The organism is Cupriavidus sp. HY129 (genome assembly GCF_059492215.1).
Genome location: NZ_CP083254.1, coordinates 2,855,034 through 3,085,719, shown reverse-complemented (window position 1 = coordinate 3,085,719; position 230,686 = coordinate 2,855,034). Strand labels below are relative to the sequence as shown.

At 63.8% G+C, this 230,686-nt stretch carries 205 protein-coding genes, 1 tRNA gene and 1 pseudogene (2 of these 207 only partly in view); 108 read left to right on the top strand and 99 right to left on the bottom strand.

Annotated elements, in window-relative coordinates:
• From K6G35_RS14100 to lpxC, 14 genes are all read left to right on the top strand, one after another.
• Positions 1–1,723, top strand: partial view of a peptidoglycan D,D-transpeptidase FtsI family protein gene (locus tag K6G35_RS14100; protein WP_008650298.1) — the 3' portion only. 95 nt of this gene lie to the left of the window's left edge; only the last 1,723 of its 1,818 coding nucleotides appear in the window; its start codon lies off the left edge, out of view; it ends in the stop codon at positions 1,721–1,723.
• Positions 1,720–3,267 carry a UDP-N-acetylmuramoyl-L-alanyl-D-glutamate--2,6-diaminopimelate ligase gene (locus K6G35_RS14095; RefSeq protein ID WP_035884319.1) on the top strand — a complete coding sequence of 516 codons (1,548 nt, stop codon included), beginning with the start codon at positions 1,720–1,722 and terminating at the stop codon, positions 3,265–3,267. Before K6G35_RS14100 ends, K6G35_RS14095 begins: the two co-directional genes overlap by 4 nt.
• A complete protein-coding gene (locus K6G35_RS14090; RefSeq protein WP_495675865.1) occupies positions 3,264–4,664 on the top strand; it encodes a UDP-N-acetylmuramoyl-tripeptide--D-alanyl-D-alanine ligase in 1,401 nt (466 codons plus the stop codon). The genes K6G35_RS14095 and K6G35_RS14090 overlap by 4 nt, the downstream gene beginning before the upstream one ends.
• A gap of 15 nt (positions 4,665–4,679) precedes the next feature.
• The gene (gene mraY, locus K6G35_RS14085; protein WP_008650301.1) at positions 4,680–5,849 is read left to right on the top strand and encodes a phospho-N-acetylmuramoyl-pentapeptide-transferase; all 1,170 of its coding nucleotides are present in this window, start codon (positions 4,680–4,682) and stop codon (positions 5,847–5,849) included.
• 50 nt (positions 5,850–5,899) lie between these two features.
• Entirely contained in the window at positions 5,900–7,414 is a 1,515-nt protein-coding gene (murD, locus tag K6G35_RS14080; protein ID WP_186424718.1) for a UDP-N-acetylmuramoyl-L-alanine--D-glutamate ligase, read from the top strand.
• On the top strand, positions 7,411–8,652 hold the full coding sequence (gene ftsW, locus K6G35_RS14075; protein WP_008650307.1) for a putative lipid II flippase FtsW: 1,242 nt from the start codon (positions 7,411–7,413) through the stop codon (positions 8,650–8,652). The genes murD and ftsW overlap by 4 nt, the downstream gene beginning before the upstream one ends.
• Positions 8,649–9,719: an undecaprenyldiphospho-muramoylpentapeptide beta-N-acetylglucosaminyltransferase gene (murG, locus tag K6G35_RS14070; RefSeq protein ID WP_495675864.1), complete on the top strand. Its 1,071-nt coding sequence runs from the start codon at positions 8,649–8,651 to the stop codon at positions 9,717–9,719. Before ftsW ends, murG begins: the two co-directional genes overlap by 4 nt.
• A gap of 10 nt (positions 9,720–9,729) precedes the next feature.
• Entirely contained in the window at positions 9,730–11,145 is a 1,416-nt protein-coding gene (gene murC / locus K6G35_RS14065) for a UDP-N-acetylmuramate--L-alanine ligase (protein WP_495675863.1), read from the top strand.
• Positions 11,142–12,125 carry a D-alanine--D-alanine ligase gene (locus tag K6G35_RS14060; RefSeq protein WP_008650312.1) on the top strand — a complete coding sequence of 328 codons (984 nt, stop codon included), beginning with the start codon at positions 11,142–11,144 and terminating at the stop codon, positions 12,123–12,125. The genes murC and K6G35_RS14060 overlap by 4 nt, the downstream gene beginning before the upstream one ends.
• A 30-nt stretch (positions 12,126–12,155) precedes the next feature.
• Positions 12,156–13,058 carry a cell division protein FtsQ/DivIB gene (locus K6G35_RS14055; RefSeq protein ID WP_008650314.1) on the top strand — a complete coding sequence of 301 codons (903 nt, stop codon included), beginning with the start codon at positions 12,156–12,158 and terminating at the stop codon, positions 13,056–13,058.
• Complete coding sequence (ftsA, locus tag K6G35_RS14050) at positions 13,055–14,287, top strand: cell division protein FtsA (RefSeq protein ID WP_008650315.1); 1,233 nt, start codon at positions 13,055–13,057, stop codon at positions 14,285–14,287. The genes K6G35_RS14055 and ftsA overlap by 4 nt, the downstream gene beginning before the upstream one ends.
• Positions 14,288–14,475: 188 nt before the next feature.
• Positions 14,476–15,666: a cell division protein FtsZ gene (gene ftsZ, locus K6G35_RS14045; protein ID WP_008650317.1), complete on the top strand. Its 1,191-nt coding sequence runs from the start codon at positions 14,476–14,478 to the stop codon at positions 15,664–15,666.
• Between the two features lie 410 nt (positions 15,667–16,076).
• Complete coding sequence (locus tag K6G35_RS14040) at positions 16,077–16,583, top strand: peroxiredoxin (RefSeq protein ID WP_008650319.1); 507 nt, start codon at positions 16,077–16,079, stop codon at positions 16,581–16,583.
• A gap of 153 nt (positions 16,584–16,736) precedes the next feature.
• Positions 16,737–17,654 carry a UDP-3-O-acyl-N-acetylglucosamine deacetylase gene (lpxC, locus tag K6G35_RS14035; RefSeq protein ID WP_008650320.1) on the top strand — a complete coding sequence of 306 codons (918 nt, stop codon included), beginning with the start codon at positions 16,737–16,739 and terminating at the stop codon, positions 17,652–17,654.
• Positions 17,655–17,800: 146 nt separating this feature from the next.
• On the opposite strand, the gene K6G35_RS14030 is transcribed toward lpxC, so the two are convergent.
• Complete coding sequence (locus K6G35_RS14030; protein WP_008650321.1) at positions 17,801–18,304, bottom strand: DciA family protein; 504 nt, start codon at positions 18,302–18,304, stop codon at positions 17,801–17,803.
• Between the two features lie 108 nt (positions 18,305–18,412).
• On the opposite strand from K6G35_RS14030, the gene K6G35_RS14025 reads away from it, so the two are divergent.
• The 6 genes from K6G35_RS14025 (at position 18,413) to K6G35_RS14000 (ending at position 27,206) form a co-directional block, all read left to right on the top strand.
• Complete coding sequence (locus K6G35_RS14025; protein ID WP_495675862.1) at positions 18,413–19,345, top strand: M23 family metallopeptidase; 933 nt, start codon at positions 18,413–18,415, stop codon at positions 19,343–19,345.
• 247 nt (positions 19,346–19,592) lie between these two features.
• Positions 19,593–22,385 carry a preprotein translocase subunit SecA gene (gene secA / locus K6G35_RS14020; RefSeq protein ID WP_495675861.1) on the top strand — a complete coding sequence of 931 codons (2,793 nt, stop codon included), beginning with the start codon at positions 19,593–19,595 and terminating at the stop codon, positions 22,383–22,385.
• Positions 22,386–22,515: 130 nt separating this feature from the next.
• Positions 22,516–23,742, top strand: coding sequence for a bifunctional glutamate N-acetyltransferase/amino-acid acetyltransferase ArgJ (gene argJ / locus K6G35_RS14015; protein ID WP_035884311.1), 1,227 nt, complete (start codon positions 22,516–22,518; stop codon positions 23,740–23,742).
• A 26-nt stretch (positions 23,743–23,768) separates the two neighbouring features.
• Positions 23,769–24,680: an ATP-binding protein gene (locus tag K6G35_RS14010; RefSeq protein WP_008650326.1), complete on the top strand. Its 912-nt coding sequence runs from the start codon at positions 23,769–23,771 to the stop codon at positions 24,678–24,680.
• Positions 24,677–25,120 carry an NUDIX domain-containing protein gene (locus tag K6G35_RS14005; RefSeq protein ID WP_008650327.1) on the top strand — a complete coding sequence of 148 codons (444 nt, stop codon included), beginning with the start codon at positions 24,677–24,679 and terminating at the stop codon, positions 25,118–25,120. Before K6G35_RS14010 ends, K6G35_RS14005 begins: the two co-directional genes overlap by 4 nt.
• A gap of 55 nt (positions 25,121–25,175) precedes the next feature.
• Positions 25,176–27,206, top strand: a complete 2,031-nt coding sequence (locus K6G35_RS14000) for an OPT family oligopeptide transporter (RefSeq protein ID WP_495675860.1) — start codon at positions 25,176–25,178, stop codon at positions 27,204–27,206.
• A gap of 88 nt (positions 27,207–27,294) precedes the next feature.
• Here the strand turns inward: K6G35_RS14000 and K6G35_RS13995 are convergent, their stop codons facing one another.
• The 7 genes from K6G35_RS13995 to K6G35_RS13965 form a co-directional block, all read right to left on the bottom strand.
• Positions 27,295–27,486 carry a DNA gyrase inhibitor YacG gene (locus tag K6G35_RS13995; RefSeq protein ID WP_008650330.1) on the bottom strand — a complete coding sequence of 64 codons (192 nt, stop codon included), beginning with the start codon at positions 27,484–27,486 and terminating at the stop codon, positions 27,295–27,297.
• A gap of 8 nt (positions 27,487–27,494) precedes the next feature.
• The gene (zapD, locus tag K6G35_RS13990; RefSeq protein ID WP_008650332.1) at positions 27,495–28,253 is read right to left on the bottom strand and encodes a cell division protein ZapD; all 759 of its coding nucleotides are present in this window, start codon (positions 28,251–28,253) and stop codon (positions 27,495–27,497) included.
• A 222-nt stretch (positions 28,254–28,475) separates the two neighbouring features.
• The gene (gene coaE / locus K6G35_RS13985; RefSeq protein WP_186424723.1) at positions 28,476–29,120 is read right to left on the bottom strand and encodes a dephospho-CoA kinase; all 645 of its coding nucleotides are present in this window, start codon (positions 29,118–29,120) and stop codon (positions 28,476–28,478) included.
• Between the two features lie 70 nt (positions 29,121–29,190).
• A complete protein-coding gene (locus K6G35_RS13980) occupies positions 29,191–30,060 on the bottom strand; it encodes a prepilin peptidase (protein ID WP_008650335.1) in 870 nt (289 codons plus the stop codon).
• A gap of 18 nt (positions 30,061–30,078) precedes the next feature.
• Positions 30,079–31,344, bottom strand: a complete 1,266-nt coding sequence (locus tag K6G35_RS13975) for a type II secretion system F family protein (RefSeq protein WP_008650336.1) — start codon at positions 31,342–31,344, stop codon at positions 30,079–30,081.
• Positions 31,345–31,373: 29 nt separating this feature from the next.
• A complete protein-coding gene (gene pilB, locus K6G35_RS13970; protein ID WP_008650337.1) occupies positions 31,374–33,095 on the bottom strand; it encodes a type IV-A pilus assembly ATPase PilB in 1,722 nt (573 codons plus the stop codon).
• A gap of 652 nt (positions 33,096–33,747) precedes the next feature.
• Positions 33,748–35,106: a Fic family protein gene (locus K6G35_RS13965; protein ID WP_495675859.1), complete on the bottom strand. Its 1,359-nt coding sequence runs from the start codon at positions 35,104–35,106 to the stop codon at positions 33,748–33,750.
• Between the two features lie 303 nt (positions 35,107–35,409).
• Between K6G35_RS13965 and K6G35_RS13960 the strand changes: the two genes are divergently transcribed.
• A complete protein-coding gene (locus K6G35_RS13960; RefSeq protein WP_495675858.1) occupies positions 35,410–35,871 on the top strand; it encodes a helix-turn-helix transcriptional regulator in 462 nt (153 codons plus the stop codon).
• A gap of 71 nt (positions 35,872–35,942) precedes the next feature.
• Here K6G35_RS13960 and K6G35_RS13955 read toward each other — a convergent pair whose 3' ends face one another.
• On the bottom strand, positions 35,943–36,164 hold the full coding sequence (locus tag K6G35_RS13955) for a DNA-binding protein (protein WP_495675857.1): 222 nt from the start codon (positions 36,162–36,164) through the stop codon (positions 35,943–35,945).
• Positions 36,165–36,379: 215 nt separating this feature from the next.
• On the opposite strand from K6G35_RS13955, the gene K6G35_RS13950 reads away from it, so the two are divergent.
• The 3 genes from K6G35_RS13950 to K6G35_RS13940 all read left to right on the top strand — a co-directional run bounded on the left by K6G35_RS13950 (position 36,380) and on the right by K6G35_RS13940 (position 38,919).
• Positions 36,380–36,811, top strand: a complete 432-nt coding sequence (locus tag K6G35_RS13950) for a hypothetical protein (RefSeq protein WP_495675856.1) — start codon at positions 36,380–36,382, stop codon at positions 36,809–36,811.
• A gap of 9 nt (positions 36,812–36,820) precedes the next feature.
• Entirely contained in the window at positions 36,821–37,147 is a 327-nt protein-coding gene (locus tag K6G35_RS13945; protein ID WP_495675855.1) for a hypothetical protein, read from the top strand.
• A 1,040-nt stretch (positions 37,148–38,187) separates the two neighbouring features.
• Entirely contained in the window at positions 38,188–38,919 is a 732-nt protein-coding gene (locus tag K6G35_RS13940) for a hypothetical protein (RefSeq protein ID WP_495675854.1), read from the top strand.
• A gap of 92 nt (positions 38,920–39,011) precedes the next feature.
• On the opposite strand, the gene K6G35_RS13935 is transcribed toward K6G35_RS13940, so the two are convergent.
• Complete coding sequence (locus K6G35_RS13935; RefSeq protein WP_495675853.1) at positions 39,012–40,952, bottom strand: site-specific integrase; 1,941 nt, start codon at positions 40,950–40,952, stop codon at positions 39,012–39,014.
• 601 nt (positions 40,953–41,553) lie between these two features.
• Between K6G35_RS13935 and K6G35_RS13930 the strand changes: the two genes are divergently transcribed.
• On the top strand, positions 41,554–41,793 hold the full coding sequence (locus tag K6G35_RS13930) for a DUF2442 domain-containing protein (RefSeq protein WP_495675852.1): 240 nt from the start codon (positions 41,554–41,556) through the stop codon (positions 41,791–41,793).
• A gap of 694 nt (positions 41,794–42,487) precedes the next feature.
• Here K6G35_RS13930 and K6G35_RS13925 read toward each other — a convergent pair.
• The 4 genes from K6G35_RS13925 to K6G35_RS13910 are packed head-to-tail and all read right to left on the bottom strand — an operon-like array spanning position 42,488 to position 49,758.
• Complete coding sequence (locus K6G35_RS13925; RefSeq protein ID WP_495675851.1) at positions 42,488–45,601, bottom strand: type I restriction endonuclease subunit R; 3,114 nt, start codon at positions 45,599–45,601, stop codon at positions 42,488–42,490.
• A gap of 55 nt (positions 45,602–45,656) precedes the next feature.
• The gene (locus K6G35_RS13920; protein WP_495675850.1) at positions 45,657–46,589 is read right to left on the bottom strand and encodes a DUF5655 domain-containing protein; all 933 of its coding nucleotides are present in this window, start codon (positions 46,587–46,589) and stop codon (positions 45,657–45,659) included.
• Positions 46,586–47,878 carry a restriction endonuclease subunit S gene (locus K6G35_RS13915; RefSeq protein WP_495675849.1) on the bottom strand — a complete coding sequence of 431 codons (1,293 nt, stop codon included), beginning with the start codon at positions 47,876–47,878 and terminating at the stop codon, positions 46,586–46,588. Before K6G35_RS13915 ends, K6G35_RS13920 begins: the two co-directional genes overlap by 4 nt.
• A gap of 35 nt (positions 47,879–47,913) precedes the next feature.
• Positions 47,914–49,758 (bottom strand): type I restriction-modification system subunit M, encoded by a 1,845-nt coding sequence (locus tag K6G35_RS13910; RefSeq protein WP_495675848.1) that lies wholly within the window; start codon positions 49,756–49,758, stop codon positions 47,914–47,916.
• A 644-nt stretch (positions 49,759–50,402) separates the two neighbouring features.
• On the opposite strand from K6G35_RS13910, the gene K6G35_RS13905 reads away from it, so the two are divergent.
• The 3 genes from K6G35_RS13905 to K6G35_RS13895 all read left to right on the top strand — a co-directional run bounded on the left by K6G35_RS13905 (position 50,403) and on the right by K6G35_RS13895 (position 57,699).
• Positions 50,403–51,608: a DNA methyltransferase gene (locus K6G35_RS13905; RefSeq protein WP_495675847.1), complete on the top strand. Its 1,206-nt coding sequence runs from the start codon at positions 50,403–50,405 to the stop codon at positions 51,606–51,608.
• Positions 51,609–51,673: 65 nt separating this feature from the next.
• On the top strand, positions 51,674–55,882 hold the full coding sequence (locus K6G35_RS13900) for an AAA domain-containing protein (RefSeq protein ID WP_495675846.1): 4,209 nt from the start codon (positions 51,674–51,676) through the stop codon (positions 55,880–55,882).
• Between the two features lie 107 nt (positions 55,883–55,989).
• On the top strand, positions 55,990–57,699 hold the full coding sequence (locus K6G35_RS13895; RefSeq protein ID WP_495676354.1) for a nuclease-related domain-containing DEAD/DEAH box helicase: 1,710 nt from the start codon (positions 55,990–55,992) through the stop codon (positions 57,697–57,699).
• Positions 57,700–57,820: 121 nt separating this feature from the next.
• Here K6G35_RS13895 and K6G35_RS13890 read toward each other — a convergent pair whose 3' ends face one another.
• The 4 genes from K6G35_RS13890 to ispB all read right to left on the bottom strand — a co-directional run bounded on the left by K6G35_RS13890 (position 57,821) and on the right by ispB (position 61,362).
• Positions 57,821–58,288 (bottom strand): HAD domain-containing protein, encoded by a 468-nt coding sequence (locus K6G35_RS13890; protein ID WP_495675845.1) that lies wholly within the window; start codon positions 58,286–58,288, stop codon positions 57,821–57,823.
• Positions 58,289–58,431: 143 nt separating this feature from the next.
• Positions 58,432–60,057 (bottom strand): integrase, encoded by a 1,626-nt coding sequence (locus tag K6G35_RS13885; RefSeq protein WP_495675844.1) that lies wholly within the window; start codon positions 60,055–60,057, stop codon positions 58,432–58,434.
• Positions 60,058–60,228: 171 nt separating this feature from the next.
• A tRNA-Pro gene (locus K6G35_RS13880) sits at positions 60,229–60,305 on the bottom strand.
• Between the two features lie 127 nt (positions 60,306–60,432).
• Entirely contained in the window at positions 60,433–61,362 is a 930-nt protein-coding gene (ispB, locus tag K6G35_RS13875; protein WP_049799754.1) for an octaprenyl diphosphate synthase, read from the bottom strand.
• Positions 61,363–61,871: 509 nt separating this feature from the next.
• Between ispB and rplU the strand changes: the two genes are divergently transcribed.
• From rplU to proB, 4 genes are all read left to right on the top strand, one after another.
• Entirely contained in the window at positions 61,872–62,183 is a 312-nt protein-coding gene (rplU, locus tag K6G35_RS13870) for a 50S ribosomal protein L21 (protein WP_008647259.1), read from the top strand.
• 51 nt (positions 62,184–62,234) lie between these two features.
• Positions 62,235–62,495 (top strand): 50S ribosomal protein L27, encoded by a 261-nt coding sequence (gene rpmA / locus K6G35_RS13865; protein ID WP_008647258.1) that lies wholly within the window; start codon positions 62,235–62,237, stop codon positions 62,493–62,495.
• A gap of 125 nt (positions 62,496–62,620) precedes the next feature.
• Positions 62,621–63,718 (top strand): GTPase ObgE, encoded by a 1,098-nt coding sequence (obgE, locus tag K6G35_RS13860; protein ID WP_008647251.1) that lies wholly within the window; start codon positions 62,621–62,623, stop codon positions 63,716–63,718.
• Positions 63,719–63,755: 37 nt separating this feature from the next.
• A complete protein-coding gene (proB, locus tag K6G35_RS13855) occupies positions 63,756–64,874 on the top strand; it encodes a glutamate 5-kinase (RefSeq protein ID WP_008647250.1) in 1,119 nt (372 codons plus the stop codon).
• Between the two features lie 82 nt (positions 64,875–64,956).
• On the opposite strand, the gene K6G35_RS13850 is transcribed toward proB, so the two are convergent.
• Both K6G35_RS13850 and K6G35_RS13845 read right to left on the bottom strand, forming a co-directional pair.
• A complete protein-coding gene (locus K6G35_RS13850; protein WP_008647249.1) occupies positions 64,957–65,562 on the bottom strand; it encodes a CNP1-like family protein in 606 nt (201 codons plus the stop codon).
• Positions 65,555–66,280, bottom strand: coding sequence for an RNA pyrophosphohydrolase (locus tag K6G35_RS13845; protein ID WP_186424726.1), 726 nt, complete (start codon positions 66,278–66,280; stop codon positions 65,555–65,557). The genes K6G35_RS13850 and K6G35_RS13845 overlap by 8 nt, the downstream gene beginning before the upstream one ends.
• A gap of 184 nt (positions 66,281–66,464) precedes the next feature.
• Here K6G35_RS13845 and K6G35_RS13840 point away from each other — a divergent pair, with 184 nt between their 5' ends.
• The 5 genes from K6G35_RS13840 (at position 66,465) to K6G35_RS13820 (ending at position 72,326) form a co-directional block, all read left to right on the top strand.
• Positions 66,465–68,186, top strand: coding sequence for a proline--tRNA ligase (locus K6G35_RS13840; RefSeq protein ID WP_008647247.1), 1,722 nt, complete (start codon positions 66,465–66,467; stop codon positions 68,184–68,186).
• Between the two features lie 15 nt (positions 68,187–68,201).
• Positions 68,202–68,957 (top strand): transglycosylase SLT domain-containing protein, encoded by a 756-nt coding sequence (locus K6G35_RS13835; RefSeq protein WP_186424727.1) that lies wholly within the window; start codon positions 68,202–68,204, stop codon positions 68,955–68,957.
• Between the two features lie 4 nt (positions 68,958–68,961).
• A complete protein-coding gene (locus tag K6G35_RS13830) occupies positions 68,962–69,843 on the top strand; it encodes a 2OG-Fe(II) oxygenase (RefSeq protein ID WP_495675843.1) in 882 nt (293 codons plus the stop codon).
• A 287-nt stretch (positions 69,844–70,130) separates the two neighbouring features.
• On the top strand, positions 70,131–71,534 hold the full coding sequence (locus K6G35_RS13825) for a hemolysin (protein ID WP_495675842.1): 1,404 nt from the start codon (positions 70,131–70,133) through the stop codon (positions 71,532–71,534).
• Between the two features lie 153 nt (positions 71,535–71,687).
• Positions 71,688–72,326 carry a LysE family translocator gene (locus K6G35_RS13820; RefSeq protein WP_035884302.1) on the top strand — a complete coding sequence of 213 codons (639 nt, stop codon included), beginning with the start codon at positions 71,688–71,690 and terminating at the stop codon, positions 72,324–72,326.
• A gap of 93 nt (positions 72,327–72,419) precedes the next feature.
• Here the strand turns inward: K6G35_RS13820 and K6G35_RS13815 are convergent, their stop codons facing one another.
• Both K6G35_RS13815 and ffh read right to left on the bottom strand, forming a co-directional pair.
• Positions 72,420–72,962 carry a hypoxanthine-guanine phosphoribosyltransferase gene (locus tag K6G35_RS13815; protein ID WP_035884301.1) on the bottom strand — a complete coding sequence of 181 codons (543 nt, stop codon included), beginning with the start codon at positions 72,960–72,962 and terminating at the stop codon, positions 72,420–72,422.
• Positions 72,963–73,027: 65 nt separating this feature from the next.
• A complete protein-coding gene (ffh, locus tag K6G35_RS13810) occupies positions 73,028–74,419 on the bottom strand; it encodes a signal recognition particle protein (protein WP_008647241.1) in 1,392 nt (463 codons plus the stop codon).
• A 117-nt stretch (positions 74,420–74,536) separates the two neighbouring features.
• Here ffh and K6G35_RS13805 point away from each other — a divergent pair, with 117 nt between their 5' ends.
• From K6G35_RS13805 to K6G35_RS13775, 7 genes are all read left to right on the top strand, one after another.
• Positions 74,537–75,475 carry a cytochrome C assembly family protein gene (locus K6G35_RS13805; RefSeq protein ID WP_035884300.1) on the top strand — a complete coding sequence of 313 codons (939 nt, stop codon included), beginning with the start codon at positions 74,537–74,539 and terminating at the stop codon, positions 75,473–75,475.
• A gap of 15 nt (positions 75,476–75,490) precedes the next feature.
• On the top strand, positions 75,491–75,763 hold the full coding sequence (locus tag K6G35_RS13800; RefSeq protein ID WP_011517592.1) for a PP0621 family protein: 273 nt from the start codon (positions 75,491–75,493) through the stop codon (positions 75,761–75,763).
• Positions 75,760–77,796: a histidine kinase dimerization/phospho-acceptor domain-containing protein gene (locus tag K6G35_RS13795; RefSeq protein ID WP_008646946.1), complete on the top strand. Its 2,037-nt coding sequence runs from the start codon at positions 75,760–75,762 to the stop codon at positions 77,794–77,796. Before K6G35_RS13800 ends, K6G35_RS13795 begins: the two co-directional genes overlap by 4 nt.
• A 5-nt stretch (positions 77,797–77,801) precedes the next feature.
• Positions 77,802–79,502 carry a sigma-54-dependent transcriptional regulator gene (locus K6G35_RS13790; protein WP_495675841.1) on the top strand — a complete coding sequence of 567 codons (1,701 nt, stop codon included), beginning with the start codon at positions 77,802–77,804 and terminating at the stop codon, positions 79,500–79,502.
• Positions 79,495–80,097, top strand: a complete 603-nt coding sequence (ampD, locus tag K6G35_RS13785) for a 1,6-anhydro-N-acetylmuramyl-L-alanine amidase AmpD (RefSeq protein ID WP_495675840.1) — start codon at positions 79,495–79,497, stop codon at positions 80,095–80,097. Before K6G35_RS13790 ends, ampD begins: the two co-directional genes overlap by 8 nt.
• A gap of 519 nt (positions 80,098–80,616) precedes the next feature.
• Positions 80,617–83,556 (top strand): ribonucleoside-diphosphate reductase subunit alpha, encoded by a 2,940-nt coding sequence (locus tag K6G35_RS13780; protein ID WP_495675839.1) that lies wholly within the window; start codon positions 80,617–80,619, stop codon positions 83,554–83,556.
• A 140-nt stretch (positions 83,557–83,696) separates the two neighbouring features.
• On the top strand, positions 83,697–84,884 hold the full coding sequence (locus K6G35_RS13775; protein WP_008648139.1) for a ribonucleotide-diphosphate reductase subunit beta: 1,188 nt from the start codon (positions 83,697–83,699) through the stop codon (positions 84,882–84,884).
• 94 nt (positions 84,885–84,978) lie between these two features.
• Here K6G35_RS13775 and K6G35_RS13770 read toward each other — a convergent pair whose 3' ends face one another.
• Positions 84,979–85,977 carry a tripartite tricarboxylate transporter substrate binding protein gene (locus tag K6G35_RS13770; protein WP_186424733.1) on the bottom strand — a complete coding sequence of 333 codons (999 nt, stop codon included), beginning with the start codon at positions 85,975–85,977 and terminating at the stop codon, positions 84,979–84,981.
• 79 nt (positions 85,978–86,056) lie between these two features.
• Here K6G35_RS13770 and K6G35_RS13765 point away from each other — a divergent pair, with 79 nt between their 5' ends.
• Positions 86,057–87,019, top strand: a complete 963-nt coding sequence (locus K6G35_RS13765; RefSeq protein ID WP_495675838.1) for an alcohol dehydrogenase catalytic domain-containing protein — start codon at positions 86,057–86,059, stop codon at positions 87,017–87,019.
• Between the two features lie 28 nt (positions 87,020–87,047).
• Here K6G35_RS13765 and K6G35_RS13760 read toward each other — a convergent pair whose 3' ends face one another.
• Both K6G35_RS13760 and K6G35_RS13755 read right to left on the bottom strand, forming a co-directional pair.
• Positions 87,048–87,977 (bottom strand): recombination-associated protein RdgC, encoded by a 930-nt coding sequence (locus K6G35_RS13760; RefSeq protein WP_495675837.1) that lies wholly within the window; start codon positions 87,975–87,977, stop codon positions 87,048–87,050.
• Between the two features lie 217 nt (positions 87,978–88,194).
• Positions 88,195–88,782, bottom strand: coding sequence for a BPSL1445 family SYLF domain-containing lipoprotein (locus K6G35_RS13755; protein ID WP_008645886.1), 588 nt, complete (start codon positions 88,780–88,782; stop codon positions 88,195–88,197).
• Positions 88,783–89,087: 305 nt separating this feature from the next.
• On the opposite strand from K6G35_RS13755, the gene K6G35_RS13750 reads away from it, so the two are divergent.
• Entirely contained in the window at positions 89,088–89,486 is a 399-nt protein-coding gene (locus K6G35_RS13750; RefSeq protein ID WP_008645888.1) for a hypothetical protein, read from the top strand.
• Between the two features lie 55 nt (positions 89,487–89,541).
• On the opposite strand, the gene K6G35_RS13745 is transcribed toward K6G35_RS13750, so the two are convergent.
• Both K6G35_RS13745 and K6G35_RS13740 read right to left on the bottom strand, forming a co-directional pair.
• Positions 89,542–90,375: an aldo/keto reductase gene (locus tag K6G35_RS13745; RefSeq protein WP_008645889.1), complete on the bottom strand. Its 834-nt coding sequence runs from the start codon at positions 90,373–90,375 to the stop codon at positions 89,542–89,544.
• Between the two features lie 117 nt (positions 90,376–90,492).
• Positions 90,493–90,891, bottom strand: a complete 399-nt coding sequence (locus K6G35_RS13740) for a tautomerase family protein (protein ID WP_495675836.1) — start codon at positions 90,889–90,891, stop codon at positions 90,493–90,495.
• Positions 90,892–91,037: 146 nt separating this feature from the next.
• Here K6G35_RS13740 and K6G35_RS13735 point away from each other — a divergent pair, with 146 nt between their 5' ends.
• The gene (locus tag K6G35_RS13735) at positions 91,038–91,928 is read left to right on the top strand and encodes a LysR family transcriptional regulator (RefSeq protein WP_035884293.1); all 891 of its coding nucleotides are present in this window, start codon (positions 91,038–91,040) and stop codon (positions 91,926–91,928) included.
• Between the two features lie 34 nt (positions 91,929–91,962).
• Here K6G35_RS13735 and K6G35_RS13730 read toward each other — a convergent pair whose 3' ends face one another.
• From K6G35_RS13730 to K6G35_RS13715, 4 genes are all read right to left on the bottom strand, one after another.
• Positions 91,963–92,649: a Fe2+-dependent dioxygenase gene (locus K6G35_RS13730; protein WP_008645894.1), complete on the bottom strand. Its 687-nt coding sequence runs from the start codon at positions 92,647–92,649 to the stop codon at positions 91,963–91,965.
• Between the two features lie 61 nt (positions 92,650–92,710).
• Positions 92,711–94,960, bottom strand: a complete 2,250-nt coding sequence (locus K6G35_RS13725) for a TonB-dependent receptor (protein WP_495675835.1) — start codon at positions 94,958–94,960, stop codon at positions 92,711–92,713.
• Between the two features lie 277 nt (positions 94,961–95,237).
• The gene (locus K6G35_RS13720; protein WP_008645898.1) at positions 95,238–96,209 is read right to left on the bottom strand and encodes a Bug family tripartite tricarboxylate transporter substrate binding protein; all 972 of its coding nucleotides are present in this window, start codon (positions 96,207–96,209) and stop codon (positions 95,238–95,240) included.
• A gap of 160 nt (positions 96,210–96,369) precedes the next feature.
• Entirely contained in the window at positions 96,370–96,831 is a 462-nt protein-coding gene (locus K6G35_RS13715; RefSeq protein WP_008645905.1) for a DUF2147 domain-containing protein, read from the bottom strand.
• Positions 96,832–98,528: 1,697 nt separating this feature from the next.
• Between K6G35_RS13715 and K6G35_RS13710 the strand changes: the two genes are divergently transcribed.
• Positions 98,529–99,119 carry a histone H1-like DNA-binding protein gene (locus K6G35_RS13710; protein WP_024570920.1) on the top strand — a complete coding sequence of 197 codons (591 nt, stop codon included), beginning with the start codon at positions 98,529–98,531 and terminating at the stop codon, positions 99,117–99,119.
• Positions 99,120–99,411: 292 nt separating this feature from the next.
• On the opposite strand, the gene K6G35_RS13705 is transcribed toward K6G35_RS13710, so the two are convergent.
• The 10 genes from K6G35_RS13705 to K6G35_RS13660 form a co-directional block, all read right to left on the bottom strand.
• Positions 99,412–99,879 carry an outer membrane lipoprotein gene (locus K6G35_RS13705; protein ID WP_008645907.1) on the bottom strand — a complete coding sequence of 156 codons (468 nt, stop codon included), beginning with the start codon at positions 99,877–99,879 and terminating at the stop codon, positions 99,412–99,414.
• 64 nt (positions 99,880–99,943) lie between these two features.
• The gene (locus K6G35_RS13700; protein ID WP_186424739.1) at positions 99,944–100,891 is read right to left on the bottom strand and encodes a carbohydrate kinase family protein; all 948 of its coding nucleotides are present in this window, start codon (positions 100,889–100,891) and stop codon (positions 99,944–99,946) included.
• A 102-nt stretch (positions 100,892–100,993) separates the two neighbouring features.
• Positions 100,994–101,494, bottom strand: coding sequence for a thiol peroxidase (tpx, locus tag K6G35_RS13695; RefSeq protein ID WP_008645909.1), 501 nt, complete (start codon positions 101,492–101,494; stop codon positions 100,994–100,996).
• Positions 101,495–101,572: 78 nt separating this feature from the next.
• Complete coding sequence (locus K6G35_RS13690; protein WP_495675834.1) at positions 101,573–103,264, bottom strand: DUF3426 domain-containing protein; 1,692 nt, start codon at positions 103,262–103,264, stop codon at positions 101,573–101,575.
• Between the two features lie 9 nt (positions 103,265–103,273).
• A complete protein-coding gene (prmA, locus tag K6G35_RS13685) occupies positions 103,274–104,188 on the bottom strand; it encodes a 50S ribosomal protein L11 methyltransferase (protein WP_035884286.1) in 915 nt (304 codons plus the stop codon).
• A 42-nt stretch (positions 104,189–104,230) separates the two neighbouring features.
• Positions 104,231–105,598, bottom strand: coding sequence for an acetyl-CoA carboxylase biotin carboxylase subunit (accC, locus tag K6G35_RS13680; protein ID WP_008645579.1), 1,368 nt, complete (start codon positions 105,596–105,598; stop codon positions 104,231–104,233).
• A gap of 114 nt (positions 105,599–105,712) precedes the next feature.
• The gene (accB, locus tag K6G35_RS13675; RefSeq protein ID WP_008645580.1) at positions 105,713–106,177 is read right to left on the bottom strand and encodes an acetyl-CoA carboxylase biotin carboxyl carrier protein; all 465 of its coding nucleotides are present in this window, start codon (positions 106,175–106,177) and stop codon (positions 105,713–105,715) included.
• Between the two features lie 255 nt (positions 106,178–106,432).
• On the bottom strand, positions 106,433–106,921 hold the full coding sequence (aroQ, locus tag K6G35_RS13670; RefSeq protein ID WP_024570919.1) for a type II 3-dehydroquinate dehydratase: 489 nt from the start codon (positions 106,919–106,921) through the stop codon (positions 106,433–106,435).
• Positions 106,922–107,150: 229 nt separating this feature from the next.
• Complete coding sequence (locus K6G35_RS13665) at positions 107,151–107,693, bottom strand: TlpA family protein disulfide reductase (RefSeq protein WP_495675833.1); 543 nt, start codon at positions 107,691–107,693, stop codon at positions 107,151–107,153.
• A gap of 82 nt (positions 107,694–107,775) precedes the next feature.
• Entirely contained in the window at positions 107,776–108,459 is a 684-nt protein-coding gene (locus K6G35_RS13660) for a hypothetical protein (protein WP_035884285.1), read from the bottom strand.
• A gap of 124 nt (positions 108,460–108,583) precedes the next feature.
• Here K6G35_RS13660 and mpl point away from each other — a divergent pair, with 124 nt between their 5' ends.
• The 8 genes from mpl (at position 108,584) to mtgA (ending at position 117,011) form a co-directional block, all read left to right on the top strand.
• A complete protein-coding gene (gene mpl / locus K6G35_RS13655; protein WP_008645590.1) occupies positions 108,584–109,963 on the top strand; it encodes a UDP-N-acetylmuramate:L-alanyl-gamma-D-glutamyl-meso-diaminopimelate ligase in 1,380 nt (459 codons plus the stop codon).
• A 12-nt stretch (positions 109,964–109,975) separates the two neighbouring features.
• On the top strand, positions 109,976–110,575 hold the full coding sequence (locus K6G35_RS13650; protein WP_495675832.1) for a YqiA/YcfP family alpha/beta fold hydrolase: 600 nt from the start codon (positions 109,976–109,978) through the stop codon (positions 110,573–110,575).
• A 14-nt stretch (positions 110,576–110,589) separates the two neighbouring features.
• Positions 110,590–111,234, top strand: a complete 645-nt coding sequence (locus tag K6G35_RS13645) for a chorismate--pyruvate lyase family protein (protein WP_008645595.1) — start codon at positions 110,590–110,592, stop codon at positions 111,232–111,234.
• A complete protein-coding gene (gene fabG / locus K6G35_RS13640) occupies positions 111,231–111,971 on the top strand; it encodes a 3-oxoacyl-ACP reductase FabG (RefSeq protein ID WP_008645603.1) in 741 nt (246 codons plus the stop codon). Before K6G35_RS13645 ends, fabG begins: the two co-directional genes overlap by 4 nt.
• 145 nt (positions 111,972–112,116) lie before the next feature.
• The gene (locus K6G35_RS13635; protein WP_495675831.1) at positions 112,117–114,255 is read left to right on the top strand and encodes a ribonuclease catalytic domain-containing protein; all 2,139 of its coding nucleotides are present in this window, start codon (positions 112,117–112,119) and stop codon (positions 114,253–114,255) included.
• A gap of 124 nt (positions 114,256–114,379) precedes the next feature.
• A complete protein-coding gene (locus K6G35_RS13630; protein ID WP_029307164.1) occupies positions 114,380–115,318 on the top strand; it encodes an energy transducer TonB family protein in 939 nt (312 codons plus the stop codon).
• Complete coding sequence (aroE, locus tag K6G35_RS13625; RefSeq protein WP_008645607.1) at positions 115,318–116,226, top strand: shikimate dehydrogenase; 909 nt, start codon at positions 115,318–115,320, stop codon at positions 116,224–116,226. The genes K6G35_RS13630 and aroE overlap by 1 nt, the downstream gene beginning before the upstream one ends.
• An 83-nt stretch (positions 116,227–116,309) precedes the next feature.
• Positions 116,310–117,011 (top strand): monofunctional biosynthetic peptidoglycan transglycosylase, encoded by a 702-nt coding sequence (gene mtgA, locus K6G35_RS13620; protein WP_495676353.1) that lies wholly within the window; start codon positions 116,310–116,312, stop codon positions 117,009–117,011.
• Between the two features lie 48 nt (positions 117,012–117,059).
• On the opposite strand, the gene corA is transcribed toward mtgA, so the two are convergent.
• Both corA and K6G35_RS13610 read right to left on the bottom strand, forming a co-directional pair.
• Positions 117,060–118,022, bottom strand: a complete 963-nt coding sequence (gene corA / locus K6G35_RS13615; RefSeq protein ID WP_008645609.1) for a magnesium/cobalt transporter CorA — start codon at positions 118,020–118,022, stop codon at positions 117,060–117,062.
• Positions 118,023–118,549: 527 nt separating this feature from the next.
• Positions 118,550–119,434, bottom strand: a complete 885-nt coding sequence (locus K6G35_RS13610; RefSeq protein ID WP_035884280.1) for a DMT family transporter — start codon at positions 119,432–119,434, stop codon at positions 118,550–118,552.
• A gap of 242 nt (positions 119,435–119,676) precedes the next feature.
• Between K6G35_RS13610 and pyrF the strand changes: the two genes are divergently transcribed.
• On the top strand, positions 119,677–120,495 hold the full coding sequence (gene pyrF, locus K6G35_RS13605) for an orotidine-5'-phosphate decarboxylase (protein ID WP_008645611.1): 819 nt from the start codon (positions 119,677–119,679) through the stop codon (positions 120,493–120,495).
• A 49-nt stretch (positions 120,496–120,544) separates the two neighbouring features.
• Here pyrF and K6G35_RS13600 read toward each other — a convergent pair whose 3' ends face one another.
• The 3 genes from K6G35_RS13600 to thiL form a co-directional block, all read right to left on the bottom strand.
• Positions 120,545–121,042 carry a CinA family protein gene (locus tag K6G35_RS13600; protein ID WP_011517552.1) on the bottom strand — a complete coding sequence of 166 codons (498 nt, stop codon included), beginning with the start codon at positions 121,040–121,042 and terminating at the stop codon, positions 120,545–120,547.
• Between the two features lie 46 nt (positions 121,043–121,088).
• On the bottom strand, positions 121,089–121,661 hold the full coding sequence (locus K6G35_RS13595) for a phosphatidylglycerophosphatase A family protein (RefSeq protein WP_011517551.1): 573 nt from the start codon (positions 121,659–121,661) through the stop codon (positions 121,089–121,091).
• 97 nt (positions 121,662–121,758) lie between these two features.
• Entirely contained in the window at positions 121,759–122,736 is a 978-nt protein-coding gene (gene thiL / locus K6G35_RS13590) for a thiamine-phosphate kinase (RefSeq protein WP_186424745.1), read from the bottom strand.
• A gap of 259 nt (positions 122,737–122,995) precedes the next feature.
• On the opposite strand from thiL, the gene K6G35_RS13585 reads away from it, so the two are divergent.
• From K6G35_RS13585 to K6G35_RS13575, 3 genes are all read left to right on the top strand, one after another.
• On the top strand, positions 122,996–125,320 hold the full coding sequence (locus K6G35_RS13585) for an NADP-dependent malic enzyme (RefSeq protein WP_008645615.1): 2,325 nt from the start codon (positions 122,996–122,998) through the stop codon (positions 125,318–125,320).
• Positions 125,321–125,703: 383 nt separating this feature from the next.
• Positions 125,704–126,081, top strand: a complete 378-nt coding sequence (locus tag K6G35_RS13580) for a guanyl-specific ribonuclease (protein ID WP_008645616.1) — start codon at positions 125,704–125,706, stop codon at positions 126,079–126,081.
• The gene (locus K6G35_RS13575) at positions 126,078–126,686 is read left to right on the top strand and encodes a barstar family protein (RefSeq protein ID WP_008645617.1); all 609 of its coding nucleotides are present in this window, start codon (positions 126,078–126,080) and stop codon (positions 126,684–126,686) included. Before K6G35_RS13580 ends, K6G35_RS13575 begins: the two co-directional genes overlap by 4 nt.
• Before the next feature lie 97 nt (positions 126,687–126,783).
• Here the strand turns inward: K6G35_RS13575 and K6G35_RS13570 are convergent, their stop codons facing one another.
• The 4 genes from K6G35_RS13570 to K6G35_RS13555 all read right to left on the bottom strand — a co-directional run bounded on the left by K6G35_RS13570 (position 126,784) and on the right by K6G35_RS13555 (position 129,525).
• Entirely contained in the window at positions 126,784–127,407 is a 624-nt protein-coding gene (locus tag K6G35_RS13570) for a YidB family protein (RefSeq protein WP_035884640.1), read from the bottom strand.
• Between the two features lie 17 nt (positions 127,408–127,424).
• On the bottom strand, positions 127,425–128,168 hold the full coding sequence (locus K6G35_RS13565; RefSeq protein ID WP_008645619.1) for a 16S rRNA (uracil(1498)-N(3))-methyltransferase: 744 nt from the start codon (positions 128,166–128,168) through the stop codon (positions 127,425–127,427).
• A complete protein-coding gene (locus tag K6G35_RS13560; protein WP_008645620.1) occupies positions 128,168–128,602 on the bottom strand; it encodes a VOC family protein in 435 nt (144 codons plus the stop codon). The genes K6G35_RS13565 and K6G35_RS13560 overlap by 1 nt, the downstream gene beginning before the upstream one ends.
• Positions 128,603–128,667: 65 nt before the next feature.
• Positions 128,668–129,525 carry a spermine/spermidine synthase domain-containing protein gene (locus K6G35_RS13555; protein WP_234707107.1) on the bottom strand — a complete coding sequence of 286 codons (858 nt, stop codon included), beginning with the start codon at positions 129,523–129,525 and terminating at the stop codon, positions 128,668–128,670.
• A 115-nt stretch (positions 129,526–129,640) separates the two neighbouring features.
• Here K6G35_RS13555 and tkt point away from each other — a divergent pair, with 115 nt between their 5' ends.
• Positions 129,641–131,677, top strand: coding sequence for a transketolase (tkt, locus tag K6G35_RS13550; protein WP_040011141.1), 2,037 nt, complete (start codon positions 129,641–129,643; stop codon positions 131,675–131,677).
• A gap of 85 nt (positions 131,678–131,762) precedes the next feature.
• Positions 131,763–132,761 (top strand): type I glyceraldehyde-3-phosphate dehydrogenase, encoded by a 999-nt coding sequence (gene gap, locus K6G35_RS13545; protein ID WP_008648578.1) that lies wholly within the window; start codon positions 131,763–131,765, stop codon positions 132,759–132,761.
• Positions 132,762–132,810: 49 nt separating this feature from the next.
• Here gap and K6G35_RS13540 read toward each other — a convergent pair whose 3' ends face one another.
• A complete protein-coding gene (locus K6G35_RS13540; RefSeq protein ID WP_035884642.1) occupies positions 132,811–133,428 on the bottom strand; it encodes a flavin reductase family protein in 618 nt (205 codons plus the stop codon).
• Between the two features lie 285 nt (positions 133,429–133,713).
• On the opposite strand from K6G35_RS13540, the pseudogene K6G35_RS13535 reads away from it, so the two are divergent.
• Positions 133,714–134,714: pseudogene (locus tag K6G35_RS13535) on the top strand (LysR family transcriptional regulator).
• 80 nt (positions 134,715–134,794) lie between these two features.
• Here the strand turns inward: K6G35_RS13535 and fur are convergent.
• Positions 134,795–135,226, bottom strand: coding sequence for a ferric iron uptake transcriptional regulator (gene fur, locus K6G35_RS13530; protein ID WP_008648581.1), 432 nt, complete (start codon positions 135,224–135,226; stop codon positions 134,795–134,797).
• A gap of 198 nt (positions 135,227–135,424) precedes the next feature.
• On the opposite strand from fur, the gene K6G35_RS13525 reads away from it, so the two are divergent.
• The 9 genes from K6G35_RS13525 (at position 135,425) to K6G35_RS13485 (ending at position 145,237) form a co-directional block, all read left to right on the top strand.
• Positions 135,425–136,078, top strand: a complete 654-nt coding sequence (locus tag K6G35_RS13525) for an outer membrane protein assembly factor BamE (protein ID WP_495675830.1) — start codon at positions 135,425–135,427, stop codon at positions 136,076–136,078.
• Between the two features lie 78 nt (positions 136,079–136,156).
• Positions 136,157–136,954, top strand: coding sequence for a 4-hydroxy-tetrahydrodipicolinate reductase (gene dapB / locus K6G35_RS13520; RefSeq protein ID WP_008641871.1), 798 nt, complete (start codon positions 136,157–136,159; stop codon positions 136,952–136,954).
• 170 nt (positions 136,955–137,124) lie between these two features.
• Positions 137,125–139,746, top strand: coding sequence for a leucine--tRNA ligase (gene leuS / locus K6G35_RS13515; protein WP_495675829.1), 2,622 nt, complete (start codon positions 137,125–137,127; stop codon positions 139,744–139,746).
• Positions 139,747–139,782: 36 nt separating this feature from the next.
• Complete coding sequence (locus K6G35_RS13510; protein ID WP_008641875.1) at positions 139,783–140,298, top strand: LPS-assembly lipoprotein LptE; 516 nt, start codon at positions 139,783–139,785, stop codon at positions 140,296–140,298.
• A 51-nt stretch (positions 140,299–140,349) separates the two neighbouring features.
• Complete coding sequence (gene holA, locus K6G35_RS13505; protein ID WP_495675828.1) at positions 140,350–141,420, top strand: DNA polymerase III subunit delta; 1,071 nt, start codon at positions 140,350–140,352, stop codon at positions 141,418–141,420.
• 126 nt (positions 141,421–141,546) lie between these two features.
• On the top strand, positions 141,547–142,827 hold the full coding sequence (locus K6G35_RS13500) for a glutamate-5-semialdehyde dehydrogenase (protein ID WP_495675827.1): 1,281 nt from the start codon (positions 141,547–141,549) through the stop codon (positions 142,825–142,827).
• An 18-nt stretch (positions 142,828–142,845) separates the two neighbouring features.
• Positions 142,846–143,268, top strand: coding sequence for a CopD family protein (locus tag K6G35_RS13495; protein WP_008641878.1), 423 nt, complete (start codon positions 142,846–142,848; stop codon positions 143,266–143,268).
• Positions 143,269–143,303: 35 nt separating this feature from the next.
• Positions 143,304–143,909, top strand: a complete 606-nt coding sequence (locus K6G35_RS13490) for a 2-hydroxychromene-2-carboxylate isomerase (protein ID WP_035884646.1) — start codon at positions 143,304–143,306, stop codon at positions 143,907–143,909.
• Between the two features lie 68 nt (positions 143,910–143,977).
• On the top strand, positions 143,978–145,237 hold the full coding sequence (locus tag K6G35_RS13485; protein ID WP_008641880.1) for a THUMP domain-containing class I SAM-dependent RNA methyltransferase: 1,260 nt from the start codon (positions 143,978–143,980) through the stop codon (positions 145,235–145,237).
• 72 nt (positions 145,238–145,309) lie between these two features.
• Here K6G35_RS13485 and K6G35_RS13480 read toward each other — a convergent pair whose 3' ends face one another.
• The 4 genes from K6G35_RS13480 to K6G35_RS13465 form a co-directional block, all read right to left on the bottom strand.
• On the bottom strand, positions 145,310–146,359 hold the full coding sequence (locus tag K6G35_RS13480; RefSeq protein WP_008641881.1) for a response regulator: 1,050 nt from the start codon (positions 146,357–146,359) through the stop codon (positions 145,310–145,312).
• A gap of 216 nt (positions 146,360–146,575) precedes the next feature.
• The gene (locus tag K6G35_RS13475; protein WP_495675826.1) at positions 146,576–148,048 is read right to left on the bottom strand and encodes an NAD(P)(+) transhydrogenase (Re/Si-specific) subunit beta; all 1,473 of its coding nucleotides are present in this window, start codon (positions 148,046–148,048) and stop codon (positions 146,576–146,578) included.
• Positions 148,048–148,371 carry an NAD(P) transhydrogenase subunit alpha part 2 gene (locus K6G35_RS13470; RefSeq protein WP_035884647.1) on the bottom strand — a complete coding sequence of 108 codons (324 nt, stop codon included), beginning with the start codon at positions 148,369–148,371 and terminating at the stop codon, positions 148,048–148,050. The genes K6G35_RS13475 and K6G35_RS13470 overlap by 1 nt, the downstream gene beginning before the upstream one ends.
• A 180-nt stretch (positions 148,372–148,551) precedes the next feature.
• Positions 148,552–149,673, bottom strand: a complete 1,122-nt coding sequence (locus tag K6G35_RS13465; protein ID WP_008641886.1) for a Re/Si-specific NAD(P)(+) transhydrogenase subunit alpha — start codon at positions 149,671–149,673, stop codon at positions 148,552–148,554.
• A gap of 334 nt (positions 149,674–150,007) precedes the next feature.
• On the opposite strand from K6G35_RS13465, the gene K6G35_RS13460 reads away from it, so the two are divergent.
• From K6G35_RS13460 to mnmA, 5 genes are all read left to right on the top strand, one after another.
• Positions 150,008–150,805, top strand: coding sequence for a TorF family putative porin (locus K6G35_RS13460; protein WP_186424753.1), 798 nt, complete (start codon positions 150,008–150,010; stop codon positions 150,803–150,805).
• A 122-nt stretch (positions 150,806–150,927) separates the two neighbouring features.
• On the top strand, positions 150,928–151,248 hold the full coding sequence (locus K6G35_RS13455; protein WP_008641891.1) for a hypothetical protein: 321 nt from the start codon (positions 150,928–150,930) through the stop codon (positions 151,246–151,248).
• The gene (gene dapA, locus K6G35_RS13450) at positions 151,235–152,143 is read left to right on the top strand and encodes a 4-hydroxy-tetrahydrodipicolinate synthase (RefSeq protein ID WP_008641893.1); all 909 of its coding nucleotides are present in this window, start codon (positions 151,235–151,237) and stop codon (positions 152,141–152,143) included. Before K6G35_RS13455 ends, dapA begins: the two co-directional genes overlap by 14 nt.
• 115 nt (positions 152,144–152,258) lie before the next feature.
• Positions 152,259–152,810 (top strand): NUDIX hydrolase, encoded by a 552-nt coding sequence (locus tag K6G35_RS13445; RefSeq protein WP_008641895.1) that lies wholly within the window; start codon positions 152,259–152,261, stop codon positions 152,808–152,810.
• Positions 152,807–153,886 (top strand): tRNA 2-thiouridine(34) synthase MnmA, encoded by a 1,080-nt coding sequence (mnmA, locus tag K6G35_RS13440; protein ID WP_017514257.1) that lies wholly within the window; start codon positions 152,807–152,809, stop codon positions 153,884–153,886. Before K6G35_RS13445 ends, mnmA begins: the two co-directional genes overlap by 4 nt.
• A gap of 108 nt (positions 153,887–153,994) precedes the next feature.
• Here mnmA and K6G35_RS13435 read toward each other — a convergent pair whose 3' ends face one another.
• Positions 153,995–154,609 carry a glutathione S-transferase gene (locus K6G35_RS13435; protein ID WP_495675825.1) on the bottom strand — a complete coding sequence of 205 codons (615 nt, stop codon included), beginning with the start codon at positions 154,607–154,609 and terminating at the stop codon, positions 153,995–153,997.
• A 382-nt stretch (positions 154,610–154,991) separates the two neighbouring features.
• Here K6G35_RS13435 and purB point away from each other — a divergent pair, with 382 nt between their 5' ends.
• The 8 genes from purB to K6G35_RS13395 all read left to right on the top strand — a co-directional run bounded on the left by purB (position 154,992) and on the right by K6G35_RS13395 (position 163,811).
• Positions 154,992–156,368, top strand: a complete 1,377-nt coding sequence (gene purB, locus K6G35_RS13430) for an adenylosuccinate lyase (RefSeq protein ID WP_008641901.1) — start codon at positions 154,992–154,994, stop codon at positions 156,366–156,368.
• A 325-nt stretch (positions 156,369–156,693) separates the two neighbouring features.
• A complete protein-coding gene (locus K6G35_RS13425; protein WP_008641902.1) occupies positions 156,694–157,260 on the top strand; it encodes a cytochrome b in 567 nt (188 codons plus the stop codon).
• Between the two features lie 34 nt (positions 157,261–157,294).
• Entirely contained in the window at positions 157,295–157,870 is a 576-nt protein-coding gene (locus K6G35_RS13420; protein WP_008641904.1) for a YceI family protein, read from the top strand.
• Positions 157,871–157,967: 97 nt separating this feature from the next.
• Complete coding sequence (locus tag K6G35_RS13415) at positions 157,968–158,558, top strand: YceI family protein (RefSeq protein ID WP_008641905.1); 591 nt, start codon at positions 157,968–157,970, stop codon at positions 158,556–158,558.
• 366 nt (positions 158,559–158,924) lie between these two features.
• Positions 158,925–160,316 carry a class I SAM-dependent methyltransferase gene (locus tag K6G35_RS13410; protein WP_008641906.1) on the top strand — a complete coding sequence of 464 codons (1,392 nt, stop codon included), beginning with the start codon at positions 158,925–158,927 and terminating at the stop codon, positions 160,314–160,316.
• A gap of 28 nt (positions 160,317–160,344) precedes the next feature.
• The gene (locus K6G35_RS13405; RefSeq protein ID WP_495676352.1) at positions 160,345–161,676 is read left to right on the top strand and encodes a sensor histidine kinase; all 1,332 of its coding nucleotides are present in this window, start codon (positions 160,345–160,347) and stop codon (positions 161,674–161,676) included.
• A gap of 60 nt (positions 161,677–161,736) precedes the next feature.
• Positions 161,737–162,816, top strand: coding sequence for a hybrid sensor histidine kinase/response regulator (locus K6G35_RS13400; protein WP_234707110.1), 1,080 nt, complete (start codon positions 161,737–161,739; stop codon positions 162,814–162,816).
• Positions 162,813–163,811: a response regulator gene (locus K6G35_RS13395; protein ID WP_186424755.1), complete on the top strand. Its 999-nt coding sequence runs from the start codon at positions 162,813–162,815 to the stop codon at positions 163,809–163,811. Before K6G35_RS13400 ends, K6G35_RS13395 begins: the two co-directional genes overlap by 4 nt.
• Before the next feature lie 272 nt (positions 163,812–164,083).
• Here the strand turns inward: K6G35_RS13395 and K6G35_RS13390 are convergent, their stop codons facing one another.
• From K6G35_RS13390 to queA, 6 genes are all read right to left on the bottom strand, one after another.
• The gene (locus K6G35_RS13390) at positions 164,084–165,334 is read right to left on the bottom strand and encodes a CaiB/BaiF CoA transferase family protein (protein WP_186424756.1); all 1,251 of its coding nucleotides are present in this window, start codon (positions 165,332–165,334) and stop codon (positions 164,084–164,086) included.
• A 289-nt stretch (positions 165,335–165,623) separates the two neighbouring features.
• Entirely contained in the window at positions 165,624–166,598 is a 975-nt protein-coding gene (gene secF / locus K6G35_RS13385; RefSeq protein WP_008641917.1) for a protein translocase subunit SecF, read from the bottom strand.
• Positions 166,599–166,622: 24 nt separating this feature from the next.
• Positions 166,623–168,488 (bottom strand): protein translocase subunit SecD, encoded by a 1,866-nt coding sequence (gene secD / locus K6G35_RS13380; protein WP_035884672.1) that lies wholly within the window; start codon positions 168,486–168,488, stop codon positions 166,623–166,625.
• Between the two features lie 204 nt (positions 168,489–168,692).
• Entirely contained in the window at positions 168,693–169,019 is a 327-nt protein-coding gene (yajC, locus tag K6G35_RS13375) for a preprotein translocase subunit YajC (protein WP_008641919.1), read from the bottom strand.
• A gap of 219 nt (positions 169,020–169,238) precedes the next feature.
• Positions 169,239–170,369, bottom strand: a complete 1,131-nt coding sequence (tgt, locus tag K6G35_RS13370) for a tRNA guanosine(34) transglycosylase Tgt (RefSeq protein ID WP_008641921.1) — start codon at positions 170,367–170,369, stop codon at positions 169,239–169,241.
• A 19-nt stretch (positions 170,370–170,388) separates the two neighbouring features.
• Positions 170,389–171,450, bottom strand: a complete 1,062-nt coding sequence (queA, locus tag K6G35_RS13365) for a tRNA preQ1(34) S-adenosylmethionine ribosyltransferase-isomerase QueA (protein ID WP_008641922.1) — start codon at positions 171,448–171,450, stop codon at positions 170,389–170,391.
• A 161-nt stretch (positions 171,451–171,611) separates the two neighbouring features.
• On the opposite strand from queA, the gene recG reads away from it, so the two are divergent.
• The 5 genes from recG to ubiA all read left to right on the top strand — a co-directional run bounded on the left by recG (position 171,612) and on the right by ubiA (position 176,781).
• Positions 171,612–173,771 (top strand): ATP-dependent DNA helicase RecG, encoded by a 2,160-nt coding sequence (recG, locus tag K6G35_RS13360; protein ID WP_495676351.1) that lies wholly within the window; start codon positions 171,612–171,614, stop codon positions 173,769–173,771.
• Positions 173,772–173,891: 120 nt separating this feature from the next.
• Complete coding sequence (locus K6G35_RS13355; RefSeq protein ID WP_008641927.1) at positions 173,892–174,848, top strand: LysR substrate-binding domain-containing protein; 957 nt, start codon at positions 173,892–173,894, stop codon at positions 174,846–174,848.
• A gap of 171 nt (positions 174,849–175,019) precedes the next feature.
• Complete coding sequence (locus K6G35_RS13350; protein ID WP_008641929.1) at positions 175,020–175,211, top strand: hypothetical protein; 192 nt, start codon at positions 175,020–175,022, stop codon at positions 175,209–175,211.
• Positions 175,212–175,296: 85 nt separating this feature from the next.
• Positions 175,297–175,782 (top strand): Dps family protein, encoded by a 486-nt coding sequence (locus K6G35_RS13345; protein ID WP_495675824.1) that lies wholly within the window; start codon positions 175,297–175,299, stop codon positions 175,780–175,782.
• 114 nt (positions 175,783–175,896) lie between these two features.
• The gene (gene ubiA, locus K6G35_RS13340; protein ID WP_495675823.1) at positions 175,897–176,781 is read left to right on the top strand and encodes a 4-hydroxybenzoate octaprenyltransferase; all 885 of its coding nucleotides are present in this window, start codon (positions 175,897–175,899) and stop codon (positions 176,779–176,781) included.
• A 49-nt stretch (positions 176,782–176,830) separates the two neighbouring features.
• Here ubiA and proC read toward each other — a convergent pair whose 3' ends face one another.
• The gene (gene proC / locus K6G35_RS13335) at positions 176,831–177,652 is read right to left on the bottom strand and encodes a pyrroline-5-carboxylate reductase (protein WP_035884655.1); all 822 of its coding nucleotides are present in this window, start codon (positions 177,650–177,652) and stop codon (positions 176,831–176,833) included.
• 85 nt (positions 177,653–177,737) lie between these two features.
• Positions 177,738–178,427 carry a YggS family pyridoxal phosphate-dependent enzyme gene (locus K6G35_RS13330; protein WP_035884656.1) on the bottom strand — a complete coding sequence of 230 codons (690 nt, stop codon included), beginning with the start codon at positions 178,425–178,427 and terminating at the stop codon, positions 177,738–177,740.
• Between the two features lie 63 nt (positions 178,428–178,490).
• Here K6G35_RS13330 and K6G35_RS13325 point away from each other — a divergent pair, with 63 nt between their 5' ends.
• From K6G35_RS13325 to K6G35_RS13315, 3 genes are read left to right on the top strand one after another with little or no spacing between them, the layout of a single operon-like run.
• Positions 178,491–179,534, top strand: a complete 1,044-nt coding sequence (locus tag K6G35_RS13325; RefSeq protein ID WP_008641940.1) for a type IV pilus twitching motility protein PilT — start codon at positions 178,491–178,493, stop codon at positions 179,532–179,534.
• A gap of 17 nt (positions 179,535–179,551) precedes the next feature.
• Complete coding sequence (locus K6G35_RS13320; RefSeq protein WP_495676350.1) at positions 179,552–180,691, top strand: PilT/PilU family type 4a pilus ATPase; 1,140 nt, start codon at positions 179,552–179,554, stop codon at positions 180,689–180,691.
• A 55-nt stretch (positions 180,692–180,746) separates the two neighbouring features.
• Entirely contained in the window at positions 180,747–181,241 is a 495-nt protein-coding gene (locus K6G35_RS13315) for a glutathione peroxidase (RefSeq protein WP_495675822.1), read from the top strand.
• 26 nt (positions 181,242–181,267) lie between these two features.
• On the opposite strand, the gene K6G35_RS13310 is transcribed toward K6G35_RS13315, so the two are convergent.
• From K6G35_RS13310 to K6G35_RS13265, 10 genes are all read right to left on the bottom strand, one after another.
• Positions 181,268–181,960: a helix-turn-helix transcriptional regulator gene (locus tag K6G35_RS13310; RefSeq protein ID WP_495675821.1), complete on the bottom strand. Its 693-nt coding sequence runs from the start codon at positions 181,958–181,960 to the stop codon at positions 181,268–181,270.
• Between the two features lie 19 nt (positions 181,961–181,979).
• On the bottom strand, positions 181,980–182,360 hold the full coding sequence (locus tag K6G35_RS13305) for a VOC family protein (protein WP_008641944.1): 381 nt from the start codon (positions 182,358–182,360) through the stop codon (positions 181,980–181,982).
• A gap of 85 nt (positions 182,361–182,445) precedes the next feature.
• Positions 182,446–183,171, bottom strand: a complete 726-nt coding sequence (locus tag K6G35_RS13300) for an LrgB family protein (protein WP_008641945.1) — start codon at positions 183,169–183,171, stop codon at positions 182,446–182,448.
• Entirely contained in the window at positions 183,168–183,554 is a 387-nt protein-coding gene (locus tag K6G35_RS13295; RefSeq protein WP_008641946.1) for a CidA/LrgA family protein, read from the bottom strand. Before K6G35_RS13295 ends, K6G35_RS13300 begins: the two co-directional genes overlap by 4 nt.
• A 137-nt stretch (positions 183,555–183,691) precedes the next feature.
• Entirely contained in the window at positions 183,692–184,963 is a 1,272-nt protein-coding gene (gene glcF, locus K6G35_RS13290; protein WP_008641948.1) for a glycolate oxidase subunit GlcF, read from the bottom strand.
• Between the two features lie 50 nt (positions 184,964–185,013).
• Positions 185,014–186,117, bottom strand: coding sequence for a glycolate oxidase subunit GlcE (gene glcE, locus K6G35_RS13285; protein WP_495675820.1), 1,104 nt, complete (start codon positions 186,115–186,117; stop codon positions 185,014–185,016).
• Between the two features lie 32 nt (positions 186,118–186,149).
• Entirely contained in the window at positions 186,150–187,073 is a 924-nt protein-coding gene (locus K6G35_RS13280) for an ion transporter (protein WP_495675819.1), read from the bottom strand.
• Positions 187,074–187,125: 52 nt separating this feature from the next.
• A complete protein-coding gene (locus tag K6G35_RS13275) occupies positions 187,126–188,628 on the bottom strand; it encodes an FAD-linked oxidase C-terminal domain-containing protein (protein ID WP_008641953.1) in 1,503 nt (500 codons plus the stop codon).
• A 213-nt stretch (positions 188,629–188,841) separates the two neighbouring features.
• Positions 188,842–189,732 (bottom strand): LysR substrate-binding domain-containing protein, encoded by an 891-nt coding sequence (locus tag K6G35_RS13270; protein WP_008641954.1) that lies wholly within the window; start codon positions 189,730–189,732, stop codon positions 188,842–188,844.
• A 10-nt stretch (positions 189,733–189,742) separates the two neighbouring features.
• On the bottom strand, positions 189,743–191,161 hold the full coding sequence (locus K6G35_RS13265; protein WP_008641956.1) for an FAD-binding oxidoreductase: 1,419 nt from the start codon (positions 191,159–191,161) through the stop codon (positions 189,743–189,745).
• Positions 191,162–191,362: 201 nt separating this feature from the next.
• Between K6G35_RS13265 and K6G35_RS13260 the strand changes: the two genes are divergently transcribed.
• From K6G35_RS13260 to pabB, 4 genes are all read left to right on the top strand, one after another.
• The gene (locus tag K6G35_RS13260) at positions 191,363–191,917 is read left to right on the top strand and encodes a cob(I)yrinic acid a,c-diamide adenosyltransferase (protein WP_008641958.1); all 555 of its coding nucleotides are present in this window, start codon (positions 191,363–191,365) and stop codon (positions 191,915–191,917) included.
• A 161-nt stretch (positions 191,918–192,078) separates the two neighbouring features.
• Positions 192,079–194,025, top strand: coding sequence for a molecular chaperone DnaK (gene dnaK / locus K6G35_RS13255; protein ID WP_008641962.1), 1,947 nt, complete (start codon positions 192,079–192,081; stop codon positions 194,023–194,025).
• A gap of 174 nt (positions 194,026–194,199) precedes the next feature.
• Complete coding sequence (dnaJ, locus tag K6G35_RS13250; RefSeq protein WP_035884660.1) at positions 194,200–195,342, top strand: molecular chaperone DnaJ; 1,143 nt, start codon at positions 194,200–194,202, stop codon at positions 195,340–195,342.
• An 83-nt stretch (positions 195,343–195,425) separates the two neighbouring features.
• Positions 195,426–197,321 (top strand): aminodeoxychorismate synthase component I, encoded by a 1,896-nt coding sequence (gene pabB, locus K6G35_RS13245; protein ID WP_495675818.1) that lies wholly within the window; start codon positions 195,426–195,428, stop codon positions 197,319–197,321.
• Positions 197,322–197,351: 30 nt separating this feature from the next.
• Here the strand turns inward: pabB and K6G35_RS13240 are convergent, their stop codons facing one another.
• From K6G35_RS13240 to hda, 8 genes are all read right to left on the bottom strand, one after another.
• Positions 197,352–198,041, bottom strand: a complete 690-nt coding sequence (locus K6G35_RS13240; protein WP_008641968.1) for an ATP-binding cassette domain-containing protein — start codon at positions 198,039–198,041, stop codon at positions 197,352–197,354.
• On the bottom strand, positions 198,038–198,736 hold the full coding sequence (locus tag K6G35_RS13235) for an ABC transporter permease (RefSeq protein WP_035884662.1): 699 nt from the start codon (positions 198,734–198,736) through the stop codon (positions 198,038–198,040). Before K6G35_RS13235 ends, K6G35_RS13240 begins: the two co-directional genes overlap by 4 nt.
• A gap of 7 nt (positions 198,737–198,743) precedes the next feature.
• Positions 198,744–199,565 carry a 3-methyl-2-oxobutanoate hydroxymethyltransferase gene (gene panB / locus K6G35_RS13230; RefSeq protein WP_008641973.1) on the bottom strand — a complete coding sequence of 274 codons (822 nt, stop codon included), beginning with the start codon at positions 199,563–199,565 and terminating at the stop codon, positions 198,744–198,746.
• A gap of 135 nt (positions 199,566–199,700) precedes the next feature.
• Complete coding sequence (locus K6G35_RS13225) at positions 199,701–200,342, bottom strand: deoxynucleoside kinase (RefSeq protein WP_008641975.1); 642 nt, start codon at positions 200,340–200,342, stop codon at positions 199,701–199,703.
• A gap of 23 nt (positions 200,343–200,365) precedes the next feature.
• On the bottom strand, positions 200,366–200,887 hold the full coding sequence (folK, locus tag K6G35_RS13220) for a 2-amino-4-hydroxy-6-hydroxymethyldihydropteridine diphosphokinase (protein ID WP_008641977.1): 522 nt from the start codon (positions 200,885–200,887) through the stop codon (positions 200,366–200,368).
• A gap of 1 nt (position 200,888) precedes the next feature.
• On the bottom strand, positions 200,889–202,478 hold the full coding sequence (gene pcnB, locus K6G35_RS13215) for a polynucleotide adenylyltransferase PcnB (protein WP_008641978.1): 1,590 nt from the start codon (positions 202,476–202,478) through the stop codon (positions 200,889–200,891).
• 1 nt (position 202,479) lies between these two features.
• Complete coding sequence (locus K6G35_RS13210; protein ID WP_011517459.1) at positions 202,480–203,154, bottom strand: histidinol-phosphatase; 675 nt, start codon at positions 203,152–203,154, stop codon at positions 202,480–202,482.
• Positions 203,155–203,277: 123 nt separating this feature from the next.
• Positions 203,278–203,985: a DnaA regulatory inactivator Hda gene (hda, locus tag K6G35_RS13205; protein ID WP_008641980.1), complete on the bottom strand. Its 708-nt coding sequence runs from the start codon at positions 203,983–203,985 to the stop codon at positions 203,278–203,280.
• Between the two features lie 192 nt (positions 203,986–204,177).
• Between hda and purM the strand changes: the two genes are divergently transcribed.
• A complete protein-coding gene (gene purM / locus K6G35_RS13200; protein WP_008641981.1) occupies positions 204,178–205,230 on the top strand; it encodes a phosphoribosylformylglycinamidine cyclo-ligase in 1,053 nt (350 codons plus the stop codon).
• Between the two features lie 71 nt (positions 205,231–205,301).
• On the opposite strand, the gene K6G35_RS13195 is transcribed toward purM, so the two are convergent.
• The 3 genes from K6G35_RS13195 to mutL all read right to left on the bottom strand — a co-directional run bounded on the left by K6G35_RS13195 (position 205,302) and on the right by mutL (position 208,790).
• Entirely contained in the window at positions 205,302–205,793 is a 492-nt protein-coding gene (locus tag K6G35_RS13195; protein WP_024569078.1) for a GNAT family N-acetyltransferase, read from the bottom strand.
• Positions 205,794–205,857: 64 nt separating this feature from the next.
• Positions 205,858–206,805, bottom strand: a complete 948-nt coding sequence (miaA, locus tag K6G35_RS13190; RefSeq protein ID WP_060784838.1) for a tRNA (adenosine(37)-N6)-dimethylallyltransferase MiaA — start codon at positions 206,803–206,805, stop codon at positions 205,858–205,860.
• A gap of 17 nt (positions 206,806–206,822) precedes the next feature.
• Positions 206,823–208,790: a DNA mismatch repair endonuclease MutL gene (gene mutL / locus K6G35_RS13185; protein ID WP_495675817.1), complete on the bottom strand. Its 1,968-nt coding sequence runs from the start codon at positions 208,788–208,790 to the stop codon at positions 206,823–206,825.
• Between the two features lie 137 nt (positions 208,791–208,927).
• Between mutL and K6G35_RS13180 the strand changes: the two genes are divergently transcribed.
• A complete protein-coding gene (locus tag K6G35_RS13180) occupies positions 208,928–209,575 on the top strand; it encodes a VTT domain-containing protein (protein WP_234818943.1) in 648 nt (215 codons plus the stop codon).
• A gap of 30 nt (positions 209,576–209,605) precedes the next feature.
• On the opposite strand, the gene K6G35_RS13175 is transcribed toward K6G35_RS13180, so the two are convergent.
• The gene (locus tag K6G35_RS13175) at positions 209,606–210,454 is read right to left on the bottom strand and encodes a SirB1 family protein (protein ID WP_008644968.1); all 849 of its coding nucleotides are present in this window, start codon (positions 210,452–210,454) and stop codon (positions 209,606–209,608) included.
• A 13-nt stretch (positions 210,455–210,467) separates the two neighbouring features.
• Positions 210,468–212,018, bottom strand: a complete 1,551-nt coding sequence (gene murJ, locus K6G35_RS13170; protein ID WP_008644966.1) for a murein biosynthesis integral membrane protein MurJ — start codon at positions 212,016–212,018, stop codon at positions 210,468–210,470.
• 388 nt (positions 212,019–212,406) lie between these two features.
• Here murJ and rpsT point away from each other — a divergent pair, with 388 nt between their 5' ends.
• Positions 212,407–212,673 carry a 30S ribosomal protein S20 gene (gene rpsT, locus K6G35_RS13165; RefSeq protein WP_008644962.1) on the top strand — a complete coding sequence of 89 codons (267 nt, stop codon included), beginning with the start codon at positions 212,407–212,409 and terminating at the stop codon, positions 212,671–212,673.
• Positions 212,674–212,855: 182 nt separating this feature from the next.
• Here the strand turns inward: rpsT and K6G35_RS13160 are convergent, their stop codons facing one another.
• The gene (locus K6G35_RS13160) at positions 212,856–213,161 is read right to left on the bottom strand and encodes a DUF3579 domain-containing protein (protein ID WP_008644961.1); all 306 of its coding nucleotides are present in this window, start codon (positions 213,159–213,161) and stop codon (positions 212,856–212,858) included.
• Positions 213,162–213,597: 436 nt separating this feature from the next.
• Between K6G35_RS13160 and argF the strand changes: the two genes are divergently transcribed.
• Positions 213,598–214,521 (top strand): ornithine carbamoyltransferase, encoded by a 924-nt coding sequence (gene argF, locus K6G35_RS13155; protein WP_008644959.1) that lies wholly within the window; start codon positions 213,598–213,600, stop codon positions 214,519–214,521.
• Between the two features lie 91 nt (positions 214,522–214,612).
• Positions 214,613–214,924 (top strand): pyrimidine/purine nucleoside phosphorylase, encoded by a 312-nt coding sequence (gene ppnP / locus K6G35_RS13150; protein WP_008644958.1) that lies wholly within the window; start codon positions 214,613–214,615, stop codon positions 214,922–214,924.
• Between the two features lie 56 nt (positions 214,925–214,980).
• On the opposite strand, the gene murB is transcribed toward ppnP, so the two are convergent.
• Entirely contained in the window at positions 214,981–215,991 is a 1,011-nt protein-coding gene (gene murB, locus K6G35_RS13145; protein ID WP_495675816.1) for a UDP-N-acetylmuramate dehydrogenase, read from the bottom strand.
• Positions 215,992–216,125: 134 nt separating this feature from the next.
• Here murB and K6G35_RS13140 point away from each other — a divergent pair, with 134 nt between their 5' ends.
• Entirely contained in the window at positions 216,126–216,611 is a 486-nt protein-coding gene (locus tag K6G35_RS13140; RefSeq protein WP_008644954.1) for a YajQ family cyclic di-GMP-binding protein, read from the top strand.
• A gap of 57 nt (positions 216,612–216,668) precedes the next feature.
• Here the strand turns inward: K6G35_RS13140 and K6G35_RS13135 are convergent, their stop codons facing one another.
• The 3 genes from K6G35_RS13135 to K6G35_RS13125 all read right to left on the bottom strand — a co-directional run bounded on the left by K6G35_RS13135 (position 216,669) and on the right by K6G35_RS13125 (position 218,215).
• Positions 216,669–217,109, bottom strand: a complete 441-nt coding sequence (locus K6G35_RS13135) for a DUF192 domain-containing protein (RefSeq protein WP_035884675.1) — start codon at positions 217,107–217,109, stop codon at positions 216,669–216,671.
• Between the two features lie 155 nt (positions 217,110–217,264).
• Complete coding sequence (locus K6G35_RS13130; protein ID WP_008644951.1) at positions 217,265–217,465, bottom strand: hypothetical protein; 201 nt, start codon at positions 217,463–217,465, stop codon at positions 217,265–217,267.
• Between the two features lie 105 nt (positions 217,466–217,570).
• Positions 217,571–218,215, bottom strand: coding sequence for a pseudouridine synthase (locus tag K6G35_RS13125; protein WP_035884676.1), 645 nt, complete (start codon positions 218,213–218,215; stop codon positions 217,571–217,573).
• A gap of 238 nt (positions 218,216–218,453) precedes the next feature.
• On the opposite strand from K6G35_RS13125, the gene icd reads away from it, so the two are divergent.
• Complete coding sequence (icd, locus tag K6G35_RS13120; protein WP_008644947.1) at positions 218,454–219,704, top strand: NADP-dependent isocitrate dehydrogenase; 1,251 nt, start codon at positions 218,454–218,456, stop codon at positions 219,702–219,704.
• Positions 219,705–220,110: 406 nt separating this feature from the next.
• Here icd and K6G35_RS13115 read toward each other — a convergent pair whose 3' ends face one another.
• The gene (locus K6G35_RS13115; protein WP_008644945.1) at positions 220,111–220,320 is read right to left on the bottom strand and encodes a cold-shock protein; all 210 of its coding nucleotides are present in this window, start codon (positions 220,318–220,320) and stop codon (positions 220,111–220,113) included.
• Between the two features lie 565 nt (positions 220,321–220,885).
• Between K6G35_RS13115 and clpS the strand changes: the two genes are divergently transcribed.
• The 4 genes from clpS (at position 220,886) to K6G35_RS13095 (ending at position 225,578) form a co-directional block, all read left to right on the top strand.
• Positions 220,886–221,212 carry an ATP-dependent Clp protease adapter ClpS gene (clpS, locus tag K6G35_RS13110; protein WP_008644942.1) on the top strand — a complete coding sequence of 109 codons (327 nt, stop codon included), beginning with the start codon at positions 220,886–220,888 and terminating at the stop codon, positions 221,210–221,212.
• Positions 221,209–223,506 carry an ATP-dependent Clp protease ATP-binding subunit ClpA gene (gene clpA, locus K6G35_RS13105; protein ID WP_008644941.1) on the top strand — a complete coding sequence of 766 codons (2,298 nt, stop codon included), beginning with the start codon at positions 221,209–221,211 and terminating at the stop codon, positions 223,504–223,506. The genes clpS and clpA overlap by 4 nt, the downstream gene beginning before the upstream one ends.
• Positions 223,507–223,713: 207 nt before the next feature.
• Entirely contained in the window at positions 223,714–224,718 is a 1,005-nt protein-coding gene (locus K6G35_RS13100) for a tripartite tricarboxylate transporter substrate binding protein (protein WP_011517444.1), read from the top strand.
• Positions 224,719–224,732: 14 nt separating this feature from the next.
• The gene (locus K6G35_RS13095) at positions 224,733–225,578 is read left to right on the top strand and encodes a VOC family protein (protein WP_495675815.1); all 846 of its coding nucleotides are present in this window, start codon (positions 224,733–224,735) and stop codon (positions 225,576–225,578) included.
• Positions 225,579–225,633: 55 nt separating this feature from the next.
• Here the strand turns inward: K6G35_RS13095 and dut are convergent, their stop codons facing one another.
• The 5 genes from dut to ileS form a co-directional block, all read right to left on the bottom strand.
• Positions 225,634–226,128: a dUTP diphosphatase gene (gene dut / locus K6G35_RS13090; protein ID WP_008644936.1), complete on the bottom strand. Its 495-nt coding sequence runs from the start codon at positions 226,126–226,128 to the stop codon at positions 225,634–225,636.
• Positions 226,129–226,232: 104 nt separating this feature from the next.
• Positions 226,233–227,252 carry an LLM class flavin-dependent oxidoreductase gene (locus tag K6G35_RS13085; protein WP_495675814.1) on the bottom strand — a complete coding sequence of 340 codons (1,020 nt, stop codon included), beginning with the start codon at positions 227,250–227,252 and terminating at the stop codon, positions 226,233–226,235.
• Between the two features lie 18 nt (positions 227,253–227,270).
• Entirely contained in the window at positions 227,271–228,470 is a 1,200-nt protein-coding gene (coaBC, locus tag K6G35_RS13080; RefSeq protein WP_008644932.1) for a bifunctional phosphopantothenoylcysteine decarboxylase/phosphopantothenate--cysteine ligase CoaBC, read from the bottom strand.
• Positions 228,471–228,591: 121 nt separating this feature from the next.
• Positions 228,592–229,128, bottom strand: coding sequence for a signal peptidase II (lspA, locus tag K6G35_RS13075; RefSeq protein WP_035884679.1), 537 nt, complete (start codon positions 229,126–229,128; stop codon positions 228,592–228,594).
• Positions 229,128–230,686, bottom strand: the 3' portion of a protein-coding gene (gene ileS, locus K6G35_RS13070; protein WP_035884680.1) for an isoleucine--tRNA ligase. It continues 1,321 nt past the right edge of the window; only the last 1,559 of its 2,880 coding nucleotides appear in the window; its start codon lies off the right edge, out of view — the gene reads right to left on this strand; its stop codon occupies positions 229,128–229,130. The genes lspA and ileS overlap by 1 nt, the downstream gene beginning before the upstream one ends.

Genomic DNA, 230,686 nt, shown 5'->3' with positions numbered 1-230,686 from the left:
CCCGGTGCTGGGTCTGCGCCTGCCGATGTGGCGCTCGAAGTTCGTGGTGTTCCTGATGTTCGCCGCGTTCCTGGCGCTGGCCGCGCGCGCGATGTGGATTCAGGGCCCGGGCAACCAGTTCTACGAGATGGAGGGCAAGAAGCGCTTCCAGCGCACGCTGGAGCTGCCCGCCACGCGCGGCAAGATCCTGGATCGCAACGGCCTGGTGCTGGCCACCAGCCTGCCGGTCAAGGCGATCTGGGCCGTGCCTGAGGATGTGCCGAACGATCTCGATCCGCAGCGCATGCGCCAATTGGCCAAGCTGCTGGACATGTCCGAGAAGGAACTGCGCGCCAAGTTCAACGAGGACAAGAGCTTCGTCTACCTGAAGCGCCAGGTGCTGCCCGATGCGGCCGACAAGATCGCCGCGCTCAAGATCGATGGCGTTCACCAGACTCGCGAATACAAGCGCTTCTATCCCGAAGGCGAGGCGATGGCGCATATCGTCGGCTTCACCAACGTCGAGGACAAGGGGCAGGAAGGTGTGGAACTGGCGCGTGAAAGCGTGCTGGCAGGCCGTGCCGGCGCGCGTCAGGTGATCAAGGATCGTCTGGGCCGCGTGGTGGAGGACGTTGGCATCCTGAAGACCCCGCGCGACGGCGAGGACATGCAGCTGTCGATCGACGCCAAGATCCAGTACCTGGCCTACAACGAGGTCAAGGCCGTGGTCGAGCGTAGCAAGGCCAAGGCCGCCAGCGCCGTGGTGCTCGATGCGCAGACCGGCGAGGTGCTGGCGCTGGCCAACTGGCCGACCTACAACCCGAACGACCGCAGCCGCCTGTCGGGCGAGCAGCTTCGCAACCGTGTGCTGACCGATACCTTCGAGCCCGGCTCGATGATGAAGCCGATCTCGATCGGGCTGGCGCTGCAGCTTGGACGCGTGACGCCGTCGACGACCATCGTGACGACCGGCAAGTTCAACTTCGAAGGCGCGACGATCTCCGATACCCACAACTACGGCACGCTCACGGTGGGCGGCGTGATCCAGAAGTCGAGCAACATCGGCACGACGAAGATCGCGATGATGATGAAGCCGCAGGAAATGTGGGACATGTTTACCAGCGTCGGCCTGGGGCAGGCGCCAAAGATCGGCTTCCCGGGTGCCGTGGCGGGTCGCGTGCGGCCGTGGAAGAGCTGGCGCCCAATCGAGCAGGCGACGATGTCCTATGGCTATGGCCTCTCGGTGTCGCTGTTCCAGATCGCGCACGCCTATACGATCTTCGCGCATGACGGCGAGCTGATTCCCGTGTCGATCTTCAAGACCAACGGCCCGACAGACGGCGAGCGCATCCTGTCGCCGCAGGTTGCCCGCCAGGTGCGCGGCATGCTCGAAACCGTGACCGCGCCCGGCGGTACCGCGCCGGAGGCCCAGGTGATGGGCTACCGCGTCGGCGGCAAGACCGGCACTGCATACAAGCACGTGGGCCGCGGCTACGACCGCAGCAAGTACCGCGCCTCGTTCATCGGCCTGGCGCCGATGTCGAACCCGCGCGTGATCGTGGCTGTCAGCGTGGACGAGCCGACCTCCGGCAGCCACTACGGTGGCGCGGTCGCCGGCCCGGTCTTCTCGGCCATCACCGGCGGCGCTCTGCGCGCGCTGAATGTCCAGCCCGACTCGCCGATCCGGCAGTTGATGGTCACCGACAAGGTGCCTGAGAGCGAACCATGGAGCGCCACCCAATGACGCGCCAGCCGCTGCTTCCGCTTGAAGTCTCCGCCCAGGCCAGCAACGCGCTGGCCTGGCTGCGTACGCACGTCCCGGAAAACGCGCAGTTGACCGGCGACACGCGCCGCCTGCAACCGGGCGACGTGTTCTTCGCCTATGTGCTGGGCAATGAGCGTCTGGCTACCGATGGTCGTCCGCATATCGACAAGGCGATTGCTGCCGGCGCGTCGGCCGTCGTCTACGAGGCTGACAACTTCGCATGGCCCCATGACGATCGCGTGCCCCACCTGGCAGTGTCCCACCTGCACGAACTGGCAGGCCCCATCGCGGCTGGCTGGTACGGCATCGCCGCGTGCAATCTGACGGTTACCGGCGTCACGGGCACCAACGGCAAGACCTCGTGCGCGCAATGGCTGGCACGCCTGCTGCAGATTGCAGGCACGCGATGCGCGACGATCGGCACGCTCGGCTCGGGCTTCCCCGACGCGCTCAAGCTCACCGGCTTCACCACGCCGGACGCCGTGCAGTTGCAGGCCAGCCTGGCCGAACTGCACGATGCCGGCGCGCGCGCCGTGGCGATGGAAGTTTCCTCGCATGGGCTGGAGCAGGGCCGCGTGGCCGGCACCGGGTTTGCCGTTGCCGTGCTGACCAACCTGACCCAGGACCACCTCGACTACCACGGCACGATGGCCGAGTACGAGGCAGCCAAGGCGCGCCTGTTTGCGTGGGACGGCCTCAAGGCGGCGGTGATCAATCGCGACGATGGCATGGGCCAGCGCCTGCTAGCCAGCAACGCGGTGGCCGTGAGAGCCCCGCAAGTCATCGAATATGGCATCGACGGCAAGGCCGGCGCTTCGACGGCACGCGGCCAGTGGCTGCGCGCGACTGGCGTGCGGGCCACTGGCGCCGGCACGGCGTTCCACGTCGATGGCAGTTTCGGCACCGCGGACGTGACCACGCCGATGATCGGAGCATTCAACGTCAGCAATCTGCTGGCCGTGCTCGGCGCCGCGCTGGCGCAGGGCGTGACCTGGGATGCCGCCATCGATGCGCTGCGTCGCCTGACGCCGGTCGATGGTCGCATGGAATTGTTCGGCGGCCACGATGCCCCGCTGGCCGTGGTCGACTACGCCCATACGCCCGATGCGCTGGTCCAGACGCTGATCGCGCTGCGGCCCGTGGCCCAGGCGCGTCAAGGCAAGCTCTGGTGCGTGTTCGGCTGCGGCGGGGATCGCGACGCCACCAAGCGCCCGCTGATGGGCGAAGTGGCCGAGCGCCTGGCCGATGAAGTGGTGCTGACCAGTGACAACCCGCGCAGCGAAGATCCGCGCGAGATCCTTGAAGCGATCGCCGACGGCATGAACGACCGTGCCCGCGCCGCGCTGATCGAGGACCGCGCCGCCGCCATTCTCTACGCCATCAAACATGCCGCCCCGGCCGACGTGGTGCTCGTGGCCGGCAAGGGCCACGAAGCCACGCAGGAGATCCAGGGTCGCAAGCGCCCGTTCTCCGACCGCGAGCACGTGCGCCTGACCCTGGGCGCGCGGGGGGTGTCGGCATGAACCGCCAACCGATGACGACTCTGCAGCAAGCCGCTGGCTGGATTGCCGGCGCAAGTATTTCCGGAGATGCTACGCGCTCGTTTTCGCGCGTGCATACCGACAGCCGTACCGTCGAGCCTGGCGACTTGTTCGTCGCGCTCAAGGGTGAGCGTTTCGACGCCCACGATTTTCTGGTCGATGTGGTCGCGCGCGGCGCCGTCGCGGTGATGGTGAGCCGCAAGGTCGACGTCGACGTGCCGGCGCTGATCGTGCCCGACACGCGCACCGGCCTCGGTCAGTTGGCCACGGGTTGGCGCCGCACGTTCACGCCGCCGACGGTGGCCGTGACCGGCAGCAATGGCAAGACCACGGTCAAGGAAATGATCGCGGCGATCTTTGCCGCGGCCGTGGGTGAGGGCGATCGTCTGGCAACGGGCGGCAACCTGAACAACGACATCGGCCTGCCATTGACCGTGCTGCGCCTGCGTGCGCATCACAAGCTGGCCGTGCTCGAACTGGGCATGAATCACCCGGGTGAGACGATCTACCTGGCCGGCATTGCCCAGCCGACCGTGGCGGTGGTCACCAACGCCCAGCGCGAGCACCAGGAATTCATGGTCAGCGTGGAGGCCGTGGCGCATGAACACGCCAGCGCCATCGCCGCGCTGCCCGCCGATGGCGTGGCCGTGTTTCCGGTCGATGCCGAAAGCGGTGGCGCCTATGCGGCCATCTGGCGTCAGGCCGCCGGCACACGGAAGGTGCTGTCGTTCGGGACCGATGCTTCGGCTGACGTACGGGCCACGGTATCGCTGGAGAATGGCGTGCAGGTGCTGGACGTGACCGCGCCAGACCTGCGCTTCACGCTGCGCCTGCAGGTGCTGGGTGTGCACAACGTGCGCAACGCGCTGGCGGCCACGGCGTGCGCGCTGGCCGCAGGCGTCGATGTGGCGGCGATCCAGACCGGCATCGCCGGCTTCACCGCCGTGAAGGGCCGCCTGCAGGTGAAGCACACGCCAGCGGGCATCGTCGTTATCGACGACACGTACAACGCCAACCCGGATTCGATGCGTGCCGCGATCGACGTGCTGGCCGGATTTGCGACGCCGCGCCTGCTGGTGCTGGGCGATATGGGCGAGGTAGGGGACCAGGGGCCGATGTTCCACACCGAGATCGGTGCGTACGCGCGCGAGCGCGGCATCGACGCGCTCTGGGCAACAGGCGAACTCGCACCGCACGCGGTGCAGGCATATGGCGGTGGCGCACGGTATTTCGCTCGCGCGGAAGACCTGGCGCAGGCGCTGGAGGCAGACAAGGAGGGCACGGTGGCCAATGCAGCGGCCGTGCTGGTGAAGGGATCGCGCTTCATGCGCATGGAACGGATGGTCGATGCGCTTGTCGCATCACCTTCCGCTCATTAACGAAACAGACCAACGATGTTATTGACACTGGCCCAGTGGCTGCAGAACGACTACAGCTTCCTGCGGGTCGTCAACTATCTGACTTTCCGCGCGGTGATGGCCAACGTCACCGCGCTGGTGATCGGCCTGGGTTTCGGGCCGTGGGTGATTCGCCGCCTGACCGAACTGAAGATCGGTCAGGCCGTACGCACGATCGGCCCGCAGACGCACCTGGTGAAGGCCGGCACGCCGACCATGGGTGGCGTGCTGGTGCTGATCTCGATCGCGATCTCGACGTTACTCTGGTGTGACTGGGGCAACCGCTTCATCTGGGTTGTGCTGCTCGTGACGCTGGGCTATGGCGCGATTGGCTGGGTCGACGACTACCGCAAGGTGGTCTATCGCGATCCGCGCGGCATGTCGAGCCGCGAGAAGTTTTTCTGGCAGACGCTGATCGGTCTGGTTGCCGCCGTGTATCTGGCGTTCTCGGTGTCCGAGGCCAGCAACGTGCGCATCTGGAGCCTGTTCCTGAGCTGGATCGAGGGCGGCATGTTTGCCGACGTGCCGTACAAGATGAACCTGATCGTGCCCTTCTTCAAGGAAGTGAGCTACCCGCTCGGCGTGACCGGTTTCATCGTGCTGACCTATCTGGTGATCGTTGGCTCGAGCAACGCGGTGAACCTGACCGACGGCCTGGACGGCCTCGTGATCATGCCCGTGGTGTTGGTGGGCGGCGGCCTTGGCGTGTTTGCCTACGTGATGGGCAATGCGGTCTACAGCAAGTACCTGCTGTTCCCGCACATTCCCGGCGCGGGCGAACTGCTGATCTTCTGCTCGGCGATGGCCGGCGCGGGTCTGGCGTTCCTCTGGTTCAACGCCCACCCGGCACGCGTGTTCATGGGTGACGTCGGCGCGCTGGCGCTGGGCGGGGCGCTGGGCACGGTCGCGGTGATCGTGCGCCAGGAGATCGTGCTGTTCGTGATGGGCGGGATCTTCGTGGTGGAAACGCTGTCAGTGATGCTCCAGGTGTCGTGGTTCAAGTTCACGAAGCGTCGTTACGGCGAAGGCCGCCGGCTGTTCCGCATGGCGCCGCTGCATCACCACTTCGAACTGGGCGGCTGGAAGGAAACGCAAGTAACGGTGCGCTTCTGGATCATCACGATGCTGCTGGTGCTGATCGGGTTGTCGTCGCTGAAGCTGCGCTGAACCCGGACTGAAATTTTTAACCTACGGACTCTACAAGGCAGGAAAACGAAGTGTTTGGCGTGTTGCAAAAACCTCATGTGCTGGTACTGGGCCTCGGCGAATCGGGGCTGGCCATGGCACGCTGGTGCGGCCTGAATGGCTGCCGCGTGCGCGTGGCCGACACACGCGAGGCGCCCGCCAACCTTGTCTTCCTGCAGGCGGAACTGACCACGGCCCAGTTCGTGGGCGGGCAGTTCACCGAGAACCTGCTCGACGATATCGGTCTGGTGGCGATCAGCCCCGGGCTGTCCCCGCTCGAACCCAATACGCGGGCGCTGCTCAAGGCGGCGCAGGCACGCAGTATTCCTGTCTGGGGCGAGATCGAACTGTTCGCCCAGGCGATTGGCTACCTGGAGGCCACGTCGGGCTACGCCCCGCGCGTGCTGGCCATCACCGGTACCAACGGCAAGACCACGACCACCGCGCTGACCGGCCGGCTGATCGAGCGCGCAGGCAAGACCGTAGGCGTGGCAGGCAATATCAGCCCGTCCGCGCTGGACAAGCTGTCGGCCTGCATCGCAAGCGCCACGTTGCCCGATGTCTGGGTGCTCGAACTGTCCAGCTTCCAGCTCGAATACACGTTCTCGCTGGCGCCGCACGCGGCCACGGTGCTCAATGTCACGCAGGACCACCTCGACTGGCACGGCAGCATGGAAGCGTATGCCGCCGCCAAGGCGCGCATCTTCGGCCCGGCCGAGAAGGGTTGCCTGCAGGTGCTCAACCGGCAGGACCCGCTGACGATGAACATGGCCCGCCGCGGCACCACGCTGGTCACGTTCGGCACCGACCTGCCCGAGACGCCGGGCAGCTACGGCGTGCTGCGCGAAGGCGGGATGCCATGGCTCGTGCTGGCCGAGCCCGACACCGAAGCCGATGCCGAGCAGAAGCCGCGCCGCCGCAAGAAGGACGATGTCGCCGCCGACGCCGTCGTGCCGGTACGCCACAAGCGCCTGATGCCGGCCGACGCGCTGCACATCCGTGGCATGCACAACGCCACCAACGCGATGGCCGCGCTGGCGCTGTGCCGCGCGATCGACCTGCCGCTGAACGCGCTGCTGCACGGCCTGCGCGAGTATCGCGGCGAGCCGCACCGCGTGGAATGGGTGGCAACGATCGATGAAGTCGAGTACTTCGACGACAGCAAGGGAACGAACGTCGGCGCCACCGTGGCTGCACTGAGCGGGCTGGACAAGCACGTGGTGCTGATCGCCGGTGGTGAGGGCAAGGGCCAGGATTTCTCGCCGCTGGTCGCGCCGGTGGCGCAATACGCGCGCGCCGTGGTGCTGATCGGCAAGGATGCGGGCGCGCTGCGCGAAGCGCTGGAGGCGACCGGCAAGCCGCTGATCGACGCCGGCTCGCTGGAGGAAGCGGTAGAGAAATCCGCCAGCCTCGCGGAAGCGGGCGACGTGGTGCTGCTGTCGCCGGCCTGCGCCAGCCTCGACATGTTCCGTAACTACGTGCATCGCGCCCAGGTGTTCCGCGGCGCGGTGGAAGAACTGGCTTTGTCCCGGGGGATCATGCCATGAGCGACTCGCAGGTCAAGCGCAGCGGATTCATCGGCGCCACCATTGGCAATGCCTGGGGTGGCCTGCGTGATGCGGTGTCCGGCGTCAAGCCGACCCGCTCCCGCATGATGGAGTACGACCAGCCCCTGCTGTGGGTAGCGATCGTACTGCTGACGTTCGGCCTGGTGATGGTCTACTCGGCGTCGATCGCGCTGCCGGACTCGCCGCGCTACGCCAACTACCGCGAGGCCCATTTCCTGGTGCGCCACGCGTTCAGCCTGGTGATCGGACTCTCCACGGCGCTGGTGGCGTTCCAGATTCCGGTGAAGGTCTGGGACCGTTACGCGCCGAAGCTGTTCATCGTCGCCCTGATCCTGCTGGTGATCGTGCTGGTGCCGTTCGTCGGCAAGGGCGTGAACGGCGCGCGGCGCTGGATTCCGCTTGGCCTGATGAATTTCCAGCCGTCCGAACTGATGAAGCTGGCCGTGGTGCTGTACGCGGCCAACTACACGGTGCGCAAGCAGGAGTGGATGCAGACCGTCTCGAAGGGCTTCCTTCCGATGGGGGTGGCCGTGGTCGTGGTGGGGATGCTGCTACTGCTCGAACCCGATATGGGCGCGTTCCTGGTGATCGCGGCCGTGGCGATGGGCATCTTGTTCCTGGGCGGCATCAACGGCAAGCTGTTCGCCGGCCTGGTCGGCGTGGCCGTGGGCGCGTTCGCGCTGCTGATTACGGCATCGCCGTGGCGTCGCGAGCGGATCTTTGCGTACCTGAATCCGTGGGAAGAAAGTAACGCGCTCGGCAAGGCTTATCAGCTCACGCACTCGCTGATCGCCTTCGGCCGTGGCGAATGGACCGGCGTGGGCCTGGGCGGCAGCATCGAGAAATTGCACTACCTGCCGGAAGCCCACACTGACTTCATCCTGGCGGTGATCGGCGAGGAATTCGGCTTCATCGGCGTGCTCGTGATGATCGTGCTGTTCTACTGGATGGTCCGCCGCTGCTTCGACATCGGCCGTACGGCGCTGCAGCTCGACCGTACCTTCGCCGGTCTGGTGGCCAAGGGCATGGGCATCTGGATCGGCTGGCAAACGTTCATCAACATGGGCGTGAACCTGGGCCTGCTGCCGACCAAGGGCCTGACGCTGCCACTGGTCAGCTATGGCGGCTCGGGCATCCTGATGAACTGTGTGGCGTTGGCGATTGTCCTGCGCATTGACTACGAGAACAGGGTGTTGATGCGCGGAGGGAAGGTATGACCGCACGCACGCTGCTCGTGATGGCTGGCGGCACCGGGGGCCACGTGTTCCCGGGGCTGGCGGTCGCGCGTGCGTTGCGTGACGAGGGCTGGCGCGTGGTCTGGCTCGGCAATCGTACGGGCATGGAAGCGACGCTGGTGCCGAAGCACGACATCCCGATGGAGTACATCCAGTTCGGTGGACTGCGTGGCAAGGGCCTGCTGACCAAGCTCCTGCTTCCGCTGAACCTGCTGCGCGCGTTCTGGCAGAGCATCGGCGCGCTGCGTCGGGTGAAGCCGGACGTGGTGCTCGGCATGGGCGGCTATATCACCTTCCCCGCAGGGATGATGGCGTCGCTGCTCGGGCGCCCGCTGGTGCTGCACGAACAGAACTCGATCGCTGGCCTGGCGAACAAGGTATTGGCGAAGGTCGCGGACCGCGTGCTCTGCGCGTTCCCGGACGCGTTGCCGAATAGCGAATGGACCGGCAATCCGGTGCGTGCCGAACTGGCGCAGATTCCGGCGCCGGAGTCACGCTACGACCATCGCACCGGCCCGCTGCACGTGCTCGTGGTGGGTGGCAGCCTTGGCGCGGCCGCACTCAACGACGTGGTGCCGAAGGCGATCGCGCTGCTGCCCGAGGGGCAGCGCCCGGTCGTCAAGCATCAGGCCGGCGTGAAACAGATCGATACGCTGCGTGCGAACTACGCCGCGGCGGGAGTGGCCGGCGATACCGTGCCATTCATCGACGACATGGCGGCGGCCTATGCCGACGCCGATCTGGTCATCTGCCGCGCGGGCGCGATGACGGTTTCCGAAGTGGCGGCCGCCGGTGTGGCGGCGCTGTTCGTGCCGTTTCCGCATGCGGTGGACGATCACCAGACCACCAACGCGACGTTCCTGTCGAAGCAGGGCGCTGCGTTGCTGGTGCAACAGAACGAACTGACCGCGGAAGGTCTGGCGAAGACGCTCGCCGGCCTGTCGCGGACGCAATTGAAGGACATGGCGCGCGCTGCGCGCGGCCTGGCCAAACCGGAGGCAACCCGGCGCGTCGCCGAGATCTGCAGCCAGTTGGCGGGTAAATCGTGAAACGAATTCAATGAAGCATATTGTCAAGAACATCCACTTCGTAGGTATTGGCGGGGCCGGCATGAGCGGCATCGCCGAGGTCCTGCTGAATCTGGGCTACAAGGTCTCGGGTTCCGACGTGGGCAGCAATGCCGCCACGCGGCGCCTGGCTTCGCTCGGCGCGCGCGTGGCTCATGGCCACGACGCGGAGAACGTGACGGGCGCCAATGCCGTGGTGGTATCCGCCGCGGTGACCAACGACAACCCCGAAGTGCTGGCAGCCCGCGCCAGGCGTATCCCGGTGGTGCCGCGTGCGGTGATGCTGGCCGAGCTGATGCGCCTGAAGCAGGGTGTGGCCATTGCCGGCACCCATGGCAAGACCACCACGACCAGCCTGGTGGCATCGGTGCTGGCCGAAGGCGGGCTCGATCCGACGTTCGTGATCGGTGGCCGCCTGAATTCAGCCGGCGCCAACGCGCGGCTCGGCACGGGCGATTTCATCGTCGCGGAAGCCGACGAGTCCGACGCGTCGTTCCTGAACCTGTTTCCGGTGATGGAAGTCATCACCAATATCGACGCCGACCACATGGACACCTACGGGCATGATTTTGCCCGGCTCAAGCAGGCGTTCGTGGAGTTCACCCAGCGCCTGCCGTTCTACGGCATTGCCGTGCTGTGCGTCGATGACCCGAACGTGCGCGAGATCCTGCCGTTCGTGTCCAAGCCGGTGGTGCGCTACGGATTTGCCGAGGACGCGCAGATTCGCGCCGTCAATGCGCGCGCCGTCGATGGACAGATGCACTTCACCGTGCTGCGCCAGCTCAATGGCCACGCCGAGCCGCCGCTCGACATCGTGCTGAACCTGCCGGGGATTCACAACGTGCAGAACGCGCTGGCCGCTATCGCGATCGCCACCGAACTCGAAGTGCCGGACGCGTCGATCGTCAAGGCGCTGCGCGAGTTTCACGGCGTGGGCCGCCGCTTCCAGCGCTATGGCGAGGTGGCGACGCCCGACGGTTCGGGCACGTTCACGCTGGTCGACGACTACGGCCACCACCCGGTCGAGATGGCCGCGACGCTGGCCGCCGCGCGCGGCGCGTTCCCGGACCGCCGGCTGGTGCTGGCATTCCAGCCCCATCGCTTCACACGCACGCGCGACTGTTTCGAGGACTTCGTCAAGGTGCTGGGCACCGTCGACGCGCTGCTGCTGGCGGAGGTGTACGCCGCCGGTGAATCGCCGATCGTCGCGGCCGATGGCCGCGCGCTGACGCGCGCGCTGCGCGTCGCAAACAAGGTAGAACCCGTTTTTGTCGAGCAGATCGAGGACATGCCCCAGGCCATCCTGAATGCCGTACGGCCCGGCGATGTGGTCGTAACCATGGGCGCTGGCTCGATCGGCGCGGTGCCGGGCCAGTTGGTATCGCATCAACAAGGGGGGCAGCAATGAGCTTCGTCGCCCATCCCAATATCGATCCGAAGTCGCTGGGCAAGGTTGGCGTGCTGCTGGGCGGCAAGTCCGCCGAGCGCGAGATCTCGCTGCTGTCCGGTAACGGCGTGCTGGCCGCGCTGAAGTCGCGTGGCGTCGATGCGCATCCGTTCGATCCGGGTCTGCAGCCGATCAGCGAACTGGCTGCGGCAGGTTTCGACCGCGTTTTCATCGCGCTGCACGGTCGCTACGGCGAAGACGGCACGATGCAGGGCCTGCTCGAGCAGCTTGGCATCCCCTATACCGGCAGCGGCGTGCTGGCGTCGGCGCTGGCCATGGACAAGCAGGCTACCAAGCGCCTGTGGATGACGCATGGCCTGACCACGCCGCGCTTCGCGATGCTCTACGCGAATACCGATTTCGATGCCGTGGTTGCCGATCTTGGCCTGCCGCTGATCGTCAAGCCGGCCCGTGAAGGGTCGTCGATCGGCCTGACCAAGGTGGTCGCCGCGGACCAGATGCGCGCTGCGTTCGAGAAGGCTGCAGGGCTCGATGCCGACGTGATCGCCGAGACGTTCATCGACGGCGCGGAGCTGACTTGCCCGATCGTGGGCGAGGGTCCGACGGCCGAAGCGCTCCCGGTTATCAAGATTGTCGCGCCGGAGTCGAACTACGACTATCAAAATAAGTATTTTACTGACGATACCCAATACCTGTGCCCCTCGACATTGCCCGACGCGCTGGAGCGCGAAGTGCGCGCGCTGGCCGTGGAGGCCTTCCGGGTGCTGGGGTGTCGTGGCTGGGCCCGCGCGGACGTGATGCTGACGCGCGACGGCAAGCCTTATCTGCTCGAAATGAATACGTCCCCCGGCATGACCGGCCATTCGCTCGTGCCGATGGCGGCGCGTGCGCAGGGCATCAGCTATGAGGATTTCGTCATGCAGGTACTGGCGGCCGCCACGCTGGACCTGCATCCGAATGAACACTGGAAACCCGAATAACCGCAGTACCGACCGCCTGACCGACGACACATGTGGCATAACGCGCGCCTGCTCAACCTGCTCGCCTCAGCGCTATACGCGCTGGTGGCGCTCATGGCGCTTGGGGCTGGGCTGCTGTGGCTGGCCCAGCGGCCGGTGTTCGCCATTACGCATGTCGAGCTGACATCGATGGATGGCGAGCCGTTGCGCCACGTGAACGCGCCGAGCGTGCGGGCGAACGCGCTGGGCAAGCTGGCCGGCAACTTCTTCACGCTCGACCTGAACACGGCGCGCCAGGCGTTCGAGTCGGTGCCCTGGGTGCGCCACGCGAGCGTGCGACGCGAGTGGCCGAACGGCCTGGCGATCCAGGTGGAAGAGCATGAACCCCTCGGTACCTGGGGTGGTCCGGATAGTGGCAGGCTGATCAATACCTATGGCGAGGTATTCGTGGCCAACACCGCCGAGGCCGAAGAGGATGCCCAGCTGCTGGCGCTTGACGGACCGCCGGACAGCGAGGGAGACGTGGTCGAGAAGCTGGAGATCATGCGCGAGTGGTTCAAGCCGATGAAGCTCGAACCGCTGGCCGTCGCGCTGTCGGGGCGTTATGCATGGCGTGCCAAGTTGTCTAACGGCATGGTCGTCGAATTCGGCCGCGAGCAGAACGACGAGGATCGCACGGCCATGGAGGCGCGGGTCAAGCGCTTCGTGGCGTCGTGGCCGCAGGTCACGGAGCAGATGGGCAAGCAGATCGAGTATGCCGATCTGCGCTATCCCAACGGATTCGCGATCCGGGCGGCCAGCGTGCGCTTCCTGACCGATGCGCAGGCAGCGGCGGCGGCCAAGGCGGCGACCAAGGCTGCCAGCGGCACGGCAACCCCCCAGGCGGCTTCGGCCGGTAACACCAACAACAATCCGACGCGACTCAAGAGTAAGAACGCGGAGAAAACTCGATGAGCAAGGAATACAAGGACCTACTGGTCGGTCTAGACATCGGCACCTCGAAGGTGGCGGCCGTGGTGGCGGAACTGCGCCCCGACGGCAGCTATGAGGTGATCGGGATGGGCCAGTCCGAGTCCAAGGGTTTGAAGAAGGGGGTCGTGGTCAACATCGAGGCAACCGTGCAGTCGATCCAGCGCGCGCTGGAAGAAGCCGAGCTGATGGCTGACTGCAAGATCGCCGAGGTGTTCACCGGCATTGCCGGCAGCCATATCCGCAGCTTCAACTCGAGCGGCATGGTGGCGATCAAGGACAAGGAAGTCACGCAGACGGACGTGGCCCGGGTGATCGAGACCGCCAAGGCGGTCAACATCCCGACCGATCAGCAGATCCTGCACATCCTGACCCAGGAATTCATCATCGACGGCCAGGAGGATGTGCGCGAGCCCATCGGCATGAGCGGTATCCGGCTCGAAGTGAAGGTGCATATCGTGACGGGCGCGGTTAGCGCGGCCCAGAACATCGTCAAGTGCGTGCGCCGCTGCGGCCTGGAAGTGCACGACCTGATCCTGCAGCCGCTGGCCTCGAGCCTGGCGGTGCTGACCGAGGACGAGAAGGAACTCGGCGTGGTGCTGGTGGATATCGGCGGCGGCACGACGGACATCGCCATCTTCAGCGAAGGCGCGATCCGGCACACGGCCGTGATCCCGATCGCCGGGGACCAGATCACCAACGACATCGCCATGGCGCTGCGCACGCCGACGCCCGATGCCGAGGACATCAAGATGCAGTACGGCATTGCCAAGCAGGCGATCGCCGACCCGGAAGACATGATCGAGGTGCCTGGCGTGGGCGACCGCGGCACGCGCACGCTGAGCCGTCAGGCGCTGGCCGCCGTGATCGAGCCGCGTATCGAGGAACTCTATTCGCTGGTGCACCAGGTGGTGCGCGAGTCGGGCTACGAGGAACTGCTGTCTTCGGGCGTGGTGATCACCGGTGGCACGGCCATGATGCCGGGCATGGTGGAACTGGGCGAAGACATCTTCCTGAAGCCCGTGCGCGTGGGCGTGCCCGAGTATCGCGGCAACCTGCACGAAGTCGTGAAGAGCCCGCGTTACTCCACGGTGATGGGCCTGCTGCAGGAAGGATGCGTTCAGCGTATGCGCGGCCGCAAGGTGGCGGTGCAGAGCGGCTCCGTGAAGCAGGTGTGGGGACGCATGAAGGAATGGTTTGTCGGCAACTTCTGACGAGATTGCCGGTCAGGTTTTCTTTGACGTGATACGCGACTGGCGTCAGCGAGATGGCGGAAATGCACGTTGAGCAGTTTTTTCGCAGTTTTTCTGGTTAGTTGTTCTTGATGGTTTCTTGTTCAGGAACCAAGGGTTGCGGCGGGGAGGCTGCAGCGTTTGGGGACTGATTTTTCTCGGAGGCAGTGATGGACTTTGACATGATCGAAACGGAGATTCAGGACGGCACCATCATCAAGGTGGTGGGCGTGGGCGGCGCGGGCGGCAATGCCGTGCAGCACATGATCAGCCGTGGCGTACAGGGTGTGGAATTCATTTGCATGAATACCGATGCCCAGGCGCTGAAGCGCTCCACCGCATCGCGCGTGCTGCAACTGGGCAACACCGGCCTTGGAGCCGGTGCCAAGCCGGAAGTTGGCCGTAACTGCGCGGAGCAGGCGCGTGACCAGATCGCCGACGCCCTGCGCGGCGCGCACATGGTCTTCATCACTGCCGGCATGGGCGGTGGCACCGGTACCGGTGCTGCGCCGATCGTGGCGCAGGTGGCCAAGGAAATGGGCATCCTGACCGTGGGCGTGGTCAGCAAGCCGTTCGACTTCGAAGGCGCGCGCCGTGCCAAGGTGGCCGAACACGGTTCGGGCGAACTCGAGTCGTCGGTGGACTCGCTGATCGTTGTGCTCAACGAGAAGCTGTTCGAAGTGATGGGCGACGACGCCGAGATGGACAAGTGCTTCCAGTGCGCCGATGACGTGCTGCATAACGCTGTCGCTGGCATCGCCGAAATCATCAATGTCGACGGTCTCGTGAACGTCGACTTTGAAGACGTGAAGACGGTGATGGGCGAGCAGGGCAAGGCCATGATGGGCACGGCTACCGTGTCCGGCGTGGATCGCGCCCGCCTGGCCGCCGAACAGGCCGTGGCCAGCCCGCTGCTCGAAGGTGTGGACCTGTCCGGCGCGCGTGGCGTGCTGGTCAACATCACGGCCAGCCGCTCGTTGAAGCTGTCGGAAACCAAGGAAGTCATGAACACGATCCGCAGCTACGCCGCGGAGGACGCGACCGTGATCTTCGGTACGGTGTACGACGATTCGATGAGCGACGCGCTGCGCGTGACCGTGGTGGCCACTGGCCTGGGCCGTTCGGCCAAGAAGCAGCAGCCGATGACGCTGCTGAAAACCGGCACGGACAACATCCCGGTGCAGATGATGGCTGGCCTGACCGCTGCCCCGGCGCATGCATCGCCGGACTACAGCGGCCTGGATACGCCGGCCGTGTGGCGCAGCTCGCGCGAGTCGGCGTCCGCCCACGTGGCGGCGCTGCAAGAGAAGGGCGTGGATACGTACGACATCCCGGCCTTCCTGCGCAAGCAGGCTGACTGAGTTGGGCTCCGGCAGGGCCGTGGCGTTGGCCGCGTGCCTGGCGGGTTGTCGCTGGTCCGTTCCGCATCGCCCGAGCGCTCCCTTTCCGCTCGGTGATTGCCTGGACTGACGCCATCCGTCAGTGCGCCGGCACGCGTCGCGCCCGCGCCGAAAGCAGTCCGTCCGCATCCCGTTGCCGGGCAGGCAGGCCATCGGCCGCCTCCCCGGACTGGTTTCCCGCCTCCCAGCGGCGGGATGTGCCCCCGTCCGCGCGGCGCGTCCACAAGACGCGCCGCGCGGCGTTTGAGCAGCAAGCCGACTGCCCTGCACTTGACATAGCTGAAGCCAGGATTCGCCAATGCGACGCTTGGTTGCAACGGCATCCGCCCCTATGATGCAGGCAGGGTTTCTACCGAGAGGAGGAATCTCCCATGATCGCCATTGGGCAACGCGTCCCCGACGCCACGCTGTACGAATTTTTCGAAACCGAATCCGAAGGCTGCGCGCTCGGGCCGAATGCGTTTTCGGTGGCCGAACTGGTCAAGGGCCGCAAGATCGTGGTCTTCGGCCTGCCCGGCGCCTTTACCCCGACTTGCTCCGCGAAGCATGTGCCCAGCTATCTCAAGGAGTACGATGCGTTGCGTGCCGCCGGTGTCGACGAAATCTGGTGCCACTCGGTCAACGACGCCTTTGTGATGGGTGCCTGGGGACGCGAGCAGAAGGCCACAGGCAAGGTCAGGATGATGGGTGACGGCGCCGCGCAATGGGCCAAGGCCCTGGGGCTGGATCAGGACCTGAGCCAGCGCGGCCTGGGTGTGCGCGCCAAACGCTATGCGATGGTCGTCGATGACGGTGTGGTGACCCACCTGTTCGTCGAGGAGCCGGGCGAGTTCAAGGTCAGCAGTGCCGAATGGGTGCTGCAAGCGTTGCGCGCCTGATACGGTAGTTCGGGCGTGAATGCTTTATGCGTATCATTTCGGACGTTGTCTAACACCCCGAAACAAAGTGGTGCAGCGCAATAGACCGAGTAATGGTAGTATCACGTTATCAAGTTTTACGCCCAATAGCTTTTAATAATAGTTGAGGCCGTCATGCTCAAACAGCGCACTATCAAATCCCTGGTGAAGACGGTTGGTATCGGTTTGCACTCGGGCCGCAAAGTGACGCTGACCCTGCGCCCGGCTCCGGCCGATACCGGCATTGTCTTTACCCGCGTCGACCTGCCCGAGGCCGTGGAAATCCATGCGGCGGCTTCGGCCATTGGTGATACCCGTCTGGCATCGGTGCTTCAGAAGGACGGCGCGCGCGTTTCGACCGTTGAACACCTGATGTCGGCCTGCGCCGGCCTGGGTGTCGACAATCTTTATGTCGACGTCGACGCCGAAGAAATTCCGATCATGGACGGCAGCGCGGCATCGTTCGTGTTCCTGCTGCAGTCGGCGGGCATGGAAGAGCAGCCTGCGGCCAAGCGTTTCATCCGCGTGAAGAAAGCCGTGGAAGTCCGCGATGGCGACAAGCTGGCTCGCCTGGAGCCGTTCTTCGGTTTCAAGCTTGCCTTCACGATCGACTTCCGCCATCCCGCTGTCGACAAGACGGGTCAGACGTTCACGATCGACTTTGCCGACACCAGCTACGTCCGTGAAATCGCCCGTGCCCGCACTTTCGGTTTTGCCCATGAAGTTGAGGCACTGCGCGAGATGGGCCTGGCACGCGGGGGCAGCCTCGACAACGCGATCGTGCTCGACGAGCACCGCATGTTGAACAACGAGGAACTGCGCTACGGCGACGAGTTCGTCCGCCACAAGATCCTCGACGCGATTGGCGACCTGTACGTGATCGGCCATCCGCTGATTGCTTCATATGTTGCGCACAAATCTGGCCATGGCATGAACAATCAGTTGCTGCGCGCGCTGCTGGCGGACCAGGAAGCCTACGAATTCGTGACCTTCGACAAGGTCGAGGAAGCGCCCGTCGCGTTCCTGCCACAGGCTCAGCCGGCATTTGCCTGACAACTGACTGGCATCAAGCTTCGATCGAAACCCCGCGCCTCGAAAGAGCGCGGGGTTTTTTGTTGTCTGTGGGATGGTGCCGGGCCGCGCATCCAGCCGCAACAAACTACTGATAAGGGGGCTGAGCGGGCGTAGCGAGGATCGAATCAGCGATGCCGGGCCAGCAAGGCCACCACCGCATCCTTCAGCGGTGACGCCTCCAGGTTGTGCGCCAGCACGTCCATGCTGTGCAATCCGGCGGGCGATAGATTGGCCGTTCGCGGCTTGCGTTCGACCGGGTCAGTGTCCCAATCGCCACGCCCGACCTCCGGTTGTACCCGTACACGGATTGCGGTAACCTGCGATCCCCGTTGTTGCAGCCGGGAAAGCAGGGTCGGCACCACTTGCCGGACCCGCGCGGCCGCCGCGCCATGCGCGGCAAGCAACAACAGTGTGCGTTCCGTTTGCGGTCCCCGGTCGTCAGTCTTGATGCCGGCCACGGCGATGCCGGCCCGCATGCCTTGCGGCAGGAGCGACAGGACTTCCGCTTCCAGAGATGCCAGTTGCCGCGCGGTCTGCATCAGCGCCGAAACCGGCCCAGCCTTGGCCAGCCAGTCATTGAGTGGCTTGGCCGCAGGGGTCTGGTGAGCGTGGTGAGTGAACATGCGCATGCGCGCATTCTAGCGCGCAATCCTTGCCCGTCCGAGAGCCGGGATGCCTTTGCCCGCGTGCGCACGGGGCCGAAAGAGCGGCCCCGTCTTTTGGGGTGGGGTTAGGTCATGCAAATCATCGTGCTACATCCGCGCGAGCAGCGGATGCTTCGTTTTCATCTCACGCGCCTGCGCGTCGCGCTGCTCATGCTGGCGCTCTGCTCGTTCGTTGCTGCCGCCGCTTCAGGGGTGACCTGGCTCGCGGCGCGCTCTCAAGCGTCGCCCGAGGTCTCGCGACAAGCACGCGAAAACGCCTTTCTACGGCAGAACCTGGCGGTGCTTGCCGCGAGCGTAGGCGATCTGCAGGCGCAGATGGTTCGTCTGGATGCCCTCGGTGAGCGGGTTTCGGGTCTCGCCGGCATTGCCCCCCAGGATTTCGACTTTCGCCATCGTCCGGCCCGTGGCGGCCCGACCGCGCCGGCGCAGTCGACCGAACTGACCTTGCCGGAGTTGCGCGCCGAGCTGGCGCGCCTGGGCGAGCAGGCCGAGCACCGCGTCGACTACTTTGACGTGATCGAGACCGCGTTGATGGACCGTCAGATGAGAGAACGACGCATCCCCCGGGTGCTTCCCGTAGCAACCGGGTACGACGGATCCAGCTTCGGTGCGCGGATCGATCCTTTCACCGGTCGCCGCTCTCAGCATGATGGCGTGGACTTCGTGGCGCCCACCGGCACGCCGATCCTGGCGGCCGCAGGTGGCGTGGTGGTGGCAGCGGAATGGCACAACGAGTACGGCAACATGATTGATATCGATCACGGTAACGGACTCAAGACCCGGTATGCTCATGCGTCGAAGTCGCTGGTTCGGGCCGGCGATATCGTCCGCCCTGGCCAGATGATTGCCCGGGTCGGCAGCACGGGGCGCTCGACCGGCGCGCACCTGCACTTCGAGGTCCATGTGAACGGTTTGCCACGTAACCCGAACGGCTTTCTGAACGCGGCCGCACCGGTGCCCTTGGCCGAGGCGCTCTCCCCAACCGACCGTACCGCCATTCGCTGATCGTCGAACCCTGGGCACGCAGCGGAACATTGAAGTCGGTGAGGTTGTCCCAACCTCACCGGTAGCCTGTCCCGGACGGGCGGCTCCGGTTATCGCCCGGGCCTGTTGCGCCCATGCAGATTCTGGCCTGGCAGCGGTCCGGTCAGGACATCGGCACATGATAAACTCGGCGTTTTGCGCCAATCCACCCATTCCTCGCGCGTGGCTGCCCGGTTCGCCGCTGGTCGCTCGCAGGTGAAAGCACTCGATGATCACGGGCCTTCTCAAGAAAGTCTTCGGCAGCCGCAACGAACGGCTGATCAAACAATATCGCCGCACGGTCGAGCAGATCAATGCGCTCGAGCCGAAGTTCGAGAAGCTCTCGGACGACGAGTTGCGTGGCATGACCGAGACATTCCGCCAGCGCCATGCCGGCGGCGAGTCGCTCGAGGCACTGCTGCCTGAGGCTTTCGCCGTCTGCCGCGAAGCCAGCAAGCGGATCATGAAGATGCGTCACTTCGACGTGCAGATGATCGGCGGCATGGTGCTGAACGACAACAAGATTGCCGAAATGCGCACCGGCGAAGGCAAGACGCTGACCGCCACGCTGGCCGTGTATCTCAATGCGCTGACCGGCAAGGGCGTGCACGTGGTGACGGTCAACGACTACCTGGCGCAGCGCGACGCCGAGTGGATGGGGCGCCTGTATAACTTCCTGGGCCTGTCGGTGGGCGTGAACCTGTCGCAGATGCCACACGATCAGAAGCAGATCGCGTACAACGCGGACATCACGTACGGCACCAACAACGAGTTCGGCTTCGACTATCTGCGCGACAACATGGTCTATGACCCGTCGCAGCGCGTGCAGCGTCCGCTGCACTACGCGATCGTCGACGAAGTGGACTCGATCCTGATCGACGAGGCGCGCACGCCGCTGATCATCTCGGGCCAGGCCGAGAACCAGACCGATCTTTATCAGCGCATGAACGGCATTCCGAAGCTGCTCGAGCGCCAGATCGGCGAGGAGAAGGCCGACGGTACCGGCGTCGAGAAGCCGGGCGACTACTACGTGGACGAGAAGGGCCATCAGGTCTACCTGACCGAGGCCGGCCACGAGAAGGCCGAGCAGATCCTGTCCCAGCTCGGCCTGATCAGCGAGGGCGAATCGCTCTACGCGCCTCAGAACATTACGCTGATGCACCACCTGTACGCCGCCCTGCGCGCGCAGAGCCTGTTCCATCGCGACCAGCACTACGTGGTGCAGAACGACGAGGTCATCATCGTCGACGAATTCACGGGCCGCCTGATGACGGGCCGCCGCTGGTCCGATGGCCTGCACCAGGCCGTGGAAGCCAAGGAAGGCGTGACCGTCCAGCAGGAAAACCAGACGCTGGCAACCATCACGTTCCAGAACTACTTCCGCATGTACGAGAAGCTGGCCGGCATGACCGGTACGGCCGACACGGAAGCCTACGAATTCCAGGAAATCTACGGCCTCGAGGTCGTGGTGATCCCGACCAACCGTCAGGCCCAGCGCAAGGACCTGCAGGATCAGATCTACAAGACGTCGAAGGAACGCTACGACGCCGTGGTGCGCGATATCCGCGACTGCTACGACCGAGGCCAGCCGGTGCTGGTGGGCACGACGTCGATCGAAACGTCCGAGTATCTGTCGGACCTGCTGAACAAGGAAAAGCTGCCGCACCAGGTGCTGAACGCCAAGCAGCACGCGCGCGAAGCCGAGATCGTGGCGCAGGCCGGCCGGCCCAAGATGGTCACGATCGCCACCAACATGGCCGGTCGCGGTACCGACATCGTGCTGGGCGGCAACGTCGAGAAGCAGGCCGGTTTTATCGAAGCCGATGCCAACCTGTCCGATGCCGAGAAGGCCGAGCGCATCGCCAAGCTCAAGGATGAGTGGCAATCGCTGCACGACCAGGTCAAGGCGGCTGGCGGCCTGCATATCGTCGGCACCGAGCGACACGAGTCGCGCCGGATCGACAACCAGCTGCGCGGCCGTGCCGGCCGTCAGGGCGACCCGGGTTCGTCGCGCTTCTATCTGTCGCTCGACGACCAGCTCCTGCGTATCTTCGCCGGTGACCGCGTGCGCGCGATCATGGAACGCCTGAAGATGCCTGAAGGCGAGCCGATCGAAGCCGGTATTGTCACGCGCTCGATCGAATCCGCGCAGCGCAAGGTCGAAGGCCGCAACTTCGACATCCGCAAGCAACTGCTGCAGTACGACGACGTTGCCAACGACCAGCGCAAGGAAATCTACAAGCTCCGCAACGACGTACTCGAATCGCAGGACGTCGGCGACATGGTGGCGAACCTGCGCGAGAGCGTGCTGGTGGAGGTGTTCCGCGAATACGTGCCCGCCGAGAGCATGGAAGAGCAGTGGGACATCGCTGGCCTGGAGCAGCGCCTGCGTGACGACTGGGGTCTGGAGCTGCCGCTGGCGAAGACCATCGAAGGCGCGCAGAGCATCGAAGATGAAGAGCTGCTGGACATGATCCTGAAGGCAGCGCGCGAGCACTACGACGCCAAGGTGGCGCAAGTGGGTCGCGAGTCGTTCGCCGGCTTCGAGCGCTCGGTCATGCTGCAAAGCATCGACACGCACTGGCGCGAGCACCTGGCCGCGCTGGATCATCTGCGTCAGGGCATCCACCTGCGTGGCTATGCGCAGAAGGATCCGAAGCAGGAGTACAAGCGCGAATCGTTCGAACTGTTCGCGCGCCTGCTGGACGTGATCAAGAGCGAAGTCACGCGCGTGGTGTTCAACGTGCATATCCAGTCGCCCGAGGAACTCGAACAGGCTTCGGAGCAGATCGAAGAGGGCCTGGCGCACCTCGAGAACGTGCAATACAAGCACGACGAGTTCGCCGAGGGCGCCGAGCCTGTGGAGCAGGCAGAGCCGGCACGCAGCAACACGGCCGCCGCGGCGCTGGCCGCGATGGGCGGCGAAGCGGCGCTGGCCGGCATGCCCAAGGTTGGCCGCAACGACCCGTGCCCGTGCGGTTCGGGCAAGAAGTTCAAGCAGTGCCACGGCAAGCTGAGCTGAAGCCAGTCCGTCGCGGTCGGTGATAGGCGCGCGCGGCGCGCATCACCAAACCATCCAGCACATGCCCGCTTGAACCCTGCGTCAAGCGGGCATGTTCGTCAGGTGCATCAGAGAATTTGAGGAAATCACCATGCCAGTGAACCTGCCCCTGCCCCAGGCAGAAAACTTGAAATCCGTCGCCGGCGTCGAGCTTGGCTGGGCCGAAGCCGGTATCCGCAAGGCCAATCGCAAGGACGTGCTCGTGGTCCGCGTGGCCGAAGGCAGCACGGTGGCGGGCGTGTTCACGCAGAACCGGTTCTGCGCGGCGCCAGTGCAGGTTTGCCGCGAGCATCTCGCCGCGGGCGCTGGCATTCGTGCCATCGTGGTGAACACTGGCAATGCCAACGCCGGCACCGGGGAACCGGGTCTGGCCGCCGCGCGCGCCACGTGCGATGCGCTGGCCAAGGCACTGGCCATCCAGTCGAACCAGGTGCTGCCGTTCTCGACCGGCGTGATCCTGGAACAGCTTCCGGTCGACCGCCTGACCGCCGCACTGCCGACGGCTATCGCCAACGCACGTGCCGATAACTGGCTGGCCGCCGCGGAATCGATCATGACCACCGACACGCAGCCGAAGGCCGCCTCGCGCACGGTGCAGATCGATGGCAAGACCGTGACGCTCTCCGGCATCAGCAAGGGCGCCGGCATGATCCGCCCGAACATGGCGACGATGCTCGGCTTCATCGCCACCGATGCCGCCGTGGCGCAGCCGGTGCTGCAGAAGCTGGTGTCGCACGCCGCCGATCACTCGTTCAACAGCATCACGATCGACGGCGATACGTCGACCAACGACTCGTTCGTGCTGATCGCTTCCGGCAAGGCCGGCGTGACGATCGAACGCGCCGACGGTGCCGCGTTCGAGGCGCTGCGTGATGCCGTGACGGCGCTGGCTCAGGAACTCGCGCAGGCGATCGTGCGCGATGGCGAGGGCGCCACCAAGCTGATGACGATCCGTGTGGAAGGGGGCAAGAATGTGGCCGAGTGCCGCCAGATCGCCTACGCCGTGGCCCATTCGCCGCTGGTGAAAACGGCGTTCTATGCCTCGGACCCCAACCTCGGCCGTATCCTCGCCGCTATCGGCTATGCCGGCGTCAACGACCTCGACGTCGATCGCGTGAACCTGTGGCTCGATGACGTGTGGGTCGCGCGTGACGGCGGCCGCAACCCCGAGTATCGCGAGGAAGACGGTCAGCGCGTGATGAAGCAGGCGGAGATCACGGTGCGCATCGCGCTGGGCCGTGGCGACGCCGAAGCGACCGTGTGGACCTGCGACCTGTCGCATGACTACGTGTCGATCAACGCCGACTATCGTTCGTAAGTTCGTAATTCTGGAAGACTCGCCCCATGTCTGACCTCGCTGCCCGCCTCGATGGCTTCCTTGCCCGACTTGAACAATGGCTGCCGCCGGAACTGACCGACGCGGACTGGAAGGAGGCGGTAGCGTTCCGCTGGCGCAAGCGCCAGAGCCTGTTCGGCAACATCGGCTATCTGCAGGCGATCCGGCAACTGCCGCCGATCCATCTGGGCGATCTGAAGAACATCGATCGCCAGAAAGACGCGATCGTCGCCAATACCCGCCAGTTTGTGAACCGGCTGCCGGCCAACAACGTGCTGCTGACCGGCGCGCGTGGCACCGGCAAGTCGTCGCTGATCAAGGCTTGCCTGAATGCATTCGTGAACGACGGGCTGCGCCTGGTGGAAGTAGACAAGGATGATCTGGGCGATCTCGGAGACATCGTCGAGCAGCTTGCGCAGCGCCCCGAGCGCTTCGCGATTTTCTGCGACGACTTGTCGTTCGAGGACGGCGAATCCGGCTACAAGTCGCTCAAGTCGGCGTTGGACGGCTCGGTGGCCGCGCAGTCAGACAACGTGCTGATCTATGCGACGTCGAACCGCCGGCATCTGCTGCCCGAGTACATGAAGGACAACGAGACGTACCAGCACACCTCCGATGGCGAAATCCATCCGGGAGAAGTGGTGGAGGAGAAGATCTCGCTGTCCGAGCGCTTTGGCTTGTGGCTGTCGTTCTACCCGCCGAAGCAGGACGAGTACCTGGCCATCGTTGGTCACTGGCTCGGACACTTTGGCTGCACGCCCGCCGATATCGAGGCCGCACGCGGCGATGCGCTGGTTTGGGCTCTCGAGCGCGGCTCGCGCTCCGGGCGCGTGGCGTGGCAGTTCGCGCGCGACTGGGGCGGCAAGCATGGCAAGCCGTTCGTGGCTGATCCCGCGACTGATTCAGGCAGCAAGGCATGAGCGGTCAGGTGGACACGGTGAAGTCCGCCGACGGGCAGACGCGCAAGGTCACGGAAGTGGCGGTTGGCGTGATGATCCAGGCGGACGGCAAGTTTCTGCTGGCGCAGCGTCCGGCAGGCAAGCCGTACGAGGGCTACTGGGAATTTCCGGGCGGCAAGCTCGAGCCCGGCGAATCGGTTGAGGCGGCCCTGGCGCGCGAGCTGCACGAAGAACTCGGCCTCGACATCGTGAGGAGCGAACACTGGCACACGCTGGAGCATGATTACCCTCATGCCTATGTGCGCCTGTATTTCCGCAAGATCACGGAATGGCGCGGCGATCCGGTCGGACGGGAGGGCCAGGCATTCTCCTGGCAGACAGTGCCTGTGTCGGTGGGGCCGCTCCTGCCGGCGACGATCCCAGTCGTCGACTGGCTGGCGGAAGAATCCCGCGCAAGCTGAAATCGGTGCCCGGCTCCTGCCGGGCAATTTTTTTAGACCACTCACAGGAGGCTCAATGCAACGTGTCGATCGTATCGATGACGCTGTTTCTCTGCCCGAACTGACGCTGCGGGGCATCATCCTCGGCGCCCTGATCACGGTGGTGTTCACCGCCTCCAATATCTACCTCGGCCTCAAGGTCGGCCTGACGTTCTCCTCGGCGATTCCCGCTGCCGTGATCTCGATGGCCGTGCTGCGGCTGTTTCCAGGCGCGAACATCCTCGAGAACAACATGGTGCAGACGCAGGCGTCCGCGGCTGGCACGCTGTCGTCGATCATCTTCATCCTGCCGGGCCTGGTCATGCTGGGGCACTGGCAGGGATTCCCGTTCTGGCAGACGCTGGCGATCTGCGCGGCGGGTGGCATGCTCGGTGTGATCTTTAGCATCCCGCTGCGCCACGCGATGGTGGTGCACAGCGATCTGCCGTATCCGGAAGGGGTGGCCGCCGCCGAGATCCTGCGAGTGGGGAGCGCGAGCCAGGATAAGGGCAATGGAAAACAGGAGACCGGGCTTGGTGACCTCGTTGCAGGTGGCTTCGCTGCGGGCCTGTTCAGCGTTGCCGCGGGTGGTTTCCGGGTTCTGGCCGAAGGGGCGAATGCCTGGCTGGCCGTTGGCGCATCCGTGGTGCGCCTCTCGATGGGTTTCTCGCTCGCGCTGGTGGGCGCCGGCTATCTGGTCGGCATCGTCGGCGGGCTGGCCATGCTGCTGGGCCTGTTCCTGACCTGGGGCATCGCGGTACCGTGGCTGACCGCCATCACACCGATGCCGGCGGGGGCCACACTGTCCAGCTTCGGTACCGCCGTGTGGAGCACGCAGGCGCGCTTCATCGGCGCGGGCACGATCGGTATCGCGGCGATCTGGACGCTCGGCACGCTGTTCAAGCCGATGGTGGAAGGCGTGCGTGCATCGATGGGTGCCCTCCGTGCCGGCGCGCCGGGGGCGGGTGGCGCGGTGCCGCGCACGCAACGCGACTTGCCGATGGCCTGGATCGGCGCCCTCACGCTGGTCCTGCTGGTGGTGCTGGCAGTGACGTTTGGATACTTCCTGGCCCCGGCGCCGCTCGATACCGGCGCCACCTGGCGTCTGGTTGGCTGTGCCGTGCTGTTCGCCTTCGTGTTCGGCTTTCTGGTGGCTGCCGCATGTGGCTATATGGCTGGTCTGGTGGGGTCGTCAGCCAGCCCGATCTCGGGCATCGGCATCATCGCTGTGATCCTGGTGTCGCTGCTGATACTTGGCATCGGCACGCTGGACGGCCTGCTCGACACGCCCGAGGGCGGCAAGTACGCGATTGCGCTGGCGATCTTCACGACCTCTGCTGTCGTGGCGGTGGCCTCGATCTCGAATGACAACCTGCAGGATCTCAAGACTGGCTGGCTGGTTGGCGCCACACCGTGGCGCCAACAGGTGGCGCTGCTGATCGGCTGCGCGGTGGGTGCTGCCGTGATTCCGCCGGTGCTCGAACTGCTCTATCACGCGTACGGCTTTGCCGGCGCCTTGCCCCGGGCCGACATGGACCCGAATCAGGCGCTGGCCGCTCCGCAGGCCACGTTGATGACCGCGATCGCTACGGGCATCTTCACGCACAAGCTCAACTGGACAATGATCCTGATTGGCGTGGCGCTGGGTGTTGTGTTGATCGCGATTGACGAAGTGCTGCGCCATCGCGGTGGCGTGGCGCGGCTGCCCGTACTGGCAGTCGGCATCGGCATCTACCTGCCGCCGACGATCAGTTCGGCGCTGGTGGTGGGCGCGGTGTTGTCGTGGTGGTTGCTGCGCACGGAGCGCAAGCGCGCCGAGGCGCGTGGCGACGATGTGCCCACGGTGCTGGCCCATGCCGAGCGACGCGGGACGCTGCTTGCTTCGGGCCTGATCGTGGGTGAAAGCCTGGTCGGCGTTGCGCTGGCCGCGGTGATCGGCCTCTCGGGCAAGGAGGCGCCGCTGGCACTGGTGGGCGAGGGGTTTGGCACTACGGCGCAGTGGCTGGGACTGGCCGTGTTCGTGCTGGTTTGCGTGGGATTCTGCCGTCGGGTGCTGGCTGCGCGTTAGTCCGGCCGGCCGTAGCACTCGGCGATATCGCCGCTATCGCAGGTTCCCCTCTTTCGCCTGGCGTGAGAGGGGAGTAGCAGCGATCCGATCAGTCTTCGGCGTCTTCCGGCAGGTCTGGCGACGGCGTCTCGCCCGGCTTGCCACCGATCACATATTTCTCGGACGCCCAGGCGCCCAGGTCGATCTGCTTGCAACGTTCCGAGCAGAACGGACGGAACTTGTTATCCGGCACCCAGGCAACTTCCTTGCCGCAGGTGGGGCATTTGACGACGGCTGGCATCGGAGACTTCAGAAATTACAGAGCTTCAGCAGGAAGGGGATATCGGCATCCACCGATCGGGGCCGCATGTCGCCATCCTGCTGCGTGAACCGTACCCAGAGCATGTACTTGTTGGCGCTCATCTCGGGGATGAAGGCCAGCAGCGATTCGTCCAGGTACACCTGCATGAGCTGGTAGCTACGGCCAGACAGCATCTGCTGATAGCTGCCACCGGTGGCAATGACCTTGCCGCTCTGGCCGGACTCGCGCAGCAGGCGCAGCACAATGCCAGCGCCCATGCGCAGCGAGGCTAGTGGGCGTGCCCATTTGAGGATGTCGGCGCGGCGATCATCGGCGTCGCGATGCTGCCAGGCATAGTACGCAGGCAGATCGAACTCGCAGGTGCCACCGGGGATGATCGCGCGGCTGCGGATGCTGGTCAGCCATTCATTGTCGGCCAGCAACTGGCCGGCCTTGCCGACAGTCTGGCTGAGCGCCGCAATGCCTTGCTCGATTTCGGTGATCACCGCGACCAGCGCATCCTGATCAATCTGCGGATTGGAGCGCAGCGGCGCCAGGGCCTGGCGCTGGCGCTCGAGTTCCTTGATCAGGTCGGTCTTGAGGTCGGCACGTCCCGCCACGTCGATGATCTCGAAAATCGTGGTGATGGCGACGTGATGCTGAAGCGGATGTTCCTGCCCGAGGAAATAATCCAGCCGATCGAACAGGTCCTCCAGGCGCAGGAGTGTCCTGATGCGTTCGTTGAAAGGATATTCGTACAGGATCAAGTCGGTGTCCGTGCTGCGCGCCGGTTGGCGGTTGTTTCAGTCGGGAAGGCGCTTTGGCGCTGTCCGTGCCGCTTTCGCCCATGCAAAGACAACTCGCGCCTGGGTGGAGTTCCTGGCCGGAACTCGTCACACCGCGCATATTTGCCGGCATGTTTCAGCGCATTCTATGCGAGTCAGGGCCCGAGGACAAATCGAATCTGCCCCTATCGGGCATGGGGGATGTCACGGATGCGCCGCGTTTTCGGATGTGTTTCCAGATGTATCCGAAAGCGAGCGATATAGCGCATCGAGCTTCGCGACTTGCGCGTCCAGCGCTTCGGGTGGCCCGTCGTTGTCGATCAGGTCGTCGGCCACGGCCATGCGTTCGGCGCGTGTGGCCTGTCGCCGCATGATCGCCAGTACCTGATCGCGCGTGAATCCATTGCGGGTCATCACGCGGGAGATCTGGGTTTCCTCCTGGCAATCGACTACGAGCACGCGGCCGACCCGCGCGCGCCAGGTACTCGATTCGACGAGCAGGGGTACCACGTAGATCAGGTACGGGTTGTGGCCCGCTTCGCGGATGGCGGTGGCCCGCGCCTCGGTGACCTGGCGAATCAGCGGATGGGTGATGCCCTCGAGCCGGGTCTTGGCCGATGGGTCGGAGAAGACGAGCGCCCGCATCGCGTCGCGATCCATCGCCCCATCCTGGCGCAGGCATCCGGGCCCGAATGCCGCGACGAGCGGCGCGATGGCGGGGCCGCCCGGCGCGGTGATCTCGTGGGCGATGAGGTCGGTATCGATCAACGCGGCGCCGCGCGCGGCGAACATGTCCGCGACGCGGGTCTTGCCGGAGCCGATGCCACCGGTCAGTCCGATTTCCAGCATGGAACAGGGTGTCAGTCAGTCGTGAATGTCGCCAACGATACCAGCTTTGCGTGCAACTGCCGGTTGTCGGCTAGTGTCCGGCCACCAGCGTCAGCGGTACTACATCGGCGCCAAAGAACAGGACAATCAGCCCGGCGCCGACAATGTACGGGCCAAACGGGAAGGTCGTGTCGCTACTCTTGCGGTGGAAGATCAGCATCGCGCCGCCAAGCACGGCGCCGACCACCGACGACATCAGGATCAGGGCGGGCAGTGCCTGCCAGCCGAACCATGCGCCAAGCGCCGCCATCAACTTGAAATCGCCGTGGCCCATTCCCTCGCGGCCCCGCACAAGCTTGTAGAGCCAGTAGACGCTCCACAGCAGCAGGTAGCCCGCCGCAGCGCCGATGACGGCATCCGCCAGTGGCGCGAACAGGCCCTGCAGGTTCAGCAGCAGGCCCAGCCATAGCAGCGGCAGCGTAATCTGGTCTGGCAGAAGCTGGGTGTCGGCATCGATCATGAACAACGCGACCAGCGCCCAGATCATCGCGATCGCAGCCAGCGCCTGCGCCGTTGGACCGAAGTGCCACATCGCCAGGCCGCTGAGCGTCGCCGTGACCAGTTCGACGAGCGGATAGCGGATGCCGATCGGCGTCTTGCAGGCCTTGCAGCGGCCACGCAGGAACAGGTAGCTGATGACGGGGATGTTCTCCCAGGGGGCGATCTGGTGGCCGCACTTCGGGCACGCGGATCGCGGCACCATCAGGTTATAGCGCTCTGGGTGCGGCAACGGTTCATCGCGGATTTCCGCGATGTAGTTGGCCTCGTCGTACTCCATCATCTTAGGCAGGCGATGGATCACCACGTTGAGGAAACTGCCGACCATCAGGCCAACGACCCCTGCCGCGACAATAAGGAAAGCTGGCGGCAACGCCGCCAGCGATGACAGGACAGCTTGCATGCGTTACATCACCCGGCGTTACACCACTTGGCCCAGCTTGAAGATCGGCAGATACATGGCGATGACCATGCCGCCGATCAGCACGCCAAGCACCACGATGATCAGCGGCTCGATCAGGCTCGAGATGGCGGCCACGGCGTCGTCGACCTCGCGCTCGTAGAACTCGGCGACCTTGAGCAGCATGCTGTCCAGCGCGCCCGACTCCTCGCCGATCTGAGTCATCTGCAGCACCATATTGTCGAACACATGGGTGGCCTGCATGGCGTTGGTCAGGCTGGTGCCGATACGCACAGACTGCTCGATTTCGCGCGTGGCATCGTAGTACATCCAGTTGCCGGCGGCCCCTGCTACCGATTCCATCGACTCCACCAGCGGTGTGCCTGCCGCGAACATCGTGGCCAGCGTGCGCGTCCAGCGTGCGACCACCGCCTTGCGGAACAGGCTGCCGAAGATCGGCAGCTTGAGCAGAACCTTGTCGTGCCAGCGCTGCACCTTCTCCGACTTCTTGCGGGCGCGGAAATAGCCAATGATCGAGAAGACTGGCGCGCCGATAACGAGATACCAGTACTGCACGAAAAAGTCGGAGATGTTGATCACGACCATCGTGGGCGCCGGCAGCGAGGCGCCAAAGCTCGAGAACACGCCCTTGAAGGCCGGGATCACGAACAGCATCAGGATCACCGTCACGGCAAAGGCCACGGACAGCACGGCGATCGGGTAGATCATCGCGGACTTGATCTGGCTCTTCAGCGCGATGCTCTTCTCCATATAGAGAGACAGCCGTTCGAGCAGTGCATCGAGAATACCGCCTTGTTCGCCAGCGTCAATCAGGTTGCAGTAGAGCGTATCGAAGTACTGCGGATGTCGGCGGAACGCCGTGGCCATGCTGCTACCCGATTCGATGTCCGAGCGGATGACAGTGAGCAGCTGGGTGAAGTTCGGGTTGGCGTGGCCGCGCGCGATGATGTCGATCGACTGCAGCAGCGGCACACCCGCCTTGAGCATGGTCGAGAGCTGGCGCGTGAAGTAGGCGATGTCCTTCTCGGTAATCTTCTTGCCGCGCGCGCCCTTGCGCTTCTTCATCTTGACGACGGTCAGCCCCTGCTTGCGCAGCGAGGCGGTGACCTCGGACTGGCTCTCGGCGCGTTGTTCGCCCTTGAACGACTTGCCTTTTCGGTCCTTGGCTTCCCACTCGAAGATGTACTGCGTGGGTGCCTTCCGCCCTGATTTCGCCCGAGACGGCGCTGCCGTCCGGGCGCCCGCCGCTGGTGCGCGCGTCGCCATGATTTGACCCCTGAGACTTGTTCTTTGTTTTACGTGTTCGTGGTCGCCAGCACTTCTTCGAGTGACGTGACGCCCTGTTTGACCTTGAGCAGGCCAGCTTCCCGCAACGATAGCACGCCTTCCTTGCGCGCCTGTTCGGCAATCTGCAATGCCGTGCCGTGCGACAGGATGATCTGTTGAATGGTTTCGGTAATCGGCATGACCTGGTAGATACCGCATCGCCCCTTGTAGCCGCTACCGCTGCATCGGTCGCAGCCCACCGGGTGATAGGGCTTCCATGTGCCGTCGAGGTCTGATTCCTGGAAGCCTGCGTCGATCAGCACCTGCGGCGCCAGGTCGCCCTCGCGCTTGCAGGTGCAAAGCCGGCGCGCCAGACGCTGCGCGGTGATCAGCAGGACCGACGAGGCGATGTTGAACGGTGCCACGCCCATATTCATCAGGCGTGTCAGCGTGGTCGGCGCGTCGTTCGTGTGCAGCGTGGACAGTACCAGGTGACCGGTCTGCGCGGCCTTGATGGAGATGTCGGCCGTCTCGAGGTCACGAATTTCGCCGACCATGATCACGTCGGGATCCTGGCGCAGGAACGATTTCAGCGCGGCGGCGAAGGTCAGGCCGGCCTTGTCGTTCACGTTGACCTGATTGATGCCGGGCAACTGGATTTCGGCCGGATCCTCCGCCGTGGAGATATTGATGTCGCCCTGGTTCAGCATGTTCAGGAACGTATAGAGCGACACAGTCTTGCCGCTGCCGGTCGGGCCAGTCACCAGCACCATTCCGTACGGTCGCTTGATCACTTCCTGCAGCAGTGCCTTCTGCTGCGGCTCGTAGCCGAGTTGGTCGATGTCGAGCTTGTCGGACGACGAATCGAGAATCCGCATCACGATCTTTTCGCCGAACAGCGTGGGCAGCGTGGAGACGCGGAAGTCGATCGCCTTGTCGACGGTCTCCTTGCCATCCTTGTCTTTCGGCATCGAGATCAGCAGCTTCATCCGGCCGTCCTGCGGCACGCGCTTTTCCGAGATGTCCAGGCGCGATAGCACCTTGATGCGCGTGGCGATCTTGTCGCGGATATCGAGCGGTGGCCGCGCGACTTCCTGCAGCACGCCGTCCACGCGGAAGCGAATGCGGTAGAAGAACTCGAACGGTTCGAAGTGAAGGTCCGACGCGCCGCGATGGAAGGCTTCCGTCAGCAGCTTCTGCAGGAAGCGCACCACCGGCGCGTCGTCGATGTCGTTGGCGCCGGGGACCTTGCGCGCGCTTGCGGCGGCCACCGGGTCATAGTCGATCATCTTCTGCGCCGTGGGCGTCGGCAGGGCGTTCTTGAGCGTGCCAAGTGCCTCGCCGGCGGATCGGACATGCTTCATCAGCTTGTCGTGTTCGACGACGACCGTTTCCACGGGCAGGCTGAACTTCTGGCGGATCACCTCGACGCCGGCCTGGTTGGCGGGATCGGACATCGCGACGATCAGGCGGTTTTCCCGACGGCCCAGCGGCAGGAGCCGGTGCGCATGGAACTCGCGGTTGCCCGAGAGTGCCGACGGCACGCGGCTGAGGTTGTATTCGGAGAGGTCGAGCAGCGGGAGCTGGTACTTGTCGGCGGCGAACACGGCGACGTCATGGGCGGACATGGTGCCGCTGCCAATGATCTCGTCGATCAGCTGCGTCTTCTTTTCCCGGGCCGATTGCTCCAACTGGGCAAGCAGAGCCGGCGCGATCCGCCGGCTCTGGGCAAGCGCGAGGCCTAGTGTCATGGCGAAATACTGTGCAAGGTGCGCGCGTTCGGGCTGGTGAACGGCGGCGCGGTTGACTGCGGCGGGATCGGCGGGGGCATGTGTCCCGGACCGGGGCAGTTTGCCGCTGGGGTCACTTTTTGTAAAGCTCGGTTGCGCGCGCGTTGGCGTTTGTGCGACAGCGGCGCAACCCTACTTGCGCGGGGCGGGGGAATCGACGCGAAAAAGGGCGCCGTGGAGGGTGCCGTGGCCGGGGTGGGCCACAAAGCAAAAAGCCGGATCCACATGCGAGGATCCGGCTTTTTTGAAATCTGGTCGGGGTGAGAGGATTCGAACCTCCGGCCTCTACGTCCCGAACGCAAAATTCAAGCCCTGGAACAGGTTTTGCTTTATTTTAGCACATCTATAGAAATCAACAACTTGTGCTGATTTTCGTCTCGTTGCGCGCAGCTGCGCGCACCCCAAATTTCACATGGAAAAATGCCCCGTTGGCACAGATTTGGCACAGATAATTTTTTAGCAGGGCGCTACGGCAGTCGAAATTTGGCTCGGCGGCGTGGTGGTTTTCGAGCGTTCGGAAGCGGTGCCCATGCCGACGTCGTGTTCGAGGCCCGCCTCTGACTTTGCGCGCAATCGTGGCGCCGACTCGGCCGAATTCGGCGACCGCCGATGGCTACTGCGGGCGTCCCCGGTCAATCCAGTCCTGCGTTTTGCCGATGGGGAGGCGGTAACGGGCGCAGTTGTAGGCCTCCAGGTGTGCGAGCTCCATGTTCAGCATGGCGCGAAACGCAGCCGCATCAGCCTCGGGGACCTGAACGGTTTCCACGGCCGGCGCGAGGCTCATCCCGAAGAAGACAATCTGCCGAATCACCTCGCCGAGTTGTTCGCGGTAGCGCACCCGCAACGGGTCCGGTCCGCCCATGGCTTCGACGACGGCTTGATACTTGGCAATGGAACGGCGGTAGGTCCAGTCGAACAGTTCGACTGCGAGGGTCACATCCAACCGTTCATAGACGCCCAACATCGCCAGCGCGTAGTCGGTCTGGCCCACATCGAGGAAGGACAGCGGCGAGCAGTTCGCCAGCATCAGCGGCATGTTGGCCGCCAGGCGGCTGGTACGCTTGTTGCCGTCGACGAAGGGCTGCAGGTAAGCGAGATTGACCCACAGGAAAAACGCGGCCTCGACCGGATTGCGGATGGCCCGCGCCTTGTCGACGATGTCGTGCAGCGACTCTTCGAGCAGATTGGGGACCTGGCTCGGCACATAGACCGTGTCCTGGATGTTGACGATGGCCCCGAGGTCGGCAGGGTCCGGCAGCAGGTCGCGCATGAGCAGACTTTGCAGGTTGCGCACCACCGGAACAGTGGTGCCCTCGGTGGGCACCGCGTCCACCATGAATTCGATGGCGTCCTTGTGGTTGAGCAGCATCGTTGCGTCCAGGTCATCGCCCTCGGAGCGGCCCTTGACGAACAGCGCGCGCGTATCCAGCAGGCTCTTGCGATTGCCCTCGAGCCGGGACGAATACCAAGACAAGTCGATGAGCAACTGCTCCAACACCTTGCGGGCATAGGTCCCGGCGGGCTGCTGGTCCTTCGACCTGCCTATCTCGTAGAGCTGCGTGGCCAGCGCGGCGGGCAGCAGGCTGGAGACGTTGGGCTGGTAGTTGGCGACGAAGGTGCGCTGGTAGGAAACCGGATGGCGCGTGCCCAGTGGCGCCGACAGCGCGGTGATGAGCTGACGTCCCGCGCTGCTCCAGGCCGGCGAGGCGAATTCTTCGCCACTCGCGACCGGCTGGCTGGCTGGCGCCTCCGGCGAAACGGGCAACGCTGGCACGCGATAGGTCACGGACCGGCCGGCGCCTTGACGCTCAAGGGCGCCTGTTGCCACCAGATGGGCCAATGCTCGGTTGACGGTCGGTCTAGGGCGGCCGCTCCGGGCCTGAATGGTACCCGCCGACACGCCTGCGGAACCCGCCTGCTGCTCGCGCGCGATGTACTCGAGGATGGTCTCTGGAAGCGATTGGACCGACATGAACTCTCACCGTTGATAAGCTTATCGAAATCTTATCATTGTGGTGATAAGTTTGTTCGGTTTTGAGTAGATTCCGCCGAGTTGACTGGAAAGTTTCTCACAATCTTGTCAGGGGCCGAGAAGCTTATCGACGGTGATAGGCTCGTTCAGCGAGGGCGATGTCGGACCTCGTGCCCGTAGCCGCACCAAGGCAAGCCTCCGACTTTGCGGGCATGAGGCCCGCTTGCCGTAGCTCGGACCCGCCGTCGGGCAAGAGGCTAAAACTGATGTCTGCACTGAGAGTTGTCCATTGGAACTGCTCTCATGTCTGTGACTCCCTTCACACCGATGACGAAAGAAGATGTTGCCGAAGTCATTGGTGTATCCATCCGTACCATCGAAAACCTAGTCAAAGCGGGCAAGATGCCTGCCCCTGGCCATATCGGCGGCCGTGTGCTTTGGCATCCGCAGGTCTTTTACGCCTGGCTGGATAAAGCGCTGCGCGCATCGTGTTCAGTAACCGAAGCGCCTGAGGTTTCGGGGCACTCCCACGAGACCCCTGACGCCAGGCAAATGGATGCGCGAGGGAGCGACACGGTGCTGCAACCAGATTCGCTAGCGCCGTTCATGTCTCCAGTGTTCAAGGATTGCACTGACACGGGCGACAAATTCCGCCCAACTTCGAAGCCCAACACTGCCAAGGCCCCCAAGCTGAGTGCGAGCGAGCGCATGAAAGCGCGCCAGGCCCGGAAGCTTCGATTGGATGAGGCTGATGAGGCCGATTGAGGCGAGAAACTGACCGATTGCCGCGAGGGCCCGCTCCGTCGAAGGAAGCGGCCCCAATCGGGGCCGCTGAATTACTTGATTGGGGGTGGCTTGCGCTTACGCGCTTGAACCGGTGTTTGCCCCAGTGCTTGCAAGGCGCGAATGATTGTGCTGTAGCTCCCCCGCCCCAGCTCCAGTCTGACGTTCACCGGGCCGATTGGCCGTCCCTGTCGTTGTAGCGCTTCGCAAGCCTGCCTCACATCGTCGACAGTAATGCCAGGGCGTCCGCCCACGTTCCGTTGGTTCTTCTCCATTGATGACCTCGTGCCTTCGACCCACGTCGAACTCGTTTCGTATAGGCACCGATGTCTTGTGCTGCGCCGGTACGCGGCAAGCGCAGCGCTGTCACCTCGCTAATAACTACGCAGTGGTCGCCCGAAAGGGAGGTTTCGTAATGGAAATTCGTTGCATCGCTGGGCGCTCGCGCAGACCATGCCAATTGGATTGGCGACAGCGAGAAGAGGACAAATTGAGCGAACCAGTGAACTACGTACCGGCCACTACGCGGGCGGTAATCACGCAATTTGGTGGGGCGCTGTCGGTGCAACTCGGTAGACGACGTGTCGTCGTGTCAGCTCACGAGCTGCCGGGGGAGGTGGAATGGCGTGTCGATATGCTGAACTGGTATGCGGAACGCCTTGCTTTCAATGCTGTTTCATTGGCACCTCAGGCACGTAACGCCATGCTGTCGTACGCGAGGGCAGTACTCGTTAGCGAGAGCGGGCTGCATCCGATGGAGGCGGCCGCTGTTGTGGCATCGTCAAGCCAAGTTCTTGAGCGCTTAGGCTTCCCCAGCATGTCTGGCTCGGCCGAGGCCTTTATGCGTGTCGATGAGCGTCTTGATAGAGCATGGGATGCGCTGCAACGCCGCGCCAGCCGCATCTTCGCGGCATGCCGCTAGGGATAATTCATGTCGATATGGCAGTCGCGGCCCGTCGCCGAAATTCCCGCAGTCACGCTGGTCAGTTGGCGAATCATGAAGACCCACGTGGGTGCGGTACATCTGGTCGGCATTCGCCCCGAGCGAGGCACGGGACGTGTCAGTTCAGTGGTCGTCGCGCTCGATTTGGATGGGCGCTTCGCCGTCACGCTCTCTGGCCGACGATACACGCTCGAAGGACCTCCTGGGGCCGATGAGGAGGGCGATGCCGATTATGTCTGGGCATCGTGGTGTCATGTGAATCGCGTGACCGGGTATCGAGATGTCACCGACGAACTGCTTGCGGGCTCACCGTAGCGAAGGACATCCTTATGGCGACTGAAATCTGTTGCTGGGGCTACACCGGTTGGCTCACTCGGCGCTGCGTCGGCTACGAGATGTCGGGGTATATCGACGGCAATGAACTTCACATTATCTCGGGTACACCTGACTCGGCAGAGAGGGCGTTTTGCCACGCTGCCCGACGGGCGTGGTTGTACCGGCAGTGGCGAGCTCTCAGAGGGCTGCCGGACCGCGACTCCGCGCCGTCGAGTTCTGCTGACACCTACCGCGACGTCTCTCTCGCCCGTGTGCTTGTCGTCGCACTGAAAGCCGTTGCGGCGGCAGCGATATGCCGAGCGCGCCGGGTTCTATCGAAAATGTGCGATGGCACTAAGCGGCTCTGCGGCTTCTGATTCTGCATAAGGCCGTAGAAAACGCGCATCTTTGCAGAGCGAATAGCGCGCTGCACCAAGTTCCTGTGCTCGCCATCCCTCCTTCTTTGCCAGGAGTGCCGGTAAACGAAGGAACCTCCCCTGCGACACATCCATTCTCGGCCGTACCGCTCCAACAAATTTCGGTCATTCCTTCAATATCCTGCCGAACGGGACGTGGTGCGGACGCGAAATGCTGTTCGTCCGGATAGCGCCTGCGCTCTGCAAAAATGCGGCGAAAGATTAAGCCTAGCTGAACCACATGCATACTAAGTTAGCGCAAAAATTTCTGCGCAGAAATTTCTCGCACTCGAAAAGAAATATTCTGAGTATGGGGTGTGCCGGTTCAATGTTGCCAAGCGCAACAGCTTCTGGTTCATCGCGGTAGGTAACGCCAGGGTTGGAAAAGGGGGGGCAGTGCCCCGGCCATCATTCTCTGAATGAGAGAGCTCCCGCATTTTTGTGACATTCTGAGCATCCATAAGAACGGCGGGGTGGGAGGTTGTGAGAAATTTCATATTTGTATTCTGTTGATTGAAGCTGTTTGAATTTGAGGGGCTTTCTTGATGCTTTTGACTGTAATAGTCTGCTGATTCTTGCTTCGCTGCTCGTGCAAGAGATTCTCAAATAACGACTTATTAAGCCATGATTCAAGACTGTACGATTGCTTCAAAATTTAATCGAAATATCGGGAGGCTCTTTGGCGCCAACGAGCTCCTCGGCACTCACTTGATGGTCGCGCGTCGAGAGCGAGTCGAGTATTACGCGCCTGATTTTGCGAATTGGGTCACTGCGTTGCGCATGCACAATCAAGCCGTAGTTGGCAGCACCACCATGGTGGGCGGACTCATGCCAATCAGTGTCTTGGAAGACCTGAGAGTCTTCGGGATGTCGGACATGGTCTTGGTGTTGTTGCTATCAGATAGCTTTGAACCTGCCCTTCCATCACTCGTGTTGCAGTCCCCGGAAGTCTTCAATGTGGCCAGTGTTGATGGCTTGACGTGCGACACGGTTCTCGGGTGGGGTGCCACCCTTGACGAGGGAGCGAAACATCATTTCTTCATTTCGGTGCATTCGCTGGTCCATTTTCTCAATGACAGTGCCGGGGGCGAGGAAGAGAGGCCAGCTTTGAGCGTCATTTTTCTCGCAGGAGGGAGTATCGGATTTGGTGCCTTTTCCCTGGGAGAGGGCGACCTCGAGCAAATCCAATGCGCTGCCATTGCCGCGCAGGCCATGCCGTACACGGCGGAGGAAGAGAGTGTCCCAGCGCAAATGGATGCGGGTAATGCAGAGGAAGCGAACCCCTGGGAGACGGGGCCATGGCTATCCCCGTCTGGCCTATTCCTGACCCAACTCAGCGTATATGCCACCAATTAGTCATCAGGAGACGTGGAGCTGATGGGGCAACCCTTGAGGCATTACGCCTCAGGGTTTCGTAGTCGCACGCTGTGTCGAGCCAAGGATATCGTTCACATCCGGTTTAAGGTCGCGCCGAGCAATTCGCCCATCCGCTTGACGCCATCGCCTGAGCGCATGCCGGAGTAGTGCTTCTCAACCGTAGATTCTCGGTCATTTAAGACGAGGGCGGCCGTCTTGATATCGCCGTCTTCGCTCTTGAGGATGGCAGTCGCCACGATGTGTCGGAACGAATGCGGACCGATGCCGTCGCACCGCCATAGATACTTCTTGGTAATGGCATGTACCCTGCGACTCAGGTACAAGGAAGGGAAATGCTCAGAGTCGAGCGTAGCGTCGTCCGCTTCCTTGGCATTCATCCCAGAACGGGGGCGTCCCGTCTCCGCGACCAGGAAGACCAATTCGGTCGGCGAGCGCATCAACGACTCACGATGGCGGAACAGATAGCGCTCCAGGTCAAGTGTTGCACTAGTATGGACCGGGGCATCGTAGTCGCGCACAGCCGGGCCTCGGCGGTTCTTCAGTAGGTGCTTCGGGACGAAAATCCACCAGCTGCCGTCAGTACGCTTGTAGAGCGCCGGACGGTCGTCTGGCTTGCGGCCGTCGACGAATTGGTGCGAGTAGCAAAGCGTTGCGATGTTCCGAATGCGAAGCGAATTCGTTGTCAGCAGTTTGATGAGCAGAATGTCGCGTGCCCAGATGGCTTCGTCGGCAGGTTTTCCAACGGGGCGGTCCAGACGCATCCGTTGCACCATGTCGGCGACCGCCTCAAGCGGGTCAGCGAGCTCGATGACCGAGGTCAGCGGTTCGAAGGGGTTGCGGCTCGGTCTCACTTGAGAGCGCAATGCCTTCTGCAGGCGCGAGCACACTTCATGCTGCTTACGACAAATGTCCTGCCAGTTCAATGAGTGGTATCGGACGGGCAGGCTCGTCTGAAGGTCGGGGCGCTGGAAAAGGTATCCATCGACGGGACGAAGCATCCAATTCATCAGCCCAAAGAATTCGAGAATGGAATTGTTGTACTTGCCGTTCCCTCGGCTCTTGACCCATTCGCAGTACCGTTTGACGAAGCCAGGGACCGTAAGCCACGCAAGCGTCTGAAGCTCTTCCTCCGGGATATCCGCGCCGCCTTTGTGAGCGGGCCGAGCCATCCAACCCAGATAGCCGGCCACTTTGGCCCACCCGGCCTTGGCGGAGGGTACCTCGATACCGTTACAGAATGACCACCATGTGGCAGCTGTTTCCTTCACGACAGGGATTGGAGCGAATGACCATCTCCCGGCTTCCGAGCGCAAGAGCTCGGGAATCAGGTCCGTCTTATAGGACATCAGGTCCATCCATTGTCGACGAAGCGGTGACGACTCGGGTGGCTTGAGCCAATAGTGGTCCTTCGTCCGCCTCGCAAGCGTCTGCCGGTATTCGATAGGTGTGGCTTCACCTGCATGGACGTGCCGCCGAGAGGATTTACCCAGACCGGCGAGCGAGACGAGGCTGTCGCGTTGAAGGCCAAAGAAATGCTCCAGCCGATAGACATAGGTGAGGCTGACGGACTGCGGCTTTCGCCCCTTAAGCCATCCGCGAAGCATATCGACCGGTACGCAGGTCTGGCGGGCGACCAGCTTCGCAGGAAGGTCGCCGACGAGCTTCCGTACCTCGGCTTGGAATGGAGCAGGTTCGTCATTGTTTGCCGCGCAGATTTCGTCGTAAATGGTGACGGCGCCTTTCCAGGGCGACAGGGCGGCACGGGTGTTCGAGATGCTGCGGCTGCTGCGCCCCTGTGCTTGCTGCTCCTTGACGAGGCGCTCGATGGCGCTTGGTAACTGCGTGCGCATTTCGGAGCCTACGACGTCCGCTTCGGCGATGTGATTTGCTCTCAGGAATGCGCGCAATGCGGTGGCTCGGTTGGCGGCAGTTTGGGGGTTGATTTCCCCTCGTTCGACTTGGCGACTCTGCTCTTCGAGGAGCATCGAGTAGGTCAATGGTTCGTTTGGCATGGTTATCCTTTTCGCCCGAACCATCCGCCGCGTCGTCTGCGAAGCAAGTAAAGCCGACGGGATGAAATACCTGCAATCTTCGTAAGTGCTTGTTTCAGTATGGTTTTTTTGCCCCTGCGCCGACGCACCTTTCTGATTCATGGGTGCGGCAGGTGCAGGTATCAAGATGAGCATCCACGTTGATGATTTGGGCGAATTAATTCTTCGCCATCTGTATAGGAGTTCGGTTTAGACCTGAGTGGGTGCGGCCGGTGGAGACCAATACAGGAGCCAGCCAAAGGTAACCGGCGCGTGGCTGCGTCCGTGGTCTGCGGCACCAGGAGTCCTGACTCGAGCATAGCTGCTGGCAGCACGTGGCGGGCAAACAAGGCCTTCACGTGCTGCCAGCATGGATTACGCTTTTTTGAGTCCAAGGGAAGTCGAGGCCCTCGGGGATGGCCGTCGGACGTATGCTCTCAGTGGGCAAACTGCTCGGTTCCGTGGGCGCCGAGTTAACGTGGACGATGTAACCGCCAGCAGCCCATGCTCCCGTCTCTCTGTTCTGTTTTCAACAAGCGAACGCGGCAGACAGTGACCATTGTCTAACTACCATATCTAGTCTATGAGCCCGGTCGCCACTCAAGTCGTCGTTGATGACGATAACCTTACGGTAGTTCTGCAGGACGGTCGCCAACTTCGCGTGCCGTTGGCTTGGTTTCCCCGCTTGGCTCGAGCCACAGTTGCTCAACGTCAACGCGTCCGCATTTCGAAGTCTGGCAGAGCGCTGCGTTGGGACGAACTCGATGAAGATATCGGCATCGACGGGTTGCTCGCCGGCAGGGGGGATGTGACAAACAACTGAATGTCTGCAGTTGCTTGCTGAGGTTCCCGCTCTACGCTGGGTCTTTGTGCCACACACAATCACCGACGTGTTTATAGGGCATGCAACTGGGGAATCATTCCACTGAGGCACGTCTTCTGAGGGCCAGGGAATGAGCATCGCAGTGACTTTCTCGGCTGTCTAAAAACGGTGTCTACACGTTCGTGAACCACTGGCATGAGTCAATGGTTCCGGACGGAGGAGACGGGACAACCGCCGCGACCGCTCCGAACAAACGCGTTCAGCGGGATTGCCACGAACGCGGCCCTGGGTGCGAACGGCAAGAGGGGGGCAAGCGCAGGACGAGAATCTGCGAATAGTCTAGCCGTATGCGGGGGGTATCGTCGCGACCCGCATGCTCGTGGTTCCTCCGGCTCCGGCGCGGCATACCCATCGGCAAAGTACGAACCGCAGGCAAACCGCCTCGGCTAGGGGGTGCTTTGCTCGCGGAAACCTCCTCACCAACACAGCATATGGGGGTGTTCGTAATAGAAGAAGTGCTGGAGATGAGGTGTTATTAAATAAAATTCGGCCCAGGTCGGGAAGCTCGCTGGCAAGCAATGCGCCGCATCAAGTTTGGCCGCCGCATCTAACAGAGGCTGACCACGACGTCGTCCCGACATCGATGTGTTCCGACGCCCCCGTATGTGCGCGAACGGCCCGACGGCACTCGAGTTCACCCGGCTGATGGCGGAGGAGTACTCGCGCGGGCCCTGAGCGACTCATATAGCTGAGCCGGCCCGAGCAGGATGTCCTTGAGCCCCTCACGCACACGGTCGGACCCCAATGCCTGCGCACTCATGGTGTTATGGGCATCCAGCGCATCCATGATGGCGTGCATCAGCGCATCTTTCAGGTCGGGGGAGTTGGCGAACTGCTCCTTGCTATTGCTCATGGCCTGCTGCGCTAGTAGCTCGTTTTCCAGCAACTTGCCCTTGAGCACGCCGTTCACGTACACGAGCTGGTCGTCATCGGTCAGCTCCCCCTGGAACAGCCCGTTGACCTTCTCGATGATTTCGTCAAGCAAGGCTCGCTGCTTCTCCTGAACCGCGCCGCTGCCGACGGCGTCCATCGGGGCTAGCTTTGGCGCTTCGCCATGGTTCAGGCTCAACGGTTGCCGGCCAGTATTCCGAAGACTGTGGTGGGTCAGCACCACCTTGGACAAATCAACGGTATCGCGCTCGCGGCCGAACTCGAGCAGCGGGATAAGGCGCTTGTAGAACAGGAAGCGCTTTTCGATATCGGTATTGCCGTAATCAAAAATCTGCGACAGGAACGCATAAAGGCGCACGAACGCCCCCATGTCATTCTTGAAGAGGACCAGGGCGTCGAGGGTGTCCTTGGCCGCCTGGGCGGCCTTGTCGTCGTGCTGCGCCTCGGCGGCGGTCTTGTCTTGCTGTGCGGCCTTGTAGCGCTTGAGCAAGCGGTCCGCCACGGGCGCGATAGCGGTGCTCAACTGCGCCTGCGTGCCTTTCGGGTCCAGTTCCACCTTGGCGACTCGTTCGACCTCGAAATCGTCGTAATAGCCGGTGGCGTCGAGCTTGGCGCGCAGGTCATAGACGTGATGCGGGTCGGTGGTGGCCTCCAACTCGGCCGTCTCGTAGTAGGTCTTGAAAGCCTTGAGGATGTCACCGGCGTCGTTGACGAAGTCGAGGATGTAGGTGGTGTCCTTGCTGGGGTGCGCCCGGTTCAGGCGCGACAGCGTCTGCACGGCCTGGATGCCGCCGAGCATCTTGTCGACGTACATGCCGCACAGCAGAGGCTGGTCAAAGCCGGTCTGGAACTTGTTGGCGACGAGCAGCAGGTGATACTCGGGCTCGGCAAAGGCGTCGCGGATATCGCGGCCCTTGAGGCCCGGATTCAACTCCTTGCTGGTTTCGGACACCGGCGCCGGGTAGCTCTCGGGGTCGTCGATTTCGCCGGAGAAGGCCACCAGCACGCCGAGCGGATAGTTTCGTTTCTCGATATAGGCGCGAATGGCCTTCTGCCAGCGCACGGCTTCCTTGCGGCTGGCCACGACCACCATGGCCTTGGCCTTGCCCTCGAGCAGGGCTTGCACGTTCTCGCGGTAGTGCTCGACGACGATTTGCACCTTCTGCGCGATGTTGTACGGGTGCAGCCGGACCCACTGCATGATGCCCTTCATCGCAGCGCTGCGTTCGACCTGCTTCTCGTCGTATTCCTGGCCGTCGTGAGCCAGCTTGAAGGCGAGCTTGTAGGTTGTGTAGTTCTTAAGTACGTCGAGGATGAAGCCTTCCTCGATGGCCTGGCGCATCGAATACACGTGGAAGGGCTCGGGCAGCCCATCGGGCCCGGGCCGGCCAAACAGCTCCAGCGTCTTCTGCTTGGGCGTGGCGGTGAAGGCCACGTAGGTCAGCCCCTTGGCACCGGTGCGGGCTTCCATCTGCGCGGCCAGCAGCGCTTCAGTGTCGATTTCGCCGCCGTCCTGCAACTCGGCCCACTCCTCGGCCGACAGCAACTGCTTGAGCTTGGAGGCTGCCTCGCCGGTCTGCGAACTGTGGGCTTCGTCAGCAATGACGGCGAAGCGCTTGCCTTCGGTGGTGGCCAGCTCCTGGGCGGCGCTCATTGCGGCGGGGAAGGTTTGGATGGTGCAGACGATGATTTTCTTGCCATCGTTGAGAGCCTGCTTCAGGGCGGTGCTCTTGCTGCCGTGCTCGTTGGTGATGGTGGCCACCACGCCGGTGGTGCGCTCGAAATCGAAGATGGCTTCCTGCAACTGCGCATCGAGCACCGTCCGGTCGGACACCACCAAGACGCTATCGAACATCTTGCGGTGTTCGGCGTCGTGCAGGTCGGCCAGAAAGTGGGCCGTCCAGGCAATCGAATTGGTCTTACCCGAGCCTGCCGAATGCTGAATCAGATAGCGCTGTCCCGCTCCCTGGGCCAGCACGTCGGCGACCAGTTTGCGCGTGGCGTCGAGCTGGTGATAGCGCGGAAAGATGACGGCCTTGAGCTGCTTCTTGTCGTCGCGCTTGCCAATCAAATAGCGGTGCAGGATGTCGAGCCAGCTATCGCGGGTCCAAACTTCTTCCCATAAGTAGGCAGTGGCGAAGCCGTCCGGATTTGGCGCGTTGCCGGCCGCACCGGCATTGCCCCTGTTGAACGGCAGGAAGTGCGTGGCCGGCCCAGCGAGCCGGGTGGTCATCATCACCTCGGTCTGGCTTACGGCGAAGTGCACCAGCGCCCCACCGGGGAAGCTCAGCAGCGGCTCCGCCTGCCCCCCCTTGGGCTGAGGATGACGGTCAAAGCGATACTGGTCCACCGCATCCTGCACGCTCTGGGTGAAGTCCGACTTCAGTTCGGCGGTGGCAACGGGGATGCCATTGACGAACAGCACCAGGTCCAATGCGTCCTGGGGGTGGTTCGGCGAATGTCGAACCTGGCGCACCACGCGCAGGCGGTTGGCGGCGTAGTGCTGCTGGATGACCGGGTTGATGGCGAGTGCGGGCTTGAACTGCACCAGGGAGAGTGGCTCCTTGAGCCCCAGCATTTCGACGCCACGGCGCAGCACATCGAGCGTGCCACGTTCATTGAGGCTCTTGCGCACCCGCTCGGCCAGGCGCTCTTGGAGGGCGGGGCCGTGGGTCTTGGTCAGGCGCTGCCAGGTGTCGGGCTGGGTAGTCTCAATCCACGCCAGCAGGTCGGGCAGGAAAAGCGCGCTAGCGCGGTCATAGTGCGCCGCATCGCCTTCGGCATAGAGCCAGCCATTGCCGGCCAGGGATTGGCAGATTTCTGCTTCGAAGTGGTGTTCCTGGTGCAGGTTGCTCATCGAGGTCCCGTATGCATTCGATATTGTTCTTGGATGGGGCGAGCGGAGGCGCCCTCTAGCCTTCCACGTAACTGCGCTCTATCAGCGGCTTGGCGCGCTCCAGGTCCGCCAGGGTGCGCAGTGTCAATTCGACGTCACCGGTGCCCCAGTGGCCGACCTCGCTGACGTCACGGCTGAAGCCGTCTTCCAGCGCGACCGACGCCGGGTCGAGCTTGAGCGTGATGAGCAGGCGGTTCGGATAGGCAATGACGCAGGCAAAGTTCTTCAGGCGCCGGAAGGCGGTATAGAGCTTCAGGCGTTTTTCCTGCACGTCGTCGCCCAGCGCAAGCAGAAGGCTGCACGTTTGGGCGTACAGGTCGCGAATCTCGGGCGTGGCCAGCGCGAGCTGCTCGTCCAGCGACTTGTCCTTGCCTGCCGCCTTGGGCTTTTCCTGCTCAGCGGCTATCTCGGCCGACGCAGGCTTGACCGCAGTGGCGTCCGGCACGCTCTGGGCGTTCACCAGTTCGAGCAAGAGCAGGTCGTCACCGAACAGCTTGTAGCGAATCAGCTCGATATTGCGCGGTATCTGCTGCACAGCGTGCTGGTCGTAGCGGGTGAAGTCGGCCGCGATGCACAGCAGGCGCGTGCCAGTCCACTCGATTTGCTCGGCGACGTCCTTGCCGAGCTTTTCCATCACCAGCCAGCGGAACTCTGCCTGGTGGTCCAGCAACCAGTCCAGGTAGAACAGCCCCTGGTTGATGACGTTCTCGTTGCTGTGACGCTTGTACTCGATGATGACGGGGCAGCCGTTTTCGTCCAGGCCCAGCGAGTCGATGCGGCCCTTGTGGGTCTTGCCGGTAGCATATTCGCTGGCAAGGAAACGCACGCCGAGGAAGGTTGGCATGTTCGCCTCGATGAGGCCCTGCAGTTGCTTCTCCAGCTTCGCGGCTTGGCTCGGTAGCTCGCTTGCGGTGCCGTTGGAGAGGCGGAACAGCTGGATGTCGCTCATGCGGCCAGTTCCTCTTGCTGTGCCATTGCGTCGCGCACGTCGATTTTTCCGGTCACGGCGGCGGCAATCAGCGCCCTGCGGCGCTCCTTGAGCAGGGCGATGGCGCGTTCGGCTTCAGCTTTGAGGCCGTCAAGCTTGGATGACTCTTCATCCACGAATGCAGCGATAGCGCACTGCTCACTGAGGTCCGGAACAGGAATCCGCAAACGTCCCAGCTGGTCGCACGTGATAGCTCCTTTTGTGCTGCCAGCACCCTCACTCTCAGTTCGCAGGTGGTTGTACGCGGCTTCCAGGACACGAAGGATGTAAGCCACAAAAAGTTGCTGCTCGTCCGGCTTTATATAGGCCAAGTGCTGGTTGAGCGTCGCGGTAAAGGCGAGACGCGTCGCCATGCCCCTAGTCTTGCCCTGTCCGGTAATGCCGACTAGCACTGCAGGCGGCTCAATGATGGGAAGATGGCATTCCTCTAATGCCAGTTGTGTCACGAACTGTTCCGCTTCCGTGACTTCATCCTGGTTCACCACTGAGCTATTGAGCCAAGGAAAACCATCGCTTGTCCAATAGGCCGGGTTATCGCGGTTGGGCGTGGAGCCATTGCCAATACGACCAAGTAGTTTGAGTGGGCAGGTGCGCCAATGCGCCGGCACCTTCCCCAGCCACGCTACGCCGGAATCCTTCATCGGCGCATTGGGGTTGAGGCCACGAGTAACGGCGTGCAAGATGGTGGCCTGGCGCTTTTCTGCCAGCAGGGTGAGGAGCTTTTCCTGCTCGTCAATCAGCGCGTCAATCTTGCCGGTCTCGCCGAGGAGGAAGTCGACTATGGACTGAGCTTCGGAAATCGGCGGCAAAGGGACTTTGATGTCGAGAAAATCGCCTGTGTTTATGCGTAGAAACGCAGTACCCATCCCTCGACATCTAGTAAAGAAGACGCCTGCCATGATGTCGGTACTAAACATTAAACTCAGGTATTGACTGAACCCCGGTTCCAGAAATTCAAAAGTGGCGTAATCCGGGCTCACTTTTCCGAAGTGACGAGATAGTCCAAAGACTCCATTCCACGCCTGCATCTTGTTCATCACAAGCTGCCCCGAATACACAAGTTTGTACTTGCCGTAATCATTCGATTCAGCAGCACCTTGCTCAAGCTGAGCGCGGCTTACTACGCCCAAGGACTTCGACAATCCAAGCAGTTCTGCCTCTCGGTCGCCGGCTCTCTCATCGGTCTCGCGCAGAAGGGTCTTTAGCCGAGGCATTTGCCAATGAGCCGGAAGTTGCTTCAACCATTCCACGCCACTGTCTCTGTACGCAGGAAATCTTGGGAAGCTCATTCCGCCAACTCCTCGAGCATCTTCATGATGTTGGCGGACACAGCCTTCAGTTCCTCGTCAATCTCGTGCAGGCTGCGCGGCGGCTCGAACACGTAGAAGTGCCGGTTGAACGGAATTTCATAGCCGACCTTGCTCTTCTCCTCATCAATCCAGGCATCCGGCGCGTGCGGCAGGACTTCACGCTTGAAGTAGGCGCCGATGTCCTCCGAGAGCGGCACGTTTTCGGTGTCACGCAGCGCGCTATCGGCCTGCGGCTTGCCCTTCTGCTTGCCTTTGGCGCCGAGCACGACCTGGCCGCTCTCGTCGCGCAGCGGGCGTTCGACGGAGATGGTGGTGTAACCGAAGTCCTCGTTGCGGAAGATGCGTGCGATGGGCACCCGTTTGAGCCGGCCACCCTCTGGCGTGGCGGGCGGGTTGTCGGTGCTGGCAACGAGTTGCGGCTCCCCAACGGGCTGGCCGGCGGCGTCGAACAGGCTAACGAGTTCGGCCTCGGTGAAACCGCCGAACAGGCGCGTCACCGTATCGATATGGTCGTTGCTCATCTCCTTGCGCTTGCTGCCTAGGCTCTTGCGCATCTTCTGCCAGAAGCTCGACGCATCAATCAGTTGGACGTAGCCCTTGCGGTCATCCGGCTTTTTGTTCGACAGAATCCACACATAGGTGGCGATGCCGGTGTTGTAGAACATGTCGGTCGGCAGGCCGACGATGGCCTCCACCAGGTCGTTCTCCAGCACGTAGCGGCGGATTTCGCTCTCGCCACTACCGGCGCCACCCGTGAAGAGGGGCGAGCCATTGAGCACGATACCGAAGCGGCTGCCGCCTTCTTGTGCGGGACGCATCTTGCTGATGAGGTGCAGCAGGAACAGCATTGAGCCATCGGACACGCGCGGCAAGCCCGGCCCGAATCGGCCGTCAAAGCCCTTTTGCTCATGCTCCGAGCGCACAGCCTTCTCGACCTTCTTCCACTCCACGCCAAACGGCGGATTGGAGAGCATGTAGTCGAACTTGCGCCCGGTGTGGCCGTCGTCGGAGAGCGTATTGCCCGAGACGATGTTCTCGACGGGTTGGCCCTTGATGAGCATGTCCGCCTTGCAGATGGCGTAGGACTCGTCGTTCAGTTCCTGTCCAAACATGGACAGGCGCGCGGCCGGGTTGTGGTCCAGCAAGAATTCGCTTGCCACCGACAGCATGCCCCCCGTCCCGGCGGTCGGGTCGTAGATGGCACGCACCACGGCATTGCCCGGCGTGAGCACATCGTCATCCTCGATGAACAGCAGATTGACCATCAGCCGGATGACTTCGCGCGGGGTGAAGTGCTCCCCGGCGGTCTCGTTGGAGATTTCGGCGAACTTGCGAATCAGCTCTTCGAAGACCAGCCCCATCTGGGCGTTGTCCACGGTCTCCGGGTGCAGGTCGATATTGGCGAACTTCTCGGTCACCAAATAGAGCAGGTTGGCCTTGGCCAGCCGTTCTATCTGGGTATAGAAGTCGAAGCGCTCGAAGATGTCGCGCGCGGCCGGCGAAAATCCCTGGACATACGCGTACAGGTTCTGCCGGATGTGGTCCTGGTCGCCCAGCAGCTTGACTAGGTCAAGTGGCGAGGTGTTGTAGAACTTGGCGTCTCCGACCTTACGCAACAGGAAAGGCTCGGCGTTGAGGCCAGCCTTGGTCTTGGCCTCGAACTCGGCCAGCACGGCCGTCTTGGTGGGCTCCAGCACGCAGTCCAGGCGGCGTAGCACAGTGAACGGCAGGATGACGCGGCCGTACTCAGATTGCTTGTAATCGCCACGCAGGAGGTCGGCGACGGACCAAATAAAGGACGATAGCGCTTGATGGTTCATGTGTCAGGAACGATGCCTGCTAATTGTGGGTAGCGATAGCCGGGCGCACATAAGTGAGGACTGACGTGCGATGCGGGTGTCGCTGCAAATGTGATGGATTTTACCCGGGTGGTAGCAGGTCAGGGGTTATCCCGGCTTCACTTGGTCGAGGTGGTCGGAGGCGTTGTGTGACGGTCACTCTCCAGCACCCCACCTCACCAACATGGCATTAAAAAACCCTTCCTATGAAAGAGTTCTCCGATTGGACGTCCCTCCGATGTCGATGCGATACGCCCCCTTCGGGGAATTTTTGAAATATCGAGGACCGCTATGTTTCCTTAAAATTCAAAAATGCGTAAGCGATGTTTTTACGCGGTACGCGCTCGTCACCGGCGAGTGAAATATTGACGGCCGTTTCATATTTACAGGCAGCAGGCAGTACGATAAAGTCTACGCATTGTAAAGACAAAGTGTAGGCAGTGCCGTTATGCACGAGCGAAAGACCGAGGCTATCAACTTGAGGATGTCGCCAACGACGAAGGAGCTCCTTCGTCTGGCAGCAGGGGCTGAGCGGCGCACGCTCTCCAACATGCTGGAGGTCCTGATTCTGGACTACTGCGAGCGTCACAGCATTCGCGCGGACGTTTTGCCTGAGGCGCCGGTTGATGCGCAGGACATCGAAGCTCGGTGAGCTTACTGGTAACGAGTTGAACATACACACGATTTATGGAGAAGAAAAGCAAGTAATGGCCCGTTCTCTAGCATATGAGCCGCGTTACGCTTTGAACGCGATTTGTCCCTACTTCACGATGTTTCCGCTGGAGTACCCGCTTCGGGTGCTGAAGAAACACAAAAAGGAAAGCGCGACTGTCATGGACCCGTTTTGCGGCCGTGGCACGACCTTGTTCGCTGCTCGAACTCTTGGCCTTGCTTCGAGGGGTATCGATGCTTCTCCTGTGGCTGTGGCAATTGCAAAGGCAAAACTGTGCAGAGTTAGCACGGAAGATGTTTTGCGGTTGGCCGAGTCGTTCATCGAAGAAGTGCAGCCTACCTCTGTGCCGGACTCGGAATTTTTCCAGCGCGCATTTAATAGCAGGGTCCTGGAGAAAATCTGTGCCATCCGTGAAGGACTTCTATACACGGAAGAGGAAACAAATGAGGTAGTTCTGTTGCGGGCTGCGATGCTAGGGTGCCTGCATGGCCCCATGAGTAAGAATTTGGCGGCCCAGTCGTATTTCTCCAACCAGATGCCTCGGACGTTCGCCTCCAAACCGGACTACTCCGTTCGTTACTGGAAGAAGAACAAGATTAAACCTCCGGCTGCCGATGTCATTGCTGTCTTGCGCCGAAAATTATCCCGGATTCAAGTGTCCGAGCCTCCGGAGGGAGTATCTCCCGCCTCGGTGATTTGGGGGGATTCGCAGCTTGAAGCAAATTTCGAAGATTCAATCCGAGATTTTTCCGTGGTGGTTACCTCGCCACCGTACTACGGCATGAGGACTTATGTGGAGGACCAATGGCTGCGGAACTGGTTTCTCGGAGGGGCAGACCACGTTCAGTATGGGAACGCTGTGCAGTTAGAGCACGGGGGAACAGAGGCGTTCGCAAAATCACTTGGCCTGGTATGGGGCAACATGGCACAGACGAAGGCAGACCGACTGGACATGTATATTCGCTTCGGGATTATTCCTTCTGCGCAAGTTAATGCGAAGTCGCTGATGCTCTCGTCGTTGGAGGAGTCGGGATTTCAATGGGAGGTTGTCTCGACTAGGGCCGCTGCTACCGCAGCTTCGGGGAAGCGTCAAGCTGAGCATATGGCAGCCAATTCGAAGGCTGCAATTGAATACGATTTTCACGTCAGGCGTACTTAAAAATAAAGGCTGTAAAAGAAATGAGCGCGACAACGTCACCATCAAAGAGGGTGTCAAAGAGCACAATGTCGATGTTTCTCCGCACGCATTGTGACAAAGAACTTTATCTATCACTCTTTGATAAAAAGGCAATGGCGATAGCCGGCTTGCCGCAGCCGGTCAAGCGCCCGGGAATCGGTATCTTGTCGGTGGAAGGGCGAGCGTTCGAGGTGGAAAGAAATGACCAGCTTGTCAGGATTTTTCCTGGGGTGGTCCAGTATTCGAAGGGTGCGAAAACCTACAATGATGTGGACTTGGCTGGTGCGTTGGGAAGAATCACTGCGACGCCAGCGATTATATTGCAGGCGAAATTCTCCATCAGCACCCAAAAAGACAGTGTGCTTCGGAACGTTGGGCTGAAGTCTGCCGACATTTCATGCATTCCGGACATTGCGGACTTCATTCCTGATGTGCTGGTCGTTCGAGCACCGGAAGACGGGGATTTCGAGATACTTCCAGACGGGAGCAGGCAATCTATTGTTGACTTGGTGGAGCAGCGGTTCGCGATTGACATTTTTGATGTAAAGCACACAAGTGAGGCTAACCCGAGTTATTGCGCAGAAATTGCGATGTACGCGCTCATGCTGTCAAATTGGCTGGCAGCACACCCAATCTACAAGGGGCGATTTTACGTAACGACAAATTCGTACCTGTGGACTCGTTTCAAGCAGGGGGATAGCGAGCTGGACCGATTGGAAAGAGCGGGCGGGGCTACCCCTGCCCAGCTGCTAAAGGGACTTGTGGCTGACTCAGAAGATGCAAACCTTCGGTTCTATCTGGCCGCAGTGCGACGATTTCTTGAGGACGTGGCTCGTGTAATCCGTGTTGCCGAATCGGCCCCGAGCAGTTGGAAGGACTTGGAATGGCATGTTAGCGGTTCGTGCGGTAGCTGCGATTGGCTTGGAGACAAGCGACATCTGAGCCGGGCCGACCATCCTGTCGTTGACGCCAATCCGGCTCACTACTGCGTACCAGAAGCGACCAATTCAGGGCATTTGTCCCTTATCCCAGGAATAACGAAGGGGGCCAAAAAAGTTCTCCAGCGCAATCTTGTGCAGACAGCGGTTGACCTTGCCGCCTCCGCTGGACACCCGGCCTTTCAGCAGCACACTGTCCTGAAACGTGACGCACGTCATCTGCCCTCCCGTTCCGCCGCCATTCTCTCAGGGGTCATTGGCAATGACCCTGGAGCGGCTATCGCCTCTCTAGCCAAAAGCGCAAACCTCCTTATTTATGCCAGCGTGAACTTTGATTCGAGTTCGGGCTTGCTCACAGGTCTCGCCCTCTCGGGCATCGCGACCGCTTTTCAAAGAGGGGTAGCGCCGCGTCGCTTTGTCGCAATTCCATATGTGGTCGACCAGAAAAGCCTGAAGGCAGAGTGGGTCGCCTTGGAAGGTTTCCTTAGCCAAATCGCTGATTGGATTGCGACTGCGGAGTCCATGGTGACAGGTACGGTCACCGGGCAAATTCACTTCTGGGAGGAGCGTCAGTTCAAAGAGCTCTGCAACGCGATGGGGCGACATCTTCCAAAGGTTCTCGCCTTAACGGATAGAAAGGCAAAGGCCTTGGCGTGGGTGTTCCCTGCAGAGGAGCTCATTGCGACTGCCGACTCACTCGAGGCGTCAACAATAGTTACGGTTGAAGATATCGTTCGCCGCATGGTGTTCACGCCAACCCCACATGTGGTGACCCTCTTTGACACGGCGGAGCACTTCCCATCCGGTCCGATTCAGACTGTTCGAGACCCCTACTACAGAGAATATCTGAGCAACGGGATTCCGCGAGAGCGCATCTACGAATTGTGGAGCGGTTCCGACCCGGTGAAGCGCGGAGCCACCTCCTACCCAAGAAATACGTTGATTCATCATTACAGCGAGGCACTGGCGAAGCAGTCGAAGGCGCTAGAGTCGATTTGCGAGAGGTTGCGCGCTGAGTACAGCGGTCACTTCAGAGCGAAATCAACACATATTCCGTCGTCGGTGCCGCGAGGTGCCAGTGGAGTTGCTTTTGACGGGAAGCTGTGGGTCTGGTGGGACAATTTGGAGTTTAATGCGTCGCAGCTTGAGGCACACATTTTGATGTCTCTGGACGGTGAGCACCTTGAGGCGTCGTACGAGGCGATACTGCTGAAGAACGGTTCCCCGGTTGCGCCCAGTGCTTCCGTCGCGCCCGGTGTGTACGACTTTGACGTACCTGCAAGTTCGACCGAGGCAAAGTTCAAAGAAGACGGCATGCTCACCCTAGGTAAGCTGGGGCGTCCCGGTATGCCGTTGGAGACAGCGAAAGCGCTTTTGAGAGTTGGTGCCCCCGCGTTCCCCGGTAGTCCCGAGGCACTTTCTTCGCCGCTCTGGTCTCAACTAAAAGCGAAACTCGTGAATTTTGACCGGGCTGCCGGGAAAGCGCGAGTTCAATTGGTCTGTGACATGGAGCCCAGGCTTGTCCCATATCTGGTTGCAAACTCAACCGAGGACTTGCTGCACGATGTATTTCTCCTGGAGCCAAAGAAGCCAAAATTCTTCAATTGGAGTCGATTCAGCCAGGAAATCCTCAAAGAAGTTGGAAGTCCGGCGATTGCGGTGCCAGACCCGAACGCGGCGAATGCGATGGGCATTGCGCCCTCAGCACGGCGCGGAGGGCGTGACCCGGTAAAGCCTATTGCTCGAGTCTTGTGGGATGCCCCGGCTTTAGAGCAAGCGACTGTGGCTTCTGCTGCTTCCTCTACGGCGATTGCGGCGTATGCCGCTTCTCAGCATGGTTTGAACGGCTCTCAAACCGCTGCGGTCCAGCACGCAGTGGAACGCGCGCTTACGGTCATTTGGGGGCCGCCAGGTACTGGGAAAACCAATACCTTGGCTGCTTTCTTGGACGTGATTTCGCATGATGCAAGTAGTGCCAAGAAGCCCCTGAAAGTGCTGGTCACCGGCCCGACGTACAAAGCCGTTGAAGAAGTGATGCACCGAACTGCAAAGTTCATTGCTAAAGGTGGAGCGACACCGGTTTCAATGTACTTCGGGTATTCGAGCGGCAGGAAGCCAAGCGCTGTGCCGACTTCGTTGCCGGCGACTATGAAGTATGTGCCGATGATTTTGGAGGACAGCGACGCGGACTATCAAGCTTGTCGCGTTGCTCTCCTAGACACTTCGGAAATTGTGATTATTGGATGTCAAATCCGGCAGGCTAGACGCTTCTCAAAAAGCCTGATGGGCTCCTATGTGCAACCTCTCTTTGATGTGGTTGTGATTGACGAAAGCTCCCAGGTGCCCGTATCGCAGGCGCTGTCGGCACTTTGTGGCCTGAAGGAAGTATCGAGGCTGATTGTTGCCGGAGACCATTTGCAGATGCCTCCGATAAGCTCGATTGATGCTCCCTGTGACGCGGCCTACCTGGTTGGCAGCATCCAAACGTATTTGCGAGAGCGACCATTTGGGAGCCGCGTACCAGAGTGCATTCTGGAGACAAATTACCGTTCGGCTGAGGACATCGTCGCATTTGCCAGAACTATTGGATATCCGTCGACGCTCACCGCTGCCTCACCAAACATCAGTTTGCACTTCAATGCGGCACGACCCAGTCAGTCGAGCTTTCCAGCAGGCTTGCCTTGGTGCGATGCATACGACCAACTGCTTTCGCCGGAAAGGCGCGTGGTTACGCTACTTCACGATGATGAAGTGTCGTCACAAGGGAATCATTTTGAAGCTGCAGCAGTTGCGGGCGCCGTGTGGCTGTTGCGCCAAGTTGTCAGCGCCGACTTAGATGGTGCCTCGAAGCCAGCGAATCATCGTCAGCCGACGGCGAAGGAGTTCTGGGAGAAATGCATTGGCATTGTGACGCCGCACAGGGCCCAGAGGGCTCTGATTATTAGGGAGCTGGAGAGGCACTTCCCCGGGGAAAAGAACCTAATCGAAGAAGCTGTCGACACCGTTGAGCGTTTCCAAGGCGGTGAGCGTCACACAATCTTCGTGACGTTCGGCGTGGGTGATACGGACGTAATCGGCGGCGAGGAAGCCTTCTTGATGCAGCTCGAACGAACGAACGTGGCGGTATCCCGGGCTATGGCTAAGTGCGTCATCGTTATGCCAAAGACGCTCGCGTCGTACATCCCAGAAGACAAAAAAGTGATTGCGACCGCCTTTGCGTTGAAGGACTACATAGAGGAATTCTGCAACGGTGCAGTTGATACTGCACTGGATTTAGGCAGCGAGAAGCGCTGGGCCCAGATAAGGTACCACTGCTAATCCTTGTGCTAGGTTGGCCCCGATGCGGCCGCCTCGGGTCGTCACCTTTTGAATGAGCCATTCGATTTGGACAAGATGTTTGCTTTCGAGGATATGACGTGGCAAGAATGATTCCACAACTGACTGAGGAGCAGCTCAGAGCGTTTCCGTCTCGCGCTGAAGCAAGGTTCTACGAGGCTTGTCGGGACCAGTTGCCAGCTGACCTGGTTGTAATTTACAGCGCAAATTGGATTTACCGAGATGCACGAGGTCGCCTCAGCGAAGGTGAGGCCGACTTTACTATCCTGTCGCCGCACGCTGGCGTGCTCGCTGTCGAGGTCAAGGGGGGAGGAATTACCTTCGATGCAGCTACGGGCGCGTGGCACTCCGTTGACCGATATGACTCGCTCAACCCTATCAAGGACCCTTTTAAGCAAGCGTCAAAAGAGCGCCATGCCTTGCTAGACCAAATTACTGGGAGTGCTTCGTGGCGGCAGTTTGGTGGGGGGCGCCTGACAATAGGTCATGCCGTAATGATGCCTGACATTGGAGACCCGACCCCGCTCCTGGGGCCGGACCGACCACGAGAGGTTGTCGGAGTAAATGCAGATATTCAGAACCTTGCGCCGTGGCTAGACAAAGTGATGCGCTTCTGGCGACATCCCGACGACGAGCCGATGGGGGCTAAGGGTGTTCGTGTCATTGAAGATATTCTCTGTCGGTCTATTGATGTTCGACCCATACTGCGCTCAGCTGTTGATGACGTGGAGCAGCAACGCATACGGCTAACAGCGAATCAGGCTAAAGTATTTCGAGTAATCGGTGGCCGTCGACGTGCCGTAGTGTCAGGCGGAGCCGGCACGGGAAAGACGGTGCTCGCCGTAGAACGAGCTAGAACTCTGGCAAGTATGGGGCTGAGTGTCCTATTGCTGTGCTACAACCGGCCGCTAGCTGACTCGCTCGCAGTCGCACTTCGAGACCAGCCGTTAATTCATGCGAAGAGCTTTCATCAGCTCTGTGACCAACGTATTAGGCAAGCGGTCCAAAACGGGCATGACCTTCTAAAAGAAGCCATCAAGGCTTATCCGGGGACAACTGAGCAGCACCGCTTTGATGTCCAGATACCATACGCGTTGGCGTTGTCAGCAGATGTTCTCGGCGAGAGGTTTGACGCAATTATTGTCGATGAGGCGCAGGACTTTAGCGACGAGTATTGGCTTGGGGTCGAGCTGCTCCTCGGCGACCCGAAGACCGGCTATCTGTACATCTTTATCGACGAAAATCAAACACTCTATCCTCGACGGTCGAAATTGCCCGTTGCGGATGAGCCCTTCTACCTAACCAACAACTGCCGCAATACTGCACCAATTCACGAGACAGGTTACTGCTATTACCAGGGTAGTCCCATCGACCCGCCAGAGCTGGTCGGTCAAGACGTCATATGGACTGCACTTGAAAAGGCGGATGCTCAGGCGGATGGAGTAGCCAAGCGGGTTCATCAGTGGACTCAGGTCGAAGGAATCAGACCTGAGGACGTGACGGTGTTGGTGGCAAAGCGGCCCAAGACACAAGTGTATGAGCTCTTGAAGAAGCGCTCAGAGTTGTCGGGTGCACAGTGGGTTTTTGAGGTTCATGGGCAGGACAAGTGTGTTTTGGTCGACACCGTCGCAAGATTCAAGGGCCTTGAGGCTCAAGCTGTAGTGCTTTGGCTCGGTGATGAGGTCGTCACCGAAAAACTGTGGGAAACGGTGTACGTGGGAACGACGCGCGCCAAGACGCTTCTTGCCGTTGTCGCTTCGCGTGAAACAGTGAAGGCTCTCCGCGAAGGCAGCTCATAGATACTGGGCTCCTACGAGGTCGTTGACGCAATGTGAGAACGATGTCAGGCAGAGCGAGTTGGCGTTCCCGCGCCCTGTCTCGCTCCTCGGATAGTGGCAGCCGGCATCGGAGACTGCGCTACTACGAGCGTTTGATAAGGTCCGCCAGTGTTGTGCGCAGTCTGGCTTGTACTGGGTGGGCGCTCAGGCCGGTATCGGGGGCGCAGGCAATGAAACGGGTGTCATGTTGACTGGCTGCGACCACGGTAGGATGGTCGTCGATGGCGAGCCACGTTGTCAGAGTGCGACGCCGTGCCTCAGCCAGAATCTCCTCGACACGGGACGTTCCCCAAGTTTCCACCACGCCGGCAAAGCGGGGCGCCAGCGGGCCGAGCACGCGTCTCAGGTTGTCGTCGTCGAGCAGGCGCCGCCAGTCTGAGCTCACGACGATGCGAACCTCGGGGTAGGGCGCCAGGATGTCGACCAACACCGGTAACCAGGTGAACAGGCGCGGGTTTGCCATCAGGCGGCCGCTACCGTCGAGGGCCGGCTCGTCCGCCGAGTGCAGGACGCCATCGAAATCGAGAAATAACACACGCGACTCGGCCACGCCCTCTCCTTGGGTAATGTTCCCGACAGTATCGCAACTTCCGTCGCCGCCTGCCGGGGTGGCTACGGGGACGCCGCAGCAGGGACGCCGAAGCAACCCCGGCGCCGTCGAGGTCCTGGCTGGGCATTCATGTCCCCCGAGTCTTAATGCTGGGCGGTGCGCGTCCCGGATGCGCTCCGGCAGGGGAAGGCAATGACGTTGGTGCTTTGCGCAGGAGGGGCCGCCGGTGCCGGCGCGCGCGTCGCCGCCTCGGCGAACTTTGGCTGCGCGGCCTCGGGGGCATCGGCCATAATGTCGGACACCGACAGTCCCTGGCCGGGGCGCAGGCGCAGGCGGCCGCGATGGACCTGGGTGGTCGAGCGCTGCCCGCCGTCGGCAAACGCCGCGTCGAGCCGATGGGCCAGCTTGGTGGTGCACAGGTGTGAGTAGCGCAGCAGCATGCGCACGTCACGGTGACCGCTGAACTCCTGTAGGTCGACCAGCGAGAACTGCCCGGTCTCGGCCGCCTGGCTGATGGCCTCATGGCGCAGGTCGTGAATGTGCAGGTCCTCGATGCCGGCGCGCTGACAGATGCGCGCCCAGGCCTTCTTGAGCGCGTCTTCGGACAGCGGGAACACGCGGGAATCCACTCGGGCATCGGTATGCGGCAGGGCGTCCAGCAGCTCGACCAGTTCGGCGCGCAGCGGCAGCTTGCGCGGCCGGCCGTTCTTGGTCTCGGGCAGGTAGACCGTGCGCGCTGCCAGGTCGACGTTGTCCCACGTGGTGTTCAGGGTTTCGCCCCGGCGCGCGGCGGTCATGGCCTGGAAGTGGACGAAGGTCTCGTACAGCGCGACATGCTCATAGTCTTGCGCCGCCTGAGCGCGGCAGTCGGCTAGTGCTGCCTTGATGCGATTCTTCTTTTGATAGACGGTTGGGCGCGATTGGGCCTCTGACCGGGCGTTCTCCATCAACGCCTGGGCGCGTAACTCGATGGAGCGCAGCCGGTCTTCCTCGACGGCGGCGTCGAGCAGCCGCTCCCATTCGCCGGCTTTCAGGCGCCGGTCGCGTTCGTTGAAATAGCGCGGGCGGCGCACGCCGGTCATCGGGTTGTCGTCGACGCGATATTTCCAGACCCTGACCGCGACGTTGCAGATGGCCGACAGCACGTCGATTTCACGGTCGACGGTGGACGGGGCCACCACGTCGAGCCGGTCGCGGATGTAGCCCTCGATGTCCATGGTCTCAACCGTGGCGAAAGGCTTTTCCATCCACTGCAGGCCAGTGGCCGGCACGCGCATGGCGCGGCGGGCTGTACTGGCGCGGCCGGTGGCTTGCTTTTCCTCGTGACGCTGCGCGTCGCGTCGGGCCAGGTTGCCTTCGAGGTCGTCGAGCCAGCCCTGGCATTTGTAGCGTTCGACCTTGGCCCAGCCCTTGTGCTTCGGACCTTCCTCTGCCATGTAGCGGCCAATCAGGTCGGCAAAGGTCACGTTGTGGGCCTTGGTGTAATCGCGGAAGAGTCCGCGTTTGCGCTCCTGGCGGATGGTCTCGACCAGGTCGTCAGCCTCGGCGAGCGAGTGGACCGTGTAGTTCTGGTCCGGGTAGCCCTTCTGCCGAATGCGTACGAGCAGGGTGTCTTCGAGTTGCGTGAGTTTGGGCTTGTAGCCCTGTGCGCGCAGTTCGGCACCGTACGCTTTGGCGCCGGCGAGCTCGGTGAAGGGGAAGGTGCGTAGGAGGGCGTCGTTGTTCTTGACGGCGACGACGTACTTGCTGCGGTTCTCGATGGTGGCCACGAATTCGGTTTCCTAAAGGTTGATGGAAACCTGTGAAGCGAATGGTTTTAGCCATTCGTCATGTGGGCCCGAAGCGACGCGGTCGTGGCACAGAATTGGCACAGAGGGCGACCAGAAAGCAAAAAGCCCAGCGATTGCTGGGCTTTTTGTCCTTGATTTACAAGGGAAATCTGGTCGGGGTGAGAGGATTCGAACCTCCGGCCTCTACGTCCCGAACGTAGCGCTCTACCAGGCTAAGCTACACCCCGATTTCTGGTTTGCCGCAGCAACTTGCGTTGTCAGCAGCAAAGAACAAAAGTTTAGCAGCGTTTCTTTCGGATGGGAAGAGGGGGCGAGAAGATTTGCGCCGCCCTCAGCTTTGCCTTTGCGCCACTCTTAGCTTTGCCGTTGCAGCGAGAACGCGCACAGATCGATCAGCGTCTGCTTGAGCGGCGAGTCCGGGAACTGCATGGCGGCCTTCTCCGCGGCCTCTGCTTCACGCTGGGCGGCTGCGAACGTCACATCGAGCGCGCCGCTGGCGTGGATCGCCGAGAACACGGCATCGAAATGCTCGGTGCCGCCTTGCACGATGGCGTCGCGCGCCAGTTCGCGCTGCTGGGCCGTGCCATGTTCGAGCAGGTGCAGCAGCGGCAGCGTCGGCTTGCCTTCGCGCAGGTCGTCGCCCGCGTTCTTGCCCATCTGCTCGGCGCTGGCCGTGTAGTCGAGCATGTCGTCGATCAACTGGAACGCGGTGCCGATCCGGCGGCCGTACTCCGCTGCGGCTTCTTCCATCTCCGCGTCCGCGCCGGCGAGCACCGCGCCCAGTTGGGCCGATGCCTCGAACAGCTTGGCGGTCTTGTAGCGGATGACCTGCAGGTAGCGCTCCACCGTGACTTCGGGGTCGTGCATGTTCAGCAGTTGCAGCACTTCGCCTTCGGCGATCACGTTGGTGGCGTTGGAGAGGATCTCCATGATGCGCATGCTGCCGGCTTCCACCATCATCTGGAAGGCGCGCGAATAGAGGAAGTCGCCCACCAGGACGCTGGCGGCGTTGCCGAACACCGCATTGGCGGTATCGCGGCCCCGGCGCAGTTCCGATTCGTCGACCACGTCGTCATGCAGGAGCGTGGCGGTGTGGATGAACTCGACCACCGCGGCCAGTTCGTGGTGGCGATGGCCTTCGTAGTCGAATGCGCGTGCGGAAAGCAGCAGGATGACCGGGCGCAGACGTTTGCCGCCCGCCCCGATGATGTACTCGCCGATCTGTTCGATCAGCGGCACCTCCGACGACAGGCGCCGGCGGATGACTGCGTCAACGGCGCGCATGTCGGCAGCGACCGGGGCAAGCAGGGCAGTAGCGGAAGACTGGGACAAGATGAATCACCGTTGCGCAAAACCCGAGGATTATATGCGATGCGGGTGTGCGTTTGGCTGTTGTGGGTAGCAAGCTGGAAGGGATTGTCAGGACGGGATGTTGCCGTGGCGCAATTTTCTGCCTGGCCTCGCTTCTATAATCCGGCCATGAACAAGTCACGCGAATCTCGTCGTCCCGTCCGTCGCGCCGCTTGGTGGGTGGCTTTTGCGGCATTGGCCGGGTACCTGCTGGCCGACCTGACCTGATCGTCCGGGCGCTGGAAGTGCCGCGATCGTCTCAGACGGTGTGCCGGCAGGCTATCTCATTGTTTTCTTTGCAGTTTTCCGGCGGCTGGTTTATAATCACCGGTTCTTTCGGTCGCGTTTGTCACGCGCACCGTCTGCGGCGCACGAAACGGCGCCGGTTCCGGGGCTCCCGGAGCAGCATTCAACGTTTCAACTCAACATCGAGAGGTTCGACAATGTACGCGGTCGTAAAAACCGGCGGCAAGCAATACAAGGTTGCTGCTGGCGAAAAACTGAAAGTAGAACAGATACCGGCTGACATTGGCGCAGAAATCACGCTGGACCAGGTGCTCGCAGTGGGCGCTGGCGACCAAATCAAATTTGGTACGCCGCTGGTGAGCGGGGCTTCCGTCAAGGCTACCGTTATCGCCCAGGGTCGTCACGACAAGGTGAAGATCTTCAAGATGCGCCGTCGCAAGCACTACCAGAAGCGTCAGGGCCATCGTCAGAATTACACCGAACTGCGCATCGAAGCCATCGTTGCCTGAGCCTCGGCTCGGACACAGGCTTAATCGCAATAGGTCAACAGGAGTAAAGACATGGCACAGAAAAAAGGCGGCGGTTCTACGCGGAACGGCCGTGATTCGGAATCGAAGCGTCTGGGCGTGAAGGTGTTCGGTGGCCAGGCCATCAACGCCGGCGGCATCATCGTTCGTCAACGCGGCACGCGCGTGCACGCTGGCGAGAACGTGGGTATCGGCAAGGACCACACCCTGTTCGCGCTGGTGGACGGCCACGTGCAGTTCGCCGTCAAGGGCGCTGCCAAGAAGCAGCAAGTCAGCGTCGTTCCGGCGGCCTGATACAGCCTTTGCAGCACGAAGGCCCCGCAGTGACTGCGGGGCTTTTTTGTTTTCTGCCAAGATAAAATGCCGCTGGCCCGTCGCGGGCCGGCGGCGACAAGCCCGAACCACCACGGAAAACCAACATGAAGTTCATTGACGAAGCCCGTATCGAAGCGATCGCCGGCAATGGCGGCAACGGAAGCGCTTCGTTTCGGCGCGAGAAATTTGTGCCCTTCGGTGGCCCCGATGGCGGTGACGGCGGCCGTGGCGGCAGCGTGTTCGCACAGGCCGACCGCAACATCAATACGCTGATCGACTTTCGCTACGCCAAGAAGCACGTAGCGCGGAACGGCGAAAACGGCCGGGGCTCGGATTGCTACGGCGCGGCGGGCGAAGATGTCACGTTGCGGATGCCCGTGGGCACGCTGATCTCCGACATGGACACCGGCGAAGTCATCGCCGACCTGACCGAGCACGGCCAGCTGGTCTGCCTGGCCGAAGGCGGTATGGGCGGCTGGGGCAATCTCCACTTCAAGTCGAGTACTAACCGCGCGCCGCGCCAGCAGGTCGACGGCAAGCCGGGCGAGCGCCGCATGCTCAAGCTCGAACTGAAGGTGTTGGCGGACGTCGGTCTGCTCGGCATGCCCAACGCGGGCAAGTCGACGTTTATCTCGCACGTGTCGAATGCACGTCCGAAGGTGGCCGACTATCCGTTCACGACGCTCCATCCGAACCTCGGTGTGGTCCGTGTGGACCATGAGCAGTCGTTCGTCGTTGCTGACATTCCGGGCCTGATCGAAGGCGCCGCCGAAGGCGCCGGTCTCGGACATCAGTTCCTGCGTCACCTGCAACGTACCGGGCTGCTGCTGCATATCGTCGACATCGCACCGTTCGACGAGAATGTCGATCCCGTTGCCGAGGCCAAGGCCATCGTCAACGAACTGAAGAAATACGACGAGACGCTGTACGACAAGCCGCGCTGGCTGGTGCTGAACAAGCTCGACGTGGTTCCGGAAGAGGAACGTGCCGCGCGCGTGAAGGATTTCGTCAAGCGCTACAAGTGGAAGGGGCCGGTGTTCCATATCTCGGCCCTGACCGGCGAGGGCTGCCGCGAACTGGTCTACGCGATCAAGGACCATCTCGCCGCGCTCAAGGCAGAGGAAGCCGCCGCGCTGGCCGAGCCCGATATCCGCCTCGACGACCGCCTGCATAACGTCGATCGAGACGACAGCAAAGCGTAACGCACTACAACAAGGCACCACGGAGACAGGACCCGCCATGCAATCGGTCATCGCCCAGGCAAAACGCATCGTTGTCAAAGTAGGTTCGAGTCTGGTTACCAACGACGGCAAGGGGCTCGACCACGATGCCATCGCGCGCTGGGCAGCACAGATCGCCAAGCTGCGTGGCACGGGCAAGGAAGTCGTGTTGGTCAGCTCAGGCGCGATTGCCGAAGGGATGCAGCGACTGGGCTGGGCGCGCCGGCCGAAGGAAATCCACGAACTGCAGGCCGCTGCAGCAGTGGGCCAGATGGGCTTGGCGCAGGTCTACGAAAGCCAGTTCGGCCGATATGGCATCCGCACCGCGCAGGTGCTGCTGACGCACGCTGACCTGGCCGATCGCGAGCGCTATCTGAATGCCCGCTCCACGCTGCTGACGCTGCTGTCCCTCGGCGTGGTGCCGATCATCAACGAGAACGACACGGTCGTCACCGACGAAATCAAGTTCGGCGACAACGATACGCTCGGCGCGCTGGTGACGAATTTGATCGAAGGCGACGCACTGGTGATCCTGACCGACCAGCGCGGGCTCTACACCGCTGATCCGCGCAAGGACCCGAATGCCGAGTTCGTCCATGAAGCGCTGGCTGGCACGCCCGAACTCGAGGCCATGGCCGGCGGCGCAGGCTCGTCCATTGGCCGAGGCGGCATGCTGACCAAGATTCTGGCGGCCAAGCGGGCGGCGAAGTCTGGTGCTCATACGACGATCGCCTCGGGTCGTGAGGCCGATGTGCTGGGCAGGCTGGCTGCTGGCGAGGCCATCGGCACGCAACTGCTGGCGCCGACCGGTCGTCTGACGGCGCGCAAGCAGTGGATGGCGGATCACCTGCAATTGCGCGGCCGCGTGATCATCGACGCGGGCGCTGTAGAGAAGCTCACCAGCGGTGGCAAGTCGCTGCTGCCGATTGGCGTGGTGGAAGTGCAGGGCGAGTTCGCTCGTGGCGAGGTCATTGCGTGCGCCAGCCCGGAGGGGAAGGAAGTGGCGCGCGGCATCACCAACTATTCGAGCGCCGAAGCCCGCCTGATTGCACGCAAGCCGTCATCGGAGATCGAGTCGGTGCTGGGCCATCTGAACGAGCCCGAACTGATCCATCGCGACAATCTCGTGCTGGTCTGAGCGCGAGGCAGTTACCCACGAACCCATGAAAAACGGCGGGGCCCGCAAAGGCCCCGCCGTTTTTTTACGCTCGGATTACCGCTCAGCGGCTAGGCGCGTACGCCTTCAGGTCGCGGATCAGCTTGTCCGCCTTGCCCGCCACGGTTCGACCTTCGCAGAAGTAGTCCGTCGCCAGCGTGGCAGCGTAGGCATTGCGCACACCCGTTTCCATGCGGCGCCACATGTCGCGGTCCTCTCCCCGGTTGGGCACCCACTCGGTGGCGCCCTTGGGCAAGGTGGCGTAGAGCCTGCGCTCGAACGCATCGCAACGGATGCCTTCGTAGGTCACGTTGCGCCCACCACCACTGCTCGTGATAACAACCGTGAATCGGACGACGTTGTCGTCGCCCACGGAGACCGACTTGGGGTCTACCGCGAAGCGGAATGAACTGCCGCCGTTCACCGAGAACGGGATCAGATCTTCGTCGCGCGGCAGAGCGGGCAGGGTGGTCGCCCCTTCCTTGAATGGCTTGTCCGCGAACGGGTTGAGCCAGGAACTGGCCGGTTGGCCGTCGCCAGTCGGGGTGTCGGCCGCCTGTTCCTCGTCCTTGGGCAGGCCCTTGTCGGTGGTCTTGCAGGCCGACAGCGCCAGGCAGACTGCTGTCAGCAACAGGCCGGCGCGAATGTGCCGGCCGCTGAAACTAATCATCGGAACTCCGTTGAGTGGATGCCGGACTGGCCGGCGAAACGGGCGCGGTCGCGAGATCGCCATGTGCCGCTTCCTGCACGGTCGCCTGAATGGTAACCGATGCCGTGACCGAGACGCTCACCTCGGTTACGGTGGTCTCCTCGATCGGCACGGGCCTCGGTGGCCGTCCCTGGTCGCCATGCCGGCCAGGGCCTCCGTGGTGGCCATGGTTACCATGGTTGCCGTAGGGGCTCAGCGGCACGCGTCCACGGTTCAGGAAGCGCGATAGCTCGGTCAGCGCCATCTGGTAGACGTCGCGCTTGAACTCGATGACGGCGTCCAGCGGCACCCAATAATGGCTCCAACGCCAGGCGTCGAACTCAGGATGATCGGTCGCGCGCAGGTGGATGTCGCAATCGCGGCAGACCATGCGCAGCAGGAACCAGATCTGCTTCTGGCCCCTGTAGTGGCCGCGGATCTCGCGGCGGATGAACTTGTCCGGCACCTCATAACGCAACCAGTCGCGCGTGCGACCGACGATCCTGACATGCTCCGGAAGCAGGCCGACCTCTTCGTGCAGTTCGCGGAACATGGCCTGTTCCGGCGTTTCGCCGTACTTGATGCCACCTTGCGGAAACTGCCAGGAGTGTTCGCCGATTCGCTTGCCCCAGAATACCTCGTTGCGTGCGTTGATGAGGATGATGCCGACGTTCGGGCGAAAGCCTTCACGATCGAGCATGACTGCACCTCGAATCCTTTAGAATTACGACGATTATAAAGGATGCGCGCGGGTCGGCCTGATGGCGGGAGTGCTGGTTTTCCCCGACCGGAAGGGCAGTTTCCGGCGCGTCCGGCCCAATGGATGCCGCATCGCGGCGCGGTCGGGATGCCAGATGGCGCCCGGCCTTACGAGAAAGCAACGGATGAAAGCCTCGCAATTCTTCATTTCCACCCTCAAGGAAGCCCCCGCCGACGCGGAAATCGTGTCGCACAAACTGATGATGCGGGCCGGCATGATCAAGAAGCTCGGCGCCGGCATCTATAACTACATGCCGGTGGGCCTGCGTGTTATCCGCAAGGTCGAGAACATTGTTCGCGAGGAAATGAACCGCGCTGGTGCCGTGGAGCTGTCGATGCCGGTGATCCAGCCTGCCGAACTCTGGCAGGAGACCGGCCGCTGGGACAAGATGGGGCCCGAGCTGTTGCGCCTGAAGGATCGCCACGAGCGCGATTTCGCGGTGCAGCCCACTTCCGAGGAAGTCGTCACGGACATTGCCCGGACCGAAATCCGCAGCTACAAGCAACTGCCCGTCAACTTCTACCAGATCCAGACCAAGTTCCGCGACGAGCGCCGTCCGCGCTTCGGCATCATGCGCGGCCGCGAGTTCACGATGAAGGACGCCTATTCGTTCGACCGTGACATCGACGGCCTGAAGGCGTCGTACCAGAATATGTACGACGCGTACGTGCGCATCTTCCAGCGCTTTGGCCTGGAATTCCGCGCCGTGGCGGCCGACAACGGCGCCATCGGCGGTTCGGGCTCGCACGAGTTCCACGTGATCGCCGATACCGGCGAGGACGCCATCGTTTACTGCCCGACGTCCGACTACGCCGCCAATATGGAAGCGGCCGAGGCCCTGCCGCTGCTGGCAACGCGCGCCGCGCCGGCCGAGGAACTGAAGAAAACCTCGACGCCCGAGAAGGCCAAGTGCGAGCACGTCGCCGAATTCCTGGGCATCCCGCTGGAACGCACGGTCAAATCGATCGTGCTGGCCACCGACAGCGACGCCGGGGCCCAGATCTGGCTGCTGCTGATCCGTGGCGATCACGAACTGAACGAGGTGAAGGCGTCGAAGGTGCCGGGCCTGGTTGACTTCCGCTTTGCGACCGAGACTGAAATCGTCGATACCTTCGGCTCGCCTCCGGGCTACCTCGGTCCGATCGGTCCGAAGAAGCCGGTCAAGGTGGTGGCGGATCGTACCGTCGCCAACATGAGCGACTTCTGCTGTGGTGCCAACGATCGCGACTACCACTACACCGGTGTGAACTGGGGCCGCGACCTGCCGGAACCGGCCGTGGCGGACCTCCGCAACGTGGTGGCCGGCGACGCCTCGCCGGACGGCAAGGGCACGCTCGACATCTGCCGTGGCATCGAAGTGGGCCACGTGTTCATGCTCGGCACGCGCTATTCGGAGTCGATGAACGCCACGTTCCTGGACGAGAACGGCAAGACGCAGCCGATGCAAATGGGTTGCTACGGTATCGGCGTGACCCGGATTCTGGGCGCCGCCATCGAGCAGAACTATGACGAGCGCGGCATCATCTGGCCGGCGGCGATCGCCCCGTTCGCGGTGGTGGTGTGCCCGGTTGGCTACGATCGCAACGAGGCCGTCAAGGCCGAGGCCGATCGCATCCACGCCGAGCTGCTGGCTGCGGGCGTGGACGTGATTCTGGACGACCGTGGCGAGCGCCCGGGCGTGATGTTTGCCGACTGGGAGCTGATTGGCGTGCCGCACCGCGTGGTGGTGGGTGACCGTGGACTCAAGGAAGGCAAGGTCGAGTACCAGGGCCGCCGCGATGCCCAGGCCACCCCGGTGGCGGTGGCGGATGTGGTTGCGCACGTGCGCGGCCAGCTGGCTGCCTGATCCGCGTCCTCGATCATGCGCATTCCCGGCCTGCCGACGCGCAACCGCTGGTCCGCCTGGGCTGGCGGTTTGCTGTGCGCGACGCTGATCGCGAACGCCCATGCCGGCGCGCAGAAGGAGGAGGCGCTTGCTGACTCAGTGCGCGGGGCATTGGCGGCCGCGATCGCCGACAACAGGCCGGTGCGCCCGGCCTTTGCGTCCGGGTCGGAGCGCCTTGGCTACCTGAAATGGCTCGGCGAGATGTCGCGCCGGCTGGAAGCCCGGATTCCCGAGCCGCAGGTACGCGTCGAGCTGATCGAAACCGTCTACTACGAATCCAAACGCGCCGGCCTGGAGCCGTCGCTGGTGCTTGGGCTCGTGCAGGTGGAAAGCAACTTCCGCAAATATGCGATCAGTTCGGCCGATGCGCGCGGACTGATGCAGGTGATGCCGTTCTGGGTGCGCAGCATCGGAGATGGCGACACGCGCAAGCTGTTCCATCTGCAGAGCAACCTGCGCTATGGCTGCACGATCCTGCGTCATTATCTCGATCGCGAGAACGGTGACCTGTTCCTGGCGCTGGGTCGCTACAACGGCAGCCGCGGGCGCCCCGAGTATCCGAACGCGGTGCTGGCGGCATGGAAGCGCTGGCAGTATTCCGAGGCGACCGTGACCATCGCGGGGGATCCGGATCCCGCCGCGGTCACCCCGGCACCCATGCGACGCGCGCTGCCGCCGGAATCGCCCGCCCGCAATCCGTTCTCGCCGCAACGTCTTGCCAATCCGTCATGAAGTCATGAAGCGCGATTCCCGCGCGGGGTACAGCGCGTCTTCGCCCGAACTGGAGCACTGGCTGACACGCCATATCGCGCAAGGCTTCGATGCCGAGTCGCTGGTGCTGTCGATGCTGCGCTCCGGCTACGACGCTGCGTTCGCGCGCGACACGGTCAGCGCCGCAATAGGGCATCCTCAGGCCGCTGCCAGTGCGGCAGCGCCCGCGCCCGTAGCGAAGGCTGCCACAACGCCCACGGTCACCGGTGGCAACGCCTTCCGCCACAAGGATCGCGAGATGCCGGTCCTGTTCAGGCTGGAGTCGCCGCGCATCCTGTTGCTGCAGAACCTGCTCGATGACGCCGAATGCGATGCCGTCGTGGCGCTGGCGCGCGACCGCCTGCAGCGTTCGCCCGTGGTCAATCCGGACACTGGCGACGAGAACCTGATCGATGCGCGTACCAGCATGGGCGCGATGTTCCAGGTTGGCGAACATGCGCTGCTGCAACGTATCGAGGCGCGGATCGCGGCCGTGACGGGCTGGCCGGTCGAGCAAGGCGAAGGCTTTCAGGTCCTCAACTACAAGCCTGGCGGCGAGTATCAGCCGCATTTCGATTTCTTCAATCCCAAGCGTCCCGGCGAAGCGCGCCAGTTGCGCGTGGGCGGACAGCGCGTTGCCACGATGGTGATCTACCTGAACAGTCCGGCCTCTGGTGGTGCCACGGCATTCCCGCGCATCGGGCTCGAGGTGGCGCCGGTGAAGGGCAATGCGGTCCTGTTCAGCTACGGCCTGCCCGATGGCGCGCTCGACGAGCGCACCTTGCACGCGGGTTTGCCGGTGGAGGCGGGCGAAAAATGGATCGCGACCAAATGGTTGCGCGAGCATCCCTACCGCAGCAGGGGCTGAACCTGCATTCGCAAGGTAGCTGAATCGCTTGCCTTTGCGTGCTCATGATTTTCCTGCAATTAGTGAAATTGCCAGATATATGTAATCTATGATTATTGATCTGGCTTCATGTTTTAAATAAATCACTCTCATAAAATCGCAAGACCCGCTTGAGGTGGTAGCTATGTGGCGATTATTTGGATTTATTTCAATAAATCAAATGATTGGCTTAATGGTGCGATCGCCTCTGGTATGGGTTTGTCAATCGTATTATTGCGAAAGGTCGATTTATGAGGGTGATATTACCATTGGTCGCATTGATGTTGTCATCGGCGGCCAATGCCGTGGTTATTGATGAAGATACTTTCAAGCGGCATGGCGGCGATACGGGAAATGTCGCTGCATCCATTCGAAGCGCCAGCGAAAAACTACGTGGGTACAGTTATGCAAAGCCCTGGCTGACCATTGGACGGATCAACGGATGCACGGCAACCTGGCTCGGCAGCAAGAATGGCTGGGCCTATTTCCTAACGGCCGCACATTGTGTTCCCTATTCGGCAACGGAAACGCCTGTACAGCTAACGTTCAACGGCTGGGACGGCAGCATCGTGGCCTCCGGACTGGGGATCGCCTATGTGCCCAAGGAGCGCGTCAAGGTTCCTGCCTACATGGGTGGGGCTTCGACGGATGTCGCCATCGTAAAGCTTCCGCTGACCAATCCGCTGAAAGACAGGGCAGGGATTCCGGTGGAGAGGCCGATTCTGAACGACAGGGAGGACGAGAAAGACCGGGCTGTCATGTTTGTCGGCTATGGAGTCTGGGGTGTAGGGCTGAACGAAGGCTATGGGCCGGAAAGCGGCGCCAGGAGACTGTACGGCCGCAGCAAGATCACGTCGATTTTCGAGAGCGACTACGGCATCGGGGCAAGCTATAAACCGGTTGGTCCTTCAGCCAACTGGGCCCGTGTCGCGGCTGGAGACAGCGGTTCGGCATGGTGGCAGATCAAGGATACGAAGCCCGTGATCGTTGCCACCACAAATGGCGGTCATTCGAAACTCTCGACGGGTGCCCGCATCTCAAAATATGCGAACTGGATTCGCTCGATTTACCCGGAAGCCCGCTTCCTCTCGGAGACCCGTCCGCAGGGCTGCATTGTCAGCCTGAGGAACGGTGCAAAGTACTGTCTCGAGGTTGGACAAAGGTCGGACTACAGTCTGCCCACCTGGATTTACGCGCACGATGTCTTTGTACAGGCGGATAGCGGAGTTTCGGTCATGCTGTCTGACTGGGATAACCTTTCCTATAACCGACTGGCGGAGTTTGTCGGTACCGTGGAAAACGACAAACTGCGTGCCGTCAAGGCCCACAACGGAGAGACGCTGGATTTCTCAAAGCCACGGGCGATGCGTGTCACACATAGTACCCGTCCCCTGGGCTGCATCGTCAGTCTGGTCTCGGTCGACAAATACTGTCTTCCGGCTGGCGAGCGCTCCGGGTACTCGCTGCCCGCGTGGATCTATGCGCACGATGTTATGGTCCAGGCGGACCCGGGCATTGGGGTCATGCTGTCTGACTACGATAACCTTTCCTATAACCGACTGGCGGTTTTCAGTGGCGTCGTTGAGAACGAAAATATGACGAAGGTGAAAGCTTACGACGGACAGACGTTGGACTTTTCAAAGCCGCATTCCATGCGAGTAGTCCAGCAATAATCATTGGGCTGACGGCTGCCCCGTTTAGCCGGTTCGTCAACTGTCATGGTGACGAGGTCGGTCAGTACCGGTCCTTTCTTGGCAAAGTGTGCCGGTACTGTATCGATGAGTCTGCCTAGACTGGGTGTACTCGGCAATTCCTGATGTACATCCATGACTTTTCCAGCCTTTCTTCCCAATGTGGCTGCCGGCTCCGGCGTGCTGCTGGCCTTTTGCGCATTTGCGCTGGTCTCGTCCATCACCCCCGGCCCCAACAATACGATGGTGCTCGCGTCCGGCGTCAACTTTGGCATTGCGCGCACCGTGCCGCACCTGCTCGGCATCAGCATCGGCTTCTCGATCATGGTGGCGCTGGTCGGCCTGGGGCTGGGTTCGATTTTCACGGCCTGGCCGTGGATGTGGGACCTGCTGCGTGTGGTGGCCACGGCCTATCTGGTGTGGCTGGCGTGGAAGCTGGCGACGGCTGGCGGCGTGCAGGACCGCGAAGTGGCACGGCCGATGAGCTTCCTGCGCGCGGCCGCATTCCAGTGGGTGAATCCGAAGGCGTGGGTGATGGCGGTGGGGGCGTGCAGCACCTATGTGCTCGACGCCAACATCTGGGTCAATGCCCTGGCAATGGCTTGCCTGTTCGCGGTGATCAACCTGCCCAGCGTGGCTACGTGGGCGGTGTTTGGTGCTGCGCTGCGCAGCCTGCTGGCGCGGCCGCGCGTGTTGCGCGTGTTCAATGTGACGATGGCCCTGATGCTGCTGGCCTCGCTGCTGCCAATTCTCGGCGCCCACCCGCACGGGTAGTCACCAACAAAACGATTCTGGCGTCGTAGCGCGGCCTTGGTCAGTCCACTTGTACTGTCTGCGGCCGCGCCCTTGCAGGGCACGCCCTAAGAATCAAACCAGCGCGCGGATCGCGCCCAGGTTACGCCAGTAGCCCTTCACGTCCATGCCGCAGCCAAAGACGTAGCGGTCTGGTACCTGGAAGCCGCAGAAATCCGGGTGCATCGGCTTGATCTTGGTCAGCGTCTTTTCGCACAGCACGGCGGCGTGGCATTCCTTGGCGCCCATGTCCATGATGCGCTGGCGGATGGCTGCCATCGTCTCGCCTTCGTCGAGGATGTCGTCGAGCACCAGCACCACGCGGTCCTTGACCGATTCGCGCGGCGCCACGCGCCATTGCATCTCGCCACCAACCGTCTTGTTGTTGTAGCGCGAGAGGTGGATGTAGTCGAATTCCAGCGGGAACTGCAGCTTGGGCAGCAACATGCCGGTGAAGACGACGGCGCCGCCCATCACGGACAGCACCAGCGGAAACGTGTCGCCCATCTTTTCCGTGATGTCGTGGGCCATGCGGTCCAGCGAGTTCTGAACTTCCTCGGCGCTGACGATTTCCTCGGAGTCGAGCCAGAGTTCGCGGGCCTGTTCAGCGGTCATCATGATCGTTGTCCTGTTCTTGTCTTGCTTGTCTTGCGGGGGGCTGGTGGATGGTGTCTTGCCGCTGGTCAGCGGTTGAACAGGCCCTTCATGCCACCCTTCATCGCGCCCATCTGGCGCATCATCTTCATCATGCCGCCGCCCTTGAGCTTCTTCATCATGCCCTGCATCTGGTCGAACTGATTGAGCAGGCGGTTCACTTCCTGCACCGGCACGCCGGCGCCAGCGGCGATGCGGCGCTTGCGGCTGGCCTTGATCAGATCGGGTTTGGCGCGCTCGGCCGGCGTCATGCTGTTGATGATGCCTTCCATGCGGCGCACCTGCTTTTCCGCCTGGTCCATGTTCGCGCCCTGCGCCTGCGCGGCGAACTGGGCCGGCAGCTTGTCGACCAGGCTGCCCAGGCCGCCCATCTTCTTCATCTGGCCGATCTGCGCCTTGAAGTCCTCGAGGTCGAAGCCCCCGGTCTTCTTGATCTTCTTGGCCAGCTTCTCGGCGGCTTCCATGTCCACGCCGCGCTGGGCTTCCTCCACCAGTGCGAGGATGTCGCCCATGCCCAGAATCCGCTGGGCCATGCGGTCGGCATAGAACGGCTCCAGGCCGTCGAGCTTTTCGCCCACGCCGACGAACTTGATCGGACGCCCGGTGATGTGACGCACGGACAACGCCGCGCCACCGCGCGCGTCACCGTCGAGCTTGGTCAGGACCACGCCGGTCAGCGGCAACGCGTCATTGAACGCCTTGGCCGTGTTGACCGCATCCTGGCCTAGCATCGCATCGACCACGAACAGGGTTTCGGCGGGCTTCAGTTCGGCGTGCAGCGCGGCGATCTCCTGCATCATCGCCTCGTCGATACCCAGTCGGCCGGCCGTATCGACGATCAGCACATCGTGATAGTGCTTGCGCGCCCAGTCGAGCGCGGCACGCGCGATCTCCACCGGCTTCTGGTCGGGCTGGGACGGAAAAAAGTCGACGCCAACCTGCTCGGACACCGTCTTGAGCTGGGCGATAGCGGCGGGGCGGTACACGTCACACGAGACCGTCAGGACCTTCTTTTTCTTGTTTTCCTTCAGCCACTTGGCCAGCTTGCCCGAAGTGGTCGTCTTGCCGGCGCCTTGCAGGCCGGCCATCAGGATGACCGCTGGCGGCTGGACGTTCAGGTTCAGTTCGTTGGACTTCTGGTCGCCAACGGCTTCATCGCCGCCGATGACCGCCGTCAGCTCGCGCTGCACCACGCCCACCAGGGCCTGGCCCGGCGTCAGGCTGGAGACGACGTCCTCGCCAAGGGCCTTTTCCTTGACGCGGGCAATGAATTCGCGCACGACTGGCAATGCCACGTCGGCTTCGAGCATGGCAAGGCGCACTTCGCGCAGCATCTCGGCGGTATTGGCCTCGGTCAGTCGGGCCTCGCCGCGCATGGTCTTGACGACCCGCGCCAGGCGTTGAGTGAGGTTATCCAGCATGGCAGGAAGAGGGAGGAAAATCGGCTTGAGAGCGGGGCGCAGGTGGTGCCGTGGCAGCATTGTGGCGGGAATCCACCAGCGAATCCACCGGCATTGGCACTAAGGTAAACTGCGCAAATGGCCATTGTACTGTATGCCTTGACGGCACTTCTCTACTGCGGCCTGGCCTTTCATGGCTGGGCGACCCGCAACCCGCGACTGGCGGCGGCCGGCGGGGCCACACCTGGCCATCCGGGGCGTCCCGGCGCGGCGGCCACCGCAGTGCTGATGCCGCACCCTGCCGGCGGGCGCGCCGAGGGCCAGCCGGCCTGGTGGCATGGGCTTGTGATGGTGGCCCTGGTCAGTCACGGTGTGCTGCTCCATGAAACCATCTTTCCGGCGGATCGCATGGTGTTCGGGTTCGCCTTCGCGCTGTCGTCGATGCTCTGGCTTGGCGTGGGCATCTACTGGATCGAGAGCTTCTTCTTCTCGCTGGCCGGCCTGGGCCTGGTCGTTTTCCCGGTGGCGATGCTGGCCAGCCTGATGCCGCTGGCGTTCCCGGGCACGCTGATCCTGGGGTACGCGGCGCGTCCGCTGTTCAAGCTCCATTTCGTGATCGCCAACGTGGCGTATGGCCTGTTCACGCTGGCGGCGTTCCATGCTTTCCTGATGCTGATGGCCGAGCGCCGCTTGCACGGCTTCAACCGCCCGGCAGGAACGGAGTCGGCATCGAGCCAGTGGCTTGGGCGCTGGCTGGACCTGCTGCCGCCGCTCCTGACGCTGGAAAAGCTGCTGTTCAGGCTGATCGCCGCGGGCTTCGTACTGCTGACACTGACGATCGCGTCCGGTTTCCTGTTCTCCGAGCAGTTGTTCGCGCGCGCGTTCCGGATCGATCACAAGACCGTCTTCGCGGTCATCTCGTGGCTGATGTTCGGCGGCATCCTGGTCGGACGCCATTTCCGGGGCTGGCGCGGTCGCACCGCGCTGCGCTGGGTGATCGCGTCGTTCGGGATCCTGCTTCTCGCCTACGTGGGCAGCCGCTTCGTCATGGAAGTGGTGCTGCACCGTATCACCTGATCCCTTCGCCCCAACATGGCAAGAATCTTCCTACTGCTGGCCATCGTGCTGGGCATCTTGTGGTGGCTGCGCGATCGCGCCGGCACGCGGCAGACCGCCGAGAAACAGGAGCCGCCGCCGCGCCGCACGGGCGCCGGCGACGAGAACATCGAACCGATGGTCCAGTGCGCGCACTGCGGCGTGCATCTGCCGCGCGGCGATGCCATCGCATGGCACGGCCTGCATTACTGCCGCCGTAGCCATCTGCCAGACATGCCCGGCGAGGGCGATCACGGCACGCGTTCATGACAGCGCCGGCGTCGGCCTGGTCCCGTCTGAACGGCTGGCGCGTGCTGGTCAAGCTCTGGCGTCAGTCGGAGCCACCTGAATTCCATTGGCGCCTGCAGCGGTATTTCTGCTGGACGCGGCTCGCCGTCGCCGTGTTGCTGGTCGGCTATGCCTGGCTGCCGCTCGAACGCGCCGCCGCCGGCGCCAGCGTCTTCAACGTGGCGACGAACGCGCGCATGGCCTCGGCCATGCCGGTCGTGCTGCCTTATCTGGCCATCGCCCTCGTCACGCTGTTCGGTACGCTGTGGCGCAACCACTTTCACGTGCGCGTGCGCGTGCAGGTGCTGGTCGATATGGTCTTGCTGGCCTCCATCTACGCGGCGCTCGGTCACTTCGGCAGCCAGGGCGAAGGACTGGCGATGATTTTCCTGCTGCCCGTGATCGAGGCGGGCGCGCTGACCAGCCTGACGTTTGCGCTGTTTGCCGCTTCGGTGTCGGCGCTGCTCGTGATGGGCCCGCCGCTCCTGCAAACGTTGATCACGCGCCAGGTCGATGTGAACCTGCTCGGTTCCGGCCTGTTCGGGCTTGTGTTCATGATCGCGGCGCTCGTGATGTACATGCTTGCCAACCGCCAGATCGCCCAGGAGCAACTGGCGCTGGCGCGCGAACAGGAACTGCGCCTGCAGCAGCTCGTGAACCGGCTGATGGTCAATGACATGCAGGACGGCGTGATGCTGGTCCGTGCCAATGGCGTTGTCGTGGCGGCGAATCCCGCCGCGCTCGTGCTGCTTGGCGTGCAGCAGAACGAGCGGATTCGCGAAGGGCAGGTTCGTGTTGGCGAGCGCGAGAACGTGTTGTTCGACCTGCGCCGCATGCCGCGTCTGCAACCGCTGCTGGAGATGCTGCGCGACTGGATCCGCATGAAGGACGACGTCCCGCGCATCTTGCAATTGCTGCCGCTGCCGTCGCGCCCGTCCTCCTCGGCGCGCAATTCGATGCACACACGGCTGCGCCTACGCTTCGTGCTGCCCGGCCTGGCGGGGCTGCGTTCGACGCTGGCGGGCGCGCTGACCTCGCCATCGGGCCTCGACACAACCAGCTGGAACGATATGTCGCCCGAGGGCGCCGCGCGTCTGCGGCTGGCCATCGCCCAGAACGAGGCCATGGCCTGGAGCCCGGCGGACGAGGCGCTGCTGCGTAGCGAGATGCGTGACACGGTGCTGGTGCACATCGAAAGCTGGGAGCGTATTGCCGAGCAGGTTCAGCAGGAAAAACTTGCCGCGATGGGCCGGCTGGTGGCCAGCGTCGCGCACCAGATCCGCAACCCGCTCGCGGCGATCAGCCAGGCCAACGAACTGCTGGCCGACTCCGGCGGTGGCGAGGGCAACATCGATGCCCGTCTGCTGCGCATCATCAGCGATAACGTGCGACGGCTCGATCAGGTGATTTCCGACGTGCTGCAACTGTCGCGCCGCCCGCGCACCGGGCATAGCGCCGTCGATTTGGCCAAGGCGCTACCCGAAGTCGTCGACCGGTGGCGGCTGGAAATGCGTTCGCGAGCCGGCGCCCGCGCCGAGGTGAACGCCAACGCGATCCGCATCACCGTCGATCTGAAGGGGCCGGTGATCTTCGACATGTCGCAATTGCAGCAGGTGCTCGGCAATCTGCTCGACAACGCATGGCGCTATTGCAGCCGGCTGCCGGGCGCGATCCGCCTGCTGGCGCATACGCTCGACCAGCACCATGCCGAACTGATTGTCTGGAACGATGGCGCGGAAGTCACGCGCGAGCAGCAGCGCAGCCTGTTCGAGCCGTTCTTCACCAGCAATCCGCAGGGTACCGGGCTGGGGCTGTTCATGGCGCGCGAGCTGTGCGGCGCGAACGACGCCCAGGTGCGCTACGGCGCGATCGTGCTCGAGGATCTGCTCGACCGCACCGGCATGCTCGTCGGGGCTCGCGATACACTTCCCGCCAAGGCATTCGTGTTGACGTTGCGCAACGAAGTGCCCGACGTCGCGAATGCCCAGCCATTTCAACCATCGGCCAAGCTCTGATATCCATGCCTCCCAGATTGTCCGCACCCGATCCGATTCTCGTCATCGACGACGAGGCTGACCTGCGCGAGCTGCTGGATATCTCGCTGCGACGCATGGGGCATGACGTGGTGATGGCCGGCTCGCTGGCCGAGGCCCGCCTGCGTCTGGCCGAGCGGCGCTACAGTCTGGTGCTGACCGACATGCGGCTCGGCGATGGCCTGGGCATCGAGATCGTGCGCCAGTTGTCGGCGTCGCCCGAGCGCACCCCGGTGGCCGTGATCACGGCGTATGGCAGCGCGGACAACGCCGTGGATGCGCTGAAGGCCGGCGCGTTCGACTACATCGCCAAGCCGGTATCTCTGGAGCAACTCCGCACGCTGATTCTCAACGCGCTGGGCCGTCATCAGCGCGGTGCGAACGGTAACGACACATCCGATCAGGCCGATGCGGGGGACTCGTCCGACGCGACCGATGGGACCAGTCTGGGCGATCGTGCGGCCGGGCTGCTACCGGGGGTCTCGCCGGCAATTCACGAGGTACGGCGCTCGCTGCCGCGTCTGGCGCGCAGCATGGCACCGGTGGTGATCAGCGGCGAATCCGGCAGCGGCAAGGAACGAGCGGCGCGAGCGATTCACGCGATCAGCGCGCGCTCGGCGCATTCATTCGTGGCCGTGAACTGCGGCGCGATCCCCGAAGCGTTGATGGAGGCCGAGTTCTTCGGCCACGTCAAAGGCGCCTTTACTGGGGCCGATGCCGAGCGCGGCGGGTTCTTTCAGGCCGCCAATGGCGGCACGCTGCTGCTCGATGAGGTCGCGGACCTGCCGCTGGCGATGCAGGTGAAGCTGCTGCGCGCGCTGCAGGAACGCCGCGTGCGCAAGATCGGCGCCAGCAAGGAAGACAGCGTGGATGTGCGCGTCATGTGCGCCAGCCACAAGGACCTGGCCGCGATGGTCGCCGCCGGGTCATTCCGCCAGGACTTGTACTACCGCCTCAACGTGCTCGAACTCCGGATGCCCACGATGCGCGAGCGCGCCGAGGACATCCCGGTGCTTGCCCGCGCGATTCTCGAGCATCTGGCCGTGCGCTACGGCGATGCGCATCCCAAGCGGCTGTCACGCGCGGCGCTGGAATGGCTCTGCGCGTACGAATTTCCGGGGAACGTGCGCGAGCTCGAGAACCTGCTCGAGCGTGCCTACGCGTTCGCTGAAAGCGAGGAGATCGAAGTGGCCGACCTGGGGCCGCTCGACACCGGCATCGAGCGTGCCGCGCTGATGCAGACGGCCATGGCGGCTGCGCCATCCCTCGCGGCGGCGCCGTTGACTGCCGTGCCGCCGGCAGCCATGTATCACCGGTGGGGTACCGCCGGAGCCTGGGGTGTGCCCGCTCCAGCGACGCCCGTGGCGGCGATGCCAGAACCGGCGCCTGTACCGGCCCCGATCCCCGTGTCGGGGCCGGTTGCCGCGCCTGCCCCCGATGCTGGCGCGCCGGCTGCCACCACGTTCCCGATCAATCTCCCCGCGCACCTGGAGGCGATGGAGCGCGAGCTGATCCTGCGCGCCTTGCGGCAGACCGGCTTCAACCGGACCGCCGCGGCGCCGCTGCTGGGTCTGAACTTCCGCCAGTTGCGGTACCGGATCGAGCAACTTGGCATCTGCGAGGAGGATGGGCGCAGTGGCCGGGACGATAGCGAATCGCTGGCCGAAGGGGAGGGGCGAGATGTCTGACGCCGCAGGCCGGGTCCGTGACTGGCAGCCCGACGCCGACGGCTGGATCCCCGCGGCCCGCCGCGTGCCGTCCCCGAACTTCGACGCCCGCCCCGAAGGCATGGCGGTCGATGTGGTGGTACTGCACAACATCAGCCTGCCGCCGGGGCAGTTCGGCTCCGACGATATCGAGGCGTTCTTCCAGAATCGGCTCGATGCCACGCGCCATCCGTTTTTCGAGACGATTCGCGACGTCCGGGTATCGGCCCACTTCCTGGTCCGTCGCGATGGCGAGCCGGTTCAGTTTGTCGCCTGCACGCAACGTGCGTGGCACGCTGGCCAGTCCGACTATTGCGGACGCCAACGCTGCAACGACTTCTCGATCGGCATCGAGATCGAGGGCGCCGACGACCAGCCGTTCACGCCAGCGCAATACGAGACGGTGGCCGCGCTGGTGAGTGCCCTGCGGGCCGCCTATCCGATCCAGGGCGTCGCTGGCCACAGCGACATTGCGCCGGGGCGCAAGACCGACCCAGGCCCCCACTTCGACTGGAGCCGCTTTGCGAAACAGGCCGCGCTACCGCCGGCGATGATGCCGTACCGGCACGCAAGGTAGGTTTCCCAGGGGGGGCCAAATAGGGTGCGCCGGGCCCCGAATCGTCACGACGGCTGCCACATTCTGGGGCACCTATCGCCGACCTGTTCCCATAGAAATATTTTCAAAATCTTGTGCGCCACCGAACGGCTTGCCGCGAACCCTTGAGGCAGCGGGCTTTGCGGGATTGTGGCGCTGCCGCACCGCCGGCCGGGCAATGTGAAAGCTGATTGTCAAGACTGGTCATTCAGGCTCGTTTCACTATACTTAGCCCAGATTTTCGATGTGACCACTATATCTAGTGGTTTTTCCGGGGAGCCGACCCAAGAGTGAAGCCTCGCCGCAGCAGCTTGCGGTGTGTGCGTCACAAAATTCAACCGGGTCGGGCTGTAAAAGAGTCCCTAGCAGAATGAACGCCTGTGCAGTTTGGTTCTCGCCTGGCATGGCCAGTGTCGAGTGTCTTCTGGAGCGCATTTTGCTAGGGACTTTGTCATCTTCAGCAGAAGTCTTCAATACAAGGGTTAAAACAGGAGTTACCTCATGCAAACGGCCCAAAACGAACAACAAACCACTGGCGTGACTGGCGTTGCTGGCGCAGCAGCCGGCATTGCGCAGCAGAGCCCCGTCGCTGCAGGCGTTACCTATCAGGACTACAAGCTGATCCGCCGTAACGGCGCCGTGGTGTCGTTCGAGCCGAACAAGATTGCCGTGGCCATGACCAAGGCATTCCTGGCCGTCAACGGCGGCCAGGGCGCGGGATCCGCGCGCGTGCGCGAGATCGTCGAGCAACTGACCCAGAATGTGGTGCGCGCGCTGGTGCGCAGCCGTCCGAACGGCGGCACGTTCCATATCGAAGACGTGCAGGATCACGTGGAACTGGCGCTGATGCGCTCGGGCGAACATGAGGTGGCCCGCGCCTACGTGCTGTACCGCGAAAAGCGCACGCAGGAACGCGCCCAGGCCAACGCGCAGGCGGTGGCCCGCGTACAGGAGGCCGGCGTGTCGTTCAACGTGACCGATAACGGTGTGACGTACCAGCTGGACCTGGCGGCGTTGCACGCGCTGATCGATAACGCCTGCAGCGGCCTCGGCAAGGCCGTCAGCGCAGAGCCGATCCTGAAGGAAACGCTCAAGAACCTGTACGACGGCGTGCCGATGACGCAGGTCTACGACTCCGCCATCCTGGCTGCGCGCACGCTGATCGAGAAGGACCCGGCCTACAGCCAGGTGACCGCCCGTATCCTGCTGCACACGATCCGCAAGGAAATCCTGGGCGCCGAAGTGACCCAGACCGAGATGGCGACGAAGTACGCCGAGTACTTCCCGAAGTTCATCGCGCGCGGTATCGAAGCCGAACTGCTCGACGAAAAGCTGGCCACGTACGACCTGGCCCGCCTGGGCGCCGCGCTGGACGCCTCGCGCGACTTCCAGTTCAACTACCTGGGCCTGCAGACGCTGTACGACCGCTACTTCCTGCACGTGGACGAAGTGCGCATCGAAATGCCGCAGGCGTTCTTCATGCGCGTGGCCATGGGCCTGGCGCTGGAAGAGAAGGACCGTGAAGCGCGCGCGATCGAGTTCTACCAGCTGCTGTCGTCGTTCGACTTCATGTCGTCGACCCCGACGCTGTTCAACTCGGGCACGCGCCGCTCGCAGCTGTCGTCGTGCTACCTGACCACGGTCTCGGACGACCTGGAAGGCATCTACGAGGCGCTCAAGGAAAACGCGCTGCTGTCGAAGTTCGCTGGCGGCCTGGGCAACGACTGGACCAACGTGCGCGCGCTGGGCTCGCACATCAAGGGCACCAACGGCAAGTCGCAGGGCGTGGTGCCGTTCCTGAAGGTCGTCAACGACACGGCCGTGGCCGTGAACCAGGGCGGCAAGCGCAAGGGCGCGGTCTGCGCGTACCTGGAAACGTGGCACCTGGACATCGAGGAATTCCTCGAGCTGCGCAAGAACACCGGCGATGACCGCCGCCGCACGCACGACATGAACACGGCCAACTGGATTCCGGACCTGTTCATGAAGCGTGTGATGGAAAATGGCGAATGGACGTTGTTCTCGCCGGCCAGCTGCCCGGACCTGCATGACAAGGTCGGCAAGGCATTCGAGCAGGCCTACCTGGGCTACGAAGCCAAGGCCGCCAACGGCGAACTGAAGCTGTTCAAGAAAGTGCCGGCCATGCAGCTGTGGCGCAAGATGCTGGGCATGCTGTTCGAAACCGGCCATCCGTGGATCACGTTCAAGGACCCGTGCAACATCCGCAGCCCGCAGCAGCACGTGGGTGTGGTGCATAGCTCGAACTTGTGCACGGAAATCACGCTGAACACGAACGAGAGCGAAATCGCCGTGTGCAACCTGGGTTCCGTGAACCTGGTGGCCCACCTGATGCAACAGGCCGATGGCACGTACGTGCTGGATCACGCCAAGCTGCAGAAGACGATCCGCACCGCGATGCGCATGCTCGACAACGTGATCGACATCAACTACTACGCGGTAGAGAAGGCGCGCAACTCGAACCTGCGCCACCGTCCGGTGGGTATGGGCATCATGGGCTTCCAGGACTGCCTGCACGTGCTGCGCACGCCGTACGCCAGCGACGCCGCGGTGAAGTTCGCCGATACGTCGATGGAAGCCGTGTGCTACTACGCCTACCAGGCTTCGACCGAGCTGGCCGAAGAGCGTGGCCGTTACAGCACCTACGAGGGTTCGCTGTGGGATCGTGGCATCCTGCCGCAGGATTCGCTGAAGCTGCTGGCCGAAGAACGTGGCGGCTACCTGGACGTGGACCTGTCGTCGACGATGGACTGGGACAGCCTGCGCGGTCGCATCAAGCAGCACGGCATGCGCAACTCGAACTGCATCGCGATCGCCCCGACCGCGACCATTTCGAACATCATCGGCGTGTCCGCCTGCATCGAGCCGACGTTCCAGAACCTGTACGTGAAGTCGAACCTCTCGGGCGAGTTCACGGTTGTGAACGACTACCTCGTGCGCGACCTGAAGGAACGCGGCCTGTGGGACGAAGTGATGGTCGCCGACCTGAAGTACTTCGACGGCTCGCTGGCCCGCATCGACCGCATTCCGCAGGACCTGCGGGACATCTATGCCACGGCGTTCGAAGTGGAACCGACCTGGCTCGTGGAAGCCGCCAGCCGCCGCCAGAAGTGGATCGACCAGGCCCAGTCGCTGAACATCTACATGGCCGGCGCTTCGGGCAAGAAGCTGGACGACACCTACAAGCAGGCCTGGCTGCGTGGTCTGAAGACCACGTACTACCTGCGCACGATGGCCGCCACGCACGTGGAGAAGTCCACCGTGCAGCGCGGTTCGCTGAACGCGGTGTCGTCGGGCGCTGACGGCCAGTCGGGCATCGACGCTGCCGCGTCGGCCGCACCGGCGATGCCGGAGGCCGAGGGCGCGGTCTGCACGATGCGTCCGGGCGATCCTGGCTTCGAAGAGTGCGAAGCCTGCCAGTAAGCAACACCTGAAAGTACCCTCGGTCTGCTCCCCTCTCCCGCTGTGCGGAGGAGGGGCCGGGGGAGAGGGCCAGGCACATCGATAGCCGATGCGCCTAAGCTGGCCACAGCCGCCCCTGATCGAATCATCGGAGAAACAACATGCTGAGCTGGGACGACGACGTTCAAGCCACACCGCAGGCCGCGCCGCAGCCTGCCCTGCAACCCGCTGCCGTCGCCACGTCGGTCGACCAGCAAGGCGTGCTGCCGCCGGCAGCCACCGAGCCGGGCATCCTCGGCAACAACCCCAACGCCGCCGCCGCGCAAAGCACGCGCCGCGTGAACGCCGCCGACAAGCGCGTGATCAACGGCGCCACGGACGTGAACCAGCTCGTGCCGTTCAAGTACAAGTGGGCATGGGAAAAGTATCTGGCCGGTTGCGCGAACCACTGGATGCCGCAGGAAATCAACATGTCGCGCGACATCGCCCTGTGGAAGGACCCGAACGGCCTGACCGAGGACGAGCGCCGCATCATCAAGCGCAACCTGGGCTTCTTCGTGACGGCCGATTCGCTGGCCGCCAACAATATCGTGCTGGGCACGTACCGCCAGATCACGGCGCCGGAATGCCGCCAGTACCTGTTACGTCAGGCCTTCGAAGAGGCCATCCACACGCACGCCTACCAGTACATCGTGGAATCGCTCGGCCTGAACGAAGCCGAGATCTTCAACGCGTACCATGAAGTGCAGTCGATCCGCGACAAGGACGAGTTCCTGATCCCGTTCATCGACACGCTGACCGACCCGTCGTTCAAGACCGGCACGCCGGAGAACGACCAGAAGCTGCTGAAGTCGCTGATCGTGTTCGCCTGCATCATGGAAGGCCTGTTCTTCTACGTGGGCTTCACGCAGATCCTGGCAATGGGCCGCCAGAACAAGATGACCGGCGCTGCCGAGCAGTACCAGTACATCCTGCGCGACGAATCCCTGCACTGCAATTTCGGCATCGATCTGATCAACCAGATCAAGCTCGAGAACCCGCACCTGTGGACGGCCGAGTTCAAGGCCGAGATCACCGAGTTGTTCAAGAAGGCCGTGGACCTGGAATACCGCTACGCTGAGGACACCATGCCGCGCGGCGTGCTGGGCCTGAACGCACCGATGTTCAAGGGCTACCTGCGCTTCATCTGCAACCGCCGTTGCCAGCAGATCGGCCTGGAGCAGCTCTTCCCGAACGAGGAAAACCCGTTCCCGTGGATGAGCGAAATGATCGACCTGAAGAAAGAGCGCAACTTCTTCGAGACGCGCGTCATCGAGTACCAGACGGGCGGCGCGCTGTCGTGGGATTGAGGGGTCGGCTGCCGCGTTGAGAAGACGGCAGCCAGAATGGGTAGTGTGCGGACATCGGGCGAGAGCCTGATGTCCGTTTTTGTTTCCTGGCGGCTTATTCCGCCGTCGCTCCAGACCGCTTCACCACCGTCGCCCATTTGCGGATCTCGCTATCCACGAACTTGCCGGTGTCCGCGGGCGTCATCGGCATGGGCTCCGAGCCCCGGTCGGTGATGAACTTGTGCAGTTCGGGCGATTGCAGCGCCTTGACGGTCTCCGCATTCAGCTGCGAGACGACGGCCGGGGGCGTGCCAGATGGCGCCATCATCACGGCCCAGCCCAGCGCCTCGAAGCCCGGCACGCCCTGTTCGCGCACGGTTGGCACCGATGGGAGCTGCGGCACGCGTTGCGTCGTGGTCACGGCCAGCGGCAAGGCCTTGTGGCTCTGGATCAGCGGCATGGCGGCCGTCACCGAATCGACCATCAGCGGAATCTGGTTGCCGAGGAAATCGGCCTGCGCCGGGCCGCTGCCCTTGTACGGAATGTGCACGACGAAGATGCCGGTCTGTGCCTTGAGCATTTCGGCCGACAGGTGCTGCGTGCCGCCGATGCCGGCACTCGCGTAGCTGTACTTGCCCGGCGCCGCCTTGGCCTTCGTGATCAGGTCGCGCAGCGAGGTGAAACCCGACTGCGGCGTGGCCAGGAACACCAGAGGCACCGAGAACACGCCTGATATCGGCGCGAAGTCCTGGCGCGGGTCGTAGTTGACCTTCTTGTAGAGCGTCTGGTTGATCGCCATCGCGCTGCCCGCCATCACGAGCGTATAGCCATCGGCCGGTGCCTTCGCGGCAACCTCCATGCCGATATTGCCACCGGCGCCTGCCCGGTTCTCGACAATGACGGACTGGCCCAGTTGCTTGCCCAGTTTCTCGGCAAGCGCGCGGGCGAAGATATCGGTGGCCTGTCCGGGCGGGAACGGCACGATGAGCTTGATGGGGCGGTCAGGCCAGGCGGCGTGGGCGGCGGTGGCGGCTGCGAGCAGCAGCGCGGCCAGGGACAGGCGTGACGGCTTCAATGAATTCTCCTCGTTGTTTTCGAGGGATTTTACGCGCATCTCCTTTCAGATTCGGCTCAGAGACTTCGGACTTTGGGCTCCCTAGGATCCGTGATGGGTCCACCAAGGAGAGCCATCGATGAAAGCCGTAGTCCAGTACCAATTCGGCGAAACGCCGTGCTTCACCACCTTTGACGACCCCCATCCGAGCGATGGGGAAACCCTGGTCCAGGTCAGGGCCGCAGTGATCTGCCCGGCCGATCTCGCTATCGCCAAGGGGCTGCATCCCCGCTTGCCGACGCAGTTGCCGTTCATTTGTGGGCGCGATGGCGTAGGGCGGCTCGCCGACGGGCAGCGCGTCTACTTCCGGGCCGGCCGCGCGCCGTATGGCGCGATGGCCGAGTACGCGCCGGCCGAGTGGGTGGCGCCGCTGCCGGACGATGTTGGTTCGGCGGCCGCTGCGGCGCTGGTCGGGCCTGCGCTGGCCGCATGGTTGCCGCTGGCGACGCGGGCCGACGTCGAGCCTGGTGAAACCGTGCTGGTGCTTGGCGCGTCGGGCATCGCGGGCCGCCTGGCGGTGCAGGCGGCGCGTCTGCAAGGGGCGGGGCGCGTCATCGCCGCCGGTCATCGGCCCGAGCAGTTGTCCACACTCGGTGCCGATGCGCTGATCGACCTCGCACAGCCGCCGAGCACCCTGCAGTACACATTCGCCTCGTTCGCGGAGCAGGGGATCGACGTGGTGATCGATTTCGTCTGGGGCGAGGCGCTCGAACTGCTGCTGGCCGCGTTGGTGCAGTGCGACGGGATGCCGATGTCGATGTTCGACCGTGGCGTGCGCATCGTCACGACGGCGAACCGAGGGGCCGGCAGCATGATGCTGCCGCCTGCGGCGCTACGCGACTCGCGCGTGCAGCTTATGGGCTGCGGCCCTGCCAACCATCCGCCGTGCGGCTATATGAAGACGATGGTCGACGACATCCTTGCCTGCGCCAGCGATGGCGACCTCGGCACGGAATTCGAACTGGTGCAGATGTCCGCAGTCACGGACGTCTGGCGGCGCGCTGGCGAGCAGGCTACGCGCATCGTGCTGACGCTAGACTGAACTCGCCGGCGGGATGGCAAACGTGGGATCAGGCGGCCTTTCGGACGTCCGCGGGGGCTTCGGCCTTGCGCTCGCCGCCCAGGGCGTCGGTCAGGTCGGCAAGCAGGCTCGCCAGCTCGCCCGCCATCAGCGCGAAGTCGGCATCGAAGCGCTCGTCCTCGTCATGCAGCGTGGCGTCGGCCTGTTCCTTGATGACATCGAGCGGATTCACGCGCTTGATGGCCAGCGCTTCGGTCAGCACGAATGACACGCGGTCATTCCACGTCATGGCCAGGCGCGTGCAACGCTTGCCGGCGGCGATATGGCGGCGCAGGTCCTCGGGGTCCAGCGGGTGGCGGACGTAGCGGACCGTGGCCTTGCTTTCGCCACTCGACTGGAGCTCGATTTCCTGGTCGACCGTGAAGCCGGCCGGAGCGGTGTCGGTGGCCAGCCATTCGGTCATGGCGGTCACGGGCGACTGGTTCACGTGCAGGTTGGCCACGGGCAGCGGATCAATTGCCTTGAACAGCATCCCGCGCACTTCGTCGGCCTTGGCCGTTCCGGCCGCGTCGATCGCCAGCCAGCCATTGGCCGGGTCGATCCAGACGCGTGTGTCGCGGCGGATGCTGAAGGCGCGTGGGAGCAGTTCTTCCGTGATCTGCTCCTTCAGTTCCTTGAGTTGCTTGCGGCCCGGCTTGAAGCCCTGTTGCTCTTCGAGTTCTGCGGCGCGGGCCTTGGTGACCTGGTTGACCACGGTTGCCGGCAGCAGCTTCTTTTCGGTGCGCAGCACCAGCAGCATCTGGCGATTGACGCAATGTACGAGCTGACCGTTGTCGCGGGGCGATGCCCAGCCTTGCGTCTGCATCTCCAGGCTGGTGCCGGGGTAGAACGCGTGCTTGGCCAGGCAAGCTTCAACGTCGTCAGCGGTGAGTGTCCACGGGGCGGAGAAACGATGAACCTGGAGATTCTTGAACCACATGAGAATTCGGCCTCGCGTACGAAAAAGGGGAGGGACGCATTCTAACGGGTCAATCGGGGTCGGATGCGCATACCGATGCAGGTTCGGCGAAGAGAAATGGAACGCGCGGGGGGAGGAGGAGGCGTTGACTGTCGCGATGTGATCAGGGGCGCCCGTAAGGAGACGGGCGCCCCTGATCAAGACGTCAATTCAATACTTCGCAATCTGGCAAGTTGTGTCAGATCGAGAGCTTCGAGATCTTGGTGCCTTCCAGGCTCAGGCCAGCCATCAGGCCCGCATTGGTCATTGCGAAACCGATGATCGGTTGCTGCGCCGTATTGGTATCGATCTGACCGTTGGCGCCAATCGTCGCCAGGGCTACCGTGGCATCCGCGCCCACCTGCCAGCCGCTGCTGCGCACGAATTTGTCGTACGCCTCCTGGGTCATGAACATCAGGACGAAGGCTTTCGATTGCGCGCCGGCCTGAAAGCCGAACGAACCAGAGATCGCCCGATAGTATCCTCGGTCGGCACCGCCCGCCCGCAGGACACCGTCGCCGTATTCACCCCCGACGATGAAACCAGCCGACAGTAGCTTCGGGAAGATCAGGATGCCCTTGGCCTTGGCACCCAGTTCCTGTGCGGACTTGGTTGTCGTGTAGAGGCGATTGAGCGTATCCGTTGCGCCAACGTTGATCTCACGACGCTTGGACGCATTGTCACCGGAGTCGGTGGGACCCGTGACGCTGCAGCCTGCCAGCGTACCCAGACCGGTAAGACCAACAAGCCCCGCACTGCCGGCGGACAGGAATGTTCGACGTTTCATGCTTTCCTCCAAGGGTTGAAGTGTTTTAACCGCCTCTAAAGCATAGGCGTGCGATGCACTTCCGCAAATGCGATTTTGTCTGACAATACGTGACTTGCTATCTGACATGAGGCAAGTCAGTCCTGTTTTATTGCAATTTCTTGCAAATCAGTGGAATGGCTTCTGAAACTCAAATCATCCGCCCTGGTCTTTGGAGCATGCACCAGACAATCGCCCCCTTTCCTCCAGACGCCGGCATTGCCGCCTCTCAATCTTCCGAACGGACGCCAGTGCGGGGGCGCCTGATCAGACTCGCCGCGACGACGATGCCGATGGCCGCTTTGCTGGCCGCCTGCTCCTCCTCCCAGCCGCCGGCTGACTCGGCAACCCAGGCTGCCGCGCAGGAGTCTGTGCAGGTTGCGCCGGCGTGGCAGGCCGAACGCGTGAAATACATGGAATGCGTACAGGTCAAGGTCGACGACGGTGTTTCGAGCAAGGCCGTGCCGGCGGACGTGGCTGGCGGTGCGCTTAGTGCCTGTCAGGACCAACTGAAAGTCATGCACGACGCATTCCAGTCGTATCTGATGGCTGGCATGAGTTCGGCCCACGGCCGTAGCAGCGCCAAACAGGCTGCCGATCGGGTGACCACGGATACGCGCGAGAAGGCACGTGTCTATCTCACGCGCTACGTCGAGGTAGAGCGCTACAAGGCAGGACAGCGCTAAATCGGGGCGCCGGTGGATAGCCGGCGCCAGTTCCGTCTTGTCTTGTGGACCGCGTTCAGAGCATCGCCAGCGGCTGCACGTGGCGCGGGGGCGGAAACAGTTCGTCCAGCGCGGCAAGCTGTTCCGCGCTCAGCGTCAGGTCCAGCGCGTCGACGTTCTCGCGCAGACGTTCGCGGTTGCCAGTCTTCGGGATAGCGATGATGTCGTCGCGGCTGAGCAGCCACGCCAGCGCAACCTGCGCCGGAGACTTTCCAATCGATTGCGCAAAACGCTTCAGGCCCGGGCTGCGCAGCAATCGTGCCTGCTCGATCGGGGAATAGGCCATGACGGGAACCCCCCGCTCGCGTAGCCAGGGCAGCAGGTCGAACTCGATGCCACGGCGGCTCAGGTTATAGAGCAACTGGTTCACGGCCACTTCATCGCCACCCGGCACATCCCATAGTTCTTCCATGTCGGAGAGGTCGAGATTGCTGACGCCGAAATGGCGGATTTTGCCGGCTTGCCGCAACGCCAGGAACGCCTCGATCGTTGCCTCGAACGGCTCGTCGCCGCGCCAGTGGAGCAGGTAGAGATCAATATGGTCGGTGCCCAGGCGTTTCAGGCTGCGCTCGCACGCGGCCACCGTGCCTTTGCGACTGGCATTGTGCGGATACACCTTGCTGACCAGGAACGTCTGGTCGCGACGCCCCCGGATCGCCTCGCCGATCAGTGACTCCGACAAGCCTTCGCCATACATCTCGGCGGTGTCGATCAGCCGCAGTCCAAGATCCAGACCCAGCTGCAACGTGGCGATTTCCTCGGCACGTGTCTGGCGATGATCGCCAATGTTCCAGGTACCCATGCCCAGCGCGGGCACGCGTTCGCCGCCGGGCAGTGTGACTTGTTTCATGCAATGACTCCGGTGTGAAGCGCCGACGATGCCGGCTTGCAGCCCTTCACACTAGTGAACATTGGCACGGAGTACAAGCCAGCCGCCCGCACGACACTGCTGACTGAAATGCGCGAATCAACCGTGTTGGTGGCGGAATTCCTGCGACTTGCCGCCGTATCCGTAGGCGGCCGCCCGCGCGTCGATCACATGGATGTAGGACAGGGGATTGACGTCGCCGATCACCTCGGACAAGGCCCCGAATATCGCTGCGAGATATTGCGCCTTTTCGGCCTTGGTGTTCGTCTCGTCGGTCACGCTGATGTCGAGCTGGAACGCGTTGCGGCCCTCGGCATACTCTGACAGCGGTTTGCCAGCGATGAACCACTGTTCGCGCGGGATGTACGTGACTGTGGTGGCGATCACGCCGGCTTCCTTTCGCAGGACCCGCTGGGTCAGTTCGCCGACCGCGGCGACCGCGCGGCGGGTGAGTTCCGTATCGGGATGGCCGGAAATCTGCAGGGCAATGTGGGGCATGATGGGCTCCTTGACTGGGTTGGTTTTCACGGTGCGGCGGATGATTTTTCCGCTGCGGTGATGTCATCGTAGGCGCTGCCTTGATATCGGAAAAGCGGGAATATACGATACTATCAATCGGATATACCGAATCATTGGGGCCAGCCATGCGTGGATTCGAGACCGATCAACTGAGAACCTTCGTGGCCGTGGCGGACAGCGGTAGCTTGTCCGCGGCGGCACCCCGGCTGTTCCTGTCGCAGTCGTCCGTCAGCGAGCAATTGCGCAAGCTTGAGGAGCGTGCCGGCGTCCCCCTCCTGACTCGAGGGAAGAAGGGGGCCGCAGTGACGCCGGCCGGCGCGCGGCTGCTTGAGTACGCGCGGCGCATCCTGTCGCTGAACGAACTGGCGATGCAGGAATTGCGCGGACAGTCGCTCGATGGCGAGCTACGTCTGGCGGTGACGGACTACTTTCGCCCCGGCGAGATTGCCGGCATGTTGCGCCGGTTGCGTGACCGTTATCCGTACCTGAAGCTGCACGTGACGGTCATGAAGAGCGCGGCCATCGAGGCTGCCGCCGAGATGGACGAGTTCGATATCGGCCTGAGTATGCGGTTGATCCGTCTGGGGGGCGATGCTGCGCCGCACGAGAAGCGCAAGTCCGGTGTCGTACTGCGGCGGGAGGCGCTGGCGTGGGTCGCGGCACCGGAGATCGCCGAGTCGCCGCAGGCCACGCTGCCGCTCGTGCTGTTACCGGATACCTGTTCGATGCACCAGTTCGTGGTGCAGTTGCTCAAACGGCGGCGGCGCGCGTTCGATATTGGCCATTCGGCATCCGGGGTGGCCGGGCTGCATCTGGCTCTGGCGGCGGGCCTTGGCGTGTCATGTCTGAACGCCTCGGCCATCGGGCCGGGTGTCGCGCCGCTGGATGCGGCCGCCACGGCGGGCTGGAAGTTGCCGCCGCTGCCTTCGGCCGAGTTCTATCTGCTGGGGGCCCGGCGCGGGGAGAGCGAGTTCATTGGGCAGGCGCGTCAGGCGCTGGCCGAGCAGTTCGGCTAGGCGAGGAAGACCGGGCGGGAATCGCGGACGGGAATCAGGTGTCGCTCCACTGGCGCAGGAGGTTGTGATAGCAGCCCACTAGCGTGCGGCGCGCGCGTTCGTCAGCGTTGGTCTGATTCAGCGTCTGGATGGCGTTGTCCATGTCGAACAACAGCGCGCGTTGTCCATCGTCGCGAATCAGGCTCTGAATCCAGAAGAAGCAGCCAACCCGCACACCGCGCGTGATCGGCGTGACCTGGTGCAGGCTTGTGGACGGGTAGACCACCATGTCACCGGCCGCGAGCTTGACCGAGTGCACGCCGTAGGTGTCCTCGATCTGCAGTTCGCCGCCGTCGTAGCTGGCCGGGTCGGACAGGAACAGCGTGGCGGAAACATCGGTACGCAGCTTGCGGCCGTTGTGCGGGTGTAGGCGGACGCCGCCATCGACGTGCAGGCCGAACGTCATGCCCTCACTGTAGCGATTGAACATCGGCGGATAGACGATGTTTGGCAGCACGGCGCTGATGAACAGCGGATTGCGCTCGAGCGCGCTCAGTACAAGATGCTGGCACTGCGCCGCCGCCTCGGAGCGTTCGTCGATCTGCTGGTTGAACTTCACCGGCGCGCCGGAGTATCCGGCGGTAACGCGGCCGTCCACCCAGGCGTCGCCCGCGTGATCGAGCTGCTCCCGCAGCATGGCCAGTTGCTCGGCGTTGAGAACCTGCGGAATGCGGACGAGCATCGTATCTATATAGATAGTGAGCGAAAATCGGAGCCGCCCGGCGCTGCGGCCCCGGCGGCACTTACATGCGGTATGTGAACGACAGCATCGCGGTGCGGCCCGTACCCGGCACCGAACGGCCGCCGTCGGACTGAATCAGTGCATCGTAATACTTCTTGTCGAAGATGTTGAACAGATTCAGGCGCACATCGTACTTCGGCTGATGGTAGGCGATCATGCCGTCCCAGCGCACGTAGCCGCCCACCTGTACGGTGTTGGTGTTGTTGGCATAGCGCTGCGACATATAAAACGCCCCGCCGCCGATTTCCCAGCTCGGCAAGATCGCGTAGCTGGTCCAGGCCGTGGCCGTGTGCTTGGGCGTATTGAGCGGCACCTTGCCTTCCGTGCCAGCGGCGACGCCGTTCTCGATCACGCCATTGAGGTACGTGTAGCCGGCGAACACCTGCCACTTCTGTGTAATGCGGCCGGTCATGCCCAGGCGGAAGCCGTCCACCTGGATCTTGCCTGTCAGCGCGTAGGTGGTGGCGTCAATCTGGCTACGCGCGTTGTCCTTGGTGATGCGGAAGATCGCCGAGTTGACCTGAAGATCGCCATTGCGCAGATCCCACTTGCCACCCAGTTCGTACGATTTGTTCTTCTCCGGGTCCAGCGATTGCTGGCCCACCGTGCCGACCAGTTGCTCGAGCGACGGGTTGAACGACGTGCCATACGACACGTAGTACGACTGCTGCTCCGTCGGCTGCCAGATGCCGCCCAGACGCACGCTCGTAAAGTTGACGGTCTGGTTGGCATACGGCAGCACGGTGCTGCCGCTGGTGTTGGAGGCGTTGATCGAGTTGCTGATGCTCGCGATATATCGGTCGTAGCGCAGGCCGGCAACCGCCTTCCACTGCTTGCTGAACTCGATCGAATCGTTGGCGTAGACGGCGATCGTGTTGGCTGAGCCGCCTTGCAGGTTGCCGACGCTCGAGGCGACGTTCGAAGGTGAGTCCTGGTAGACCGGATCGACCACAGGCGTGCAGGCAACGTAGCCCGTGGTGGCCCCGTTCGCATTCAGCGGCGTGCTGCCGCAGTTGCCGTTCCGGTAGTAGTTCTGGTTGTTGTAACCATCATGACCAAGCTCCAGGCCTGTCAGCAGCGTGTGCTTGACCGGACCGGTGTTGAAGTCAGCGGTCAGTTCGGTCTGGTTGAAGATCGAGTAGTCGCGGATGCTGCGGTCATGACTCTGTTGGCGCACATAGAGCTGCGACAGCGGCAGGTAGGTCGTGGTCGCCGCCGTGAACTTGCCGGAGGCATCAATCGAGCCCACGGCATTGGGCGCCGTCTCTCGCGCATCGGTGGATACGTAGTTGAATGAGGTCTGGTTGCGCAGGCGCAGGTTCGGCGAGAACTTGTGCGTGACGCCGGCCGAAAGCGAGGCGATGTCCTGGCGCGTGCGGTCGTTGTTGAAGCCGTAGTAGGTGTTGCGATTGACGTTGACCGGGTGACCGTTGATGGCCGGGAAGCCATAGTCGGGCATGTCCTCGTTGTGCTGGAGCAGGGCGGACAGCGTGATCTCGGTGGACGTGCCGATGCCAAAGCGCCAGGACGGCGCGATGCCGAAGTCCTGCACCGTCATTTCGTCGCGCGTGCTCGGCTTGCCGTCCTGCGCCATCGCGGAGATACGGAAGGCGGAGGTATCGCCGGTTGGCGTGTTTACGTCGGCGGTGGCGCGCACCAGGCCGTTCGTGGTGACGGAGCCGGTTACCTCCGTGGCGGCCTTCATCTGCGGCTTCTTGGTGACCTGGTTCACGATGCCGCCGGTGGAGCCACGGCCGAACAGCATCGACGACGGACCCATGATGACTTCGACCTGATCCAGCGCAAACGTGTCGCGGTAGTACTGGCCACGGTCGCGGAAGCCGTCGAGGTACATGTCGGTACGCGCCGAGAACCCGTTCAGGTTGATGTTGGTACCGATCTGGCCGCCCTCGGCACCGCCGATCGTGATGCCGGGCACGTTGCGCAGCGCATCGGCCAGCGAGGTAGCACCCTGCGAATCCATTACCGCGCGGTTCACGATCGTCACGGACTGGGGGACGTCACGCAATTCAGCGGGCAGCTTCGAGAGCTGGCTGCCTGCCGGGCTGAAGTCGTCGCGAATGGCCGAGCCCTGGACCGTGATTTCGCGCAGCGTTGCCGGCGCGGTTTCCGACGCGCTGGCCGGCGCAGGAGCGGCCGTGGCGGGCGCTTGCTGGGCGAGGGCGGCAGGGGTGGCAGGAACGGCAAAAAGGGCTACGAGGGCGGTGGCCAGGGGCGTGCGGCGAGTCATTGTCCAGTCCATGTGTGCGGGCGTGGCGCAATATAAATGCGAACGATTCGCGTTGCAATTTGCGTTGTTGTCTGTTCACAGACAAGATACATCGCGGTCGAATGACTTAATAAAAATACAAATAACTACGTAAGAGGCCCTGCGGATGGTGTTTTGGGAGCTACGTATGCTGATTAATGCGCTTTTGTAACGGCGGTGATGCAAAACAAACGGCCCGCTCAAGGCGGGCCGTATGCATACATTTGGTCACCCTGGCAGGTGACCGCATCCGGATTTTTTAATCGGCGCTCATGTTCGCGTTCTTCGCGATCCGACCCAGGCGTTCGCGCTCGGATTTGATAAACGCGACGAAGCTCTCCACCGAGCCGCCTGCAGGCTCGATACCGTTCTGGATCAGGCGCTCGCGAATATCGGGGCTCTGCATGCCCGCGCTCAGTTCCGCATTCAGCTTCTTGATGATGGCCGGGTCTGTGCCCTTCGGTGCGAAGATGCCGGCCCAATGCCCAATGCGAACTTCGGGCAGACCCTGTTCCGCGGTGGTCGCGACGTTCGGTGCAGCGGGCATACGCTTGTCCCAAGTCGCGCCCAGCGCCTTCAGCTTGCCCGCCTTGATCTGCGGCAGCACCACGATCGACGCTTCGGACGTTGCCACGACCTGATTGCCGATGACTGCGGTGATGCTCTCCGAACCGCTCTTGTACGGCACCACGGTCAGCTCCGCGCCTTTTTCCTTGAGCATTTCCTCGACGAAGTGCGGCGTGCTGCCGCTGCCGGCGGTAGCGAACGGCACGCCACCCTGCTTCTTCGAATACTCGATCAGTTCCTTGACGTTGTTCACCGGCACCGAGGGCGAAGCGACGATCACCGACGGGCTCACTGCGATCAAACCGACGGGAACGAGATCGTCCGGTGCGTACGGCATCTTCGAGCGGATCAGGCCGTTGGTCACGGTGCCCACCGCGCCGACCAGGAACGTGTAGCCATCGGGCTTGCTCTTTGCCACGTAGTCGGCGCCAACGATGCCGCCCGCACCGGGACGGTTCTCGATGACGACCGGCTGGCCGATGCGCTTGCTGACGGCTTCGGCGCCGGCACGCGCCACGAGGTCGTTGGCACCGCCTGCCGTGAACGGCACGACGAACTTGATGACGTGATTCGGCCAGGCATCCGCGGCGTGCGCGGTTGTGGCGATGAGGGAAGTGGTGGCGAGTGCGAGGGCCATGACGCGGCCGCGTGGGGAGAAGCGCATGCTCAAAGTCTCCGGATGTCGTTGTAGAGGCAAACGATCTTACCGAAGGAAGCTGTCACATGCCTGTACAGCAGGTGATGTGTGCGAAGCGTGCTCAGGGGGGCTGCCTCACCGTTCGCGCAGGCGTCAGTGAGGCAGTGAATGGCTGGCGACTCGCCGCTTACTGCGCGCGCACCCAGGTCTGGGTCCGGCCGATCAGACTGATGCCGATGAAGCCGCGCACGTTGAGCTTCTTGCCGTCTTCGGCCAGCGACATCTTGCACTTGTACAGCTTGCCGCTTTCGGGATCCAGAATCTCGCCGCCGGTCCACTCGTTGTCGGCCGTCTTGCGCAGACCGGTCAGCAGCGTCATGCCGATGATCGGCTGATCCTTGCGCGAGTCGGTGCACTTGTCGCACACCGTCGGCGGGCCTTCATGCGGCACGAGACTCTTCGTGAGCTTGCCGCTGTAGACGCCGTCCTTTTCGCTGATCTCGATCACGCCACGCGGCTTGCCGGTGGCGTCGTCAATCGTCTGCCAGGTGCCGGTCGGCGTGGCTTGCGCCATTGCCGCTGCGCTGGCAGCAAAAGCAGCGGCGAACACGGCGGCACGCAGCAGGGTACGAGGGGCGGTCATGCGCATGGTGGTGGTCTCCAGTTCAGAGTTCAATGTTCAGTGTTGCAAAGTTGGTTCGCTCGATCGGGTATCGGCGGGCGCGACGCCAATCTACTGTCGGATGCCGCGCGCCGCAATCTCCAACATCCGTTTGCGTACGCACTGGCGCGCAATGTAGCGCTTGCTGCAATTGCCCGCCCGGCGCGGCCTGGCGCGGTTTCTGTCGTGCAACAACGCCAGCATGAGCGGCGGTTCCGAGATTTTCCTCTAGCCATCATCCAACTGCAGCGATGTCGCCACAGTCCTTCGGAATTCGGCCACGCCTGCATCGCATCCGTCTCAGTAGGAACCCGGATGCGGCGCATCGCTCGAATGCAGCTGCATTGTCTGACGACGCAGCGGGTCGACGTGGCGAACATCGTGCTCGGTTGCACGACTGATGCGTTTGCGTCGTACCTCCTCCAACCATCACGAACCACATCGCCAGTCGCGATGTGGCGACGCGCGCGGAGCGTTTCGACGTGGCGAGGAACTGCGACAGCATCGAAATCGAACGTGCGACTTCGCAACGACGACACAAACCGTTGCTTTGACGCATCACTCTTTCGTCGCTCACGCGCAACTCTCTGAAGCTTGCATGCCGACGCCGGGCATCGCGCGCGCATGGTTCGACGGTTGCGCAAGTCGGAGCGTGCTCGCATGCGTTGCCACCCGCGGGAACGCGACGCGGCAGCGCTGCGCGGAACGCTGTCGCACAAGAATCCGCAGTGCATGGAGCGACATTGATGGAGGACCGGAAAGTCAATGCTCATGCGGCTTTCCGGCTTGCGAGCGTGAACGCGTCAGCGCACTTCGCGCGGCATCGCAAGCGTGTCTGAGCAGGTATGCGCGATGCCTTCGCGGGTGTGCGATCACGCGTCATCGACACGATCCGCCGCGCATCGACTCATCGTGCGAAGACCCGATGAAGGAACTCTGGAGCGTGTGTGAAAGTCGAGATCAACATGTGTGTCGATGGTGTCGTCATCGAGACGTGCGCGCCGAGTAGATCGATTCGTAATTGCGCGCAAGTTTTTTTGCACTTTTTTCTTAACATCATCGAACAAACGAATTATGATTCGCCTTGACAAGAGTCTCACTTCATTGCATCGACCGAGTAGCGCGCACGAAGGCAAGCAAGAACGCGAGCGAGAAGGAACGATGAAGCGAAGCTTCGATGCAGTGATGGCGGGTAGCCGAGGAGCACTAGAACTTTGACGCAGACTGAGCCGAAATGGCTTTTTAAAACGCGTGCGGTCTCCAGTTGCCCAGTGACGGTATGGGCGAGCTACCCCCGAATGATTGCCGTCCGCAGTGCGCGAGGCCATGCCCGTACTGTGGACCTGCTGACCGATATCTCCTCTTTCCAGGCTGCGCGCCGACATGACGGGCGGTGCGGGCAGATCGAATTTTCCAGGGCGCGGCTTAGCCCGGGAATCCGCTTGAGCGCTGGGTTTGCAGCTCGCTCGCGGATGCCTGGCCGCCGCGGGCACACCACCATGAGCGCGCCAGTTCGCGCCGGATGCGGCTGTCTCCCTGCCACCGAATTCATTAGCGTGCGGTCGATGTTGCGTCGTGCGCCGATGAATCGCTCGCTCGATTGGGGCACGTGCAAAACACGCCTCGGGTCGGTCGGGTCGCCAATTTAGGTCATTCGATATTTCACGTTAGTGAAGGAGTTATCCATGGCAACTGCTGCAAAGAAAAAGCCGGCGGCTAAGAAGGCCGCCAAGCCGGCCGCCAAGAAGGCTGCTGTGAAGAAGGTCGCCGCCAAGAAGGCTGCTCCGGCCGCCAAGAAGGCTGCTGCCAAGAAGGTCGCAACCAAGAAGGTAGCCGCCAAGAAGGTAGCGACCAAGAAGGTAGCCGCCAAGAAGGCAGCACCGGCCAAGAAGGCTGCAGTGAAGAAGGTTGCTGCCAAGAAGGTTGCAACCAAGAAGGTAGCCGCCAAGAAGGCAGCACCGGCCAAGAAGGCTGCAGTGAAGAAGGTTGCTGCCAAGAAGCCGGCCGCCAAGAAGGTCGTCGCCAAGAAGGCAGCACCGGCCAAGAAGGCCGCAGCCAAGAAGGTAGCCGCCAAGAAGCCGGCCGCCAAGAAGGCTGCTGCGAAGAAGCCGGCTGCCAAGAAGCCTGCTGCCAAGAAGGCTGCTGCGAAGAAGCCTGCTGCCAAGAAGGCTGCTGCGAAGCCTGCCGCTGCTCCTGCTGTTGCCCCCGCGGCCGCAGCCAAGACCGCGCTGAACCCGGCTGCAGCCTGGCCGTTCCCGACGGGCAACCGTCCGTAATCGCCTCGCACTCGTGCGAGCGATCACAACTGGGAATCGCCAGGGCACGCATCGCGTGCCGCACTGACCGGATACGGCGTATCCGGTCCGCAAGACGGCAGTCTTGCCAACCCGCCGATGGCATCCGTGCCCGGCGGGTTTTTTATTTCTGGATGGACGTGCGAGAGCGGCGCCAGTCGATCTGGATGACGATCAGGAATAGTCAGGGCAGGGGCTCGCGCCAAAAGCAAAACGCCGCGGCCTGACGGCACGCGGCGTTCGGTTGCTGGGGGCGGGTCGACCAGCGCGTGACTTAGTGCGTAACGCGCGTCACGCCGCCCGAGGAGAGCAGCCGCACACGGTCGCCAGGGCGGAAGATCTCGTCCGCATCCTGCGTGATGGCGCGCATCTCGCCATTCTCCAGGCGCACGGTGATCTCCAGGCCGCGACGTTGCGCGATCTTGTTCTCGGCGGCGCTACCGGCCACGCCGCCCAGGATCGCGCCAAGCAGGCCCGCTGCGATGGCGCCGTTGCCGCCGCCGATCGTGCTGCCGGCGGCAACACCACCGATCGCGCCACCGGCAAGCGTGCCGACGCCCGTGGCTTCGCCCTGGATCATGACTTCACGCACGCCTTCCACCACGCCGAAGCGCACGGTCTGCTCGCGCTGAGCCTGGCCGCCCGTGTAGACGCTGTTGGAGTTGGACTGGGTGGAACACCCGGCAAGCAGCGTCGCCGCTGCGAACACGGCGACGCCGCCGATACGTAGGATCTTGTTCATGACTTCTTCCCGTGAAAGATTCCGCGTTGCGTTGCTGTGCCGGGGTGACGCACCCGACACCAGGTCAAGCGTAACGGTAACCAAAGACGGACTGGAAGCGGCTGCCGATTTCGTCGCAGGAGATCCAGTGGTTCTGGGGACCCTGCTGGGCGATCTTGAGAGAGCCCATCAGCGAAGCGAGGCGGCCGGTGGTTTCCCAATCCATCCCGTTCTCGATGCCGTGGAGCAGGCCACCCCTGAACGCATCGCCGCATCCGGTGGGGTCGACCACACGTTCGGCGGGCACGGCGGGAATGGCGTACTGCTTGCCGTCGGCAAAGACGCTGGCGCCGCGCTCGCCGTGCGTCACGATGAACGCGCGGACCTTGGCGGCTACCTCTGCGCTGGTCCATGCGGTGCGTGACAGCAGGACCTGCGCTTCGTAGTCATTGACCGTCACGTAGCTGGCAAGTTCAATGAACTGCCGCAGGTCCTCGCCGTTGAACAGCGGCATGGCCTGGCCCAGGTCGAAGATGAAGGGGATGCCCTCGGCGGCGAACTGCTGGGCATGGTGAAGCATGCCTTCACGGCTGTCCGGCGCGACGATGCCAACTGCCGGGCGGTTGCCCGTGGTCAGCGCGTCCTGCACCCGGTTCAGTTGCGACTGACCCATGGCGCCAGGGTGGAAGGCCGTGATCTGGTTATTGTCCAGATCGGTCGTGATCATCGCCTGCGCGGTGAATGTCTCGGGCAGCACGCGGATATGGTCGGTGCGGATCTCGAGGTTGCGCAGATACCGCAGATACGGTTCGGCATCCTCCCCCACCGTGGCCATCACGATCGGGTCGCCGCCCAGCATCTTGAGCGTGTACGCAATGTTGCCCGCGCAGCCGCCGAACTCGCGGCGCATGCCCGGCACCAGGAACGAGACGTTCAGCATGTGGATCTGGTCCGGCAGGATGTGTTCGCGGAAGCGGCCGTCGAACGTCATGATGGTGTCGTATGCGACGGAGCCGCAGATCAGGCTGGACATTCTCTCTCCAAGGGCCCTGGCAAGGGCTGTAACAGATACGTTAATGAATTCCGCCCGTGCATGACGGGCGGAATGTTGGACTACTGTGCCGAATCAAACAAATTACTTCAATGCGGCGAGTGCGGCGTCGTAGTTCGGTTCCTGCTTGATTTCGGGCACCAGCTCGCTGTACTTGACCGTGTCGTTCTCGTCCACCACGACCACGGCGCGAGCGCATACGCCGGCCAACGGGCCGGTCTTGATGTCCACGCCGTAGGCGTTCTTGAACTCGGCGCCACGCATCGTCGACAGCGTTACCACGTTGGCCAGGCCTTCGGTGGTGCAGAAGCGGCCCATCGCGAACGGCAGGTCGGCCGAGATCGTCAGCACGACGGTATTGTTCAGGTTGCCGGCGGCCTCGTTGAACTTGCGGGCAGATGCCTGGCACACGGGCGTATCGAGGCTCGGCACGATGTTCAGCACCTTGCGCTTGCCTGCGAAGTCGGCCAGCGAGACATCCTTCAGATCCTTGCCGACGAGCGAGAATGCGGGCGCCTTGTCGCCGCTATGAGGAAACTTGCCGCCAACTTCGATGGCGTTACCGCCGAGGGTCACATTGCTCATGGTCTCTCCTGTCTGGAATGGAATACGGCCAGCCGGTCCGATGCGCGCATCGACGGCATGGCAGGGGGGCGTTGGAATTCAGGGGTAGAAGATCAGCACGCGGTAGTTCGCTGCCGCCTGCTGCGTCCGGAATCGTACCCGAACCGGCAGTTCGCTGCCTGCGCGCAGGCCCGTGGTGGCAAAAGCGCGCTGGTCCGGTTGCAGGTAATCAGCCGGCAACAGCACGCGCCGTAGCAGCAACTGGTCCTGCAGGTCCGTCATCACGAGTTCGATGGCGGGCAGCGCCGTCGTCGCGCGGCCCTGGTTGCGCATGGTGACCGCAAGCAGATAAACGTCGTCGGATTCGTCCTGCTTCTGCAGTTGCGACGTGTCGATGCGCAGCGCCTCGAGATCGCGCCACGGCGGCACGCTGCAGCCGAATGGCTCACACGCGGCTTCCAGCAACGGGCGCAGTACCGGAATGTTCCCCGCTAGCTGGCTGCGTCCAAGGTAGGCGCCCTGGATGAGCACGCCAAGGCCGAGCACGACGACCGCCACGCGGGTCCAGAGACGTCGACTACCCGGGAGCTTGCGTTTGGTGGTGGCAGCACTCGCCTGTTCGCGTTCGCGGGTGTGGCGAAGGAAATCGGGGGCGAAGCCGGGGCCGGTCACCGGTCCGGTATCGTCGCGTTGCCAGTGACGCGTGGCTGTCTCGCGGGCTACGGCATCGAGCGTGCCGTCCCGCGATGTCGGCCCGTGAGCGTTGCTGTCGGCGGCATCCCTTGTCCAAGCTTCCGTTTCGGCGTCAGTCGGGTCTGCCGCGCGCAGATACTCGCTTGCGCTGCGTACCGGCTCGGTGTGCGGGTGCGGATGCGCTTCCGGCGGCGCGGCGGCGGTGTCGTCGGTGCTATCGCTGTCTTTGCTGTGCTTGCTACCGGTAGCGGCCGTCTGTGCCTCGCGCTGGGGGGACGTTGGCCACATCGCCTTGGCGCCGTAGGCGCCGGCTGGTGGCATTTCGCCCGGCGTCTTCGGCGCGAACGCTGCGGCCGGGTCGAGCGATGAGTGACGCGGCAATGCATCATCATCGAACACGCCATGGTCCAGCGCGGGCCACGGCTCGGATGGTACTTGCGGTGGCGTCTCGACGTCGGTGGGTTCGGCGTCAGGCAGTGCTTCCTGGCTGGCTTCGACCGGCGGCGTCTGCGCGGCGGTTTCCGTGTCTTTCGCCTCGTCGCCAGCTTCGGCAGCGGCGGGTGCGGCGCTTTCGTGCGTTTCGTCGGCCGCTTCCGGTTCGTTGGCCTCGACGGACTCGGCGGGTGCCTCTTCCGTGGCCGTATCAACCACTTGTCGATCGGCGCCTGTTTCCGGTTCTGCCACCGCCTCCGCTTTCGCGTCGGCTGCTTCTTCCCGCTCGGGCTCCGACATCATCGTCGTGGGCGAATCGAGCGCGGGCACGTCGTAGCCTGGGTCGAAGCCCGGGTCGAACGGCGCCTCGTCCTCGCGCGCCTGGGCATCGGCCTGGGTCTGCTCCGCGTGAGCAAGCGCCGCAGCCAGCGTGACTGACGATGCCGCAGCTGCGGGCGCCGGTGTGGGTGTGGAAGCGGGGGAGGATGTGGGCGCAGCAGCCGGCGTCGGCGCTGCTGGCACCTCGATCAGGTGCTCACGGGCGTCGAAGACGGTGTCGCACTGGCCGCAGCGGACCAGCCCCTGGCGCAGCCGCAACTGGTCCGCCACAAGCCGGAACGCGGTGCGGCAGGCCGGGCAGCGCGTGACGAGCTTGGCGGCGGCCATGATGAAAAATCAGGAACGGTCGGCGGGTGCGGCAGGGCGCGTGCCATGCAGGCACACCCAGCCTTCCTCGCTGCGCCAGACCGACATGGGGATCCAGGGCGCGTAGGCGGCGGCCACTTCCTCGGCCTGCCGTTCGAGCACGCCAGACAGGATCAGGCGGCCGCCCGGCCGCACGCGTGCGCTGAGCATCGCCGCCATCAGCTTGAGCGGATTCGACAGGATGTTGGCCACCACGAGGTCGTAGGTGGCCTCGGAGACCGATTCCGGCAGCGCGAAACTGGCCTCCACGCGGTTGCGTTCAGCGTTGTAGCGCGACGCATCCACTGCGTTGGGGTCAATGTCGATCCCAACGGTGTCACCGGCGCCGAGCTTCTTCGCGACGATGGCCAGGATGCCAGAGCCGCAGCCATAGTCGAGCACGGTTTCGCCGGCGCGCACGTTGGCTTCCAGCCACTGCATGCACAGGCGCGTGGTCGGATGGCTGCCGGTGCCGAATGCCAGGCCCGGGTCGAGCTCCAGAATCACGGCATCGGGGTCTGGCGCTTCGTGCCACGAAGGCACCACCCAGATCTTTTCACCAATGCGGATCGGTTCGAATTGCGACTGGGTCAGACGTACCCAGTCCTGGTCCTCCACGCCGCGCAGTTCGTACGGCGGCACCGGGTCGACCTTGAGCGCGTTAGCGGCCGCGGCTACCACGAGCGCGGGATCGGTCTCTTCATCGAAGAGCGCCACCACGCGCGAACGGTTCCACGCGAGCCGCGTCGGCTCCAGCCCGGGCTCTCCGAAGAGCGGCTGTTCGTCGGGCGTATCGGCATCGGCGTCTTCCACCGATACCGACAGCGCGCCGAGGTCGAACAATGCGTCGGACCAGGCTTCCGCCTGCTCCTGCGCAATTTCGATCACACATTCCTGGAAAGCCACGGGATTCCTCTGTTACTGCTTTGCCGGCCGATTGGCCACGCTTCAGGCCTTTTCGCCCTGGACGTTGGCTTTCTGGGCCAGACGGTGTTCGAGATAGTGGATGCTGGTGCCGCCTTCCACGAAGTTGGCGTCAAGCATCAGGTCGCGGTGCAGCGGCACGTTGGTCAGGATGCCGTCCACCACCATTTCCGACAGCGCGATGCGCATGCGGGCGATGGCCTGGTCACGCGTCGCGCCATACGTGATGATCTTGCCGATCATCGAATCGTAGTTGGGCGGCACGAAGTAGCCGTCGTACGCATGGGAGTCTACGCGCACGCCGGGGCCACCGGGCATGTGCCAGGCGGTGATGCGGCCCGGCGACGGCGTGAACTTGAACGGGTCCTCGGCGTTGATCCGGCACTCGATCGCGTGGCCGCGCAGTTCCACGTCCTTCTGGCGGAGGCGCAGCTTCTCGCCAAAGGCGATGCGGATCTGCTCCTGCACGATGTCGATGCCCGTGATCATCTCGGTGACCGGGTGCTCGACCTGCACACGCGTGTTCATCTCGATGAAGTAGAACTCGTTGTTCTCGTACAGGAACTCGAACGTGCCGGCGCCACGGTAGCCGATCTTCTTGCAGGCCTCTGCGCAACGGTCGCCGATGCGCTCGATCAGGCGGCGCGGAATGTGCGGTGCCGGCGCTTCCTCGATCACCTTCTGGTGGCGGCGCTGCATCGAGCAGTCGCGTTCGCCCAGCCAGATGGCCTGCCGATGCTGGTCGGCCAGGATCTGGATTTCCACATGGCGCGGGTTCTCGAGGAACTTCTCCATGTAGACCTCGGGATTGCCGAAGGCGCGGCCAGCTTCCTCGCGCGTCATGTTGACGGCGTTGAGCAGGGCGGCTTCGGTGTGCACCACGCGCATGCCGCGGCCACCACCGCCGCCGGCGGCCTTGATGATCACGGGGTAGCCCACGCGACGGGCCGTTGCCAGGATTTCCTTCGGGTCATCGGGCAGCGCGCCATCGGAGCCGGGCACGCATGGCACGCCGGACTTGATCATGGCCTGCTTGGCCGACACCTTGTCACCCATCAGGCGGATGTTTTCGGAGGTCGGGCCGATGAACACGAAGCCGGATTTCTCCACGCGCTCGGCGAAGTCCGCATTCTCGGACAGGAAACCATAGCCCGGGTGGATCGCCTGGGCGTCGGTCACTTCGGCGGCCGAGATGATGGCCGGCATGTTCAGGTATGACAGCGGCGACGGGGCCGGGCCGATACAGACGGCTTCATCGGCCAGCTTGACGTACTTGGCGTCCTTGTCGGCTTCCGAGTACACCACCACAGTCTTGATGCCCAGCTCGCGGCAGGCGCGCTGGATGCGAAGGGCGATTTCACCGCGGTTCGCGATCAGAATTTTATCAAACATGGTCTCTCTCTGCGAGAACAGGGGCGGGCCCGGCGCACCGGCTTTCGGCGCGTCGGGCTGACGCATGCGGCAGGGCCATTGGGCCAGGCCGCGTCAGCGCCGGACGGGCCGGAATCAGCCGATCACGAACAGCGGCTGGCCGTATTCGACGGCTTGACCGTTTTCGACCAGGATTTCCTTGATCACGCCAGCCTTGTCGCACTCGATCTCGTTGAGCAGCTTCATGGCTTCGATGATGCAGACGGTCTGGCCTTCCTTGACGGTGTCGCCCACGTTGACGAACGGCGCGGCGCCCGGCGACGGCGCGCGGTAGAACGTGCCGACCATCGGCGAGGTCACCACGTGACCAGCCGGGACTTGCGGTGCTTCCGCAGCGGCGGCGGCCGGTGCGCCGCCAACGTTCATGGCCGGGGCGGCGGCGGGCAGTTGCTGGTACTGGGGCATGGCCATCGGAGCGGCCATGACCTGCGGAGGTTGCTTGACGATACGTACCTTGCCTTCGCCCTCGGTCACTTCGAGTTCCGAAATGCCGGATTCGGCCACCAGGTCGATCAGCGTCTTCAGCTTGCGCAGGTCCATCTTCTTATCCTCCAGAATCGGGTTGTCCGGTCACGCTCCTGCTCGGAGGCGACGGCGGCGGTGAATCGTTGATTGGCTTGCCATGCGCGACAGGCACGGCGGCAGCCCCTTGTTATGTCGTTCTTGCTTGAGGCGGTTTCAGAATGATTCTGGCATTGTTGCGGGTACTTGTACTGTCTGCGGCCCCGCGTCAGGCCAGAACCGCTTCGCTTCATTCTGAAACAGCCTCCCGGGTGCGGCTTGATTCTTGCGGCGTTAGCCAGATGATGCGGTCTGTTCCTGTGCAAGCGCGTAATCCAGCGCCAGCAGATAACCCTGCCAGCCCAGGCCGCATATCACCCCGATCGCCTGATCAGAGAAATAGGAGTGATGACGGAACGGCTCGCGGCGATGCACATTGGACAGATGCACCTCGACGAAGGGAATGGCCACGCCGGCAAGCGCATCGCGCATGGCCACACTCGTATGGGTATAGGCCGCCGGATTGATGATGATGAAGTCCACCCCCTCGCCACGCGCTGCCTGAATGCGGTCCACGAGGGCTCCCTCGTGATTCGACTGGAACGTATCCAGCCCGATGCCCGCTTCGGCCGCGCGCTTGGTCAGCGCTTCGTTGATATCGTCCAGCGTCGTGTGCCCGTACGTCTGCGGCTCGCGCGTCCCGAGCAAATTGAGGTTCGGACCATGCAGAACCAGCACCTTGCGGTAACGGACGGGGCGGCTGACGGCAGGAGTAGAAGACACGGCGGCTCGACCAGTTCAACGAAATTGCGCGGAGATTACCGTAGCTTAGAGGGATTTGTCTAGCGCGGGATACAAGGCGAAATGTCGATCCAGGGTCATATCTCAGTCGCCGAGTGCCTTTTGAGGCATAAACCGTTGTCGGCTGAGGGTTTGTCCGCACGTTCGCGGTCAATTGATGAACGTTCGGCTTCAGATCGATGAAATTCGGTGGGTTTGGCCTTGCGCGGGATCAAGCCCCAGGCAGTACCGCGCGGAGTTCGTCGGCATGCACGCGGCCCATCTTGCGGTACTTCACAGTGCCGTCAGGTGTGATGACGACCGTGAACGGCAGCCCGCCCTGGGTGTTGCCAAAGGTCCGGGACAGTTCCGTGCCGGCAAAGCCAGCCACCGTGAGCGGGTACGCCACCGGTACCTTTTTCAGAAAATCCTGGATATTGCTGGCCGAATCGATACCGATGCCGACGAATTCCACGTTGCGGGGGGCATATTCGCCGTGCAGCGCGGTCAGCTCGGGCATTTCCTCGACGCAGGGACCGCACCAGGGCGCCCAGAAATTGACCACCAGAGTCTTGCCGCGGAACTTCGACAAATCGACTTCCGCACCAGCCGGGTCCGGCATCTTGGTACGGAACAGCGTTTCCACTGCCTGATCCGAAACGGCCTTCGGCGCCAGCGCGAAGTGGGCCACCAGTGCGCCGGCGGCTGCCGCGACGATGGCGATGATGATCCACAAGACGAAGGGCGAACGGCGGGTGGGAGCAGATGCGGTCATGTTCGGGCGGCGAAGAAGACAGTTCTAATTAGATAACGGGCGATTGAGGCGGCAGGCCAGGGCTGACTCCGGGGCTGGATGCTCATTCCCCGGTGTCGGTCGAGGCGATGAGCGCGCGTACGGCGTCGGCATCGGCGCGGGCCACGCGCCCGGAGGCGTCGGCCTTGACCGCGCCGCGTGCATCGTCGGCATCATACAGCGCGAGGTGAATTCCGACTGGGGCACCCAATGTGGCGCGGACTTCTCCTGCGAGGGTGCGGGCCTCGCGAGTGGCCGGCCACTGGCCACGCCACAGAAAGCTGAGCGTTTCGACATCCCCACGACCGGCAAAGTGCCGGCTTTCGCTGGTGTCGAAATCCACGCCGGCATTGAGCAGGTGCAGCGCCACATCCTTGGGGCTGTCGCAGAAGCACTGTATATAGACGTCCGAGTGCTCGGTGGCCGTGCCGTTTAGCACCGCGCCCACCAGATAGGGGCGGAATGCGGCCAGGTCGTCCATCGCCAGCAGCGCCAGCTGGCGCATCAGCGCCAGGATGCGTGGCTGGTGGTCGCCGTGGAACAGCGCCTGGTAGGCGCGCACCTCGTCCTCGATCATCTCGTTGTCAGGCAGCCACTCGCCGGCCACGCGCGCGTCGCCCAGGATCTGGCGGGCGGCCTTGCGTTTGGCCGTGGCGTAGTCGGCGCCATCTTCGGCGATCATGCGGGCTGCGGCCTGGGCGATTTCCTCGCGCAGACGGATGGGGTCGGAAGGCATACGTCGGGACATGCTGCGATGATACCCGCGCCGACGCAGCCGGGCCCTTCGACCCACGCGGTACAATCGGGACCTTGTTCAGTTGCCGCGCCACGCATCGCGCCCGGCGCGGCCCCACGCATTTTCCCGAGCTCCCATGCATATTCATATCCTTGGCATCTGCGGTACGTTCATGGGCGGCCTGGCTGTCCTGGCCCGCCAGGCGGGGCACCGCGTGACTGGCTGCGATGCCAATGTCTATCCGCCCATGAGCACCCAGCTCGAAGCCCAGGGCATCGACCTGATCGAGGGGTTCGATCCCGACCAGCTTTCGCTGAAGCCGGACCTGTTCGTGATCGGCAATGTGGTCTCGCGCGGCAATCCGCTGATGGAAGCGATCCTGAACCGCAACCTGCCGTACGTTTCGGGGCCGCAATGGCTCGGCGAGCACGTGCTCAATGGCAAGTGGACGCTGGCCGTGGCTGGCACGCATGGCAAGACCACGACCACGTCGATGCTGGCGTGGATTCTGGAAGACGCCGGCTACAACCCCGGCTTTCTGGTGGGCGGGGTGCCGCAGAACTTCGGCATTTCGGCGCGCCTGACGGAATCGGACTTCTTCGTTATCGAGGCCGACGAGTACGACACCGCGTTCTTCGACAAGCGCAGCAAGTTCGTCCACTACCGTCCGCGTACGGCGATCCTCAACAACCTTGAGTACGATCACGCCGACATCTTCCCGGATCTGACCGCGATCGAGACCCAATTCCATCATCTGGTGCGCACTGTGCCGGGCGAGGGGCGACTGGTCGTCAACGGCCAGGAGCCCGCACTGGCACGCGTGCTGGAGCGCGGCTGCTGGAGCGAGGTGGAGCAGTTCGGCGTGGGCGACTGGAGCGAGACCGATCCGAAGACCACCGCGCCGGAGGGCAAGGATGCCTTCGACATCTGGTTCCGCGAGGCGCTGCAAGGCACGCTGGTCTGGGACCTTCAGGGTACCCACAACCGCCTGAACGCCATCGCCGCGATTGCAGCCGCGCGCCACGTGGGCGTGCCGCCGGCGCAGGCGATCGAGTCGCTTGGCCGTTTCTCCAACGTCAAGCGCCGGATGGAAGTACGCGGCGTGGCGGGTGGCGTGACGGTCTACGACGACTTCGCGCACCATCCCACGGCCATCCAGACCACGGTCGACGGGCTGCGCCGCCGGGTGGGGGACGCACGCATCCTCGCCGTACTGGAGCCGCGTTCGAACACCATGAAGCTTGGCGTGATGGCTGCCCAATTGCCGGCCAGCCTGCGCGAGGCTGACCTTGTGTTCGGATATGGCGCGCCCTCGGGCAAGGACGCGCTGGGCTGGAACCTGGCCGAAGCGCTGGCCCCCCTCGGCAAGAAGGCCGCGGCGTTCCAGGACCTCGGCACGCTGGTGCAAGCCGTGCGCGCGGCCGCCCAGCCCGGCGACCAGGTGCTCGTGATGAGCAATGGCGGCTTCGGCGGGGTACACCAGAAACTGCTCGACGCGCTCGGCGCGAAGTCCTGATCGGGAATCCACATGCTGCTGTACCTGCACGGTTTCCGTTCCTCGCCGCAGTCGTTCAAGTCGCGGGTCGTGCAGGACCGGATGCGCGCCTGGGGCGTGGAGAAGTATTTCGCCTGTCCGATGCTCAATGTCTCGCCCACGCTGGCGATTGCCCAGGCTGAAGCCGCGATCCGTGGCGCGCGAGCCGGCGGCGAAACCGACATCGCCATCATCGGTTCGTCGCTGGGCGGGTTCTACGCGCGCTGGCTGGCGGAAAAGCACGGCTGCCGCGCCGTGCTGCTGAATCCGGCGATTCACCCGTGGACCGATCTGGAGCGCTATCTGGGCGAGCAGCCGCTTTATCACGGCGGCGGCTCGGTGGTGGTCGAACGCAAGCACCTGCAGGAACTGCTGGACCTGCGGGTGGACGCGATCACCAGACCCGAGCGCTACTACCTGCTGGCCGCCACTGGCGACGAAGTGCTCGACTATCGCGAGATGATCGCGGCCTGTCCGGGCGCGCACATCCGGGTCATCGAGGGCAGCGATCACGGCATCAGCGAGTTCGAGGAATACGTCGACGACGTACTGGCTTTCTGTGGCTATACCCCTAACGGAAAGACCGTGGCATGAGTGGCGTAACAGGGATGCAAAAGCTGCGTGCGGCATGGCACGCGCATCTGCCGTATGACGCGTCGATTCCGCTGAACCAGCGCCGCTGGATCACTGGCGAAGGCTCGCTGACGGCTCGGCTGATGTCGGCGTCCGCCGCCTTTCGCGTGCGGCGACTGGCGCAGGCGCCGCAGTTGCCGTTCGCCGATGAATGGCGGGCGCTCGGCCTGATCCGTCCGCTGCCGGCCATCACGCGCGAAGTGCTGCTGATCTGCGACGAGACGCCAGCCGTATTCGCTCACACGATCGTCGACCCCCGGTACGCGCGGCGCGACTGGCCGTTCTTGCGCGGGCTGGGCAACCGGCCGCTCGGCGGCGCGCTGTTCGTCGATCCGCGCGTGCGGCGCGACCCATTCCAGTTTGCACGGCTGACCCCGTGCCACCCGCTGCGTCAGGCGCTGCAGCGGGTATTGCCGGCGCTGTCGTCGGAGCCGATGTTGCCCGCGCGGCGGTCGGTGTTCCGGCGTGGCGGCGGCGCCATGCTCGTGACGGAGGTCTTCTTGCCGGACCTGCTGACACGGGCAGCGCCTGAGAACACCGGCGCGGGCGGCACCAGACTGCCCCGCCGTATCGACACACATCACACACCATCCAAGCAGGAAGAGAGACCCGAATCATGAAATTGCAGGGACGCGTAGCGATCATCACCGGCGCCGCCGCCGGCATCGGTTTTGCCACCGCCGAACGTTTCGCCGCCGAAGGCGCGAAGCTCATCATGTGCGATGTGCAGGAGGCGCGCGTGCGCGAGGCCGCCGAGCGGCTGGCCGCCAAGGGCGCGCAGGTCGAGGCGCACAAGGTCGACGTCACGCGCCGCGACGAGGTCGATGCCATGGTGGCAGCCACGCTGGCCCGCCACGGTCGCATCGATGTTCTCGTCAACAACGCCGGCATCACCAAGGACGCACGCCTCGCCAAGATGACCGAGGCACAGTTCGATGCGGTCATCGACGTCAACCTGAAGGGCGTGTTCAACTGCTCACAGGCCGTGGCCAGCATCATGTCCGAGCAGGGCAGCGGCGTGATCCTGAATGCATCGAGCGTGGTTGGCCTGTATGGCAACTTCGGCCAGACCAATTACGCGGCTTCCAAGTTCGGCGTGATCGGCTTCACCAAGACCTGGGCGCGCGAGCTGGGTCCGAAGGGCGTGCGCGTGAATGCGGTATGCCCGGGCTTCGTCAATACCGAGATCCTGCAGACCGTGCCTGAGAAGGTGCTCGATGGCATGAAGGAACATTGCTGGATGCGCCGCCTGGCCGAGCCGTCGGAGATTGCCGCGATCTACACGTTCCTGGCCAGCGACGACGCCAGCTACGTCAATGGCACGACGATCGAAGCCAGCGGCGGCATGTCTCTGTAATCTGACTCCGAAATCGCATTGACCTGAAGCACCCCGTCCGGTGCGGCCACGGCGGCCGCGGCGGCGGGGTGCGGTATCATCCCCGGTCGAGTATCCGTCCGGGCATTCCTCGTGCCTTGCCCGGCACTTCTGAAAGTCCAATCCAATGCAGTTGCTGTTCGAAGAAGGCGGCGAAATCCGCGCCGGCACCGTGCTCGCCCAGCAGGGCGAGGCCTACCAGGTCGAGTTGCCTGCGGGCAAGCGCACCAAGGTCAAGGCCAAGGATGTGCTGCTGCAGTTCGCCCAACCGTCGGCAATTGAGATGGTGCGGCAGACCGGCGACATGATCGCCGAGATCGATCTCGACTTCCTCTGGGAATGCGCGCCGGCCGAGGAATTCGGCTTTGCCGAACTGGCCGCCGAATACTATGGCGCCGACGCGGGCCCGGTGCAGCAGGCCGCGCTGGCGATGGCGCTGCATGGCAATCCGATCTATTTCCGCCGCAAGGGACGGGGCCGCTACATGCGCGCGCCGGAAGACCAGCTCAAGGCCGCGCTGGCCGCGGTGGAACGCAAGAAGCAGCAGGCGCTGGTGCAGAGCGAGTACGAGGAGCAGCTCAAGGCGCTGACCCTGCCCGAAGCGTTCCGCGGCAAGGCGCTGCAACTGCTGTTCAAGCCTGACAAGAACAGTCTCGAATACAAGGCCATGGATGCCGCCTGCACCGCGCTCGGCATGACGCCGATGCGGCTGATGGTGGCGGTTGGCGGCGTGGAAAGCCCGCGCGCGCTGCACGAGGCCAAGTTCCTGGCCGATTGTTTCCCGAAGGGCACCGGTTTCCCGGACGTCGATGTCCCAGAGCCGTCCACCGACCTGCCCCTGGCCGATGTGCAGGCGTTCTCGATCGACGACGTTACGACGACCGAGATCGACGATGCGCTGTCCGTGACGCGTCTGGGCGACGGCAAGCTGCGTGTGGGGATCCATATCGCCGCGCCAGGGCTCGGCATCCGCCGCAGCGAGCCGCTCGACGCCATCGCGCGCCATCGACTGTCCACGGTCTACTTCCCCGGCGACAAGATCACGATGCTGCCCGACAGCGTAGTGGACCGCTACACGCTGCAGGAAGGCCGCACTTGCCCGGCGCTGTCGCTTTACGTGACGATCGACCCGAACGGCGTGGATGGCCTGACCATCGTCGGCAGCGAGACGCGCGCCGAGCTGGTGCCGATTGCCGCGAACCTGCGGCACAACCTGCTCGACGATATCGTGACGGAAGCTGCGCTGGCCGCGGGCACGGGCGACTATCCGTTCCGCGATGAACTGACCGAGCTGTACCGGCTGGCCAACCACTTGCACGACGAGCGCCAGCGCGCGCGTCTTGCCAGCGGCCTGCGCCCGGAGGCGCACAACCGCGCCGATTTCAATTTCTACATCGATCCGATCGAGGGTGGCGGCGAGCGTGTGCGTATCGAGCAGCGCCGTCGTGGCTCGCCGCTGGACCAGATCGTGGCCGAGCTGATGATTCTGGCCAACAGCACGTGGGGCAAGCTGCTGGCGGACCACGGCGTGCCGGGCATCTACCGCACGCAGAAGGCGTGGGGGATGCACCGCACGCGGATGCAGACGTACCCCGCGCCGCACGAGGGCCTGGGCGTCGCGCAGTATGCGTGGAGCACGTCGCCGCTGCGCCGCTACGTCGACCTGGTCAATCAATGGCAGATCATGGCCGTGGCCCAGCATGGCGTGACCGCCAAGCTCGTGGCGCCGTTCAAGCCCAAGGACGCCGACCTGCTGGCGGCCGTGGCTGACTTCGAAGGGACCTATGCGGCCTACGCCGACCACCAGTCGACCATGGAGCGTTACTGGTGCCTGCGCTGGCTCAAGCAGGAGAATCGTGACCGGATGATGGCCACGGTGCTCAAGGATGGCGCGGTGCGCTTTACCGACATCCCGCTGGTCACCCGTGTGCCGGAGTTGATGCAGGCGGTGCGTGGTACGCAGGTGCTGCTGGAGATCGCCACGACGGACGAAATCTCGCTCGAGGTGTCGTGCCGGGTGCTGGAAGTCTTTGCCGGCGAGGGCGCGATGCCCGATGAGGATCTCGACACCGACGAGGAGCTGGACGAGGCTTCCGCGGAAGCGGCCGCCGATGCCGCCGCCGAGGAAGCGGCTGAAGACGCTGCGGAAGGCGCGGCGGAAGGGGCCGATGCGGCGCCGGAGGATGCCGATTCCGAGGCTTCTGAGGGCGATCAGGACGACGAGCCGTCTGCGCCACGCGACACTGGCGCCAATCCGGCTGCCTGAGTCTTCGTTGAGTCTTCGGTAAACGGGTCGACTCCCTTACAATCGAAGCCTGTTCCGGCCGCCCCCCGATAGTGGGGTGGCCGGCGTTTCGATCGTTTCTCGCCGCCGTCCGCCCATCCCAATCGTGAACGCCGTCCTTCCTGCTCCCCGTCTCCCGCGCCATCCGCGCGAATGGTGGCAATCCAGCAGCACGCTGACCAAGGCCCTGGCCATCTCCGTGGCCGTGCACGCCCTGTTGCTGATGGTGCGGGTTGCAGCGCCCGAGGTGTTCGAGATCAAGCGTTCCGACCCGCAGCTCGACGTCGTGCTGGTCAATTCGAAATCGGCGGTGAAGCCGCGCAATCCGACCGTGCTGGCGCAGGCCAACCTCGACGGTGGCGGCGAGCACGACGCCCAGCGCGCTACCACGCCGCTGCCCGCGCAGACCGAATCGAAGGAGGGCGACCTCATCAAGATGACGCAGCGGCGCGTCGAGCAACTCGAGGAAGAGCAGCGCCGGCTGATGACGCAATCGCGCGAGGCGGCGCCCGCTGTGCGCAGCCAGCCGGTCAAGCCAGGCGAGCAGCGCTCCGACCAGCCCACGCGCGGCCAGGACGACCGCACGTCAAACGATGAAATGGCCCGGCTCGAAGCCGAGATCGGCCGCAATCTCGAGCACTACGCCAAGCGCCCGAAGCGGATGCAGCTGACCGCGACCAGCGCGCAGGGCGTTGACTACGCACAGTATTACGACCGCCTGCGCCGCAAGATCGAGACGCGGGGTACGAGCGATTTCCCGCAGCGCAACGGCAAGCCGATCTATGGGCAACTGATCCTCGTGATCAACGTGAATCGCCAGGGCAAGCTTGGCTACAACCGCGACGGCTACAACGTCGAGGCCATCGACGTGGCCAAGAGCTCCGGCGACCCGGCGCTCGACCGCCAGGCCGTGGCCATTGTGCGTGCGGCCGCGCCGTTCGGGGCGTTCACGGCGGAGATGCAGGCGAAGCAGGATATCCTCGAAGTCGTTTCCACTTTCAAGTTCACCCGCAGCGGGCTCGATGTCCGCCTGCAAGGCCGCTGATGACCGCAGACCAGAATTCCCAGCCCAACACCGCCGAACGTGCCGATAGCGTCGACCGCTACGTGGTGGTGGGCAATCCGATTTCGCACAGCCGCTCGCCGGCGATCCATGCCGCCTTCGCGCGCCAGACCGGCGAGGCGGTGCAGTATGACCGGCTCGAAGCCCCGCTCGATGCGTTCGCAGATACGATGCGCGAATTCCTGGCCGGCGGAGGCCATGGCTTCAACGTAACCGTGCCGTTCAAGCTCGAAGCGTATGACCTGGCCGATCGCCTCACGCCGCGTGCCGAGGCTGCCGGCGCCGTCAACACGATGTGGATCGAGGACGGACTGATCCATGGCGACAACACCGACGGCATCGGGCTGGTGCGTGACATCCAGGACAACCTTGATGTGCTGCTCGAAGACAAGCGCATTCTGGTGCTTGGCGCCGGTGGCGCCGCGATGGGCGCGATGCTGCCGCTGATCGAATGCCGTCCGGCGCGCATCGTGGTGGCCAACCGGACCGCCTCGCGCGCCAGCGACATGGTCGAGGAATTCGTGGAAGCGGCGGACCAGTACAACGTGGAGCTGTGGGCCGGTGGCCTCGACGCGCTCGATGCGCTGTCCGAGGACGAGCGCTGCGATGTGGTGATCAATGCGTCGTCCAGCAGCCTGCAAGGCGAAGTGCCGCCCGTGCCCGAGCACCTGCTCGGCGAAGGCGTGCTGGTGTACGACATGATGTACGGCGCGCAGCCGACGGTGTTCCTGGCCTACGCGGCCAAATGCGGCGCGCGCACGGCGGATGGGCTCGGCATGCTGGTCGAACAGGCCGCCGAAGCCTTCTACAACTGGCGCGGCGTGCGGCCCAGCACCGCCCCCGTGCTGGCCGAGCTGCGCGCGGCGCTGCAGGCCGAAGCCGCCCGCTAAGGCGGCGTTGACGCAGCGTGGCCCGCGCATCCGCCAGATCGTCACCACGATCGTCGGCAAGTAGCGCCGGCGGGGCGAACCCGTTGCGCTGGCTGGCCTATCTGGCCGGCTGCCTGATCGTTGGCGTGGTGGCGATGCAGGTCTATTTCTTCCTGCAGATCGCTGCCTGGCAGGTCGTCAATCCGTCGTCCACCACGTTCATGCGTGCCGAGCGCTGGCGGCTGTGCGGCTTCAATTTCTGGAGCTGCCCGCTGCAGCGGCAATGGGTGCGCTACGACGATATCTCGCGCAACATCAAGCGCGCCGTGATCGCCAGCGAGGATGCCGACTTCGTCAATCATCCCGGCTACGAACTCGATGCGATGCTCGATGCCTGGGAACGCAACAAGCAGCGTGGGCGCATCGTGCGCGGCGGTTCCACCATCACGCAGCAGCTGGCCAAGAACCTGTTCCTGTCCTCGGAGCAGAACTATCTGCGCAAGGGCCAGGAACTGGCCATCACGTGGATGCTGGAGCTCTGGCTCGACAAGCAGCGCATCTTCGAGATTTACCTGAATTCGGTGGAGTGGGGCGAAGGCGTGTTCGGCGTCGAGGCTGCCGCGCAGCACTACTTCCATACCTCGGCTTCGAAGCTCAGCGTGGGGCAGGCCGCCCGGCTGGCGGCCGCGCTACCGGCGCCCAAGTGCTTCGACAAGAAGCAGTACTGCGCCAACGTGCATGTGAACTTCCGCGTCAAGGCGTCGATCATCGCCAGGCGGATGGGCGCGGCAACGTTGCCGGACTAGGGCGGTTCCCCCCTCTCATGCTTGTGGGAGAGGGGACCAGGAAGACCCTCAGCTCAGCCAGCCCTTCCTGCGGAAGTACACCAGCGGAATCGCCGCGGACACCGCCATCAGCGCGATCGCCCACGGATATCCGGCGGCCCAGTCGAGCTCGGGCATCACCTTGAAGTTCATGCCGTAGATGCTGGCGATCAGCGTGGGCGGCATCAGTGCTACCGACACCACCGAGAACAGCTTGATGATCTTGTTCTGGTTGATGTTGATGAAACCGACCGTGGCATCCATCAGGAAGTTGATCTTGTCGAACAGGAACGCGGTGTGGTTCTCGATCGAGTCGATATCGCGCAGGATCTGGCGCGCTTCGTCCTGCTGTTCGGCCGACAGCAGCTGGCTGCGCATCAGGAAAGACACCGCGCGGCGCGTATCCATGACGTTGCGGCGGATGCGGCCGTTCAAATCTTCCTCGCGCGCGATGGTTTCCAGCACGTCGGCGGCGGCGGCATCGGTCACGTTCTCGGCCAGCACGCGGCGGCTGGCTTCCTCCAGGCGTTCGTAGATCTCCTCGATCGAATCGGCCGAATACTCGGCGTCAGTCGCGTAGAGGTCCATCAGCACGTCCTTGGCGTTGCGCACCGATCCCGGACGCATCCGGGCGCGCAGCCGCACCAGCCGGAACACGGGCAGGTCTTCATCGTGGATGGAAAACAGGACGTCGCGCGTGAGCACAAAGGCCACGCGGACGTTGCGTGAGGCGTCGTCCTCGGCCAGCAGGAAGTCCGTGCGGATGTGGATGTTCTCGTCCTCGCCCTCGAAATATCGTGCCGAGGCTTCCAGGTCGCCCAAGTCCTCGAGTTCGGGCAGGACCACGCCATAGGCTTCCTTGATCCACGCGAGTTCCTCGTCGTCGGGGCTTACCACGTCGATCCAGATGGGCTTGTGCTGCAGCAGCTCGTTGCGCTCGTCGACCTGCTCCTGGGCAAGCCGGCCTTTCTGCAGGACGAACAGATTGATCATCCCTTGGATTCCTTGTTACTTGGCGGCGCCGCCAGGATGCGTCGATGCATCCCGATGGTGCTGCCGATTGCGCTGGGTCTACGTCGGAGACGGGCGCAGGCAAGGCTTACCAGCAATCTGATCATGGCGCGGCCGGGCAAGCGTGATCGCGCTGCGACTCAAGGGCCGCTACGCGATGGCGTTTGCCTGCGATTTGCCTGGATTTGGCTGGCAAGCCGGGGGAGGGAGGATCCGAAACGCGACACGGCAGCCGGTGCGGCGGCCGCTGGGGGAAACGGAAAGACACTCACCCGCAGGTGTCTGCGGGCAAGGACGGCGAAGGGCGGGGACTGTGCCCCACACGGATCGACGTTACGCAGCCCGCAGTGACATGGCATTCGACGGTGTCGCAACTTTGTCGCGGCAACTCGAACACCCGATGCTACTGCCCACGTACTTTCTCCGGGATTCTGATGGCCGCGAGTGTAGCCCAACGCGGGGTGGCTTGTTAAGTGAAATCTCGGCGGCGCGGCTGCTCACAAGCGGGTTCACATGCGTCGGCGCAACAGCGGCGCCAGCATGACCGAGGACAGCGCCGCGAACATCAGCACGATGGCCACGTAGTCCTGCCAGTGCGGCGTTTCGCCAAGAAACCACATCCCGGAGAACACGCCAACCACGGGAATGAACATGATCGACAGGCTCGAGACCACCGGCGGCAGGCTGCGCGCCAGCGCGAACCAGACCAAATGGCAGTACGCGAAGACCACCACCGCGTTGTAGGCGATGGCGCCCCATTCGATCGCGGTCGGCATACGCCAGCCGCTCTCGAACAGCAGCGTGCCCGCGCCGAGGAATGGCAGGGTGATGGCCAGCATCCAGAATGTCATGGCGCCGATCGGCACGTCGGTGTGGGTGCGCTTCATGAGTTGTGTGCCAAAACCCCAGCCGGCAGCGGCTACCAGCATCAGCAGCGTGCCGGCCGGGCTGCCGGTCAGCGCGGCAATCTCGCCCGAAAGCAGCAGGACCGTGCCGGCCAGCGCGCAGCCAATACCGATCCAGGCCGACAAGGCAATACGGTCACGAAAGATCACCAGGCCCCAGACCACGGCCCAGATCGGCATGGTGTAGCCGAGAATCGCCGCACGGCCCGATGACAGCATCTTGACCGCGCAGATGGCGAACAGATGCCAGATCACCATGTTCGGGATCGCCAGCTTCAGTACCGTGCCCCACGCCGCGCGCGGCACGCGCAGGGAGTCGCCCCGGAACGTCAGCGCCAGCCCCAGCGCCACCAGCCCGCCGGCCATGCACAGCAGCCGGAAACCCATGGCGGGAAAGTGCGCCACGCCCAGCTTCATGATCGGCCAGTTGATGCCCCAGGCGAGGGTCAGGATGACGAGGAGGATGAGACCGCGGCGGTCGAGTTTCATGAATCGGGAGACAGGCGGCGTGCGGACGCCCTGCAACCCAGGTGTCGCCGTCGCTCTTTTTAAGCGGAAGCTGCAAACAATATCACGCCAACAGGTAAAATTGCCGCCAACGTCCCATATGCTGCAGTGCGGAACCTGTCCGGGTGCCGTTGCAGCCAACCGGTCGGCACCTGCCCGCGTTATGCTGTGTAGACACTGGTTCACAGCCGGGCCGCCGGCTTCACCCGAATTCCGAGCATCCCATGACTTTTACCGAGCAGCTGTCCGCCGCGTGGCAGCGTAACGATTCCCTGCTGTGCGTCGGGCTTGATCCCGACCCGGCCAAGCTGCCGCTGTCCATGACCGGTACGGGCGGCGCGATTTTCTCGTTCTGCCGCGAAATCGTCGATGCCACGGCCGACCTGGTCTGCGCGTTCAAGCCGCAGATCGCCTATTTCCACTCGCAGCGCGCCGAAGACCAACTCGAACAGCTCGTCGAGTACATCCACGACGCGCACCCCGGCGTCCCCGTGATCCTCGATGCGAAGCGCGGCGATATCGGCTCCACGGCGGAGCACTATGCAGTCGAGGCCTTCGAACGCTACAAGGCCGATGCCGTGACCGTCAGCCCGTACATGGGCTTCGATTCGATGTCGCCGTATCTGGCGTATCCGGGCAAGGGCGTGATCGTGCTGTGCCGCACGTCGAATCCCGGTGGGTCTGACGTGCAGTTCCTGCAGGTCGACGGCAAGCCGCTGTACCAGGTGGTGGCCGAAGCCGCGCGCGAACGCTGGAACACCAACGGGCAGATGGGTCTGGTGGTGGGCGCGACGTTCCCGAACGAGATCGCCAAGGTCCGGCAGATCGTCGGCGACATGCCACTGCTGATTCCGGGCATCGGCGCCCAGGGCGGCGACATCGAGGCCACGGTCAAGGCCGGCCGCACGGCCGACGGCACGGGCATGATGATCAATTCGTCGCGTGCCATCCTGTACGCCAGCCGCGAGAAGGACTTTGCGCTGGCAGCGCGAAACGTGGCGTTGCAGACGCGCGAGACGATCAATCGCTATCGTCACGGCTGATCTGCGTGAAGGGTTCTCCCTTTCCCAGTCGTGGGAGAGGGGAGCAGATTCAGGCTTCGTTGCGAATCAGTTCCAGCAGGCCGCGCATCGCGTGCTCGGCAGCCTGGCGGCGGATCTGGGCGCGGTCACCCTTGAAGCGCTGCGTTTCCGTATGCGTGGTGATGCGGTTGCTCCAGCCGAAGCAGACCATGCCGACCGGTTTCTCGGGGGTGCCGCCGCCCGGGCCGGCTACCCCGGTGATGGCCAGCGATACCTGGGCGCGGCTGTTCAGCAGCGCGCCTTCAGCCATCGCCCGCGCCACTTCCTCGCTGACCGCGCCATGGTCTCGGATCAGTTTGGCCGGCACCCCGACCATCGTCGTCTTGGCTTCGTTCGAATAGGTCACGAAGCCGCGCTCGAACCATCCCGAAGACCCAGAAACATCCGTGATCGCGGCCGCGACTAGCCCGCCGGTGCAGGACTCCGCGGTGGCAAGCATGAGCGAGCTTTCCGATAGTGCGGCGCCGGCCTGGATGGCAAGCTGGTCGAGCAGTCGGCTGACGGACATAACGGCGGTTCCTGAATTTCCCGGGGTGTTTCGGTGTTTCTGCGTGTCAGATCGAACGCCACAAGGCGAACACGAGCAGCGTGTAGAACGCCGCGAAGATGTCATCGAACATTACGCCGAAGGCGCCGGTAAAGCCCGGGCCCTTGAGCGTGCGATCGTAGTAGCGGATCGGTGCCGGCTTGACGATGTCGAAGAACCGGAACCACACGAACGCGGCGAACTGGCCCCAGAAGCCCGTTGGCATCACGAACAGCAGCACCAGCCAAAACGCCACGATCTCGTCCCAGACCATGCTGCCGTGGTCGTACACGCCCATGTCGCGTGCCGTGCGCAGGCAGGCCCAGATGCCGATCACGAAGCCGCCGGCGATGATCCACAGCCAGGTGGTCGGATCGATCCACTTCGAAATCACGATGAACGACAGCCAGCCGAGCAGCGTGCCGACGGTGCCGGGGCTGACCGGCGACAGGCCAGAGCCAAATCCAAGCGCAATCAGGCGGGCCGGGTGGCCCAGCATGAACCGGCCGGTCGGCCGCGTGACCTTGGCGGTCTGGCCGGCTTCCAGCGTGACGGGGTCAACGGGGTCGCTCGGCGCGGCCCCGGGGGGATAGGCGGACATCAAGGATTGGCTCGTCAGTCTTATAGGTTTCGGGGCGCACTTTCAGATATTTCTCCCGCGCGCATGGGGGATCATGACATGGGTTGCGCGCCGCGTGTCAGGGCGCGGCGAAATGATCGAACGAGGCGCCCTTGAACACGTAGGGATTGCCTTCGCGATCCACCAGGCGCAGGCCCGCCTCCGGTGTGATGGATCCGACATGTGTGAGCGGCAGGTGAAGCTGGCGCGCGATGCCGGCAATCGTCTCGCGCGCGCCCACCGGCGCCGTGAAACAGAGTTCGTAGTCGTCGCCACCGGCCAGCACGCATGCGCGTTGGCATTCTTCCGGCTGGGCGCCAAGAATCTCCGAGCGGGGCAACGCATCGACGTCGACAATCGCGCCGACCGATGAGCGTTCGAGGATATGGCCGAGATCACCGATCAGCCCATCCGAAATGTCGAGTGCCGCATGGGCCACGCCACGTAACGCCAGTCCCAGTGCCACGCGGGGCGTCGGCGTTTCCATCCGGGGACGGATCAGCGTGAAGTCGGGCTCGGGCAGCAGCCATTCGCCGCGGCAGTCGCCCAGGGCCAGGCGCGCGTCCCCGAGCGTGCCGGAGATCCAGATATCGTCGCCGGGGCGCGCCGCGTCGCGCCGCAGCGCCTGACGCGGGGGCACGTCGCCGAACACCGTGATCGACAGCGTCAGCGGACCCTTGGTCGTGTCGCCGCCAATCAGTTCGCAGCCGTGGTCGTCGGCCAGCGCCAACATGCCGGCCGCGAATTCGGCAAGCCAGCCGGCATCGGCCTCGGGCAGCGCCAGCGCCAGCGTGAATGCGCGGGGTTCGGCGCCCATTGCCGCCAGATCGGACAGGTTCACGGCCAGGGCCTTGTGGCCCAGCGCGCGCGGTGAAACGTCCGGGAAAAAGTGCCGACCGCTGACCAGCATGTCGGTGCTGATGGCGAGCTGGTGGCCCGGCCGCGCCTCGATCAGCGCGCAGTCATCGCCCACGCCCAGCGCGGCCTTATGGACCGGGCGCGTGAAATAGCGTCGGATCAGGTCAAACTCGGAAAGCGCGGGGGAGGATTGGGGCATGACGGGGCGGGGAACCTGGGAGGAAACATGCCGCGGAAATTCCGCTGGAGACTCGGCTGGTAAAGCCCATCGGCATGGGGCATATTGTACCGAAACGCAAAGGTGCCCCAAGCAAAAGGCTTATTGTGAAATAGTATTTCACAATATAAAATGCACACTTCCAAAAGCGCCTACAGCGGAGACAGCGGGTTCGTGGAGCCGGCCCGCGCTCAATCGCCAGCGTTATTCAGTGCGGCTCCACCGATCGGAAGATGCGCAGATGACAAGCCCTCAGCAGTCCCCGTCCCAAGACGATCTGAAACAGCAGCAGCGTGAGGCGCTGCGCAAGGCCGCGCTCGAGTACCACGAGTTTCCCACCCCCGGAAAGATCTCGGTCACCCCGACCAAGCCGCTGTCGAACCAGCGCGACCTGGCGCTGGCCTATTCGCCGGGTGTGGCGGCAGCGTGTGAGGAAATCGTGGCCAACCAGGCCAATTCGTTCCGCTACACCGCGCGTGGCAACCTTGTGGCCGTGATCACCAACGGCACCGCCGTGCTGGGTCTGGGCGATATCGGCGCGGCCGCGTCGAAGCCGGTGATGGAAGGCAAGGCCGGCCTGTTCAAGAAGTTCGCCGGCATCGATGTGTTCGATATCGAAGTCGACGAGAAAGACCCCGAGAAGCTGGTCGACATCATCGCCTCGCTCGAGCCGACGTTCGGCGGTATCAACCTCGAGGACATCAAGGCGCCGGAGTGCTTCTACGTGGAGCGCAAGCTGCGCGAGCGGATGAAGATCCCCGTCTTCCACGATGACCAGCACGGTACCGCGATCGTCGTGGGCGCCGCCGTGATCAACGGCATGAACGTGGTGGGCAAGGACATCTCGAAGGTGAAGCTGGTGGCCTCGGGCGCCGGCGCCGCCGCGCTGGCCTGCCTGGACCTGCTCGTCGACCTGGGCTTGCCCATCGAGAACATCTGGGTGACGGACCTGGCCGGCGTGGTCTACGAAGGCCGTACCGAACTGATGGACCCGGAAAAAGCGCGCTTCTCGCAGAAGACCGACAAGCGCAAGCTGGCCGAGGTCATCGAAGGCGCCGACATTTTCCTGGGCCTCTCCGCCGCGGGCGTGCTGAAGCCCGAGATGGTGCAGAAGATGGCCGACAAGCCGCTGGTGATGGCGCTGGCCAACCCGAATCCGGAAATCATGCCGGAACTGGTCAAAGAAGTCCGCCCGGACGCCGTGATCGCCACGGGCCGCACCGACTATCCGAACCAGGTCAACAACGTCCTTTGCTTCCCGTTCATCTTCCGTGGCGCGCTCGATTGCGGCGCCACGACGATCACGCGTGAAATGGAAATCGCCGCAGCACACGCGGTGGCGGAGCTCGCGCGCCAGGAGCAGAGCGATATCGTCGCGTCGGCCTATGGCATCCAGGACCTGTCGTTCGGCCCCGAATACCTGATTCCGAAGCCGTTCGATCCGCGCCTGATCGTCAAGATCGCGCCGGCCGTGGCCGAGGCCGCCGCCAAATCGGGCGTGGCGTCGCGCCCGATCGAGGACATGGACGCGTACCGCCTGCAACTGCAGCAGTTCGTGTACCACTCGGGCACGCTGATGAAGCCGATCTATGCGGCCGCCCGCAAGGTGCAGAAGGAGAAGAAGCGCATCGTCTTCGCCGAGGGCGAGGAAGAGCGCGTGCTGCGTGCCGTGCAGGTGATCGTCGACGAGAAGCTGGCCAACCCGATCCTGATCGGCCGCCCGGCCGTGCTGGCTCACCGCATCGAGCGTTTCGGCCTGCGCCTGCGCATGGGCGAGGACTTCACGGTGGTGAACCCCGAGCACGACGAGCGTTTCCGCGAATACTCGGACGCGTACTATCGCATGATGGCGCGTGAAGGCATCACGCCGCAGTACGCCAAGCTGGAAATGCGCCGCCGTACCACGCTGATCGGCGCGATGCTGGTCAAGAAGGGCGAAGCCGACGGCATGATCTGCGGTACGGTCAGCACCACCGCGGCCCACCTGCGCTATATCGATCAGGTCATCGGCGGCACCAATTGCGTGTACGCCGCGATGAACGGCCTGGTTCTGCCGGGCCGCCAGATCTTCCTGGTGGACACGCACGTCAACGTCGATCCCACCGCCGAGCAACTGGCCGAGATCACGATCATGGCCGCGGAGGAGCTCAAGCGTTTCGGTATCGAGCCGAAGGTGGGGCTGCTGTCGCACTCGAACTTCGGTACGTCGGAAGCGCCGTCGGCACGCAAGATGCGCGACACGCTGAAGATCCTGCGCGACCGCGCGCCGGATCTCGAGGTGGATGGCGAAATGCATGGCGACAGCGCGCTCGACGAAAAGCTGCGCGATTCGCTGGTGCCGGACAGCGCGCTCAAGGGCGAAGCCAATCTGCTCGTGTGCCCGAACATTGATGCCGCCAACATCTCGTACAACCTGCTCAAGGTGGCGGCTGGCAACAACGTGGCGATCGGTCCGATCCTGCTGGGCGTGAAGGCGCCGGTCCATATCCTGACGCCTTCGGCAACGGTGCGCCGTATCGTCAACATGACCGCGCTGGTGGTCGTGGACGCGGCCGCCAAGGTCTGAGCGGACGAAGCGTTTCAGCCTTCTTGATGCAGTGCCAAAAAAGCCGGGCTCGCCCGGCTTTTTTCATGCCCGCATGATCTCGCTGCTTGCGAGGTTAGTATGCGCACACATATCGATAACATGTTGAAACAATTGAAGAAAACGGGCGGGCAAAGGCGCAGGGATTGATTAATGATGGACATGCGCGTAACCTTACGCCTTTGAATGCGGGCGTTCGCCTGAAGCGTGCGCCGGGCCTGCGAGGGGTGATTAACAGGTGCCGGAGTGACCCGCAAATAACATTTCGCCAACTTTTCGATAACGTGGGTTCCCGGATTTTGTCGAGTCAGTCGCAGCGGCAGTCACATTGGCAGTCCCTGAGCCTGGCCCGAAGCCTGGGCCGCGTGCTGGCGGGCGCGGCGGTATCCATCGCGCTGACCCTGGCGCCGCAAGGCGCCATGGCCAGGCAGGCGCCCGACGATGTGCAGGGGGTGGTGGGAACCATCGCCGCACAGCAACTGCCCAACGAGGCACGGCAGACGCTGGAGCGTATCGAGGCCGGTGGGCCGTTCCCGTATGACAAGGACGGTTCGCGCTTTGGCAACTACGAGCGCAGCCTGCCGCAGCAATCTCGCGGGTATTACCGCGAGTACACCGTCAAGAACAGCAATAGCCGGAACCGGGGAGCCAAGCGGATCGTTTGCGGTGGTGATCAACGCGCCGCCAACGACTGTTATTACACGGAAGACCACTACAACAGCTTCAAACGGATAACCAAATGATGACTGACATTTTCGGATTGGGCGACGCCCTTGCCGCCCGCGAGGAGCGCGGCGCCGGAGATGGCTGGCAAAGGGCCCACCATCAGGCCCAGAACCTATACGACAATGTGCTGATGATGCCGCGCCAGGATCTGCCGCATCGACTTCCGCCCGCATGCGCGCCCGCCATGGTGGCTTGCGATGACAACGGCACCAATGAGGGAGCCATGAACCTGTTCAAGACGGTGCGTCCAAACATCGTCCAGTCGATCCGCGCGTTCCGCGTGCCGGAGCTGGCCCAGGCAGCCGCCGCACTGAATCAGCACTTCCTCTATGCGAACTGCGCGGATTGCGCCAGCAAGGCCGAGATCCTCGATCGCATTGCCACCGAATTCACCTTCCCGAAGCATTTCGGCAAGAACTTCGATGCATTGTCCGATTGCCTGACGGACATGATTTACAAGGCCGGACCGCAACCGGGCTTTGTGATCGTGCTGGAAGGCCTGCCGATCGCGCAGAAGTTCGACAAGGAAGCGCGCGAGGTACTGCTCGACGTGTTCCGCGATGCCGCCGAGTTCTGGGGCGAGCGCAAGGTGCAGTTCCGGGTGTTCTACTCGTTCGCCTGAACGGATCTGGCGGTGCTCCAGGCGCACGATCGGCGCCGTGTTCCGGTCAAGAAAATGCCCGCTGTCAAAGCGGGCATTTTTGTTTGCGGTGCCGATGTTACGCAGCCGGCGGTACTGCTCCATGCGGCGTCAGCCGGTCGATCAGTTCGGGCAGGCCTTCGCTGAGGCTTGAAGCCACGTCGTCGGCCGACAGCCCGGTTTTCTCCGCGAGCGACTGGAGCGCACCCGTACCGCCCAGCGCGGAGGACAAATCCGACGCGCTCACGGCCTGGTTCGCGCCTGTGCCAATCCACGAATCGACCTGTTGGCCCAGACCCGCTTGCGCCAGGACGTCTCGCAGGGCGCCGATGCCGCCAGCGGCGGCGCCCATCGCCTGCGCCGAATCGCCCGCACCGCCTTGACCGCCAAGCAGGCCGCCGAGCAGCGACCCGAGATCCAGTCCACCCGCGGCCGAGGCACCGCCAGCGCCAGCGCCACCGAGCAATCCGCCCAGGACGCCGCCAAGCCCACCGAGGCCGCCCAGGCCACCGGCGCCCGCATCCGCACCTGCGGATGCCGCGCCACCGTCTGCCTCCTGGCCCTTGTGGCGCATCGCCATCATTGCCAGCAGGCCCAGCGCCATCATCATCTTGGGATTCAGGCCGCCTCCGGCCTGTTCGCCGTGCTGGCCACCGCCCAGTTGGCCGAGCACACCGCCCAGCACGCTATCGAGTAGTCCCATGTTTGACTCCTTTTAGGTCAAAACCCGCCAAGGATGGCGTTCAGTGTCGCCAGGCAGGTCAGCCCGGCGGTTTCCGTTCGCAGAATGCGCGGTCCCAATGACACGCCGATAAAACCGGCGCGGCGCGCGCGGTCTTCTTCTTCCGGCGACAAGCCGCCCTCGGGCCCGATCAGCAACGTCACGCCACCGGCGCGCCATGCCTCGCGCTCGGCTTGCGCCAGTTCGGGCAGCGATGCCGATGCGCGTGGCGAGAGCAGCAGCTTTGCAGCAGTGGCTGGCGCGCTGGCCAGCCACGACTCCACGTTAGCCACGGGCGCCAACGCCGGCAAGCGGTTACGGCCGCATTGTTCGCAAGCGGCCTCGATCAGTGCCTGCCAGTGCGCTTGGCGCTTGGTGGCGCGCTCGCCGGATAGCCGGACGACGGATCTGGCAGCCTGAAGCGGCTGGATGGCGGATACACCGAGTTCCACGGCCTTTTCGATCAGCCAGTCCATCTTGTCGCCACCAGCAAGGCCCTGGGCCAGCGTGACGGCGAATGGGGTTTCGGCTTCCGATGCGTCGTGGGTGCCAAGCGTCGCGCTGGCGTGGCGCTTGGCGATCTCGGTCAGCGTGGCCGGGTGGCTGCCGCCCTGGCCGTTGAACAGGGTGATGGCGTCACCGGGCGCCAGGCGCAACACGTGGACGTGGCGCACAACGGCGTCGGGCAATTCCAATACGGTGTCCGCGGCGAGCGCCGCATCGACAAAAAATCTGGGTGGCATCAGGGAGTGGGTTTGGAATCCGGGGTCTTGGGCAGCGGCGTCGCAAAGCCCCAGCGGTAGCCATCGGGATCTTCGAGCATGCAGTACCGGTCGCCCCAGAACTGGTCGGCGGGCGGCGTGACGCTTGCGGCGCCAGCGGCCACGGCCCTTGCGTAGATCGCATCCACGTCAGCGCAGTAGACATAGAACGTTTGCGGGGCTTCCACACCTAGCGACCGGGGTGTGCGTGCCGTGCTGCCCCACGCGCCCTCAGGCGCGAACATGATCACCAACTGGCCCTCGTAATGCATCTCGGCGTGCATGGGCACGCCGTTTTCATCGACGACATGGCCGGCCGCGAAGCCGAAAGCCCGCGCATAGAAATCCAGGGCGGCGCGACCGCTGGCGACCGTCAGATAGGGTGTGAGCCAGGGCGTGTTGGGCGGTCTGGACATGATGATCTCCCGGATGGAACGAATCTCGTCCCCGCGCTGCTTGGCGCGAGGCGCGTCCGTGCATGTTACGCGGGACGGCTGCCGCTGTCGAAGATCGCCTGCACGTGCCGCGGATGGACGAACAGGGCAGGGTGCAGGTGCGCGTGATAGGCCCGTAGCTTGTGTTCGAGCTGCCACTGCTGCAGGCGCGCTGCGATCTTGTCGGCAGGCTGCGCGGCGATATCGAGCGCATCACTGGCCAGCGCAATGCCCCACAGCGCGCCATAGGCGGGGACGAAGGTCGTCAGCGGCGCGACATGCCGGAACACATGCCGCAGCCGTGCCAGCAGCCGCCGCGCCGTTTCTGGCCGATGCAGCGGCGGCCCCAAGTGCAGCGACATCGCGCCGCCGGGCGCCAGGCAGCGGCGCGCGGTATGCAGGCCATGCGGGGAGAACAGGGCGGCCGCGGGGCTGCCGTCGTCAGCTTCGGTCAGGTCATAGACGATCAGGTCGAACTGGCGTCCGGCGCGCGCGAAAGCTTCCATCAGGCCGAGTCCTTCGCCGATCGCCAGGCTCAGGCGTGGGTCGCCGGGTTCGTCGAGCGCGCCCTGGTGGATGCCGCGCAGCCACTCGCGCGCCAGCCGGACCACCTCGCCGTCGAGTTCGGCCACTACCACCTCTCGCATGGTGGGGATACGCAGCAGTTCGAATGCCGATCCGCCGTCGCCGCCGCCCACCACCAGCGCGCTGCGCGGTGCGCCATGGGTGGCCGCCATTGGTGCCACCATCAGTTCATGCTGGATCCAGGCGTCGGCTTCGGTGCTCATCACGCGGCCATCGAGCCGGAAGATCCGGCCAAAATGTGCGCTTTCCCCGATTTCTATCTGCTGATAAGGGCTGCAGGCGGCCGCTAGCAATGTGATTTCGCCCAGCGTGGTGCCCACGCCGGGTATCAACCATTCGGTCCAGGCTTGAGTCCCCCTTCGGAGTGCCGGATCCGTCCCGGGAATTCCCCCTGCTTCTGCTAAAATTGCGGTTTTCCCGCCGTCAGGTTCTCGCATGTCTGCCCTCGCCCATCCCGCCACAAGTCCTTACGCCAACCAACCCGTCAAACTGATGGCGGATGCCATCCGCGTGCTTGCCATGGACGCTGTCCAGCAAGCGAACTCCGGTCACCCCGGTGCGCCGATGGGTATGGCCGACATGGCCGTGGCGCTGTGGGGCCGGCATCTGAAGCATAACCCCGTCAATCCGCACTGGCCTGACCGCGACCGCTTCGTGCTGTCCAACGGCCACGGATCGATGCTGATCTACGCGCTGCTGCACCTGACCGGCTATGACCTGCCGATCGAGGAACTGAAGAACTTCCGCCAGTTGCACAGCAAGACCGCTGGTCACCCGGAGTATGGCATTACCCCGGGCGTGGAAACCACGACCGGCCCGCTGGGCCAGGGCATCACCAATGCCGTCGGCATGGCGCTGGCCGAGCGCCTGCTGGGCGAGGAATTCAACCGCCCGGGTTTCGACATCGTCAACCATCACACGTACGTGTTCATGGGCGATGGCTGCCTGATGGAAGGCATCAGCCACGAAGCCTGCTCGCTGGCCGGCACGCTCAAGCTGAACAAGCTGATCGGCTTCTGGGATGACAACGGCATCTCCATCGACGGCGACGTGGTGCACTGGTTTGCCGACGACACGCCGAAGCGTTTCGAAGCGTATGGCTGGAACGTGATCCGCGCCGTGGACGGCCACGACGTGGCTGCCGTCGACAACGCCATCGCGCTGGCCAAGGCCAGCGACAAGCCGACCCTGATCTGCTGCCGCACCGTCATCGGCAAGGGTGCGCCGAACAAGGCCGGCGGCCACGACGTGCACGGCGCGCCGCTGGGCGGCGCCGAAGTGCTAGCCACCCGCGAAGCGCTGGGCTGGACCCACGCCCCGTTCGAGGTGCCGCAGGACGCGTACCTCGCCTGGGATGCGAAGCCGAACGGCCACGCGCTGGAAAAGGCCTGGGACGCGCTGTTCGACGCCTACGCCGAAGTGCATCCGTACGAAGCCGGTGAGTTCAAGCGCCGCGTGCGAGGCGAGCTGCCGGGCGCGTTCGATGAGGCCGTGGACGCCTACATCGCCAAGTGCGAGGAGAAGGCCGAGACGATCGCTACCCGCAAGGCCAGCCAGAACTCGATCGAGGCACTGGCGCCGGTACTGCCGGAACTGCTGGGCGGCTCGGCCGACCTGACCGGTTCGAACCTGACCAACTGGTCGGGCACGCAGGCCGTTCGCTTCGACTCGTGGGGCAACCACATCAACTACGGTGTGCGTGAGTTCGGCATGAGCGCGATCATGAACGGCATCGCGCTGCATGGTGGCTACATCCCCTACGGCGCCACGTTCCTGACGTTCTCGGACTACAGTCGCAACGCGCTGCGCATGGCCGCGCTGATGAAGATCCGCTCGCTGTTCGTGTTCACGCATGATTCGATCGGCCTGGGCGAAGACGGTCCGACTCACCAGTCGATCGAACACGTGGCCAGCCTGCGTCTGATCCCGAACATGGATGTCTGGCGTACCGCCGACACCACCGAAACCGCTGTGGCCTGGGCGTACTCGATCCGCCGCGAGAACGGCCCGAGCTGCCTGATTTTCAGCCGCCAGAACCTGCCGTTCCAGAAGCGTGACGATGTCACGCGCGCCAACATCGCGCGCGGTGGCTACGTGCTGCGCGATGGCACGAATCCGCGCAAGAAGCGCCCGGATGCCGTGATTATCGCCACCGGCTCGGAAGTCGGTCTGGCCGTGGGCGCCGCCGATGCGCTGGCCGTGGAAGGCGTGCACGTGCGCGTGGTGTCGGTCCCGTCGACCTCCGTGTTCGACAAGCAGGACGCCGCCTACAAGGCCAGCGTGCTGCCGGCCGGCGTGCCGCGCATCGCCGTGGAAGCGGGCGTCACCGATTTCTGGTGGAAGTACCAGGTTCAGGCCGTCGTCGGTATCGACACGTTCGGCGAATCGGCTCCGGCAGGCGTGCTGTTCAAGCACTTCGGCTTCACCGTGGAAAACGTGGCCGATACGGTGCGCGCCACGCTCGCCCAGTAATTCTCGCCAGCGCGGTAGGCCGGCGCGAGGCGCCGGCTGCGGCGCCGGCCCCAGCTTTATCGCGATTGCTCTCTAGGAGATAGACATGACCATCAAGATCGGCATCAACGGCTTTGGCCGCATCGGGCGCATGGTGTTCCGCGCCGCCGCCGCGAACTTCAAGGACATTGAAGTCGTCGCCATCAACGACCTGCTGGAACCGGACTACCTGGCGTACATGCTGAAGTACGACTCGGTCCACGGCCGCTTCGACGGTGAAGTGTCGGTGGAAGGCAACACGCTCGTGGTCAATGGCAAGAAGATCCGCCTGACCGCCGTCAAGGATCCGTCCGAGCTGAAGTGGGGCGAAGTCGGCGCCGACGTGGTGATCGAGTCGACCGGCATCTTCCTGACGAAGGAAGGCGCGCAGAAGCACATCGACGCGGGCGCCAAGAAGGTGATCATGTCGGCCCCGTCGAAGGACGACACCCCGATGTTCGTGTTCGGCGTGAACCACGAGACGTACAAGGGCGAAGCGATCATCTCGAACGCAAGCTGCACGACCAACTGCCTGGCCCCGGTGGCCAAGGTCCTGAACGACAAGTGGGGCATCAAGCGCGGTCTGATGACGACCGTGCACGCTGCTACCGCCACGCAGAAGACCGTGGATGGTCCGTCGAACAAGGACTGGCGCGGTGGTCGCGGCATCCTGGAAAACATCATCCCGTCGTCGACTGGCGCCGCAAAGGCCGTTGGCGTGGTGATCCCGCAGCTGAACAAGAAGCTGACGGGCATGTCGTTCCGCGTGCCGACCTCGGACGTTTCGGTGGTCGACCTGACCGTCGAACTGGAAAACCCGGCCAAGTACGAAGAAATCTGCGCCGAGATGAAGGCCCAGAGCCAGGGCGCGCTGAAGGGCGTGCTGGGCTACACCGAAGACAAGGTTGTGGCCACGGACTTCCGCGGCGATGCCCGCACCTCGATTTTCGATGCTGAAGCCGGTATCGCGCTGGACGGCACGTTCATCAAGGTCGTGAGCTGGTACGACAACGAGTGGGGCTATTCGAACAAGTGCCTGGAAATGGCACGCGTCGTGGCTAAGTAAGCCATCCTCGCTGAATAAAAAACGCGCCCTCGGGCGCGTTTTTTATTGCTCAGGCGGCAGGTGGGGTGACTGGTGGCGTCAGCGGCCGCGCATCGATAGCATCGCCATCGACGAGGAAGTGGCCACCCGCGACATGGTGGATCGTGCGCAGGTCGTCTTGGCCGGTAAAGTGCCAGCGGCCATTGCTGAAGACGCGGCCGTCGGCGTGGGCGGCGACCACTTCGCCGAGAAACAGATCGTAGCTGTTCTGGATCGCGGGTTCTGGCAACAGCCTGCATTCCAGCCACGCCGCACAGCCTTCGAGCAGCGGGGCGCCGATCACGCTGCCAGCGAAGGTCTGCAAGCCGTACGCGGCGAACTTGTCGATGCCTTGCTTTTCCGTCAGGGCCCGTCCCGAACTGGAGCCCAGTGCCTGCGTGATATCGACCTGGGCGGCGGTGGGAACCTGTAACGCGAATTCGCCGCTTGCCTCAAGCAACTGGCGCGTCCAGGTGGACTTGTCCAGCACCACGGCCACCTTCGGCGGGGCGAAATCGAGCGGCATGGCCCATGCCGCCGCCATGATATTGCGTTGCCCATTGTGCGCGGCACTGACCAGAACGGTCGGACCGTGATTCAGCAGGCGATAGGCTTTGGCGAGATCAACGTCGAGTCGGTGGGAAGGCATGGCTTGATCTGAAACAAGACAGGGCGGGCTGCGAGGCAGAATTGGAACGCCTTCAGGCACTATAGCGGGTCATGGAATTCAATGAATGGCGATTTTTGACATTATCTGTCTCAAAGTTGTCAAAAATCCGCGAAAGTTCGCGTTCAGTAATGCGAGAAATGCTGAATTTGCTTTTCGCTCCTGTTATTTTCTCTTACACTCGGAAGGATCTATTAATGTCTGATGTGCAGCCCGTGAAAGTGGTGGGGCCATCGAAGCGTAAGACATAACAAACCGGGCCTGATCATGGTGAACGTGGATACCAAGCTGCTCGTGATCTTCACCGAGTTGCTCAGCAAGCGTAACGCCACTTATGTGGCGGAAAAGATGCACATGACCGCGCCGGCCGTTTCTCACTCGCTCGGCCGACTGCGCGAAATCTTCGACGATCCCCTTTTCATTCGGGTGCCTCATGGTCTGACTCCAACGCCGCGCGCGCTGGAACTGGGCCCGAAGATCCGGGACATGCTCGACCTCTGGTCGTCGATCAACGAGGGGGATGCCGATAATTTCGATCCGGCCATCGCCACCGGCACGTTGAATATCGGTTTTGCCGCCGAACTTGGCGACACGGTTTTCAACCGCTTTGTCCTGCGCATCAAGCAACTGGCTCCGGATCTGCATATCCGTCTGGTCGAATCGCATTCGTGGGAAGCCGACGTCGCGTCGATGCGTGCCAACGAACTCGATCTGGCCTTTTCGCCGTTCCCGACCCGCCATCCCGAAATCGTCGAGGAAGTGGTGACGTCGCTGAACCTGTGGGTTTGCGCGCGCGGAATCATCCGCTCCTGAAGAACGATTGCACGCTCGAGCAATACCTCGACTGCAGCCATATCTTCATGGCGCATTCCGGTGGCGCGGGCCGTCCGGCGCCGGCACTGATTCCGCTCGACTACGCGCTGCAGCAGCGGGGCCTGAAGCGGAATGCCACGCTGACCGTCCATTCGTGGCGTGCCCAGGCCGAACTGGCTTCCCAGACCGACATGATCTTCACGGTCAACGCGCTGACCAAGGACATGGCCTGTGAAACGTATGGCCTGAAGGCCTACCCGCTGCCAGCGGAGCTCAATACGATGCTGGGCCTGAATATGTTCTGGCACCGCAGCCGCAATACCCATCCGATGCTGGTCTGGGCACGTGGTCTCTTCCGTCAGGTGGTTGGCGAGTTTCTGGGCCTGCCTGCGGCAGCCGCCGCCGCGCCGCGTAGCCTGCGCGTCGTGGCCGAGCAGGATCTGACGCAGGAGTAACGCTGTGTCGACCCAATAAAAAACCGGCGCCTTGGCGCCGGTTTTTTATTGCCTGCCGCTGGGCGGGTACCGCCGCGGGGTTATCGTCTTGGTCTGTGGGGGCAATCGTCCTTGGTGCAGTTGCCATAGAGCGACAGGGCGTGTTCCTGCAGCGCAAAGCCGCGCTCGCGGGCGATGCTCTGTTGCCGCTGCTCGATATCGGCATCGAAGAATTCCTCGACGCGCCCGCAATCCAGGCACACCAGGTGATCGTGGTGCTTGCCTTCGTTCAGTTCGAAAATCGCCTTGCCCGACTCGAAGTTGTTCCGCGAGAGCAGGCCAGCCTGTTCGAACTGCGTGAGAACGCGATAGACCGTGGCGAGGCCGATGTCCATATGCTCATTGAGCAGGATGCGATAGACATCTTCCGCGCTCAGATGGCGCTGTTCGCTGGTCTGGAAGATTTCAAGGATCTTCAGGCGGGGGACGGTCGCCTTGAGGCCGATATTTTTGAGGTCCGCCGGACTCGGCATGGGCGTGACTCCCTAGAGTACAATGTCTGGATAGTTGAATCATAAGGGTTTTGGCGGCAAATGTCGCCCCGGTGCCATGACGCGTACACGCCGCTCTCCGCGGAGTGACCAGAATGCGCCTGGCCGTGCCGGATGCCTCCGCAGTCTAGGGGTGTGCCGGTGCCGGTATCTACCCATTCCCGTCTGGAAGCGAGATACATGCGTTCATTCCGTTCGTCCGCCATGCGCCCCGCGCTGGTGTCTTCCCTGCTGGCGGCGGCACTGCTGGCCGGTGCCTGTTCCGCCTACGACAGCACCTCGCGCAAGGTGGCCGATGCCATCACGCCGTATCGGATCAACATCGTCCAGGGCAACTTCGTGTCGCGCGAGGCCGTGTCGCAATTGCGCGAAGGCATGACGCGCGATCAGGTGCGCTTCCTGCTCGGCACCCCGTTGCTGACGGACGTCTTTCACGCGGATCGGTGGGACTATTACTTCTCTTTCCGTCGTGGCAGCCGGCCGGTGGTGCAATCGCGCCAGTTCACCGTGTACTTCGAGGGTGACAAGCTTGTGCGGTGGGTGGGCAACGAGTTGCCGTCCGAATATGAGCTTATCGCCGAAATTGACGGCATGAAGGCGGCGCAGAAGAATCAGACGCCAGGCAAGCTCATCTTTGGCGGCGAGCCAGCGTCAGCATCCGCGCCGGCGGCAATGCCGGCATCGGCATCGGCTGCCATGCCCGTCGCGGCAGCGAGCGAACCGGCCGCCGCGCCGGCGGCCGTGGCACCTGCTGCCGCCGAGGCCGCTCAGCAAAAGCCGGCCGAGGCGCCAGCCAGCGCGGCATCGGACGTTCCGGCCAAACCTGCCAGCTAAACGCGGCGGCGGGTCCATTTCAGACACCCAAGCCGTCCGGTCGAATGCCGGACGGTTTTCATTCCGACATACCCAATCATGAAAATCGCCATTGCAGGGGCTTCCGGCCGCATGGGTCGCATGTTGATCGAAACGGTGCTCAATACCGACGGCGTGACGCTGGCCGGCGCGCTCGACGTGCCGGGTGCTGCGGCGCTGGGCCAGGATGCCGGGCTGTTCCTGGGCCGCGAGACGGGCATCAAGATCTCCTCCGACATCGAGGCCGTGCTCTCGGCCTCCGACTGCCTGATTGACTTCACCCGCCCCGAGGGCACGCTGGCGCACCTGGCGGTGGCCAAGCGCCTGGGCAAGAAGATGGTGATCGGTACCACCGGTTTCGATGCCGCCGGCAAGCAGGCACTGGCCGATGCGGCCAAGTCGATCGGCGTGGTGTTTGCCGCGAACATGAGCGTCGGCGTCAACGCCACGTTCAAGCTGCTGGAAGTGGCGGCCAAGCTGCTGTCCACGGGCTACGACATCGAGATCATCGAAGCGCACCATCGTCACAAGGTCGACGCGCCGTCGGGCACGGCGCTGGCGATGGGCGAAGTGATCGCCAAGGCCATCGGCCGCGATCTCGACGAATGCGCGGTCTACGCGCGCGAAGGCCATACCGGCCCGCGCGACGCGAAGTCGATTGGCTTCGCGACGGTCCGTGGCGGCGATATCGTCGGCGATCACACGGTGATGTTCGCCGGCATTGGCGAGCGCATCGAGATCAGCCACAAGTCGTCCAGCCGCCAGTCGTATGCCGATGGTGCGGTGCGTGCGGCGCGTTTCCTGGCCGACAAGCCGAGCGGCATGTTTGACATGCAGGATGTGCTGGGCCTGAAGTAAGCCCGCAAGCACGCCCGGCGCGACCCAGAAGCGGGTCGCTCCAGCCTTTCCGTGCGAACCGTGGCGGACATACGCCACGGTTATAATCGTCTCTTTCGCATTTCCGATCCCCCCCGGTCGCCCGGCGCGCCAGTCGCCCGCGGACCGCTGCCCTGACCGTCGTCCCGACCATGCAAGACAAATATCTTCCGTCCGCCGTTGAACAAGCCGCCCAGCAGCACTGGCAAGCGATCGATGCCTACAAGGTGTCGGAGCACGCGGTCGGGCCCGACGGCAAGGAAAAGTCCAAGTTCTACGCCTGCTCGATGCTGCCCTACCCGTCGGGCAAGCTCCACATGGGCCACGTGCGCAACTACACGATCAACGACGTGATGGCGCGCTACCTGCGCATGAACGGCCGTAACGTGCTGATGCCGATGGGCTGGGATGCATTCGGGATGCCGGCGGAGAACGCCGCGCTGAACAACGGCGTGGCACCGGCTGCCTGGACCTACGACAACATCGCTTACATGAAGAAGCAGATGCAGTCGATGGGCCTGGCGATCGACTGGTCGCGCGAAGTGGCGACCTGCAGCCCCGAGTACTACCGCTGGAACCAGTGGCTGTTCCTGAAGATGCTGGAAAAGGGCATCGCTTATCGCAAGACCGGCACCGTGAACTGGGATCCGGTGGACCAGACCGTGCTGGCCAACGAGCAGGTCATCGACGGCCGTGGCTGGCGTTCGGGCGCGGTGGTCGAAAAGCGTGAAATCCCGATGTACTACCTGCGTATCACCGATTACGCGCAGGAATTGCTTGGCGACCTCGACGGCCTCGGCTGGCCCGAGCGCGTCAAGATCATGCAGCAGAACTGGATCGGCCGCAGTGAAGGTGTGCGATTCGCCTTCCCGCATGAGATCAAGGACGCGGATGGCAAGCTGATCAACGACGGCAAGCTTTACGTGTTCACCACGCGCGCCGACACGATCATGGGCGTGACGTTCTGCGCCGTGGCCGCCGAGCATCCGCTGGCCACGCACGCCGCCGAGAGCAACCCGGCGCTGGCCGCGTTCATCGAGGAATGCAAGCACGGTTCCGTCATGGAAGCCGACATGGCGACCATGGAGAAGAAGGGGATGCCGACCGGCCTCAAGGTCACGCACCCGCTGACCGGCGAGCAGGTCGACGTCTGGGTCGGCAACTACGTGCTGATGACCTATGGCGACGGCGCCGTGATGGGCGTGCCGGCGCATGACGAGCGCGACTTCGCGTTCGCGCTCAAGTACAACCTGCCGATCAAGCAGGTCATCGACGTCAAGGGTCAGGCCTATTCGACCGACGCGTGGCTCGAGTGGTACGGCGACAAGGAACACGGCCTCTGCATTCATAGTGGCAAGTACGACGGTCTCGGCTACAAGGCCGCCGTCGACGCCATCGCCGCCGATCTGGCCGCCAAGGGCCTGGGCGAGAAGAAGGTGACCTGGCGCCTGCGCGACTGGGGCATTTCGCGCCAGCGTTACTGGGGCACGCCGATCCCGTTGATCCACTGCGACAGCTGCGGTGTGGTGCCGGTGCCAGAGAAGGATCTGCCGGTGGTGCTTCCCGAGGACCTCGTGCCGGACGGCACGGGCAACCCGCTGGCCAAGGACCCGCGATTCCTGGAGTGCACCTGCCCGTCGTGCGGCAAGCCGGCGCGCCGCGAGACCGACACGATGGATACGTTCATCGACTCGTGCTGGTATTACATGCGCTATACGTGCCCCGACGCTGGCACGATGGTCGATGCGCGCAACGATTACTGGATGCCGATGGACCAGTACATCGGCGGCATCGAACACGCGATTCTGCACCTGTTGTACGCACGCTTCTGGACCAAGGTCATGCGCGACATGGGCCTGGTCAAGTTCGACGAGCCGTTCACGAACCTGCTCACGCAGGGTATGGTGCTCAACGAGACGTTCTACCGCGAGGACGCCTCCGGCAAGAAGACCTGGTACAACCCGGCCGACGTGGACGTGCAGACCGATGAGCGCGGCCGCCCGGCTGGCGCCACGGCGAAGGCCGACGGTCAGCCGGTGGTGATCGGCGGCATCGAGAAGATGTCGAAGTCGAAGAACAACGGCATCGACCCGCAGGCGCTGATCGACCAGTACGGCGCCGATACCGCACGCCTGTTCGTGATGTTCGCCGCGCCGCCCGAGCAGCAACTCGAATGGAGCGGTTCGGGTGTGGAGGGCGCGTCGCGCTTCCTGCGCCGTGTGTGGAACTACGGCTATGCGAACGCCCAGGCGATCCGCGATGGCGCCGGCACCGCGCCCACGGCCGATGACGCCACGCTGCGCCGCGAGATCCACACCGTGCTCAAGCAGGCCAACTACGATTACGAGCGCATCCAGTACAACACCGTGGTGTCCGCCACGATGAAGATGCTGAACGCGCTGGAAGATGCGAAGACCGCTTCGCCGGCCGGGCGCCGTGAAGGCTTCAGCGTGCTGCTGCGCGTGCTGTACCCGGTGGTGCCGCACATCGCCCACAGGCTGTGGCAGGAACTCGGCTACGCCGCCGAGACGGTCGACATTCTCGACGCCGCATGGCCGCAAGTCGACGAAGCCGCGCTGGTGCGCAGCGAGATCGAACTGGTGCTGCAGGTCAACGGCAAGGTGCGTGGCAGCCTGACGGTGCCGGCCGATGCTGACCGCACCGCGATCGAGGCCACCGCAGCCGCCAGCGAGATCGTGGCCAAGTTCGCCGCCGGTGCCGCACCGAAGAAGATCGTGGTGGTGCCGGGCCGTCTCGTCAACGTCGTGCTCTGAAGCACGCGGACTGGAATCAGCAGACAGGGATAACGAATGGATCGACCGAACATGGGACGCCGCGGTTTCTTCGCCATCGGCGCCGCGGCAGCGGCGGCGGCATTGCTGGGTGGCTGCGGCTTCCATATGCGCGGTAACGCCGATTTCGCGTTCAAGCGGCTCTATATCGGCATTCCCGCGAATTCGCTGATGGGTGCGGATTTGCGCCGCAACATCCGCAATGGCTCGGACACGCAGATCGTTACCGACCCGAAGGAAGCGGACGCACTGCTCGACGTGCTGGCCGATACGCGGGCCAAGTCGATCCTCTCGATTACCACCGAGGGTGTGGTGCGGGAATACCGTCTGACCTACCGCTTTACCTTCCGCCTGCGCGATGCCAGTGGCAAGGAGCTGATCCCGCCGTCGACGCTGCTGCTGACGCGCGACCTGACTTACAACGAAGCCAACACGCTGGCCAAGGACTACGAAGAGCAGCAGCTCTATCGCGACATGCAGCGCGACGTTGTGAATCAGCTCATGCGCCGGCTGGCCTCGGTCAAGACGATCTGACGCGCCGGGTATCGGCGCGACTCAGGCCGACACAGGAAACATAGGGCGACAATGCAGCTCAAGCTCGACGGACTCGAGGCACATCTGAGGCAGGCGCAGGCCAAGGGCCTGGCGCCGCTTTACGTCGTTCACGGCGACGAGCACCTGCTGGTGCTGGAGGCGGTAGATCGCCTGCGCCGCGCGGCGCGCGAGGCCGGTTTCTCCGAGCGCGACGTGCTGGTGGCCGAACGTGGCTTCCAGTGGGGCCAGGTCATCGAGGCACAGCAGTCGATGTCGCTGTTCGGCGACCGCAAGATCGTCGAGTTGCGTATTCCATCGGGCAAGCCGGGCAAGGACGGCGGCGAGGCATTGCGCGCCGCGGCCGCCCAGCCGTCGCCCGATGTGGTGATGCTGGTCACGCTGCCGCGCCTGGATTTCGCCACGACGAAATCGGCCTGGTTCCAGGCGCTGGAGTCGGCGGGGGTGTCGATCAAGGTCGATGCCGTGGACCGCACACGGCTGCCCGCCTGGGTGGGCGAACGACTCGGCCTGCAGCAGCAGCGGGTGGAGTCGGGCGAGCCAGGGCGGCGCGCGCTGCAGTTCATCGCCGAGAAGGTCGAGGGCAATCTGCTGGCCGCGCATCAGGAAATTCAGAAGCTCGGCCTGCTTTATCCGCCCGGCGCGCTGACCTTCGACCAGGTTCAGGACGCGGTGCTGAACGTGGCCCGCTACGACGTGTTCAAACTGTCCGAAGCGATGCTCGGCGGCGACGTGCCGCGCCTGGTGCGTATGCTCGAAGGGCTGCGTGGCGAGGGCGAGGCTACGGTGCTGGTGCTGTGGGCGCTGACCGAGGAAATTCGCGTATTATCCAAGGTCCGGCAAGGCTTGGCGGGCGGCAAGCCAGCGGGCGTGCTGATGCGCGAACTGCGCGTCTGGGGCCCGCGCGAGCGGCTCGTACCACAGGCCGCGCAACGGCTGTCGATGCCGCAACTGGAAGCCGCGCTTGCCATGGCCGCGCGGCTGGACCGGCAGGTCAAGGGCCTGTCCGACCTGCCAGGCGCCGGCGGAGCGGCCGGCGCGTTGCCAGCCGAGCCATGGGACGGCCTGATGCAGCTTGCGCTGATGATCGCCAGACCTGCATGAGGCCTCCGGGCCCCCGGGGTCCGGACAGGTGACCGGAACACCGAACCAGAACAATCGCCGGCAGCCGCGCCGGCGCATCGACATCGCGGCACTCATAGCAGACCGGGCACAGGCCCGGACACCATCATGACCGAGTTCGATCTCCACGCTTACATGACCCGCGTCGGCCAGCAGGCCCGCGCGGCATCGCGCGCCATGGCGCGTGCTTCCACGGCCGACAAGAACCGCGCGCTGCTGACGATTGCCGCGGCCATCCGCCGCGATGCGGACAAGCTCAAGGCCGTCAATGCCCGCGACGTCGAACGCGCCCGCACCAACGGCCAGGACGCCGCCTTCATTGATCGCCTGACACTGTCGGACAAGGCGATCGCCACGATGGCAGCCGGCCTCGAGCAGATCGCCGCGCTGGCGGACCCGATCGGCGAAATCTCGAACATGAAGTTCCGTCCCACCGGCATTCAGGTGGGTCAGATGCGCGTGCCGCTCGGTGTGATCGGCATCATTTACGAATCGCGTCCGAACGTGACCATCGATGCGGCGGCGCTGTGCCTGAAGTCGGGCAACGCTACGATTTTGCGTGGCGGCTCCGAGGCGATCGAATCGAATACTGCCCTGGCCGCGCTCGTGGCCGAGGGACTGGCCGCGGCGGGGCTGCCCTCCGAAGCCGTGCAGGTGATCGAAACCACCGATCGCGCCGCGGTTGGTCGCCTGATCACGATGACCGAGTATGTCGACGTGATCGTGCCGCGCGGCGGCAAGAGCCTGATCGCCCGTTTGATGGAAGAGGCGCGCGTGCCGATGATCAAGCACCTGGACGGCATCTGCCACGTCTATATCGATGACGCCGCCGACCTCGAAAAGGCCGTGCGTGTGTGCGACAACGCCAAGACGCAGCGCTATGCGCCGTGCAACACGATGGAAACGCTGCTCGTGTCGCGCGAGATCGCTGCGAAGGCGCTGCCGCCGCTGTGCCGTATCTACCAGGAAAAGGGTGTCGAGTTGCGCGTCTGCCCGGCAACGCGCGCCACGCTGGAAGCCGCCGGCTTCTCGGGCCTGGTCGACGCCACCGAAGAGGACTGGCGTCTCGAGTACCTGGCGCCGGTGCTGGCGATCCGCACGGTGGACGGACTGGACGCCGCCATCGCACACATCAACACCTACGGGTCGGCGCATACCGATTCGATCATCACCGAGAACTACACCACCGGGATGCGTTTCCTGCGTGAAGTCGATTCGGCCAGCGTGATGATCAATGCCTCGACGCGCTTTGCCGACGGCTTCGAGTACGGCCTCGGCGCGGAGATCGGCATCTCCAACGACAAGCTCCACGCTCGCGGCCCGGTGGGCCTGGAAGGGCTGACCTCGCTCAAGTACGTCGTGTTCGGTCACGGCGAGATTCGTACGTAACCGGAGGCGGATCAGCACATGCTTTGGGTCAAGGCGTTCCATATCCTGTTCGTGACTTCGTGGTTCGCGGGGTTGTTCTACCTGCCGCGCATCTTCGTCAATCTGGCGATGGAGACCGATGCGGCCAGCGTGAAACGCCTGCTGCTGATGGCGCGCAAGCTGTTCCGTTTCATGACGATGCTGGCCGTTCCGGCCATCGTGTTCGGCCTCTGGCTGTTCCTGGGCTATGGCATTGGCCGTGGCGCGGGGCAGGGGTGGATGCATGCCAAGCTGGCGCTGGTGCTGGTGCTGATCGGCTACCACCACGGCTGCGGCGTGCTGCTGCGCAAGTTCGAACGCGGCGCCAACACGCGCTCGCACACCTTCTACCGCTGGTTCAACGAACTGCCGGTGCTGGTATTGCTGGCGGTTGTCATCCTGGTTGTCGTAAAGCCGTTTTAAGCTGACGTTCCAATTCGTTCTACCGTGAGGTCGTGATGAGCAAGCAGGTCGAGTATTTTCTGGCGCCGCCTTCCCCGTTTGTCTATCTGGGACACGCGCGCTTTGTCGAGATTGCCAACCGTCACAAGGCCCAGGTGCTGCTGAAGCCCTGCGATATCGGCAAGGTGTTCGCGGTGTCAGGCGGCCTGCCGCTGGCGCAGCGCCCGCCGCAGCGTCAGGCCTACCGGCTGGTCGAACTGGAACGCTGGAGCAAGTTCCTCGGCATCCCGCTCAACCTGCACCCAACGTTCTTCCCGGTTTCAGGCGATGCCGCGGCACGCCTGATCATCGCCGCTCAACTGGCCAACGGCACGGCGCGCGCGCTGGAACTGACCGGCGCGATCTCGCGCGCGGTGTGGGCCGACCAGCGCAATATCGCCGATGCCGCCACGCTGTCGCTGATCGCCGAGGAATGCGGTCTCGACGGCGCGAGCCTGCTCAAGGCCAGCGAGGGGCAGGCGGTGCAGGCCGCGTATGCGCAGAACACCCAGGACGCCATCTCCGCCAACGTGTTCGGCGCGCCGTGGTTCGTTCATGACGGCCAGCCATACTGGGGCCAGGACCGACTCGATTTCCTCGACCGCGCGCTCGCGGCGGGCTGATCGGGGGACGGTCACCGATACCTTCCGTCCGCCATGGCGGACGTTTTTGTTTGCAGGATTTTCACGCCATGACCCAAGCCTTCTTTGTACCTTGCCCGCGCGGCCTGGAACCCGCCCTTGCCGAGGAACTACGCGAAATCGCGCGGTATCCGGCCGTGGTGGCCGCCGCGCCGTTCGAAGTGCATCGGGAGGTGCCGGGCGGTGTGACGTTCTCGGGGGAGATGGCGGCCGCCTATGCCGTCAACCTTCACTCGCGCATCGCCAGCCGTGTGCTGCTGCGCGTGGCGCAGCGTGGCTACCGGCACGAGGACGACATCTACTCGCTGGTGCGCCAGCAGCGCTGGGAACAGTGGTTCTCGCCAGACGAGACGCTGCGTGTCGATGTCACGGCGCACAAGTCGCCGCTGCGCAGCCTGAATTTCACGGCACTGCGCGTCAAGGACGGGGTCTGCGACGCAATGCGCGAGCGGCTGGGCGCGCGTCCCAGCGTCGATACGGTGAGCCCGGATGTCCGCATCTACGCGCACCTGACCGAAACTGATTGCACCGTCTATCTCGACACCACCGGCGAGCCGCTGTTCAAGCGCGGCTGGCGCATGGAAAAGGGCGAGGCGCCGCTCAAGGAGAACCTGGCCGCCGGCATTCTGCGTCTGGCCGGCTGGACGGCGGGTCAGACCGATCGTCCGTTCTTCGATCCGATGTGCGGCAGCGGCACGTTCCTCGTCGAGGCCGCGCAGGTGGCGCTGGGCCTCGCGCCGGGCGCCGCTCGCACATTTGCGTTCGAGTGGCTGAAGGGCTGCGACACCAAGGCATGGCAGGCGCTGCGTGCCGATGCACAGCGCGCGCGTGAGCAAGCTGCCGGTCGCGCCACGAATCTGAAGATCGCCGGGTCGGATATTTCCACGGACATGCTGTCGATGACCCAGGCCAACTGGCAACGCGCCGGCCTGCCGGGCGATGTGCAACTGAAACAGGTGGATGCGCGCTTCGTCCAGCCGCCTTTTGCCGATGCAGGGCTGATGCTGATGAACCCGCCTTACGGCGAACGGATTGCCGTGCGTGGCGATCGCCGGGGTGCCATGCAGGACGCGCCGCGCGACGAGGCCGAGGAAGCCGCCGCCAACCAGTTTGCCGCGGCGTTTGCGACGACGCTGAAGCAGAGCTTCTCGGGCTGGCAGGCGTGGGTATTCACTGGCGATCTGACGATGCCGAAGCGACTACGCCTGAAAGAATCGCGCCGCACGCCGCTGTACAACGGCAATATCGAATGCAGGTTGTTCCGGTTCGATATGGTGCGGGGCGGGAATCGGGAACAGAAGAAGGATTGAGCGATGGTTCTACGCCTCTCTCCCGCGTGAGGGGGAGGGGTGACAACAAATGGTGCTTCCAGTGTTGTCGAATCAGTCGCGCTTGTTCCGCCCCGTCATCAATTCCGGATTCCGCGTGAATTCCGCCAGAAAGCTCTGCAGGCTGACCACGGGTTCCTGCAGCATGTGGCGGGGCAGGTCGAACAGCGCGTAGAAGTACTCTTCTTGACCTTCGCAACGCTCGGCGGGCAGGCAGTACTGTTCCCAGTCCACGCAGGCCGGCGTGTACATGCCGTTGCCGGGCCAGAAGAACGGCACGATGCGACCCTCGCGCAGGCCTTCGATCAGCGCGGCTGGCGCCTCGTAGGCCTCGGCGGATTCCACCTGGCTCATCAGCCCCGCGCGCGTTTCGATCACCATCAGAGTGGCATGGCCCTGGGCGGTCAGCAGCAGCATGCCCACCGGATTCGGATACAGGTAGTACTCGACAAAGCCATAGCGCGCGGCCGTCTGGCGCACGCGGTCGGCCATCGCCGGGTCGGACAGGAACGAGTACGAATGGCGAGTCAGCAGGTCGCGTAGCGTGCGCGAGATCGAGGCGAAGTACTGCTGCTGCAGCGCGTCGATTTCCTCGTTGAGCCGCGCCACCATGTTTGGATCGTGCTTCTTTACGTAGCGGTCGATCAGTCCGTGGTTGAAGCCCTGCACGGCGATGCTTTCGTCGGCCGTGCCGGTCAGCAGGATGGTCTTGCAGGGCAGGCCTTCCAGTGCCTGGCAGAACTCGAGGCCGTCCATCTGCGGCATCGAGTAGTCGACCACGATCACGCCGGGCTGCAGGAAGCGCTTCACATCGTGAATCTGGCGATGAATGCGATCGACGTCGAGCTGCACCGTGCGGCGCTCGGACAGGAAAGTCAGGTCATCATGGGTAACGTGCACCGGCAGGAACGCCGGGTGCCGTGTGGCATACGCTTCTCGAATCCACGCGAGTGCCTCGCGCGGGTCGGTAAAGCTGACCACTGCGCGGGATGCATCCATCTGGAATGCCAGGCTGTCGATGAACGATTTGCTGTCGTCCACCAGCACCGTCAGCACGGGGTGATGGAAGACCGACAGATTCCTGTCATGCGAACTGAATGTCATGGTGCGATCAAATCTGCCGTCGGCGGTGGACGGTGTGCGTGAGAGGCCGGGGCTAGGCGAGTATAGCGCCGAACCCGCGCGCAGGAATCGAAATCCGGAAAACGAAACGGCCGGCGTTGGTTGCCGGCCGCACTCGTTCGATTTCGTTGATTTCAGGTCTGCGAGTTGTTTTATTCACTTCGCAGACCTGCTGCCGCTCGGAAGATTAACGGCAGATTATCCGACCGCCTTGAACATGTCCTCGACCACCTTCTTGGCATCGCCGAACACCATCATCGTCTTGTCCATGTAGAACAGCTCGTTGTCCAGGCCCGCGTAGCCGGCTGCCATCGAACGCTTGTTCACAATGATCGTCTTGGCCTTGTACGCCTCCAGGATCGGCATCCCGGCGATCGGCGATTTCGGATCGGTCTTGGCGGCTGGATTGACCACGTCGTTGGCGCCTAGCACCAGCACCACGTCGGCCTGGCCGAACTCGCTGTTGATGTCCTCCATCTCGAAGACCTGATCGTACGGCACCTCGGCTTCGGCCAGCAGCACGTTCATGTGACCCGGCATTCGGCCCGCCACGGGGTGGATCGCATACTTCACCGTCACGCCGTGCTCGGTCAGCTTCTCGGTCAATTCTTTAAGCGCATGCTGGGCACGGGCCACGGCCAGGCCGTAGCCGGGCACGATGATCACGGTTTCCGCATTGCTCATCACGAAGGCAGCGTCATCCGCCGATCCGGACTTCACATTGCGCTGCGCCTTCGCGCCCGCCGTTGCGCCGGCCGATGCATCTGCGCCGAAGCCGCCCAGGATCACGTTGAAGAACGAGCGGTTCATCGCCTTGCACATGATGTACGAGAGGATCGCGCCGGAGGAGCCCACCAGCGAGCCTGCGATGATCAGCATCGGGTTGTTCAGGGAGAAGCCGATGCCGGCCGCTGCCCAGCCCGAGTACGAGTTCAGCATCGACACCACCACGGGCATGTCAGCGCCGCCGATCGGAATGATGATCAGCACGCCGAGCACGAACGCGATGGCCAGCATGATCAGGAACGGCAGCCACGACTGCGACAGGAAGAAGATCACGCCGAAGCCGATCATGCCGATGGCCAGCAGCAGGTTCAGCCAGTGCTGGCCCGGGAACACCACCGGCGCGCCCTGGAACAGACGGAACTTGTAGCGGCCCGACAGCTTGCCGAATGCGATCACCGAACCGGAGAACGTAATCGCGCCGACGAAGCAGCCGATGAACAGTTCGATGCGGTTGCCGAGCGGAATCAGATGCGAGCCAGCCGGCGTGATGCCGAACGCGGCAGGCTCCGCCACGGCGGCCACGGCGATGAACACGGCGGCCAGACCGATCAGCGAGTGCATCGCGGCCACCAGCTCGGGCATCTTGGTCATTTCGACCTTCTTCGCCACATAGGCGCCGATGCCGCCGCCGACCACCAGCGCGCCGAAGATCAGCGCCAGACCCGTGCCAACCGACGACTGCGCCGCACCTACCGCCAGGAACTCGTGCTTGATCTTGACGATCAGCGCCAGCGTGGTCACCACGGCGATGGCCATGCCGATCATGCCGAACGCATTGCCCTTGCGGGCCGATGCCGGGTGCGAGAGGCCCTTCAGTGCCTGGATGAAGCAGACCGATGCCACCAGATACAGCAGCGTCACAAGGTTCATGCTGATGGCTTCCATCACGCACCTCCCTTGTTGTCAGCCTTCGCCTTCGGTTCCTTCTTCTTGAACATCTCCAGCATGCGCTGGGTCACCAGGAAGCCACCGAACACGTTCACCGCGGCCAGGGCCACGGCCACCGTGCCCATGATGCGGCCGACGCCGCCTTCGGTGAGGCCGGCCGCCAGCATGGCGCCGACGATGATGATGGCCGAGATCGCATTGGTCACGGCCATGAGCGGGGTGTGCAGCGCGGGCGTCACCGTCCAGACCACGTGGTATCCCACGTAGATCGCCAGCACAAAGATGATCAGGTTGATCACCGTGTGGTTAACCATCTCCATCGACTTCTCCTCCGTTGCTTTTGAATACTTGCTGATGCGCTTCGCTTCGCGTTGCGTCGGATCGAGGCTGCGAGATCTGGGTCCGCCGATGGCGGGTTGCAGCGCGGATGGCTCCCCGCGCCGCTGCAAGGTCATCGGCGGACCGGCGCCAGGGCGTGATGGCCTGGCGCCGGTGTCGGATCAGGCTGCCTCGCGGATGACCTGGCCGTCCTTGCACATCAGGCAGGCGGCGACGATGTCGTCCTCAAGATTCAGCGTATAGCGGGCATCCTTGTCGATGATTAGCTTGAGGAAGTCCAGCACGTTACGCGCGTACAGCGCGGACGCATCGGCGGCAACCATGCCGGCAAGGTTCGTGTGACCGATCAGGGTGACGCCGTGGCGCTCGACCACTTCGTCGGCGACGGTCAGCGGGCAGTTGCCGCCTTGTGCCGCGGCGAGGTCGACGACGACCGAGCCGGGCTTCATCTGCTTGACGGTTTCTTCCTGCAGCAGCACCGGCGCGCGGCGGCCCGGGATCAGCGCGGTGGTGATGACGATGTCGGCCTGCGTGGCGCGCTGGTGCACCAGTTCGGCCTGGCGCCGCATCCAGTCGGCGGGCATCGGGCGGGCATAGCCGCCCACGCCTTGCGCGATCTCGCGCTCTTCGTCAGTCAGGAACGGCACGTCGACGAATTTCGCGCCGAGCGATTCGATCTGCTCCTTCACGGCGGGGCGCACATCGGAGGCTTCGATCACGGCGCCCAGTCGCTTGGCCGTGGCGATGGCCTGCAGGCCCGCCACGCCGGCGCCAAGGATCAGCACGCGCGCGGCCTTGACCGTGCCCGCTGCCGTCATCAGCATCGGCATGAAGCGCTGGTAGTGGTGCGCGGCCTCCAGCACGGCCTTGTAGCCGGCGATGTTGGCCTGCGAAGACAGCACGTCCATGCTCTGCGCGCGCGTGGTACGCGGCGCGGCTTCGAGCGCGAACGCCGTGATCGCGGCGCTGGCCATGCGCGCGTTGTTTTCGATATCGAAGGGATTAAGCATGCCGACCAGCACGGCACCCGGCTTGATCTGGGCTCGTTCGGCATCGTCCGGTGCGCGGACCTTCAGCACGAGTTCCGCGCCGAGCGCGTCGGCCGCTGAGCCGATGCGCGCGCCTGCCGCTTCGAACGCTGCGTCGGGAACACTGGCGCGGACACCGGCGCCGGCTTGCACCGTTACCTGATGGCCCTGCGCAACGTACTTCTTGACGGTCTCCGGGGTGGCAGCGACTCGCGCCTCACCTGCCCGCGTCTCGAGCGGGATGCCGATATGCATCGTCCATTTCTCCTTTTGATGGCGTCGTATCTGATTGGTTGGGCAGACGTCCTCGCCCCTGGTGTACCGCGTGCGGCGCACCATTTTTTGCGCAGCTTACCCGAAACTTACATTCGGTGGTGACTGGGCGGTCGGGGATTTGTGGCGTCACAGAGACTCATTCTTGCGCCTCATGAAATGACTTCTTTCATCGGGCGGCGATTGCTTCGCAATTCACCTTGATGGATTTGCTTCGGTGGCCTGTCCATTCTTGATGCCGATTTGACGCGCGGCTGCGTATCGTGGCGTTCACGTCTCTTTCGAGGCGTCTCTCCAAACGCACAACTGATTCCTCATGATCGCAACACGTCTGCTCACTTCGGCGCCGGCGGGACTGGCCGCTGCCGTGCTGTTCGCCATGCCGTTTTCGTCGGCCTTTGCGCAGGAAGCCTCTGCGCCCGTGGCCGAACCTTCCACGCCCCATACGTTCACGGCCAATGTGTCGCTGGTGTCCGACTACCGCTATCGCGGCATCAGCCAGACCAATCTGCGCCCGGCCATCCAGGGCGGATTCGACTATTCCCACGCCAGCGGCTTCTACGTCGGCAACTGGAACTCGAGCATCAGCTGGCTCGAGGATGCCGATTCGTCGGTGTCATCGCCCGTGGAAATGGATTTCTACGGTGGCTTCAGGAACACCTTCAAGCTGTCTGACCTCGAGTTCAACTACGACGTCGGCGTGCTGGAGTACTACTACCCAGGTGGGTACACCACTACGCGCCCGTACACCACGGAGCTGTACGCCGGCATCGGCTATGGCCCGGTGTTCCTGAAGTACTCGCATGCGGTGACCAATCTGTTCGGTATCGACGACAGCAAGAACAGTTACTACGTCGACCTGTCGGCGAATGTGCCGCTGAACGTCTGGGGTCTCACGTTCAATGCGCACGTGGGCTATCAGGGCGTGGCCCATCACAGCGATGCGTCGTACACAGACTGGAAACTCGGCCTGACCAAGGATCTGGGCAAGGGCTTCTCGCTGGCGGTGGCCTATGTGGATACCAACGCGAAGGCGTCGTTCTACACCAGCGCCAATCGTGGGCGATATCTCGGCAAGGCAGCAGCGTGGGCGTCGATCACCAAGACATTTTGAGCCCATCATCTTTACGCGATGTTGATGACCCGCTCGCGGAATGCTGCGCCAAATTGAGATCGCCATCCCTAGCATGGATGTCATGTTCAACAGACGATCCGCCAGACGCGGATCATTGCGACATGCGACAGTCTTCGAATCTCGCCGTGGCCTATGCGTCGGTGCCCCGACGCCGGATCGCTTCGAACGTGCAGTGGATTCGCCTGCGGCTTGCCGTGTCATCGGCGCAGGTCTTCATGCTGCGCCAGACATTGCATCGTGCTATCGGTAATCTTGCGCGTGTCTACGTGGTGGAGGTGGATCATCGCCACGGCGAGACCACGCTGCACGTGGAGGTGGGGCGCGAAGACCGCGAGGCAGCCATGCACGCCATCATGGCCGCGCTGCCCGCCGCCGAGTTTGGCGTGACGACGATGCTCGGAGACGACCATGCCACGCATTGAGTTCGCTCGCCCGCGCATCGTCGATGGGCTATGGCTGCCGATGGTTACGCCGCTGCATCACGGTCAGGTCGATGTAGACGGCGTGCAGCGGCTTGCCGCGCACTACGCGGATGCTGGCGTCGACGGTTTGATCGTGCTCGGCACGACCGGGGAGGGTGGACTGCTGACCGACGTGGAACGCCTTCAGGTCGCCGCCGCTACACTCGAGGCCGTGCAAGGCGCCGTGCCCGTGATCGCCGGGGTTGGCGGTGTGGCAACCCATGCGGTCTGCGAGCAGGTGCGTCGGCTCGAACGGATCGATCTTGCTGGCTATCTCGTGCCGCCGCCGTACTACCTGCGCGTGTCCGATGAGGGGATCGCGTGGCATATGCGCAGCGTCGCCAGTCATACGGCCAGACCGCTGATGTTGTACAACGTGCCGAAGCGCACGGGCTGCGCGATCTCGCCCGACCTCACGTGGCGTTTGGCCGCGCATCCGCAGATCGTGGCGCTCAAGGAGTGCGATGCGGCGGGAATGCGCGCGTTGGCAGGGCAGGATCGTCTTGACGTGTTCTGTGGCGATGATGCGGCCATGCTCGACCATCTGCTGCGTGGCGGCGCGGGAATCGTGCCGGCCTCGGCCCATATCCGGCCCGATCTGTTCGTGCGGCTTATTCAACTTGCCCGCACGGGGCGTGAGGAAGCGGCGCGCGCGCTGTTCCGGCAACTGTCGCCGCTGATCGGACTGCTGTTCGACGAGCCCAACCCCGCCCCGGTGAAGGCGGCGCTGGCGCTGTGTGGTCTGGCGCGCCCGGAGGTGCGTCGACCGTTGATGCCGGCGTCGAAGTCACTTGTGGCGAGACTCGACGCGGCGATTGCGCTGCTGCCGCCTGTCGTCGCGCGGGAAGCCGCCTGAGCGGGCGCTGACCTGCGGGGGAAACTGGCAGACGCCTGGGCCGAGGTGGCCCGAAAGAACCATCGCGCGATGCACGTTCGCACGGCAACCGGTAAAATGCCGGATTGCTTAAAAAATGTGCACCATGTCACGTGATTGGAATGCCAGCGTCACGGTAGCCGCCGTTATCGAACGGGGTGGCCGCTTCCTGCTGGTGGAAGAGGAAACCGCGGATGGTCTGCGTCTGAACCAGCCCGCCGGCCATCTGGAAGCGGGCGAGAGCCTGATTCGCGCCGTCGTGCGCGAAACGCTCGAGGAAACCGCGCATTCGTTCGAACCGCGCGCGCTGCTGGGCGTCTACACGAGCCGCGGCCGTTCGTCGCGCGACCAGGGCGACACCACCTATATCCGCTTCGCCTTTACCGGCGATATCGGCACACTCGACGCCGGGCGCCAGCTGGATACCGGCATCGTCCGTACCGTGTGGATGACCGCCGAGGAACTGCGTGGCTGCCCCGAGCGCCATCGCTCGCCGCTGCTGATGGCTTGCGTCGACGACTATCTGGCCGGCAAGCGTTTCGCGCTCGACATGATCCATACGCATCCGAGCACCGTGGCCGCGTCGATCGCGCCGGGCGACACCGCCGCGCCGACGAATCCGCCGGCGCAGGCAGGAGCGGCATCATGAGCGGCAAGCGCGTGGTGGTGGGCTTGTCCGGTGGCGTCGATTCGTCGGTCACCGCATGGTTGCTGAAGCAGCAGGGTTATGAAGTCATCGGCTTGTTCATGAAGAACTGGGAAGACGATGACGACAGCGAATACTGCTCGACGCGCCAGGACTGGCTCGACGTGGCGTCCGTGGCCGACGTGATCGGCGTGGACGTGGAAGCCGTCAACTTCGCCGCGGAGTACAAGGACCGCGTGTTCGCCGATTTCCTGCGCGAATACTCTGCCGGCCGCACGCCGAATCCGGACGTGCTGTGCAACGCCGAGATCAAGTTCAAGGCCTTCCTCGATCACGCGATGTCGCTGGGCGCCGATACGATCGCCACGGGCCACTACGCGCGCGTGCGGCAGGCGGCCAACGGCAAGTTCGAATTGCTCAAGGCGTTCGATCACACCAAGGACCAGAGCTACTTCCTGCACCGCCTGAACCAGGCACAGCTCTCGCGCACGCTGTTCCCGCTAGGCGAGATCCCGAAGACACGCGTGCGCGAAATCGCCGCGGAAATCGGCCTGCCGAACGCGAAGAAGAAGGACTCCACCGGTATCTGCTTTATCGGTGAACGTCCATTCCGCGACTTCCTGAACCGCTATCTGCCGACCCAACCGGGCCCGATGAAGACACCCGAAGGCAAGGTGGTGGGCGAACACATCGGCCTGGCGTTCTACACGCTGGGCCAGCGCAAGGGCATCGGCCTGGGCGGCAGCCGTGATGGTAGTGGCGATGCCTGGTACGTGGCGCGCAAGGACATGGCCAGCAACACGCTCTACGTGGTGCAGGGCCACGACCATCCGTGGCTGCTGACGTCGGAACTGAACGCTGCGGATCTGTCGTGGGTGGCCGGCGGGCCGCCAGCGGCGGGTGCCACGATGGCCGCCAAGACGCGGTATCGGCAGAGCGATGCCCCTTGCACAGTGGTGGCAGCCGAAGGCGATGCGTTGAAGCTTTCGTTCGCGGAGCCGCAGTGGGCGGTGACGCCGGGGCAGTCGGCCGTGCTGTATGACGGGGATGTCTGCCTGGGTGGCGGGATTATCCAGTAAGGCGGGAAGGGTGCCGGCAGATTGGGCGGCACCTGAATGCAACACGGCGCTTCACACCCAGTGTGAAGCGCCGTGCAAGATCACACGCAGACAGCCGCGTGTGAGCGATCAGCCTCGCGGCGGCTCGGTGTCGATAAACGACTGGCGCTTTTCGATCTTCTCCTGGAACGCCACCAGATTCGGATGGCGGTCGCGCCATGCGATGTCCGGGAAACGGAAGTCCAGGTAGGCCAGCGCGCAGCCAACCGCCACGTCGGCCAGCGTGTAGTGGGTGCCGGTGCACCAGGTCTTGTCGGCCAGGCCGGTCGACATCGCCGTCAGCGCGGCGTCGATCTTGCTGCGCTGGCGCTGTACCCAGCTTTCGCTGCGTTCGCTTTCCTTGCGCTGCGTGACTTCCAGGCGCGCCAGCAGGGCGGCGTCCAGCAGGCCATCGGCCAGGGCTTCCCAGCAGCGGACTTCCAGCCGCTCGCGACCGCCCTGCGGAATCAGGCGGCTGACCGGCGAGAGCGTGTCGGCATACTCGGCGATCACGCGCGAATCGAAGACCGCGCCGCCGTCCTCCATGACCAGGCAGGGCACCTTGCCGAGCGGATTGAACCGACCGATCGTGGTGTCTGGCGACCAGACGTTCTCCTCGATCATCTCGTAGTCAATTTTCTTCTCCGCCAGCACCACGCGCACTTTGCGCGCGTACGGACTGGTTTGGGACGCATACAGCTTCATGTTCTCCCCTTGAGCTTGTTATGAAGTGCATCGGCGCTCCTTGGCAGGCGGATTTCCACGCTGGCAGACGGGCCGCTTGCCCGATGCACTTCATAACAGGCTAATGGATGAGCGAGCGCGAGTATACCCGCGCCGGGCGCCGGATGCGCCACCAATGCGGCCTGGCGCACGGATCACGGGGCATTGGTCATGGCGTGCAGCACAGCGCCATGGTCCGATGATAAAATCGCGCGTTACGCTTTTCGCGGCCCGTGCACACCAACGTTGCCCGGTGATCGCACAAATCGCGCCGTGCGGCGCATTGATCGCTTCGCACGTGCCTCGCCCCCGCACCCGCCATGTGCGGAACGCGCCCATACCTCCCTTACTTCTGGTTGCCAGCATGTCCACGTCTTCCCTTTCGCCGCTTACCGCCCTGTCTCCCATCGATGGCCGCTATGCCGCCAAGGCCGATGCATTGCGCGAGTGGCTGTCCGAGGCGGCCTTCATGCGCAACCGCGTCAAGGTGGAGGTCAACTGGCTGATCGCGCTGGCCCAGGCCGGCCTGCCGGACGTGCCGAAGTTCTCGGCCGCATCGGAGGCAAAGCTGCTGTCGCTGGTGGAGAATTTCACCGAGGCCGACGCCGCCCGGATCAAGGAAATCGAAGCCGTCACGAACCACGACGTGAAGGCCGTCGAGTACTGGCTCAAGGAGCAGGTCAAGGGCAACGCGGAGCTCGAGGCCGCCAGCGAGTTCATTCACTTCGCCTGCACGTCGGAAGACATCAACAACACGTCGCACGGCATGATGCTCAAGGGCGCCCGCGACGGCGTGATCGTGCCGGCGCTCAAGCGCGTGCACGCGCGTCTGGTCGAACTGGCGAAGCTGAACGCCGCCCAGCCGATGCTGTCGCGTACGCACGGCCAGCCGGCCAGCCCGACCACGCTCGGCAAGGAAATGGCCAACGTGGCCGCGCGTCTGGCCCGCGCCATCGAGCGTGTGGAACGGGTGGAACTGCTCGGCAAGATGAACGGCGCCGTCGGCAACTACAACGCACACCTGTCCGCCTATCCGACGTTCGACTGGGAGTCGTTCTCGAAGCAGGTGATCGAGACGCGCCTGGGCCTGACGTTCAACCCGTACACGATCCAGATCGAACCGCACGACTACATGGCCGAGCTGTTCGATGCCGTCGCTCGCGCCAACACGATCCTGCTGGACCTGAACCGCGACGTCTGGGGCTATATCTCGGTGGGCTACTTCAAGCAGAAGACCAAGGCTGGCGAGATCGGCTCGTCGACCATGCCGCACAAGGTCAACCCGATCGACTTCGAGAACTCGGAGGGCAATGTCGGCCTGGCCAACGCCGTGCTGCGCCACCTGTCCGAGAAGCTGCCCGTGTCCCGCTGGCAGCGTGACCTGACCGATTCGACCGTGCTGCGCAACATGGGCGTGGCGTTCGGTTACAGCCTGCTGGCTTACGAGGCCTGCCTGCGCGGCCTGGGCAAGCTGGAAACCAACCCCGAACGCCTCAACGAAGACCTCGACAACTGCTGGGAAGTGCTGGCGGAGCCGGTGCAGACCGTGATGCGCCGCTTTGGCGTGCCCAATCCGTACGAGCAACTGAAGGAGCTGACCCGCGGCAAGGGCATCTCGCGCGAGGCGCTCCAGACGTTCGTGCAGGGTCTGGCGATTCCTGACGATGCCAAGGCGCTGCTGTTGGCGATGACGCCCGCCAGCTACATCGGCCGCGCCGTGGAACTGGCGAATCGCATCTGACGCCTGAGACGCGTTAAGAAACAAAAAGGGCTGGCCTGGTGCCAGCCCTTTTTGTTCTTGTCAGCCGTCAGGGTTGGGGCAGTAATTACCACTGTGCGGTCAATTGCCGGCACATGTGACCCGGATGACGGGTTACGATCACCGGCATTGCGGCGGGTGCGACATCTGGTCGCTTCAAATGATTTGAACAACTTAATGAAGTTCGGCCGTTCCCAGCTTATGGGCGGGCCCCAATAATGCGAGGATTCGCTGCGACGGGACTGGCCGGATCTGCAACATTCACGTCGCGCGCACAACGAATGCATCAACGAAGGGATTGATAGACATGAGTTCCAAAGGCTCCATTCCGGCCGGCCGGCCCGCCGGATACACAGCCACCGCCATCGGTCTGCACTGGCTGATCGCCTTCGGCATCTTCGCCGCGTTCGGCCTGGGCCTCTACATGACCGGGATTCCCGGCCTGACGCCGACCAAGCTGAAGTTGTTCTCGTGGCACAAATGGATCGGCGTGACGATCTTCGTCGTGGCTGTGCTGCGCGTGATCTGGCGCGCCACCCATGCCGCGCCGCCCGTGGCGCCCGGCACGCCGGCCTGGCAGGCCAAGGCTGCTGCTGGCGCGCATCATTTGCTGTACCTGCTGATCCTGATCGTGCCGATTACGGGCTATCTCTACAGCTCTTCGGCGGGCGTGCCCGTGGTGTACCTGGGCCTGTGGAAGCTGCCGCCGCTGATCGAGGCCAGCGACACGCTCAAGCCGATTCTGAAATTTGCCCATATCTGGCTGAATTACCTGATGGCGGCGATCGTCGTCGTCCACGCAGCCGCCGCGATCAAGCACCAGCTGATCGACCGCGATGGCACGCTCGGACGCATGATCCCGTTCCTGCGCTAACCGCTTGATCCATCTATTCGCACTGGAGTCAAAGATGAAACGCATGTCTCGCCCTGGCGTGATGCTCGTGTCGGCCGCACTGGTCACCGCCGGACTGGCCGCCAATATCGGCTGGGCCCAGATCGACACCGCCAAGAGCTCGGTCACCGCAACCGCTCGCCAGATCGGCGTGCCGATGGAAGGCAAGTTCAAGAAGTTCGACGCCACGGTCGACTTCGATCCCGCCAAGCTGGCAACGTCGGCGGCCAAGGTCGAGATCGACGTGTCGAGCTTCGAGATCGGCGACGCGGAAACGACCAAGGAGGTCAAGGGCCGCGAATGGTTCGATGCTGCGAAATTTCCGAAGGCCGTGTTCCAGTCCACCAGCATCAAGGCCGGCGCAGCGGGCAAGTATGACGTTGCCGGCAAGCTGACCATCAAGGGCAAGACCGTGGACGTGGTGGTGCCGGCCTCGTACAAGCAGGACGCCGGCGGCCAGGTCTTCGAAGGCGTGCTGCCGATCAAGCGCACCGTGTTCAACATCGGCGACGGCGAATGGAAAGACACTTCCGTGGTAGCCGACGACGTGCAGATCAAGTTCCGTATCGTTACCCCGGTCAAGAAGGGGTGAGGCGCCAGCGGTCCCCGGACCGCCCGGTTCACCTGAAGTCATCCTTTTTCCGGTTTCATCAGACCTTCCTATCCAACCCCCAGACGGGAGACCTTATATGAAGATGCGCACCCTTTTCGCCGCTGTCGCGGCTGCTTCCGCCACGCTCGCCGCCGGTTCCGCACTGGCCAATGCGTCGACGTACAACATCGATCCGACCCACACCTACCCGAGCTTCGAGGCTGATCATATGGGCGGTTTGTCGACGTGGCGCGGCAAGTTCGAGAAGTCGTCGGGCGTCGTGACGCTGGACCGTGCCGGCAAGACGGGCACCGTGGATATCAAGATCGACGCGTCGTCGATCGATTTCGGCAACGGCAAGCTCAACGAGCACGCAAAGGGCCCCGAAATGTTCGACGTGCAGGCCTTCCCGGAAGCCACGTACAAGGGCAAGTTCTCCAAGTTCAAGGGCGACGTCCCGACCGAAGTCGACGGCGTGCTGACGCTGCACGGCGTGTCGAAGCCGGTCAAGCTGGAAATCCGCGAGTTCAAGTGCATGCAGCACCCGATGCTCAAGCGTGAAGCCTGCGGCGCCGATGCCGTGGCCCAGATCAACCGCGCCGATTTCGGCATCGACTACGGCGTCAAGTACGGCTTCAAGCAGGACGTGAAGCTTGCCATCCAGGTCGAAGCGGTCAAGGCGGACTGAGCCTGCTGCAGTAGCGATGAACGTACAAGGGGACATTTCCGGCCCCATCTGAATGAGCCAGCCGTGTGCTGGCTCATTTTTTTTGGGGATTGCATACCCTACTCAATTACCGCAGGTGCACAGTTGTACGGTTTCGGGCAGCCACAGTACAATGGTTCGCCGCAGTCCCACCCCCGGGACGGCGTTCGCATCGGCCTGCGCCGCTCGAGCCCGTCCCCGCAACAGGTCACGCGCATCGCTATGAGCATTGGCTGCATTCCCTGAGTTGGTTGTCCGCCGCAAGGCCCCTTGCCTGAGCTGTACCCGGCCGGTGCCCATTGGCGCCACGGTGCGCAGCGTTTTTCGGATTTCCCCTGGCGCGATACCGTGTACTCCAAAACCCAAATCGATCCGGTAGTTAGCTTCCGCAACTCGCAGGGCGAGCAGGTGCGGGGCACGATCATCAATCTCCAGCGCAAGTCGCTGGTGATGGAAATCTACAATCCCTATTCCATCGTTCAGGTCAGCGAGGTATTGAGCGAACTGAGCGTGCGCATGGGCGCGAAAAATGCGTACCTGGGCAAGGCCGTGGTCATGAGTCTGGTGAATACCGGCCTGACCGCGGTGGTGTCCCTGACGCTGATCGACGAGTGGCGCGAGCTCACCGACGTCAACGATGCGCCCAAATCGGTGGCGCGCGAGGCTGAGCTGTTCGTGCAGGATTGGGACACACGTTTCAACATCCGGCGCGACTACCAGATCGTGGTCAACGAGATGCGCGCGTATCTCTCGGAAGTCTCCCGATGGGTCGAACAGGTGGACCTGACCGAGTCGCTGCCGAAGCGGGAAGGACGCCTGCGCGAGGACGTGTTCTACGAACTGGCCACGCCGCTGATGGGCAAGGTGAAGGTCTATCTGGACTGGCTCGAGGACGAGGCGCAGCGCGTCGATCCCGAACTGGCGCCGGTCCACCGCACCTATGCGCAGGCCGCGCTGCACCCGCTGCTGCTGCGCGCGCCGTTCGTCTATCGCACGTTCACCAAGCCGCTCGGTTATGCCGGCGATTATGAAATGGTGAACCAGATCCTCAGCGATCCGCAGCAGGGGCCCACCACTTACTTCCAGATCGTCAACACGGCGTTCCTGAAGGCGGCCGTGGCCACCGCGCACCGCAACCGGATCGACCTGCTGGTCGATTTCCTGACGCGCCAGGCCGAACGCGCACGTGCCGAGGGCCGCCCGTTCCGCGTGCTCAACGTCGGCTGCGGCCCCGCGTTCGAGATCCAGCGCTTCGTGCGGGAGTATGCGAATCCGGAGCTGCTGTCGTTCCAGCTCGTGGACTTCAGCGCGGAGACGCTCGAGTACACGCGGGGTTCGATCGAACGGTCCGCCGCGTCGGCCGGGCACAAGGTATCGGTCGAGATGGTGCACCAGTCCGTGCACGACCTGCTCAAGCGTCGCATCACTGCGGACGACCCGAGCGTGCGCGAATTCGACGCGGTGTATTGCGCCGGCCTGTTCGACTATCTCTCCGACAAGGTCTGCTCGCGCCTGCTGTCGTACTTCGCCTCGCGCACGAGGCCGGGCGGTCATCTGCTCGTCACCAACGTCCACTCCGACAACCCCGAGAAGTTCGGGATGGAGCATCTGCTGGAGTGGTACCTGATCTATCGCGACGAGGCCGGTATGGCTTCGCTGTTGCCGGAGAACTCGCATGCCCACCGACTCTATGTCGATGAAACCGGCGTCAATGTCTTCGCCGAAGCCGCTATCCGTTGAGGATTCGGCCGCCCAACCGGCGAAGGCGATGAGTTCGAACCAGCTATACGCCGGATACCAGTCCGAACTGGCCGATTTCCGCCTGGCATTCAGCCGGGGCGGCGCGTACACGGCTATCGTGCTGGTGCTGCTCGGGGTTGGGCTCGACTACGGCCAGTATCCGCAGTGGCAAGTGCCATTCGCTGCGGCGCGCATCGTCGTTTCGCTGCTGATCGCGGGCGTGGTGGTCGCTCTCTACAGCCAGGCTGGCCGCCGTTTCGCGCCGTGGCTCACCATGACGTGGCTGCTGCTGCCGCAGATCATGATCGCCTGGATGATCTCGCAGACCGAAGGCGTCGAATCGCCGTACTACGTCGGGCTGAATCTCGCGATCTTCGCCTCGGGCATCGCCTTGCCGTTCGGGCTGTGGCAAAACTTGGTGTTCGGCATCCTGTCGTATGTGCTTTATGCCGCCGCGTGCCTGCTGCACCCGGGCGGCATCGAGCCCGTGGGGACGTTCATCGTCAACTCGCTGTTCCTGCTGTTTGCCGCGGCAGCGAGTGGCGTGTACACGTTCTTCAATGAACGCGCGCGCTTCATGCTGTTCCGCCTGAAGGCCGAGGTGGCGGACAAGAACGCGGAGCTCGAGGTCATCAATCGCAAGCTGGTCGACATCAAGGGCCAGATGCTTCAGCAGGAGAAGATGGCGGCCATCGGCACGTTGGCGGCCGGCCTGCTGCACGAGGTGAACAATCCGGTCAACTTCTGCCTGATGGCGATCGAAGTGGCCATGGAGGAGCCGGCCGCGAAGTCCGAACCGGGCATCCAGGAGTGTCTGGTCGATGCCAAGCAGGGTATGCAGCGCATCCAGCATATCGTCTCGGACCTCAAGACATTCGCCTACCGCAAGCCGGGCGCCGAGGTGGAAGGCACGCCGTTCCTGTTCGAGAAGGCACTTGATTCGTCACAACGGCTGACTGCGCACGAACTGCGTGGAGTCAAGATGACGCGCGAGATGCCAGACGATACGCTCGTCCTTGGCGACGAGGCCGCGATCATCGGCGTGCTGATCAACCTGTTCTCGAACGCTGCGCTGGCGATGCGCAAGGCGGGCACGCAGAATCCGGCGATCCATACGACGGTGCGGTGGGAGGGCAAACGCCTGCGCGTGACCGTGCGCGACAACGGTCCTGGCATTGCGCAAGAGCATCTCGCCCGCGTGTTCGAACCGTTCTTCACCACACGGGAAGTGGGCCAGGGACTGGGCCTTGGCCTGTCGATCAGCTACGCCGTGATCGAACGTCACGGCGGCGTGCTGTATGCCGAGAGCGAGGTGGGCCAGTGGGCCGCCTTCAGCTTCGACCTGCCGCGTGCGGAGTAAGCCGTGACGACCGATACGAGCCAGCCGCGCGCGACCATTCTCTACGTCGATGACGAGGAGATGGCGTGCAAGTATTTCGCGCGCGCGGCCGGCAGTGAACACGAGGTGCTGTCCGCCACCGGCGCGGATGAGGCGATAGCCATCCTGCGGGAGCATCAGGCGAAGATCTCGGTGCTGGTCACCGACTACCGGATGCCGGGCCGCGATGGTGGCGACCTGCTGCGGCAGGTGGCGCTGGAGTATCCGCAGATCGTGCGGATACTGGTCACGGCCTATGCCGACAAGGACATGCTGCTCGAGACCGTCAATAGCGGCGAAGTCTTCAAGATTCTCGAGAAGCCGATCACCGTGACCGACGTGCGCGAGGTGCTGCGCCTGGCCGGAGAGCGCTATCGCGAGCGCGCGGTGCGTCAGCAACGGCTGATGGCGATCGACGAGACGCTGGCCTTTCTGGCCCATGAACTGAATACGCCGCTGGCGGCGATTGCCAACTTCGCGCGCGGGATCGAGGCGCGCGTGGCTGGCGAGTACAACCAGCAGCGCAATGCCGAGATCGGCCGCGCGGCCGGTGCCATGCATGACAACGCCCAGTACTGCCTTGCGGTGCTGTCGTCGTTCCTGCAGTCCGTGCGCAGCAGCGCGGGCGGTGCCAAGCCGAAGCCGGGTCCAGGCAATGACGTCAGTGCGGGGGCATTGGTGGCATCCCTGCTGGATAGCTATCCCTTTGCCGATAACCAACGTAACTGGGTGCAAGTCGAGTTGCACGACGATTTTCCCGTGCCAACGCTGCCGAACTGCGTGGCGCTGGTGCTGTCGTCGGTCATGAGCAATGCGCTGCGCGCGCTGGCCGATGTGGACAACCCGTCGCTGCGCTTTGTCGTGGTGGCTGGAGATCGTCCGGAAATCCGCATCGCGGACAACGGGCCCGGCATTCCGCCGGAGGTGATGGATCGTCTGCTCGTCGACCCCGTCACCACGCACGCCTCGGCGGGCGGCAGCGGGATGGGCATGATCTTCTGCAACCGCGTCATGCAATCTTTTGGTGGCGGCATCCGGATCGCTTCGGCTTCGGGCGCAGGCACCACCGTAACCCTCGATTTCCCCAATATGAAGACTCGTATGAACAGGAGTGATCGATGAGCGAACCGAATACCACGCAGGCACCCCCGGCAATTCTGTTCGTCGATGACGAGGCCACGGCCGTCAAGTATTTCCAGCGCGCCATTGGCCAGCTTGCCCCGGTGGTAACCGGGGGATCCGTTGAAGAAGGCAAGGCGTTGCTCGACGCCCATGGCGACAGCCTGGCCGTGCTGGTGTCCGACCAACGCATGCCAGGCGAATATGGCAACGAGCTGCTGCGTTACGCGCGCGAGCGCTATCCGCATATCGTACGGATTCTGACCACGGCGTACTCGGAACTCGACCAGACCGTCGAGGCCGTGAACCAGGGCCAGATCCACCGCTACATCAAGAAGCCGTGGGACATTACCGCGCTGCGCATGGAGATGAAGCAGGCGCTGGAGTTGTCCGGCCTGCGCAGGGAGCGTGATCAACTGGTGCGTGAAAAGCTTATGGTGCTGCAGAAGCAGACCGTGGCCACGCGCGTAGGCATGGTCCACGCGATCTGCGCCAGCCTGATCGGCCCGGGGCGTTTCCAGCCGGTGGAGACCTATCTGGCTGGCACATCGCTGGCGGGTGCGCGCAATGCCGAGCCCGACTGGCAGCGTCTGGACTATGCGGATCTGGTCGGCGCGGAAAGCCAGCGCTGCGGTGTATTTGGCCATGCAGTCGGCACTAAGCTGGCGGAGTTGCGCGCGCGCCTGGCTGGTCGTGGCGCTGCTGACGCGACGGCGGTGCTGGCGGAAGTGCTGGGTGCAGCGGTACGCCGTGACGGCGATGTCGTCACCTGGTCTGCGCCGGACGCGCTCGGTGAGTTCGTGGCGAAGCCCGTTGCCGATGCCGTATCCGACGAGCACGCGGCATGGGTGGCGGCGCTGCTGTGGCTGGAAGAGGCTGGTGGGGCGCTGCAACTGCAGCGCGAAGGCGACGCGATCACGGCACGCGCGACAACGCGGACGGAGTCGTTTGCCAAGGACCGGCTGGCCGTGTGGATCGAGCAGCTGACGGAAGCCTAAGCGCACGTGAGCGTAGTGGCTTCCCTCTCCGCAAACGCGGGAGAGGGGGCCTGAACCGATGCCGCGCGGGCCGGCGCGGTCATCGAAGGTCTCTAGCCAAGACGCCGTTTCAAGATGAAGCGAAGCGGTTCTGGCTAGGCGCGGGGCCGCAGAAGGTACAAGTAGTACGGCAAGGCCCCGCAACGACGCCGGAATCGTCTTGAAACGGCTTCCAAAGCCTGTCCCCCTCGCCGGGTGGTCCTGCGCGGACCATGTCGGCGGGCGGAGAAGACTCAGGAGTTGGCAGGTGCCTCGGGCAGCGTGAGAACGCCGAGCGCCTGCAGCTCCTGCAGTTGCGCGTCACTCATATTCAGAAGACTCTGCAATACCGCGCGCGTGCCCTCGCCAAGCGTCGGCGGTGCATTGCGAATCGGCGGGCGCTTTCCGTCCAGACGGTACGGCGGCGCAAACACATGCGTCGTGCCTGCCACCGGATGCGGCATCTCACGCAGCAGCCCACCCCTGCGAGTCCGTTCGCTGGTCAGTGCCTCGTGCAGCCCAGCCACCCTGCCGCACGGGATGCCGCAAGCGGTCATGCGTTCCAGCAGAAGGTCGCGGGGAAACTCATGGATCAGACCTGTGATCAGCGGTGTCAGAGTGACGCGGTTCTTCGCGCGCTCGACGTTCGTGGCGTAGCGCGGATCCTCGACGATATCGGGGCGCTCGATGACCTGGCGGCAGAACTTGTCGAACTGGTTGTTGTTTCCGACCGCGATGATCAGAGGACCATCGGCAGCCTCGAACATGCCATAGGGCACGATGGACGGATGGGCGTTCCCATAGCGTGCCGGGTCGCGCCCCAGCAGCATGGCATCCAGGCCGTAGTAGCCCGTCACCATCACGCCGCAGTCGTACAGCGCCATCTCGATCAGCTGGCCAAGGCCCTTTCGCTCGCGGCGGAAGAGGGCGGCCAGTACGGCTTGCGCCGCATACATGCCGGTCATGAGGTCGACGACCGCGACGCCGAATTTCAGCGGCGGCTGATCGGCCTCGCCATTGAGCGCCATGAGGCCGGCCTCGCCCTGGATGACGAGGTCGTAGCCGGGGCGTTTCGCTTCCGGGCCGCTGGTGTCGTATCCAGAAATGGCGCAGTAGATGAGATCGGGCTTGATGGCCTTGAGCTGCTCGTAGCCCAGGCCCAGCTTCTCGGCGCCGCCCGTCTTGAAGTTGTGGATGACGACGTCGAACTTCGGCAGCAATTCGTAGACGATCTGCACGCCTTCCTTGCTCTGCAGATCCAGCGTGATGGACCGCTTGTTGCGGTTCATGCTGTTGTAGTAGGTTGTCTCCGTCTTGCCGATGCGCATCCCCCAATCACGGGTGTCATCGCCACGGCCGGGATGTTCCACCTTGACCACCTCGGCACCGAAATCGGCCAGGACTTGCCCGCACAACGGACCTGCGAAGACGCGGGACAGGTCAAGTACCCGCACGCCGTCGAGAGGCAGTTCGGTGTCCTTGGATGGTTCAATGGTCTGCTGCATGGCTTGTCTCCTGCCTCCGCCATTCACGCATGCCGTGATGTGGCGGTCATCTGCTTGTGGTTAATCGGACATTCTTGCCCGCATAAATAATTAGAACAATCACAATGGTCATTGACGCAATGTCCAATTTGGCTTGACAGTGCTTAAACCAAGGGCGGGTTTGCTGGCGTATTCGTTACCCCGCGCAGCGCTTTCAGCCAAGGGTACTGATGGGTCTGGCGGTCCCGGATTTCTCGCCAAACGAAAAAGGCACCCGAAGGTGCCTTTTTCTTTCAACCCAAGCGCCGCGTCAAGCTTGCGCGCCGAAGTTCGGGTCATTGCGGTCGGTTGCGTCGCCGCCTTTCTTGTCGCCCTTGACGAGGTCTTCGCGTTTCACGCCGAGCCACATCGCCAGCGCCGCGGCCACGAACACCGACGAGTAGATACCAAACAGAATACCCACCGTCAGGGCCAGGGCGAAGTAGTGCAGCGTCGGGCCGCCGAAGAAGAACATCGACAGCACCATCATTTCGGTCGAGCCGTGAGTGATGATGGTCCGCGACATCGTGCTGGTGATCGCGTGGTCGATGACTTCATGCGTGGACATCTTGCGGTACTTGCGGAAGGCTTCGCGGATCCGGTCGAAAATCACCACGGACTCGTTCACGGAGTAGCCCAGCACCGCCAGGATCGCCGCCAGCACCGAGAGCGAGAACTCCCACTGGAAGAAGGCGAAGAAGCCCAGGATGATCACCACGTCGTGCAGGTTGGCGATGATACCGGCGACCGCGAACTTCCATTCGAAGCGGAACGACAGGTAGATCACGATACCGGCCACCACGCATAGCAGCGCCAACAGGCCGTCCGTGGCCAGTTCCTTGCCCACCTGCGGGCCGACGAACTCCACGCGCTGCAGCTTGACGTCAGGCGAGGCCGCCGTCAGCGCGCCCATGACCTGCTCGCTCTGCTGCGCAGAGGTCACCTGCTTGCCGTCCGGCCCCTTCTGGAGCGGCAGACGGATCATCACATCGCGCGAGGTGCCGAAGTTCTGCACCTGTACATCGGAGTAGCCGAGCTTGCTGACCTGGCCACGAACCTTCTCGAGATCGACGGCCTGCTGGTAGTTGACCTCCATCACCGTGCCGCCGGTGAACTCGATCGACAGGTGCAGGCCCTTGTGCCAGAGGAAGAAAACAGCGGCGGCAAACGTCAGGAAGGACACCACGTTGAAGATCAACGCGTGCTTCATGAACGGAATGTCGCGCTTGATGCGGAAAAATTCCATGATGGGTTCCTGATGTGTCCTGGCTTACTTGGCGACCGGGGTGTCGGTGGTGTCCGGCTTCCAGATCTGACCGATGGCCAGGCCCTGGAGCTTCTTCTTGCGGCCGTACCAAAGGTTGACCAGGCCGCGGTTGAAGAACACCGCCGAGAACATCGAGGTCAGGATGCCCAGGCAGTGCACCACGGCAAAGCCGCGCACCGGGCCCGAGCCAAAGGCCAGCAGCGCCAGGCCAGCGATCAGCGTGGTCACGTTCGAGTCGAGAATCGTGGCCCAGGCACGCTCAAAGCCAATGGCGATCGACATCTGCGGTGATGCGCCCGCGCGCAGTTCCTCGCGGATCCGCTCGTTGATCAGCACGTTCGCGTCGATGGCCATGCCGAGCACCAGCGCGATAGCGGCGATGCCAGGTAGCGTCAGCGTGGCCTGCAGCATCGACAGCACCGCCACCAGCAGCAGCAGGTTCACGCCCAGCGCGATCACGGAGAACACGCCGAACAGCATGTAGTACAGCACCATGAAGACGGCGATTGCGGCGAAGCCGTAGGCCACCGAGTCAAAGCCCTTCTGGATGTTGTCCGCACCCAGCGACGGGCCGATTGTGCGCTCCTCGATGATTTCCATCGGGGCGGCCAGCGAGCCGGCGCGCAGCAGCAGGGCCAGGTCGTTGGCGGCTTCGGTCGAGTAAGAACCGGTGATCTGGAAGCTCGAGCCAAGCTCGGACTGGATCGTCGCCACGGTCAGCACTTCGCCCTTGCCCTTTTCGAACAGGACGATGCCCATCGGCTTGCCAATGTTCTCACGCGACACGTCACGCAGCATGCGGCCGCCCTGGGCATCGAGCTTGATGTTGACGGACGGGCGCTGGTTCTGGTCGAAACCGGCCGAGGCGCTTTCGATGCGGTCGCCGGTGAAGATCACCTGCTTGCGCAGCAGCACCGGGGCACTGTTGCCTTGCGTGAACAGCTCGTCGCCGAACGGCACCGGGTCACCCGGGCGCGGGTTGCGCACATCCGGATCAGCCAGGCGCGCCTCAAGCGTGGCGGTACGGCCGATGATGTCCTTGGCCTTGGCGGTGTCCTGCACGCCCGGCAACTGCACCACAATGCGGTCGGAGCCTTGCTGCTGGATCACCGGCTCTGCCACGCCAAGTTCGTTCACACGATTGTGCAGGGTGGTGATGTTCTGCTTGACGGCGCCGTCCTGGACGGTCTTGCGGGCGGCTTCCGTGAACGTGCCGACGATGTTCGTGCCGTCCATCGTGAAGGCCAGCTCGCGCAGGTTGTCGGCCAGGATGCCGCGCGCGCGTTCCGCGTCGTCGCCATTGCTGAAGCGCACCGTCAGGCGCTCGCCGTCACGGTCAATGCCGCCGTGGCGGATGTTCTTGTCGCGCAGCAGCGTGCGCGCATCGCCGGCCAGGCTGTCGAGCTTCTTGTCGACGGCGCCCTTCATGTCCACCTGCAGCAGGAAGTGCACGCCACCGCGCAGATCCAGACCCAGGTACATGGGCAGCGCGTGCAGCGCGGTCAGCCAGTGCGGCGAACCGGACAACAGGTTCAGCGCCACGACGTAGGTCGCATCGTTCGCGTCGGGATTCAGCGAGCGCGACAGCACGTCCTTGGCCTTGAGCTGCTCGTCAGTGGTGCGGAAGCGCGCCTTGACCGAGCCGGACTGGCCGGACACGTCGAAGAACACCCCATCAGGCTGCAACTGGTTCTGCGCCAGGATCTCCTCGACATGCTTCTGCATGGACAGGTCGACCTTGACCGTGGCCTTGGCCGACGATACCTGGACGGCGGGCGCCTCGCCGAAGAAGTTCGGCAGGGTGTAGGTGATGCCGATGGCCAGAGCCACCAGAATCACGATGTATTTCCAAATCGGATAACGATTCATCGTTGGCCAGTCATTGCGGTTGGCGTGGTCGATAATCGCGCGCATCGCGCGCCGGATCGGCCGGACCGGTTGGCAAACAGCCGCCTGGCAACCCGTAGGAGGGTCCGGACGGGACCCCTGTGCGGATTCAGGCGGCTGCGCAGGGCATGGTCGGAGGCGTCGCGCGCCACGTCCATGCCTGATTCAGGCGGAAAACGTGCCGGATCAGAGCGACTTCAGCGAGCCCTTCGGCAGCACATTGGTCACCGCATTCTTCTGCACGGTGATTTCCGTACCTTCGGCCACTTCCAGGGTCACATAGTTCTCGTTGACCTTGGTGACACGGCCCAGGATGCCGCCTGCCGTCACGACTTCGTCGTTCTTGGCCAGCGCTTCCATCATCGCCTTGGCTTCCTTCTGGCGCTTCATCTGCGGGCGGATCATGATGAACCACAGCACCGCGAACATCAGGATGATCGGCAGAAAGCTCATCAGGCCACCGGCGCCGCCGCCGATACCAGCAGTCTGGGCAAAAGCGTTAGAGATAAACACGTTACTTCTCCGTCACAAAGTTCATTCAGGGAATCGGGCATTCTATCACCCGGTCATTGTCCCGCCTTGGCATTCTAGGGCGAATTGCGGGTTTGTTCGGGGTGCGTTCCGCGTACTTTGCGGAGGATGCGGAAAGCCACCCCGAAGCGGCCGATTTCAGGCCAGCTATTCGACCTTGGCCGCGCCGAAAGTTCTCAGCCGGCCTGGCCAGAGAGACACTCAGCGTGTGCCGCGCGCGCGATTTTCGGCGAACTGGCGGCGGAATGCCTCGAAGCGGTGCTCCTCGATGGCCGTGCGCATCTCGCGCATCAGTTCCAGGTAGTAATAGAGGTTGTGGATCGTGTTCAGGCGCGCACCAAGGATCTCGCCCACACGGTGCAGGTGGTGCAGGTAGGCCCGGGAGAAGTTGCGGCAGGTGTAGCAGCCGCACTGTTCGTCCAGCGGGCGCGGGTCGTTGCGGTGCGCCGCGTTGCGGATCTTCACGTCACCGAAGCGCGTGAACAGCCAGCCGTTGCGGGCGTTGCGGGTCGGCATCACGCAGTCGAACATGTCGACGCCGTGCGCCACGCCGGCCACCAGGTCCTCGGGTGTGCCAACGCCCATCAGATAGTGCGGTTTGTGCGCCGGCAAGCGGGGACCCACGTGCTCCAGCACTCGCATCATGTCTTCCTTCGGCTCACCAACCGACAGGCCGCCGATCGCGTAACCATGGAAGTCCAGCTCCGACAGGCCCGCCAGTGATTCGTCGCGCAGGTCCTCGAACATGCCGCCCTGAACGATGCCGAACAGCGCGTTGGGATTGGCCAGATGGTCGAACTCGTCGCGCGAACGCTTGGCCCAGCGCAGGCTCATCCGCATGGAGCGGGCGGCCTCGTCGTGTGTGGCGGGACGGCCGTCGATCTCGTATGGCGTGCACTCGTCGAACTGCATCACGATGTCCGAGTTCAGCGTGCGCTGGATCTGCATCGAGATCTCGGGCGACAGGAACAGCTTGTCGCCATTGACCGGCGATGCGAACGTGACACCTTCCTCGGTGATCTTGCGCAATTCTCCCAGCGAAAACACCTGAAATCCGCCCGAATCGGTCAGGATCGGCTTGTCCCAGCCGATGAACTTGTGCAGGCCGGCGTGGGTGTCAACGACGTCGAGCCCCGGACGCAGCCACAGGTGGAACGTATTGCCAAGGATGATTTGTGCGCCGATCTCGTTGAGTTCGAGCGGCGACATCGCCTTGACCGACCCGTAGGTGCCCACGGGCATGAAGATCGGCGTTTCCACGACGCCGTGGTTCAGCGTGACGCGGCCACGGCGGGCGTTGCCATCAGTGGTCAGCAGTTCGAAATTGAGCATGGTGTGTTCTCGGGGGCGGTCAGTCGCGGCGGTCGCGGCGGGTGAGCAGCATGGCGTCGCCGTAGCTGAAGAAACGGTAGCGCGCGTCCACGGCATGGCGGTAGGCGTCGCGAATCGCCTCCACGCCGGCCAGCGCGGAGACCAGCATCAGCAGCGTGGACTTGGGCAGATGGAAGTTGGTAATCAGCGCGTCGACGATGCGGAAGGCGTAGCCGGGCGTGATAAAGATGTCGGTATCGCCGCTGCCCGCCTCCAGCGTGCCATCTTCGGCGGCGGCCGATTCCAGCGCGCGCAGCGACGTGGTGCCGACGGCGATCACGCGTCCGCCACGCGCGCGGGTTTCGCGCACGGCATCCGCCAGTTCGGGCGAGATGGCATACCACTCCGAATGCATCTTGTGCTCGGACAGGTTTTCGGTACGCACGGGCTGGAACGTGCCCGCGCCAACGTGCAGCGTCAGGAAGGCGCGGCGGATGCCGGCGGCGTCCAGCCGGGCGAACAGGGCGTCGTCGAAGTGCAATCCGGCGGTGGGCGCGGCCACGGCGCCCGGGTTGCGCGCGTAGACGGTCTGGTAGCGCGTTTCGTCGTAGGCGTCGGGGTCGTGCGTAATGTACGGCGGCAGCGGCAGGCGGCCGAAACGTTCGATCAGGTCGAGCGCGGGCTCGGGAAAGCGCAGGGTGAAGAACTGGTCGACGCGGGGGCCCACGGTCACTGCGAAGGCGTCATCCGCCAGGTGCAGCAGGCTGCCCTCGGCAGGCGTCTTCGACGCGCGCACCTGGGCCAGCACCGTGTGGGTATCGACCACCCGTTCCACCAGCACTTCGATCCGGCCGCCGCTCGGCTTGTGGCCGAAAAAACGGGCCTTGATCACGCGCGTGTCGTTGAACACGAGCAGGTCGTCCGGATTCAGGTATTCAAGGATGTCGCTGAAGGCGCGGTCGACCAGCCGCACCGCCTCGGCGGTGTCCTCCGGGGCGGTCCGCTCCACCACCAGCAGGCGGCTGGCGCTGCGGTCAGGCAGGGCGGACTGCGCGATCAGTTCGGGCGGCAGCGGAAAATCGAAATCGGACAGGGTCAACATGGCTGGATACAACGGCCAAAACCGTGCACGGCGGCAAGCTTTGTGAGCGTGCTACCGCGGTGATCGGTACGGCATGGGTAAAATCGGCGAATCCGACATTGTAAGGCTTGGGCGCCAGGCTTCGCCTGCTTGCCCATGTTGCCGCCCATATTCCCGCGCTGATGCCAGGCTCCGCCACCGAACCGATCGACGAACCCGCCTCCGCCGCCAGGAAACCCGCCAAGGCTGCCGATGCCAAGCCGTCTACGGCCGCGGCGCGGCTGGCCAAGCTCGGCCTGCGACGCAGCGTCGACCTGGTGCTGCACCTGCCGCTCCGCTACGAGGACGAAACCACGCTCGAGCCGATCCGGGACGCGATCCACCGCGCGGGCATTGGCCTGCCAGCGCAGATCGAGGGCGAAGTGATCTCGAACGAGGTGACGTTCCGCCCGCGCCGCCAGCTTGTGGTGAAGGTGGCCGATGAAACCGGCGAACTGACGCTGCGTTTCCTCAATTTCTACGGCAGCCAGACCAAGCAGATGGCCGAAGGCACGCGCCTGCGCGTGCGCGGCGAGATTCGCGGCGGCTTCTTCGGCGCCGAGATGGTCCATCCAACCGTGCGGGCGGTGGCGCCGGGCGAGCCGTTGCCGGACCGCCTGACGCCGGTCTATCCGGCCACCGCCGGGATTTCGCAGGCCTACCTGCGCAAGGCCATCGGCGGGGCGATGCAGCGCACGCCGATGCCGGAAACCCTGCCCCAGGCGGTGCTGCGCGGGCCGTTGGCGCAGTTGAAGCTGCCGCCGCTGATCGATTGCCTGCGCCTGCTGCACAACCCGCCACAGCAGGAAAGCGAGGCCGCGCTGGCCGATCGCTCGCATCCGGCGTGGGTGCGGATCAAGTTCGATGAACTGCTCGCGCAACAGATTTCGCTGCGCCGCTCGCAGGCCGCGCGCAAGGAGAAGAACGCGCCGTCGATGCCGCGTCGTGCGGGGGGCTTGTTGACCAGCTTCCTTGGTGCGCTGCCGTTCCGCCTGACGGGCGCGCAGCAGCGGGTGGTCGAGGAAATCGCCGCCGACATGACCCGTCCGCACCCCATGCATCGTCTGCTTCAGGGCGACGTGGGCAGCGGCAAGACGATCGTGGCCGCGCTGGCCGCGTGCCAGGCGATCGACGCCGGCTATCAGGCCGCGTTGATGGCGCCGACCGAAATCCTGGCCGAGCAGCATTTCCGCAAGCTGTCCGCATGGCTCGAACCGCTTGGCGTGCCTGTGGTCTGGTTGGCGGGCAGTCTGAAGGCGAAGGAGAAGCGCGAGGCCGTGGCGCGCGCCGAATCGGGCGAGGCGAAGCTCGTGATCGGCACCCATGCGCTGATCCAGGACACCGTCCGGTTCGCACGGCTCGGTCTGGCCGTGGTCGACGAGCAGCATCGCTTCGGCGTTGCCCAGCGGCTGGCGCTGCGCGGCAAGGCAGGGGAGGTGGAGCAGCCGGGCGAGCCGGCGCGTCCGGCGGAGGAAAAAGTGGTGCCACACCAGCTCATGATGTCGGCCACACCGATCCCGCGTACGCTGGCGATGACCTACTACGCCGACCTCGATGTGTCGGTGATCGACGAATTGCCGCCCGGCCGAACACCAATCGTGACGCGGCTGGTCAATGACGCGCGCCGCGACGAGGTGATCGAACGCGTGCACCATGCAGCCGCCGAAGGGCGCCAGGTCTACTGGGTGTGTCCGCTGATCGAGGAAAGCGAGGCGCTGCAGCTCCAGACGGCAGTCGAGACGTACGAAACGCTGGTTGCGGCGCTGCCAGATCTGCGTGTCGGGCTGGTTCACGGGCGGCTGCCACCGGCCGAGAAGGCCGCCGTGATGGACGATTTCACCGCCAACCGGCTGCAGGTGCTGGTGGCCACCACCGTGATCGAAGTGGGCGTCGACGTTCCCAATGCATCGCTGATGGTGATCGAACACGCCGAACGTTTCGGGCTGGCGCAACTCCACCAGTTAAGGGGGCGTGTGGGGCGGGGAAGCGCCGAGTCGGTCTGCCTGCTGATGTACCAGGCGCCGCTGTCGCCCACGGCGCGCGAGCGGCTGGCGACGATGCGCGAAACCACCGACGGCTTCGAGATCGCACGGCGCGACCTGCAGATTCGCGGCCCTGGTGAATTCCTGGGTGCTCGGCAGTCGGGCGAAGCGATGCTGCGATTCGCCGACCTCGAAACCGATGCCTGGCTTGTCGACTACGCCCAGGAGGCGGCCGAGCTGATGCTGGAGCGGTACCCGGAAGCGGTGGAGGCGCATCTGTCGCGCTGGCTGGGTGGCCGGGAGCACTTCCTGAAGGCCTGATGTCGTGCCTTCGCCATATTGGAGATGCCTGAAAGTGGCGAATAAATTCCTTTTGTCTGTCGATCTGACAAGGACGGGAATCGAAGCTAAAATCTATCGCCTAACCGGAATTGATTAATCATGACGCTCACCGAACTCAAGTACATCGTCGCCGTGGCGCGCGAGCGCCATTTCGGCCGGGCTGCCGAGGCCTGCTTCGTGTCGCAGCCGACCCTGTCGGTCGCCATCAAGAAGCTGGAGGACGAGCTGACCGTGCAGATCTTCGAGCGGGGCACCTCCGAGGTGTCGGTGACGGCCATCGGCGAGCAGATCGTCGCGCAGGCGCAGCGTGTGCTTGAGCAGACCATGGCGATTCGTGAGATCGCCAAGCAGGGCAAGGACCCGCTGGCCGGGCCGCTGCGTTTGGGCGTGATCTACACGATCGGGCCGTACCTGCTGCCGGCACTGGTCAAGCAGATGATCGAGACCGTGCCGCAGATGCCGCTGATGCTGCAGGAGAACTACACGAACAAGCTGATCGAACTGCTCAAGCAGGGCGAAATCGACTGCGCGATCATGGCCGAGCCGTTCCCGGACTCCGGCCTGACGGTGCGTCCGCTGTATGACGAGCCGTTCGTGGTGGCCGTGCCGCGCGGACACCAGCTTTCCCAGCAGACCAAGGTGGACCCGGACGAACTGAAGCAGCAGACCATGCTGCTGCTCGGCAGCGGCCATTGTTTCCGCGATCACGTGCTGAGCGTGTGTCCGGAACTGTCGCGCTTCTCGCAGGCGGCCGATGGCATCCAGAAGACGTTCGAAGGTTCGTCGCTCGAGACCATCCGCCATATGGTGGCCAGCGGCGTCGGTATCACCGTGCTGCCGCGCACCTCGGTGCCCGATCTCAAGCCGCACAACGACATGCTGTCCTACGTGCCGTTCGCCGAGCCCGTGCCGGACCGCCGCGTGGTGCTGGCCTGGCGCAAGAGCTTCACCCGGCTTCCCGCGATGGAAGCGCTGGCCAACGCGGTGACCGCGTGCGAACTGCCCGGCGTGCGCAGGCTCGGCGACACGGAGACGGTCGAGGCCGTCGCGGCCTGAATCCCATCCCATCCCGGCCCGACCGCCGGGCATATCCCTTCCGCAAGCATAGGTACCGGCTATTCGATATATGAAATTTATCGAATAGCCGAATCAATAGCCTTCAAATACACTTCTTCCATCGGGTCCCGGGAACCCGTCCAGAAACGCGATGGACTACGGAGTGACATCATGGCAATGCTCAATCTTTTCGTATCAGGCTTCCGCCAACTCCGCGCACAAGCGCGCGATGCTGGCCGTGGTGAAGCCTCTCGCCTGCGCCGCAAGGTGGTACGCAAGGAAATCGGCATGGCAATCGTCGCGCTCGGCGCGATGGCGATGTTCCTCGATGCCGCAAGGGGGCTTTCTTCCCTTGTAGCGTAGTCCTGGTGCGATAATGGCCACTGTCCGCCCGCGTCACATTGGGGCGCCGATCCTCGTGGCTTGAACTAAATGGAGCTGAACGACCATGGCAAAGAAGAATGAGATGAGCGTGAACATCGGTATCTCGGACAAGGACCGCAAGAAGATCGCGGAAGGCCTTTGCAAGCTGCTGGCCGATACGTACACCCTCTACCTCAAGACCCACAACTTCCACTGGAACGTGACGGGTCCAATGTTCAACACGCTGCATCTGATGTTCGAGACGCAGTACAACGAGCTGGCGCTGGCCGTGGACGCAATCGCCGAGCGTATCCGCGCACTGGGCTATCCGGCCCCGGGCACCTACAAGGAATACGCCAAGCTGTCCTCGATCGCCGAGGAAGAGGGCGTGCCCGAAGCCACCGACATGATCCGCAAGCTCGTGGAAGGCCAGGAAGCCGTGGTGCGCACCGCGCGCTCGCTGTTCCCGGCGATCGATGCCGCTGGCGACGAACCGTCGGCGGACCTGCTGACCCAGCGCATGCAGACGCACGAGAAGACCGCGTGGATGCTGCGTTCGCTGCTGGCCTGATCCCCGTCATGCCAGTCACCGGTTGCCACGTCGCTTGCGGCAACCGGGCCAACGCGTCACGGCCCAACTGGCCGCGGCGCGTTTTTGTTTGAGTCTTGCCAGAAGTACGCCGCCATGTCCCATCCCTCCACCGCCCCCGCCCACCCGAGCCGTCTGGCGCTGTACGCGCGCCTGGTTCGCATCGACAAGCCGATCGGCACACTGCTGCTGCTATGGCCCACGCTCTGGGCCATGTGGATGGCCGCCGGCGGGCCGCCGGGATGGACCCTGTTCTGGATCTTCTTTGCCGGCACGTTCCTGATGCGTTCGGCCGGTTGTGCCATGAACGACTGGGCCGACCGCGATTTCGACAAGCACGTGAAACGCACGAAGGAGCGGCCGTTGACCGCCGGGCTGATTGCCAGCTGGGAGGCGCTGGCCGTGGCGGCTGTGCTGGCGCTGATCGCGCTGGCGCTGATACTGCCCTTGAATTCGCTGACCAAATGGCTGGCCGTGGTGGCCGCCGTTCTGGCGGGAACCTATCCGTTCTTCAAGCGGTTTTTCGCGATCCCTCAAGCGTACCTGGGCATCGCATTCGGCTTCGGCATCCCGATGGCCTTCGCGGCGATCCAGGATCAGGTGCCGTTCGTGGCCTGGCTGATGCTGCTGGCCAACGTGTTCTGGGCGATTGCCTATGACACCGCATACGCGATGGTCGATCGCGATGACGACCTGCTGCTCGGCATGAAGACGTCGGCGATCACGTTTGGCCGGTTCGACGTGGCCGCGATCATGATCTGCTACGCCGCCTTCCTGGGTTTGATGGCCTGGGCAGGATCGCTGCTCGGACTGGGCTGGCCGTACTATGTCGGCCTGGTGGCAGCCGCGGGGATGGCGGGCTATCACTACACGCTGATTCGCGAGCGCGACCGCATGAAGTGTTTCGCGGCCTTCCGCCACAACAACTGGCTGGGTGCCTGCGTGTTCGCCGGGACGTTCGTGGTGTACCTGCTGAAGTAAAAAACCGGGGCCAGGCCCCGGTTTTTTCTTGGAAGCCTGAAGCAGCTTCCTAGTCCTTCCCGAACTCCGCTCCCATCTCGCGGCCCCGCGCGGCGGCGGCCAGCATGGCGCGAACGAAGGCGTCCTGGATGCCGCTGGCGTCCATCGAGGTCAGCGCGGCATACGTCGTGCCGCCTTTCGACGTGACACGCTCGCGCAGCGTCGATACTGGTTCGGTCGACTCCGCAGCCAGCGCGGCGGCCCCGCGGAACGTTTCGACGGCCAGCTTGCGACCCTGCTCGGAGGACAGGCCCATCTCGGTGGCGGCGCGCTCCATCGCCTCGACGAAATAGAACACGTACGCCGGCCCGCTGCCGGAAATCGCCGTCACGGCGTCGATCTGGTCGTCGCCCTCGACCCACACGCACTGACCAACTGCCTCGGCCACGGCCGTGGCGATGGCGCGGTCGTTGTCGGACAGACCCGGGGCGGCGGCCAGTCCGGTCATCCCCATGCCGGCTAGCGCGGGCGTATTGGGCATCGCGCGGACAAGGCGGTTGGTGCCCAGCCAGCGCTGCATGTCCTGCAGCCGGATGCCAGCCGCCACGCTGATGATCAGGCTGTTCTTCAACTGCGGCGCCAGGGCTCCCACGGCGTCCTTGAACTGCTGCGGCTTGACCGCCAGCACGATCACGTTGCTGGCGCCAAACGCGGCGTCCGGCGCAGCCAGGGTCTGTACGCCAAGCGTCGTGGCCAGGCGTTGGCGGGCGTCTTCGAACGGATCGACCACGCGAATCGCGTTGGCCGGCACGCCACGGGCTACCAGGCCGCCGATCAGGGCCGAGGCCATATTGCCGCCGCCGAGGAAGCCGAAAGTAAGGGAGTCGAGCATCATGGTTCCTGTCTGCCGGCGCGACGCATGTCGGCTGGCGTTGATGAATCTGTTGAGCGTGGAGGGTGTGAAGCGAAGGGCGCCGTCAGCCTCGTGCGCCGAATATCGCGGTGCCGATCCGTACCATCGTGGCGCCCTCGGCGATGGCAGCTGGCATGTCGGCGGACATCCCCATCGAGAGCGTATCCACATCCAGTCCGGACTGTCGCAGTTCCTCGAGCAACCGGCGCAGCGCGGCAAATGGCACGCGCTGGGCGGCCAGGTCCGCTGCCGGCGCGGGAATCGCCATCAGGCCGCGCAATTGCAGGTTCGGCAATGCGGCCACGGCGCGCGCCAGCGGCAGCACTTCCTCGGGAAGCACGCCACTCTTGGTGTCTTCGTTGCTGATATTGACCTGGATGCAGACCTGCAGGGGCGCCAGATTCGCCGGCCGCTGCGCGGACAGCCGCTCCGCGATCTTCAGGCGGTCGATGGCGTGGACCCAGTCGAATTGCTCCGCCACGGGGCGGGTCTTGTTGCTTTGCAGCGGGCCGATGAAGTGCCACGCGATGCGGCTGCGCAGATCGCCCAGCGCGGCGATCTTGTCCAGACCTTCCTGCACGTAGTTCTCGCCAAACGCCGGCTGTCCGGCCTCGAAGGCCTCGCGCACACGATCGGGTGAGACGGTCTTGGAGACGGCCAGCAGGGTCACCCCGGAAGGGTCCCGGTCGGCTTGTTGTGCAGCCGCCGCGATGTCATTCTTCACGGCTTGCAAGTTGGCGGCGATTACAGACATAATCCGGCGAACATACCAAAGAAGTACAACAAAAAGCAGTCTTTTAGGGTGGGGTCATTATAGATGGACATCGCGCAGCTATTGGCTTTTGCGGTCAAGAACAAGGCATCCGATCTCCACCTCTCGGCTGACATGCCGCCGATGGTGCGTATTCACGGGGATATGCGCCGCATCAACGTCGCGGCAATGACGCACAAGGACGTCCACGCCATGGTGTACGACATCATGAGCGACGTTCAGCGCAAGTCTTACGAAGAGCGCCTTGAGGTCGATTTCTCCTTCGAGATCTCTGGTCTGTCCCGTTTCCGGGTCAACGCCTATACCACCCAGCGCGGCGCGGCCGCGGTGTTCCGGACGATTCCGTCGAAGGTCCTGACGCTCGAGGACCTGCGCGCGCCCGCCGTGTTCGCCGATCTGTGCATGAAGCCGCGTGGCCTGGTGCTGGTCACCGGGCCCACGGGCTCTGGCAAGTCGACCACGCTCGCCGCGATGGTCGACCACCGCAACGACAACGACATGGGTCACATCCTCACGGTGGAGGATCCAATCGAATTCGTGCATCAGTCCAAGAAGAGTCTGATCAACCAGCGCGAGCTTGGCCCTCATACCCATTCGTTCGCCAACGCGCTGCGCTCGGCACTGCGCGAGGATCCGGACGTGGTTCTGGTGGGCGAATTGCGTGACCTGGAAACGATCCGCCTGGCGTTGACCGCCGCGGAAACCGGTCACCTGGTTTTCGCCACGCTGCACACGAGTTCGGCCGCCAAGACGATCGACCGTGTGGTCGACGTGTTCCCGCCGGAAGAAAAGGACATGGTGCGAACCATGCTGTCGGAGTCGCTCGAGGCCGTGATCTCGCAGACGCTGCTCAAGACACGCGACGGCAACGGTCGGACGGCGGCGCATGAAATCATGATCGCCACGCCTGCGATTCGCCACCTGATCCGCGAAAACAAGATCGCGCAGATGTACTCGATGATGCAGACGTCGAGCGGCCTGGGCATGCAGACGCTGGACCAGTGCCTGAGCGACCTGATCAAGCGGGGCATGATCAACTACAGCGACGCGCGGGCGATTGCGAAGAATCCCGACGCCTTCATGGGTTAAGGGGGAAGGGAATGACCATGCTCGACCGCGAATCCGCTGCAAAGTACATCAACGAAATGCTGGGGCTGATGGTCAAGAACCGTGGCTCCGATCTGTTCATCACCGCGGAGTTTCCTCCGGCCGTCAAGGTCGACGGGAAGATCACGCCGGTCTCCCAGCAGCCGTTGAACCCGACCCACGCGCTTACCCTGGTGTGTTCGATCATGAACGAGCGCCAGACCAAGGAGTTCGAGGACACCCGCGAATGCAATTTCGCGATCGCCGTGCCGGACGTCGGACGTTTCCGTGTCTCGGCCTTCATCCAGCAAGGCCGCGCGGGCATGGTGCTGCGGACCATCAACACGCGCATTCCCTCGGTCGAAGACCTGGACCTGCCGCCGGCGCTGCATGAGATCGTGATGTCCAAGCGCGGTCTGGTGATCGTCACCGGCGCCACTGGCTCGGGCAAGTCGACCTCGCTGGCGGCCATGCTCGACCACCGCAACGCGCATTCGTACGGCCACATCATCACGATCGAGGACCCGATCGAATACGTCCACGCGCATCAGAACTGCATCGTCACGCAGCGCGAGGTGGGGATCGACACCGAGTCGTGGCACATCGCGCTCAAGAACACGCTGCGTCAGGCGCCGGACGTGATCCTGATCGGCGAAATCCGCGATCGCGACACGATGGAATACGCGATGCAGTACGCGGAAACGGGCCACCTTTGCCTGGCTACGCTGCACGCGAACAACGCCAATCAGGCGATCGACCGTATCGTCAACTTCTTCCCGGAGGAAAAGCGCCAGCAGCTTCTGATCGACCTGTCGCTGAACCTGAAGGCGATGATTTCGCAGCGCCTGCTGCCACGCGCCGGCCGCAAGGGCCGCGTGCCGGCAGTGGAGATCATGATCGGCACGCCGCTAGTGGCGGACCTGATCTTCAAGGGCGAGATCCACGAGCTCAAGGAAGTCATCAAGAAGTCGCGCGAGCAGGGCATGGTCTCGTTCGACCAGGCGCTGTTCGAACTCTACGAGACGGAGAAGATCACGTACGAAGACGCGCTCAAGAACGCTGACTCGCTCAACGATCTGCGCCTGATGATCAAACTCCACAGCAAGCGCCATCGCGACAACGATCTTGGCGCCGGCACCGAACACCTGAACGTGATCTGAGCGGACGCGGTATTCTCACGGCCTGTACTGCCCCCATACACCGCAGGAGACCACGATGAGCAATGTGTACCAGTTCGAAGCCAACTCGCTGTCCGGTCAGCCCCAGCCGCTGGCCGACTACCGCGGCAAGGTGCTGCTGATCGTCAACACCGCGAGCGAATGTGGCTTCACGCCGCAATACGCGGGCCTGCAGACGCTGCAGGCGTCCTATCAGGCGCGCGGCTTCGACGTGCTCGGCTTTCCGTGCAATCAGTTTGGCAAGCAGGAGCCGGGTGACGCCGAGCAGATCGGCGCGTTTTGCGAATCCCGCTTTCATGTCACGTTCCCGATGTTCGAGAAAATCGACGTGAACGGCGCGGACGCGCATCCGCTCTACAAGTGGCTGACGTCGGAGAAGCGGGGGGTCCTCGGTACTCAGGCGATCAAGTGGAATTTCACCAAATTCCTGCTACGCCGCGACGGTACCGTCTTCAAGCGTTACGCGCCCACGACCAAGCCCGAGGAAATCCGCGCGGATATCGAGTCGTTGCTCGCCGAACAGCCGGCGTGAGATAAGCCGGCGGGCTCCGTGCTCGACTATCCCTGCGTGTCCGATTGGACGGTGCGGAGGAATCCGTTGAGCGAACGCTCTGACGTCTCGAGGAAATGCTCGTCGAGCATCGTCAGGGCGCGGCAGCGGTCCAGCCGGAAGCTGCGGTAGTCGGAGCGCGTCGTGCACCACGCCGCCAGCAGCCAGACATTACCCCAGAAGAACAGGCCCAGCGGTTGCACCACGCGCACGCTTTCGCGTTGCTGCGCGTCGCTGTAGTCGATCCGCAGCAGGCGTTGCGCGCCGATGGCCGTATGCACGATGTCGAAAGCCTCGCGCACGGCGGGCTGGTTGACGTACTCGGGCGCGAAAATGCGGCTCTGCTGCGCGGCCACGCGCCGCTGCGGCGGTAGCGCGGCCATCAGTTTTTCGAGCGAGGGATCGGCGGCGGCGGCCAGCGCGCCGCCTTCCCAGGCCTTGAGCAGGCGCAACCCGGCCACCATGGCCTCGACTTCCATCGACGTGAACATCAGTGGCGGCACGTCGTAGTCGGGCCGCAGCCGGTAGCCAATGCCGGCCTCGCCTTCAACCGGCACGCCCGAGAGCGACAGCGCCTGGATATCCCGATAGACCGTGCGTTCGGAAACGCCCAGGCGCTGGGCCAGCAGCGCCGCCGTGGTCAGGCGGCGGCCCCGCAGGACCTGGACGATCTGGAACAGGCGGTCGGCGCGTCGGCTCACGGGGTGCTCGCTTTCCTCGTTAGTGGGTGCCCGGCTCGTGCAGGCCGATCCGGTTGCCCTCGCTGTCCTTGATATGCGCGTAGCGCCCAAGGTTGTCAGGCAGGTCGACCGGCCCTTCGAGCGTATGGCCGCCGGCGTGGCTGACACGTGCCAGCACGTCGTCGAGTTGCGGGGCGTTCAGGTACGGCACCGGACCATAGAACGCGCTCGCGCGGTACTGGTCGCCCTGGACCAGCGCGCCCGATCCGTCGCCGTGCGTGAACACGGCCATATCGACTTTACCCATCGTCTCGCGGCGCAGCGGATGCTCGAACACGGCTTCATAGAACTGGACCGCGCGCTGCATGTCGGTCACCGGGATTTCCAGCCAGTTGACCAGGGTGGTGTTGGGGGTGGACATCTTGGCTCTCCTCGTTACGAAGTTGGGAGAACGGATCATGCGCGTGGGCTCCTGACAGCGTACTGTCAGGAGCGTGTCAGGGGTGTCAATGCGGCATCCAGGCCGCCAGCACCGGCACCATGATGGCCGTCAGTACGCCATTCAGCCCCATTCCGAGTGCCGAGAAAGCCCCGGCTTCCTGGCTGACCTGGAATGCCCGTGCCGTGCCGATGCCGTGCGCGGCCACGCCCGTGGCGAAGCCTCGCACCGTGTAGTCCCGCACGCGCAGCAGGTTAAGCAGGCCGGTGGCGGTGACGGCGCCGATGATGCCGGTTGCCATGACCAGCACCGCGGTCAGCGAGGGCAGGCCACCGATCTTTTCCGATACCCCCATCGCGATCGGGATGGTCACCGACTTCGGCGCAAGCGATCGAATCACGTCCGGCGTCGCGCCAAGTGCGTAGGCAATGCCCACCGCCGACACCACGGCCGCGAACGAACCGGCTACCAGGCCGCACAGCAGGGGGAATACGTTGGTGCGCAGCTTCGGCAATTGTGTGTAGAGCGGCACGGCAAGCGCCACCGTTGCGGGGCCGAGCAGGAAGTGCACGAACTGCGCGCCGTCGAAGTAGGTCTTGTACGGCGTACCCGTGACGGTCAGCACGGTCACAAGGATCGCCACCGAGATCATTACCGGATTGGCCAGCGGCGAGAAACGCGCGCGCTCGTAAATGCGGAATGCGAACACGTAGGCGATCAACGTGGCGGTGAGCCCGATCAGCGGACTAGCCGCCAGGTAGACCCAGATTTCGTTCAGGCGTGGCGACATCATGGCTGTGCTCCCGTGTCCGCCGACGTGTCGACAGGAGTGTCAGCAGGAGGCTTGCGCATCAGCGCACGCGTGACCAGCGCCGTGACCGCGATGGCCACCCAGGTGGAAACCACCAAGGCGATGACGATGGGGAGCCATTCGCTGCCGATTCGGTTCGCGTGCACCATGATGCCGACGCCGGCCGGCACGAACAGCAGCGACAGGTGCTTGAGCAGTTCATTCGCGGAGTTCTGGACGACGGGCAGCAGCCGGTTGTCGAAGACCAGCCAGCCGAATAGCAGGAGCATGCCGATCACGGGACCCGGCACGGGCAGGTGCAGCGCGTAGCTGATCACCTCGCCCACGGTCTGAAAGACCAGCAGGATGGCAAACGTCTGAAGCATGGGGCGCGTAGGGAGACGAAATGTGCCGACATGGTACTCCCGTACAAGATGCGTGCAAGCCGGACGTCAGTGCTGCCATTGGCTTCCTGCTCCCCTCGCCCATTCGCGGGAGAGGGGAGACCGCCATCACCCGTGGCTTAGGCCGCCTGTGCCGCCACCACCGGCGCCAGCATCCGGTCCACCAGCTCGACCCAGTGCATCACCGGCGTTTCCGTGCCGCTTTGCAGGTGCGTGATGCAGCCGATATTGGCCGTGACGATGGATTCCGGCGAGGTGGCCTGCAGCTTGGCGAGCTTGTCGTCGCGCAGCTTGTACGACAGTTCGGGCTGCAGCACCGAGTAGGTGCCGGCGGAGCCGCAACACAGGTGGCTATCCGCGCAGAGGCGTACGTCCACACCCAGGCGGGTCAGCAGCGCTTCGACCTTGCCGCGGATCTGTTGCCCGTGCTGCAGCGTGCACGGCGGATGCCACGCCACGCGGCGGCTATCGCGCGGCACGGCGCCGGCCAGGCGGTGCAGTTCGTCGGTAAAGTCGGGCAGTAGTTCCGACAGGTCGCGCGTCATGGCCGATACATGCGCGGCACGCGATGCGTACTTCGGATCGTTGCGCAGCAGGTGGCCGTAGTCCTTGACCATCGCGCCGCAGCCCGACGCGGTCATGACGATCGCTTCGGCCCCGGCCTCGATATGCGGCCACCACGCGTCGATGTTCGCGCGCATATTGTCGAGCCCGCCTGGATGGTCACCATTGTGGAAGCGGATGGCGCCACAACAGCCGGCTTCCCGCGCCACCACCAGTTGTACGCCGAGTTTGTCGAACACACGTGCCGTGGCGGCATTGATGTTGGGCGACATGGCTGGTTGCACGCAGCCGTCGAGCAACAGCATCTTGCGGGGATGCTCGGTGCGCGGCCAGGCGCCCGCCGCGGGCTCGCTCGCGGGTACCTTGTTGCGCAGCATCTGCGGCAGCCAGGGGCGCACGATCTGGCCGAGTTTCAGGGCGGGGCCGAACAGGGCCGGGCGCGTCAGGCCTTCGCGCAGCACCCAGCGCACGATGCGTTCCTTGGCCGGGCGCTTGATGCCTTGTGCCTCCAGCCGGTCATCGACGATCTTGCGGCCGATGTCCACCAGGTGACCATAGGTCACGCCAGACGGGCAGGTGGATTCGCAATTGCGGCAGGTCAGGCAGCGATCCAGATGCAGGCGCGTGCTTTCCGTGACGGGGTTGCCCTCGAGCACCTGCTTCATCAGGTAGATGCGGCCGCGCGGCCCGTCGAGTTCGTCGCCGAGCAACTGATAGGTCGGGCACGTGGCCGTGCAGAAACCGCAGTGCACGCATTTGCCGACGATGGATTTCGCCTCTTCGCCTTCGGGCGTGTTGCGCAGGAAATCGGCCAGTGTGGTTTGCATGATGTGGGGTCGCTGTGGTCGCGAAGGTCGCTATGGGGTTGCCTGCGGACTCAGAGTCCGTTGTACATGCGCTGCGGATTGAAAATACCCGCAGGGTCGAAGGTGTCCTTGAGCCGCTTGTGGATCGCGGCCAGCGGCGATGACAGCGGCGTAAACACGCCAACGGACTTGTCGCCATTGCGGAACAGCGTGGCGTGACCACCGGCTGCCTGCGCAGCGGCGCGTACCCGATCCGCCGATGCGGCGCTGTCATCCGGAGCGATCCACCAGCGCTGGCCGCCACCCCATTCCACGAGCTGGGCGCCGGGCAGGTCCAGCGGCTTGCAGACCGTCGGCACGGCGATGCGCCACAGGGCGTGGCCCGCATCGTTTGCCGGGGAGAAGAACGAGTGCGTCTGTTCGCGCAAGGCCGTCCACAACTGCTGGGCGTGACTGGCATCGATGACCTCGCCGCCCAGGTTGTCACGCGCGGCGCAGACCGCGGCGGTTGCGCCGCTGAGTCGCACATGCAGGAATCCGTCATGCCACGCCGACGCCGCGATCGGCAACGGCTGGCCGCCCCATTTGTTGAGCTGGTCGATCGCCTCGGCCTGGCCCATCGCGAAGCGCAGCGTGGCGTCATCGAACGGCACTGGCAGCACCTTCAGCGAGACCTCGAGAATCAGGCCGAGCGTGCCGAGCGAGCCGGCCAGCAGGCGCGACACGTCATAGCCGGCTACGTTCTTCATCACCTGGCCACCGAAGTGCATGATCTCGCCGTGGCCGTCCATCAATTGCGTGCCCAGCACGAAGTCGCGCAGCGCTCCCGCCGACTGACGGCGCGGGCCAGACAACCCGGCCGCCACCGCGCCGCCGATCGTGGCCGTGCTGGCCTGGCCGCGCAGCGCGAAATGCGGCGGCTCGAAGGCCAGCATTTGGCGCTTTTGCGCCACCGCGTCCTCGATCTCGGCCAGCGGCGTGCCGCAGCGTGCCGTAATCACGAGTTCGGCGGGATCGTATTCGACGATGCCGCGATAGGCCCGCGTATCGAGCACGGTGCCGGCCAACGCCTGGCCGTAGAAGTCCTTGCTGCCGCCACCGCGCAGGCGCAGCGGTGTGCGGGTGTCGCCGGCCTGGCGGATCGCATCGCGAAAGGCGTCGAGAGTGGCTTGCATGAGGACGTTGTCGTAATTGGAATTGGGGGGCGTCAGCGGGATCGGCTACCGTTGTCGCTGCGTTGGTCGGTGGCCAGTTCGGTTCGATACTCTGGCAACGCGGTGCCACAGTGCTTGCAGAACGCGGCGTCTGGCTCGTGGCCCTCGGTCAGGCAGTGTTCGCACGAGCGCGTGGTCAGCGGGCGCCGGATGATGCTTGCAGCCAGTTCCGCGCCAACGATGCCAGTCGGAAACGCGATGATTCCGTAGCCGAGCAGGATCGTGATCGACGTGATGAACTGACCGATTGGCGTCTTCGGCACCATGTCGCCGAAGCCCGTGGTGGTAAGCGTGACGATGGCCCAGTACATGCTGACCGGGATGCTCGTGAAGCCGTGCGTGGGGCCTTCCACCACGTACATGATCGTGCCCAGGATTACCGTGATGATGAATACGGTGCCCAGGAACACGAAGATCTTGCGGCGGCTGTTGGACAGCGCGAGCATGAGGATCTCGGCTTCCTCGAAATAGACCGTCAGCTTGAGAATCCGGAAGACACGCAACAGCCTCAGCAGGCGCACGTCGATCAGGAAGGCGAGTTCCGGCACGAAGAACGATGCCCAGGTCGGAATGATCGACAGGAAGTCGATGATGCCGTAGAAGCTGAAGACGTAGCGCAGCGGTCGCCGCACGACGCTCAGCCGCATGATGTATTCGGTCGTGAACAGCAGCGTGAACAGCCACTCGAGCACGGTGAACACCGTACCCAGGCGCGCGTGAATGGCCTGGATGCTGTCGAGCATGACCACGGCCACGCTGGCGATGATGGCCGCCAGCAGCACGATGTCGAACGTGCGCCCCGGGCGCGTGTCCGCTTCGAAGATGATCGTGTACCAGCGCTGGCGCCATCCCGACTCGGGTTGGCCCAGCCGTTGGCGAATGCGCGCGTTTTGATCGGATCGTGTGGATCGTGACATGTGCAAGGCGGAGAAGGGTTGCGGACGCTCGCGCCTTCCCGTCTGGATAGTGTCAGAAACGCGGCAGGTCCGGATGCGGCAGCAGGCCGCGCTTGACGTGCATCTTGCCGTATTCGGCGCAGCGCGCAAGCGTGGGGATTGCCTTGTCCGGGTTCAGCAGCCGGGCGGGATCGAATGCGGCCTTGACCCCGAAGAACGCCTCACGCTCGGACGGGGAGAACTGCACGCACATCGAGTTGAGCTTTTCCACGCCCACACCGTGCTCGCCGGTCACGGTGCCGCCGAGTTCCACGCAGGTCTCCAGGATGTCCGACCCGAACAACTCTGCGCGCTGCCACTCGTCGTGATCGGCACCATCGAACAGGATCAGGGGGTGCATATTGCCATCGCCCGCATGGAAAACGTTGATGCAGCGTAACCCGTATTTGTGCTCCATCTGCTCGATGCGCTTGAGCAGCGTGCCGATGTGCTTGCGAGGGATCGTGCCGTCCATGCAGTAGTAGTCGGGCGAGATGCGGCCCGCGGCCGGGAAGGCGTTCTTGCGGCCGCTCCAGAAGCGCAGGCGCTCGGCTTCGCTTTGCGACACCGTGATGCGGGTCGCGCCCGATGCGCGCAGCACCTCGCTCATGCGGGCGATTTCCTCGGCCACTTCCTCGGGGGTGCCATCCGATTCGCACAGCAGGATCGCGGCGGCGTCGAGGTCGTAGCCGGCCTTGACGAATTCCTCCACGGCGGCCGTGGCGGGCTTGTCCATCATCTCCAGCCCGGCCGGGATAATGCCCGCGGCGATCACGTCGGCCACGGCATTGCCGCCTTTCTCCACGTCATCGAAGCTGGCCATGATGACCTGCGCGAGCTGCGGCTTGGGAATGAGCCTCACGGTGACTTCCGTGACCACGGCCAGCATGCCTTCGGAGCCGATCATTGCGGCCAGGAGGTCGAGGCCCGGCGCGTCGGGCGCCTCGGACCCGAACACGACCACCTCGCCTTCCATCGTTACCGCGCGCACGCGCAGCACATTGTGGACCGTCAGGCCGTACTTGAGGCAGTGCACGCCACCCGAGTTCTCGGCCACGTTGCCGCCGATCGAACAGGCGATCTGCGACGATGGGTCGGGCGCGTAGTAGAGGTTGTGCGGGGCGGCGGCGTCAGAGATCGCCAGGTTGCGCACGCCGGGCTGAACCACCGCTGTGCGGGAATATGGATCGAGAGACAGGATGCGCTTGAACTTGGCCAGCGACAGCACCAGTCCGCCGGCGATCGGCATCGCGCCGCCAGACAGGCTGGTGCCGGAGCCCCGTGGCACCACCGGCACGCCGAGCTCATGGCACAGGCGCAGCACCGCGCAGACCTGCTCCTCGGTATCGGGCAGCACCACGGCGTCTGGAACCTGGCGATAGGCGGCCAGACCGTCGCACTCGTACGGCACAGTGTCCTCGGCCTTCCACAGCACGGCCGTGTCGGGCAGGATGCGGGCGAGGCCGGCCAGCAGCGTGGCGCGTCGCGTCTCCGCGGATTCACCGGCGACAGATTGGGCGTCTTGCGGGGCGTTCATGGCAACTCCTGTGACGGACCGGCCGACGCGCACGATTCCCGCGTGGATGCGTGCTCGTACCGGGGCCGGGACGGCAGACTATAGCGCAGGCACCCCGCCGGGAGCGCCTTGGCGCACGTGAATTCGGCACGACGACCCGATCAAAAAGGTTCATGCCGGGTGCAAATGCCCGAGGCCGCGGACGATGCCGCTTCCAGCGTAGTGGCTTGTCCGCTACCAGTCCAGCCCGAGCAGCCAGTCGATGAAGTAGCGCGCCTCGGGCATCAGCGGCGCCTGCTCGCGTTCGACGATGTAGTAGCCGTGTGGCGATACGGACTCGATATCGAGCAGCTTCACCATCTGGCCCGCCGCCAGCCACTGCCGCGCCATGCGCTGGCGCACCAGCCCCACGCCCTGGTTCGAGACGATCGCCTCCAGCATCAGGCCGATATCGTTGAACTGCGCGCCGGTCAGCGGCTCCGGCCAGTCCAGGCCGGCGGTTTCGAACCACGGCCGCCACGGTTCCAGCGGGCTGCGCAGCAGCGTCAGATTGTGCAGATCCTCGGGTTTGGTGACCGCAAAGCCGTTCACGCGCTCGTAGTACTCGCGGCCGCACGCCGGAAACACGGGCTCGACCAGCAGTTTCGTGGTCTTCAGGTCGGGGTAGCGGCCGGTGCCGTAGCGGATTTCGATATCGGTGTCCTCGGCCTTGACGTCGAGGAACGGCACGGCCAGGTGCAGTTCGAGATCGATATGCGGATAGAGCGCCGTGAACTCCGGCAGGCGCGGCACCAGGTGCTGGCGACCGAATGTCGGCGGGATCGCCACGCGCAGCCGCGTGCGCAGCTTGTTGTACTCGGGGCGTGCCAGTTCGTTGAGCGACTTCAGCGCATCCTGCACGTTGCGTTGGTAGCGCGTGCCGGCCGCGGTCAGCCGCAGCGCGGCGTTCGAGCGCACGAACAGGTCGTCGCCCCAGAGTTCCTCAAGGTTCTTGATCCTGTGCGAGACCGCGCTCGGCGTCACCGACAGCTCCTCGGCAGCGCGCGCGAAGCTGCCCAGCCGGGCAGCCGCTTCGAACGCGATCAGCAGGTGCAGGGGTGGGACGCGATGGAAAACCGATGCCATGGCCGCGTGCTCAGCGCGTGGCGCTGAAGATCTTGCCCGGATTCAGGATGTGGTTCGGATCGAGCGCATCCTTGATCGCGCGCATCAGGTCGAGCGCATCCTCGCCATGCTCCTGCACCAGAAATCCCATCTTGTGCAGGCCCACGCCGTGCTCGCCGGTACAGGTGCCGCCCATCGCCAGAGCGCGCTGCACGATGCGGCGGTTGATGTCCTCGGCCTCGGCCATTTCCTCGGGCTTGTCCGGGTCCACCAGGATCGCCACGTGGAAGTTGCCGTCCCCGACGTGACCAACGATCGGGCAAGGCAGCGACGACGCGTTCAGATCGCGCTCGGTTTCGGTCACGCAGTCGGCCAGCCGCGAGATCGGCACGCAGACGTCGGTGGTGACCGATTTGCAGCCCGGCTTCAGCTGGAGCATCGCGAAATAGGCGGTATGGCGGGCATTCCAGAGCCGCGACCGGTCCTCGGGCCGTGTGGCCCATTCGAAGCCCTGGCCACCGTGCTCGGCGGCGATGTCCTGCACGGTCTCGGCCTGTTCGCGCACGCCGGCCTCGGTGCCATGGAACTCGAAGAACAGGTGGGGCGTTTCCGGCAAGGTCAGATTGTCATGGCGGTTGATCGCACGGATTGCCAGGGCGTCGACGAACTCCACGCGGGCCACGGGCACGCCAAGCTGGATCGTCTGGATGGTGGCGCGCACGGCGTCGCCCATGCTCGGGAAGGCGCAGACGGCTGCGGAGATCGCTTCCGGCTGCGGATAGAGCCGCACCGTAACTTCGGTGATGATGCCGAGCGTGCCTTCGCTGCCGACGAACAGGCGCGTCAGGTCATAGCCCGCCGACGACTTGCGCGCATTGGTGCCGGTGCGGATAACCCGGCCGTCGGCCGTGACCACGGTCAGCGCCAGTACGTTCTCGCGCATGGTGCCGTAGCGGACCGCGTTGGTGCCCGAGGCGCGCGTGGCGCACATGCCACCCAGCGACGCATCGGCGCCCGGGTCGATCGGGAAGAACAGGCCCGTGTCCTTGATCTCCTGGTTGAGCTGTTTGCGCGTGACGCCGGGCTGGACGGTGACGGTCAGATCCTCGGGGTGCACGGCCAGCACCCGGTTCATCTGCGACAGGTCGAGGCTGATACCGCCGGCCACGGCCAGCAGGTGGCCCTCGAGCGAGGAGCCGGCGCCGTAGGGGATCAGCGGCACGCCATGCGTGTTGCAGAGCTTCGCCAGTTCGGCCACTTCCTCGGTGCTATGGGCAAAGACCACGGCGTCCGGCAGTTCGGGCGGGAACGGGGATTCGTCGCGGCCATGATGCTCGCGCACGCCGGCCGAGGTGGTGAAGCGGTCGCCGAAGCGGGCGGCGAGGGCATCGGCCAGTTCCGACGGGAACGGCCGGCGCGCCAGGGCGGCGGCAGGTGTGGGGTGGTTCATGCGGGTCTCCGGCTCGGGCCGTATAGCTCTGTATGCAAGGGAATGCCGCCATTCTACGTCGCCTTCCACGTCTCCCATACGTCCCCAATACGTCCCCAATGCGTCTCCAACACGCCCCGCGCGGCACGTGGCAGGGCCTGCCGGGCCCCGGAGGGTCCATAATTGCGCCACTTCTAAAACACTGACCACAAGGAGACCGGCATGGGTAATCGCCTGTCCAAAATTGCCACGCGCACCGGCGACGCCGGCACCACGGGCCTCGGCGACGGCAGCCGGGTTGGCAAGAACAGCCTGCGCATCGTCGCGATCGGCGACGTGGACGAGCTGAATTCCCATATCGGCCTGCTGCTGACCGAACCGGATCTGCCCGAGGACGTCCGCGCCGCGCTGCTCCATATCCAGCACGACCTGTTCGACCTGGGTGGTGAACTCTCCATCCCGGGCTATACCTTGCTCAAGGCGCCACAGGTGGCCCAGCTCGACGACTGGCTGGCCCATTACAATGCCGCCCTGCCACGGCTGGCCGAATTCATCCTGCCGGGCGGAAGCCGGCCCGCCGCGCAGGCCCACATCTGCCGTACGGTCTGCCGCCGGGCGGAACGTGCGCTTGTGGAGCTGGGCGCAGCCGAAGCGCTCAACGAGGCGCCGCGCCAGTACCTGAACAGGCTGTCAGACCTGCTGTTCGTGCTGGCCCGTGTGCTGAACCGTGTGGGTGGCGGGAGCGACGTGCTCTGGCAGCGCGAGCGGGAGTCCTGAAAGTTACGCATGAGCCACTAATTAGGCTGACTCGTTTTTCCGAGAAATTTACTCGGATTTGCGAATTTCGCCCTTGAAATGGCCCGCGATGGCCACATTTCGCATTCAGGTTGAATTGCAGCCCTGATCTCAAGAAGCGGGGCTCAATAGGAGAGAACACTATGGGTAAGATCATCGGTATCGACCTCGGTACCACCAACAGCTGCGTGTCCATTCTGGAAGGCAACACGCCGAAAGTCATCGAGAACTCCGAAGGCACACGCACCACGCCGTCGATCATCGCCTACATGGAAGATGGCGAGATCCTGGTTGGCGCGCCTGCCAAGCGCCAGGCCGTCACCAACCCGCGTAACACGCTGTACGCGGTGAAGCGCCTGATCGGCCGCAAGTTCGAAGAGAAGGAAGTCCAGAAGGACATCGGCCTGATGCCGTACGCGATCGTCAAGGCCGACAACGGCGACGCCTGGGTTGGCGTGCGCGACCAGAAGCTGGCCCCGCCGCAGGTTTCGGCCGAAGTGCTGCGCAAGATGAAGAAGACCGCCGAGGACTACCTGGGCGAGCCGGTGACCGAAGCCGTGATCACGGTGCCGGCGTACTTCAACGACTCGCAGCGCCAGGCAACCAAGGATGCCGGCCGCATCGCCGGGCTGGACGTCAAGCGCATCATCAACGAACCGACCGCTGCAGCGCTGGCGTTCGGCATGGACAAGAACGAGAAGGGCGACCGCAAGATTGCCGTGTATGACCTCGGCGGCGGCACGTTCGACATCTCGATCATCGAAATCGCCGACGTGGATGGCGAAAAGCAGTTCGAAGTGCTGTCGACCAACGGCGACACGTTCCTCGGTGGCGAGGACTTCGACCAGCGCATCATCGACTACATCATCGGCGAGTTCAAGAAGGAACAGGGCGTCGATCTGTCGAAGGACGTGCTGGCGCTGCAACGCCTGAAGGAAGCCGCTGAAAAGGCCAAGATCGAACTGTCGAGCTCGCAGCAGACCGAGATCAACCTGCCGTACATCACGGCCGATGCCTCGGGTCCGAAGCACTTGAATCTGAAGATCACGCGCGCCAAGCTCGAAGCGCTGGTGGAAGAACTGATCACCCGCACGATCGAACCGTGCCGTACCGCGATCAAGGATGCAGGCGTCAAGGTTAGCGACATTGACGACGTGATCCTGGTCGGCGGCATGACCCGTATGCCGAAGGTGCAGGAACAGGTGCGCGAGTTCTTCGGCAAGGAAGCCCGCAAGGACGTGAACCCGGACGAAGCCGTGGCCGTGGGTGCCGCCATCCAGGGTTCGGTGCTGTCGGGCGACCGTACCGACGTGCTGCTGCTGGACGTGACGCCGTTGTCGCTGGGCATCGAAACGCTGGGTGGCGTGATGACCAAGATGATCAACAAGAACACGACCATCCCGACCAAGCACGCACAGGTTTTCTCGACCGCTGACGACAATCAGCCGGCCGTGACGATCAAGGTGTACCAGGGCGAGCGCGAGATGGCCACCGGCAACAAGATGCTGGGCGAGTTCAACCTGGAAGGCATTGCGCCGGCACCGCGTGGCACGCCGCAGATCGAGGTCTCGTTCGACATCGACGCCAACGGCATTCTGCATGTGGGCGCCAAGGACAAGGCCACCGGCAAGGAAAACCGCATCACGATCAAGGCGAACTCGGGTCTGTCCGAAGACGAGATCCAGCGCATGGTGAAGGATGCCGAAGCCAATGCCGAGGAAGACAAGCGCGCCCGTGAGCTGGCCGACGCCCGCAACCAGGCCGACGCGCTGATCCACTCGACGCGCAAGGCGCTGGGCGAGTACGGCGACAAGCTCGAAGCCGGCGAGAAGGAAAAGATCGAAGCCGCGATCAAGGACCTGGAAGATGCCGCCCGCGGTGGTGACAAGGCCGAGATCGACGCCAAGGTCAATGCGCTGTCCGAAGTCAGCCAGAAGCTGGGCGAGAAGGTCTACGCCGACATGCAGGCCCAGGCCGGTGAAGGTGCGGCGGCAGGTGCCGGCGCAGCCGGCGGCGCACAGCAGCAGGCCCAGCCGCAGGACGACAACGTCGTGGATGCCGAGTTCAAGGAAGTGAACGACAAGAAGTAATCGGGACGGCGGGTGGCGGCGCGGGTGATGCCGGCGCCGCCACCCGTTCCCGACGCCGGGCGACGGTTGTCTGACACCAGGTGCAAACCTCGGTTGGACACTGCGCTCGGCTTTTTTGCTTATCGCGCGGCGGGCATGTAAGGGCTCCGTCGGGCCAATCAGGTATGAGCCACCATGGCAAAACGTGACTACTACGAAGTGCTCGGGGTAGGCAAGAACGCGAGCGACGACGAGATCAAGAAGGCTTATCGCAAGCTCGCGATGAAGCACCATCCGGACCGCAATCCGGATAACAAGGAAGCCGAGGAGAAATTCAAGGAGGTCAAGGAGGCCTACGAGATGCTCTCCGACCCCGAGAAGAAGGCGGCTTACGATCAATACGGCCACGCTGGCGTGGACCCGAACATGGCCGGTGGATTCGGCGGCGGCGGGTTTGGCGGCGGTGGCTTCGCGGAAGCGTTCGGCGATATCTTCGGCGACATCTTCGGCCAGGCAGCCGGCGGCGGCGGACGCCGTGGCGGCGGCCCGCAGGCCTACCGTGGCGCCGACCTGCGCTACAGCATGGAGATCTCGCTGGAGCAGGCCGCGCATGGCCACGAGGCGCAGATCCGCGTGCCGCACTGGGACGATTGCGAACACTGCCACGGCAATGGCGCCGAGCCGGGTTCGTCGGTTGAAACCTGCCCGACCTGTAACGGCGTGGGCCAGGTGCGTGTGTCGCAGGGCTTCTTCACGATGCAGCAGACCTGCCCGAAGTGTCACGGCAGCGGCAAGTTCATCCCGAAGCCGTGCACGAAGTGCCATGGTCAGGGCAAGCTCAAGTCGCAGAAGACGCTCGAGGTCAAGATTCCGGCCGGTATCGACGAAGGGATGCGTATCCGTTCGTCGGGCAACGGCGAGCCGGGCATCAACGGCGGCCCGCCGGGCGATCTCTACGTCGAGGTGCATATCAAGCAGCACCCGGTGTTCGAGCGCGACGGCGACGACCTGCACTGCCAGATGCCGATCTCGTTCGCCACGGCGGCGCTGGGCGGCGATATCGAAGTGCCGACGCTGGGCGGCCGGGCCAGTTTCCCGGTGCCGGAAGGCACCCAGGCCGGCAAGACGTTCCGCCTGCGCGGCAAGGGCATCAAGGGTGTGCGTTCCGGATATCCGGGCGACCTCTACGTGCATGTGAACGTGGAGACGCCGGTCAAGCTGACCGAGGCCCAGAAGGACATCCTGCGCCAGTTCGACCGCTCGGTGCACGAGGGCGGTTCGCGTCACAGCCCGCAGGAGCAGTCCTGGCTCGACAAGGTGAAGAGCTTCTTTAGCTGATCGCCTCATCGACCCGTCAACAGGACGATGAAACCGGCCACGTGTCCAGCGTGGCCGGTTTTTTTACGCCCAACGCAGCGATAATGCCGACTGCAGCGTTTTCGCATCCAGTCTTCGTGGTACCCATCCCTTCGCCCCCCTTCGTTCTGCTCGACGACGCCACAGCCGGCCCTGGCGTGACGGCTTCGCGTCTCTATACCGATTTCGTCCGGGAGGACGTGCTGGAGGCCGGCGCCGACGTATCGGCGCTCGACACGCTGCTGGCCAGCGGCTGGCGGGACGGGTTGCACGCCGCGTTCTTTGCGCCCTACGAATTCGGTGGTGCGATCGTCGGCGCACCCGTGCACGTCGGCAATGCGCTGCCGTTTCACGATGGCGCCCTGCGTGTGCTGTGGTTTCGCACGTTGCGCCGGCTCGATACCGAAGGCGTGGCGCAGTGGCTAGCCGCTGGCGCGCAACCAGGCCCGACGGGCGCGCTCGACGTCACGGCCAGCACCACGCGGACGCAATACTCGGAAGCGATCGCGCGCATCCACGATTACATCGAGGCGGGCGATACCTATCAGGTCAACTTCACGCAACGACTACGCTGTCGCGTGTTTGGCGATCCGATGGCGTTCTACGCGGCATTGCGCGCGGCACAGCCGGTGCCGTTCGGCGTGCTTGCGCATCTGCCCGGTGACGGTTGGGTGCTGTCGCTATCGCCCGAACTGTTCGTCGAGCACGATGGCCACGGACATCTCGTCGCGCGTCCGATGAAGGGCACCGCGCCGCGCTCCGGGGATGCCGAGCAGGATGCGCGCGCCGCGAAACAACTGGCCACCGATGCCAAGAACCGCGCCGAGAACGTGATGATCGTCGACCTGCTGCGCAACGACCTCGGTCGCGTGGCGGTCCCCGGGAGCGTGACGGTGCCCGAGCGCTTCGTCGTCGAACCGTTCGGCCGCGTATTGCAGATGACGTCGACAGTCACCGCGACCGCGCGCCCGGGTACGTCGTTCGGAGCGTTGATGACCGCGCTGTTCCCGTGCGGCTCGATTACCGGCGCGCCCAAGCGGCGCACGATGCAGATCATCGCCGAGCTCGAGACGTCGCCACGTGGGTTGTACACGGGCGCGATCGGTTGGCTCGATGCACCATCGCATGAGACTACGGAAGTCATTGGCGTCGGCGCCTTCGGCATGTCTGTGGCGATCCGCACGCTGGTGCTGGCGCCGCCCGGGGCCGATGGCCTGCGTGCGGCCGAGATGGGCGTGGGCGGTGGCATCGTGCACGATAGCGTGGCCGACGACGAGTACGCCGAATGCGGATGGAAAGCGCGGTTCCTGACGGGTCATGACCCCGGCTTCACGTTGTTCGAGACCATGCATGCGCGCGATGGCGCAGTGTTACATCGCGAGCGCCATTTGCAGCGACTAGCGAACTCGTCGGCGGCGTTCGGCTTCGCGCTGGACTTGCCTGAAGCCCGCGCGGCGGTGCAGGCTGAAGCCGCGCGACTGGGCGATGGCGACTGGCGCCTGCGCGTGAGCGTGGACAAGCGCGGCACGCTGGTATTTGCCAGCGGGGCATTGGCTCCGCTCGCGCATGGCGTCGCGGGTCTCGGGATCGCACCGACATGCCTGCCCGTTCACGATCCGCTGCGCCGGCACAAGCTCAGCGCGCGCGCCGTGTTTGATCAGGGATGGCAGGCCGCGGAGCGGGCAGGCGGATTCGATAGCCTGTTCTTCAACACGTGCGACGAACTGCTCGAAGGCGGCCGCAGTTCGGTGTTCATCAAGGTGGATGGCCAGTGGATGACACCGCCACTCTCGGCGGACATCCTGCCGGGCGTGATGCGTGCCGTGGTGCTCGAAGAAGGTGACGCATTGATCGACGGACCGGTGCAGGAAGCCACCGTGACGCGCGACATGGTGCGGCGCGCCGAAGCCATCGTTATCGCCAACGCATTGCGCGGCACGCTGCGCGCGCGCCTGATCTGAGCAAGGTGTCTAGGGTGTCTGCCACAGCGACTACTTGTGTCGCGTATCAAGCCGGCCTTCGCCGAGCTTCCAGCGCACCACACCGGGCAGGTTGATCAGCTCGCGGTCGTGACAGACCATTACGACGGTTCGCCCTTCGGCGGCCAGTTCGCCAATCAGTGCGATGACCTGTTCGCGCGCGTGACCATCGAGGCTTGAGGTCGGCTCGTCGAGCAGCAGCAGATCGGGTTCCAGCACCTTCGCGCGCGCCAGTGCCACACGCTGGATTTCTCCACCGGATAGCTTGTCGGGCGCAGTGTCCTGAACGTGCACCACGCCGGCCCAGCCCAGCGCCGCGCCCACCCGCCGATCAATCTCGTCGCGTGGCAGGCCGTGGTGACGCAGACCATAGGCGATGTTCTCGCGCACTGAGGTGCGGAACAGGTATGGATGCTGATGCATGTAGGCGATGCGACGGCGTAGCGACATTGGCAACGGCGAAAGCGGCACGGTGTGCGCGGTGCCATTCGCATCGGTCCAGCTTGCGGTCGCGCCGGGCGCCGGTTCGAGCCCGGCCACTATCCGCAGCAGTGTGGACTTGCCCGCGCCGTTGACACCGGTCAGCGCGATGGCCGTCGCGCGCGGGAAATCCAGTTCGGCGATGTCGAACAACTTGCGCGCGCCGACGCGCCGCGACAATCCTCGCACCGTCAGCAGCGGGGCAGGTGTCCGCGTGCTCATCGGCGAAAACCTCCGGCGCCCTGCAACCAGGCCATCAGCACATTGACGATCAGCGCCAGTGCCACGAGCACGATGCCCAATGCGATGCCTTCGGCGAATTCGCCCTTGCTCGTTTCCAGCGCGATGGCCGTGGTGATCGTGCGTGTGGCGCCTTCGATATTGCCGCCAATCATCAGCGCTGAACCGACCTCGGCAATCACGCGGCCGAAACCCGCGACCACTGCGGCCATCAGGCCAAAACGCAGTTCGCGCAGCACGGTCATGCAGGTCTGCCAGCGTCCTGCGCCGAGCACCCACGCTGTCTCACGCAGACGTGGATCGGCCGACTGCAGCGTGGATAACGCGAACGCCAGGATGACGGGGAAGGCGATCACGGCTTGGCCGATCACCATGCCTGCGGGTGTGAACAACAGCGAGAAGCCGCCCAACGGCCCCTGGCGCGTGAACAGCAGGTAGAGAATCAGGCCGACCAGCACGGTCGGGAACGAGAGAAATGCCTGGGCGACGACCACGACGGCGCGCCGGCCAGGAAATTGCTGCGTGGCGATCAGGTAGGCCGCGCCGATGGCCGGCACCGTGGCGAGTGCCAGTCCCAGCCCGGCCACCATCAGCGAAGTCCAGACAATGAACCACAAGGCGCCGTCGCCGCTGCCCAGCAGGCGGAATGCTTCGAGCGTGGCGGCGCCGATCTCCACGCGGCGTTCAGGCCGAGAACGTATGCTCGACGGCCGGGAAGCTGCCGTCCTTCACCGCAGCCACATAGGCCCGGATCGCCGCTTCGATCGAGGTCTGTCCCTCCATGAAGTTGCGCACGAACTTGGCCTTGCGGCCCGGGTAGATGTTGATCATGTCCTGCAGCACCAGCACCTGGCCCGAGCAATCGACGCCAGCGCCGATACCGATGGTCGGGATGGAGAGTTGCGCAGTCACTTCGCCGGCGAGCTTGGCCGGCACGGCCTCCATGACGATCAGCTGCGCGCCGGCCTGCTGCAGCGCCAGCGCGTCACGCTTCAGCTGCGCGGCGCTCTCGTCGGTCTTGCCCTGCACCTTGAAGCCGCCGAGCGCGTGTACCGATTGCGGCGTCAGCCCGATGTGCGCGCATACCGGAATGCTGCGCTCGACCAGGAACTTCACCGTCGGCGCCAGCCAGTCACCGCCTTCGAGCTTCACCATCTGCGCGCCGGCACGCATCAGCGCGGCTGCGCTTTCGAAGGTCTTCTCGGGGGTCGGATACGTGCCGAACGGCAGGTCGGACACGAGCAGCGCGGTCTGGTTGCCGCGCGACACGCATTCGGTGTGATAGACCATGTGCTCGAGCGTGACGGGCAGCGTGGTCTGCTGGCCCTGCATCACGTTGCCGAGCGAATCGCCGACCAGGATCACTTCCACGCCGCAGAGATCGAGCAGCGCGGAGAAGCTGGAATCGTAGGCGGTGAGCATGGCGATCTTTTCGCCGGCTTCACGCATGGCCTGCAGTTTGGGGATGGTAACGGTCTTGCGGGAGGGATCGAGGAGGTAACTCATGGCAGTACCCGTGGTTGATCGGTTCGGACCCGTGCATCGAATTGCCAGGGTCGACCGCTGTCTTTTTCGTGTGTTGTGCTGCCTGGCGAAAGCCGCTTCACGTGTGGAAACGGCCCGACAGGCGCTCGGGACGACTCAGGACGCTACGAGATTCAGAAAGGCCCTGCGGCCTCGCATGTTCTCGATGCGCGACAGTAGTGTACGGAAATCAACGTCGTTGTCTACCGGGTTGAAATGTGCGGTATCGACGATCAGCACGGGGGCTTCGTCGTAGCGGTGGAACAACTCGCCATAAGCATCGGTGAGCCGCTGCAGATATTGGTCGTCAATACCGCTCTCGCCGGGCAGGCCGCGCCGCGCGATTCGCTCACGCAGCAACGAAGGCGTGGCCTGTAGCATGATGACCAGATCCACGCGCTGCGCCGGCGCTTGCAGGCGTGCCGCCAGCGCGTCGTAGAGCGCGAGTTCGTCGGTGTCGAGTGTCAGCGAAGCGTAGACACGGTCGCGCGCGAACAGGAAGTTGCCGATCATGCGCTGGCCGGCCAGCATCGCCGAATGCCACTGCTGGAGCTGGGTTACGCGCTGGTTCAGGCAGGCGAGCTGCATCGCCAGCGCATAGCGCTGTGGTTCGCGGTAGAAGCGTTCGAGGAAGGGGTTGTTGCGCGCGCCGTCGGGCAGTTCGCCCGCCTGGAGATGGCGCGCCAGGCGCTGGGCCAGCGCGGCCTTGCCGGAGCCGACCGGGCCTTCGATGACGATACGACGCAGATGATCGAGCATGTGTCAGCCGCGGCGTGGCGCGCTCATGGCTGCGCGCCGTCGCCTTCCTTCATGCGCGAGCATTTGCATGAGGAAAACTTCTCGATGCGCTGTTCCTGCACGTCCGGCAGGAAACCGGCCGCGCGGCCCACTCCAGGAATCTCGATCTCGGGATCGAGCTCGACCAGCGGCACCAGCACGAACGCACGCTCGGTGATGCGCGGATGCGGAACGGTCAGCACTTCGGTATTGATCGACTCCGCGCCGAACAGCAGCAGATCCAGGTCGAGCGTGCGCGGCGCGTTCCGGAACGGCCGTTCCCGGCCGAACTGGTCTTCGATGTGGTGGCAGATACGCAGGAGCTGCGCTGCCGTGAACGGCGTCTCGATCTTCACCACCGCGTTGAAGTAGTCAGCGCCTGTGGCGTCGACTGGTGCGGTGCGATAGAACGACGACTTGGCGACCACCGTGATGCCGACCTGCTGGGCCAGGCACACGATGGCGTCTTTTACTGCCTGGCGTGCATCACCAAGATTGGCGCCGATGCCGATGAAGGCGAGCGTCATGTTATTCCTCCGGCTGGGCGCGGCGGGATTGTGCGACGGCCTGACCTCCTTCTGCCGAATCCGCCTCGCTGCGGGAAGACACTTTATCTGATTTCCGCGGACTGCGTCGGCGACGCCGTTTGCGGGCCGGCGCATCGCCTTCCGCTCCTTCCGCGCCTTCGCCAGCTTCCGGTTCGTTTGCGCCGCTCTGTCCACCCTGGCCGCCCTGGCCACCCTTGCCACCCCTGGAACGGGCTGGGCGCGCGGCCTCGATCATCGCTTCGCGCTGATCGGGGGACGCGTTCTGGAAGTCGGTCCACCACTGGCCCATTTCGGCCGCCTGTTCACCGGCTTCGCAGCGCAGTTGCAGGAAATCGTAGCCAGCGCGGAAGCGAGGCGATTCCAGCAGGCGGAACGGCATGCGACCGACGCGCTTCTCGAAACGCGGCTGCATCCCCCAGATATCGCGCATGTCGGTGACAAAGCGGCGCTGGATCGCAAGCTGGCCGGTCTGCTTTTCCAGCACCTGATCCATCGCGGTGTTGAGCGCGGCGATCGGGTGCTCGCCTTGCTCGCGCAGCTTGTTCCAGCGCTGCAGCACGTGGTGCCAGAGCAGCGATGCGAACAGGAAGCCCGGCGAAACCGGCTTGCCCGCCTGCACGCGGCGGTCGGTGTTGTCGAGGGCGAGCTGCACGAAGCGCTGGCCCATCGGTTGTTCCAGCGCGACGTCCAGCAGCGGCAGCAGGCCCTTGTGCAGGCCCGCCTTGCGCAGTTCCTGCAGCGAGGCCCACGCATGGCCGGACATCAGCAGCTTGAGCATTTCGTCGAACAGGCGCGCGCTGGGCACGTTGTGGATCAGCGAGGCCAGGCCGACGATCGGCTCGCGCGTGTGGTCGTCGATCGAAAAGCCCGTCTTGGCCGCAAAACGCACCACGCGCAGCATGCGCACGGGGTCCTCGCGATAGCGCGTGACCGGGTCGCCGATCATGCGCAGCGTGCGCGCGCGAATGTCTTCCATGCCGTGATGGTAGTCATGCACGGTCTGCGCGGCCGGATCGTAGTACATCGCGTTGATCGTGAAGTCGCGGCGTTCCGCGTCCTCGGCCTGCGTGCCCCAGACGTTGTCGCGCAGCACGCGGCCGCTGGCGTCGATCGCGTGGGTCTTGCTGTCGAGTTCCGCGCGCTTGAGGCGGCGGCCTTCGGGCAGCGTCTCGCTGGCGACGGCGTCGACCAGCGCGCGGAAGGTCGAGACTTCGATGATTTCCTGCTCGCGGCCGCCGTAGAACGTGACGTGAACGATCTGGAAGCGTCGGCCGATGATGCGTGAGCGGCGGAACAGCGCCTGCACCTGCTCGGGCGTGGCATTGGTTGCCACGTCGAAGTCCTTCGGCTTGATGCCGAGCAGCAGGTCGCGCACGGCGCCACCCACGATGAAGGCCTGGTAGCCGGCCTGCTGCAGGGTGGAGGTCACCTTGACCGCGTTGCGCGAGATCAGCGCCGGGTCGATCCGGTGTTCGTCAACGCCGACGACGCGCGCCGCATGGGCGCGTCCGGTGCGGCGCTGCTTGGGCCCCGGCTTGCCAAGCAGCCGGTTGATGAGCTTTTTGATCACTTCAGAACAGATCCATGATGCGCCAGCCGGCCGAGGCTGCATGGGTGCGCAGGCGATCGTCCGGGTTGGCGGCCACCGGCTCGCTGACTTTCTCGAGCAGGGGCAGGTCGTTGGCCGAGTCGCTGTAGAACGTCGTCGAGCCGAAGTCGTCCCAGCGGGCGCCCAAGCCCTTCAGCCAGCTCTCCACGCGGGTGATCTTGCCTTCCCGGAAGCTCGGCACGCCGAATACTTCACCGGTGAAGGCGCTTTCCGGCTTGCCGTCAATGGTCTCGGGCTCGGTGGCGATCAGGTGCTTGATCCCGAATGCCTGGGCGATCGGGGCCGTCACGAAACTGTTGGTGGCAGTCACCACCGCGCACAGGTCGCCGGCTTCCAGGTGCTTGTAGACCAGCGCGCGGGCCTGCGGCGTGATGACGGGCTCGATTACCTCGTGCATGAAGCGCACACGCCATTGATCCAGGCGGTCGCGCGGATTGGCAGCCAGCGGGGCCAGCGCGAAGCGCAGGAATGCCCCGATATCGAGCGTGCCAGCCTTGTATTGGCTATAGAACTCGTCGTTCTTGCGACGATACGATTCCTCGTCGACGACGCCCATGCGAACTAGGAAGCGGCCCCACTCGTGGTCGCTATCGGTGGGGATCAGGGTGTGGTCGAGGTCAAACAATGCCAGATTCATGGGCGGCGATTTTACATGAGAGTGCAACAGGCAGTCGGGGCAGGGAGCCGGCCTTGCCAGTCCGGCGGTGTCCTGAGCCCGGACCGAGCGGATTTCGTGCCAGCCAGGCCGGCGGGGCGTCGGTTACTCCCGGAATTCAGCGAACATTTCGCGCAGCAGCGGCAGCGTCACCGCGCGTTTGCGTTCGAGCGAGTAGGTGTCGAGCGCGTCCAGCAGCGCCATCAGGCTGGGCATGTCACGGTAATGGCGTGTGACGAGCCAGTGCGGGATTTCTGGCGACAACTGCAGGCCCCGCTCGCGTGCGGCCTGCAAGAGCGCGGCCATCTTGTCCTCGTCCGAGAGCGATTCCACCTGGTATACCAGGCCCCAGCCGAGCCGGGTGCGCAAATCTTCACGTACCGGCATGGCCCGCGGCGCCAGGCCCCCGGCCACCACGAGCGCGCACCGCACATGGGCGCGGACCTCGTTGTACAGTGAGAACACCGCGATCTGGCGGGCTTCGTCGAGCAATTCGACGTCGTCGACCGTATAAATCTGGCACGACGGGTCAAACATGAAGTCGGACAGGGCGTGGTGCGGGCTGAGGTACCGGCAATTCAGGCCGGTGTGCAGCGCGGCGTCGCATACGGCATGCAGCAGGTGCGTGCGGCCAGAGCCGACCTCGCCCCACAGGTAGATCAGGCGGTCCGTGGCCTGCTCGCGCGCGACCAGGCCAGGCAGTTCGCGCAGGCGCTGCACGGACTCGCGGTTGGCGGCCACGAAGAAATTCTCGAATGTGGACGGCGGCGGGCTGCCCAGTTCGAGCGAGAGCTGCTTTTGACGCGGTGACATGACGAATGCGTTACTTGCCCGATTCTGCGGCTGACGGAGAGTGACCGCGATAGCTGGTCGCCGGGAGCCTGTATCCGTTAAAATTGCGATTTTACTGGACTCGAGCCCGCCCACTACGCCAGATTTGGCGAAAAGCGCGTCAGCCGAGCGCCGGAATCCACACTTCACCTCCTCAAAGACAAGCAGGTTCTCATGAGCGCATCCCCGACCGCCGGCCAGGCAGGCCTTTCCTACCGCGACGCCGGTGTTGACATCGAAGCCGGCGACGCGCTGGTCGACCGGATCAAGCCGTTTGCCAAGCGCACCATGCGCGAAGGCGTGATGGCCGGCATTGGCGGTTTCGGCGCGCTGTTCGAGCTGTCGAAGAAGTACCAGGAGCCGGTCCTGGTTTCGGGCACCGACGGCGTGGGCACGAAGCTCAAGCTGGCGTTCCAGCTCAACCGCCATGACACGGTGGGCCAGGATCTGGTGGCGATGAGCGTCAACGACATCCTCGTGCAGGGTGCCGAGCCGCTGTTCTTCCTCGACTACTTTGCCTGCGGCAAGCTGGACGTGGAAACCGCGGCCACCGTGATCAAGGGCATCGCCCACGGCTGCGAACTGGCTGGCTGCGCGCTGATCGGCGGCGAAACCGCCGAAATGCCGAGCATGTACCCGGACGGCGAATACGACCTGGCCGGTTTCGCGGTCGGCGCCGTGGAAAAGAAGAAGATCATCGACGGCAGCACGATCACCCCGGGTGACGTGGTGCTGGGCCTGGCTTCGTCGGGCGCGCATTCGAACGGCTACTCGCTGGTGCGCAAGATCATCGACGTGGCTCGTCCGAACCTGGACGCCGACTTCCACGGCCAGCGCCTGCAGGACGCCATCATGGCGCCGACGCGCATCTACGTGAAGCCGCTGCTGTCGCTGATCGAAACGCTGCCGGTCAAGGGCATGGCCCACATCACCGGTGGTGGCCTGACCGAGAACGTGCCGCGCGTGCTGGCCGACAACGTCACCGCCGTGATCCAGCGCGATGCCTGGACGCTGCCGCCGCTGTTCCAGTGGCTGCAGGCAGAAGGCCGCGTGGCCGACGCCGAAATGCACCGCGTGTTCAACTGCGGTATCGGCATGGTCGTGATCGTGGCGAAGGAAGACGCTGAACGCGCCATCCGCCACCTGCAGGCGGCCGGCGAGGCCGTGTGGCAGATCGGTGAGATCCGCGAACGTGCCGAAGGCCAGGCGCAGACCGTGGTGGTCTGATCAGCCTTGCTGACGTATCAACAAAAAGCCCGGCCGAGAGGCCGGGCTTTTTGTTTCCTGGGCGTCAGGGATCAGGCACCCAGCTTCGTCAGCGCATCGCCCGTCACGCGGCAGATGCGCCAGTCCGGCATCACGTCGGCACCCATCGCGCGGTAGAAATCGATCGACGGCTGGTTCCAGTCGAGCACCGACCATTCGAAGCGGCCGCAGCCGCGCTCCACGGCCAGCGCCGCCAGGTGCTTGAGCAGGGCCTTGCCCAGCCCGTGCCCGCGCCATGCCGGGTCGACGAACAGGTCTTCCAGGTAGAGCCCCGGCTTGGCCAGGAACGTCGAGAAGTTGTGGAAAAAGAGCGCGAAGCCGACCGGCAGCTTGCCGCTGTCCGTATCCACTTCGAGAATCACGGCCTCGGCGCCCGGATGCGCGCCGAACAGCGCATCGCAGAGCTTCTGCGGCGTGGCTTCCACCAGATGCGTGAGCTTCTCGTATTCGGCCAGCGCCGAAATCAGGTTGTACAGGGTCTCGCTATCGGCGGGGGCGGCGGGGCGGATGGTGAACGTGGTCATCTGGGGCGGGCGGAAAGCAGGCCAAAAAGGTTTGAGCGACGATTATCTTCCACTCCGCACGCCGTCACCACCCCGCCGCGTCGGCAACCCTTGCAACGTAGTCTGGCGCCAGGCAGTCGATGCCGATGCGCTCCGGGGTGCTGCGCAACCAGGTCAGCTGTCGCTTGCATAGCTGGCGCGTGGCGGCGATGCCGCGCTCACGCATCGTCGCGAAGTCGCAGTCGCCATCGAGGTATTCCCACACCTGACGATAGCCCACGCAGCGGATCGACGGCAGACCCAGGTGCAGGTCGCCGCGCGCGCGCAGCCGCTCCACTTCCTCGATCAACCCGCCCTTGAGCATCGCGTCGTAGCGGTCGGCAATGCGCGCGTGCAGCACGGCGCGGTCCGACGGCTCCAGGGCGATCACGCGGTAGCGTGCGTCGGCCGCACCCGTGAACGTGCGTGCGTCGGCTTGCCGTGCCAGCAGCGCGGACATCGGCTGACCGCTGAGGCGATGAATTTCCAGCGCGCGCTGGATGCGCTGGGCATCGTTAGGCGCGAGCCGCGCAGCCGTGATGGGGTCGACCTCGGCCAGCATCGCATGAAGCGCCGGCCAGCCGCGCTCGGCCGCCAGCGCGTCGAGCTCCGCGCGCACCGTGGCATCGGCCTGAGGCAGGTCGTTGAGCCCCTGCGTCAGCGCCTTGTAATAGAGCATCGTGCCGCCGACGATCAGCGGCGTGCGGCCGCGTGCGCGGATCTCGCCGATCAGCCGCTCGGCGTCGGTCACGAACTGCGCCGCCGAATAGCTTTCGAGCGGATCGATGATGTCGATCAGGTGATGCGGCACGCTTGCCAGTTCCTCGTGCGTGGGCTTGGCCGTGCCGATGTCCATCTCGCGATAGACCAGCGCTGAATCGAGGCTGATGATCTCGACCGGCGTGCGCGCGGCCAGTTCGAGCGCGGCCGCCGTCTTGCCCGATGCGGTGGGGCCGAGCAGGCAGACGACGGGCGGGTGGGACTGTGCGGACATCTTGAAGCTGGGGGAGATTACTGGCCGCGCAGGAACAGGCGGTCGAGTTCCGCAACCGTCAACTGCACCCATGTCGGGCGGCCGTGGTTGCACTGGTCAGCGCGCTCGGTCTGCTCCATCTGGCGCAGCAGGGCGTTCATCTCTTCTACGGTCAGCTTGCGATTGGCGCGCACGGCGCTGTGGCAAGCCAACGTGGCCAGCAGTTCATTCTGGCGCTCGGCCAGCACGCGCGAGCCGCCGTAGGCCTGCAGGTCGCGCAGCACGTCGCGGGCCAAGGCTTCTGTATCGGCCTGCTTGAGCAGTGCGGGAATCGCGCGCACGGCGAGCGTCGTGGGGGATACGGGCTTGATGTCGAAGCCGAGCAGTTGCAGCGTTTCCTGGTGTTCTTCGGCTGCGCCGATTTCCACCGGACTGGCCGGCAGCGTCACCGGAATCAGCAGCGGCTGCACCGCCAGTTCGCGCGCGTCGAGGGCGGTCTTGATCTGTTCGTACAGGATGCGCTCGTGCGCCGCGTGCATATCGACCAGCACGAGCCCCCGGGCGTTCTGCGCCAGCACATAGATGCCGTGTAGCTGCGCCACTGCGTAACCGAGCGGATGATCGTCGTCACCTTCGTTCGCTGCGGGCAGAGTGGAAGGCTGCAGCGGTTGCTGCGGTAATCGGTCGAGCAGGCCCGGCGGTTCGTCTGCGCGTGCTGCCTGTGCGTCGGCCAACCAGGCCGGTGGCTGTGGTGAGGGTTGCCAGGGCCGCGCGCCACCTTGCCCGGCGGCGTCGCGGACCATGCCCAGATAGGCTTGACGCGGCTGCGCGATACCAAGCTCGGTCTGGCGGCCTGCCGAATAATTGACCCACTGCGGCGCGGCGCCCGGCGCACCCGGCGCGCCGCCTGGACGGGCCGCAGGCATCGAAGGCCGTCCCGCATCATCGGCGATCTCCGAATGCAGGCTGTCGCCTTGCTCGCCGGCCTGACGTGCCAGGCATCGCTGCACTGCGTGATAGACAAACTGGTGCACCGCACGCGATTCGCGGAAGCGAACCTCGATCTTGGAAGGGTGAACGTTCACGTCGACCAGTTCGGGCGGCAGGTCCAGGCAGATCACATACGATGGGAATCGGTCCCCATGCAGCACGTCCTGATAGGCGCTGCGTACAGCATGGTTGAGCAGCTTGTCGCGCACGAAACGGCCATTGACGAAGAAATACTGCTGGTCCGGCCGGCCTCGCGATGCGGTGGGCAGTCCGGCAAAGCCATAGAGGTGCAGCGCGTCGGCCTGTTCGTCGAGCGGCAGGCGGGCGCGCGCGAAGTCGCTGCCGAGCACCTGCGCCGTGCGCGTGGCCACGTCACCGGCATTCCAGTGCTCCAGCGGCTTGCCGTTGTGATGCACCGAAATCGTGACGTCGGGCCGTGCCAGCGCGGCGCGGCGGATCATCTCCAGGCAATGCCCCAGCTCGGTTTGTTCCGATTTCAGGAACTTTCTACGGGCTGGCGTGTTGAAGTACAGGTGCTGCACGTCGATCATCGTGCCAACTCCGCCTGAAGCGGGTTGCAGATGGCCTGTGTCGGCGCTGATCTGGGTGGCGTGCGTGGCGGTGGCCGTGCGGCTGGTCAGCACGAGATGGGAGACCGAGGCAATCGAGGCCAGCGCCTCGCCGCGGAAGCCCAGTGTCAGGACCGATTCGAGTTCGTCCAGCGAGGCGATCTTGCTGGTGGCGTGGCGCATCAGCGCGACGGGCAGTTCGTCGGCGGGGATGCCGCAGCCGTTGTCGGTGATGACGATGCGTCTCACGCCGCCTTCCTCGAGCCGGATACCCAGTTGCGTGGCGCCGGCGTCGAGTGCGTTCTCGAGCAGTTCCTTGACGACCGACGCGGGCCGTTCCACCACTTCACCGGCGGCGATCTGGCTGATCAGCTGGTCCGGCAGCGGGCGAATGGGGCGGTTGGGTTGGGCGGTGCGAGGATGGGTACGGTCGGCTTCGGCAGGCATGTGGGCGATTATACGTGCGCGAGGACACGAATTCGGCACAGTCCTGGGCACTTTTCCGGGCGCCAGGTGACGGATCAAACCGGGCGCTCTTGTATGATGTGGACCTTCATTGAATGGGGACAAATTTGGATACCGCATTGCAACTGCTCGACATGGTTCTCCATGTCGACAAATTCCTCGGACAGTTCGTCCTGGACTATGGCGTCTGGGTCTACGGCATCCTGTTTGCGATCGTCTTTGCCGAGACCGGGCTGGTGGTGCTGCCCTTCCTGCCGGGCGACTCGCTGCTGTTCATTGCCGGCGCGATGTGCGCGACGGGCGCGATGAACGAATGGGTGCTGGCGGGGCTGCTGCTGGTGGCGGCCGTGACCGGCAATACGGTCAACTACATGGTCGGGAGCTGGATCGGGCCGAAGGTATTTGACCACCAATGGCGATTCCTGGACCAGAAGGCGCTGCTCAAGACGCACATGTTCTACGAGAAGCATGGCGGCAAGACGCTGGTGATGGCACGTTTTATCCCGATCGTGCGCACGTTCGCGCCGTTCGTGGCCGGTGTGTCGCAGATGACGTTCGCGCGATTCCAGCTGTTCAATGTGATCGGCGCGGTGATCTGGGTGTTCGGCCTGGTATTCGCCGGTTACTTCTTCGGCAACCTGCCGTTCATCAAGCAATACCTGAACCTGATCGTGCTGGCTGGTATTGGCGCGGCCGTGGTGCCGCTGGTGCTGGGCGGGTTGTGGAAGCTGGTGCGCGGCAAGGCGCGCGATACGCGCGCTTCCTGAGCGGGGCGGGGTCGGATGGGCCTGCAGCCGTTAGTTGAGGCTGCGGCTCATCATCCGCAAGGCCGGCATCCGATCGCGGATCTGCGTCGAGTCGGCCGCATCCGGGCGGGCCTGGACATAGGCTTCCAGGTCCTCCAGCGCCGGGCGGAAGCATTCCAGGTTGGCATACGCCAGCCCCCGGTCGCGTACTTCCTCGATCGAGTCCGGCAACAGGATCACCAGGCGGTTCTGCACCGCCAGCAGCCGCTGCCAGCGTGACTCCTGCAAATAGATCGCCTTCAGGTTGCGCAGCATCCGCGCGATGATCTCGCGATGGCTGGCCGTTTGCAAAAACAGGCCAAGCGGCACTTCGCTCGAATTGGTGATCCCCTCGCGCTCGAGATAGGGGTCGAGCATTTCCTGCAACTGTTCCTTCGACAGCGTCTCGCCGGTCAGCGGGTCGAGCACGACCTCGCCCGCCGGAATCGTCATGCGAACCAGGAAGTGGCTGGGGAAGGCAACACCCTTGAGCGGCAGGCCGATCTGCTGGCCGAGTTCCATGTAGAGGACGGCCAGCGAGATCGGAATGCCCCGGCGCTGCTTGAGCACCACGTTCAGGTACGAGTTGTCCGGGTCGTAGTAGTCGTTCGCGTTGGGGCCGAAGCCGAGATCGCGGTAGAAGAAATGATTGAGCAGGCGCAGGCGCTGGATGGCCGCCGTCCCCTCCGCGATCCGGCGCTTCAGGCGCAGGGCCAGAACATCCAGGGCTGCCAGTTCGGCTTGCAGGTCCAAGTCAGGATAGGCGTCCTGGGCGATCGCCAGCGCGGTCTCGGTGAGCGGGATCGCGTCGTCGTCGGCCACGAGGCTGGCGAAGTAGTCCAGGACTTTCGTGGAGGTCATGGCGGGTTCCTGACTAGCCCGCGCGGCGCCGGAAGGAGGAGTAGCGCAGGCCCATGAGCCACAGTGTACCGAAGTAGACCGTCGCCGCAAGTACCAGGCAGGCGCCCATCAGCGCGATGCGCAACCCCGGGGTGGCGCCCAGCGCGATCCAGTCGAAGTTGCGTGCGAACCAGAGCAGCATGCCCGACAGGATCAGCATCGCGGCCACCAGTCGCAGCAGGAACAGGCCCCAGCCCGGCGCCGGGTGGTAGTAGCCGCGTCGGCGCAGGCCGTAGAACAGCAGCAGGGCGTTCACCGTGGCGCCAAAGCTGATCGACAGCGGCAGGCCCGCGTGCTGGAGCATCGGCACGAACACATAGTTGGATGCCTGCGTGATGATCAGCACGAGAATGGCGATCTTGACCGGCGTCCGGATGTCCTGGCGCGCGTAGAAGCCCGGCGTCAGGATCTTGATCAGAATCAGCGCAAGCAGCCCGACGCCGTAGGTGGTCAATGCCTGCTGCGTCATTTCGACCGCATGGGCGTCGAACCGGCCATAGTGAAACAGTACCGACGTGATCGGCGTGCCGAACAGCATCAGTCCGGCCGCGCATGGCAGCGCCAGCAGGAACGTCAGGCGCAGGCCCCAGTCGAGCAGGCCGGAGTATTCCTCGCGATTGTCCTCGGCGCTTGCCCGCGACAGGCTAGGCAGCAGGATCGTGCCTAGCGCGACGCCGAGCAGCGCGGTGGGGAATTCCATCAGCCGATCGGCATAGGTGATGTACGACACCGCGCCGGCTCCGAGTCGCGACGCGATATTGGTATTGATGATCAGGCTGATCTGCGCCACCGATACGGCCAGCAGCGCCGGCAGCATTTGCGTGATCACGCGGCGCACGCCAGGGTTTGCCCAGGCGGCGCGCAGGTTGAGCGACACACGCGGCATCACGCCGAGCTTGCGCATCGCGGGTACCTGGATCACCAGCTGCAGCACGCCACCGACCAGCACGCCCCACGCCTGCGCGTAGATTGGCTGGCTCATGTGCGGGCCCACGAACAGGGCGGCCACGATCAGGCAGAGGTTCAGCAGGACGGGCGTGAACGCTGGCACGGCGAAGTTGCGCCAAGTGTTCAGGATGCCCGAGGCCAGGGCCACCATCGAGATCAGGCCAATGTACGGGAACATCACGCGCGTCATGAAGACGGCGGCGTTGTAGGTTTCGGAGTCACCACGGAAGCCGGTGGCGACCACCGTCATGACGATCGGCGCGCCGATCACCCCGAGCAGCGATACTGCGGCCAGCACCCAGGTCATCACCGTGGCCACGGCATCCACCAGGCTCATGGTCTCGTCATGGCCGCGCTTGCCGTGGTACTCGTTCAGGATCGGCACGAAGGCCTGCGAGAACGCGCCTTCGGCAAAAATGCGGCGCAGCAGGTTGGGGATGCGGAACGCCACGTTGAAGGCGTCGGTCATGTCCGAGGCGCCAAAGGCACGGGCGATCAGGATTTCGCGCACCAGGCCGGTGATGCGGGAGAGCATCGTCAGGCTGCTGATGGTGGCAAGCGCTTTGAGCAGGTTCAAGATGAGAATTCGGGGAAGCGTGAGGCCGGCGTGCGGTCTGCGCCGGGGCGGCAAACGGGTTTGAGACGCTCGGCCGGCCGTAAAGTTGCCGCGACACCACGCTTCCTGCGCGGCTGCGACTGCTCATGTGGCGGGTATTATACGGATGCAGCCTTGCGGATCGACCGTGACTTGCCCCCGTACGGCGGGGCAGGGGCGGGCGTGGTGCGACAGGTACGGGTTGTTCTTGCCTGTCCTGTTGCGATGTGTGTATAATCGCCGATTCGCAAGGACAGTCGCGTTCCGGATTCGTTTGTCCGAACATCCCGGGTCGCAGATGTGACTTAATTGTTGCGTCCCATTTTGTTGCGTCGCCCCGGGCGCGCATTCTGAATTCAGGAAGAGATACATGGCAAATTCCGCACAAGCTCGCAAGCGCGCGCGCCAAGCCGTCGCCGCGAACGCCCACAACTCCAGCCTGCGCTCGCGCCTGCGCACTGCCGTCAAGGCCGTTCGCAAGGCTATCGACGCTGGTGACAAGGCCGCTGCTGCTGAGATCTACAAGCAGTCGCAAGTCGTGATCGACAGCATCGCCGACAAGAAGATCGTGCACAAGAACAAGGCTGCACGTCACAAGTCGCGCCTGTCGGCCGCCATCAAGGCCATGGCTGCCTGATAGCTGCCTGGGTCACTCCGGTGACCCTGTGGTACAAAAAAAGCTCGTCATTGCGACGAGCTTTTTTTGTTTTCCGGCTACTGATTCCGGCTTCGGGTCCGCTTTCCTTCCCCTTGCTTCCTGTTGGGTTTGCCTGACGGCTCTGTCCGGGCCGCGCCTGCCGCGACCCGTGCTCCCGTCGCTTATTCGCCGAACGAGCAGGCTTCGACGACCTGGAGGTTGTTATCGCGCGCGAAGTTCAGGACGAAGTCGAGCGCCTTGGGCTCGATATCCCGCAGGCGGGTGTCCACCACAACGTTCTTGACCCCGGCCACGATCATCGGTCGCACATACGGCGAGTAGGTCAGGCGAGGGTCGCCGGTGTCGCCCTCGGGGCGAAATTGCGCCATCACCCCGCACAGTCGCTCAGCCCAGTCGCTCGGGCGGAAGGTCTTGCCTTCCTTGGTCACACCTTGGATGAAATATTCGCGAACTTGGGGGGTCGTCATGGGACTGCGGGGATCTGCTTGGTGACTCGACGGTAAACCCGCTTCAACGGGCGCCCGTTTGACGCATCCGGAGCGCAAAGGTTCTCGCGCATCCGGGCTGGAGCAGCAGGGCGGTGGTGTCGGCGGGGGCACTTTTGATGCCGGCGGCGGGCGGTGGCATGGGTATGCCGGGCCCCGCGTGAATCAGCGAGTATTATATCTTATATAAGAGTTGCGCATAGCGGGAAATCCTGTCGGAAACCTGTCAATGGGGGCCCCGGCGCGTGTCGCCAGTGGGCGCTACGGGCTCGCCAAAGCAGGAATAATCCCTTATGATTCTTGCAATTACATTGCGTAAGCGACGCGAAAGGCGGCTCCGCGACACGCTCTGGCCCTGAAGGATCGCCCAGTCTGGCGTCCGGGCCACGTGTCCAAACCGAGCCGCCTTATTTGTTTTATGAGCCCAACCCCGATCAAGCATTACCTCCAGTTCAGCGATCTCAGTGCCGACGAGTACGAGTACCTGCTGGACCGCGCGCAGATCCTCAAGGCGAAGTTCAAGAACTACGAAACGTGGCACCCGTTGCATGACCGCACGCTGGCCATGATCTTCGAGAAGAATTCCACGCGCACGCGCCTGTCGTTCGAAGCCGGCATCCACCAGCTCGGCGGTCACGCGGTGTTCCTGAATACCCGCGATTCGCAACTGGGCCGTGGCGAGCCGATCGAGGATGCCGCCCAGGTGATTTCGCGCATGGTCGACATCATCATGATCCGCACGTTCGGACAGGACATCATCGACCGCTTTGCCAAGCACTCGCGTGTGCCGGTGATCAACGGGCTCACCAACGAATACCACCCGTGCCAGGTACTGGCCGACGTGTTCACGTACATCGAACAGCGCGGCGCCATCGCCGGCAAGACGGTGGCGTGGATCGGCGATGCCAACAACATGGCCTACACCTGGATCCAGGCCGCCGAGCGCCTTGATTTCACGTTCCATTTCTCGGCGCCCCCGGGCTATCAGCTCGATCCGGCGATGGTGCCGGACTGGGCCGCGTCGCGCGTGAAGGTGTTCGATAATCCGCTCGACGCTTGCCAGGGCGCACATCTGGTCACCACCGACGTGTGGACCAGCATGGGCTTCGAGGCCGAGAACGATGCGCGCAAGCGTGCGTTCAAGGATTGGATGGTGACGACCGCGATGATGGATCGCGCCGCGGACGACGCCCTGTTCATGCACTGCCTGCCCGCGCACCGTGGTGAGGAAGTGGAAGCGGCGGTGATCGACGGCCCGCGCAGCGTCGTGTGGGAAGAAGCCGAGAACCGCCTGCACGTGCAGAAGGCGCTGATGGAATACCTGCTCTGCGGCCGCTACTAAGCACCTGCCGGAGCCGATCAAAGGGGGCCGTCCAGGCTCCCTTTTTTACGCCCACCGATTTGATGAAACCCGAAGACTCGAGGAGATTGAGATGAGCCAGTTCGACAACGTATCCGTGGTCAAGAAGGCCAACCTGTATTTCGATGGCAAGTGCGTCAGCCACACGGTGACCTTTGCCGACGGCACGCGCAAGACGCTCGGCGTGATTTTCCCGGCCGCGCTGACGTTCAACACCGGCGCGCCCGAGATCATGGAAATTAATGCCGGCGTCTGCCGCGTGCGTCTGGCGGGTTCGGACGAGTGGAAGACCTATGGCGCTGGTCAGCAGTTTGACGTGCCGGGCAACAGCAGCTTCGACATCGAAGTGACCGAGACCCTGGATTACGTCTGCCACTTCGGTTAAGCCGTACTGAGAACTTTCCCCTCTCCCACGTTGTGGAAGAGGGGAGCAGACACCCTCTACAGAATCACCGGTTCCGGCTCGATCCGGACTCCGAAGTGCGCCTGCACTGCGTCCGCGATGCGGTTAGCCAGCGCCAGCAGCGCCGCGCCGGTTCCACCGCCGTGGTGCACCAGCACCAGCGCCTGTTTGCCGTAGACGCCCACCGGGCCGTCGTCGACACCCTTGAATCCACACTGATCGATCAACCAGCCTGCGGCCAGCTTGTAGCTGCCATCGGGTTGCGGATAGCTGACGAGGGCAGGATGGTCGGCCAGCAGGGCATTGCGCAGCGCGGCGTCGACGACCGGATTCTTGAAGAAGCTCCCGGCGTTGCCGATCTTTGCCGGATCCGGCAGCTTGCGCGAGCGGATCGCGACGATCGCGTCGCGGACTTGCGCCGCATCGGGCGTGCGTACACCGTCCAGTTCACGCGCCAGCTCGCCGTAGTTCAGTACCGGTTGCCAGGTTTTGGGCAGCTGAAGCGTTACGGCGGTGATGATGTAGCGGTCGCGGCCTTCGCGCTTGAACAGGCTGTCCCGGTAGCCGAACGCGCATGTGTTCAGGTCGATCGTGACAAAGTCGCCGGATTGCCGGTCATAGGCACGTAGCCGGGCGAAGCGTTCGCGCAGTTCCACGCCATATGCGCCAATGTTCTGGATCGGGGCGGCGCCGGCCGTGCCCGGGATCAGCGCCAGGTTTTCCAGGCCAGGCATCCCTTCGTCGATCGTGCGGTTCACCAGCCCGTGCCAGGTTTCCCCAGCGCCGGCCGTGACGAGCCAGCTGGAATCATCCTCCGCCACGTCGTACCCGGGGATTTCCATCAGCAGCACACATGCATCGAGATCGCCGGTCAGCACCACGTTGCTGCCGCCACCGAGCACGACGATGGGCAGATTGCCGATCCGAGGGTCGGACAGGGCCGAAACCAGATCCGATTCGTTGCGAATATGGACGGCTAGGCGCGCGCGCGCATCGAACCCGAATGTATTGTGGGTGCGCAGGGGATAGAATTCGAGGAAATCTGCCATGCAAGGACGGGAAAAGCGGGCGCCGAAGCGGCGGAATGGCCTCCCCGGACTGAGAGGCAGGCCCGATTATACGTAACCGTTACGGACCGGCCGCTGCTTTGTGCCAGCGGCCATGCAATACCAGGAGAATTGAAATGCCGTCGTTTGACGTAGTGTGTGAAGCCAATATGGTCGAAGTGAAGAACGCCGTGGAGCAGGCCAACAAGGAAATCTCCACGCGTTTCGACTTCAAGGGTTCCGATGCCCGGGTCGAGCAGAAGGAGGGCGAGCTGATCGCCTTTGCCGATGACGATTTCAAGCTGGATCAGGTCAAGGACGTCCTGATCAACAAGATGGCCAAGCGCAACGTGGACGTGCGCTTCCTGGACTACGGCAAGGTCGAGAAGATCAGCGGCGACAAGGTCAAGCAGGTCATCACGATCAAGAAGGGCGTGACCGGCGATCTCGCCAAGAAGATCGTGCGCATGATCAAGGACAGCAAGATCAAGGTCCAGGGCAGCATCCAGGGCGATGCGGTGCGCGTATCGGGTACCAAGCGCGACGATCTGCAGGCGGTGATCGCCATGCTGCGCAAGGACGCCAACGAGGCGCCCCTCGACTTCAACAACTTCCGCGATTAAACGCGCCGCAGCCTGCAAACACGCAGTTCGCGGGCTGCCTTGCTGCGGCTATCGAGGCTACTTCGGCTGAGGCAGTCCGCCGATCTTCGCGCCCGGCTTGAGGCCCTTCTGGGCAAACCATCCCTTGTTCATTTCCAGCGCGTAGCGCACGGCCGCACGCGGGCAGTGATTGTCCTCGGTCTGCGGCTTCATTTCCTCGATGTTCACGATGCTGCCGTCATCGGCCAGGAAGGCGATCGACAGCGGCAGGTCGGTGTTTTTCATCCAGAAACAGTGGCCGGCCTTATCCTCGAACACAAACAACATGCCGGCATTGGCGGGCATCGTCTTGCGGAACATCAGGCCGCGTTCGCGCGCCTCGGGCGAGGCTGCCACCTCCGCCTGGATGGCATACATGCCAGCGGTCAGCGGAATCACGGGCAGCGCGCTTTGTGCGTGGGCGAGCGTGGCCAGCACCGTGGTGCCTGCGGCCAGCAGAGTCTTGATCATGCGATGCATGGCGTTATCGGAAGTGAGTGGGTCGACTGCAGCCGAGAGCATAGCGCAGCGCGCGTGCGTCAGTCGTTCGCGCAATAAAAAAGGCAGGCCGTCGAAACGTGCCTGCCCTTCGCGTGAGCGCCGGACCGATGCCGGCGAGTCGCGCGCGAACCGCCTTACTGAGCAGCCGGAGCCGAAGCTTCAGTCTTCTTCGAGCTATGCTTCTTGCTGCTGTGATGCTTCTTGCTGGTGGACTTCGCGGGCTTGGCTTCCTTGGCGGCCGGTGCGGCAGCATCAGCAGCGGCGGGAGCCGAAGCCTGGGCGAAAGCGCCGGTAGCGAACAGACCAACAACCAGGGCAGCGATCAGTTTTTTCATTTGCGAGTACCTCGAGAATTTGTGTCCAGCATTTGGTGAGTGCGACGCGTAGTAGAACGTGTCACTCGAAAAACGAAGCGGCAAGGCTGGCCGTTGACGCCATATTTACTTGAATTTGTAACTGCGTCTTGCCGGTCCTGATGTCGGTGCGCGTTCAGGTCTTGCAGTCGAAACATGCGGATTGCTGCTTGAAAGTCCTAGTTTCGAGACATCTGTTTCGCACCATTGGCCGGGCATCAATCCCAGCTCCGGCAGTTTCAGATTGCCGATAGATATGCGGACGAGTCGAAGCGTGGGGAGCCCCACCGCGGCAGTCATGCGGCGCACCTGCCGGTTCTTGCCTTCGCGGATCGACAACTCGATCCACGTAGTGGGAATGGCTGCGCGATAACGGATCGGAGGATGGCGTTCCCACAACCATGCCGGCTCAGCGACGACGCGCGCCTTTGCTGGCAGCGTCTTGAAATCTCCCAGGTCCACGCCGGCGCGAAGGGTGGCCAGCGCGGCCTCGTCTGGAACACCTTCCACCTGAGCGAGGTACGTCTTGACGAGCTTGTGTCGCGGATCGGCGATGCGTGCCTGCAGCGCGCCATCGTCGGTGAGCAGCAGCAGACCTTCGCTGTCCGCATCAAGCCGGCCGGCAGGATACACGCCAGGCACGTCGACACAGTCCGCCAGCGTCGCGCGCGAGGGGTGCGCGGAGAACTGGCTCATGGTCTGGTAGGGTTTGTTTAGCGCGATCAGGGTCATGGGCGCGAAGTATGCACGAGCCGCCGAATCATTTGGCGTGCCCACGGCGTTTATGCATAATATGCGGATGCTCTTGGGTCTTATATAAGACTGACATGAAATGCCGAGCGAGATGTGATCGCGGCCGTTCACGTGGCGAATCCAATTCGCCCGTTACAATGCCTTGCACGACACAATCGCATTGCCGGGCTCTGCGGCCTGGTGCTGTCCTTACCCCCATCCGCAGTTGGAGACGAATATGTATCAGCACATCAAGGTGCCGGCAGGCGAGAAGATCACGGTCAACACCGATCTTTCGCTGAACGTGCCGGATAATCCGATCATTCCCTACATCGAAGGTGACGGCACGGGTGTCGATATCACTCCGGTGATGCTGAAGGTGGTGGATGCCGCCGTGGCCAAGGCGTATGGCGGCAAGCGCAAGATCTCGTGGATGGAGATCTACGCCGGCGAGAAGTCGACCAAGGTCTACGGCCCGGATGTGTGGCTGCCGGAAGAGACCATGGAAGTGGTCAAGGAATACGTGGTGTCGATCAAGGGCCCGCTGACCACGCCGGTCGGTGGCGGCATCCGCTCGCTGAACGTGGCACTGCGTCAGCAGCTCGATCTCTATGTCTGTTTGCGCCCGGTGCGCTATTTCAAGGGCGTGCCGTCCCCGGTGCGCGAGCCCGAGAAGACCGACATGGTGATCTTCCGCGAGAACTCGGAAGACATCTATGCAGGTATCGAGTGGGAAGCCGAAAGCGAAGGCGCGAAGAAGCTGATCGCCTTCCTGCAGAACGAAATGGGCGTGAAGAAGATCCGTTTCCCGGAAACGTCCGGCATCGGCATCAAGCCCGTCTCGAAGGAGGGCACGCAGCGCCTGGTGCGCAAGGCGCTCCAGTACGCGATCGACAACGACAAGCCGTCGGTGACGCTCGTGCACAAGGGCAACATCATGAAGTTCACCGAAGGCGGCTTCCGCGACTGGGGCTATGAACTCGCGCAGCAGGAATTTGGCGCGGAGCTGGTCGATGGCGGCCCATGGTGCAAGTTCAAGAATCCGAAGACTGGCCGCGATATCGTCGTCAAGGACGCTATCGCCGACGCATTCCTGCAGCAGATTCTGCTGCGTCCGGCTGAATATTCGGTGATCGCCACGCTGAACCTGAACGGTGACTACATCTCCGATGCCCTGGCTGCCCAGGTGGGTGGCATCGGCATCGCGCCGGGCGCGAACATGTCCGATTCGGTGGCGATGTTCGAAGCCACGCACGGCACCGCGCCGAAGTACGCAGGCAAGGACTACGTGAACCCTGGTTCGGAAATCCTCTCGGCGGAAATGATGCTGCGCCACATGGGCTGGACCGAAGCGGCCGATCTGATCATCCGCTCGATGGAGAAGTCGATCCAGTCGAAGAAGGTCACGTATGACTTCGCACGGCTGCTCGAAGGTGCGACGCAGGTGTCGTGCTCGGGGTTTGGTCAGGTAATGATCGACAATATGTAAGCGCGACGGCCACTCCGCCGGAGACAGGAAGCCCCGCAGATGCGGGGCTTTTTCACGTCTAACGGCCGACGTAGATCACTCGATCGTCGCGGCGTTGGCCTGATAGCGAAATTCGATTGGGGGCAAGGTCTTCGGTCCTTGCGTTGCGGATAGTCAGCCGCGAAGACGCCCAGCGGGCGAGCGGTCGGAATATCGACGGACGGTGGGAGTGAGCGCGAGGAGCAGGAAGCAGAACGCCCGGCACGAGGCCGGGCGTTCCATCGGATGCGTGGCGTACCGCTAAAAGCAGCGTGCCGCTGGTCGGCATTGCCGTACCGTGGCACTGGATCCCGTTCCGCGGGGGTACATCCCCCAGCATCCTGACGGACCGACGCGGCTCTGCGGCCGGTTCGGTCGCGGCGCACTCTTACTGGTTCGCGTCCTGGATGTTCGTAGCTTGCTTGCCCTTCGGGCCTTGCACGATTTCGAACACCACACGCTGGCCTTCCTTCAGCGTCTTGAAACCCGACATCTGAATTGCCGAAAAGTGCGCAAACAGTTCTTCCTCGCCGTCGTCCGGCTTGATAAAGCCGAAACCCTTGGCGTCATTGAACCATTTGACGATACCGCTTGCCATAAACTCCCCCAACGAAAAAGCAGATTTCAAGCGGGGGAAACCGATGGCCAGCTGAAAAACACTTCGACGGGCTTCCAGCGTCGGCGCCCTGCGGCACCGGCAGCCAGAAGGCGCCGTATCGATGAGATTCGCGTGGTCGGCGCCCGGTTACCAGTCAAATGCTGGCATGCGGGTGCATGACCGACGCCGGTCGTGGGCCTCCCCTGCTCACGGAATCATCCGGACTGACCTTGTTGCTTGGCTCGCGTGGTCATGCCCGAATGCGCGAACGATTCTTTCGGCAAACCTACATACTGTCAAGCTGGCAGAATCCCCACTCGGCGCGGGGTGTGGCGGGATTGAAACGGCCACCAGTGGTACCTTTGGCGCCGGGGCGTACGGATTTTCCCGAATGCCCCGGACTGGTGCCAGGGAGCCGTCCCGCTCGTGTGCGGCGTGCTCCGCCAACGTGCGCCGAACGTCCTTTGTGTGGCGGGCCACGCAGAGAATTTACCGGGTGCGGGGCTTGAATAACAGCCCAGTTCCCCAAATTGCAGACTTGTGAACAAGGGTTAGAATAAAAGCCATGGCGACACGGCTGGCGAACACCCCCCAACGCGAAACAGGCACTGTCATCGAACGGAAGGAGCAGCAGCTCAAGCCGCCGGCGATGTACAAGGTGGTCCTGCTCAACGACGACTACACTCCGATGGAGTTCGTCGTGATGATCCTGCAGCAGTATTTCAGCAGGGACCGGGAAACGGCGACGCAGATCATGCTGACCGTCCACCGGGAAGGTAAGGGCGTTTGTGGTATCTATACGCGTGATATCGCGGCGACCAAAGTCGAGCTTGTATCAACCCATGCGCGGCAGGCGGGGCACCCGCTGCAGTGCGTGATGGAGGAAGCATGATTGCGCAAGAATTGGAAGTGAGCCTGCACATGGCCTTCGTCGAGGCTCGCCAGGCGCGCCACGAGTTCATCACCGTGGAACACCTGCTGCTGGCGTTGCTCGACAACCCCACGGCGGCCGAGGTGCTGCGCGCGTGCGCAGCCAACATCGAGGACTTGCGCACCAGTCTGAAGAACTTCATCGCCGACAACACGCCGGTCGTGCCCGGCACCGATGAAGTGGACACACAGCCGACACTCGGTTTCCAGCGAGTGATCCAGCGCGCCATCATGCATGTGCAGTCGACTTCCAATGGCAAGAAGGAAGTGACTGGCGCGAACGTGCTGGTGGCGATCTTCGGCGAGAAGGATTCCCACGCGGTCTACTACCTGCAGCAGCAGGGCGTCACGCGCCTGGACGTGGTGAATTTCATCAGCCACGGCATCCGCAAGGATCAGGCCGAGCCCGCCAAGCATGGCGACGGCAACGCCGAAGGCGAGGGCGGTGACGGCAAGGAAAGCCCGCTCGAGCAATACACCCAGAACCTGAACACGCTGGCCAAGGCCGGCAAGATCGATCCGCTGATCGGCCGCGAAAGCGAAGTCGAGCGCGTCGTCCAGGTGCTGTGCCGCCGCCGCAAGAACAATCCGCTGCTGACCGGCGAGGCCGGCGTGGGCAAGACGGCGATCGCCGAAGGTCTGGCCTGGCGCATCACCAAGGGCGAGGTGCCGGATATCCTGGAAAAGGCCGTGGTGTACTCGCTCGACATGGGCGCGCTGCTGGCTGGCACCAAGTACCGTGGTGACTTCGAGCAGCGCCTCAAGGGCGTGCTGAAGTCGCTCAAGGACAATCCGAACGCGATCCTGTTCATCGACGAGATCCACACGCTGATCGGCGCGGGCGCCGCATCGGGCGGCACGCTGGACGCCAGTAACCTGCTGAAACCGGCGCTGTCGTCGGGGCAGCTCAAGTGCATCGGCGCGACCACGTTTACCGAGTACCGTGGCATCTTCGAGAAGGATGCGGCGTTATCGCGCCGGTTCCAGAAGATCGACGTGGTCGAGCCTTCGGTAGACCAGACCGTGCAGATTCTGCGTGGCCTGAAGTCGCGCTTCGAGGAGCATCACGGCGTCAAGTACGCAGCCTCGGCGCTGACCGCGGCGGCCGAACTGTCGGCACGCTTCATCACGGACCGTCATCTGCCGGACAAGGCGATCGATGTGATCGATGAAGCGGGTGCGGCACAGCGCATCCTGCCGAAGTCGAAGCAGAAGAAGACGATCGGCAAGGCCGAGATCGAGGACATCGTGTCGCGCATCGCGCGTATCCCGCCGCAAAGCGTGAACCAGGACGACCGTAGCAAGTTGCAGACGCTGGAACGCGACCTGAAGTCGGTGGTGTTCGGTCAGGACCCGGCCATCGAGGCGCTGGCTTCGGCGATCAAGATGTCGCGTGCTGGCCTGGGCAAGACCGACAAGCCGATCGGCTCGTTCCTGTTCTCAGGCCCGACCGGCGTCGGCAAGACCGAAGTGGCCAAGCAGCTCGCGTTCATCATGGGCATTGAGTTGCTGCGCTTCGACATGTCCGAATACATGGAGCGCCACGCAGTGAGCCGCCTGATCGGCGCGCCCCCGGGCTATGTCGGTTTCGACCAGGGCGGCCTGCTGACCGAGGCCGTCACGAAGAAGCCGCACTGCGTGCTCCTGCTCGACGAGATCGAAAAGGCACATCCGGATATCTTCAACATCCTGCTGCAGGTGATGGACCACGGTTCGCTCACCGACAACAACGGTCGCCGTGCCGACTTCCGCAACGTGATCATCATCATGACCACCAATGCGGGCGCCGAGACGATGAACCGTGCCACGATCGGCTTCACCACCGCCCGCGAGCAGGGCGATGAGATGGCCGATATCAAGCGGATGTTCACACCCGAGTTCCGTAACCGGCTCGATGCGATGATCAGCTTCCGTTCGCTGGATGAGGAAATCATTCTGCGCGTGGTGGACAAGTTCCTGATGCAGCTGGAAGAGCAACTGCACGAGAAGAAGGTGGATGCCAGCTTCTCGGAAAAGCTGCGCAAGTATCTGGCGAAGAAGGGCTTCGATCCGCTGATGGGTGCCCGTCCGATGCAGCGTCTGATCCAGGACATGATCCGCAAGGCGCTGGCCGACGAGCTGCTGTTCGGCAAGCTTGTCAGCGGCGGCAAGGTCGCGGTGGACCTGGACGACGACGACCAGATCAAGCTGACGTTCTCCGAGGCGGATCCGGAGCCGCCCGAGGCGCCGGAAAGCGAGCAGCGCGCAGAAGTCTGAGCGTCTGACATATCAGCAAAATTGGATATCGGCCGGGTCATCCCCGGCCGTTTTTCTTGGGCGATTGTTCCAGCCTCGTGGGCTTTTGGGCGATCAGCGAAGGCATTGCCTGCAACGTGAGCGATCATCGGGCAAAATACGGGCGGGCGGCATGTCGCCCTTTCTTCTTTGTCACGCGGCCATGTGGCCGCACAGCTCAAGTCACCGATGTCCTCTCCAGACCGCATGCGGCTGCGCCGTCTGCTGCTCAAGACCTTGCCGATGGGTGCCGTGCCCGTCGCTTCGATCTCCAGCCTTGCCCGGGCGGCAGAACCTGCCTCGGGTGGCCGTCCCATTTCCATGGTGTTGCCGTTCCCGCCGGGTGGCAGCGTGGACATCGTTGCGCGCCAACTGCAGCCCGGGCTGAAGAGTGGACTCGGCCAGACCGTCGTCGTCGATAACAAGCCTGGCGCTGGTGGACTGATCGCCAGCAGCACCGTGGCGCGTGCCAAGCCGGATGGCAATACGCTGCTGATGGCCTTCGATACGCACGCAATCAATCCATTTGCGTACAAGAACCTGCCGTACGACACGTTCAAGGATTTCACGCCGATTTCCCAACTGGTGCGCTTCCCGCTGGTGATCGCCGCCAATCCGGCGCTTTCAGCCTCGAACGTGCGTGAACTCGTGGAATTGGCCCGCGCCAATCCCAAAGGCGTGCGCTATGCCTCGTCGGGCATTGGCAGCCTGAACCAACTTGCCGCGGAAGCGCTGGCCACCGACGCGGGTGTCCAGTTCCTCCACGTGCCCTACAAGGGTGGCGGCCCGGCCGTGCAAGCCGTGCTGGCGGGGGAAGTCGACCTGTTCTTCAGCAGCTACGCCGCCGTGCAGGCCCACATCGCCGCCAAGACGATCAAGGTGCTCGGCGTGACCGGATCAAGCCGCATCAAACAGCTTCCGCAGGTGCCGACCGTGGCCGAGCAGGGCTTCAAGGGCTTCGAGGCCTACTCGTGGATTGGCGTTTTCGGCCCGGCTCATATGCAGCCCGATACCGTGACCCGCCTGCACGATGCGCTGGGCGTCGCGATTCGCCAGCCCAAGGTGGTTGAGGCGCTGACGGCTCAGGGTTTCGAAATTGCGGTTGGCACACCTGCCGACCTCGGCAACCTGGTGCGCCACGAGCATGACAAATGGCAGGCGGTGGCTCGCAAGGCCAATATCCAGTTCGAGTAAATGTCGAGTCAGCAATGAGCGGTCTGCCTGAACCTTTCGATCATGCCGTGGTGGTTTGCGGCGACCTGGACGCCGCGGTTGCCAACTGGCGCGCGTTCGGATTCACGCTGACGCCGCGCGGCTATCACACGCTAGGATCGCAGAATCACTGCATCATGCTGGCGCGTGATTACCTGGAACTGCTGCACGTCACCGCGCCGAGCCCGAGTCGCCAGTATTACTGGGATGCCCAGCAGCGCGGGGGTGGCTGCGCGGCCATGTCCTGCAAGAGCAGCGATGCGTTCGCCACGGCCGACCGCCTGCGTGCGGCGGGCTTCCAGCCGTCCGATCCGATCGAGTTCTCACGCCCGGTCCGGCTCGATGATGGCAGCGAGCATCCGGCCACGTTCCGCGTTACGGCACTTGATGGCGCGCCGGGCGCGCGCTACTTCGTCTGCGAACACCGCACGCCGGAGTTGCTGTGGCGCCCGGAATGGATGGCGCACGCCAATGGCGCTCGGGCCATTGCGGCAACGTATCTGGTGGTGGAGGCGGAGCAGGTGAGCGCGACTGCCGAGGCCTATGCTGTGCTGACGGGCGGGGCGATCATCGAGGCGACCGATGAGGCTGCCACGATCGCCATTGGCGACGCCAGGTTCGTGATCGTGGCGCCGCAGGCGCTGGCGGTCGCCACTGGCGCGCCGCAATTGCAACGCGCCGGGCGCGGCTATGCGGCCATCCGCCTTGCCACGTCCGACCTGGCTGGCGCGCGCGCTCACTGGCGCGAGCAGGGTGTCGAACCTATCGACCTGTCACCGGAAGTCACGCTGATCCCGGCGACGCAGGCCAACGGTGTGGCCTTGATCTTCGAGCAGCACTGAAGTTTTTCCCCCTCTCTCGCTGTGCGTGAGAGGGAGAGCACCACTCTCTCTGGCTTTACGCCTTTGCGTGCGCGACGCCGGTCGACCCGAAGCCACCGGCACCACGCGTCGAATCCTCCGAGAATTCCTCCACCGTCGTGAACACCGGGCGCAGCACCGGCACGAACATCATCTGGGCGATACGCTCGCCGGGCTGGATCACGATCGGTTCGGTGCCGGGCGCATTGCGATTCCACACGCTGACCATGATTTGCCCCTGGTAATCCGCGTCGATCACACCGATCGAATTGCCGAGTACGAGCCCCTTCTTGTGGCCCAGACCCGAGCGCGGCACGATCGTGGCGCACATGTACGGATTGGCCATATGCACCGCGATACCGGCCGGAATCAGTTGCGCAGGCGTGCCGGCCTCGATCGTGACCGGGCCGTCCACGCAAGCGTGCAGGTCGATGGCGGCGGCCATGTCGCTCTGGTAGGCGGGCAGGCCCCAGTCATTCAGGCGGGCGTCGAGCACCTTGATTTCGACGGTCGGATTGGCGGCTACGGTCATGGAAGCGGTTTCCTGCAATGCGTGAAAGATGGGCTGGGCAGTCCGGCAAAAGCACGGACTGACCAAAGGCCGAATCATACCGCGCCGCGCCGGATGGCCTGGGGTCAGGCGGCCAGGTCGAATGCCTCGGCCAGCAACTGATAGGTGCGCAGACGCGCCTTGTAGGAGGCCGTCACGCTTAGCACGACCAGTTCGTCCGCCGCGAACCGGTCCTTGAGCGCCAGCATCCGCTCGGCAACCTGCTCGGGCGTGCCGCAGATCGTGCGCGGCCGTTCGTGCTCGATGATCATCCGGTCACGTTCGGTCGGCGTGAAGTCAGCCGCCTGCGCCAGCGAGGGAATCGGCGCGTTCACGCCATAGGCCATCTGCAGCCGGCGGATATCGACCGCGCGTTCCAGCGTCGCGGCTTCCTGTTCGGTATCGGCGCAGATCACGAAGATAGCCGCGGCGCTGTAAGGCTTATCCTCGTAGCCGGGCTCGAACACTTCACGATATTGCTGCGCCACCAGATGCCCGCTGTGCGCATTGATGAAGTGGGCAAACGCGAATCGCAGCCCGAGACGGGCGGCCAGTGCGCCGCCGAAATCGCTCGAACCAAGCACCCAGAGTTCGGGTTTGGTGTCGATCACCGGCTGCAGCAGCACCCCTTCGGCCAGATGGTCGGGCGGGACTTCCCCGCGCAGCAGCCATGCCAGGTCCTGCACCTGTTGCGGGAACTGGTCGCCACGGTTGTACTGCCCCATGGCCACCGCCTGCGCGGTGCGCATATCGCCGCCGGGCGCGCGGCCCACGCCCAGGTCGACGCGGTTCGGAAACAGCGCTTCGAGCATACGGAACTGCTCGGCCACCTTGAACGGGCTGTAGTAGGGCAGCATCACGCCGCCGGAGCCCACGCGGATGCGCTTCGTCGCGCTGCCCAGCCGCGCCAGCATGACTTCGGGCGCGGGATTGCAGACGCCTTGCAGACCGTGGTGTTCGGCGCACCAGTAGCGGGTATAGCCGAGATCGTCGGCCATCTGGGCCAGTTCGACGGTCGCAGCCACGGCGTCGCGCGCGGTATGGCCGGCGATGACCGGGCTTTGGTCGAGCACCGACAGGCGCAGCTTGGGGCGGGGTTGGCTCATGGCAGGCAGGGTGGCGGATTACACGGGTTTGCGCGGCAGACGCTGGCCGATTGCGGTGACAAGCTCGCGCGCCAGCGAGAGCTTGTCCGCGCGCGGCAGGCGCGTCATGCCGTTGGCATCGAACAGCACGATCTCGTTGTCGTCGAGACCGAACGTGCGATGGCCGATATTGCCGACCAGCAGCGGCACGCCCTTGCGCTTGCGTTTCTGCTCGCCGTATTGCTCCAGGTTCTCGCTCTCGGCCGCAAAGCCGACGCAATAGGGGGCATCGGCACGGGCGGCCACGGCAGCCAGGATGTCCGGGTTCTGCACGAATTGCAGGGTCGGCGTGTCGGTGTCGTTGGCCTTCTTGAGCTTCTGCTGCGCGACCTCCGCGGGACGCCAATCCGCCACGGCGGCCACGGCGACGAACACGTCGACATCGCGCAGTTGCGCCATGACCGCGTCGTGCATCTGCTGGGCGCTGCGCACATCGGTGCGTGTGACGCCACGGGGCGTGTCGAGCGCGGTCGGGCCAGCCACCAGCAGTACCTCGGCACCCGCTTCACGTGCGGCGCGCGCGATCGAGAATCCCATCTTGCCCGACGACAGGTTCGTGATGCCGCGTACCGGATCGATCGCTTCGAACGTCGGGCCAGCCGTGATCAGCACGCGCTTTCCAGCCAGCGGTTTGGGCTGGAAGAACGCGATCAGATCTTCGACGAGTTCTTCCGGTTCGAGCATCCGCCCATCGCCGATTTCACCACAGGCCTGGTCGCCCGTGCCGGGGCCGAGAATCATGACCCCGTCGGCGCGTAGCTGCGCGGCATTGCGTTGCGTTGGCGCGGCAGCCCACATCTGCCGGTTCATCGCCGGTGCCACCAGCAGCGGGCATTCACGCGCGATGCACAGCGTGGTCAGCAGGTCGTCGCAGAGGCCGTTGGCCACCTTGGCGAGGAAATCGGTCGATGCTGGCGCGATCAGGATGGCGTCCGCCTCTCGTGAGAGGTCGATATGCGCCATGTTGTTGTCGATGCGGGCGTCCCATTGGGAGAGGAACACCGGGCGTCCGGAGAGCGCCTGCATCGTGACAGGCGTGATGAAGTGCGTTGCCGCTTCGGTCATCGCCACCTGCACCGTGGCGCCAGCCTTGGTGAGCAGTCGGACCAGCTCGGCTGACTTGTAGCAGGCGATGCCGCCAGTCAGACCAAGGACGATGTGCTTGCCGCGCAAATCCATGGGGAGAGCTCTTCAGGGAGACGGGAGTCTGCGCATGATACCGCTGGGAGAGGCGACGCGCTGGAAGGGATAGTTGGCTGGCGCCCTCTCCCGTTTGTGGGAGAGGGGCGTATGACAGGCGTCAGTGACGTCGCACGCGCCGCAGCTCGTCGACGATCAGCAGGATCGCCCCGAGCGTGATCGCGCAGTCCGCCACGTTGAATGCCGGGAAATGCGTGTTACGAAGATGGAAGTCCAGGAAGTCGATCACGTGGCCGTGGATGATCCGGTCGACCACATTGCCCACGGCACCACCAAGAATCAGCGATACCGCCAGGCAAAACAGCTTCTGTCCGGTATGGCGATAGAGCAGCCAGATGATGAACGCGCCGACTACCACGCCCAGCAGCGTGAAGAACCAGCGCTGCCACCCGCCCGCATCCGCCAGGAAGCTGAACGCAGCGCCCTTGTTATAGACCAGCACCAGGTTGAAGAAGCTGGTGACCGGGCGCGACTCGCCGTACTGGAACGAGCGCGTGATCACCACCTTGAAGAACTGGTCGATCATCACCACCAGCAGGGCAAAGGCCATCCACAGCCACGGCGTGACGTTGCTGCTGGTGCCCTTGCTCTTGCCGCGGGCCGGCGTCGAACGCGTCGAACGAGTGGACGATGCCATCAGGCGTGGCTCCTGTGTTCACCGGCGCCGAACAGGTTGCTGTCGCAGCGGCCGCAGATCGTCGGATGCTCGGGGTTGTGGCCCACGTCGGCGCGGTAGTGCCAGCAACGCTCGCACTTGGCGTGCTGCGAAGGCGTGACCGTCACCAGCAGGTCGCCGCCTTCTGGCGCCGGCGTGACCTTGGCGGCCGACGTCAGCAGCACGAAGCGCAGGTCGTCTTCCAGGCTCTGCAGCGCGGCCAGCACCGGACCGCCCGCGGCGATCGTGACTTCCGCCTGCAGCGACGAACCGATGTCGCCTTCCACGCGCACGGCTTCGAGCTGGCGCGTGACTTCGGCGCGCACGGTACGGATCTCGTGCCACTTCTGCAACAGCGTGTCGCCGTCGTCCACCGACGGGATCGCATAGTACGTGCTCGTGAAGATGGTGTCCTTGTGCTCGGTGCCGTGGGCAAAGATCTGCCATGCTTCCTCGGCCGTGAACGTCAGGAACGGCGCCATCCAGTGCAGCATCGCCTGGGTGATGTGATACAGCGCGTTCTGCGCGCCACGGCGAGCCTTCGAGTCAGCGGCCGTGGTGTACAGGCGGTCCTTCAGTACGTCCAGGTAGAAGCCGCCGAGGTCCTCGGAGCAGAACGTCTGCAGTTTGGCGACGACCGGGTGGAACTCGTAGGCCTGGTAGTGCGACAGCACCTCCTTCTGCAGGCGGTCGGTCAGCGCCACGGCGTAGCGGTCGATCTCGAGCCATTCCGACGCCGGCAGCGCGTGCTTGGCGTGGTCGTAGTCGGTCAGGTTGGCCAGCAGGAAGCGCAGCGTGTTGCGGATGCGGCGATAGCCTTCCACCACGCGCTTCAGGATTTCGTCGGAGATCGACAGCTCGCCCGAATAGTCGGTCGATGCCACCCACAGGCGAATGATCTCGGCGCCCATCTTGTTCGAGATGTCCTGCGGCGACACTGTATTGCCGACCGACTTCGACATCTTCCGGCCTTCGCCGTCGACCGTGAAGCCGTGCGTCAGCAGTGCCTTGTAGGGCGGCTTGCCATAGAGCATCGACGCGGTCAGCAGCGACGAGTGGAACCAGCCGCGATGCTGGTCCGAGCCTTCCAGATAGAGGTCGGCAAGGCGGCCATCCGGCAGGTCGGCGGCAGGATCGTACAGCTCGTCACGGTGCGAGCCGCGGATCACGGTCCAGTGCGTGGTGCCCGAGTCGAACCACACGTCGAGCGTGTCGCGGTTCTTCTCGTACTGCGCGGCTTCGTCGCCGAGCAGGTCCTTCGGGTCGAGCGTCTGCCACGCCTCGATACCGTGCTTCTCCACAAGCTTGGCCACTTCCTCGAGCAGCTGGGGCGTGCGCGGGTGCAGGGCGCCCGTTTCCTTGTGGATGAAGAAGGCCATCGGCACGCCCCACTGGCGCTGGCGCGAGAGCGTCCAGTCCGGGCGGTTGGCGATCATGTTGTGCAGGCGCTGCTTGCCCCACGCCGGGTAGAACTCGGTGGCCTCGATGCCAGCCAGCGCGGTTTCGCGCAGCGTCGGGCCGTTGTCCACCGGGTCCACGT

Coding starts and splice junctions, on each gene's coding strand:
- K6G35_RS13715 (WP_008645905.1), bottom strand. CDS start 96,831: ATGCGCATGACCGCCCCTCGTACCCTGCTGCGTGCCGCCGTGTTCGCC.
- K6G35_RS13490 (WP_035884646.1), top strand. CDS start 143,304: ATGAGCAAGCAGGTCGAGTATTTTCTGGCGCCGCCTTCCCCGTTTGTC.
- K6G35_RS13465 (WP_008641886.1), bottom strand. CDS start 149,673: ATGCATATCGGCATCCCGCTCGAGACGCGGGCAGGTGAGGCGCGAGTC.
- K6G35_RS13765 (WP_495675838.1), top strand. CDS start 86,057: ATGAAAGCCGTAGTCCAGTACCAATTCGGCGAAACGCCGTGCTTCACC.
- K6G35_RS13700 (WP_186424739.1), bottom strand. CDS start 100,891: ATGTCCAGCCTGATCTGCGGCTCCGTCGCATACGACACCATCATGACG.
- K6G35_RS13240 (WP_008641968.1), bottom strand. CDS start 198,041: ATGAGCACGCGGACACCTGCCCCGCTGCTGACGGTGCGAGGATTGTCG.
- secD (WP_035884672.1), bottom strand. CDS start 168,488: ATGAATCGTTATCCGATTTGGAAATACATCGTGATTCTGGTGGCTCTG.
- purB (WP_008641901.1), top strand. CDS start 154,992: ATGTCCACGTCTTCCCTTTCGCCGCTTACCGCCCTGTCTCCCATCGAT.
- K6G35_RS13475 (WP_495675826.1), bottom strand. CDS start 148,048: ATGGAAGCCATCAGCATGAACCTTGTGACGCTGCTGTATCTGGTGGCA.
- argF (WP_008644959.1), top strand. CDS start 213,598: ATGAGCCCAACCCCGATCAAGCATTACCTCCAGTTCAGCGATCTCAGT.
- K6G35_RS13115 (WP_008644945.1), bottom strand. CDS start 220,320: ATGGCAAGCGGTATCGTCAAATGGTTCAATGACGCCAAGGGTTTCGGC.
- K6G35_RS13665 (WP_495675833.1), bottom strand. CDS start 107,693: ATGACCGCATCTGCTCCCACCCGCCGTTCGCCCTTCGTCTTGTGGATC.
- K6G35_RS13350 (WP_008641929.1), top strand. CDS start 175,020: ATGGCAATGCTCAATCTTTTCGTATCAGGCTTCCGCCAACTCCGCGCA.
- ftsA (WP_008650315.1), top strand. CDS start 13,055: ATGAGCAAGGAATACAAGGACCTACTGGTCGGTCTAGACATCGGCACC.
- K6G35_RS13275 (WP_008641953.1), bottom strand. CDS start 188,628: ATGAACGCCCCGCAAGACGCCCAATCTGTCGCCGGTGAATCCGCGGAG.
- K6G35_RS13485 (WP_008641880.1), top strand. CDS start 143,978: ATGACCCAAGCCTTCTTTGTACCTTGCCCGCGCGGCCTGGAACCCGCC.
- murC (WP_495675863.1), top strand. CDS start 9,730: ATGAAGCATATTGTCAAGAACATCCACTTCGTAGGTATTGGCGGGGCC.
- K6G35_RS13130 (WP_008644951.1), bottom strand. CDS start 217,465: ATGAAAAAACTGATCGCTGCCCTGGTTGTTGGTCTGTTCGCTACCGGC.
- miaA (WP_060784838.1), bottom strand. CDS start 206,805: ATGTCCGCACAGTCCCACCCGCCCGTCGTCTGCCTGCTCGGCCCCACC.
- K6G35_RS13850 (WP_008647249.1), bottom strand. CDS start 65,562: ATGATTAGTTTCAGCGGCCGGCACATTCGCGCCGGCCTGTTGCTGACA.
- fur (WP_008648581.1), bottom strand. CDS start 135,226: ATGCCGAGTCCGGCGGACCTCAAAAATATCGGCCTCAAGGCGACCGTC.
- K6G35_RS13805 (WP_035884300.1), top strand. CDS start 74,537: ATGGCCATTGTACTGTATGCCTTGACGGCACTTCTCTACTGCGGCCTG.
- K6G35_RS13470 (WP_035884647.1), bottom strand. CDS start 148,371: ATGGAGATGGTTAACCACACGGTGATCAACCTGATCATCTTTGTGCTG.
- K6G35_RS13995 (WP_008650330.1), bottom strand. CDS start 27,486: ATGCCAGCCGTCGTCAAATGCCCCACCTGCGGCAAGGAAGTTGCCTGG.
- corA (WP_008645609.1), bottom strand. CDS start 118,022: ATGATCAATCTGTTCGTCCTGCAGAAAGGCCGGCTTGCCCAGGAGCAG.
- K6G35_RS13610 (WP_035884280.1), bottom strand. CDS start 119,434: ATGAAACTCGACCGCCGCGGTCTCATCCTCCTCGTCATCCTGACCCTC.
- K6G35_RS13920 (WP_495675850.1), bottom strand. CDS start 46,589: ATGAGCGACATCCAGCTGTTCCGCCTCTCCAACGGCACCGCAAGCGAG.
- K6G35_RS13745 (WP_008645889.1), bottom strand. CDS start 90,375: ATGAAACAAGTCACACTGCCCGGCGGCGAACGCGTGCCCGCGCTGGGC.
- K6G35_RS13575 (WP_008645617.1), top strand. CDS start 126,078: ATGATGACTGACATTTTCGGATTGGGCGACGCCCTTGCCGCCCGCGAG.
- coaBC (WP_008644932.1), bottom strand. CDS start 228,470: ATGGATTTGCGCGGCAAGCACATCGTCCTTGGTCTGACTGGCGGCATC.
- K6G35_RS13635 (WP_495675831.1), top strand. CDS start 112,117: ATGCAGTTGCTGTTCGAAGAAGGCGGCGAAATCCGCGCCGGCACCGTG.
- ampD (WP_495675840.1), top strand. CDS start 79,495: ATGTCTGACGCCGCAGGCCGGGTCCGTGACTGGCAGCCCGACGCCGAC.
- K6G35_RS13585 (WP_008645615.1), top strand. CDS start 122,996: ATGACAAGCCCTCAGCAGTCCCCGTCCCAAGACGATCTGAAACAGCAG.
- K6G35_RS13725 (WP_495675835.1), bottom strand. CDS start 94,960: ATGACTCGCCGCACGCCCCTGGCCACCGCCCTCGTAGCCCTTTTTGCC.
- K6G35_RS13815 (WP_035884301.1), bottom strand. CDS start 72,962: ATGATGACCGCTGAACAGGCCCGCGAACTCTGGCTCGACTCCGAGGAA.
- ispB (WP_049799754.1), bottom strand. CDS start 61,362: ATGCGCGCCGTTGACGCAGTCATCCGCCGGCGCCTGTCGTCGGAGGTG.
- tkt (WP_040011141.1), top strand. CDS start 129,641: ATGTCTGCCCTCGCCCATCCCGCCACAAGTCCTTACGCCAACCAACCC.
- lspA (WP_035884679.1), bottom strand. CDS start 229,128: ATGGCATCGTCCACTCGTTCGACGCGTTCGACGCCGGCCCGCGGCAAG.
- argJ (WP_035884311.1), top strand. CDS start 22,516: ATGCCAGTGAACCTGCCCCTGCCCCAGGCAGAAAACTTGAAATCCGTC.
- clpS (WP_008644942.1), top strand. CDS start 220,886: ATGGCGACACGGCTGGCGAACACCCCCCAACGCGAAACAGGCACTGTC.
- ffh (WP_008647241.1), bottom strand. CDS start 74,419: ATGCTGGATAACCTCACTCAACGCCTGGCGCGGGTCGTCAAGACCATG.
- dapA (WP_008641893.1), top strand. CDS start 151,235: ATGCCACGCATTGAGTTCGCTCGCCCGCGCATCGTCGATGGGCTATGG.
- K6G35_RS13935 (WP_495675853.1), bottom strand. CDS start 40,952: ATGCCAAACGAACCATTGACCTACTCGATGCTCCTCGAAGAGCAGAGT.
- proB (WP_008647250.1), top strand. CDS start 63,756: ATGCAATCGGTCATCGCCCAGGCAAAACGCATCGTTGTCAAAGTAGGT.
- K6G35_RS13930 (WP_495675852.1), top strand. CDS start 41,554: ATGAGCCCGGTCGCCACTCAAGTCGTCGTTGATGACGATAACCTTACG.
- K6G35_RS13790 (WP_495675841.1), top strand. CDS start 77,802: ATGCCTCCCAGATTGTCCGCACCCGATCCGATTCTCGTCATCGACGAC.
- mnmA (WP_017514257.1), top strand. CDS start 152,807: ATGAGCGGCAAGCGCGTGGTGGTGGGCTTGTCCGGTGGCGTCGATTCG.
- pyrF (WP_008645611.1), top strand. CDS start 119,677: ATGACTTTTACCGAGCAGCTGTCCGCCGCGTGGCAGCGTAACGATTCC.
- K6G35_RS13565 (WP_008645619.1), bottom strand. CDS start 128,168: ATGCCACCCAGATTTTTTGTCGATGCGGCGCTCGCCGCGGACACCGTA.
- K6G35_RS13720 (WP_008645898.1), bottom strand. CDS start 96,209: ATGCGCTTCTCCCCACGCGGCCGCGTCATGGCCCTCGCACTCGCCACC.
- K6G35_RS13085 (WP_495675814.1), bottom strand. CDS start 227,252: ATGAGCCAACCCCGCCCCAAGCTGCGCCTGTCGGTGCTCGACCAAAGC.
- K6G35_RS13740 (WP_495675836.1), bottom strand. CDS start 90,891: ATGCCCCACATTGCCCTGCAGATTTCCGGCCATCCCGATACGGAACTC.
- proC (WP_035884655.1), bottom strand. CDS start 177,652: ATGCTCGACTCCCTTACTTTCGGCTTCCTCGGCGGCGGCAATATGGCC.
- K6G35_RS14055 (WP_008650314.1), top strand. CDS start 12,156: ATGTGGCATAACGCGCGCCTGCTCAACCTGCTCGCCTCAGCGCTATAC.
- ftsZ (WP_008650317.1), top strand. CDS start 14,476: ATGGACTTTGACATGATCGAAACGGAGATTCAGGACGGCACCATCATC.
- K6G35_RS13835 (WP_186424727.1), top strand. CDS start 68,202: ATGCGCATTCCCGGCCTGCCGACGCGCAACCGCTGGTCCGCCTGGGCT.
- K6G35_RS13420 (WP_008641904.1), top strand. CDS start 157,295: ATGAAACGCATGTCTCGCCCTGGCGTGATGCTCGTGTCGGCCGCACTG.
- K6G35_RS13705 (WP_008645907.1), bottom strand. CDS start 99,879: ATGAACAAGATCCTACGTATCGGCGGCGTCGCCGTGTTCGCAGCGGCG.
- ppnP (WP_008644958.1), top strand. CDS start 214,613: ATGAGCCAGTTCGACAACGTATCCGTGGTCAAGAAGGCCAACCTGTAT.
- queA (WP_008641922.1), bottom strand. CDS start 171,450: ATGTTGACCCTGTCCGATTTCGATTTTCCGCTGCCGCCCGAACTGATC.
- K6G35_RS13780 (WP_495675839.1), top strand. CDS start 80,617: ATGCAAACGGCCCAAAACGAACAACAAACCACTGGCGTGACTGGCGTT.
- K6G35_RS14095 (WP_035884319.1), top strand. CDS start 1,720: ATGACGCGCCAGCCGCTGCTTCCGCTTGAAGTCTCCGCCCAGGCCAGC.
- K6G35_RS13710 (WP_024570920.1), top strand. CDS start 98,529: ATGGCAACTGCTGCAAAGAAAAAGCCGGCGGCTAAGAAGGCCGCCAAG.
- K6G35_RS14010 (WP_008650326.1), top strand. CDS start 23,769: ATGTCTGACCTCGCTGCCCGCCTCGATGGCTTCCTTGCCCGACTTGAA.
- K6G35_RS13495 (WP_008641878.1), top strand. CDS start 142,846: ATGCTTTGGGTCAAGGCGTTCCATATCCTGTTCGTGACTTCGTGGTTC.
- K6G35_RS13325 (WP_008641940.1), top strand. CDS start 178,491: ATGGACATCGCGCAGCTATTGGCTTTTGCGGTCAAGAACAAGGCATCC.
- K6G35_RS13570 (WP_035884640.1), bottom strand. CDS start 127,407: ATGGGACTACTCGATAGCGTGCTGGGCGGTGTGCTCGGCCAACTGGGC.
- K6G35_RS13690 (WP_495675834.1), bottom strand. CDS start 103,264: ATGGCCGCCGCCAAGCTCGTCACGCGCTGCCCGGCCTGCCGCACCGCG.
- accB (WP_008645580.1), bottom strand. CDS start 106,177: ATGGACCTGCGCAAGCTGAAGACGCTGATCGACCTGGTGGCCGAATCC.
- icd (WP_008644947.1), top strand. CDS start 218,454: ATGTATCAGCACATCAAGGTGCCGGCAGGCGAGAAGATCACGGTCAAC.
- mraY (WP_008650301.1), top strand. CDS start 4,680: ATGTTATTGACACTGGCCCAGTGGCTGCAGAACGACTACAGCTTCCTG.
- secF (WP_008641917.1), bottom strand. CDS start 166,598: ATGGAATTTTTCCGCATCAAGCGCGACATTCCGTTCATGAAGCACGCG.
- lpxC (WP_008650320.1), top strand. CDS start 16,737: ATGCTCAAACAGCGCACTATCAAATCCCTGGTGAAGACGGTTGGTATC.
- dapB (WP_008641871.1), top strand. CDS start 136,157: ATGAAAATCGCCATTGCAGGGGCTTCCGGCCGCATGGGTCGCATGTTG.
- K6G35_RS13395 (WP_186424755.1), top strand. CDS start 162,813: ATGAGCGAACCGAATACCACGCAGGCACCCCCGGCAATTCTGTTCGTC.
- murB (WP_495675816.1), bottom strand. CDS start 215,991: ATGGCAGATTTCCTCGAATTCTATCCCCTGCGCACCCACAATACATTC.
- K6G35_RS13480 (WP_008641881.1), bottom strand. CDS start 146,359: ATGACATTCAGTTCGCATGACAGGAATCTGTCGGTCTTCCATCACCCC.
- K6G35_RS13330 (WP_035884656.1), bottom strand. CDS start 178,427: ATGTCTGTAATCGCCGCCAACTTGCAAGCCGTGAAGAATGACATCGCG.
- K6G35_RS13095 (WP_495675815.1), top strand. CDS start 224,733: ATGAGCGGTCTGCCTGAACCTTTCGATCATGCCGTGGTGGTTTGCGGC.
- K6G35_RS13760 (WP_495675837.1), bottom strand. CDS start 87,977: ATGTGGTTCAAGAATCTCCAGGTTCATCGTTTCTCCGCCCCGTGGACA.
- ubiA (WP_495675823.1), top strand. CDS start 175,897: ATGTCCCATCCCTCCACCGCCCCCGCCCACCCGAGCCGTCTGGCGCTG.
- dnaJ (WP_035884660.1), top strand. CDS start 194,200: ATGGCAAAACGTGACTACTACGAAGTGCTCGGGGTAGGCAAGAACGCG.
- K6G35_RS13100 (WP_011517444.1), top strand. CDS start 223,714: ATGTCCTCTCCAGACCGCATGCGGCTGCGCCGTCTGCTGCTCAAGACC.
- K6G35_RS13980 (WP_008650335.1), bottom strand. CDS start 30,060: ATGCAAGCTGTCCTGTCATCGCTGGCGGCGTTGCCGCCAGCTTTCCTT.
- K6G35_RS13645 (WP_008645595.1), top strand. CDS start 110,590: ATGCAAAAGCTGCGTGCGGCATGGCACGCGCATCTGCCGTATGACGCG.
- K6G35_RS14005 (WP_008650327.1), top strand. CDS start 24,677: ATGAGCGGTCAGGTGGACACGGTGAAGTCCGCCGACGGGCAGACGCGC.
- K6G35_RS14090 (WP_495675865.1), top strand. CDS start 3,264: ATGAACCGCCAACCGATGACGACTCTGCAGCAAGCCGCTGGCTGGATT.
- K6G35_RS14030 (WP_008650321.1), bottom strand. CDS start 18,304: ATGCGCATGTTCACTCACCACGCTCACCAGACCCCTGCGGCCAAGCCA.
- holA (WP_495675828.1), top strand. CDS start 140,350: ATGCAGCTCAAGCTCGACGGACTCGAGGCACATCTGAGGCAGGCGCAG.
- K6G35_RS13845 (WP_186424726.1), bottom strand. CDS start 66,280: ATGCTCGATCGTGAAGGCTTTCGCCCGAACGTCGGCATCATCCTCATC.
- K6G35_RS13355 (WP_008641927.1), top strand. CDS start 173,892: ATGACGCTCACCGAACTCAAGTACATCGTCGCCGTGGCGCGCGAGCGC.
- gap (WP_008648578.1), top strand. CDS start 131,763: ATGACCATCAAGATCGGCATCAACGGCTTTGGCCGCATCGGGCGCATG.
- tpx (WP_008645909.1), bottom strand. CDS start 101,494: ATGAGCAATGTGACCCTCGGCGGTAACGCCATCGAAGTTGGCGGCAAG.
- K6G35_RS13525 (WP_495675830.1), top strand. CDS start 135,425: ATGCGTTCATTCCGTTCGTCCGCCATGCGCCCCGCGCTGGTGTCTTCC.
- K6G35_RS13795 (WP_008646946.1), top strand. CDS start 75,760: ATGACAGCGCCGGCGTCGGCCTGGTCCCGTCTGAACGGCTGGCGCGTG.
- K6G35_RS13730 (WP_008645894.1), bottom strand. CDS start 92,649: ATGCTCGTCCGCATTCCGCAGGTTCTCAACGCCGAGCAACTGGCCATG.
- thiL (WP_186424745.1), bottom strand. CDS start 122,736: ATGCCCCAATCCTCCCCCGCGCTTTCCGAGTTTGACCTGATCCGACGC.
- K6G35_RS13460 (WP_186424753.1), top strand. CDS start 150,008: ATGATCGCAACACGTCTGCTCACTTCGGCGCCGGCGGGACTGGCCGCT.
- K6G35_RS13595 (WP_011517551.1), bottom strand. CDS start 121,661: ATGTCCGCCTATCCCCCCGGGGCCGCGCCGAGCGACCCCGTTGACCCC.
- K6G35_RS13775 (WP_008648139.1), top strand. CDS start 83,697: ATGCTGAGCTGGGACGACGACGTTCAAGCCACACCGCAGGCCGCGCCG.
- K6G35_RS13270 (WP_008641954.1), bottom strand. CDS start 189,732: ATGGCATCGGTTTTCCATCGCGTCCCACCCCTGCACCTGCTGATCGCG.
- K6G35_RS13260 (WP_008641958.1), top strand. CDS start 191,363: ATGGGTAATCGCCTGTCCAAAATTGCCACGCGCACCGGCGACGCCGGC.
- K6G35_RS14025 (WP_495675862.1), top strand. CDS start 18,413: ATGCAAATCATCGTGCTACATCCGCGCGAGCAGCGGATGCTTCGTTTT.
- K6G35_RS13945 (WP_495675855.1), top strand. CDS start 36,821: ATGTCGATATGGCAGTCGCGGCCCGTCGCCGAAATTCCCGCAGTCACG.
- K6G35_RS13910 (WP_495675848.1), bottom strand. CDS start 49,758: ATGAACCATCAAGCGCTATCGTCCTTTATTTGGTCCGTCGCCGACCTC.
- fabG (WP_008645603.1), top strand. CDS start 111,231: ATGAAATTGCAGGGACGCGTAGCGATCATCACCGGCGCCGCCGCCGGC.
- K6G35_RS13660 (WP_035884285.1), bottom strand. CDS start 108,459: ATGTCCCGACGTATGCCTTCCGACCCCATCCGTCTGCGCGAGGAAATC.
- K6G35_RS13280 (WP_495675819.1), bottom strand. CDS start 187,073: ATGTCACGATCCACACGATCCGATCAAAACGCGCGCATTCGCCAACGG.
- K6G35_RS13540 (WP_035884642.1), bottom strand. CDS start 133,428: ATGCCTTCCCACCGACTCGACGTTGATCTCGCCAAAGCCTATCGCCTG.
- K6G35_RS13895 (WP_495676354.1), top strand. CDS start 55,990: ATGATTCCACAACTGACTGAGGAGCAGCTCAGAGCGTTTCCGTCTCGC.
- K6G35_RS14040 (WP_008650319.1), top strand. CDS start 16,077: ATGATCGCCATTGGGCAACGCGTCCCCGACGCCACGCTGTACGAATTT.
- glcE (WP_495675820.1), bottom strand. CDS start 186,117: ATGCAAGCCACTCTCGACGCCTTTCGCGATGCGATCCGCCAGGCCGGC.
- murG (WP_495675864.1), top strand. CDS start 8,649: ATGACCGCACGCACGCTGCTCGTGATGGCTGGCGGCACCGGGGGCCAC.
- K6G35_RS13965 (WP_495675859.1), bottom strand. CDS start 35,106: ATGTCGGTCCAATCGCTTCCAGAGACCATCCTCGAGTACATCGCGCGC.
- K6G35_RS14000 (WP_495675860.1), top strand. CDS start 25,176: ATGCAACGTGTCGATCGTATCGATGACGCTGTTTCTCTGCCCGAACTG.
- K6G35_RS13600 (WP_011517552.1), bottom strand. CDS start 121,042: ATGTCCGTCAGCCGACTGCTCGACCAGCTTGCCATCCAGGCCGGCGCC.
- panB (WP_008641973.1), bottom strand. CDS start 199,565: ATGAGTTACCTCCTCGATCCCTCCCGCAAGACCGTTACCATCCCCAAA.
- K6G35_RS13750 (WP_008645888.1), top strand. CDS start 89,088: ATGCCGATGGCCGCTTTGCTGGCCGCCTGCTCCTCCTCCCAGCCGCCG.
- K6G35_RS13300 (WP_008641945.1), bottom strand. CDS start 183,171: ATGATGTCGCCACGCCTGAACGAAATCTGGGTCTACCTGGCGGCTAGT.
- mpl (WP_008645590.1), top strand. CDS start 108,584: ATGCATATTCATATCCTTGGCATCTGCGGTACGTTCATGGGCGGCCTG.
- accC (WP_008645579.1), bottom strand. CDS start 105,598: ATGTTTGATAAAATTCTGATCGCGAACCGCGGTGAAATCGCCCTTCGC.
- K6G35_RS13175 (WP_008644968.1), bottom strand. CDS start 210,454: ATGACCTCCACGAAAGTCCTGGACTACTTCGCCAGCCTCGTGGCCGAC.
- K6G35_RS13820 (WP_035884302.1), top strand. CDS start 71,688: ATGACTTTTCCAGCCTTTCTTCCCAATGTGGCTGCCGGCTCCGGCGTG.
- dnaK (WP_008641962.1), top strand. CDS start 192,079: ATGGGTAAGATCATCGGTATCGACCTCGGTACCACCAACAGCTGCGTG.
- hda (WP_008641980.1), bottom strand. CDS start 203,985: ATGTCACCGCGTCAAAAGCAGCTCTCGCTCGAACTGGGCAGCCCGCCG.
- K6G35_RS13405 (WP_495676352.1), top strand. CDS start 160,345: ATGAGTTCGAACCAGCTATACGCCGGATACCAGTCCGAACTGGCCGAT.
- recG (WP_495676351.1), top strand. CDS start 171,612: ATGCCAGGCTCCGCCACCGAACCGATCGACGAACCCGCCTCCGCCGCC.
- K6G35_RS13955 (WP_495675857.1), bottom strand. CDS start 36,164: ATGGAGAAGAACCAACGGAACGTGGGCGGACGCCCTGGCATTACTGTC.
- K6G35_RS13305 (WP_008641944.1), bottom strand. CDS start 182,360: ATGTCCACCCCCAACACCACCCTGGTCAACTGGCTGGAAATCCCGGTG.
- K6G35_RS13510 (WP_008641875.1), top strand. CDS start 139,783: ATGGATCGACCGAACATGGGACGCCGCGGTTTCTTCGCCATCGGCGCC.
- tgt (WP_008641921.1), bottom strand. CDS start 170,369: ATGCTCAATTTCGAACTGCTGACCACTGATGGCAACGCCCGCCGTGGC.
- secA (WP_495675861.1), top strand. CDS start 19,593: ATGATCACGGGCCTTCTCAAGAAAGTCTTCGGCAGCCGCAACGAACGG.
- K6G35_RS13125 (WP_035884676.1), bottom strand. CDS start 218,215: ATGACCCTGATCGCGCTAAACAAACCCTACCAGACCATGAGCCAGTTC.
- glcF (WP_008641948.1), bottom strand. CDS start 184,963: ATGCAAACCACACTGGCCGATTTCCTGCGCAACACGCCCGAAGGCGAA.
- K6G35_RS13560 (WP_008645620.1), bottom strand. CDS start 128,602: ATGTCCAGACCGCCCAACACGCCCTGGCTCACACCCTATCTGACGGTC.
- dut (WP_008644936.1), bottom strand. CDS start 226,128: ATGACCGTAGCCGCCAATCCGACCGTCGAAATCAAGGTGCTCGACGCC.
- K6G35_RS13210 (WP_011517459.1), bottom strand. CDS start 203,154: ATGAATCTGGCATTGTTTGACCTCGACCACACCCTGATCCCCACCGAT.
- rplU (WP_008647259.1), top strand. CDS start 61,872: ATGTACGCGGTCGTAAAAACCGGCGGCAAGCAATACAAGGTTGCTGCT.
- K6G35_RS13800 (WP_011517592.1), top strand. CDS start 75,491: ATGGCAAGAATCTTCCTACTGCTGGCCATCGTGCTGGGCATCTTGTGG.
- K6G35_RS13900 (WP_495675846.1), top strand. CDS start 51,674: ATGTCGATGTTTCTCCGCACGCATTGTGACAAAGAACTTTATCTATCA.
- K6G35_RS13345 (WP_495675824.1), top strand. CDS start 175,297: ATGGCAAAGAAGAATGAGATGAGCGTGAACATCGGTATCTCGGACAAG.
- K6G35_RS14060 (WP_008650312.1), top strand. CDS start 11,142: ATGAGCTTCGTCGCCCATCCCAATATCGATCCGAAGTCGCTGGGCAAG.
- K6G35_RS13225 (WP_008641975.1), bottom strand. CDS start 200,342: ATGCTCGATCATCTGCGTCGTATCGTCATCGAAGGCCCGGTCGGCTCC.
- K6G35_RS13650 (WP_495675832.1), top strand. CDS start 109,976: ATGCTGCTGTACCTGCACGGTTTCCGTTCCTCGCCGCAGTCGTTCAAG.
- rpmA (WP_008647258.1), top strand. CDS start 62,235: ATGGCACAGAAAAAAGGCGGCGGTTCTACGCGGAACGGCCGTGATTCG.
- K6G35_RS13940 (WP_495675854.1), top strand. CDS start 38,188: ATGATTCAAGACTGTACGATTGCTTCAAAATTTAATCGAAATATCGGG.
- aroE (WP_008645607.1), top strand. CDS start 115,318: ATGACCGCAGACCAGAATTCCCAGCCCAACACCGCCGAACGTGCCGAT.
- K6G35_RS13135 (WP_035884675.1), bottom strand. CDS start 217,109: ATGCATCGCATGATCAAGACTCTGCTGGCCGCAGGCACCACGGTGCTG.
- K6G35_RS13500 (WP_495675827.1), top strand. CDS start 141,547: ATGACCGAGTTCGATCTCCACGCTTACATGACCCGCGTCGGCCAGCAG.
- K6G35_RS13830 (WP_495675843.1), top strand. CDS start 68,962: ATGAAGCGCGATTCCCGCGCGGGGTACAGCGCGTCTTCGCCCGAACTG.
- pabB (WP_495675818.1), top strand. CDS start 195,426: ATGCCGACTGCAGCGTTTTCGCATCCAGTCTTCGTGGTACCCATCCCT.
- K6G35_RS13755 (WP_008645886.1), bottom strand. CDS start 88,782: ATGAAACGTCGAACATTCCTGTCCGCCGGCAGTGCGGGGCTTGTTGGT.
- K6G35_RS13195 (WP_024569078.1), bottom strand. CDS start 205,793: ATGACCACGTTCACCATCCGCCCCGCCGCCCCCGCCGATAGCGAGACC.
- mutL (WP_495675817.1), bottom strand. CDS start 208,790: ATGCCTGCCGAAGCCGACCGTACCCATCCTCGCACCGCCCAACCCAAC.
- K6G35_RS13905 (WP_495675847.1), top strand. CDS start 50,403: ATGCGCAGGACATCGAAGCTCGGTGAGCTTACTGGTAACGAGTTGAAC.
- pilB (WP_008650337.1), bottom strand. CDS start 33,095: ATGACACTAGGCCTCGCGCTTGCCCAGAGCCGGCGGATCGCGCCGGCT.
- K6G35_RS13140 (WP_008644954.1), top strand. CDS start 216,126: ATGCCGTCGTTTGACGTAGTGTGTGAAGCCAATATGGTCGAAGTGAAG.
- K6G35_RS13415 (WP_008641905.1), top strand. CDS start 157,968: ATGAAGATGCGCACCCTTTTCGCCGCTGTCGCGGCTGCTTCCGCCACG.
- K6G35_RS13295 (WP_008641946.1), bottom strand. CDS start 183,554: ATGCTTCAGACGTTTGCCATCCTGCTGGTCTTTCAGACCGTGGGCGAG.
- K6G35_RS13400 (WP_234707110.1), top strand. CDS start 161,737: ATGGCGTGCAAGTATTTCGCGCGCGCGGCCGGCAGTGAACACGAGGTG.
- K6G35_RS13390 (WP_186424756.1), bottom strand. CDS start 165,334: ATGCAGCAGACCATTGAACCATCCAAGGACACCGAACTGCCTCTCGAC.
- purM (WP_008641981.1), top strand. CDS start 204,178: ATGAGCGCATCCCCGACCGCCGGCCAGGCAGGCCTTTCCTACCGCGAC.
- K6G35_RS13975 (WP_008650336.1), bottom strand. CDS start 31,344: ATGGCGACGCGCGCACCAGCGGCGGGCGCCCGGACGGCAGCGCCGTCT.
- K6G35_RS13455 (WP_008641891.1), top strand. CDS start 150,928: ATGCGACAGTCTTCGAATCTCGCCGTGGCCTATGCGTCGGTGCCCCGA.
- ftsW (WP_008650307.1), top strand. CDS start 7,411: ATGAGCGACTCGCAGGTCAAGCGCAGCGGATTCATCGGCGCCACCATT.
- K6G35_RS13320 (WP_495676350.1), top strand. CDS start 179,552: ATGCTCGACCGCGAATCCGCTGCAAAGTACATCAACGAAATGCTGGGG.
- K6G35_RS13445 (WP_008641895.1), top strand. CDS start 152,259: ATGTGCACCATGTCACGTGATTGGAATGCCAGCGTCACGGTAGCCGCC.
- K6G35_RS13925 (WP_495675851.1), bottom strand. CDS start 45,601: ATGAGCAACCTGCACCAGGAACACCACTTCGAAGCAGAAATCTGCCAA.
- folK (WP_008641977.1), bottom strand. CDS start 200,887: ATGACGCTCGCCTTCATCGGCATCGGCGCCAATCTTGGTGATGCACGC.
- K6G35_RS13960 (WP_495675858.1), top strand. CDS start 35,410: ATGTCTGTGACTCCCTTCACACCGATGACGAAAGAAGATGTTGCCGAA.
- K6G35_RS13840 (WP_008647247.1), top strand. CDS start 66,465: ATGAAAGCCTCGCAATTCTTCATTTCCACCCTCAAGGAAGCCCCCGCC.
- K6G35_RS13425 (WP_008641902.1), top strand. CDS start 156,694: ATGAGTTCCAAAGGCTCCATTCCGGCCGGCCGGCCCGCCGGATACACA.
- leuS (WP_495675829.1), top strand. CDS start 137,125: ATGCAAGACAAATATCTTCCGTCCGCCGTTGAACAAGCCGCCCAGCAG.
- K6G35_RS13315 (WP_495675822.1), top strand. CDS start 180,747: ATGAGCAATGTGTACCAGTTCGAAGCCAACTCGCTGTCCGGTCAGCCC.
- K6G35_RS13770 (WP_186424733.1), bottom strand. CDS start 85,977: ATGCGCGTAAAATCCCTCGAAAACAACGAGGAGAATTCATTGAAGCCG.
- K6G35_RS13160 (WP_008644961.1), bottom strand. CDS start 213,161: ATGACGACCCCCCAAGTTCGCGAATATTTCATCCAAGGTGTGACCAAG.
- K6G35_RS13435 (WP_495675825.1), bottom strand. CDS start 154,609: ATGAAGCTGTATGCGTCCCAAACCAGTCCGTACGCGCGCAAAGTGCGC.
- rpsT (WP_008644962.1), top strand. CDS start 212,407: ATGGCAAATTCCGCACAAGCTCGCAAGCGCGCGCGCCAAGCCGTCGCC.
- clpA (WP_008644941.1), top strand. CDS start 221,209: ATGATTGCGCAAGAATTGGAAGTGAGCCTGCACATGGCCTTCGTCGAG.
- obgE (WP_008647251.1), top strand. CDS start 62,621: ATGAAGTTCATTGACGAAGCCCGTATCGAAGCGATCGCCGGCAATGGC.
- K6G35_RS13735 (WP_035884293.1), top strand. CDS start 91,038: ATGCGTGGATTCGAGACCGATCAACTGAGAACCTTCGTGGCCGTGGCG.
- K6G35_RS13265 (WP_008641956.1), bottom strand. CDS start 191,161: ATGAACCACCCCACACCTGCCGCCGCCCTGGCGCGCCGGCCGTTCCCG.
- coaE (WP_186424723.1), bottom strand. CDS start 29,120: ATGCTGGAAATCGGACTGACCGGTGGCATCGGCTCCGGCAAGACCCGC.